This is a genomic window from Chitinophaga tropicalis (assembly GCF_009758205.1).
GTDB lineage: Bacteria > Bacteroidota > Bacteroidia > Chitinophagales > Chitinophagaceae > Chitinophaga > Chitinophaga tropicalis.
Genome location: NZ_WRXN01000002.1, coordinates 288,358 through 519,043, shown reverse-complemented (window position 1 = coordinate 519,043; position 230,686 = coordinate 288,358). Strand labels below are relative to the sequence as shown.

Genomic DNA, 230,686 nt, shown 5'->3' with positions numbered 1-230,686 from the left:
ACATATAATGGTAATACCTTCCGGGAACTTTTGTGGGACGCGAACGACGAGGTCTTTTATATTATGATCAACAACCAGCGGGTCAATGTACAGGTATCTCCGACTGCTATAGTGCCTATGCATAAGCTGCTGGGGACTGACTTCACATCCCTGCAGGTGGCCTCACCGGCACAGCCAATGCCGGGATGGTCAACCACCTATACCAATGTATGGACTGCATTTAACACATCTATACAGAATGGCCCCTACAATCTGACTATCTATTTTGCAGATTATAGCTTTGATGTGGCAAGCTCCACCATGACCCTCTATATTGTTGTACTGCAGAACAACCTGCAATATGTAGCTACCTTTCCTTTCAGTTATACCAAAACAGCAGCTGGCGTATTCGACTTCACCGGATTAGCTTATTCCGGGAATGCAGCTCTGATCGCCACAGATGCAAAACCATTGCTGGATTATCTGAGGAATGACAGGTTTACAATGGATTTCTTTATAGATTCCCAACAGGGATATGGCAAATTAGGTCAGCTGCTCAGTATTGAGCATCCTGATTTCTATTTCACGGGTTTCATGGTGAAAGAATAACTATAAAAAACGTTAACCGGCCTTTAGCCGGTTAACTCCCCCTCACAAAAAAACGCTTTTGCCGAAGGAAAAAGCGTTTTTTTGTGCTACCTCGTAATAATAAACCTCACATCTTTACTCTCACTCTCCGCTATCACCCTCAGTATATAGGTCCCGGTAATAACACCATTCAACGTAAATGAATCATTCACCTCCAAAGCAGGTGCATACTTTTTCTTATCCGCAACTGCTCCGTTCATATCATACACATACACTATCATCTGCTGCTTCCTGTTCAGCTTCACGGTGTAGTTGAAGTTGCCATTATTGGGATTAGGCGCCAGCACCACCGTATCTATCACCTTCACCGGTGTACTATACCCCGGCCCCGCCTGCGGGTCATAAGCTCCAATCGTCAGTTCTTTCCTCAGTGAATACGTACAATCCCCGAAAGTAGCTGCCATCTCTACCCAATAAGTGCCTGCTTTGGAGAACCGGATGATAGGTGCTCCTTCCACTGTTCCTAGTAAAATAGCATCGGGATGATAAGTCCAGTTCACATAATCCGGTGCTGGTATACTGATCTCCCTGATCAGCAATGTATCCAGGGCATTTTTCCGGGATGCTACCAGGAAGTCTACTTCCGGTTTAATATTGAGTTTAGTAATAGCGATATCCTGCCCTGCAAGGCACTTATTGGCATCCCTTACATCAAGCCGGTATTTACCTGTCGGTAATCCTCCAAAAGTACCTTCAACCAGCCAGCTGCTCTTATCTAATGAATACTGGTATGGTGAAGTACCTCCTGTTACTGTTGCCGTAATACTACCTTCATTAAGTCCGTCACATATGCCCGGAGCAGCTACCTGTAATGCCAATGGCTCAGGCTGTGTAACAGTATAAGTAAGCGCCTGTTTACAACCTGTGCCATCCTTCACTTCTACAGTATAAACACCTGCCGGAACATTCTTAGCAGCACTACCACTAACACCTGTTGTTGCCCATTGATAAGCATAATTGCCATCTCCGCCTCCGGCAGTCAAAGTAATAGCTCCATCAGAAAGCCCGTGGCATGTCACCGGTATAACATCAGCTGTTACCGTAATCGGTGGATAGATAGAAGTAAGAGTGGTCGCTACATCAGATATACAACCATTCGCATCACGTACCTGTAGCGTATAATCGCCCGCCGCGATGCCTGTCAGTACCGGGCTATCTTGCCATATATCATTCCCACTGGAATAAGCATAAGGAGCAGTTCCTCCTTTTGATTGTACTGTTATCTGTCCTACAGGATCAGCCCCGCATCCATTATGTTGTTTACTGGTCACAGTGATTTCCAGCTCAGATGCCGGAGCTGTCAGCGTAACAGTTTTGCTCACCACACAACCTCTGCCATCCTTCACGCTGATGGTATGCGTACCGGCTGCTATATGCTCTAACAAGGCTAAAACCCCATACGCCCCATTATCCAACGCATAGGTATATCCGCTGTAACTACCACCGTTACCTCCTGCAGCAGTTACCTGCATGAAGCCATCTGTTTTACCCGCACAGGAAACATTATACCCTTTATAATCCGACAGTGTATAAGTAAAGCTGAGCGGTGCATCCGGAATGCTGACAGTATATGTTGACGGACTGGTTACCATACAATGATGCGCGTCAGTTACACGCAACCTGTAATTACCCGAAGCATTAATGGTTGTAGCTCCTGGAAATGCCTGCCAGTTTGTATTATCAACAGACCATTCATAAACATAACCGGGTACACCTCCCTCAGCTGTCATCTCAATCTGTGCCCCATCCGCCTTACAAACGGCATCATGGATATTGATGTTACTGATCTGCACAGGAGTGATCGCATCAATCGTCATCGGTGTTGAAGTCACCGTACAAGCCGGCGCCAGGTTATCTTTAATGATCAACCTGTACGTCCCTGCATCCAGGTCTTCTATCTGCGTATCAGTGCTAAACCAGAAACTATTATCTGTCCATACCCCATTCTTCAGCTGTTGCCACTGGTAATAGTAATTACCCGATCCACCACTGACAATGGCTTTTATACTTGCATCAGTCAACCCATAACAGCTGAGCGGTGTTTGCTGTAACTGTATATTGATGGCCGTCCGCTGGTACACAGCAATGTTCTCCACTACATCATCATTACAGGTATTCGCCTGGTTCTTTACTGTAATGGTATAATTACCGGCGGTCAATCCTGTAAAAGCCCCCGTCGTATTACTCACAGAAACGCCCCCACTTTCCAGCGTATACAGATAAAGCCCTGTACCCCCAATAGCCGAAAACTCCAGCCGTCCGTCATTTCCACCATAACAACTCACCGAATCTCTGCCTGTTAGATTTACCGCCAGCGGCACCAGCGTTGTCAATGTAACGCTACTATCCCAGGAAGGGCAAAGCGGCTGATCATTATTGATAACACCTGTTTTGTAATTACCACCTTCAAGATCCGTGAAAGTGTAACTACTGGAAGTTACCGGCCCTGAAGTCAGTACCAGTACATTATCCTTATAAAGATTAAAAACATAATTACTGATAGTTCCGCCATTAGCATTAGCAGTCACACTCACCATACCATTACCGGGTGACGTACAGGTAGGCGATGTAGCTACTAACTCCCCGGTCAAGGCCGCTGGCTGGGTCACAGTAATATTCCCGGTCAATGCAACGGCGCTACAACTGCTGTTACGCACCCTTGCCTGGTAGGTCCCTGCCGGAAGGTTTTCCCACAACATCATATTACCTGTTCCAGTTTGTTCTGCACGTACAACATTAGTACCGGATAATAACGTGAAATAATAAGTACCACTGGTATTTGCACCTGCAGCATTTACACCTATCGTGCCATCATTACTGTTATAACAGCTCAGGTTTTTAGTCCTGGCCGCATCAGTTGTTACACTTAACGGCGCCAGTTCATCTATAGTAATAGGAATATATCTTACACAGTTCCCTTCATCCTGGCCGGGGTTATATACCCACAGCGTATAAGTCCCCGGCTTCAGGTTATCTACATGTATCACATCTTCAACAGGCACAGACCCATTGCTCCAATCCTCCTGGTCCCCGCAATTAGACTGGCCTGCAGTCAGCCCGGGATCACAAGGCGTGGTAACCAGCCCCTTACGTAATATCCACCTCATCCTGCTGAAATTACTCTTCACAGCACCTGAAGGCACAGTGATAGTCCCATTATTCTCCGTAGGACAGGCAGCAGTTTTCACTATCCTGCTCTCATCCACAGTGGGGGCCGGAGGGTGTACTTCCATATACCCGGTAGGTTCTGAATAGGGTGAATAATAGATCTTACCATTGCTATACTCTGCCTTTTGCCGGCAGCGGAACCTTATTTTCTTTTTCGTGGTGGCATATTTGACAGATGCAATCCATTCCTGCGGACGAAAAGTTGAGCCAGCATCTCCCCAATACATGAAGCCTGAAACGCATGGTGTCCATTCTGAAGAATCAGCTACGTTGTATTCAAATACCATGGTATTTGTTACGTATGACTTGCCATCCACCTCTTTATTGCGGAGAGTTTTAATTGTCATGTAGTCATTCGCGCAGACAATCCCTCCTTCTGAAGGACTTGTTGGTTTCCATGGTGCCACCATTACATATACAAACCGGCAGACAACCGGCGTATCTACGCTGAGATAACCGAAAACATCATACGGAATAGGGAGGTCCAACGGCCATTGGTTCAGGCCTTCCTGGGAGATCGGGTCAGGCCAGGCAAGACGTCCCAGCGTTTCCGTCATAGGATATTGAGTACCAGGATAATAGCTTTCTATAGTGAAAAAATGAGGAGGATTGCCGATAATATAGCCACAATTGAAAGCTACTTCATCCGGACTTTCATATGTTTTTACAAGCGGAAGGTCGTGTCCCCTGTCATCATACATCCACATACGGGCATCCATACGGAAATTGCTCTTTGCATCTATCAGCATGTAAAGAGGAACAGGTGATGTGTAGTCAACATCACTTTGTGCAACCGCAGCAGGCGCATTGAGTAACAGTAGGGAAAAGATAACAAGGCTAAAGAATTTAACAGGCATAGGTATGTCCCTTATATATTTATTGAAAATTATTTCGTTATAATAAATCTTACATCTTTACTCTCACTCTCCGCTATCACTCTCAGTATATAAGTCCCGGTAATAACACCATTCAATGTAAACGAATCATTCACCTCCAAAGCAGGTGCGTACTTTTTCTTATCCGCAACTGCCCCGTTCATATCATACACATACACAATCATCTGCTGCTTCCTGTTCAGCTTCACTGTGTAGTTGAAGTTGCCATTATTAGGATTAGGCGCCAGCACTACCGTATCTATCACTTTCACCGGCGTACTATACCCCGGCCCCGCCTGCGGGTCATAAGCTCCAATCGTCAGTTCTTTCCTCAAAGAATACGTACAATTCCCGAAAGTAGCTGCCATCTCTACCCAATAAGTGCCTGCTTTGGAGAACCGTATCAAAGGTGCACCTTCTACCGTCCCCAGGAAAACAGCATCGGGATGATAAGTCCAGTTCACAAAGTCCGGCGCAGGTATACTGATCTCCCTGATCAGCAATGTATCCAGGGCATTCTTGCGGGATGCCACGAGGAAGTCTACTTCCGGCTTAATATTGAGCTTAGTGATAGTAATATCCTGTCCAGCAAGGCACTTATTGGCATCCCTTACATCAAGCCGGTACTTACCTGTCGGCAATCCTCCAAAAGTACCCTCAGCCAGCCAGCTGCTCTTATCTAATGAATACTGGTATGGTGAAGTACCTCCTGTTACTGTTGCCGTAATACTACCCTCACTAAGTCCGTCACATATGCCCGGAGCAGCTACTTGTAATATCAATGGCTCAGGTTGTGTAACAGTATAAGTGAGCGCCTGTTTACAACCTGTACCATCCTTCACTTCTACAGTATAAACACCTGCCGGGATATTCTTTGCAGCACTACCATTAGCACCTGTTGTTGCCCATTGATAAGCATAATTGCCATCTCCGCCTCCGGCAGTCAAAGTAATAGCTCCATCAGAAAGCCCGTGGCATGTCACCGGTATAACATCAGCAGCTACCGTAATCGGTGGATAGATAGAAGTAAGAGAGGTCGCTATATCAGATATACAACCATTCGCATCACGTACCTGTAGCGTATAATCGCCCGCCGCGATGCCTGTCAGTACCGGGCTATCCTGCCATACATCATTTCCACTGGAATAAGCATAAGGAGCAGTTCCTCCTTTTGATTGTACTGTTATCTGTCCCACAGGATCTGCTCCACATCCATTATGTTGTTTACTGGTCACAGTGATTTCCAGCTCAGATACCGGAGCTGTCAGTGTAACAGTTTTGCTCACCACACAACCTCTGCCATCCTTCACGCTGATGGTATGTATACCGGCTGCAATATGCTCTAACAAGGCTAAAGTCCCATACGCCCCATTATCCAATGCATAGGTATATCCGCTGTAACTACCACCGTTACCTCCTGCAGCAGTTACCTGTATGAAGCCATCTGTTTTACCCGCACAGGAAACATTATACCCTTTATAATCCGACAGTGTATAAGTAAAGCTGAGCGGTGCATCCGGAATACTCACAGCATATGTTGACGGACTGGTTACCATACAATGATGCGCGTCAGTTACACGCAGCTTATAGTTGCCTGATGTTGTAACCGTGACAGTACCCGGAAACGCCTGCCAGTTCATATTATCAACAGACCATTCATAGACATAACCACCAACACCTCCTTCTGCTGCCATCTCAATCTGTGTCCCATCCGCCTTGCAAACGGCATCCCGGACATTGATGTTACTGATCTGTACAGGAGTGATCGCATCAACCGTCATCGGTGTCGAAGTCACCGTACAAGCCGGCGCCAGGTTATCTTTAATGATTAACCTGTACGTTCCTGCATCCAGGTTTTCTATCTGCGTATCCGTGCTGAACCAGAAACTATTATCTGTCCATACCCCATTCTTCAGCTGTTGCCACTGGTAATAGAAATTACCCGCTCCACCACTGACAATGGCTTTTATACTTGCATCAGTCAACCCATAACAGCTGAGCGGTGTTTGCTGTAACTGTATATTGATGGCCGTCCGCTGGTACACGGCAATGTTCTGCACCACTTCATCATTACAGGTATTCCCCTGGTTCTTAACCGTTATAGTATAATTACCTGCAGTCAATTCTGTAAAAGTTCCCGTCGTATTACTCACAGAAACACCCCCACTTTCCAATGTATACAGATAAAGCCCCGTTCCACCCATAGCAGAGAACTCCAGCCGCCCGTCATTGCCTCCATAGCAACTCACCGAATCCCGGGCTGTTAGATTTACCGCCAGCGGCACCAGCGTTGTCAATGTAACACTACTATCCCACGAAGGACAAAGCGGCTGATCATTATTGATAACAGCTGCCTTATAATTACCACCTTCAAGATCCGTGAAAGTGTAACTACTGGAAGTTACCGGCCCCGAAGTGAGTACCAGTACATTATCCTTATAAAGATTAAAAAGATAATTACTGATAGTTCCGCCATTAGCATTAGCAGTCACACTCACCATCCCATTCCCCGGTGACGTACAGGTAGGCGATGTAGCTACTAACTCGCCGGTCAACGCCGCTGGCTGGGTCACAATAATATCACCAGTTGCCGCAACATTCCGGCAACTACTGTTACGCACCCTTGCCTGATAGGTCCCTGCCGGAAGGTTTTCCCACAACATGGTATTACCTGTTCCAGCCTGTTCTGCGCGTATAACATTAGTACCTGACAACAACGTGAAATAATAAGTACCACTGGTATTTGCACCTGCAGCATTTACACCTATCGTGCCATCATTACTGTTATAACAGCTCAGGTTTTTAGTCTTAGCAGCATCAGTTGTTACACTTAACGGCGCCAGTTCATCTATAGTAATAGGAATATATCTTACACAGTTCCCTTCATCCTGGCCGGGGTTATATACCCACAGCGTATAAGTACCCGGCTTCAGGTTATCTACATGTATCACATCTTCAACAGGTACAGACCCATTACTCCAATCTTCCTGATCCCCGCAATTAGACTGGCCTGCAGTCAGCCCGGGATCACAGGGAGTAGTAACCAGCCCCTTACGCAGTATCCATCTCATCCTGCTGAAATTACTCTTCACAGCACCTGAAGGCACAGTGATAGTTCCATTATTCTCTGTGGGACAGGCAGCAGTTTTCACTATCCTGCTCTCATCCACAAAGGGAGCAGGCGGATGAATTTCCATATACCCGGTAGGCTCTGAATAAGGAGAATAGAAGACATGTCCATCATTATATGCTGCCCTTTGCCGGCAGCGGAATCTGAGTTTCTTCTTTGTGGTAGCATTCCTTACCGATGTAATCCTATCCTGTGGCCGAAAGGAAAGATGGGCATCCTCCCAATCCATTCTGACAGAATCACAAGGTATCCATTGAGCAGAATCGGCTACATTATATTCAAATACCATGCTGCTAAGCACAAGCGGATAAACATCATTAGCATCGGGATAATCCTTATTATTAATAGTCTGAATATTCAGGATATCATTCGCACAGATAATTCCTCCTTCTGATGGACTTGTAGGCTTCCAGGGAGCTACCATCACATATACAAAACGGCAGATAAGTGGCGTGTCTGGACCGATATAACTAAATTCTCCATACGGAATGGGTAGATCTACCGGCGACTGATTCAGCGCTTCCTGTGAAATCGGGTACATACGATACAGATAATCCAGGATTTCCTTTACTGGATATAGATTAGGAGGATAATATCTTTCTATATACAGATAGTATGGAGGACTACCGATGATCTCCCCGCAATAGAAAGCAATTTCGTCAGCACTCTCATATGTTTTTATAAGCGGAACGTCGTTTGCCCTGCCATCATACATCCACATGCGTGTATCCATCCGGAAATTGGCTTTTACATTTACCAGCATGTAAAGAGGAATAGGGGCTGTGTATTCAACATCGCTTTGCGCAAAAGCGGCCGGCATTGAGAACAGCAACAGGAGAAACAGAATAAGATTACGGAATTTAACAGGCATAGGTATAGGTCTCTTGCTTATTTATTTATATTATCTTGAAATAATAAACCTCACATCCTTACTCTCACTCTCCGCTATCACCCTCAGTATATAGGTCCCTGTAATAACACCATTCAACGTAAATGAATCATTCACCTCTAAAGCAGGTGCATACTTTTTCTTATCCGCAACTGCTCCGTTCATATTATACACATACACTATCATCTGCTGCTTCCTGTTCAACTTCACGGTATAATTGAAATTGCCATTATTGGGATTAGGCGCCAGCACCACTGTATCTATCACCTTCACCGGTGTACTATACCCCGGCCCCGCCTGCGGGTCGTAAGCCCCAATCGTCAGTTCTTTCCTCAGTGAATACGTACAATCTCCAAAAGTCGCCGCCATCTCTACCCAGTAAGTACCCGCTTTGGAGAACCGGATGATAGGCGCGCCTTCTACCGTCCCCAGGAAAACAGCATTGGGATGATAAGTCCAGTTCACAAAGTCCGGCGCAGGTATACTGATCTCCCTGATCAGCAACGTATCCAGGGCATTCTTGCGGGATGCCACCAGGAAATCCACGTCCGGCTTAATATTGAGTTTAGTAATAGTAATATCCTGTCCAGCAAGGCACTTATTGGCATCCCTTACATCAAGCCGGTACTTACCTGTCGGCAATCCTCCAAAAGTACCCTCAGCCAGCCAGCTGCTCTTATCTAATGAATACTGGTATGGTGAAGTACCTCCTGTTACTGTTGCCGTAATACTACCCTCACTAAGTCCGTCACATATGCCCGGAGCAGCTACCTGTAACACCAATGGCTCAGGTTGTGTAACAGTATAAGTGAGCGCCTGTTTACAACCTGTACCATCCTTCACTTCTACAGTATAAACACCTGCCGGGATATTCTTTGCAGCACTACCATTAGCACCTGTTGTTGCCCATTGATAAGCATAATTGCCATCTCCGCCTCCGGCAGTCAAAGTAATAGCTCCATCAGAAAGCCCGTGGCATGTCACCGGTATAACATCAGCAGCTACCGTAATCGGTGGATAGATAGAAGTAAGAGAGGTCGCTACATCAGATATACAACCATTCGCATCACGTACCTGTAGCGTATAATCGCCCGCCGCGATGCCTGTCAGTACCGGGCTATCCTGCCATACATCATTTCCACTGGAATAAGCATAAGGAGCAGTTCCTCCTTTTGATTGTACTGTTATCTGTCCTACAGGATCAGCCCCGCATCCATTATGTTGTTTACTGGTCACAGTGATTTCCAGCTCAGATGCCGGAGCTGTCAGTGTAACAGTTTTGCTCACCACACAACCTCTGCCATCCTTCACGCTGATGGTATGCGTACCGGCTGCTATATGCTCTAACAAGGCTAAAACCCCATACGCCCCATTATCCAACGCATAGGTATATCCGCTGTAACTACCACCGTTACCTCCTGCAGCAGTTACCTGCATGAAGCCATCTGTTTTACCCGCACAGGAAACATTATACCCTTTATAATCCGACAGTGTATAAGTAAAGCTGAGCGGTGCATCCGGGATGCTGATAGCATATGTTGACAGGGAATTAACCCTGCAGCCGTTCGCATCAGCCACACGTAACCTGTAATTACCAGCAGTAGTAATATTCACTGTTCCGGGGAATGCCTGCCAGTTCATATTATCAACCGACCATTCATAAATATAACCACCCACACCTCCTTCAGCTGTCATCTCAATCTGTGCCCCATCAGCGAGACAAACCACCTCCCTGACCTGTATATTACTGATCTGCACAGGCATAAGGGGCTGTACCGTTATTTCTGTTGAAGTTACCGTACATGCCGGCGCCAGGTTATCTTTAATGATCAACCTGTAAGTGCCTGCATCCAGGTCTTCTATCTGTGTATCAGTACTGAACCAGAAACTATTATCTGTCCATACCCCATTCTTCAGCTGCTGCCACTGGTAATAATAATTACCTGAACCCCCGCTTACGGTGGCTCTAATGCTTGCGTCAGTCAACCCATAACAGCTGAGCGGCGTTTGCTGTAACTGTATGTTGATGGCCGTCCGCTGGTACACGGCAATGTTCTGCACAGTTTCATCATTACAGGTATTCCCCTGGTTTTTTACTGCGATAGTATAATTACCAGCGCTAAGCCCTGGAAACACTCCTGTCGTATTACTCACAGAAACACCCCCACTTTCCAATGTATACAGATAAAGCCCCGTCCCACCAATAGCCGAGAACTCCAGCCGCCCGTCATTGCCTCCATAGCAACTCACCGAATCCCGGGCTGTTAGATTTACCGCCAGCGGCACCAGCGTTGTCAATGTAACACTACTATCCCAGGAAGGACAAAGCGGCTGATTATTATTGATAACAGCTGCCTTATAATTACCACCTTCAAGATCCGTGAAAGTGTAACTACTGGAAGTTACCGGCCCCGAAGTGAGTACCAGTACATTATCCTTATAAAGATTAAAAAGATAATTACTGATAGTTCCGCCATTAGCATTAGCAGTCACACTCACCATGCCATTGCCGGGAGAAGTACAGGTAGGCGATGTAGCCATCAGGTTACCAGTTAACGCCGCTGGCTGGGTCACAATAATATCGCCGGTCAATGCAACGGCGCTACAACTGCTGTTACGTACCCTTGCCTGGTAGGTTCCTGCCGGAAGGTTTTCCCACAACATCATATTACCAGTTCCAGCTTGTTCCGCACGTACAACATTAGTACTGGACAATAACGTAAAGTAGTAAGTACCACTGGTATTTGCACCTGCAGCATTTACACCTATTGTACCATCATTACTGTTATAACAGCTCAGGTTTTTAGTCCTGGCCGCATCAGTTGCTACACTTAACGGCGCCAGTTCATCTATAGTAATAGGAATATATCGTACACAGTTTCCTTCATCCTGCCCGGGGTTATATACCCACAGCGTATAAGTACCCGGCTTCAGATTATCCACATGTATCACGTCTTCAACAGGCACTGAACCATTGCTCCAATCCTCCTGGTCCCCGCAATTAGACTGGCCTGCAGTCAGCCCGGGATCACAGGGTGTAGTAACCAGTCCTTTACGCAGTATCCACCTCATCCTGCTGAAATTACTCTTCACAGCACCTGAAGGCACAGTGATAGTCCCATTATTCTCCGTAGGACAGGCAGCAGTTTTCACTATCCTGCTCTCATCTACAGTGGGAGCAGGTGGATGCACCTCCACATACCCGGTAGGTTCTGAATAGGGTGAATAATAGATCTTACCATTGCTATACTCTGCCTTTTGCCTGATACGGAATCGTATCTTCTTTTTCGTGGTGGCATATCTGACAGATGCAATTTTGTCCTGAGGACGAAAGGAGGCGATATAATGAGGAATCCCTTCAAAGGAATCACATGGTGTCCATTCCGCAGAATCAGCTACATTGTATTCACATACTATAGAATTTTTTAAGTATTCATCGCCAGCCGGAACCTGATCCATATGATTGATACTGTTGATTGTCAGAAGGTCGTTCGCGCAGATAATTCCTCCTTCAGAGGGGCTTGTAGGCTTCCATGGTGCAACCATCACATGTACAAACCGGCAGACAACCGTCGTGTCGAGGTAAAAAGTATTGAAATCAGTGTGTGGCATAGGGAGATCCACCGGCGATTGATTCAGTGCCTCCTGGGATACCGGGTAGGAATAAGTAAGACCTTCCAGGTAAGATGGAGATCCACTACGAAATCTATCGATGTAAAAAACAGATGGAGGAGGATGAGTAAGTACCCCGCAGTAGAAGGTCACTTCCTGCGGGCTTTCATTTGTTTTTGTGAGCAGGAAGTAACCTCCGGTCTTGTCATCAGACATCCACATACTGATGTTTGTAGGAAAATTAGTCGTTGCATCCAATAACATGTAAATAGGGACTGGCGCAGTATAAAATTGATAATCGCTTTGCGCAAAAGTTACATGCCTGGAAAACAACAACAAAAAGAAGAAAACAGTACTAAAATATCTAACGGGCATAGGTTTGGGTCTCTTTCGTATTATTTTACCTGGTAATAATAAACCTCACATCCTTACTCTCACTCTCCGCTATCACCCTCAGTATATAGGTCCCGGTAATAACACCATTCAATGTAAACGAATCATTCACCTCCAAAGCAGGTGCGTACTTTTTCTTATCCGCAACTGCTCCGTTCATATCATACACATACACTATCATCTGCTGCTTCCTGTTCAGCTTCACGGTATAATTGAAATTGCCATTATTGGGATTAGGCGCCAGCACCACCGTATCTATCACCTTCACCGGCGTACTATACCCCGGCCCTGCCTGCGGATCATAAGCCCCTATCGTCAGTTCTTTCCTCAGTGAATAAGTACAATCTCCAAAGGTAGCCGCCATCTCTACCCAGTAAGTACCCGCTTTGGAGAACCGTATCAAAGGCGCTCCACTCACCGTTCCCAGGAAAATAGCATCGGGATGATAACTCCAGCTCACCTGGTCAGGAGCAGGTAAACTGATTTCCCTGATCAGCAATGTATCCAGGGCATTTTTCCGGGAAGCTACCAGGAAGTCTACTTCCGGCTTAATATTGAGCTTAGTAATAGTAACATCCTGTCCAGCAAGGCACTTATTGGCATCCCTTACATCAAGCCGGTATTTACCTGTCGGTAGTCCTCCAAAAGTACCCTCAGCCAGCCAGCTGCTCTTATCTAATGAATACTGGTATGGTGAAGTACCTCCTGTTACTGTTGCCGTAATACTACCTTCATTAAGTCCGTCACATATGCCCGGAGCAGCTACCTGCAAGGTTAAAGGCTCAGGCTGTGTAACAGTATAAGTAAGCGCCTGTTTACAACCAGTACCATCCTTCACTTCTACAGCATAAACACCTGCCGGTATATTCTTTGCAGCGCTACCACTAACACCTGTTGTTGCCCATTGATAAGCATAATTGCCATCCCCACCTCCGGCAGTCAAAGTAATAGCTCCATCAGAAAGCCCATGGCATGTCACCGGTGTAACATCAGCAGCTACCGTAATCGGTGGATAGATAGAAGTAAGGGTGGTCGCTACATCAGATATACAACCATTCGCATCACGTACCTGTAGCGTATAATCGCCCGCCGCGATGCCTGTCAGTACCGGGCTATCCTGCCATACATCATTCCCATGGGAATAAGCATAAGGGGCAGTCCCTCCTTTTGACTGTACGGAGATTTGCCCTACAGGATCTGCTCCACATCCATTATGCTGTTTACTGGTAACCATAATCTCCAGCTCAGATGCCGGAGCTGTCAGTGTAACAGTTTTGCTCATCACACAACCTCTGCCATCCTTCACATTAATGGTATGTGTACCGGCTGCTATATGCTCTAACAAGGCTAAAACCCCATACGCCCCATTATCCAGCGCATAGGCATATCCGCTGTAACTACCACCGTTACCTCCTGCAACAGTTACCTGTATGAAGCCATCTGTTTTACCCGCACAGGAAACATTATACCCTTTATAATCCGACAGTGTATAAGTAAAGCTGAGCGGTGCATTCGGAATGCTGACAGCATATGTTGAAGGACTGGTTACCATACAATGATGCGCATCAGTTACACGCAACCTGTAATTACCCGAAGCATTAATGGTTGTAGCTCCTGGAAATGCCTGCCAGTTTGTATTATCAACAGACCATTCATAAACATAACCGGGTACACCTCCTTCAGCTGTCATCTCAATCTGTGCCCCATCCGCCTTGCAAACGGCATCATGAACATTGATGTTATTGATCTGCACAGGAGTGATCGCATCAATGGTCATTGGTGTTGAAGTCACCGTACAAGCCGGCGCCAGGTTATCTTTAATGATCAACCTGTAAGTCCCTGCATCCAGATCTTCTATCTGCGTATCAGTGCTGAACCAGAAACTGTTATCCGTCCATACCCCATTCTTCAGCTGTTGCCACTGGTAATAGAAATTACCCGATCCACCACTGACAATGGCTTTTATACTTGCATCAGTCAACCCATAACAGCTGAGCGGTGTTTGCTGTAACTGTATGTTGATGGCTGTCCGCTGGTACACGGCAATGTTCTGCACCACTTCATCATTACAGGTATTCCCCTGGTTTTTTACTGTGATAGTATAATTACCAGCGCTAAGCCCTGGGAACACTCCCGTCGTATTACTCACAGAAACACCACCACTTTCCAGCGTATACAGATAAAGTCCTGTCCCACCCACAGCCGAGAACTCCAGCTGCCCGTCATTGCCACCAAAACAACTCACCGAATCCCGGGCTGTTAGCTTTACCGCCAGCGGCACCAGTGTTGTCAATGTAACACTACTATCCCACGAAGGACAAAGCGGCTGATCATTATTGATAACACCTGCCTTATAATTACCACCTTCAAGGTCTGTAAAAACATAGGTGTCAGCACTAACCGGCCCCGAAGTCAGTACCAGCACATTATCTTTATAAAGATTAAAAGCATAATTACTGATAATACCGCCATTAGCATTAGCAGTCACACTCACCATTCCATTTCCCGGTGACGTACAGGTAGGCGATGTAGCTATTAACTCGCCGGTCAACGCCGCTGGCTGGGTCACAATAATATCGCCGGTCAATGCAACGGAACTACAACTGCTGTTACGCACCCTTGCCTGATAGGTCCCTGCCGGAAGGTTTTCCCATAACATGGTATTACCTGTTCCAGTTTGTTCCGCACGTACAACATTAGTACCGGACAATAACGTGAAATAGTAAGTACCACTGGTATTTGAACCCGCAGCAGTCACGCCTATTGTACCATCATTACTGTTATAACAGCTCAGGTTTTTTGTCTTAGCGGCATCAGTTGTTACACTTAATGGCGCCAGTTCATCTATAGTAATAGGAATATATCGTACACAGTTCCCTTCATCCTGCCCGGGGTTATATACCCACAGCGTATAAGTACCCGGCTTCAGGTTATCTACATGTATCACGTCTTCAACAGGCACAGAGCCATTACTCCAATCCTCCTGGTCCCCGCAATTAGACTGGCCTGCAGTCAGCCCGGGATCACAAGGCGTGGTAACCAGCCCCTTACGCAATATCCACCTCATCCTGCTGAAATTGCTCTTCACAGCACCCGAGGGCACGGTGATGGTCCCATTATTCTCCGTAGGACAGGCCGCAGTTTTCACTATCCTGCTCACATCTACAGAAGGTGCAGGCGGATGTATTTCCAGGTAGCCTGTGGGTTGGGAATAAGGAGAATAGTAGATCTTGCCATTAAGATATGCGGCTTTTTGTCTGCATCTGAACCTTAGCTTCTTCTTTATAGTGGCATTTCTTACTGAAGCAATTTTATCCTGCGGATAAACAGAACTGATAGCACCGTCCCAATACATCCCGGCAGAATCATAAGGTATCCATTCAGCAGAATCAGCTACATTGTATTCAAACACCATCACATTCTCTACATATGAATCCCCCATCGGAATATCCTTGTTATTGTCAGTCCGGACTGTCAATGTCTCATTCGCACAAACAATACCTCCTTCTGAAGGCGTTGTGGGTTTCCATGGCGCTACCATCACATACACGAACCGGCATACAACAGGTGCATCGGGCAGAATGCTGCCAAAATCTTCATACGGCATGGGGAGATCCACCGGCGATTGATTCAGCGCTTCCTGGGATACCGGGTAAGGATAAGCAAGATATCCAAGGAACTCGGCGCCCCAGGGATATATGACACTCCCGGGAGTCCTTTCCATATAAAAAGCATGTGGAGGATTACGGAGAATTCCTCCGCAATAAAGGGCAATTTCTTCCGGGCTCTCATTTACTTTTGTAACTAAGTTGTAGTTACCATATTCGTCATAGTACCATATGTGGTTATCCCTGGGGAAATTAGTCTTTGCATCAACCAGCATATATAGAGGAACAGGCGAAGTGTAGTAGCCGGTCTGCGCAAAAGTTACGGGCACAGAGAACAACAACAGGAAAAAGAGAACAGGGTTAAAGTGTTTAACAGGCATAGGTATAGGTCTCTTACATAAAAGTATATCATGTATTATTCTTTTTTACTATAATATAAGAAAGTAGAGTACTTATACTCACAATTCTTACCCGCCTTTTCTCTGGTTTATACTTCTCTTTCTCTCAACCTACCGGCCGCAGGCCACCTCTCCGCCGCAAAAAATGGCTTTCGCCGCAGGCAAAAGCCATTTTTTGCGCATGTTTCCTTCGCTCTCACCACACAGCCACCATAAAACCACTAAAAAACAAAAACCCGGAACTCAACGCTCCGGGTTCATTTGATATAATTGCACCAAGTAAATAATTATTCAGGCTTGCTCTCAGGAGCAGGACGAGGCTCTGGACGGGGCTCTCTTGGAGCACGTTCTTCCTTTGGCTCCTTAGGACCGCCAGCTGCCTTTTTAGCGCTTTTAGGCGCAAAAATGGCAATCATACGCTTACCTTCCATAGTAGGCATACCTTCCAGCGCGCCTACTTCAGCCAGCCTTTCTGCAAATTTCAGCAGGATCAGCTCACCACGTTCTTTAAACATGATAGCACGGCCTTTGAACTGTACGTATGTTTTTACTTTATTACCGTCTTTCAGGAACTTCTCAGCATGCTTAGCCTTGAAGTCGAAATCGTGATCGTCAGTATTTGGTGTAAAACGAATTTCCTTTACCTCGCTCTTATGAGCTTTAGCCTTCATCTCCTTCTCTTTCTTCTTCTTCTCGTAGAGGAATTTATTATAGTCGATGATGCGGCATACGGGAGGTGCAGCATTAGGGGAAATTTCTACCAGGTCCAGTCCCTGCTCTTCTGCCATACGCAGGGCCTCTTCTGTACGATAAACGCCCACTTCTATGTTCTCTCCTACCAATCGTACCTCAGGAACGCGTATCATCCTGTTTGTACGATGTTCTTGTTGTTGTTCTCTTCTGAAATTAGGGTTTCTACCCCTGTTGTTACTGTTGTTAAAATTTGGTCTGGGTCCTTGTTGCATCAAGAAAAATAAAGTTACTAATTAATAATTGTCAGTAGTCCATAGTCCATATAAAACAGCCCCGCGGCTCAATTTGTCTGATTTTAGTTTTTAAACCGCCAGACTGTTATCTGTTCTTACGGACTATAAAAGCAATTAACGTACCCGAAAATACAAAAGTTCAATAAGTTAAAAATATATTTATTGACCTTGTAAAGAAACTCTTATTCAAATGGCCTCCTGCTGGTCACTTCATCTTTCACCAGTTCAATGAACTGGGAAATTTCCATGGCTCCGAGGTCTCCTTTCGCCTGCCGGCGAACCGCCACTTTGTCTTCAGCCGCTTCTTTTTCGCCCAGAACAAGCATATAAGGGATCTTGGCCAATTCTGTTTCCCTGATCTTTTTCCCTATTTTTTCGTTCCGGTCGTCTATTTCAGCGCGAATTTCCGCATTTTTTAGCAATTCTGCCACTTTTTCTGCGTAAGCCTGGTTCTTGTCACTGATAGGCAGGATTTTTACCTGTGTAGGTGTCAGCCACAGCGGGAATTTACCGCCGCAATGCTCTATCAGCACAGCAATGAACCTTTCCAGGGAACCGAAAGGCGCACGGTGTATCATTACCGGGCGGTGTTTCTGGTTATCTGCCCCTACATATTCCAGCTCAAAACGCTCAGGCAGGTTGTAATCCACCTGTATGGTACCCAGCTGCCATTTACGGCCCAGGGCGTCCTTTACCATGAAGTCCAGTTTCGGGCCGTAGAAGGCTGCTTCGCCATATTCTACTACCGTTCTCAGGCCTTTTTCGGCGGCAGACTCTATAATAGCCTGCTCAGCCAGGTTCCAGTTCTCTTCAGAACCGATATATTTTGCCCTGTCTTCTTTGTCGCGCAGGGAGATCTGTGCAGTATAATCTGTAAAGTTCAGGCTCTTGAATACGTACAGCACCAGGTCAATTACCTTGCAGAACTCTTCTTTCACCTGGTCAGGACGGCAGAACAGATGGGCATCATCCTGGGTAAATCCACGTACACGGGTCAGACCATGCAGCTCACCATGCTGTTCGTAACGATAAACAGTACCGAATTCAGCGAAACGTACCGGGAGGTCTTTATAGCTCTTAGGGCTGGATTTATAGATCTCGCAGTGGTGAGGGCAGTTCATGGGCTTCAGCATGAATTCCTCTCCTTCTTCCGGCGTAGTAATAGGCTGGAAACTGTCTTTACCGTATTTCTCGTAGTGACCGGAGGTGATGTACAGGTTTTTGTTGCCTATATGCGGTGTTACCACAGGCATATAACCGCTTTCTATCTGTGCTTTCTGAAGGAAAGACTGCAGGCGTTCACGCAGCAGCGCGCCTTTGGGCAGCCACAAAGGCAGGCCCAGGCCTACTTTTTCAGAGAAAGTGAAGAGTTCCAGTTCCTTACCCAGCTTACGGTGATCACGTTTTTTAGCTTCCTCTACCAGTGTCAGGTATTCATCCAGCTCTTTCTGGGTAGGAAAAGTGATACCGTAAATGCGGGTCAGCATTTTGTTCTTCTCATTACCACGCCAGTAAGCGCCGGCTATGTTTGTCAGCTTGATAGCCTTGATAAAGCCGGTATTAGGAATATGAGGTCCGCGGCAAAGATCTGTGAAATTACCCTGTGTATAGAAAGAGATGGTACCATCCTGCAGATCATTGATCAGCTCCAGTTTGTACTCATCGCTCTTCTCTGTAAAATACTTGATAGCGTCAGCTTTGCTTACTTCCTTACGCTCATAGACGTTATTCTTTTTGGCCAGGTCAGCCATTTTAGCACCTATTTTTTCCAGGTCCTCATCAGAAATAGCGCGTCCGCCCAGATCAATATCATAATAAAAGCCATTCTCAATAGCAGGGCCTATACCGAATTTGGTGCCGGGATAAAGCTCTTCCAGTGCTTCCGCCATCAGGTGAGCGGAAGAGTGCCACATCGTAGACTTACCTTCCGTGTCTGTCCAGGTCAGCAGCTGCAAGGTGCCATCCGTTGTAATTGGCCGGGACGCATCCGTCACCTGGCCATTAAATTTAGCTGCCAAAACTTTACGTGCCAATCCCTCGCTGATGGATTTGGCAATGTCCATTGCAGTTACTCCTGCTTCATACTGACGAACTGCGCCATCCGGAAATGTAATGTTGATCATACGATTGAGCTGTTACTTCCAGCTATAGTTTGTTTGCTTTTAAATCTGTTCTTAAAAACAGGCTTGCGAAGTTAAGGAAAATGATGGTAAAATTAAGCGCCATCACTGTATTCTGGCAACAGTTGATAACTGCCTAATACTGCAGGCTGTCTGTTACCTGCACACATCCCAGCATTTCATTGCCGAAATAAGGGTTTTGTAATTTGTTGCTGCGGCTCATCCAGTAAGCGCCCCGATCATTAAATGCCATAGGGCAGTATTGACGGTAAATGGTCTTCCCTTTCAGGCCGGTCTGCTTTACCACATCATACAACATATCTGATACCATTTCAAATGCAGCCCTTTTTTCTTCCAGGCCTGTTTCTTTCTGTAATCCCGCCAGTTCCGCACTGATACTACCCGTATTGGTCCTGATATCTGCCTGTCTTGCAGAGTCCATCTGCAACAGGTGTACCGGCAAACTGTCCATATGCTGCTGCAACCGGGCCGACCATTTATTAATGTAAGTGACGTTGCCGGTAGAAAAGCCGTCCGTCAGATCATAGTAAGCATCCATGGCTACCTGGAGGGAATCATAGAATTGTTGAGCATAGGGGGCTTTCAGTACGCCGGTTTCCTCTTTAGCTGTTGTTTCCTGCTTGGGGGCTTCATTACAGGCAATAATCACCAGTAATGCCAGTGCCAGGATTGTTCTCATATATTTCTGACTTTTAAGCTCAAATATAAAACCTATATTTTTTATCTGCTTCCGGAGCAGAAAATCTCTTTTCAGTACCCTCTCTGAAAAACTCCCTTTAAAGCTGTCCAGCGCTCCCTCAACAGAGAAAACATTTCAAATAATTGAAAATCAAGCTATACCCCCTTTTATCCAACATAACACTCCCTACCCTTCCCCTCATCCCCGCCTTTCAGGCATGTTTCAAGCATCTTTCAGGCATGTCTTAAGCATGTTTAGTGTATGTATTGCGGTACCTAAAGTGCTCCTACATCACTTTCCAAAAGGAAGCGTTACCTTTTACCCGCAGACCCCAAAACTGATCCTGCAGATTGCCAAATACCTCCTTACCCCGTTATGCACTTTCCTCAGGAAGCCGTACCTTTGCACCTTCAATTATTTTTACAGCAATGCTGATAGCTTTACAGGATATTACTTTCGAATTTGGAGCAAGGGTGATAGTACAGAACGCCTCCTGGCATATCGTACCCGGCGACCGTGTTGGCCTGATCGGATTGAACGGAACAGGCAAATCCACTCTCTTACGCGTCATCAACGGAGAATATTCCGTTTCAAAAGGGAGCGTAGAGAAGATCAGGAACCTCTCCCTCGGTTTCTTCAACCAGGACCTCCTGAGCTTCGAATCAGACGAATCCATCCTGGAAGTAGCTATGACCGCTTTTGCCGAAGCACAGCAGCTTGAAAAAGATATTGAACGCATTACCAAAGAACTGGAAACCAACCAGGAAGAAGCACTTTTGATAGAGTTCAGCGACAAACTGCACGCTTTCGAAACCCTCGGCGGCTATGACATGCGTCACCGGTCCGCACAGGTCCTGGAAGGCCTCGGCTTCAGCACGGCCGACCTTGAACGTCCCTACTCCCAGTTCTCCGGCGGATGGCGCATGCGCGTCCTCCTGGCAAAACTCATCCTCCAGCAACCAGATGTACTCATGCTGGATGAGCCCACCAACCACCTTGACCTCCCTTCCATAGAATGGCTGGAAAAATACCTCTCGTCCTACAACGGAGCGGTTATCATCGTCTCGCACGACCGCTACTTCCTGGACCGCATGGTCAACAAAATAGTGGAGCTCTACCAGCAGGAATTACACCACTACTCGGGCAACTACGAAGATTATGAAGCAGAAAAAGACCTTCGCCGCGAAATGCAGCAACGGGCATACGAAAACCAGCAGGACTACATCCGTCAGCAGGAACGCTTCATAGAACGCTTTAAAGCCAAAGCATCCAAAGCCGCTCAGGCCCAGAGTATTATGAAACGCCTGGACAGGCTGGAAAGAGTAGAACAGGTAGACAACGGCCCCTCCAAGATCCGTATCAACTTCACTGTAGATAAAACTCCCGGCAAGATCATCGCCACGTTAAAGGATGTCACCAAGAAATTCGGTAACCTCACCATCCTCGAAAATACCAGCGCAGAGATCAACCGCGGCGATAAAATAGCCCTCATCGGCGCCAACGGTAAAGGTAAATCTACCCTCCTCCGCGTCATTGCCGGCACAGAACCCATGACAGGCGAACGTATCGGCGGCCACAACGTAGTATCCAGCTTCTATGCCCAGCACCAGCTGGAAAGCCTGCAACTGGACAGCGAGATCCTGGATGAACTGAAAAGCTGCGGCAGCGGCCGTACAGAAGTAGAGCTCCGCGCCCTCCTCGGCTGCTTCCTCTTCACCGGCGACGATGTATACAAAAGGATCCGCATCCTTTCCGGTGGTGAAAAAGCCCGCGTAGCACTGGCAAAGACCATCATCAGCCAGGCCAACTTCCTGCTGCTGGATGAGCCCACCAACCACCTCGACATGAACTCCGTTCAGATGCTCATAGACGCCCTGGCAAAATATGACGGCAGCTACGTACTCGTCTCACACGACCGTTACTTCGTAAGCCAGACAGCCAACAAGATCTGGGAGATCGTGGATGGTGAGATCAAAGAATTCAAAGGCACCTACGCTGAATGGGAAGAATTCAAAAAACGCCAGGCAGATGCTGCCAAACAACTGAATGGTGGCAATGATAACAGGAAGAAAGAATCAAAGAAAGAGCAACCTGCCCCGGCTCCGGCGCCAAGCCAGCAGCCTAAAAATGGCAATACTCCCATAGATAAAGAGAAACAGAAAGAACTGCAGAAACAACAACGTGCTTTCAAACAACTGGAAGAACAGCTGGCAAAGCTGAACGAAAAGAAAGCAAGCGTGGAAACTGCCCTCAATAGTCCCGAGATCTACGCAGATAAAAAACGCTTCAAAGAAGTGGAAACAGAATATGCAGAGATCGGAAAACAATTGAAAAAAGTAACCGAAGAGTACGAAGTAGCTTTTGAAAAGCTCATGGAGCTGGAAGGATAATTCCTTTAATTCATTAATAGCGCTATGCAACGCATACTTGTAGTAGAAGATGAGATCAAAGTAGCTAACGCAGTCAAAAAAGGACTCGAAGAGAACGGCTTTGAAGTAGACGTTGCCTACGACGGCCGCATGGGAAAGAGCCTGGGAGCCAGCAATAACTACGACCTGGTCATCCTCGACCTCAACCTCCCCCATGCCAACGGCTATGAAGTATGTGAAGTCATCCGACGCCGTAACAACCGCATCCCTATCATCATGCTCACCGCCCTGGGAGGCATGGACGATAAAATGCAGGCCTTCGAACTCGGAGCAGACGACTACCTGGTAAAACCGTTCGACTTCCGCGAGCTCATGGCCCGCATCCGCGTATTCCTGAAACGGGCCGGCTCCGAAGTTCAACAGAACTCCCAGTACAAGATCATTATCGCCGACCTGGAAATAGACCGTGAAAAGAAAGAAGTGACCCGCGCCGGCAAAAAAATAGCCCTCACAGCAAAAGAATACCAGCTGCTCGAATTCCTTGCCCTGCATAAAGGCAAAGTAATTTCCAAACTGGTCATCGCAGAAAAAGTATGGGATATAGACTTTGACACCGGTACCAACGTGATAGAAGTATATATGAACTTCCTGCGCAAGAAAATAGACAAGGATTTCGATAATAAACTCCTGCATACCAAAACAGGAATGGGATATTACCTGGCCGAAGAGTGAAGATCAAATACAAAATAGCGCTCTATTATTCTATATCAGCTATCATATTGCTGATCACCTTCGCTTTCCTGGCTTATTACTTCTCAGCCCAGTCACGAAAGGCTGAATATCTCGAGCGACTGGAATACCGCGCCCGCTCCATAGCCAACGTTATTATTGAAGATGACAGGGTGAAAATAGACCTGCTCCGTAAACTGGATAAGACCACTTTCCAGGATCTCTACCAGGAAACCATCCTGGTATACAACCCCGCATATGACCTTCTTTATTCCAATATAAAGGATACGGCTATCCGTACTTCCCGCCACCTGCTGGACTATATCAAAAAGAACGGACAGTATAGTCACGAACGCGATAACGGAGAACAGGTAGGTATTTTCTATACCGAAGGCGCCGTATCTGTACTGGTACTGGTATCCTCCTTCGATAAGTATGGCTATCAGAACCTGCAGAATCTGAAACAGATCCTGATGATAGAGATCATCATCGCCGTGATCCTGCTCGTAGTAGTGGGATATTTCTTTGCACGGAAGATGGTGCAGCCGATAGATAAGCTGGTACGGCAGGTGAAGACCATTACAGCCAACAACCTCCAGGGTATCAGTGTAGATGCCCGTGGCAGGGACGAGATAGCCCAGCTTGGCGCCAACTTCAACACCATGCTGCAACGGCTTAGTGACGCATTTGACCTCCAGAAGAGCTTTGTCAGCAATGCCTCTCATGAACTGCGTACACCGCTGGCCGCTATTATCAGCCAGCTGCAGGTGGCACTGTCCAAAGAGAGAAGTAAGGAAGTATATGCCGACATCCTGGCCTCCGTACTGGAAGATGCCCAGCACCTGTCAGACCTCAGCAACGGCCTGCTGCAACTGGCCCAGTCAGAACTGAACGAGCAGAAGTTCATCTTCTCCGAAGTACGTATAGATGAGCTGTTACTGGAAATGGGCAACCTTATTAAACTGAAACATGCCTCTGCTGTAAGTGGGGCTGAGCCCCATAAAGCACCAAGGGTAGACCTCCGCTTCCTGAAAGTCCCCGAACAGGATACAGAACTGATCTGCCAGGGCAACGACAGCCTGCTCAAGGTACTTTTCCTCAACCTGCTGGACAATGCCCTGAAATACTCTTCAGACAATACTGTTTCCGTAACAATAGACTTTACGCCCGAAAGCATCCGGGTACAGGTAAAAGACAATGGCATAGGTATCCCCCCGGAAGAGCTCAGCAAGATATTCGAGCCCTTCTACAGAGGCGCAAATGCCCACCATACCCGCGGCCATGGCCTTGGACTCTCCATATGTAAAAAGATCGTCCTGCTGCATAAAGGGAAGATCAGCGTTACCTCTGTCGTTGGACAGGGTACCAGCTTTACCGTTGTACTTCCCCATATACACTCCTGAAAAATTCTTCCTGCATTTTAATGTGTTTTTAATTGCCTTTAAAGCCCCCTTTAAGACGGATTGCGGAGCTTTGCATTAATTCTGAAACAGATTATGAATTGCAAACGTCTCCTCCACTTCCTGCTTATTCCCGGCCTTTACCTGGGAAGCTGCAGACATCCGGAGATTGATGGCGGAGCCACAAAAAAGACGTTCGTATTAAGCGATACTATGTTAAAAACCATCCGGATAGATACCGCCAGTTTCAGGCCTGTTCAGATGGAGCTGCATTTCTCAGGAAGGGTGGCGGGTAAAAAAACAATAGCAAGGAAATCTGATATCGTGGTAGATGTAGCATCAGCCAGTTTACCGAAAGCCAGGGAAGGATATGAAGCAGAGGTCAGCACGTCCGCCCTTCCGGAGAAAGTGTTTTATGGTAAAGTAGATGGAGTTTTCATTAGCAGGGATACGACAACAGGCCGGTTAAGCATACGGCTGGATAGTCCGGAATCTAAACTGCAACCGGAAATGTTCACCCAGGTGGTACTGCACTGGGGGGATGGGAATAATATGATAGCAGTACCAGGAACCGCCATCATTGCTGATCACAACAGGAATTTTGTACTGGTGTTCAAAGACAAGTATAATATCCAGGTAAGGGAAGTAGAAACCTATACTACTTCAGGTGAGATAACGTACATCAGTAAAGGACTGGACGCCGGAGAGAACGTAATATCAGGGCATCAGCAACAGATCTACGATGCACTGAGCGATAACTGAGAAAATAAATATAAGAGACTTACAGCATAGCCTGTAATTAAGTTTTAGTTCGCATATAGGTTGATAGAATGGACATGCAAATCACAGCTCTGCAGATGTAATATTTGTCTGAACTGTTTTCATGCTCAATTACTCCGCCCCGCCGCAGAAGAAACAACGCGGGGCGGTTTTCTCTTTTTAAGCCGGCCGCAGGCCTCTCACAAAAAAATCGCTTTTGCCGAAGGCAAAAGCGATTTTTTTGTGAGAGGCCTACCCGCAAATTACTTATCATTTATCCTCGGCCGCAACCGCTGCTTAGACTTATTAAAAACCATCTGCCCCTTATCTACTCCCTTCCGCAACTCCGCGCGCTCCTCCTCCGGAAGATGCAAAACATCCTGACATTCCACACTACAACACCCCTCATGTTTAGCCGCACATTCCTCACACTGTATAAACAACAAATGACAACCATCATTCGCACAGTTAGTATGCGTATCACAAAGCTTCCCACACTGATGGCACTGACTGATTATCTCTTCCGTGATCCTCTCTCCCAGCCTGTCATCAAACACAAAGTTCTTTCCCTTGAACTTAACAGGCAATCCCTGCTGCTTCGCTTTATTTGTATATTCAATAATACCGCCTTCCAGGTGAAACACATTCTTAAACCCGTTGTGCAGCATATAGGCCGAAGCCTTCTCACACCGGATACCACCAGTACAGTACATCACAATGTTTTTATCCTTGTTCTCTTTCAGCATATCTACCGCCATAGGTAGCTGCTCCCTGAAAGTATCAGAAGGTACTTCTATAGCATTCTCGAAATGCCCCACTTCATACTCATAGTGATTCCGCATATCCACAATGATAGTATCCGGATCGTCAGTAAGGTCATTGAAGTCCTTGGCATTGAGGTACTTCCCCCTGTGCGTGATGTCAAAAGTAGGGTCCTCGATCCCATCAGCCACTATCTTATCCCTTACTTTGATCTTCAGTACCCAGAAAGATTTACCATCATCATCCACGGCAATATTCAATCGTATACCGTTCAGGAACGAATAGCTGTAAAGGGTTTCCTTGAAAGCTTCAAAATTTTCTTCCGGAATACTTATCTGTGCATTGATCCCCTCGTGAGCCACATAGATACGGCCAAACACGTTCAGTGCAAATAGCTGTTGATACAATTGATTCCTGAAAGCAGTGGGATCTTCAATTTTGGCGTACTGGTAGAAGGAAACGGTAACACGCCTGAATGTCTCGGCTGCAAGCCTCTGCTTCAGCTCCTCGGCTGAAACTCTGTTATGTAAAGGTGCCATTAAAAGTTTAGAAATTTTAAGAACACTTGCCTGGTGAGCAAAACTTCTATTCCCCCGGAATATCCCGGGACGGCGCAAAGTTAAGTAAATTCCTCAAAAATCAACCCTGCCAGGCCTCCGTCTCTTTCGACCATTCGTACAACAGGGTGGTAAGATAATACGCTGCGGCACTGATAATCAGTACATAACCCACAAAGCCAATAGTCATAAATTCCTGCAGGTATTGCCACTCTCTGACATCAGCCACGTAGGCAAGGGTAGCCATTAACATACCAGTAATAAAGGCGATCAACGAGATTTTCTTCATAAGGGATTCACATGAAAGATGATAGAAACTATGGTTACAATTACTCGAACAACGATATACTACTTAATAACAGACTGAGCTGACAAAATGTTCAGCCGCATAACTATTTGATTATTATTGTATATAAATTATTCCTCAGACCTGGCATTCTTTTTGAATCTAAGGTATCGGACAGTAACCAAAAAAGTTAAACCCAAATTTGTTAATTTATGAGTACAGTTTTTCTCTACATCTTTTATTTTATAGTAGCGATATGGATTTATCGTTTACTGGCATACTTCTACGATGGCAATCCCAAAGAGAGTGTTAAAGCCAGAAAAGAAAGATCTTAGGCAAGCAAAAAGGGAAGTCAGCTGACTTCCCTTTTTTAAATATTATTATCGTTGGCCCTGTCCCGAGCTCAGCATTCCGCCAAACAGCCCTCCAAAACCGACCCTCACCCCTATTCGCGTATCCTCCTTACTCTGGTATCCGGCAATCACATCTACTCTTATCAGTTTGAATATATTCTCAAGACCGGCAAAAACCTCCACATAATTATTGTCACGGTTCACATAAAAGGTATTAGATCCCGCTACAAGATTCCATTTTAGCCTGTTGAACAGAGGTATCTTATTGGTTAGCAATCCGTTGAAATGATGTTCTACATTAGCCACACCATACAGTGAAGCAGTATTGCTGTATTGGTAATACGGCGCCAGCTGGAAGCTGTTCAGGTAATTGATATTATAAAAAGTCTGATTGCCGTTAAAATGCTGGTAATCAGGAATATCTACATGCTTATCGTTCAGGAAGCCTCCGGCGCCAATACGGTAGTGGAATTCCCCGAACAATTTAAAGTTCATATTATCCTTGATCTGTACCCTCCACTTGTCAAAATTGGCGTCACTACCTCCAATATCCGGAATACCCTTGTCATAGGCCACACTGAATGTAGGATATTTTGACCCCAGCGGTACTTTTCTGTCCGGTAGCTCAATAAACCGTTGCCCGGGCTGGAAGGAGAACGCAAAGTTCAGCACCAGCGCCTGGTTCTTCTGGAATGGCACATTGGCCAGTTCATACGGATGATTGGGCGTGAACTGTTTCTTATCGTTCTTGAATATTACAAAGTCAGTTGTATTCTCAACAGGCATACGATCTTCATAACTGGCCCCCAGGGTAATAGTAGCTGTATTCTCGAAACGGCGGGAGAAAGAAAGCATCCCAAACCAGTTCTCATAAAGCTTCATATAGTTCTCTTTCAGCAACAGGGTATAAAAAGCATTGGCCAGCGGAACGATAGGATTGTCCCTGTTGAATTGCGATATACGTTTACCGCCTCCTATGGTCAGGCTGTTGCTGCCATACCTGCCGGCCAGTCGCCCGTCTTTTTTCCAGGTGAGATACGTATAAGAGTTCAGGTGACTATTACTGGAACCATAACGTACAGAAGAAAATATCTGCAGTGACTGTTTCTGTGGAAGGCTGAAACTCAGCGTAGGCTCAAAATTGACAGATACCCCTTCAACAGTATTATATTCAAGCTGTGTGATCAGCGGTTTGATATTCAACTGATGGGAATAGATGCCCGTATCACGTTTAAAGTAAAAATTCCGGTTGATGCCGCCCCAGAAAAGGTTGACCGGGTTCAATGGCTTTTGTCTTTTACGCAGGGTGTCCAGCTCTCGTGAAGAGCTGAGACTGTCCTTCCTGGCCCTTGCTGTACTGTCTTTTTCATGGAAGTCTTTCAGTTCTTCCGGCTCCAGTGGAACAGGACGTACACTGTCCCAATAAGCCAGCCCTTTACTGTCATATGCGGTATCATAGCGTAACAGCGTTTTACCGAAGTATTTCTTTGCAAAGCCCGGGTTCAGATCGTAGTTGGAATAAACGTTAACGAAGTTACCCACCAGGTCAAACCCGAATTGCTTGAGACTGATATAGATAACCTGGTCTTTTGTACGCCATACATCTGCATTTACCGGCACATGGATCTGCCGTATATGCAGCGTATCCATGATCTCCAGCTGGTAGTCCTGTGTAACAAGCAGGTCTGTACTGTGTATCCTCCAGTCATCGTCCGTAATGAAAATATAACCGGAAAACAGCGGTTCATATTTACGGCGGGGAATTACTTTGATCTTGTTCACAGTTTTTCCGTCATCCTGGAAAACGCCTTCCAGCCTGTATTTGTAATAAAGCAGCGCATTATCTGCTATAGGGGAAATAAAACCGCGTTTATTGAATTGCGACAGCATGGCCGTCACGTTGTTCTCATAGAAGTCTATGAATGCCGGGAAACTGAAGCCCAGTCCGCCACCGCTCTGACGGGCGGATATCACTTCTACCTTTACATCTTCCGGCGCTTTATAAGATACTTTGGTCACAGATTCTGAGAGGAACAGTACGCCCTTGCCGGTAGAATCCACTCCCATTTCTTTCTTATCTATTTTCTGACCAAAGAAGCGGTTAGGTACATCCCGGGTTTTGAAGATCCCTTTAATATAGTCGTTACAGGTATATTCCTTTACCTGGTTCAGGTAATACGGGCGTTTCTTTATAGCCTGGCGGATAATGGCATAGGCAGGGTCTTCCCCTCCTGATTTCACCACTACTTCTTTTATCTGTAAACTTAGCGGGATGAGTACAAAATCTATCTCCTGCACAGCATCTGTGACGGTGATGTTCTTCTCCGTTTTTTTGTACCCCATATACTGGCATACCAGTGTATACGTACCTGCAGGAAGGTCGAGCTGATAAACGCCGGCGCCGTTACTGGTGGTACCGGTAGTGGTACCTTTAATAAAAATAGAGGCAAAAGGCAATGGCGATTGTTTTTCACCATATACCCGGCCGCGTATAATACCGGCCTGACTGGTATAGCAAATAATCAGGAAAAGAAAGGTCGAAAAAAGCCTTGGCATATTGGGAAATTATGATCAGCCGGAATTTGCATGGTTCCGAAATACAACGTCTAAGCCGCTACGGCTGTTTTCTTTTTAGCACGCAGGTAACTGCCGGTTAAACCTCCCAGACCTGCTGTGATCCCTCCTATCAGGGCGCTGATCACACCAATCAGGATAGGGCTCTTTACTTTCAGGATCATCTCGCTCATCCTGTTGGCCAGTATATGGTCATTCTGTATGTCTTTAAAGAATGCCAGGGCCAGCCACAGCAGGAATACAGCTATAAATCCGTTGAGGAATGAGCGTAAGGGAGGCAATGGTATAAGTATAGCTACCAGGAAAGCCGCCAGGGCTACTGTCCACCAGCCAATGAAATATCCTCCAAGATAACTGAGGGCCACAATGAGTATAAAACGGGGTAGTGATTTCATACCCTTAAGGTAAGAAAATGTATAATATAAAATACGCTGCCTGGCGGCCGCAGGCCAAAAACCTCTTTGCGTAATACATTCAATGTAATAAAAGGAACAGCCTTATCCCCTGCAAAACCAGTCCCGGAAACACCCCTATCCAGAACAACATCCCCGCCAGCACCACCAGCGTAATATAAGTAGAAACATGAAAGAACGGATGCACGGTTTTCTGCATCACATCGGCAGTACCGGAAGTCCCGAACAGGGTATTGATAACACGCAGATAATAATACAACCCTATCACACTGGTCAGTATAAGCACCGCCAGCGGCAGCCACACGGCCTGCTGTACTCCGGCAGAAAGCACAAAGAACTTAGCCAGAAACCCGGCAGTTAACGGAATACCGGCAAGAGAGAACAGGGAGATAGCCAGTATGGTAGCCACCACCGGCCTTCTCCAGATCAATCCTGTATATATATCCAGCGTCTCCGCTTCATGCTCCCGTGAAGACAGCAACGTAATGACGCCAAATGCTGATAATAAAGTGATAGAATACGCAATCAGGTAAAAAGCGGCTGCCTCGGTACCCGCTTCATTCCCGGGGAGGAACGCTACAAGCAGGTACCCGAAATGCGCGATGGAGGAATAGGCCAGCAGCCGCTTAAGATTCTGTTGCCTTAACGCCAGTATGTTCCCCACTATCATAGACGAAATGGCTATGACTGAGAAGATGGCGATAATAAGCGGGTACTGCTGCAAATGAATTGTCTGTGCAAAGCGCAGCAACACCGCAAATGTGCCGATCTTTGAAATAGTGGCAATAAAAGCTGTAACCGGCGTGGGAGATCCCTGGTAAACATCAGCAGCCCAGAGATGGAAGGGCACAAGGGCCAGCTTGAACCCTATGGCAACAACGATAGTCCCCAGCCCCATGAGAAATAAAGGAGATGATGACACTTGTGGCAGCTTTTCTGCAATACCACTGAACTTCATACTACCCGCCTCCATATAGATCAGCGCCATACCAAACAGCAGAAAGGCTGACGATAACGCTGCCAGCACCAGGTATTTCATCCCGGCCTCCACTGCATTGTTCCTGTTACGCAGATAAGCTATCAGCGCATACAGGCTCACACTTAACAACTCCAGCCCAATAAACAGTGAAATAAAATGCTGGCTGATGGTGAGAATAGCAGCGCCCAGCGTAGCCAGGAACAGCAGGATATAATATTCTTTGGGGTTTTCCTCCCTTTCCTCAAAATAGATATAAGAGAACAACCCTATTACCAGTACACAGAAAATAATAACGCCTGTAAACAACGCTGCCTGCCCATCTACAATAAAGAGCGGAGGCACTTCTTCAGGTAAGGTATCTCTTACATACCAGGTGGCAAAAACCACCAGGCACATCATCAGGAACCCTGTTACCTGTATAACAGTATGGCTTAACCGAAAAGCGATCAGCAGTATGGTTACCACAGAGGCCATCGCCAGTATGATGAAAGGAAGCAGCGGTATTAATTGCAGTTCATTCATGGAGTAACGGATGAATAGTAGATAAATGATGCACAGTATCTATTACAGGTTGCGGAAATAAACCCAATACCACAATGCTGATACTCAGCGCAGTCAGTATGATCAGTTCCCTGGCGCTGAGGTCCACTACAGGCACAGTGCTTATCAGCGGGCCCATAAACACTTTCTGCATCATACGCAGGGAATATACAGCGGAAAGGATCAGACCAAGGGTAGCTATAATACTGAGCACCGGGTTGTTGGAGAATGTTCCCAGCAGGATAAAGAATTCTGCAATAAAGTTACCCAATGCCGGCAACCCTGCAGATGCCATTGTCAGTAGTATTGCCATTCCTCCGAGCCTTGGCATGGAAGTCCACAACCCTCCCATTTTAGTAATATCTCTCGTATGTAGTCTTTCCTTCAGCATACCCGCCATAAGGAACAACGCACCTGTACTAAGCCCGTGTGTCAGTATCTGCATCACCACTCCCTGCATAGCTATACTGCTGAAAGAAAAAACACCTACCAGCACAAATCCCATATGACTTACAGATGTATAAGCTATCAGCCGTTTGAGGTCTGTTTGCGAAAAAGCCAGTAATGCTCCGTAAATAATCCCCGCCACACCTATCAGTATCATCCAGGGCGCAATATCTGCTGCGGCCTGGGGGAATATCGGTAATACAAAGCGTATTATACCATAAGCCCCCGTTTTCAGCAGTAGACCCGCCAGCAGGAGACTTCCCGCAGTAGGCGCTTCTCCGTGTGCATCCGGCAACCAGTTATGGAACGGTACTGCCGGCAGCTTAATAACAAATGCTATAAGAAACCCCAGCATGGTCCACATAGCAGTAGAAGGCGTCAGGGCCGTTTGCAGTAAAGCGAAATAATCGAAGGTGTAGTTCCCTGTCTGCTGACCATGAATAAAATACAACGCCAGTATAGCCAGCAACATCAGCAAACTACCAGCTTGTGTAAAGAGAAAGAACTTATAGGCAGCATAATGCCGGCGGACATCTCCCCAGAGAATGATCAGCAGGAACATAGGGATCAGCATGATCTCCCAGCAGAAGTAGAACAGGAACAGGTCCATGGCAATGAACACACCACTGATACCTGCCAGTGTCCACAACAGGTTAAAGAAATAAAAACCTGTCCTTTCCCTGACTTCCTTCCAGGAACAAAGTACCGCCAGGATGCCCAGGAAATAAGTAAGCAACAGCAATATATGGCTGAAACCGTCCAGGGCTACATGAAAGCTGACTCCCAGCGCCGGTATCCAGTTTGCCTGGTAGTTGATGAACCAGGAAGAATTATCCGGGAAAGCCTGGTAAACTGGAAAAAGCCAGCAGGCTATCAGCAGGTCAGCGCTGACAGTAATAAGGGCTATCCACCTGGCCAGCAAGGGCTGCCTTTGGGCTGCCAGCCAGCATAAGATGCCTCCTGCCAGTAATATGCATAGCATCCATATCAGTATCATAACAGTAATTGTAAGGTGATGATAAACAGGATACCTATCAGCACACCTGTTACATACCATCTCAGTGAACCATTCTGGGTTACTGAGAACTGCCGGTTAAGCAGCATGCTCACATTGGCAATGGCAGTATACAGTTTGTCAGATATATCAGATTTGTTGATACGGGTAATGAACAGGAAAGGCCTTACTATCAACGCGTCATACAACTGGTCAAACCTCCATCCGCTGAAAAAGAAGTCCCGTACAGACATTACCGTGGGCGATTGCTTCCATTGCTGCAACAACGGACTTTGACCGTAGTAAAGCGAATAACCGCTGTATATGCCAATCAGCGATACTACTACGGCTATCAGCTGAAATACTATTTCTGCAGGCAACCCCTCTTTTAAAACAGTTGCCGGCAATACATGCTGTACTTCTTCTGAAAAAAGATCAACATGCAGAATATTGTGCGGCCATTCTATCCACCCTGCTGCAACAGAAAAGAAAGCCAGGATGACCAGCGGCACCGTCATAACACGCGATGGCAGATGCCCGGGTGTTGTCTTCATCTCTCCCCAGAAGACCACCAGTATCAGCCTGGTTGAATAAAGCGCCGTGATAAAAGCGCCTGCCAGCGCTAAAGCCCATAATACCGGGTGACCGCCACCCGCGCTCCACGCATACCAAAGTATCTGGTCCTTGCTGAAAAAGCCGGCGGTGACCAGCGGCAGGGCGGCCAGCGCAGCCGCGCCAATAGTAAAGGTCCAGAAAATGACAGGCATCGTTTTTCTCAGCCCGCCCATCTTAAAGATATTATGCTCATGATGCAATGTCTCAATAACAGCGCCTGCAGCAAGGAACAGCAATGCCTTGAAAAAGGCATGGGTGAAGAAGTGGAAGATACCTGCGCTCCAGGCGCCCACTCCCAGGGCCAGGAACATATATCCTATCTGGCTGATGGTAGAATAAGCCAGTATCCTCTTAATATCCGTCTGTACCATAGCACTGCAGCCTGCCACGAAAAGCGTAACAGCGCCCACTATTGCAGTTATCTGCATAGCCACGGGCGAAAGCTCAAAGATGGTATGCATCCTGGCAATAAGGTAAACGCCGGCAGTGACCATAGTAGCGGCATGGATCAATGCACTGACGGGAGAAGGCCCGGCCATAGCATCCGGCAACCATGTCTGCAGCGGCAGCTGCGCCGATTTTCCCATACCACCACAAAGAAGCAGGATGGCTATCAACGTAACACCATCAGCACCACTGCTGAAATGTTGTGTGGCCCTTGCCAGCACATCAGGAATATACAATGTGCCCAATTCTTTAAACAACAGGAAAAGCCCAATGATCATAGCGGTATCCCCGATACGGGTGATCACAAATGCCTTGTTCGCCGCCCGGTAATTGCCGGGAGTTTCATACCAGAACCCTATCAGCAGGTAACTGCACAGGCCCACTCCCTCCCAGCCCAGGTATAACAACACCAGGTTGTCTGCCATCACCAGCATCAGCATGGCACAAACGAAAAGGTTCATGGAAGCAAAAAAACGGGCATAATCCCTGTCCTCACGCATGAAGGCAATAGAGTAGATATGGATCAGCGCCCCTATGAAAGTGATGATACAGATGAAGACGAGCGACAGTGAATCCACACGCAGGCTGATATTCGACACCAGTCCCTCAACAGAAAACCAGTGCCATAACACCTGCGTATAGGCGCCTGTCTCCGGCGGAGATTGCAGAAAACGGGCGCTTAACAGGATAGTGATAAGCGCAGATATACAGATGCTGCCTGCCCCAATACCGGCAATGAAATTGCGGGACAGGTATCTCCCTGCCAGTGATAACACCAGGAACCCGGCCAGGGGCAATGCAGGTATCAGGTACAGATATTGTTGCATATAGAACTTAATCTTTTAATTCTTTGAGCTGATCAATATCAAGTGATTTCCGCTGGTGATGGATCTGTACTACCAGCGCCAGTGCCACAGACACCTCTGCTGCGGCCATAGCAAGAATGAACAGGTACATGATCTGTCCGTCCGGTTGCTGCCACCTTGCCCCGGCGGCCACAAAAGCCAGCCCGGCAGAGTTAAGCATGATTTCTACAGAAAGCAGCATGAACAGGATGTTCTTCCTTGTCAGTACACCCGCCAGTCCCAGTACAAACAGGATAGCGGCAACTACTAATACCGTATGTGCGTGAATAGGTGCCATCAGTTTTATGTTGTTGTTGTTTGCAGGAACCTGTGCAGGCTCTTTTTCCTTTGTTTACCAATATGCGCGGCCCCGACAATACCCGTCATCAGCAGAAAGCCCACCAGCTCCACCGCAATAATGTATTCCCCGTAAAGTGATAAAGATATCTGCCGGGCATCGACTGCCACTGCTGGCATATCCGTCGGTGACGGACGTAACAATAGTACTATCATCTCAGCCAGCAACACCAGCGTGAGCACAGAAGGCCAGAGCCACACCCGGGGCTGTAACCATTCCTTTTCCTGCTGTGCCGTTTGCTTACCCAGGTTCAGCATCATGACCACAAAAATGAAGAGCACCATAATAGCGCCTGCATAGATGATCACCTCCAGCGCAGCAGCAAACGGAGCGCCCATAGAAAGGAATGTAACGGCAATAGCCATAAAGGAAACAATCAGATACAGCAAAGCATGAATAGGATGATACCGGGTTATCACCATGATAGTAGCCAGTATGGCAACGAGAGACGATATATAGAAAAGGATCGGCATCGCTTTGAATTTTCAGGGGATTAAGCTTTTTATGTCTACCGGTTCTTCCTCATTTCCTCCCTTCCCTTTTTCTTTCACTCCGGCATCAAGACCCGCCACATTATAAAAGTTATAGCCGGGGTATTTCCCCTGGCTGTCTATCAGCAGGTCTTCCTTTTCATACACAAGGTCCTGGCGTTTGTATTCCGCCATCTCAAAATCGGGAATAAGCTGTATAGCGTAGGTGGGACAGGCTTCTTCACAATACCCGCAAAAAATGCAGCGGGAAAAATTAATGCGGAAGAACTCAGGATATCTCCGCCCCTCTTCATTTTCAGTAGCCTGTAAAGCAATACAGTCCACCGGACAGGCAGCAGCACAGAGATAACATCCAACACAGCGCTCTCCCCCGTCAGGATCTTTGGTCAGCACTATACGCCCACGCCAGCGCGGAGGCAACGGTACTCTCTGTTCCGGGTACTGGATAGTGACCTTCCTGTGGAAGAGATGCACAAAGACCAACCACATTGTACGCAGGTGACTAATCATCGTTATATATTTTAAGTTATACTCATTAAGATTTCAACCAGAGGGCTACTGCTCCGGTTATCAGCAGGTTAGCCAATACCAGTGGCAGCAACAGCTTCCAGCCGTATGCCATCAGCTGATCATATCGCGGACGTGGCAACGATGCTCTCAGCAATATGAAAAGACCAATAAACAGGAACGTTTTCAGAAAGAACCACACCACCGGCGGAAGGAACGCAGGCCCCAGCCATCCGCCAAAAAACAGTGTCACCGTCATGGCAGATATCAGCGAAATACCCAGGTACTCCCCGATGAAGAACATCCCGAATTTCATCCCTGAATATTCTGCATGGAAGCCTGCTATCAGCTCACTTTCCGCTTCAGGAATATCAAACGGCAACCGGTGGGTTTCAGCCAGTCCTGCAATAAAGAATATGATAAAGCCAACAGGCTGTAAGAAAACATACCAGATCTTTTCCTGCGCAGCTACTATCTCTGTCAGGTTAAAGGACCTGCTCAGCATCACCACGCCCATCAGTGAAAGACCCATAAACACTTCGTATGCTATCATCTGGGAAGCGCCACGTAACGCGCCCAGCAGTGAGTACTTATTGTTGGACGCCCACCCTCCCAGCACAATACTGTATACGCCCAGCGATGACATGGCCAGGAAGAACATCAGCCCCACATTCAGATCCGCCACTACAATACCCGGCGCAAAAGGTATGATGGCAAGTCCCATCAACACACTGGCCACTACTACGGTAGGCGCCAGTATAAACACCCATTTATCTGCAAAAGGTGGTATCCAGTCTTCTTTAAAGAAGAGCTTCAGCGTATCCGCCAGCACAATAAAAAGCCCGAGAGGTCCCGCGCGGTTAGGTCCCAGCCGGTCCTGCCACAGGGCCAGCAGCCTGCGCTCCACCCAGATAAGACCTGCAGCTATATTCAGGAACACAAAGAGTACACCCAGTACTATCCATACGTGTTGCATAACAGTCATACTTTTACAGTTGAGATGTTTACCCATCCTCCCCAACTCCAGCTATCCATTCCTCTCAGCCCGGCAGGCACCAGCATGATGCCGTCAGGTAATGATCCATGTATTGAAAGTGGAAGCGAATATGCTTTACCATCAGATTTAACAGTAACTATATCCCCCTCCTTCAACCCTGCCCGTTCTGCATCGTGCCTTGAAAGGGAGATGTAAGGGGCGGGCGACTGTGACGCTATCCCTTCCGTATACACGCTGAGCTCACCTGAGCCGAAAAGGTGATACTGCGGCAGCAGCAGCCACTTGTCCTGTCGGGCTGTAAAAGCATCAGGTATATCGCGGGAGAAAACAGGTGTTACTCCCGTCTGCTCAGCCAATCGTACGCCGGGTTCACCACCTTTCAGCGAACCGCCGGTCTCCAGCTGGAATTTGTTCACAGACTGACCTGAGTTCCACCCCGGCGCCCAGAAGAAAGGGATCAGCGGCGAAGGCGCTGGCCCCCTGTATCCTTCCATGGTATACGAAAGCGGTGAATCATCGTCCTGCAAAGGCTTTGGCTCACTCACATCTATATTGGCCTGCATAGCAGTACGGCCACTGTAACGGTGCGATTCCCGCGGAATACGGGCGCCATGAAAACGGAAATCATGTGGCGGGGCCGACCTGGAAATACCCTTGAATTGAGGGAATTTACTTTCCAGGGCCTGTAATATCTCGTCCGGATGCTTCTCATGACCGTTGCCGGCAGTCGTCTTCAATGACCGGATCTCTGACAGCCATTTAAAGCTTTCCCTGACCTCACTGTTGGCAGGCATGAACACCTGGCTGCTGCATTGGGCACGGGCCTCATTATTGACAAAAGTGCCGTCTGCCTCCGCAAAAGTAGCCGCAGGGATCAGCACATCAGCCCTTTCAGTGGTACGGTTATGCAAGGTGTCAAGCACCACAACATTCTTACAGCTGCTGAAGAAAGCATCTGCCTGTCCGGCCGGGACAGAACGGTATAGGTCATTCTCCAGTATAATGGCTGTAACATTGGATGAACGTTCTGCACTGGTGATCGCCTTCTCAAAAGAAGACGACCGCATCATAGCCAACCCCAGGCTGTTGCAGTCCTGCATTACAAAAGCCAGCCCGGCTCTCTTCTCAGTCAGGTCCAGCGCGGCTGCAATGTCAAATGCTGCCCTGACCAGGGCATTGTTCCAGCAGGAAGTCCCTGTAATGATCACAGGATGTTTGGCTTGTTGCAATGCCCTACTGATATTCATAGCCTGGGTCCTGACAGCATCGGTAGCATCAGGCACCTCCGGCAGTGAGGGATTGAGTATATGAGCAATGGCAAATCCCAGGCGGGCCAGATCGTCCGGAGCTGCCCGCATGGTAGAAGCAGATATTTCATCGAGCGGAGATGCCGTAACGGTCATATTGGCCAGGAACCCTTTTGCATCCTGTACCAGCTCTCTGACTGCCATATCATGCCACAGGGGAATGGCTACCTGCTCCGTTGTATGAGTGGCGGCAGTTTTCATAACAGACTGCCTGACGGCCAGCGCCATTACAGGGGCCGTATTCCAGATATCTTCACCTAGTATAAGCACTGCATCTGCCTGCTCAATTTCTTTTAATGAAGGTGTATGAATAGCGCCTGACAACAGTATATCTACTATCTTCTGCTCTATGTATACAAGATCGTCAGGTATGCCCTGGTAGAAATTTTCCTTCCCTACAAGGTCCATCAACGCATAGTTGCTTTCAAGGGATGCTCTCGGAGAACCAATGCCTATCAGCGTATGACCGGATAGCAATGTGCTCATATGCTGCATCAGCGTAGCACGGTTTACGGCTTCAGACTGCCGCTTGCGGATAAGAGGCTGTGTTACCCGGTTCTCACTGTTCACAAATTCATACCCGAAACGCCCCTTATCACACAGAAAGTAACCATTCACCTCACTGTTATACCTGTTTACAATATTGCGTAGCTGCCCATATCTTTCACCGGCAATAACATTACATCCCAGGCTGCAATGCTGGCAAACCGCCGGGGCATTGGTAAGGTCCCACTTCCGGGTATAATGTTCCTTTAATGTCTTATCTGTAAATACACCTGTAGGACATACCTCCACCAGGTTACCGCTAAACGGACTTTGTAATACACCGTCCTTTTCCCGGCCGAAATAAACATGGTTATGAGCAGAGAATACATTGAGGTCTTTCCCTCCTGCATAATCCCTGTAATAACGTACACAACGGTAACACTGTATACAACGGTTCATTTCATGGTTAACCAAAGGCCCCAGGTACTGGTTGGTATAGGTACGCTTTTTATATTCATAGCGACGGTAATTATGCCCCGTCATAACAGTAACGTCCTGCAGATGGCAGCATCCGCCTTCATCACACACGGGACAGTCATGCGGATGGTTGGTCATCAGCCATTCTATTACCTGCGACCTGAAAGTAGTAGCCGTTTTATCATTGACAGATAACCGCAAGCCATCCTTCACACTTTCCATACAACTCATCACTATCCGTCCACGGGTATCCTCTTCATCTTTGAACACCTTTACCGCACACTGGCGGCAAGCCCCCACACTTCCCATGGCAGGATGCCAGCAGAAGTACGGAAGATCAAGGCCCAGGCTCAGACAGGCCTCCAGCAGGTTCTTACCTGCTTTTACTTCGAAAGCTTTATTATCTATATAAATTGTAGGCATGGTAAATAGTAGTTTATACGCTCAGTCTGTCTGCCACAGGCAGGCAGACAAAAATCTAAGCCGGTCTTTATTAGTCATACGGACATTTTTTATGTTCAATATGCTTTTCGAAATCATCCCTGAAATATTTTAATGCGCTTTGCAATGGCTCCATAGCTCCAGGCGCCAGCGCACAGAACGTACTGCCCGGCCCAAGTAGCTGCGTATGCATATCCAGCAGCTCAATATCTTCTTTCTTACCCTCGCCTTTTTCGAGAGAGAGCAGCAGCTTCTCTACCCAGGGCAGGCCCTCACGGCAGGGAGTACACCAGCCGCAGCTCTCCTGTGCAAAGAAGTGTTGAAGGTTATGTACAAAACCAACGGGACAGGTGCCGCTATCCATCACTATCATCGTTCCCGTTCCCAACCGGCTGCCGGCGGCAGCAACAGATTTATAATCCATTTTGATGTCCAGGTGCTGCGTGGTAAGAAAGTCTGTCGATGCACCGCCGGGCAACACACCCTTCAGCTCAACGCCATCTTTCATTCCTCCCGCATGCTCCTCTATCAGCTCCCGCATAGTAACACCCATAGGAAGCTCCCATACACCGGGCCTCTTCACCTTTCCACTTACACCATACAGTTTTGTACCGCCATCCTCACTATAGCTCAGCCCCTTGAACCACTCTATGCCGTTATTGACGATATGTGGCACACAACAAAGGGTCTCTACATTATTGACAATCGTAGGTTTACCAAACAGTCCGCTGATCTGTGGAAACGGGGGCTTGGCCCGCGGAGTGGCGCGTTTCCCTTCCAGGGCATTCAGCAAAGCAGTTTCCTCTCCGCACATGTAACGCCCCACACCTGTGTGCAGGTGCATGTCCAGGTGAAATCCGCTGCCCAGTATATCTTTGCCCAGGTAACCGGCATCGTATGCCTCCTGTATGCTTTTCCGTATCAGATCTGCCGCTTTATGATAAGCCCAGCGTAAGAATACGTAAGAGATATTTGCCTGTATGGCATAAGCAGCCAGGATCATTCCCTCAATCAGCTGATGCGGATTGCCTTCCAGCAATAGTCTGTCCTTAAATGTGCCGGGCTCCATTTCATCTGCATTACATATCAGGTATTTTGGAGAAGCAGCCTCCTCTCCCATAGGTATAAGGCTCCATTTTATACCGGTATTGAAACCTGCACCTCCTCTCCCTTTCAGGTTACTGTCCTGCACCAGCTTCTGAAGTGCAGCAGGCGTCATACCGCTGCATACTTTGCGCAGAGCGGTATATCCGCCTGTCATCTCGTATTCTTTGAGATTCAGGGCCGGCCGGTCCGGGTGAATATTCCTGGTAAGCGGGCGTTCCATGGTATTACTCATATTTTTTTAAGATATCGTCCAGCAATGCGGGTTCCACATCCCTGTAAAGGTCTTTATCTATCATCAGGGCCGGCGCATGATCACAGCAACCCAGGCAAACGTTAGGCAGCAACGTAAAGCGGTTATCGGCAGTTGTTCCTCCCATACGTATATGCAGCTTATCTTCCAGCAGCTTATGCAGACGGGGGTATCCCATTACATAGCAGGAAATACTGTCGCACAGCAGGATAACATGCCGGCCTACAGGCTTACGAAAAATGAGATTGTAGAAAGTGGCTACACTGTCTACTTCCGCCGGACTGATCTCCAGGTAAGCTGCTATTTCCTCAACACTTTCATCGCTGATCCACCCACGGTGCTGCTGCACAATCTTCAACGCCTCTATCACACTTGCCTTTTTATAAGGCACAAGTGCTATTTCATGATCTATGGCCTGTTTTTCTGTTACTGAAAGCATAAGCGTTTTGTTTTACTATCTGTCTATCTATGTCCGCAAAATCATTCGCGTTGCTGCTATTTTTCTTTACTGTTTACATAAGTGTTCTACATTATTATCTATCTATCTGTCTATATCTGCCAGCACATAATCCACACTACCTAATATAGAGAGAAGGTCAGCCACAGTATAGCCTTTACTGATATACGGCACCATCTGCATATGCGCAAATGACGGAGTGCGTATCCGCGTACGGTAAGACGATGTATTACCATCGCTGACCAGGTAATAACTGTTAGCTCCTTTTGTAGCCTCTATGCAGCTCATAGCTTCTCCTGGTGGAATAACAGGCCCCCAGCTTACGTTAAGAAAATGGTTGATGAGCGTTTCTATGTCCTGCATGGTATGCTTTTTAATAGGAGGCGTAGTGAGAGGATGATCTGCCTTATAATTTCCCTCCGGCATATTATTTAGACACTGTTCTATAATGCGCAGGCTTTGCCGCATCTCCTCCACTCTCACGAGTGAGCGGTCATAACAGTCGCCGTTCTGCGCAATAGGAATATCAAAATCAAACATTTCATAGCCTGAATAAGGCCGTTTCTTACGGAAGTCCCACTCAAAACCACAGGCCCTGAGCCCAGGCCCTGTCACTCCCCATTCAATGGCTTCCTCCAGTGTGTACACGCCTATGCCCCTGGTTCGTGCCTTAATAAGACTGTTGCGGAGCACCATATCGTTATACTCCTTCAGATGTTTGGGGAAATGGGTTACAAACTCACGTACCAGCCTGTCCCATCCTTTGGGAAGGTCCTGTGCCACACCGCCGATACGGAACCAGTTGGGGTGCATACGGTCTCCGCAAACAGCTTCAATGATATCAAATATCTTTTCCCTTTCGGTGAACATGTAGAACACGGGAGATAATTGACCCAGGTCCTGTGCAAACGTGCCGAACCATACCAGATGGCTGTTTATGCGGAACAACTCGCACAGCATAACCCGTATCACTTTCACTCTTTCGGGTACTTTTATACCTGCCATTTCTTCTACTGCCAGCAGGTAAGCCAGGTTGTTCATTACACCACCCAGGTAATCTACACGGTCTGTATAAGGAATATAGGTATGCCAGCTCTGACGTTCCCCCATTTTCTCCGCTCCGCGGTGATGGAAGCCGATTTCCGGTACGGCGTCAACGATCTCCTCTCCTTCCAGCTGCAGAATAATGCGTAGTACGCCGTGTGTGCCAGGGTGCTGCGGACCAATATTCAGGAACATAAAATCTGTATCCTCGCCCTGCGATTGCAGTCCCCACTCTTCCGGTTTGAAGCGCAGCATTTCCTGTTCCAGGTCCTGCTTCTCATCATACAGGTGAAAAGGGCCCATTTCAGTGGCTCTGGCCGGATGTTCTTTACGGAGGGGATGTCCTTCCCAGGTGAGGGGCATCAGTAAACGCTGTAAGTGAGGATGACCTTCAAAACGGATACCGAACATATCATACACTTCGCGTTCGTACCAGTTAGCATTTTGGAAGATAGATGTGATGGAAGGAAGGGATGGGTAATCGCCGGATAGTGCTACTTTAAGCCGGATGAAGTTATTATGTCTGAAGGAGAAGAGATGGTAAACTACGGTGAAGTCTGCAAGGGTGAAGGTCTCTTTTCCGGCCCGGTCCCGTTCGTCTATTCCACATAGATCGTACAGTAACGGATAATGATTTGATTTCAGGTACTGGACTACCGGGACAATATTTTCCTTGCCGGTCCAGAGGGTAAGCACCCCGTCGGCGGTAACCTGATGCCGGAATACGTCCGGGCCAAAGCGTTCAATCAGGTCTGAAGAAATATGATCTGCATACTGCATATCTTTACCAGTTTATATTTCATCGATCCCTCTGAAAGAGGTCATCTTGGTTCGTTCTTCGCGTCTGCCTTCTTTCATAGAAAGCATATGTGGTTTTATAACGCCCTGTTCTCCGATGGTCCAGCTCAATGGCCGCGCTTCTTTTCCAACAGCATCGGCAAGTAACATAAGGCCCTGCATAAAGGCGTCCGGCCTAGGCGGACAACCAGGCACGTACACATCTACCGGCAGGAATTTATCCACGCCCTGTACCACACTGTAGATATCATACATACCACCGCTGTTGGCGCAGCTTCCCATAGAAATGACCCACCGGGGTTCCATCATCTGTTCATGAAGCCTTTTGATGATAGGTACCATTTTAACGAAAACGGTTCCTGCAATGACCATCACATCTGCTTCACGTGGCGTACCACGTATCACTTCAGCGCCAAACCTGGCTACATCGTATTTACTGGTAATGCTGGTAGCCATCTCTACAAAACAACAGCTCAATCCGAAATGGAATGGCCACATGGAATTTTTACGGCCCCAGCCCAGAAGGTCCTGTACGGTTGTCAGCATAATACTTCTGCTGACAGCTTCTTCCATAGTACCGTTCCCATTCCCGTTCCCGGAAATATGACCGGACTGATCGCCTGCTTTACTTAGCCACCATTTCATTTTGCTGTTGTTTTAGTTTTAAGGCTTTTAATATTTTTTTGGCGTCTGCCCCGATGTTTAATGCGCCAATGCCCCATTCATAGATCAGTACAACCACCAGTTGCCCGATAAAGAATGCAGCGCCGAGATAGCCTGCCCATCCCAGGTCATAGAAACCCAGTGCCCAGAGCATAATGAAAACGGCTTCGACATCAAAAATGACGAATAACATGGCTACGAGGTAGAATTGTACGGGGAATTGAAGTCGTGCGGATCCGGTCTGCTCTATACCGCCCTCATAAGGTTTACTGGTAGCGCGGTCATTGTGATGCTGCCCCAGTATATAAGATAAGATAAGGATAGCGGCGAGTAATATCACCACAAGGCCTGTATAGAGCAGCAAAGGCCATAAGGGAACATCTGGAATTCCATTTCCCATAACGTAAAATTTTTTCCCGTAAATGAATACAATACGGATTGTGCTTCAGTCTGCCCCATTGTAAAACGGACAAACTATTTCCGAGAGAAAAATTCAAACTGATACACTACCGTATTCCGTTCTTTGCTAAAAAAGAAAGATGGTTGTAACGTCGTCGTACAGTCTTACGTAACGTGCTCTAGCTAATGATGTAATGTTCGAGGTTCTGAATGATGAAGTCTTTGTTGCTGATGACATGTTTCACAATGTCACCGATGGAGATGAGGCCGGTCAGCTGATCATTTTCAATAACGGGGAGATGGCGGATGAACTTATTCGTCATCAATTGCATGCAGTATTCAACTTCTGTATCAGGTGTGACAAATACCGGGCTGTCGGTCATGATGTCTCTGACAAGAGTCTCTTTAGAGGAACGTCCTTTCAGGATAACTTTGCGTGCGTAATCCCGTTCAGTGAATATGCCTATCAATTTTCCACTTTCGTCCACTACTACAAGTGCGCCTAAATTCTTTTCTTCGAGTACTTCCAGTGCTTCGTACACGGAGCAGGTGATGCAGATCGTGTAAACCATGTTTCCTTTTATTTGCAGGATATTTCTAACAGTATCCATAACAAAATATTTAAGGAAGTAACTATACCATTAAGTTAGGCTTTTTTTAAATAAAAAAAAATTATGCCGTTGACGGTAGTACCGGGATCCGATCTCTTTTGCCTGCTGCTGGCTTAATCCCCTCGTCAAAAAAGGCTGTCAAAAAAATACCTTTCTCGCAGTCAGAAGTCCCTTCTCTTATAAAAAAACGCTATCTCCAAAGTAAAAAGCTTTTAATCAACCCGCCTCTGGCGGGTTGACCTACACCTTCAAAAAGACGGCCCTGCCTTCCGCGGGGCCGTCTTTTTGGGCAATTTTCCATATTGAATGATGAGGTAAGCTTATTCTTTAGGGAAGCCAGGATTAGACTTTACTTCTTCTATCTGTCTGGTATGCCTTGCACTATGTGCCGCAATCAGCAGTAAACTCTGATATCCATCTACTTTACCCGTAGGAAAGTCGCTGATATGATCACGAAGATTATTCAGATCGGCACTCTTGATATAATCCAGGACAGGTTGTCTGCCTGCAGTAAAATCAGCAAGAGCAATTTCTGCGCTGGTATATTTTCCGGAAGGCTGCAACTCTTTAGGAGCTTTGAATTTTTCTGTACGATCGGTGATATTTTTGATCAGATCTGCATCTGAGGCTTTGATTTCTGATTTCAGAGCAGGTTGTGCAGGTTTTTCCATCTCTTTCTGTCCCATGGTAAAAAGCAGCTTTTCCGCTGCCACAATATGCTCCAGGCATTGAGCTATAGACCATTTGTCCTTTGCGGGGCTGAACTTCAGCTGTGCCTCATTTAAACCGGCAACAGCATTCTTCAGGTTTTCTGCTGTTTGATTATAATATTGCAGTAAGAACTCCCTGCTGCCATCAGCACTGGCTGTTGCCGGCTGACTTTCCAATACAGTTTTCAGCTTACCCAGCCCGGTTTGCAGATCATTGCCGATCATTTCTTCCATATTCATGCAAAGCAGCATCAGGTTCATAGGATAATTCATATGTCCGTTAAAGCCCCATTTCACTTTAGTCTGGTTGTCGCCCGCTGCTTCAGTGATCATATAAGCAGGTTCAGTTGCCTCAAACGGCTTATAAAAACGGAGCTCATAATCTATACGCTCTCCCTCTGCTATTTTTTTGATCTCCTGCTCTCCAACACCAACCTCTTTGTTACCCTCCCAGCGGGATACAAATCCTACGGTACCATCTGTACCCCTGTAGGATTTTTTCATAGTAGGGTCCATCATGGCCCATTTACTGTAGTTATCCTGGTTTTTCAGATACTTTACATAATCAAAAACCTCCTGTTTGGGTTTGTTGATCACGATTTCCCTTTCAACGGCATAGTCTTTCTTTACAAATAATGCTACTAACAATAGAATGGCAATGAGGATGCCCAGTACAATGAAGATTTTCTTTACAATTTTCATAATGTTGGAATTTTGGTTGTAGGAAAAAAAACAGGGAGTTAAAGTTAACTCCCTGAAGCATATGGTTTACTTACTTTTTTCTAGTGCCTGTAAAATATCATCCAGTATGTCCTGCACGTTTTCCAGGCCGACCGATATTCTTATCATGCCTGGTGTGATCCCTACCTGCACCCTCTCGGTATCCGTCAGCTTGGCATGTGTGGTGCTTGCCGGATGGGAAGCAATACTTCTGCTGTCTCCCAGGTTGGCCGTCAGCGTAAGCATTTTCAGCGCATCCAGGAAACGGGTGCCGCTCTGCAATCCTCCTTTCAGCTCAAAGCATACAATACCTCCGCCGCCACTCATCTGCTTTTTAGCAATAGCATGCTGTGGATGGCTTTCCAGCATAGGATATTTCACCCATTCCAGCAACGGATTACCTTCCAGCGCTTTAGCCAGGGCCAGGGCGCTTTCAGAATGACGGGCCATGCGGATATGCAGGGTCTCCATACTTTTACTCAGTACCCATGCGTTGAACGGAGACATCGCGGGTCCTGTGCTCCTGCAAAAAGCATAGATCTCTTTGATCAGGTCTGCACGTCCAACTACAACGCCACCCAGTACACGTCCCTGCCCATCCATCCATTTGGTGGCGGAGTGGGTAACGATATGTACGCCATGTGCAACAGGACGCTGTAATACAGGCGATGCAAAGCAGTTATCAACGTTGAGGATAATGTTATGTTTATTGGCAATGCCGGCCAGCAGGTCCAGGTCAATGATCTCCAGGCCCGGGTTGGACGGCGTTTCTACGAAGATCATTTTGGTATTGGGCTTTATAAGCGCCTCGATACCAGCCGGATTGTTAATATCAAAGTAGCTGTGCTCAATGCCCCATTTAGGCAGATATTTGGTGATCACCGTATGGGTAGAGCCAAAGATAGAGCTGGCGGAAAGCAGGTGATCGCCTGTTTTCAGCAGTGCCATGAAACTGGCAAAGATCGCACTCATACCGGATGAGGTGGCATATCCGGCCTCAGCTCCTTCCAGTGCACATACTTTCCTTACAAACTCGTCCACATTAGGGTTACTGAAACGGCTGTAGATATTATTATCTGTTTCATCCGCAAATGTGGCCCGCATTTCTTCCGCATTATCATAGGTAAAACTGGAAGTGAGGAAAAGCGGGGTGGAATGCTCCATCTGCCATGTTTTTTCGGTCTGTATCCTGACTGCATTGGTTTCCGGCCGGTATTGATCTTTCTCCATCTTTTGCTGGTATATTAATGTTAATTATTATTTCTTGATTGATTGACATAGTCAAGTTATTGCTTGACATTGTCATGTAAAAACGGCGAATTACTCATTCACCCTGGTTTCCCAGGTAAGGTCCCCACCTGCGCGGCGTAAAGTTTCGGCAACAGAGCAATATTTGGTCATAGAGAGTTCTACCGCTCTTGTTGCTTTGTCGGGGTCCAGGTTAGCACCTTTCAGGTGGAAGATGATATGTACTTTCTCCCAGATAGAGGGTTCTTTCCCTTTTTCGCGTTCACCATCAACTTCAATACGGAAGTCAGTCAGCTCCTGGCGTTGTTTCTTCAGGATCATTGCTACGTCTATGGCCGAGCAGCCGCCCAGTCCCATCAGAAGCATCTGCATCGGTCTTACGCCGTTACCTTTCCCGCCGTTTTCAACGGAAGAATCCATCAATACTTTGTGCCCGCCGGCATCAACAGCTTCCATGTTGAATGAATCATCAATTCTCTGTAGTGATATCTTCATTGGATCTAAAAATTAGATACCAAAGATACTTAGTGGGGAATCAAATCCCAAATGACGGTGGTTAGGGGGCCCTATCCGGTTGCCAGTTTAAATTCTTTTGCGGCCGCAGGCCGGGAAAGCGCCCTCAAAAAAGCGCATTAAATATGATATAAAGTCCCCAACTGCTATGCTACCTGTTCTCACATCATTATGGATTCAGTATTTTTTCCCTTAGATTTGCGCAAATTTTTCCGGGGCTTTGGCGGCACAGATCTTTCATAGCAAACAGGCATTTATTTTAGAATCCGGCATTACCTTGCCGGAACTGCATATTGCTTATCACACTTACGGCAAACCAGATAAGAACGGTAGCAACGTTGTATGGATATGTCATGCACTGACAGCCAATTCCGACGTAGCAGACTGGTGGCAGGGCCTCATAGGCCCTGGCAGGGCCATAGACCCTGAACGTCACTATATCATATGTGCCAATATACTTGGCTCCTGCTATGGAACGTCCGGTCCCCTTTCCACTGATCCCGCCACCGGACAGCCTTACTATTATTCCTTCCCGCAGGTAACCGTCCGCGACATGGTACAGGCGCACGTACTTCTGCGTAAACACCTGGGCATTGAACAGGTAGCGTTGCTGATGGGAGGTTCTATGGGCGGCTACCAGGCCCTGGAATGGGCATTACTGGAACCGGAAAATATCAACCGCCTCTGCCTGATGTGTACCGGCGCCTCTGAAAGCGCCTGGGGCATAGCGATTCATACTGCCCAGAGACTGAGCATTGAAGCTGACAGCACCTGGAAAGACAATAGCGCCGCTGCCGGCGCCGCAGGCTTAAAAGCTGCCCGTGCACTCGGCATGCTCACTTACCGTAACTACCAGACGTTTGTACGCACTCAGTCTGATCCTGACAAGGAAAAGACTGACAATTTCCGGGCTTCTTCCTATATCAACTACCAGGGAGATAAACTGGTAAAACGCTTCAACGCGCAATCTTACTGGCTGCTTACCAAGGCAATGGACAGCCACAACATAGCCCGCGGCCGGGAAACCGACCTTGCCGGAACCCTGGCCCTCATTTCCCAGCCTTCCCTGATCATCGGTATCACGAGCGATGTGCTTTGTCCGCCGGAAGAACAGGTATTCCTCTCCCGCTACATTCCGAATGCCACCTACCACGAAATAGACTCATCTTACGGCCACGACGGCTTCCTGATCGAGTTTGAGAAAATAGGCAGCATCCTGGGAAACTGGCTTGATTAAAACACCTGACCTACGTTATCATAGCTGAAAGCCGGCCACTGGCCGGCTTTTGCATTGAATATAACCCCATTTTAACAAGGTTAAAATCCGATTAAAAAGGCCTTAAAGTTCCTTAAGCCATAAGAATATCCATTCCTCTGATTCTATATTTGTATCCGTAATTGCATGAAAAGGATATTTGCCTATATATTACTCTTTATTCACATCAATACAATGATGTTCGTCCCGGTAGCGGATGAGAAAGACGTGTATGATGCATACGGAAGACAGATAGGTGATATTAATACTGTTTTTGACTTTGTGGACCAGGTCCTGCTGGGTAACAGCAACGTGGTGATAGAAGATGAGGATGATGATATGGCCCACTACTTTACCGGAAGCTATGGCATTACCTGTTATCTGCATCAGCAGGAACAGTTTACCATCACCCGTAAAGAGCCTACAGCCAGGGAACTGGCAGTAGCCTACCCCTTGTTGCCGGTACAAAAACCCCTTACTATGGCGTACGATATACTCACGCCGCCACCAGAAGCCTAAGCATATTTTATAACAATTCTGCACATGAATGGCAGCCTGAACGGTTGACAATGAACATTCTTTGTGCCTTATTGTTGATGTTTTTACATATTATTTAAAAATCAGTATTAAACGAACGTAAATGTTAAACAGGGATTTTAACCTGGCAGCCTTCTATCGGACCATTACCTGCTGCTTCTTACTGTTGCTTGCCTGTGCCGGGGTACATGCCCAGGATACCACGCATATCACCCTGCAACAGGCAGAACAGCAGTTCCTGGAGAAGAATCTTGAGCTGCTTGCAGAGAAATACAATGTATCCATTGCCCGCGCCCAGATCATACAGGCACGGCTATACAATAATCCAAACCTTACATTCAGCGGGAACCTTTACAACCCTGACAGGAAAAAGTACTTCGATATCAGTAACAGGACCGGTCAGTATGAAGTGGCCATCCAGCAGATGATCTCCCTGGCAGGTAAAAGGAACAAATCAGTAAAACTGGCACGTACCAACGCAGAGATGGCAGACAATGCCTTCTTTGATCTGCTGCGTACACTGCGTTTTACACTCCGTAGTAATTTCTACCAGGCCTATTACCTGCAGAATTCCATGCATGCCTACGATGTACAGATAGCTGCACTGGAAAAAATGGACGGCACCTACAATGACCTGCAGAAGAAAGGGCTGGTTACATTGAAAGATGCTATCCGCCTCCGTTCTCTCTTATACAGCCTTAAAGCAGAAAGAACTACCCTGGCCAACCAGGTGAACGATATCGAATCAGAGCTCCAGCTGCTGTTACAGAACAACCATTCCTGGTTTGCTCCTGATATGCCGGACAGCGCGCTGGTTGCACAGCCCATACGGCAAACCAGCCTGCAAACACTGGTAGACAGCGCCTACCTGAACCGTCAGGACCTCCAGCTGGCTCAGAACAGCCTTCGCTATACAGAACAGAACTACAGCCTGCAGAAAGCAATGGCTGTACCTGACCTCTCACTGGGCGCCAGCTTTGATAAAAGAGGCAGCTTCGTGGATAACGCTACCTTCCTGAACCTGGGGATAGACCTCCCCTTCTTTAACAGGAACCAGGGTAATATCAAAGCCGCGAAATATTCTGTAGACCAGTCAAAACTCCTGGTACAAAAGCAATCTCTTACAGTGGAGAACGAAGTACAGACCGCTTATGTAAAAGCGCTGAACACAGATAAAATGCTGGAATCGGTAGACCCTGATTTCCGCAAACAATCAGAACAACTGCTGGGCAGCATTACCGAAAACTTCCTTAAAAAGAATATCAGCCTGCTGGAACTAACAGACTTCTACGATTCTTATAAAGAAAATGTCCTGCAGCTGAACCAGTTGCAGAACGACAGGATGCAGGCCATCGAAACGCTGAATTTTGCCATCGGTAAAACTATGTTCAATAACTAATCATCATAACTGACAATACTCATGAAACCTTTTGTGATATACCTGCTCCCTGTAGCCTTCGGTTGCCTTCTGTCCGCCTGCGGCACTGACAAAGCAGAAACAAGGAAAGACGACACGTCTGAGACAGACAGCCTTTATAAACATGTGGAGACCGCACCAGCCGTGTTTGAACAACCTTCAGAAAGTATCAAGCTGAATGGTAAGATAGAACCGGATGAAAGCAAAGAAGCCAAAGTATACGCGCTGGCAAGCGGTAAGATCAAAAGCGTACAGGTAGAGCTGGGCGACTATGTAAAACAGGGACAGGTACTGGCCGTACTGCAGAGCGGCGAAGTGGCCGGTATCGCTAACGACGTATCTGTGGCGGAATCCAACGTAGAGCTGGCCCGTAAGAACGTGGAGACACAGAAATCCCTCTTTGAAGGAAACCTGGCCACACAACAGGAATACCTCTCTGCCCAGGTAGAGCTGAAGAAAGCCCAGTCCGAACTGAACCGCGCAAGACAGGTAGCCTCCATCACCGGTGGCAGCAACGCTGTTTATACGCTGAAAGCGCCTATCAGCGGTTATGTGATCGAAAAGAACATCTCCAATAACTCTGAAGTAAGACAGGATAACAGCACCAACCTCTTTACCGTGGCAGACCTTTCTACAGTATGGATCATCGCCAGTGTATACGAAACAGATATTGCCAATATCCGTTTAGGCGATGAGGTGAAAGTAAGGACATTCTCCAATCCCGATAAAGATTACCTGGGTAAAATAGACAAAGTCTATAATGTGCTTGATCCCTCCAACCGTACCATGAAGGTTCGTATCAGCATGCCTAATACGAACAATGAGCTGAAACCGGAAATGTTTGCTACCGTGAAGGTGAGAACAGCTCCGGGCGACAGTATCCTCAGCATCCCTGCAAAGGCAATGGTGATGGACAACAGTAAGCAATATGTGATCGTGAAGAAGAGTAACGGACTGGAAATAAAACCCATCACCGTATTGCGCAGGATCGAAGACCGGGCATTTATTACCGGCCTCAGCGAAGGAGAACAGGTGGTGACCAGCTCTCAGGTATTTTTATACGATGCACTCAATGTTAAATAGTTAACGGGATCTCATGCAGAAAATCATTAAATCAGTTATAGCCTTTTCCCTGAAGAACAGGCTCTTCATCGGGTTTGCCACTATTGTGCTGATCGTATGGGGAATCATAGCCTTCAGGAATATACCCATCGAGGCCTTCCCCGATGTGACCAATACCCAGATCACCATTATTACACAATGGCCCGGCAGAAGTGCAGAGGAAGTAGAGAAATTTGTGACCGTGCCCATTGAAGTGGCGATGAATCCTGTACAGAAGAAAACATCTGTACGTTCAACCACCGTATTCGGCCTTTCTGTTGTAAAAGTGATCTTTGACGATAATGTGGATGACGCCTTTGCCCGCCAGCAGGTAAACAACATGCTGCGCGATGTGGAAGTACCCGATGGCGCAGAACCTGACGTACAACCGCCTACCGGTCCTACGGGAGAGATCTTCCGCTATACCCTGGAAAGCAAGACCAAGACCGTAGCCGAACTGAAAACCTTGCAGGACTGGGTGATAGAACGCCGCCTGTTGAACGTACCGGGTGTGGGCGATGTGGTAAGTTTTGGTGGTGAAGTGAAGACATACGAGATCAAGGTAAATCCGCAGAAACTGGCCTCTTATGATATTGCGCCGCTGGACGTATACAATGCCGTATCCAAGAGCAATATCAATGTAGGTGGCGATGTTATCGTAGATAACTCACAGGCCTATGTAGTACGTGGTATCGGTTTGCTGAACAATGTGGAAGAGATAGGTAATATTATTGTAGACAACGTGAACGGTACGCCTATCCTCGTAAAAGACCTGGCAGAAGTAAGCATTTCCAGCCTGCCCCGCCTGGGACAGGTAGGTCGTGATAAACGTAATGACGTAGTGGAAGGCATCATCGTGATGCGTAAGGGAGAAAATCCCAGTGAAGTGATCAAACGCGTGCAGGACAGGATCACTTACCTGAATGAAAAGGTATTACCGTCAGATGTGAAGATCAACACCTTCTACAACCGTAATGACCTGATCGAATTCGCTACCCACACAGTACTGCATAACATGCTGGAAGGTATCATCTTTGTAACGGTGATAGTGTTCCTGTTCATGGCTGACTGGCGTACTACTGTGATCGTGGCAATAGTGATTCCGCTGGCCCTGCTTTTTGCATTCATCTGCCTGACGTTGAGGGGAATGTCGGCCAACCTGCTATCGATGGGGGCGATAGACTTCGGTATCATCATAGATGGTGCGGTGGTGATGGTAGAAGGCATCTTCGTGTTGCTGGACCATCGTGCCCACCAGGTAGGTATGGAACGTTTCAATAAGCTCTCCAAACTGGGTATGATCAAAGCCACAGGAGGCGAATTGGGTAAAGCCATCTTCTTCTCCAAACTGATCATCATTGCAGCCCTGCTGCCTATCTTCTCTTTCGAGAAAGTGGAAGGTAAAATGTTCTCTCCCCTGGCGTGGACACTGGGTTTTGCCCTGCTGGGCGCTTTGATACTCACGCTGACGCTTGTGCCGCTGCTCAGCAGCCTCCTGTTGCGCAAGAATGTGCGCGAAAGGCACAATCCTTTTGTGGAAGCCATTATAGGCGGAGTAATGAAGCTCTTCTCCTGGACTTACCACAAAAAACGCCTTACACTTATCCTCGCTACTGTACTGGTAGGCATAGGCTTGTTCAACTTTAAATTTCTGGGTAGTGAGTTCCTCCCCGAACTGGATGAAGGCGCTATTTACATCCGCGCTACCTGCCCGCTCAGTGTTTCCCTGGATGAATCCAAGGTACTGGCTAATAAGATGCGCCGGATCATCCTTGAGTTCCCTGAAGTAAGACAGGTAATGTCCCAGACAGGCCGCCCTAACGATGGTACAGACGCTACCGGTTTCTATAATATCGAGTTCCATGTGGACATATATCCCAAGAAACAATGGAAGAGCGGCCTCACCAAGGAAGAGCTGATAGACAAGATGCAGAAGCGGCTGGAAGTATACCAGGGCGTGAACCTGAACTTCTCCCAGCCTATCATGGATAATGTGGAGGAAGCTGTATCTGGTGTGAAAGGATCACTTTGTGTGAAGATCTATGGTGATAGCCTGGCTTATACGGAAGATAAGGCCAAGCAGGTATATGAGATCATGAAGAACATCAAAGGTGTGGAAGATCTTGGCGTGATCAGGAATATCGGTCAGCCGGAAATGCGTATAGAACTGGATGAGAATAAAATGGCCCTTTATGGTGTAACTACTGCCGATGCCAATGCCACTATCGAAATGGCCATAGGCGGTAAGGCCGTTACGCAGATATATGAAGGAGAACGCAAGTTCCAGCTCAGGCTGCGTTATGAAGAGAAATACCGTGATAACGCAGAGGCTATCAGCAACCTGATGGTGCCTACCCTGAGGGGAGCCAAGGTGCCGGTTAAGAACATTGCTACTATCCGTACGCTGACAGGGCCCAGTATCATCTTCAGGGACGATAACAGGCGTTATACCGCAGTTAAATTCTCTATCCGTGGCCGTGACATGGGGAGTGTGATTGCTGAAGCGCAAAGTAAGGTGGATAAGCAGGTGAAACTGGACAAAGGATATGAAATGCTTTGGGCGGGCGATTTTGAGAACCAGCAACGTGCAACCAAAAGGTTGACCCAGGTAGTGCCTATCAGCCTGCTGATCATCTTCCTGATCCTGTTTGTGATGTTCGGTAATGTCAAAGATGCAGGGTTAGTACTCATTAATGTACCTTTTGCTATCATAGGGGGGATAGCCGCCCTCCTGGTATCCGGTACTAACTTTAGTATATCTGCAGGTATCGGTTTCATTGCCCTTTTTGGTATCTGTATACAGAACGGGGTGATCCTGATAACGGTGTTCAAGAACAATATGCAGAAGGTGAAGAAGAGAGAATTCAATAAGCAAACGCTGGAGCTGGCTATCCGCGATGGTGTACGCACCAGGGTGAGGCCGGTAGTGATGACGGCGCTGATGGCGGCGATTGGTTTGCTGCCTGCAGCGCTCTCCAAAGGTATTGGTTCTGAAACCTCTAAACCATTGGCAATAGTGGTGATCGGGGGCCTTATAACGGCAACCGTGCTTACCCTGCTCGTATTCCCGCTGTTTTTCTATCTGGGCTATAGAAGAATGGGCCAGAAAATGGATTGATTTACCTACAACGAGTAACATACATGATAAAAAGTCGGTAGTTTGCTTTGGCAGACTATCGACTTTTTTTCTTACATTCCCTATAAAATTACCACGATCCCAAAGTCACCAAAATCACCACTGTATGAAGAACTGTTTACAACTGATCCTGACCTGTTTGTGCACCCTATTCTTACTGTTCAGCACATCTGCTGTAGTATACGGGCAGCAACAGACCATCACAGGTACTGTTACCAACAAAACAACAGGAGAGCCCTTAGCCGGAGTGAGCGTTAGCATTAAAGGCACGCTGGCCGGCACAATTACAGATGGCAGCGGCAATTTTAAATTCAACACCAGCCGCTCCTTCCCTTTCAGTATCGTGTTCTCCTCCGTTGGTTTTACCAGCCAGGACGTACAGATTACCAGTGCCAGTCCCCTTACAGTGTTGCTGGCACCTACAGACATACTGGGGGAAGAAGTGGTAATTGCCGCCAGCCGTGTTTCTCAAAGTATCCTGGAATCGCCGGTATCTATTGAAAAATTAAATACTACGGCTATACGGGAATCGCCAACTCCCAGTTTCTATGATGCCCTACCCTCTTTGAAAGGTGTGGAATCCAGTGTGCAGAGTCTCACTTTCCGCACTATCACTACCCGCGGTTTCAACACCAACGGGAACACCCGTTTCAACCAGCTGGTAGACGGTATGGATAACCAGGCCCCCGGCCTGAACTTTTCAGTGGGAAATATCGTGGGAATGTCTGAACTGGACGTAGCCAGCGTAGAACTGTTGCCGGGCGCATCTTCTGCACTGTATGGCGCAGGCGGTATGAACGGTACCCTGCTCATGACCAGTAAAAGCCCGTTTGAATACCAGGGGCTCAGCATGAAACTCCAGGCAGGCATCAACCACCTGGGTAAAGTGCAACAGAACAATGTGGGCTTCATCCCTGATGTTACCGCCCGTTATGCAAAAGCGCTGGGCAAATTTGCCTTCAAGCTCAACTTCGGGTTCATGCAGGCAGATGATTGGCAGGCTGTAGATTCTACCAACTTCGACAGGCTGAACCTGCGTACAAAAGCCGGTTTCTCTCATGCTACAGATCCTAACTATGATGGCGTAAACGTATATGGGGACGAGATCACCACAACTTTTGGCGCTACCGCCGGCTTGCTGAATGGCGTGGCCGTTTCCCGTACCGGTTACAGGGAAAAAGACCTGGTAGATTATAATACAAGAAGCATTAAAACAGGTGCTGCTTTCCATTATAAATTCACCGATAATATTGAAGCTATTGTTCAGGGTAACTGGGGAACAGGCACTACTGTATACACAGGCTCTGACCGTTATTCCCTTCGTAAGTTCAACGTAGGACAGTACAAATTAGAGCTTCGTGGTAAGCAGTACTTTGTCCGCGCATATACTACACAGGAACGTTCAGGGGATGCCTACAATGCTACAGCCCTGGGCACATTGCTGAATGAGACCTACAATCCCAGCGTGGTGAGGGATGCCAACGGGAATGTTACCGGCGGATGGTTTGCTGAATATGCTACTGTCTACAACCAGGCCCGCGCAGGTATTTTCCCTGGTGCTCCCGGCGCGAAAACAGACGCTCAGGCCCACGCTATAGCCAGGGCGTATGCCGACCGTAACCGCCTTACTCCGGGGTCAGCGCCGTTCAATACCGCTAAAGATGCTATCACCAGCAGGTATATCGGTTTTGGCACCAACAGGAACGGAGCCAAGTTCAACGATAAAACCAACCTGTATCACTACGAAGGTTTCTATGACTTCACACAGCATATCAAAGTGCTGGAGGTACAGGCAGGTGCGTCCTGGCGCCGTTATTCCCTCAACTCAGATGGTACTATCTTCGATGACGCCGATGGTACTATTCCTATCGACGAATATGGTGCATATCTGCAGGTAGGTAAAAAACTGGTGAAAGACAGGATCAAGCTGACGGCTTCCGTTCGTTATGATAAGAACGAAAACTTTGACGGCCGCTTTACACCACGTATCTCCGGTGTATTCACTGTTGCTCCCCGTCATAACATCCGCCTGTCCTTCCAGACAGCATACCGCAACCCTACCAACCAGGACCAGTACATAGATCTGCCAATCAGGGCTAATACCCGCCTGATCGGTGGCTTGCCTGAGATACTGACAAAGTATGACCTCTATAACACCAAAGGCTATACTCAGGCCAGTGTACAACGGTATGCTGCTACAGGAGATCCTACCCAGTTGCAGCTTCACACTTTTGGCAAGTTTCGCCCGGAAAGCGTGAAGGCATATGAAGTAGGTTATAAAGGCCTGATTAACAACCGCCTGCTGATAGATGCTTACTATTATTACAGCTCCTATACAAACTTCCTTTCCTACCTGGTGTTGTTGCAACCAACGCAACCACTGGCGCAGGACCCTTCTCTCAGCAGGGCCAATATCTTTGCCACTTATGTCAACAACCCTGCTGACGTAGTAGCACAGGGCGGTGCGTTAGGGCTGGATTACCTGATCAACACCTGGACAGTATCAGGTAACTTCTCCTATAACGACCTCACCAAAGACTCTGGCGACGGACTGGATAATTCCTTCAACACACCTAAATACCGTTTCAATATCGGCCTGTCTAACAGGAACGTATATAAGAATATCGGCTTTAACGTGATGTGGCGCTGGCAGGATTCCTTTGTATGGAATTCTTCCTTTGTAAGAGGTGCAGTTCCGGCGTATAGCACTATAGATGCACAGGTGAATTATAAAATGCCGAGGATAAAGACAACTGTTAAAGTAGGTGGTTCTAATATCACTAATCACTACTTCCAGACCTCTTATGGTAATCCGAAAGCAGGTGGAATTTACTATGTAGCATTGTTGTTTGAAGATCTGTTGAGATAATTAAGAATAACATTTACTTTAAAAGAACAGGCCGGATAGGAATATCCGGCCTGTTCTCTGCATATTATCTTTAGCCTTTACACAGTTATCTTAACACTCCCTCCTATTCTAATTAAATGCTTATAAATTTAAAGAAATAAGTTTATAGAAATTTATATCTCAACTTTTTCGACAGTCTCCGCAATAATCTTTATTAAACCGCCCGTAGAATTGGTCTCAATTATGTAGCAGTTTAATTGTATATGTTGAGGAAATTTTTTTTTCTTTCTATAAAATTCTACCAGATCTGGATCATCTAGGGGGGCAATGCCAGCAGTAAGGATAGATTCGTGGGCGATAATCCCAAAATTCATTGTTGCCTTAAATAAATAAACATCTTTAAATATGATTCTTGATTCAGGTTCATCATACCAATCAATGATCATTTCAATTGTATCAACATGCCCTGGATTACTCCTATCAATGTAAATACTTTTGAGTATAGAATCATGCCAGTAACAATCATCAAAGTTAAAATTCATAGAAGTTACTTTTACTTTCAATTACTTCTTTCCTATATTCATTCACCATGGCCATCTGTTAGGGAATAATTATCCGGCAATTAAAAATTTTGACAGCAAAATAATTGTTGACATAGGTATATAGCCAGAACAAGGTATGTATACAACAATGGTTGGTCCTATAAAGTCATTTATTATATTACATGAGACAAAAATAAGTATCGGACATGGCTATACTTATAACACATTGATGCTATAAATTAATGATTATGAAATTTGTTGTCTACATGTAGATGTTTGCTGGGTTAACATATAGGGTTCTTATTTAAAGACCTGTTGGAGGTTTAAAAATAACAACTCACCTTAAATCGACAGGCCGGACAGGAATATCCGGCCTTCTTTTTTCACGTTATAAAAAGACATGTCGACCGGACATGCTTTAAGCTGGTTGTCCCTGTTAAAGACAACTTAATGGCAGTAATTATTTTCTGATTTTCTGGATTATCATGGTATATACAAGCAGCAACTTATATTGTCAAATTTATGGCTTTGACAATTGGAACTATCCCCCTGAGTTTACGCAAAACAAGCAATTCTTAGCAGCTTCTTTCTTAATCTTTTCTTGTGGAGTATTTGTAACTCTTTTTGATAGTGCGAATATAAGAATTTCGTGCATGTTGGTGGTTATAGCACTTCCGTTGTATATTTTATTTATTTCGTGAAGCCCATTCTCTCAGCAACACAATTGCATCATACAACACCCCAGCCTCTCCCCTGAAGTCTCCTGAGCCTTTTGGTTCACCGGTACGTACGTCGTACCATTCGTAGAAACCTTTATTGGCCAGCACTCTGTCTATCATGGGCTGTAATTCATTATATGCCTCATTGATATACCCATATTGTATCAGCGCCTGTATCATACGTCCGCCAAACCAGGTCCAGTCGCCACCATTCTGGTATACATAAGGATGCATGTTAGGAAACTCTTCTGCAGGATATGGAGGGTATACTGTAATGCCGATGGTAGCATGTTTCTCTTTAGTTGCTGCAGTCAACATCTGCTGATTGATAACGGCGATTTCTTTTTTGTTATGTAAGCCCGCCAGTATAGCACAGGCAGAACCACCGGTGTAAAGGATCTGATCTTCATTGAATGACGCAGAGAACGGACTGCCATTGAGATAAAGATGAGGAATGTATTTCTGTGTATCAATCCGCCAGAGATGTTTGCGTACGTTCTGTTTAATTCTAGTGGCAGTTTGAGACCAGTTCCTGGAAGTTGTGTAGCCAGCGGGCTTCATCGCAATGAAATCATTGAGGGCAATTATAAACATAGCGTTGTCATAAATATCTATTGCCCATTTTGTTTTATCATTGATAGCTACTCCCCAACCTGTTTCGGGCTGAACATCTCCCCAATCTACAGTAGTGGCGCCTGTAACAAGTCCGTATTTGTCAGACCAGCGGTCTTTCATAATGTAATTCAGCGCATCTTCCATCCGTTGAAAGACGGTCTTCTCCCCTACTTTCTCCAGCAGGAAAGTTTTATCTCCCGTAGCGTCAACATATTTCCTGATGGCTTGTACGAGGGATGATTCCTGGTCTGTTTCAACTGTGTTCTTATGAGCAGCCCATCCCGGAGCCATGTCTGTATAACGGTAAGGATAGCCTGCATAGGCTTTTTTAGCATCTATCATGCCGTCAACAATATCTCCTTCCGTTCCCTGCATACGGAAGAAAAGCAGTAGCATCTCCTTTACCTTTTCAGGAGGATGTACTTTTAAAGAGCCCTTAATGAAGGTGTTGAAATCCCTGATCCAGACTTCCCCATAAGAAGTCCCGGCAGAAAAGCCGGTTAACAGGCGCAGGGCGCGGGCCTGTACGGTATCAAGACGGGAATCTGCCGTTATCCTGGCAGCCAGCTGCCTGGGCTGTGAGAAAGAAACGTGGAATGTAATGACTAAAATAAAAAGACCTGTAAGTTTCATATAAAAAGTATGTATGTACATGTAAATATAATAGGTTGTCTTTTAAAGACAAAATGTTATATCGGATCTCTATGATTCTTTATTATATTGGATATTCTTATTATTGGCGAAAGATATATATGTATGTACATTTATGATATTGGATTAATTCTATCTTTACGCCATGAAACCCATCTTCCCCACTACTTATTCTACCCTCTGCCCGGATGCCTTAGCCAGTTACCTTTCTTCCCACTACGATCATGGTATGATAAAATGCCGGTTTATTGTACGTGGTGTTGGTGATACCTATATGGCAGAAGCCCCGGACCAGAAATACATTCTGCGTATTTACCGTTCTACGCACCGAAGCCTGGAACAGATACAGGTCGAAACCGGATTACTGACGGCTTTACATACAGCAAATGTTTCTGTATCCTATCCTATTGCAGACCGGAATGGCAATATGATCCAGGAATTTGATGCAGCCGAAGGCCCGCGTTATGGTGTATTATTTTCCTTTGCTCATGGAAAATCTGTATTACAATTCAACGACCGGCAACTGCAGAGCCTTGGACGTGAAATGGCAGCATTTCACAATGTATCTTCTGTTATTCGGCCGGATGGGCAACGTTGGGCATTTGACCTGGAAAATACTCTTTTCAGGCCCCTGGAAATGACTAAAGACGCCTTTGCAGATAACCCGGATGACTATCTCTGGTTACAACAGGCTGCAAAAAAAGTAGAACAGAAATTGTCCGATACAGATACTTCCCGCTTTTCTTCCGGTTATTGCCAGTTTGACTTCCTGCCCAAGAATTTTCATTTTGATGAAAACGACCAGGTAACTCTTTTTGACTTCGATTTCCTTGGTTACGGCTGGTTGGTTAATGATATGATGACCTTCTGGACACATCTTACTCTTGATGTTTTCTTTAACAGGTTGACGCAGGAAACGGCCGACAGGTATTTCCAGGTATTCCAGGAAGCCTACAGGGAAGTAAGGGCTGTCAGTGAGGAAGAACTGGAAGTGATCCCTTATCTCAGCCTGGGATTCTGGTTATTCTATATGGGGTTTCATACTACTCATGACCAGTTTTATCCTGTTGTATTTCAACCGGCGCAATTAAAGATGAGAATGAATGTAATAAGGCAATTGATGGATAAATATTGGATATGATTTCCCCTGAAATAGACGACGTCCCGGATTCAGAACCCGGGACGTCTTGATTTGTTGTAACCCTCAGTGTATTTTACCCTGAAGTATCTTATTATACGTTAAAGCGGAAGTGCATTACATCACCATCACTTACCACGTATTCTTTACCTTCTATACGTAAACGGCCGTTGTCGCGACAGGCAGTTTCAGAACCGAATTTCACATAGTCATCATAAGCGATCACCTCAGCCTTGATAAATCCTTTTTCAAAGTCTGTATGGATCACACTGGCAGCCTGTGGCGCTTTCCATCCGGAATGAATGGTCCATGCCCTTACCTCCTGTACACCGGCAGTAAAGTAGGTGATCAGGTTAAGCAGGTTGTAAGCTGAACGGATCAGGCGGTTCAGACCTGGCTCTGTGAGATTATATTCAGAAAGGAACAGTTCTTTGTCAGCCGGATCTTCCATTTCGGAGATCTGTGCTTCGATGCTGTTGTTCATAACAATAACCTGGGCGCCTTCAGCTTTAACAGCTTCCTGTAGCTGCTGAGAGTATTTGTTGCCGGTCAGCATGGATCCTTCATCCACGTTGGCCACATACAATACAGGTTTCTCTGTGAGCAGGAACAGGTCAGCGATGGCGCTGCGGTCTTCCTTGTCCAGGCCCAGTTCACGGATGTTACGGCCTTTCTCCAGGTGTTCCTGGCATTGTTTCAGTATCTCAAATTCTTTCTTCGCTTTAGGATCGCCACCGGTTTTCGCCATTTTCTCTGTACGTGCAATCTTCTTTTCCACGCTTTCCAGGTCTTTCAGCTGCAGTTCGGTATCAATGATCTCTTTATCGCTTACAGGGTTGATAGCGCCTTCTTCCCTGAGAATATTATCATCTTCAAAACAACGGATCACGTGTACAATCGCATCTACTTCACGGATATTAGCCAGGAACTTGTTACCCAGACCTTCTCCTTTGCTGGCTCCCTTTACCAGGCCGGCAATGTCCACAAACTCTATGGTAGTAGGTACAACGCGGTTAGGTTTTACCAGTTCCTCCAGTTTAGACAATCTTGCATCTGGTACATCTACCAGGCCAACATTCGGTTCAATAGTACAGAAACGGTAGTTGCTGGCCTGCGCTTTTGCGCTGTTGCTTACCGCGTTAAATAAAGTCGACTTTCCTACATTCGGCAAACCAACAATTCCTGCTTGTAACGCCATTTTAAAAAATTTGCGCGAAGATAATGCTTTTTTGTCTTATAAAGACACCACTTGTGTCCGTTTCAGCCCGGAAGTACGGTGGACAGAGCAGGATGACTTTCCTCCGGGAAGTGATGTGGCGCTCTTCAGCAACAATTGTAACTTCAAACAGGATTATCTAACAGAAGTGTAAACCTATATCAGGACTATACCGTGGGGCACTTTAGGTACCGCAATACATACACTAAACATGCTTATGACTTGCTTGAAAGATACTTGAAACATGCTTGAAAGAGGAAGTTGAGGGGAAGAATCCAAACTATATTAATGAGGAAAACAGTCATAAAAAATAAACCTAAACATTATCAACTTTTTATATTAAATTTTTGCTATTAGATTTGAGACTCAATCATTCATATATATGGCATTAAACTACGTCTGGCTCTCTTTTTTCCTGATATCCTTCATAGTAGCGCTGTGCCGGCTGATCTTCCTGCACGACACTGCCGTTTTCTCTAACGTGATGACAGGAATGTTTGACAGTGCCAAAACCGGCGCGGAGATATCTCTCGCCCTTGCAGGCATCATGACTTTCTGGCTGGGTGTCATGAAAGTGGGCGAAAAAGGTGGTATGATCAACATATTTGCCAGGATCGTAGACCCGTTCTTCTCTAAATTATTCCCCCAGATCCCTAAAAAAGACCCTGCCATGGGGGCCATTCTTATGAATTTCAGCGCCAACGCCCTGGGATTGGACAATGCTGCCACTCCCCTGGGACTAAAAGCTATGAAAAGGCTCCAGGACATCAACCCTGAACCGGAAGGCACTGCCAGTAACTCCCAGATCATGTTCCTGGTGCTGAATACTGCCGGGCTCACCATTATCCCTACTTCTGTTATAGCCGTCAGGCTGGCCACAGGTTCTGCCAATGCTGCGGATATCTTCGTCCCTACCCTGATCGGCACCTTTATATCATTCATGTCCGGTCTTATAGCTGTTGCCATATTCCAGCGTATCAACCTGTTCAAGCTGCCTGTACTGGTATTTGTAGCCGGTTTCTGCGCACTCATGGGAGTGCTTTACTGGTGGCTGCATAACCTTCCACCAGACCAGATAGCCACCTACACGGCGCTTATCGGCGGATTGCTGATCTTTTCCATTATCGTTTCCTTTTTTACCCTTGGACTGGTCAGAAAGTTAAACGTCTATGACACGTTTATAGAAGGAGCAAAAGAGGGTTTCAACGTGGCCGTATCCATCATACCTTACCTGGTAACCATGCTGGTAGGTATCAGCGCATTCCGTACTACCGGATGCCTGGATTATGTAACCAGTGGCCTTGGCGCCTTCTTTGGTATGCTGGGCATGAACACCGACTTTGTGCCCGTATTGCCGGTAGGGTTGATGAAGACCTTCAGCGGAGGAGCCGCCCGCGGACTGATGATAGATATTCTCAAACATGACGGCCCGGATTCGTTCGTTGGCCGGCTGGCCAGTATTATACAGGGCTCTACGGAGACAACATTTTATGTACTGGCGCTCTACTTCGGTTCCGTAAACATCAGGAATACCCGGCATGCCCTGGCATGCGGACTGATAGCCGACTTTGTAGGACTGGTGGGATCCATTATTGTAGGATATATTTTCTTTCACTAACTTGTTGCACCCACCACCATATATCTGCCAAAAACTCATTTACTATCATGCTTAAGAAACCACTACATGAAGACTGGATCGCGTTTATTGTTGCCTTTGTTATTATCCTCCTGGGAATTGCCGGTATAAAACCTGTGCTGCCAAAAGCCGGGACCTGGGGGGCCGGAGCAGAACTATCCGCCCAACTGGCTAACCTTGTTGTCTGGAAACAGCTTACTATCGGCTTTATATGGGTGCTGACAGCCCTTGTACTGACAAGATACCTGCAACGCAATCTTACCGTAGGACAGCTCGTCCCCTCCCTGGTAACCATTATGCTCATCACATTACTGGCGCAGTTCCTGGCCTCCAATAAAACAATAAAAGACCTGGGAATTGAAGTTGTTCTGTTCAGCCTTCTCTTCGGATTGCTGATCAGTAATACCGTTGGTGTGCCTGCCTGGCTGAAACCCGCTATACAGACTGAACTATATATTAAAATAGGTCTGATCCTGCTGGGAGCCAATGTGCTTTTCGAAGATATTCTCCAGGGAGGAATAAAGGGACTGGCACAATCTGTTGCTGTGGTATTTACCGTCTGGTATTTCGCTTTCTGGACCTGTAAGAAGTTTAAACTGGACGATGAATTTAAGATGATGATCTCCAGTGCAGTGTCCATCTGTGGCGTATCTGCGGCTATTGCTACTGCGGGCGCTATTGAAGGAGATAATAAAAAGCTTTCCCATGTTATTTCTCTTGTGCTCATTATCGCCATTCCCATGATGCTGTTCATGCCTTATATAGCTATCTGGGCGCACATGCCACCTCATGTAGCGGGTGCATGGCTGGGAGGGACCATCGATACTTCCGGCGCCGTAGTGGCAGCAGGTACCATGCTGGGGGAGGAAGCGTTGAAATACGCCACACTGGTGAAATTCTCACAGAACGTATTGCTGGGACTTGCGGCTTTCTTCATTTCAATATACTGGTCTTATACCCGTAAAGAAGCGGGTTATGAGAAACCTACTGCAGCTACTATCTGGGATCGCTTTCCCAAGTTTGTACTGGGCTTTATCTTTGCCTCTTTCCTCTTTTCGTTTGTACTGCCTCCGGAGATCGTTGCCGGCAGTAAAGGCGGATTAAAAGAAATGCAGACCTACTGGTTTGCGCTGGCATTCACCTGTATAGGGCTGGAAACAAAATTCACTGACATTTTCAGAATGGAGAACGGCAGGCCTGCCATGGCGTTCATTATTGCGCAGGTCTTCAACATAATATTTACATTGATAATTGCGTACCTGGTGTTTGGACGTGATTAATATGAATAGTGGGCCACAGGCCCACTATTCAATCATATTTTCCTGTCTTGTCCTCAATACTTACATCTTCATCCTTTTTTATCTGCATCTTAATATACACCAGCAGCTGTGATGCTCCTGCTTTGAAACATACTTCCTGCGCTTTCCTCACCACTTCCATACATTCATCATAAGTACCTTCAATCACCGTTTCAAAGGGACAAACCCTGTATTTTAATCCTGAGGCCTGTATCACAGCAATTGCTTCATCCACTACTGCATATACCTGTTCACCGGGAACTGACGGAAGCACCTGTAATGCCAGGTTGATCTTGTGTGCCATACTATTATTTGTTTTTTGTTTTCTTCCATTTTACTTCATAGAGGTCTTTTCGCATATCCTTCTTCGTTTGTACGCTGCCGAAGGCGTTCAGTTCTTTCAGCAGTACCAGGTCTACATCCGCAATCACCACCATTTCCGTATTGGCGGTGGCATCGGCCTTTACGCCGGTTACAGGAAATGCAAAGTCAGAAGGGGTCAGCACAGCGCTCTGTGCATATTGCAGGTCCATATTATTTACCTTGGGAAGATTTCCCACACATCCTGCAATCGCTACATAGCATTCATTCTCTATAGCCCTTGCCTGAGCGCAGAACCTCACACGGTTAAAGGCGTGCTGGGTATCTGTCAGGAAAGGTACGAACAGTATCTGCATACCCTGTTCTGACAGGATACGGGATGGCTCCGGGAATTCTACGTCATAACAGATCTGGATGCCTACTTTCCCGCAGTCTGTATCAAATATTTTCAGGTCCTCTCCTCCTTTCATGCCCCAGGCATAGACTTCGCTGGGGGTTGGATGCATTTTGATGTAATAGTCATATGTTCCATCCCTCCGGCAGAGGTAAGATATATTGTACAACAGCTCATCAATTACTATGGGCATGCTGCCTGAAATGATATTGACGTTGTAAGATACAGCGAACTGAACAAACTGTTCGCGGATCTGTTCTGTATATTTGGCCACTCCCCTGATGGCGCCGGCCTGGTCCATCTGGTTAAATTCCGCCATCAGCGGGGCATTGAACAGTTCGGGAAAAACTACGAAATCCGATCCGTAATCACTCACTGCATCCACAAAATATTCTACCTGCTGCATGAAGCCATCCAGGCTGCCGTAATCGCGCATCTGCCATTGCACCAGGCCTATACGTACAATGGATTTGTTGTAGCGGATAGTGTCCTGATCTTTCTCATAATAGATATTATACCACTGCAGCAGCGTGGCAAAGCCCTTGGACGATTCATCATGCGGAAGGTAGTTCTTCAGGATCTTCTTCACCTGGAAATCGTTCGAGAACTGGAATGTGAGCGTAGGATCGTAGATCTCTTTATCCCTTACCTTCTCTATATATTCCCTGGGTGACATTTCACCGGCATATTTCAGGTAATTGGGGATGCGCCCTCCGGCCACTATGCCCCGCAGGTTCAGCCGTTCGCACAGGGTTTTGCGGGCGTCATATAACCTCCTGGCCAACCGGCGGCCGCGGTAGTCAGGATGTACAAATACTTCTATTCCGTATAGTACATCGCCCTTCCGGTCATGTGTGTTAAAGGTAAAATAGCCGGTGATCTGTTCATAGGTATGCTCATCCCCGAATTTGCCATAGTCAACAATAATGGAGAGGGCGCAGCCTACAACTTTATCGTTTACGGTGACGGCAATCTGTCCTTCAGGAAAGAGCTCTACCAGCCGGCGGATGGTGGGTTCCCTCCAGTAGCTGCCTTCCATATCTGCATAGGCAGATACCATAGATTCTTTAAGGTCCAGGTAATCTTCAGGTGTTAATTGCCTGATATCTATCGTTTCCGGGGTATGTTTTGCTGCCATATTTTAAATTTTGAGTACTGCCAGCCTCTCACAAGGTAGTATATCTGTACAAATGATAAGCCACCTATTCTTAATGTAAAAAAAGTAGTTATATTTGGGGTGCTTTTTTAACCATCCTCCCGTGCATGCCTGGCAAAGTAATTATTCACTATAATTATTACGGCAGTGTCGCTTATCAAAAATCGAGATATAGTAATCATAGGGCTTCAGCAATGGTACACCTCAATAGGCAGCAATTGTAAGAATATAGCATTACAGTTTGCAAAGCATAACCGTGTACTGTATGTCAATTCCCCGTTGGACCGCAACACCATTCTCCGTCAGAAAGAAGATCCGGATATTGCATATCACCTTAAAACGCTTGAAAAAAAGGAGCCGGCCATTGTGCCTGCCGGAGATAATATCTGGACCTACTACCCTTCTTCCATACTTGAATCCATCAACTGGCTGCCTTTTACATCAGGCTTTTCCCTGCTGAACAAACGTAATAACAGGAAATTCGCCGCCAGCATCAGGGAAGCTATTGACGCATTAGGCTTTTCAGACATCATTCTCTTTAACGACAATGATATTTTCAGGGGCTTTTACCTGAAAGAGCTGCTCCATCCTTCCACTTATATCTATTACAGCAGGGATTATCTGCTGGGGGTAGATTACTGGAAAAAGCATGGCGAAAAACTGGAACCTTTGCATATTGCCAAGGCCGATGTGGCGGTGGCAAATTCCTCCTATCTGACAGATATGCTCAAAAAGTACAATCCCAACAGTTATTACATTGGCCAGGGTTGTGACCTGACACTTTTTGACGCCGGAAAGGACCTTGAAAAGCCTGCGGATATGGAAGGGATCAAAGGGCCTGTAATAGGTTATGTGGGATCATTGAATTCCCTGCGGCTTGATATTGGCATTATGGAACATATTGCCCGCAGTCACCCGGAATGGTCTGTGGTGCTGGTAGGCCCGGAAGATAAGGCCTTTGAGCAATCTGTGCTGCATACCTTACCTAACATTCATTTCCTGGGCCGGAAATCTGTACCTGAGCTGCCGGCCTATATCAAATCATTTGACGTTTGTATGAATCCCCAGCTGGTGAACGAGATCACTATCGGGAATTATCCCCTGAAGATAGATGAGTACCTGGCACTGGGTAAGCCTGTAGTAGCTACAGTTACCAGGACCATGGAATATTTTGCATCGCATACATACCTTGCCCGGACGGCAGAAGAGTATGTAACGCTGATCAGCAAAGCGCTTTCTGAAGACGGGGAGCAGCTCCGGGAACAACGTATTGCTTTTGCGCGCTCCCATAGCTGGGAGAACTCTGTCACAGCCCTGTATGAGGCTATCTTAAAATCCGCTTAACAGGATGAGCACATTACTGACTATTAAGGAAAGGATCAAAAGTGATCCAAAGCTGAAGCAGTTCGTACATCGTATGATCATGCCCAGAAACCAGGCAAAGCCCCGTTTATGGGTCAGATGGTTCGTGAATCCTTTTATCCATAAAAAAGGAAAGGGAGCTATTGTGAGAAGATCTGCACGTATGGATGTATTCCCTTTCAACAGGTTTGATCTGGGGGAGCTGTCAATTGTTGAAGATTTTGCTACGGTCAATAATGGCGTGGGCGATGTTATTATCGGGAACAGGGTGCAGATAGGGATCGGTAATGTGCTGATAGGGCCTGTTACCATAGCAGATAATGTGATCATTGCTCAGAACGTGGTGATGTCCGGATTGAATCATGGTTATGAAGATCCGGATCTTCCTATTGGTCAGCAGAAATGTACTACGGCTGAAATATATGTTGGTGCTGACAGCTGGATTGGCGCTAATGCTGTTATAACTGCGGGGGTAAGGATAGGTGAGCATTCTGTAGTGGCTGGTGGCAGTGTAGTTACGAAGAATGTTCCTCCTTTCAGTGTGGTGGCCGGAAATCCTGCAAGGGTGATCAAGCAGTATAACCCCGGGAAGAAATTATGGGAAAGGGTTTGACAGATCTTTTCTTTTATCCTCTTTAAAAAAAGAAATGGTTTCACTTTGGTGAAACCATTTCTTTTTGTTCTGCATCATTGAAGATGCGTTATCCTCCTAGTTAGCCTTTACAAATTTGAAGCTCATTTTTAAACCGGTGCCCTTATACAATACCTGCAGAAGGTAAGTTCCTGCAGGCAGGAAGGTAACATCCAGCGATTTCTGCTGTACATCCATAGCTGGTAATATATAACTCTTCATAGACTGGCCGGCCAGGGTGAAGATGGTAATAGTCGCTTCACCGGCATTCTTCAGTTCCTGTTTGAAGTACAGGGTATTAACCACCGGGTTCGGATAGATCTTTATGATCGGCGCCTCTCCTGCATTACCATCCAGGACGGTAATAGTGAAAATTGCGTTGGAGCTTAAGCCATTATTATCTGTCACTGTGAGCTGGAACACATATTTACCGGGGAACGTCATACCTGACAGACCGGTGCTCTCCGCATTTGATGCGCCGATACTGGCCGTTAACGGACCGGAGATCTGCTTCCATTTATAAGAGCCGATGGTGGTATTGATGCCATAAGACCTGCTGGCATCTACATTTACACCGGATGTTGGCAATGTAACTGTAAGATCTCCCTGGCTGATAGCTACCGGTGGTTTACCCTGTGTAACAGCTGGCAGCACAGTAACGGTCATCCTGTCTGTGGCAGTGGCATTCCTGTTATCAGTCACTTTCAGTTCAAACACATAGGTACCTGCTGTAAGACCGGATACGACGTTGATCACACCGTTTGCATTGGAGAACTTCACATCCCTGCCTGTTTCTTTCTGCCATAAATACCCGGTTATCTGTCCGTCGGCATCTGAAGAACCCGAGCCGTTCAGGATCACGCTGTTCACCGGCAGGGTGATGGTTACATCACTTCCTGCTTTTGCTATAGGCGCTACGTTCACCGTACTGATAGGTTTCACGGTTACATTGACATAATCTATGGCAGTTGCGCCTTTATTGTCTTTAACAGTAAGCCTGAACATATAATTACCGGCAATCATAGCTGACACGATATTTACAGCTCCACGGGCATTTGAGAATTTCACGTCCGGACCGGATATCTTTTCCCAGAAATAGGTCGCAATGGTGCCATCCGGATCTTTGGATGCTGAGCCGTTCAATGTTATGCTGTTAACCGGCAGCTGTATGATGATATCACTACCTGCATTGGCTACAGGAGGCTTATTTGCTGGAGGCTGTGAAGACGGAGGAGTGCTGGGAGTCTGTGCTACTTTTACAGTAACAGTTATGCTGTCTGCGTCTGTCGCCTTATCATCGTCAGTTACGGTCAGGGCAAATACATATGTTCCGGCGGTGGTCAGTCCCGTTACCGTTGTTTTTGCTGCAGCTGCACTGGTAATAATTCCCACAGCCGGTCCGCTCACTTTCTTCCAGGAATAGGCGCTGATCTTACCATCACTATCTGCAGATGCACTGCCGTTTAAGGTAACAGTACTTGTAGGAAGAGTAATAGTGATGTTAGTACCAGCATTCGCTACCGGTGCTTTATTCGCTACAGGAGCAGCTTTTACGGTGACAGTCACGCTGTCTGCATCTGTTGCCTTATCATCATCTGTAACGGTCAGGGCAAATACATATGTTCCGGCGGCGGTCAGTCCAGTTACCGTTGTTTTTGCTGTAGCTGCACTGGTAATAGTTCCCACAGCCGGGCCGTTTACTTTCTTCCAGGCATAAGCGCTGATCTTGCCATCACTGTCTGCAGATGCACTGCCGTTTAAGGTAACAGTACTTGTAGGAAGAGTAATAGTGATGTTAGTACCAGCATTCGCTACCGGTGCTTTATTCGCTACAGGAGCAGCTTTTACGGTGACAGTCACGCTGTCTGCATCTGTTGCCTTATCATCATCAGTCACGGTCAGGGCAAATACATATGTTCCGGCGGCGGTCAGTCCAGTTACCGTTGTTTTTGCTGCAGCTGCACTGGTAATAGTTCCCACAGCCGGGCCGTTTACTTTCTTCCAGGCATAAGCGCTGATCTTGCCATCACTGTCTGCAGATGCACTGCCGTTTAAGGTAACAGTACTTGTAGGAAGAGTAATAGTGATGTTAGTACCAGCATTCGCTACCGGTGCTTTATTCGCTACAGGAGCAGCTTTTACGGTGACAGTTACGCTGTCTGCATCTGTTGCCTTATCATCATCAGTCACGGTGAGGGCAAATACATATGTCCCGGCTGTGGTCAGTCCTGTTACGGTCGTTTGGGCGGCAGCTGCACTGGTAATTGTTCCCACAGCGGGCCCGCTCACTTTCTTCCAGGCGTAGGCGTTGATCTTACCGTCACTGTCTGCCGATGTGCTGCCGTTTAAGGTAACAGTACTGGTTGGGAGGGTAATGCTGATGTTAGTACCAGCATTAGCTACCGGCGCTTTATTAACAGGAGTTGTAGATGTGCCGTTGTATTCGTAGGCACCCATGTCGAATTTCCCGTTCACCGGGCGACTTAAATTATCCAGATCGGTGCTGATGCCCCAGCTGGCAACATCATAACCCTTATCTATTGCGGCGGAGCCTTTTACGAGATGGAAGTCGCCGGTGGCAACATTCTTTACTACCTTACCGGCATCTGCGGTATTGGAATAGTAGTTGTCACCGAAGTCGAACTTGATATTCTTTGCTCCCCTGATATAATAACCGGTATAGGGATAACTGCCTCCAGGCGATTTTTCGATCACGATGTTATTATATACTTTATGCCCCAGGGTAGTGAGGTAGGCATAAATAGTCAACCCGGTATTACCCGTATTGTAGATAGTATTGTTGAAGATGTAGGCTGTGACCGGCTCCAGTATGAACTTGTCTGCTACGTTGATACCTTCTCCATGTTCTACGTTGGAAACGGTATTGTTGTACACATAAGATATTCCTGAGCCGAATATTGCAATACCAGGCAGATATCCCTGATCAATCACGTTGTTGTAAAGACGTACCCGGGAACCGCCGCCCATCAGCATACCGTAACTCTGGGCGTCCAGTCTGGAGGTGCCATAGTTGCGTACAGTATTGTGATGTATTTTGTTGGTACCCAGATCTGTCATAGCTATCTGTATACCATCCTGTCCCATATACTGGAGGTCGTTGTCATATACTTCCAGGTCCTGTATGTGGTGTGATTTGATGCCTTTACATCCGGCATAGTCCATCACATAGTGTGTGTTCCCTATGTAAAAGCCCTCATAGTCGGAATAGCGGCCTTTAATATGGTGGATCTTCACATTCTTCATGACATACTTACCTTCCCAGAACTGCGGATTATTACACTCCTGCGTGGTTTTAGCCACGATGAAGATGCCTACATCATGGAAATAGATATTGTGCACATCAATATCTGAGCTGCCGGAGCCCAGATACATACCATGCATCTTTACCCCAGCCAGGTTCTTTCCGTTCACATCAAAACCATATTCAATGCCGGGAGTACCGGAACCATTAATATGCAGGTATTGCCCCCCCATGATGTTGAAGGCAATGTCGCTTTTAAGTGTCCTGATACCTACTCTTACCTGTCCGCCGCAATTGGTGATCACTATAGGCTTATCTGCTGTACCCACCAGTTTCCCCAGTTGTATGAACTCATAATCTCCTGCAGCAATGCAGAGGGTATCGCCGGGGTTCAGGCCAAAGCTTTTCATAGCGTCAGTATAATACATACCGTTGCCGATGTTGGTTTTAGCCATCACACGTTTGTTAGCGGGTTTAGTTGGAGTGTCCGGGACCTTGCCACCCTTTTCATATTGCAGCAGCCATTCGTACACGTTCATGCCATTTTCCTTATAGGCAGGATCGTAAGATTTGGTCCAGGCATCATGCCCGGAGGCATTGAAGATGGTGAGTCTGGGCATGGCGCTGCTAACCGGGTTACTGGCATCTATCTGGGTGACCCAGTCTTTCGAATACTGGGAAGGAACGGTTGGATCGTTTTCGTTGTGAAGGAACCAGACAGGAATGTCATTCTGTGCTACTGCTTTAGCGGCAGCTGTTTTAGCCAGCGGGTTCATATTGCCGCAAACGGCAACAGCTGCTGCCGGTACCTGGGAATAGGTGCTGCCGGCGCTGACAAAATCTTCTGTGGCGCCGCCGCCCATACTGAGACCTGTTACATATATGCGTTTGCTGTCAATCCTGGGGAATTTTTTCCTGAGGTAGTTGATCAGGCTTAAGACGTCTGTAGGACCCGGTATGTTCTTAAACTGCGGTGATGCCACAATGAAAGAGAATGTCCGGCCATTGACCGTAAAAGAAGAAGGGAATGTACCGTTATTGAGCAGCTTGGGAACACCGTTTCTCAATACAGTAGGCAGGTTTGTAGTTCCGTTACCCAATTCTCCTATGCCATGAATGAAGATCAGCAACGGGAAAGAATCCTTGCTGCCTGCATAGGACGGAGGTACAAATTCATAATACCCCCCTGAATTTGTAACGCCTGTTCCTGCCAGAGATACACCCACTTGCTGGGCGTTTGAGGTTAGCGTTGTAAACAGTAGTAATGCCGTAAGCGATACATACATACTACTGCAAATAGAGTACAAATGCTTCATCTGTAAAGGTTTTTCAATGTGTATGGTATGTCCGTGCAAATCCTGCCCGCAATGCAGGAAAAATTCAAATAGACGCTTATTTTTTAGATTAATTTGAAATTGTAATCGTGTACGTTGATCTCGCCAAAAGGGTCTTAAAATCGTCCTTCTTATTTAAATCACTCCTTCTGTTAAAGTGAGTGTCTTCTGATTATTTTAAATCCCGTGGCAAAGTACAATAATTTTATTTGTTAGATGAAATTTTTTTAATATGTAATTATCATTATTTATAAAGCATGAAAAAATTATATATGTAATTTTATAGTTGATATTTTATTGAACTGAAGGCAGCAAAGAAAATTTTGTTGTACATTTACAATAAGGTAATATTGTAAGACGTTATCGCACTCCGTATATAACCTTATCCTGTCAAAAAGACCTCAGAATTTTCAATTAACTGTATTACATCACATCCATGGGATTTAAGTTATTGACGGTCATCAACAACAGGCATTTTCATTCTCTTTTAGGTAACCTTGTCTCTGCATTTCTGAACGTATTGTCATTTGCTATTCTGGTACGGTTGCTTCCACTGGCGGCGTTCGGGGAATGGGTATTGTTTATCGGTACTTATACTGTGCTGGACCAGATCCGCACTGCCCTGTTACAATCGGGGATCATCCGTTTTTATGCCGGCAGCAGCGGGGAGGTGTCAAGAGAAGTAGCGGGCAGCGCATGGAGCCTGGCGCTTATACTGACCGGTCTCTGTCTTGTACTGGACCTCATAGTACTGTTCGTATTCTTTCATTACTTTGACGCTACATGGCAGTTCTTCCTCAAATGGTTAGGGATAATGATGGTGGTATCTGTACCGTTTAACATTGCCAGCTGGTTATTGCAGGCAGAGCACAGGTTTGACAGGATATTACAGGTCCGGTTCTGGCAGAATGGTTGTTTCCTGGTATTGATACTTGCTTTTCATTTCACTGTTGCTATAGACCTGCAGCATGTACTGTTTGCCTACATGGCGGGGCTGGGCATCACCAGTATCTTTACCCTGCTGCGGCGATGGACACAGCTGCCTGCTATCATATACAGTACAAGGAAACAGGTGGTAGAACTGGTGAAATACGGCTGGCTCATTGTGGGCAGCATGATCACTTCCGGCTTCCTCAATTATTCGGATAACTTCCTGATCCGTACTATGATCAATCCTGCAGCGGTGGCTATTTACAGTATTCCGCAGAAGTTCATGGAAGTAATAGAGATCATTCTACGCAGCTTTGTGGCCACAGCGCAGCCTACCCTTTCTGCCGCTGCCAACAGGAACGACTGGCAGGGCGTATCCCGGGCTTTCAGCCGTTATACAGGCGTCGTAAGCATTGTAATCATTCCTTTCATTATTGTGCTTATTATCTTCACGAAACCTCTTATTATCATCCTGGCAGATAAGGCTTACCTTCCTGCTACAGATGTAGTACGTATATTCCTGCTCTGTGCCATCTTCTACCCTATTGACAGGTTCATAGGCGTATCGCTGGACATGATAAACCGTCCTCTTACCAACTTCTATAAGAACCTGCTGAAACTGGTGCTTAACATCATCGGGGATATTGTCTTCATCCTGCTCTTCCACGATATTCGCTGGGTAGCTTTCGGCTCTTTGCTGAATATGATCATCTGCGTGGTTGTAGGTTATTTCATGCTGAAAAAATATGTACACTTCACCGTAGCAGATATTGTGCGCCTGGGTTGGGCTGAGTGTATGGTGATGGTGGAGAAGGTAACAGGAAAACTTCGCCTGGTAAAATAGTTCGGGATAATAAGAAGGCCCTCCATTACTGGAAGGCCTTCTGTCCTAGATGATCCATATCCTAATCAAGATCATGCTTTTCTCAGGACCCGGGACCTGATAATACTTTTACATATATCTGTGAATGCTCTTGTCGCTTCTGCCAGTTCCTGCCCCATTGAACGCTGCGGAAAATAACGCAGTACCATTTCCCTGGTCCATGGTTCTTCAAAATACCTGAGTATGTCTTTATCCTCAGGATTTACAATGAAATCAAATCCTCCTTCCCATTCCAGCCGCATGGTATGCAGGTTGGGATGTGTTCTTTCCAGTATCTTATAGCCAATAGAGGCCTTGGGCAGGTATTCCAGGTACAGATCCCCGAAATCAAAATGGGTCGGGAAAGAGATACGTTCTTTATCTACCAGCACTACTTTCTCATTTACTTCCAGCAGTACCCATTTATGTGATTTCTTGGGGAACAGGTGTTCTCCCAGTAATGACGGCGTCTCTATATAACCGCGTTTGGCCACGCGGAACTGTTCATTCAGAAATGCTACGGGATCTTCCACATGTTCCAGCACGTGATTGCAGATCACATAATCAAACTCTTTATCGGCAAATGGCAGATGTTCTCCGTCCGCGTTAAGGAATGTCTGGTTTTTGAAAACCTTGATATCACCGCTGCGGTGAGTATTGTCATCTACGTATTTATCAACCACAACATTTGCTCTCGGATGTGGGTTGTGGCCCCCTCCAACTTCAAGTACCCTGTCCGTCCTCTTAATGTTCAGATCAAAACGTGAATGGGGATTTCTCAGTTTCATGCGAAAAATTTAATGATCTATAATTGCGCCAGCAATTGCTGGTACACTGTTTCAATTCTGTGCGTCATATCCCGCACGTCAAAATTGGCTTTTACCCGTTTTGCCGCGTTTTCCTGCAGGCGAAGCCGTAACGCCTCGTCCTGTATGAGCAGTTGTAAGGCATCCACAAGAGCGGCTTCATTTCTGGGAGGCACCAGCAGTCCGCTTATGCCATCTTCCACTGCCTCCCGGGTGCCATCCACATCGCTTGCTATGACAGCCTTACCCATTGCCATTGCTTCCAGTACGCCTATGGGAAAGCCTTCCCACAGTGATGGTAAACAGTAAATATCTACTGCATGCAATACGGCCGGAACGTCCTGCCGGAAGTTATCAAAGATGACCCGTTTGGAAATACCCAGTTCTCCTGCCAGTTTTATGGCTGCTTCTTTAAGGTCGCCCTCACCTATCATCAGCAGCGTCACTTCCTTGTTGACAGCGCAGACCTTAGCATAGGCACGTAACATACCCAGCGGGTCTTTCTGTTCGGTGATACGAACAATATACCCTATTACAATATGATGGTCAGGAATACCATAAGCTGCCCGTACATCCGGGTAATGGCCGTTGCGGTTGAATTTGTCAAGGTTCACTCCGTTCTTAACAACCAGCGATTCAAAATGCCCGAAAGTGCGTACACCTGTGGCATGATTGGCATCGGAAACGGTTATGTTCAGGCGGGTGCGCCTTGTAATGAATTTCTCCGCAAGTATGCGCGCCTTCCTGTTCCAGGTGGGCAGGCTGTCATGAAAAGACCATCCGTGAATGGTGTAGATGACAGGCAACCCGAGGGAATGCGCAGCCCATAATACATTGGTATTGGCCCTGGTGCCATGTACATGTACAATATCTATCTGCTGTTTACGCAGAAATTGTTTTACCTGTCTCCATACGCTGAGATCAAATGCCCGCTCGGTATAGATCACATAGGCCGGAATACCCAGCTCTGCGAGGGAAGATATCATGGGGCCATCCGTAAAGGACAGCACTACCGGCTCAAATAGCTCTTTGTCAAGATACCTTACCAGGTCCAGCACGTGGCTTTCTCCTCCTCCAATCTTCCCCTGACGGATGGTTTGAAGCACCCGTATCTTTTTCACTGCCTCCATGATCATAATTTTCCTATCCAACGACTGTACCACAGCTGGAAGACAAGGATGTTCCAGAGTTTCTGATGACTAACCCTCTCTCCCCTGAAATACTGTTGTTTCAGCGTCTCTATATGTGTAGGGTCAAAAAGACCCGTTTCTTCCAGTTTGGCTGGCGATAAATAATACGCCATCTGTTCTTTCATACCGTCCCTGAACCAATGCATCAGCGGAGCGATGAAAGGACGCTTAGGCCGGTCCATCAGCGGCTTGGGAATGTACTGATGGACTATTTCCTTCAGGATGTATTTATTGATGCCGTCTTTCCGCTTGATATGGGAAGGCACCCGCGCAAGGAACTCTACCAGCCTGTGGTCCAGCATTGGCTCACGGCCTTCTATGCTGACAGACATGGTAGCCCTGTCTACCTTCACCAGGTTGTTATCTACCAGGAAGGTTTTATAATCGACAGACAACAGCCTGTTCAACGGATCATTGATATTATTCAATTCACCGTTCATGTCGAAATTGGTCTTGTATGTCGGACCATGGCCGCTCAGGAAGCTGGCAGCCTCTGATTCAGTAATATACTGGCTGATGTATTTCAATGCCTGCTGTGATTTGCCTGAAGCCCAGATCAGCTTCATTTTTTCATAGCGGCTGGAGAAATTGTACTGTTTGTTGAAGTATGGAATGAGGGAAGGATCTATCCAGTCCATCATACGGCTAACCAGTCCCTGCACCGGTTTGGGATAGGAGGTGTAACGGAGGGACTGTGCAAATTTGTTATACCCGGCAAACAGCTCATCACCACCATCGGCAGAAAGCACCACCTTTACCTGTTTGCTGGCCAGTTTGCTGACCAGTGTAGTTGGAACGGTAGAATTATCTGCAAATGGCTCATCATATATTTCAGGAAGCTGGTTCAGTATGTCCAGGGCGTCGGTAGGTCCTACTATCCACTCTGTATGATCTGTACCCAGATACTGCGCTATTTTCCTGGCTTCCTTAGATTCGTCGAACTCCTGCTCCTTATACCCGATGGTAAAGGTTTTCAGCCTGTTGGCCGAATTGGCCTGCAGGATGGCAGCCACACTGGAACTGTCATAACCACCGCTGAGAAATACACCTACAGGTACGTCAGATACCATCCTGTATTTATAGGCGCTTTCCATCAGTTCTTTGGTATGACGGATTATGTCTCCTTCATACATATCTGTGAGGGGCTGGCGATAAACCTCCAGCACACTCCAGTATTCTGTGGTGGTAACTGTTTCTGTATTGAGGGACAGATGCAGGAAATGTCCTGGTTTCAGTTTGAAGGTGTTCCTGAAAACTGTATAGGGAGCGGGTATATAGCTGTATTGCAGGAATAGTGATACGCTGCTTACATCTATTACTTTTTCAAACCCGGGAAACTGGCTGAAGCTTTTCAGCTCAGATGCAAAAAGGAATACATTGTTATGCCAGTAGTAATAAAGGGGCTTCACTCCTGCCCTGTCACGGCAAAGAATGATCTTCTCCTCCTGTTTGTCATAAATTACAAATGCAAACATGCCTATGCAATGGTCTACTACTTTCTCTTTCCAGCAGTCGTACCCTTTTATGAGCACTTCTGTGTCGCTCGAAGAAAGGAAAGTATATCCATGCTGTTCCAGTTCACGGCGTATTTCTTTGAAGTTGTAGATCTCTCCGTTAAATACCATCGTGTATTGCTTGAAGTGCATAGGCTGATGGCCTCCGCTGGAGAGGTCAAGAATAGACAGGCGGCGCTGGCCAAGTCCCACATGCGCCTGTGGGTGAACGTATACCTCATATCCGCCGTCATCAGGACCACGATGCTGTAATGCATCTGTCATATCCTTGAGTACGGGGAGCCCTGCTTTTTTTGAGAAATCTATAAAGCCTGCTATGCCACACATGGTAGTAATTTTAGTTGGCGGTGTTTCACATTCCAGAAAATGCCTTTCCAGAAGGCTTTCAGATGTTCACGCTCTTTCCTGGCTATAAACCGGAGTGTATTTTTGGGAATCGTGAACAACACCAGGTACAGTAAAAAAATGATTCGGTTTGGTAATGCCACGTTACGGCGCATGAATAATATCCTGTTACGTGTCAGGTAATATGTTTTCAGCGGACTGTTCTTTCCCGTGGTCATTGATTCTTTATGATAGATCAGCGATTTATACTGGTAATATATCTTGTAGCCCTTGCGTTTTAATTGTTCGCACCAGTCAAATTCCTCATAGTAGAGGAAATATACTTCAGGCATAGGTCCTACGTCCTGTAGTACTGCAGCAGGTATCATCATTCCTCCGCCATGTGCATAGTTGGTAGGTGTTTCACGGTCATACTGCCCCTGGTCCTGCTCTTTGCAGCCTATCATGAAGTTGCGGCCGGTGAATACATCTACAGACTGGTAACCTGCATATTCTATTATGCCCGGATGGAAATAGTAGTGAAACTTGGGACTTGCCATGCCGGCATCAGGATGTGTGCGGAAAATATCCAGCAATCCTTCTATCAGTCCATCGGTAAATTCTGTATCGTTATTTACAAGAAAGATATACTCGCCTTTAGCCTCCTGTAACCCGAGGTTGTTCCCTCCCGCAAACCCCCTGTTCTGCTCACTTCTGATCACTTTTACAGCAGGATACGCCTCCTGTAGTAATGGGGTTGGGTCCTGTACAGAAGCGTTATCTACAACAATCACCTCTACATGTGGATAGCTGTTTGTGCTGATGGAATTCAACAGCTCACATGTAACGCTGGTAGTGTTATAATTCACCGTTACAATTGAAACAAGTGGCGCTATGTTATTTTCCTGCAACATGTATAAGGGGGTTGTCGATATTTGTTTTGGAATGCTTTGTATGGATGAATGTTTTGTTGGCTCCTTTCAGTTTAAACATGAGGGACAGCATAATACCTATCACCCGGGGAAGGTGCAGCAATACTGTTGGCATGTAACGTGAGTAGAATTTACCAGGCAGCGGCAGCAGCAGGCTGATGGTGTATGCCCCTGTCATCAGCAGCCAGGCGTAGAAGGGTATGTTCAGCCATTTTCCTGCCAGCAGGTAAATGAACGTCATGAACAATACTCCTGCCAGCAGTAGCATACGGGGCAGCAGCATATTCTGCCCTACCGCCATATAGAAGTAATCTATCCTGCCTTTCAGTAAGGCCCTGAAGCCTGTGCCCCAGTACTGGCGCAGGTATACGAACTGGCTGGAAAGCCATCTTCTGCGTTGGTTCCCGAAGGCAGCGGCGTTCTCTACTTTTTCATCAAAGATGATTGCTTCTTCCAGGTATAATATCCTGTAGCCTTTACCAACAAGCAGCTGTTGTAATACTTTATCAAAGCCGCCGATGGCTTCAGTTTCTTTCAGCGCCTGTTTGATTAATGTATAATCGAATGCGATACCGGAGCCGATGAGGGATGCGGACAGACCTAAAGCATTGGCGCCTTTCCTGTTAATATGATTGGCTATCATTTCATTGGCGGCGTCCAGGATCGCAAATGGTGTGTCCAGGTTCTTGGCCACACGTTGTGCCTGTACTGCGTGGTATCCCTGTTGATAGGCTTCATTTACTTTCAGCAGGAAATCGGGCGCAGGAATATTATCGGCATCTGCAATAACGGCCATATCATAGGCGCCGTCTTCCAGCTGGGAGAATGCGGCATTCAGCGATTTGGCCTTGGTACTTTTCTGAAACGATACAGAGATCACTCTTGCATGTCCTGCGCTCAGGGATGTAAGGGTACTTTCCCGGAGTGAATCTGCAATGACCACTACCTCATACATGCCTTCGGGATACCGGAGGGAGCGGTAGCTCTCTACGGCAGAAAGTATAATATCATCTTCCTTATAGGCAGGTATAAGTATGGCGATACGTGCTGTTGCATCTTTTACCGGTTCCCTTCTTTTTTTCGGGAAGAGTTTACCAGCCACAGAAAACAGCAGGTTGTACAATACGCATGCACCCAGGTATCCGAATATGATCAGTTCTATAACAAGTACCATTATACGTTGTCTTTTTGTATCAATGCCTTGGGGGTATTGACCATGATCCACATATCATAGGTAAAGGAGCATTTATTGGAATAGTTGATATCCAGTTCGATCCTTTCCTGCACAGACATGTCTTTCTTCCCGCGTTTGCTGATCTGCCACAGACCGGTAATGCCGGCCGGGGCGAGAAAACGCTGTGCCCAGTCGTCTGTTGTAAGTGTCACCGCCTCATATAAAGGCAGGGGCCTGTTGCCTACAAGAGACATATCGCCGATCAGTACATTAAATAATTGTGGAAGCTCATCAAGACTGGTATTGCGGAGGAAAGAGCCGAAGCGGGTTACGCGGGGATCGTTTGATACTTTATAAAATACTGCGCCACTTTCTGCATTGTATTGGTTCAGGTGTTGCAGCTTTTGCAATTGTTTGTCGGCATCGGCCACCATTGTCCGGAACTTATAGAACTTAAATACCTTGTAGTTCTTTCCTGCACGTCTTGCGGCATAGAAAGCAGGCCCTCTTGATTCCAGTTTGATGATAGCAGCTATCACCAGGAACACTGGGGTCAGGAATACCAGTGCGGTGCCGGATACTGTAATATCAAAGGCGCGCTTCAGTACCATGTTCACGGTCCTTTTCGGAGATGCCTTTTCACCCGTTTGGCGGGAAGGCGCCGGCGGCGCAGGGGTTGCGCTCAGCTCTTTATATTTACGGATGAAATTTACTTTGGATGATAAAGAGGACAGACAACCTGCGGAGATCACTTCATCGATAAAGGGATATTTTTTTGCAGTTTCCCGTACTCCGGCAGAGATATTGTCGGAATAAAGAAAGAAGGGAGTTGCCAGGGAAGGAGACTGTCTCAGGTATTGTTGCCATGCCTGGAGTTCCTGTTCATTGCCTGCGTGCAGGCGTTGAATGATCACGCCGGGTCTGCGGTGCAATACCGTTTCCAGCTGGGCAATAGTGCCCACAGCAGTGTTGAAGTCCGGTGCTGAAAAACACTTGTAACCCGCAGAAGTAAGCGCTGCGTCCTGTTTGTGCTCTCCTACAAATAACAATATGTTATTGTCCGATACAGACAGTTTTGATAGTACTGCCTGTTCAACTTCTTCAAACTGTGTTGGGGCCGCATTGGTTAATACGTTCAGTTTAGGTGTAAATGTATTCATGCTAACAAAGGAATTAATGGTTACATACTGATTGATAATATATAGCCTTAAATACTAAGAAAGCGCTGTCACATGCTGAGCTTTTAATACAAGGTCTATTGTATCCAGTAGTTTTACCGGATCAAAAGGCTTTTTCATTATTGTCTTAATATTCTTCTGTGTGTTGGGAAATTGCGCTGCGCTATCATGTACGCCGGAAAGTACCATTAAAGGTATATGCTGATATAGATTACTGGTTGTCATGAAGTCTATAAGTTCCCATCCGTTAATGTTAGGCATCTGCAGATCAGTGATCACGAGGTCCGGCATATTACCTCCTTTCAACCAGGCCATTGCTGCAAGTCCGTCACATGCGGACACAACATTGTAAGTCCTGTTTAACATTACTTCAAGTAAGTATCTGATGGGTAAACTATCGTCAATAATTAAAACTGTTTTTTTCACCTCTAACCAAATTTTTTTTTCAAAAAATCTTCCTTAGGTCCTTGCGGACTTACGGAAACTCTAAACGTTGGTTTTAAATTGGATAAGGTTTGGAATTTAAAAACAGTTTCTCAGGGGATATGAGGAAATGATAATATGGTTTTCTACAAACTTGTACTAAAGTACAAAGTAATTGGCAAAGTACAAGCGATTAAATTTCGTGGCGTATATCAAAATACATCAACGACTCAAAAGTAGATTACTTTAATCATTTTCCAATATGTTTTTGGTAAACGGCTGGTTTTTCAGGGTGAATGCGCGGGAAAGTATCGTGAACGAATAATCTTCGCAGTTTTAAAATACTGTTTAATTATTATACTTTTGCATTCAGAGAATATTGCTTGTGTCTTGAAACGCTTATCCGGCGCAGGATTTACCCCTTAATCAGCATTGTATGACTATTGTTTCAGTGATTTTCTGGTGCAGTTTATTTCTTGTCTTCTATAGTTACATAGGCTATGGTATTTTACTTTTTTTAGTAGTACGCCTGAAACGGCTACTCTATAAACCGGGCATTCCCGATAATATATCCTTTACACCGGAAGTAACATTAATGGTGGCTGCCTATAATGAAGAAGCTTTTATAAGGGAGAAGATTGCCAATACCCTCTCCCTGGATTACCCGGCAGATAAAGTGCAGATCATCTTTGTCACGGATGGTTCTTCAGACAATACTAATAATATAATAAAGGAGTATCCCCGTATCACATTATTATATGAAGCAGAGCGCCGGGGGAAAACTATGGCGGTGAACCGCGCCATGAAATACGTTAAATCGCCCTTTGTCGTTTTCTGCGACGCCAATACCTTATTAAATAAGGACGTACTAAATCGTTTACTCATACATTTCCGCGACCCGGCAACGGGAGCCGTGGCGGGTGAAAAGAAGATCCTGGTACCCGGGGATGCCGCTGCAGAAGGCGCCGGGGAAGGCATGTACTGGAAGTATGAGTCCCTGCTCAAGAAGTGGGACGCAGAATTGTACAGCGTTATGGGCGCCGCCGGAGAGCTGTTTGCCATCCGTACGGAGCTATATGAAGATATACCTGCAGATACTATCCTGGACGATTTCATGATCTCTTTCGGTATCAATAAAAAAGGATACAGAGTAGCTTATGCACCGGATGCCTATGCTATGGAAACACCGTCAGCGTCGCTGGAGGATGAATATAAAAGGAAAGTACGCATCAGTGCAGGTGGCTTCCAGTCGATGAGCCGGCTGTTGGGGCTGTTAAATATTTTCCGGTATCCCCGTATTACCTGGCAGTATGTTTCCCACCGTGTCTTAAGATGGACGGCCGCCCCACTCTGCCTTCTGCTTTTAATAATTACCAATATCCTTTTATGTGTGTTTAATGGAGCAACAGTATATTGGTATATACTAATTATGCAGGTAGTCTTTTATATTATGGCATTGGCAGGATACATACAGGCAGTACAACAGAAAAAGAGCCGCCTGCTCTATATACCCTTCTATTTCACTTTCATGAATATAGCCGTTTACAAAGGGTTTGCGCGTTTTCTAAAGAAGAAACAGTCTGCTGTATGGGAGCGTTCAGCCAGGCAGTTAACCACGGGCTAACGTATTTTTTACGCTTATAAACAGATTCTGTTCTTTACGGAAAGATTTATAGCATTCACCGGTAAAAAGCTGTCTTTGGCAAAAAAGGTGCAACAAGTATAAAATATACGCTTATTTTTGAAACCAGTGTCTTGTACAATGTCATTGTACATTAGTAAGCCAAAGGGCAAACCCTAATAGTGATTGCCCCCGGAGAGTTGAACATGTGAATATAATTGCTAACCTTATCCTTCGATAAAAGCCAATCCTGTAGTGGGCCTTCTTCCGGCCACTGCGCTTAATTTTACCATCTTCCTCTGATCTGCCGGCAGAACCTGCCCTGGCTTGTTATGCTCATTTTTATCGGACCTAAAACCGGGCTTGCCCGTATTACACATAATATATACATTATGATGAGGAAAACTGTACACCTTATTATTAGTTTTATTCTGTTATTTGCTGGTTATGCTACTGCCCAAAGAGCGTTGAACCCTGCAGATACCGTTGCCACCTACAGGTCATCATCTCCCCCAACGCAGCCTGCATACGGCCGCATCGGCAAGTGGGTCAGGACTGTGAGGATGAACTGGACTACCACCGCTTTCAAGGCATATATATATAAAGGAGTTCCTTTTCGTTTGAAGTTTCCCAAAACATATGCAGATAATGTAGCAGATGGTAAGAAGTATCCCATCTATGTATTCCTTCACGGCCGTGGTGAAGGCGGTGCCGTTTATGACAATGAGTATCAGCTTCAGCATGGTGGTGATGATTTTAATGCTTTCACTGAGAGTGGTGCATTTGATGGTTACCTGCTGTATGCACAAACCACAGATGGTACCTGGGGAAATACCCAGTTTGATGCTATAAAGGAACTGCTGGATTCACTGGCAGTACAGGTGAAAGGAGACCTTAACCGTGTTATAGTGAACGGTCTTTCTGCCGGCGGATACGGCTCCTGGGATTTCACGATCCGTTATCCTCAATACATCGGCGGTATGATGCCTATGAGTGGTATCAGTACAGGCAATGGCTCCTCCGCTGTTGTAAATAGTCTCAGGTTCAAGCCTATCTGGTACTTCCAGGGAGGACTGGATAACTCTCCTGCTCCTTATACTGCCAGCCAGGTCGTTGACGCCTTTAAAACAGCCGGCGCCAATATCACCTACAAGCTCTATACAACGCTGGGACATGGTACATGGGACAGTGCATGGAAGGAACCCAACTTTGTTCCCTATATGAACAAGGTCAATATCCTGACGCCATGGCCGCTGAATGGCAGGTCAGAATTCTGCCCTGAAGAAACGTTCAATATTACTATCGGTATCTCGCCCGGATTTGCTGTTTACGAATGGCAGAAAGACGGTGTGACCATCCCCGGGGCAAGCACCAATACCATTGGTGTGACAGAGCTGGGAACTTACGCTGTAAGGGTACAAAGAGGTGGTGTGTGGTCAGAGTTTTCCCCTACTCCGCTTGTTATTAAAACTAAAACACCTACAGTAACACCGCCTATTACGATGGACAGCCTGGCCACCAACGTATTGCCGGCTCCGGATGGCAGCACTACTGTAACGCTGAAACTGCCTGCAGGGTATGCCTCTTACGAATGGCGTAAAGTTGGTAACGCTGCTGCAATCGATACTGATGCTACTGCCAGTGTAGGTGTAGGCCAGTATATAGCACGTGTTACGGAGCAATATGGCTGTTCCAGCAGCTTCTCTGATCCTTTCCCTGTGATCAGCGCTAACGGCGCAGGTGCGCCTGATAAAGCCAACGGAGTGCTGGTAACGCCTGTATCGCAGACGCAGCTTACGCTGAACTGGACAGATAAAGCAAATCCGCAGCATAATGAAACCCTTTTTGAGATCTACCGCAGTACTACCTCCGGCAGCGGTTATAAGCTGGTAGGAAAAGTAGGCGCAGATGTGCTGACATTTGCTGATAATGGTTTAACAGCTAATACTAAGTACTATTATATTATCCGCCCGGTGAATGACAATGGCGCTGCTCCTGTTTCTGATGAAGCCAGCGGCATTACCCAGGTGGATGCACAGAAACCTACGGCCCCGCTCAACCTGAACGTTGTAACTTCCAGCACCAGCTCTGTTACACTGAGCTGGTCTGCGGCTTCAGATAACGTAGGCGTCACTGCGTATGACGTTTATATAAATGACGCTAAGTCTTATGTAGTGGATGGGACTACATTACAGGCCGTGGCATATGGACTTTCTGCCCGGACGGTTTATAACTTTTATGTAGTAGCCAGGGATGCGGCAGGGAATACTTCTGTTCCCAGCAACCAGGTAACAGCTGCCACAGTCAGCAAAGGACTGAACTATAAATATTACCAGGGCACATGGTCAGCACTGCCTAATTTCTCTTCGCTTACACCAACAGCTACGGGCAGGTCCCTGTTCCCTGATATTACCGCCAGGCAAAGAGAGACTAATTACAGCTTCCTGTGGGAAGGCTTCCTGACCATTCCGGTTACAGGTACCTATACTTTTGCTACCACCTCTGACGATGGCAGTAAATTCTATTTCAACAAGTCTTACGGTTACCAGACAAGCGCTACTGTAAATAATGACGGAGGGCATAGCCCAACCACTGTGAGCAGCTCTGCCGTGCTTCTGCAGAAAGGCGTATACCCGATAGCTGTAACGTATTTCCAGGGCAGCGGCGGACAGGCAATGACCCTGAGCTGGAAATGTAATGAACTGGGTGTTACAAGTCTGACCAGGATACCTGATCAGTATTTTGGGGATACTATTACTTATCCCGGTAATGCACCTTCAGTACCTTTAAACCTGGGTGCAACAGCGACCAGTTTCAGGCAGGTAAATCTGTCCTGGACAGATAACAGTAATAATGAAACGGGTTTTGAAATATACCGTAGCCCTTCTTACAATGGAACATATACGGTAACCGGGAAGACAGATGCAAATGTAACATCCTTCCAGGATAATACTGTAGATGCTGCTACCCGTTATTACTATAAAGTACGTTCTGTCGGGCAGTATGGAGAATCTGATCTGACAGCAGGCTATCCTTACCTGGCAGTATGGCCGTTCAACAACGGTTATACAGATATCAGCCTGAATAATTATACAACCAGCGGAAGTAATGTCAGCTTTAGTAGTACTGATAAAGCAGAGGGCGACTATTCCGCTGTTTTCAATGGTACCAGTTCTTATGTCAGCATAGGTGGCAGTGGCAGCGGCTTCCTGCATGATGCTTTCTCTGCACGCACCGTATCTCTCTGGATGAAAGCCGGTGCGCTTGACAACAACCGCATCATCTTTGATATAGGAGGTGCAGACAATGGTCTGGCGCTGCGTATCAATGCCAATAAACTGGAAGCCGGCGTGGCCAGCGGGAACTCCCGTGTTACTGCGTCTACGGCGTTTACCAGCACAGCATGGACACATGTAGCTGTTGTATACGGAGGTAACTCTCTCCGTCTGTATGTTAATGGCGCCCTGGCTGCTTCGGCTACCACTAGCTTCAGCTCTGTCAGTACAACTACAAATAATGCGAGGGTGGGTCTTACTAATGGTAACACTGCCTTCAATTCCAACGGCACCTATTTCAAGGGTAACCTGGATTATATGACCATCATTGGCCAGGCATTGAGCCAGGCGGAGGTCACTCAGCAATATAATCAGACATTACCGTTCTACAGTGTTGTGACTCCTGGCCTGCCGGCTCCGCCTGCAGCACCGGCCAACGTTGCAGCAACAGGAACTTCAGCGTCTTCAATACTCCTTACATGGACGAACAATGATACAAATGCTACCGGTTTTGAAATACAGCGTGCATTTGGCAACAGTCCAACATTTATTACTATCAAAACAATCCCCACAGGCGGTACTAACCTGTCTTATTCGGATACAGCTCTCTTTGCCAACCAGCAGTATGCTTATAAGGTACGTGCAACCGGTGATGGCGGCGCCTCTGCATACTCTGCTGCAGATACAGCTGTGACCGGAAATACGCGTCCTGTGATAGATGCCATCAGCAACAGGTCTGCCCGTTACGATGTGGTGACTGCCATCCCGGTAGTGGCGACAGATGCAGATGAAGATGCGCTGACCTACACCGCCTTTGACCTGCCTGACTTTGTAACACTGGTTACGACTAATGGTGTATATCTGAATGTAGCGCCGGACGTCAGCAAACAGGGTGTTTACAACAGCCTGTCTGTGATAGCCGCCGATCCTTTCGGAGGTAAAGATACTGTCAGCTTTAACCTGACCATCAACGACAATTATAGCCCCGTCATAACCACTATTGCCAACACTTCCCTGAATGAGGGCGATGATCAGCAGATATCGCTTGCCGCTGCTGATCAGAACACTACGGATAGTCTCACCTGGTCTGGTGTGTCTCTGCCCTCATTCATTACTCTTACCGGTAGCAACCGTACTGCCACCCTGGATATCAAGCCCGGTTATGCAGATGCAGGTGTGTATACTGTGAAGGTACAGACTGTAGATGGTAATGGTGGTACAGATGAAAAGAGCTTCACTGTAACAGTGACAGATAAAGATCCGAACTACAAACTGTTTGTTCGCTTCAAACACCAGACAGACGCTCCTGCTCCATGGAACAACGTTACATCTGTATCTACCACAGGGCTGAAGAATGATAAAGGTGAAACCACAAACATAAACCTGCAGCTGCAGACGTCTAACTGGTTCACCTGGAATGAAGGTACCAATACAGGAAACAACAGTGGTGTATATCCTGATGTTGTGATGAGTGAATACTATTTCTTCGGTTCCTATCCTGGTATCTTCACTTCTGCAAATTCTATAGATGTGAAGCTGACCGGTCTTGAAGCTACCCGCAAATACTCCTTTAAATTCTTTGCCGGCAGTAACTGGTCAGTACAGGCTAATAACGGTACTACTGTCTTTAGCATTAACGGTGTAAGCAAACCGCTGAATGTACAGGGTAACACCAGCCAGACGGTGAATTTTGACAATATTGCCGCAGATACTTCCGGCGAGATCACCTTTAACATGTCTGTTGCAGATGGTACACAGGTTGGTTACCTGGGCGCATTTGAAGTGAATGCTATCCTGGACGACGGTACCCTGCCAGCCGCTCCTAAAGATCTGGCAGCAACAGAAGCGAATGGTATTGTATCCCTTAACTGGAACAATGTAGCCTATAACGCTACCGGTTACAGGATACACCGTGCAACAGACAGCCTGGGGTCTTACAGCCTGCTGGGCAGTCTGAACAGCAGTACTGCTACATCTTATGCAGACAGCACTGTACATGGCAGCACGCATTACTATTATAAAGTGGCTGCAACCAACTCAGCCGGCAACTCTGTATTCAGCAATATTGCAGGCGTGCTGGTACCCGTGAAACCTCCGCAGATCAGTACTATTGCTGATGTTAAGCTGAAAGCAAATGCCTCTGCACAGTTTAATGTACAGGCTGTGGGCGACCAGGGCAACAGCGTTACCCTGACGGCGAGAGATCTGCCTTCCTTTGGCAGCTTTACTGATAATGGTAGTGGTACAGGTTCTTTCAGCTTCAACCCAACGGCAGATAACCTGGGTAGCTATAAAGTGATACTGACAGCTACAGACAACCAGGGCGCCAGCGCATCAGATACTTTTAGTGTGGTTGTTGCAGACAAGAATACTACTTCTGTATACTTCGATTTCTCCTCCAGCAATCCCAGCTCTGCGCCATGGAATAATATCAGTGGTTTCCCATACGGTGGCGTGAAGGTGGCTAATGCCCTGGATGAATCAGGAAATAGCACCGGTATGAGTATGACATTTAATGAGAACTGGGAGAACGATGCCCCCAATAATGGTATGAGCACTTACGATAATTCCGGTATCTATCCCGACGCTGTAATGCAATCAAGTGTATACGACAGCAGAGATATCACTCATACGATCAAACTGTCCGGCCTTAACTCCGGCAAGCGTTATAACGTTGTATTCTTCAGCAGCGCCAACTTTGGTGTCAATGCTAAGATCAGGTTCACTATAGGTACAGACAGTGTGGTGATAGATCCGGACTATAATACCAGTCTTACAAAACAGATCAACGGTATTGCTCCGGACGGGAATGGAGAAATAAACATCCTGGCCAGCAAGACCAGCAACGGCTATTATGCTTATCTGAACGCAATGGTAGTGGAATCTTATGATGCTACCCTGGCGGTTGTGAATCCGCTGAACCTTGCAGCTACAGCTATCAACCATAAAACGATAGCGCTGAGATGGGCAGACAGGTCTAACAATGAAACGGGATACCAGGTATGGCGTGCATTACCAGGTGGAAGTTACTCCCAGGTAGCAACGCTGGCAGCCAACAGCACTTCTTATAATGATACTACGCTGAACCCCAGCCAGAAGTATTATTACAGGGTACGTGCAGTGAAGTCCGGAACATATTCTGATTACAGTAATAACAGTTTCGCTACTACTCCCGGCTTTAAGATACAGGTAAACTTCAGTGAGCTGCTGGCAGCTCCTGGTCCATGGAATAACACAGGTATGCGTCCTGTAACAGGCGTAGTGGCCAGCAATATGAAAGATGGCCAGAACAATATTACCGGCGTAGGTATTAATATTATAGAGAACTTCGATGGCATGTACTCTGCAGGTATGAATACCGGCAATAACAGTGGTGTATTCCCTGACAATGTGATGGTAGAGAACTATGGCCTGTTCCCTGGTAAGCATGCTTCCTTCAATATAACAGGTCTGAACCAGACGCTGAAATATGATCTTACATTCTTTGGTAGCTCTGTTGAATGGCAGGATGTGACAGGTAAGTATACCGTCAACAACACAAAAGTGGCTTATCTGAATGCTGCTATGAACAAGAGCGGTGTTGTGACTATCCGTGATATCTCTCCTGACCAATACGGTAACATCGTGGTAGCGATAGATCCGGCTTCTACAACATCTATTTACGGCCTGATAGCAGCTATGACCATACAGGGGCATGTTAATGCTGCGGCACAGGATGATAGTGGTCCCGTGGAAGAAGATAGTGTAGCTGCAAGGCAGGACCTTATAGCTGTAGTGGCTGAACCTGTAAAAGATGTGCTGAATACAGTTGTTCCTGACTTCGGAGATGCTAAAGCATATCCGAATCCGTTCCAGGACCAGATCAATGTTGACATACAATTGAAAACCGAAACAGTTGTGCGGGTTGAGATATTTGACGTGAGTGGCAGACTGTTATACTCAGATTACAAGGGCACCGTACCGGCAGGGGCAACTACCCTCCGTATTAACCCAGGCTCAAGGATCAGTGCTCCGGGCATTTATATCATGCGCCTCAGTGGTAAAAACGGTGAGTCCAGGATCATCAAACTGGTAAAGCGTTAAGCTTTACCAGTTTCCTTCATCGCCGCATTTCTCCGGAATTCTTCTCTTCAGAAAACAGGCTGTATCATATTTTTGATACAGCCTGTTTTTCTTTGGCCATGTCTTCACTCTTCATTAAAAAGAAACAATTATAATTAATACGGATATAATTTATTTTACAATGATCCTGAACTCCGTACAGGCGTAATTTATACGCTTATCCACTAACGTTGTTGTTTACGGGATGATTTGTGACATTTACAGGTTAAAAACTACCTTTTGCTAAAAAAAGGCAACAGTTATAAAAATATACACTTACATTTGGATTTTGAACGGCATATACTATTAAGCTAAGGACAATACACATATTCTGGAAGCGTGAGCATAATTTTTAACCTCATCCTCAGATAAAGCCAGAGAGTAGTAGGCCTTATTCGGCGCCACTCCACTTAATTTTTTACCATCTCCTCTGATCTGCCGGCAAAACCTGCCCCCCGGCTTGTTATGCATTTTTCATCTGGCATTAAACCTTGTCTGTCTGACATACATAACTCCTGTATTATGAAAAAAACTGTACACCTTATTATCAGTTTTATTTTCTTATTTGCCGGTTATGCTACTGCCCAAAGAGCGCTGAACCCCGCAGATACCGTTGCCACCTACAGATCATCATCTCCCCCAACACAGCCTGCATATGGCCGTATCGGCAAATGGGTCAGGACTGTACGTATGAACTGGAACACCAGCGGTTTCAAACCTTATATCTATAAAGGGCTTCAATTCCGTTTAAAGTTCCCTAAGACCTATGTTCATAATGTAGCTGATGGGAAGAAATATCCCATTTTCGTATTCCTGCATGGCCGCGGAGAAGCCGGAACCGTTTATGATAACGAATACCAGCTTTTACATGGAGGTCAGAGCTTCAATACCAACACAGACAATGGTAATTTTGACGGATATCTTTTGTATGGACAGACAACAGATGGTAACTGGGGGAATGGCCAGTTTGATATTTTAAAGGAATTGCTGGACTCACTGGCTGTACAGGTAAAGGGAGACCTGAACCGTGTTCTTGTTAATGGTCTTTCTGCCGGTGGATATGGCTCGTGGGACATGGCCATCCGTTATCCTCAATATATTGGAGGGGCATTGCCTATGAGCGGTATCACTACAGGTGATGGCGATCCTTCAGTTGTAAATGCCATGAAATATAAACCTATCTGGTATTTTCAGGGTGGGCTGGATAAATCACCTGCTCCCTATACAGCCGACCAGGTGATTGGCGCCTATAACTCTGCAGGAGCGCAGGTAACATATACCCTCTACCCTGACCTGGGACATGGTACCTGGAACCGTGCCTGGTCAGAGCCCAACTTTATTCCCTACATGAACAAGGTGAATATACTGACCCCATGGCCATTGTACGGGAGATCTGAATTTTGCCCGGAGGAAACATTCAATGTCACTATCGGTATTTCACCCGGATTTGCTGCCTATGAATGGCAAAAGGATGGGGTGACCATCCCGGGAGCTACTACCAATAGTATCAATGTATCTTCACTGGGTACATATTCAGTAAGGGTGAGAAGGGGTACTGTATGGTCAGAGTTCTCTCCCACCCCGCTTGTTATTAAAACAAAGGCTACTACTGTAACACCGCCTATTACAATGGACGCTCTGGCTACCAATGTACTGCCGGCGCCGGATGGCAGTACTACTGTAACACTAAAGTTGCCTGCAGGGTACGCTTCTTATGAATGGCGTAAGGTAGGTAACTCTGCTACAATAGGTACTGGTTCTACTATCAATGTGGGGGTGGGCCAGTATATTGCACGCGTTACGGAGCAATTCGGCTGTTCCAGCAGTTTCTCCACACCATTCCCGGTGATTAATGCCAGTGGAGCGGGAGCTCCTGATAAAGTGAGCGGGCTGCTGGTCACTCCTATATCACAAACCCAGCTTACGCTGAACTGGACAGATAAACCCAATCCACAGAATAACGAAACGCTATTCGAGATCTACCGTTCCACCAGTTCCGGCACTGGTTATAAACTGGTAGGAAAAGTGAATGCAGATGTGCTGACATTCACAGATAACGGTTTATCGGCCAACACAGCCTATTACTATATTGTTCGTCCCGTAAACGGTAATGGTGCAGCGCCGGTTTCTGATGAAGCCAGTGGTACTACCCAGGTAGATGCACAGAAACCAACCGCTCCGCCTAACCTGACTGTTATAACCACTACTACCAGCGCCATTACGGTTGACTGGGATGCAGCTACAGATAACGTAGGCGTTATTGCTTACGACGTATATGTAAATGGCGCTAAGACCTATACAGTAGATGCCGCTACTCTGGCAACTATGGCATATGGCCTTACGTCAAAAACTGTTTATACGTTCTATGTAATAGCCAGGGATGCAGCGGGCAACTCTTCCGCTCCCAGCAACCAGGTAACAGCTGCTACAGTCAGCAAAGGACTGAACTATAAATATTACCAGGGCTCATGGATATTGCTGCCTAACTTCTCTTCACTCACACCAGTAGCTACCGGAAGGTCAGCATTCCCGGATATTAATGCCAGGCTGAGGACAACCAATTATGGCTTCCTGTGGGAAGGCTTCCTGACCATTCCGGTTACAGGTACCTATACTTTTGCTACCACCTCTGACGATGGCAGTAAATTCTATTTCAATAAGTCTTACGGGTATCTTACATCCGCAACAGTAAGCAATGACGGCGCCCATGGTTCTACTACTGTGAGCAGTTCTGCCATGACCCTGCAAAAAGGTGTATACCCGATAGCTGTAACGTATTTCCAGGGCAGCGGCGGACAGGCAATGACCCTGAGCTGGAGATGTAATGAACTGGGTGTAACAAGTCTCACTAAAATACCCGATCAGTATTTCGGGGATACGCTCACTTATCCGGGTAATGCACCTTCAGTACCATTGTACCTGGGAACAACAGCGCCCAGCTTCAAACAGGTGAACCTCTCCTGGACTGATAACAGTAATAATGAAACGGGTTTTGAAATATACCGTAGTCCTTCTTACAATGGAACATTTACAGTGATGGGAAAGACGGCTGCAAACGCAACATCTTTCCAGGATAATGCTGTAGATGCTGCTACCCGTTATTACTATAAAATACGCTCAGTAGGACAATATGGTGAATCTCTCCTGACAGAAGGTTATCCATACCTGGCAGTATGGCCGTTGGATAACAACCTGACGGATATCAGCCTGAGTAACAATGCTACTACTGCGAACAGTGTCAGCTTCAGTAATGCAGATAAAGCTGAAGGCAGTCATTCTGCTGTCTTTAACGGTACCAGCTCCTATATAAGCATAGGTGGTAATGGCAGCGGTTTCCTGCATGATGCCTTCTCTGCACGCACCGTATCTCTCTGGATGAAAGCCGGTGCGCTTGACAACAACCGCATCATCTTTGATATAGGTGGTTCAGACAATGGTCTGGCGCTGCGTATCAATGCCAATAAACTGGAAGCCGGCGTGGCCAGCGGGAACATCCGTGCCCTTGCTTCAGCTGCATTTACCAGCACTACATGGACACATGTAGCTGTTGTATACAGCGGTAACGCCCTGCGCCTGTACATCAACGGCGCCCTGGCTGCTTCGGCTACCACTAGCTTCAGCTCTGTCAGTACTACCAGCAGTAACTCCAGGGTGGGTCAGGTCAATGGTTCTACCGCATTTAATTCCAATGGTGTTCTCTACAGCGGTAACCTGGATTATATGACCATCATTGGCCAGGCATTGAGCCAGGCGGAAGTCACTCAGCAGTATAATCAGACATTACCGTTCTATAGCATTGTAACTCCTGCCCTGCCGGCTCCGCCTGCAGCACCGGTCAACGTTATAGCAACAGGAAATTCAGCGTCTTCAATACTCCTTACATGGACGAACAATGATGCAAATGCTACCGGTTTTGAAATACAGCGTGCATTTGGCAACAGTCCAACATTTATTACTATCAAAACAATCCCCACAGGCGGTACTAACCTGTCTTATTCGGATACCGCTCTCTTTGCCAACCAGCAGTATGCTTATAAGGTACGTGCAACCGGTGATGGCGGCGCCTCTGCATACTCTGCTGCAGATACAGCTGTGACCGGAAATACGCGTCCTGTGATAGATGCCATCAGCAACAGGTCTGCCCGCTATGATGTGGTAACTGCCATCCCGGTAGTGGCGACAGATGCGGATGAAGATGCGCTGACCTACACCGCCTTTAACCTGCCTGACTTTGTAACTCTTGTTGCAAATGGTAACGGCACTTACCTTAATGTGGCGCCGGATATCAGCAAACAGGGTGTTTACAACAACCTGTCTGTGATAGCCGCCGATCCTTTCGGAGGTAAAGATACTGTCAGCTTTAACCTGATCATCAATGATAATTACAGCCCTGTCATAACCTCTATTGCCAACGCTTCCCTGAATGAGGGCGATGTTCAGCAGCTATCGCTTTCCGCTGCTGATCAGAACGCCACCGATAACCTTTCATGGTCCGGTGTGTCTCTGCCCTCATTCATTACTCTTACCGGTAGCAACCGTACTGCCACCCTGGATATCAAGCCCGGTTATGCAGATGCAGGTGTGTATACTGTGAAGGTGCAGACTGTAGATGGTAATGGTGGTACAGATGAAAAGAGCTTCACTGTAACAGTGACAGATAAAGATCCGAACTACAAGTTGTTTGTTCGCTTCAAACACCAGACAGACGCTCCTGCTCCATGGAACAACGTTACATCTGTATCTACCACAGGGCTGAAGAATGATAAGGGTGAAACTACAGGTATTGGTCTACAATTGCAGACGCCTAACTGGTTCACCTGGAATGAAGGTACCAATACAGGAAATAACAGTGGTGTATATCCTGATGTAGTGATGAGTGAATACTATTTCTTCGGTTCTTATCCTGGTATCTTCACTTCTGCAAATTCTATAGATGTGAAGCTGACCGGTCTTGAAGCTACCCGCAAATACTCCTTTAAGTTCTTTGCCGGCAGTACCTGGTCAGTACAGGCTAATAACGGTACTACTGTCTTCAGTATTAACGGTGTAAGCAAACCGCTGAACGTACAGGGTAATACCAGCCAGACAGTGAATTTCGACAATATTGCTCCGAACGCCTCCGGCGAGATCACCTTTAATATGTCTGTTGCTGATGGTACACAGGTAGGTTACCTGGGTGCATTTGAAGTAAATGCTATCCTGGACGACGGTACCCTGCCTGCCGCTCCGAAGAACCTGACGGCAACAGAAGCGAATGGTATTGTGTCCCTCAACTGGAACAATGTAGCTTATAACGCCACTGGTTACCGGGTTCATCGCGGAACAGACAGCCTGGGATCTTACAGCCTGCTGGGCAGCCTGAACAGCAGTACCGCTACATCTTATGCAGACAGCACTGTACATGGCAGCACGCATTACTATTATAAAGTGGCTGCAACCAACTCAGCCGGCAACTCAGCATTCAGCAATATTGCAGGCGTGCTGGTACCGGTAAAACCTCCGCAGATCAGCGCCATTGCTGATGTTAAGCTGAAAGCAAATGCCTCTGCACAGTTTAATGTACAGGCTGTGGGCGACCAGGGCAACAGCATTACCCTGACTACTATTGGCCTGCCTTCTTTCGGTAGTTTCATTGATAATGGTAATGGTACAGGTTCTTTCAGCTTCAACCCAACGGCAGATAACCTGGGTAACTATAAAGTGATACTGACAGCTACAGACAACCAGGGCGCCAGCGCATCAGATACTTTTAGTGTGGTTGTTGCAGACAAGAATACTACTTCTGTATTCTTTGACTTCTCTTCAAGCAATCCGGCTCCTGCGCCATGGAATAATATAATAGGCTTCCCGTATGCAGGAGTGAAAGTAGCCAACGCCCTGGATGAATCAGGCAACAGTACCGGCATGAGCATGACGTTTAACGAGTTCTGGGAAAATGATAATGCTACAACAGGTATGAGCACCTATGACAATAGTGGTGTGTTCCCGGATGGTGTAATGCAATCCTATATATATGACAGCAGGAATGTGACTCATACCATCAAACTGTCCGGGCTCAGTGCCACCAAACGTTATAACGTTGTATTCTTCAGCAGTATCAACTTTGGTATTAACGCAAAAACCAGGTTCACTATAGGTATAGACAGCGTGGTGATAGACCCGGACTATAATACCAGCCTGACCAAACAGATAAACGGTGTTATACCTAATGCAAGCGGCGAGATAAATATCCTTGTCAACAAGACCAGCAATGGTTACTACAAATATCTCAATGCGATGGTAGTGGAATCTTACGATGCTACTCTGGCAGTTGTGAATCCGCTGAACCTCGTAGCCACTGCTACCAGTCATAAAGCGATAGCGCTGAGATGGGCAGACAGGGCTAATAATGAAACAGGCTACCAGGTATGGCGTGCATCACCAGGTGGAACTTACTCCCAGATAGCTACGCTGGGCATCAATGCGGTTGCTTATAACGATACTACCCTGAGCCCGGACCAGACATACTATTACAAGGTACGTGCGGTAAGGTCAGGTGTGTTCTCAGACTATAGCAACAACAGTTCTGCTACCACTCCTGGTTTCAGGATACAGGTGAGCTTCAGTGAACTGCTGGTGGCCCCCGCTCCGTGGAACAATACAGGTATGCGTCCTTCAGTAGGTGTAGTGGCCAGCAACATGAAAGATGCCCAGAATAATATCACGGGTATAGGTATCAGTATCATCGAGAACTTCGATGGCATGTACTCCGCAGGTATGAATACCGGCAATAACAGCGGTATATATCCTGACAATGTGATGGTTGAAAACTACGGCCTGTTCCCTGGCAACCATGCCTCATTCAGGATAACAGGTCTTAACCAGACATTGAAATATGATCTGACCTTCTTTGGCAGCTCTGTAGAATGGCAGGACATAACGGGCAAGTATACCGTCAACAATACGAAGGTGGCTTACCTGAATGCTTCTATGAACCAGAGCGGTGTTGTGACCATCCGTGATATCTCTCCTGACCAATATGGCAATATCCTGGTTGCGGTCGATCCTGCATCAACAACTTCAGCCTACGGTCTGATAGCTGCAATGGTTATACAAGGACATATTGATCCTGCTATCCAGGACGGTAACAATGCGGCAGCAAGGCAGGACCTGCTGGCTGTAGTGGCTGAGCCGCTGAAAGATGTAATGAATACTGCTATTCCTGACTTTGGCAATGCCAGGGCCTATCCGAATCCGTTCCAGGATCAGATTAATGTTGACATACAATTGAAAGCCGAAACAGTAGTGCGGGCTGAAATATTTGACGTGAGCGGCAAACTGTTATATTCAGATTATAAGGGTACTGTACCGGCAGGTCTGACCACCCTCCGTGTCACCCCTGGTTCAAGGATTAGCGCTCCGGGCATTTACATTATGCGCCTGAGCGGTAAAAACGGGGAATCCAGGATCATCAAACTGGTAAAGCGTTAAGCTTTACCAGTTTTTCCCGGTAACCTGATTTAATTAATGTAAGGAATGCTTTTGCCTATGGCAAAAGCATTCCTTTTGAAGGAAGGTTTATAGCCGTTTGAAAGTTGAATTGATCTTTCGCGGGGGGCCTTATTCATTAAATAGTTATAATTAATACGGATATAATATATTTTATGCAAGGATAGTTAATGCTTTTGGTGAGGCATTGACGTAGGTTATACACTTATCAACAGAATCTTTTATTTACGAGACGATTTATAGCATTCACCGGTAAAAAAGCGCTTTTGGCTAAAAAAGCGATCAATTATAAAAATATACACTTACTTTTGAAATCTGAACCGTATACACTATTAAGCTAAAGACAAGACCTCTCATAGCCGTTGTCTCCAAAAAAGCTGTAAGTGTGAATACTCCTAACCTCATCCTTAGATAAAGCCAACAAGGTAGTAGGCCGCATTCGGCGCCACTCCACCTAATTTTCACCATCTCCTCTGATTTGCCGGCAGAACCTGCCCTGGCTCGTTATGCGTTTTAATTATCTGGTTTATGACCGGGTCTGTCTGATATTCATAACTTCTGTATTATGAAAAAAACTGTACTCTTCTTTATCAGTTTTGTGCTGTTGTTCATCGGTTATGCCACTACCCGGAAAGTGCTGAATCATACAAGCTGGAATATTAATTCATTTAAAGGATATGCATAAAGGAATGGCCTTCGCCTGAAATTTCCGGAAACTTACACACGTAACGTAACAGATGGAAAGATCAGGAAAGTCCGGGATAACCGGATTTTTTTGGAAGCTATAATTGTTAAATAATTATAATTAATATGGATATAATATATTTTGTAAAGGCCTTATTGAAAAAGAAGTGGTGGATCCTCATCAGCACAATTATTGCAATTGCGGCAGCACTTGCGTTCACCATGGGAAGACCCCGGCTTTATTCCTCTGTAACCCAGATTGCAACCGGATTCACTACTAATGACCAGATCAGGTTACGTGATGAGAATGTCAATATATTTGAAGCGGATGTAAAGTTCGATAACGTTATCCAGACAATGACCTCTCCTGTAGTAATAGGAATGTTGTCTTACGACCTGCTTATCCATGACCTGACTAACCCAAGACCTTATAAGCAGTTATCAGAACAGGATGTTCAGTCTGAGGCTTATAAAGCGGTCAATAAAGAAGAAATGGTGGGCATTCTGCGTAACAAGCTGGACTCACTGCAGGTGCTTTCTTCCTATAACCCTCTTGAAAGGAAGATACTGGAATTTCTCAAACTATATAAATACGATTACGAATCTATCCGCAAATACCTGAGCATAGGCCGTGTACAACGTACTGACTACCTGGAGATCGTGTATATGTCAGAAAATCCTGAACAGTCTGCCTACGTGGTGAATACTGAGTACAGGGAATTTATCCGCTACTACAGGAGTATGCGTTCAGAAAGATCTGTGCAGAGCGTGGAATCTTTTGACGAACTGGTAAAACAGAAGAAAGCGGAACTTGACAATAAGGTGGAAGCGCTGCGCGCATATAAAGCATCCGAAGGCCTGCTGAACGTAGAAGTGGCCAGCGGCAATGAACTGGACCTTATCAAGCAATATGAGAAAGGACTGACTGACGAACGTGGTAATTATAACAGTATCAGCTCTTCCCTGCAAAGTGTGAACCAGCGGCTGGCGACTGCCAACACCGGCAAGGTAGTATATGGCAATAACAATGCAGAGATACTGGACCTTCGCAAGCAGATAGCAGATGCCAATGAAGATCTTGCACAGAAAGGCGGTGATGATGACGCAATTAATACAAAGCTGAAAAACCTGCGCAGCCAGCTTCAGAAGAAGCTGAGCAATGCTGCTACCGGTACACAGACCGCTGTTACCAAAGAACAGCTGCAGCAGGAAAAATCAGAGCTGGAAGCGCGTCTGCGCGCTTCTGACCTGAACATGAAGAACCTGCAGTCAAGGATTGGTGCATTACGTGGCTCTGTGGGCTCTTATGCCAATAAAGAGGCCAATGTAAGCAGCCTGCAACAGGAAGTTACCATGGCGCAGGAAGAATATAATAAGCTGAAGGAAAAGCTGAATGCGGCGCAGGACAACCAGACAACGCCAGACTTTAATTTCAAGCAGATACTGACTGGTCAGCCGGCCTTCAAGCCAGAGTCTTCCAAACGTGTGATCATCATGGGCATGGCAGGTATCTCTACTTTCCTGTTCACGTCTTTCATTGTACTGTTACTGGAATTCCTGGACGGTTCACTGAAATCGCCTTCAGTATTTGAGAGACACCTGGACCTGAAGCTGATCAGCAGTGTGAACCATGCAGACCTGAACAAATACCAGATCCTGGAGGTATTGCAACGTACTTCCGTTCCTGATAAGCGTCATAAACAACGGCAGAACACTTTCCGCGAATTACTACGTAAGCTACGCTTTGAACTGGAAAAGAGCGGTAAAAAGTCTTTCCTGATCACCAGTACTGAATCCAGGCAGGGTAAAACCACCCTTACACAGGCCATTGCCTACAGTCTTAGCCTGAGCAACAAGAGTGTGCTGGTCATCGATACAAATTTCTGTAACAACGACCTCACTATGCAGATGGAAGCAAGGCCGTTACTGGAAACGTTTTCAGTACCGGCTGACCAGATCAGTATTGACAAAGTGAGGGAGATCGTAACTACATACCCTGTACCTGGTGTGGAAGTAATAGGATGTAAAGGCGGTGACTATACCCCTTCTGAAATACTGCCCAAAAACAACCTGTTAAATTATCTTCCTTTCCTGACCGGTTATTATGATTTTATTTTCCTTGAAGGAGCTCCGCTGAATGACTATACCGATAGTAAAGAGCTGGCGCAATATGTAGATGGCGTAGTAGCTATCTTTTCATCCAAGCTTGCATTAACCCAGATAGACAGAGAATCTGTACAATTTTTTGAATCACTTGGGGATAAATTCATAGGGGCCGTGTTGAATAATGTGGAGGAAGAATACCTTGAATTATAACCCTAATGTTGACCTCTATGCTCAAAAACACCATCATTAAAGATCTGTTCTCTTTCAAGCCGCCCGGAAATGACCGGTTAGGGTGGATCGACTATGCCAAAGGGATTGCTATCATTCTTGTAGTGTACAGGCATGTTGAATTTGGTCTTAAGAAAAGCGGAGTGCCGCTCAGTCAGTGGATAGTGGACCTGAACGATATGTTATACAGTTTCAGGATGCCTCTTTTCTTCCTGCTGTCCGGTTTGTTCTTTGAAAAAGGTATTGCCCGCAAGGGAAGCAAGGGCTTTCTGCTGTCAAGGGTAAATACGCTGTTGTATCCTTATGTGTTGTGGGCGCTGATCCAGATAACGCTGCAGATCTATTTTTCTACGGTTGCCAATGCGCGGAGAAGTCCTTCAGATTACCTGAACATCCTGATACAGCCCCGCAACCTGGACCAGCTATGGTACCTGTTTGCATTGTTCAATGTCACCCTGCTGTATTTCCTGACCACCCGGCTGTTTGGCGGAAGGAAGATGCCGCAACTGGTATTGGCTCTGATACTGCTGAGTGTAGCTCCTTTTGTGAAGCCGGTCAGCACCTTTTATGACATTGCATTGCACTACATCTTTTTCTGTATTGGTAATATGACGGCCAATTTCTTTTTCTCAGGGAAAACGCAGGAGATGTTGTCATCGCCATATGGGCCTGTTTCGCTATTGCCGCTTTTCGTGGTATGCCAGGTGTATTTCCTGCATCATCAGCAAATGAACCTGTTCCTCTATGCTGCTGTGGCGCTGACGGGCAGCCTGTTTGTGATCATGTTGTCTTTTCAGCTGGCAAAGTACAATGCCCTGCCGGTACTGAGAACGTTCGGACACTACTCGCTGTACATCTACCTGCTACATGTACCGATAGTGTCGCTGATCAGGTATTTCCTGCTGGGAACGGTCATGGCGGAATATGTAACGGTACTGCTGGTACTGCTCATTTTCATAGCCATCTTTTTCTCTGTGATAGTATACCGTTGCTGTATGCTTATGCGCCTGGGAGGCCTTTTCAAAGGACCGTTCGGGGAGAGTGTACAGAAGAGAAGGATAGTAACGCATAAAACAACAATATAAATGGCGGTACGTAAAAAATATACGCCCGGGATCAGCAAATCATTTCACAGGCTGCTGTTGCTGCTTTTTGTAGCACTCACGCTGGTGATGCTTTTTGTAAAGATCATGTTCTATTAAAGTTATCAGATTATGTACAGGCAGGTAGCCAGACGAAATACCGTAATATACCTATTCATGCTTCTCTGGGTGGTCGCCATCCCGGTGATCGCTTATGTATCGTCCATGGACGCGAAGTTCAGCATTGTTGTGGCCGGCGGTATTATAGGACTGGCTCTGGCGGCCGTCAGCGCAATTAATTACCGTGCAGGATATTATATCTACATCACAGTAGCATTGATGGTGCACGTGCCGGAAAGGATGAGCAGGACAGCTATACCTGTTGGTGTGGTGATGGATGCATTCCTGCTGCTGGTACTGGCAGGCTGCATCTTTGACAGGAAGCGTGCAGACGTTCCTAAAATAGATTATTATAAGGACCCTCTCCTGCTGGTATTATACCTGTACACGGCTTACCTGCTGATACAGTGTTTCAATCCCAATATGTTCAACATACAGGGATGGTTTATTTATATCAGGGTATATATCAGGAACCTCATTTTCCTGTTCATTACCATGAAGGTATTAAGCACCTGGAAAGATGTTTACTGGTTCTTTAAATTCTGGCTGGTCATTTCTACTGCTGCGGCGCTTTACGGCTGTCTGCAACAGGCGGTGGGCCTGCTGCCGTTTGAAAGGGAGTACATAGCTATGAACCCGGATAAGTTCAAGACGGTAATGATACAGGGCCGGGCCAGGATATTCTCTTTCATGGCAGATCCGGCGGCATTCGGTGTATTGATGGCCTGTGGCGCCATTATCTGCGCTATCCTGATCACTGCCAGTAAACAGGTGATCAGCATGCCCCGTAAAGTTCTGCTGCTGTTCATTATAGCAGTACATCTGCTGGCTCTGGGCTTTTCCGGTACCCGCACCGCTTATGTTATGCTGCCGGTAGGGCTGCTACTGTTCTTTCTGGTGAACCTTCATAACAGGAATACACTGATAGCTGCGTCCATTTTTACCTTCGGTATGCTGGCCATGCTGTTTGGGCCATTCTATAGCAGCCCCACCATTATCCGTTTCCGTACGGCATTTATGGGCTCGCAGGATGAATCGCTGAACCTGCGTGATGTGAACCGTCATGGTATACAACCATATATATACAGCCATCCCATTGGCGGCGGAGTGATGACAGTAGGCAATGACGGTGTGACCTATAATCCTGGTCACAGACTGGCAGGGCTGCAGCCGGACAGTGGTTATCTCAGGGCTGTGCTGGAGCTGGGATGGATAGGACTGATCATTGTATGCCTGTACGCATATATGGGTACACATTATGCCATAAAGAACTATTTCAACGAAGAAGGAGAACTGAACCGGCTGCTGCTTATAGGTATAGCAGCTGTGCAATACGCCATTATCGTGGCAACATATGCGCAGGAAGCCGGCGGACTGATAGAAACGGCCATTTTCCTGAACGCAATTCTTGGAATCACAATCAGAGTACGATATAATCATTTAAAAACTAAATAATAAGGTATGAAAAAGGGACTTTTCTTAATTGTTAGCCTTTGCAGCTGTTTATTTGTAAATGCGCAGAAAAAAGAGACAAGCCTCTATCTGCCAATGGCAGACGCCCCCGAAGTGGCCCAACTTAAAGAAGTATTAGTGGAACTGGCTATGCAGAACCCTGCTATCAGGGGATATGCTGCCAAAGCACAGATCAACAAATATGAGACTAATAAGGCAAAAGCGCAGTGGTTGAATATGTTCTCTGCTGCAGGTAACCTCAACGAGTACACTATAAAGAACAGTGGTAGTAACAACGCTTTCTTCCCCAGGTATAACTTTTCTGTAATGGTACCACTTGGCAGCTTCATCAGTATTCCTGCCGATGTGAAAAAGGCTAAAGCAGAAAAGAAAGTGCTGATGACTGAAAAGGAGTCTGAAGTACTGAAGATCAAAGCAGATGTGCTTAATGCCTATGAACTGTATGCTGCCAACAAGAAATTGCTGGAGCTCCAGGTGCCGCTGCTGGAAGATGTTTACAGCCATTACAAACAGACAGAAGAAAAGTTCTCTGCCGGCGATAAGGACGTATCTGTAGAAACGCTGAACATCTCTTACCGTAGCTATAACGAGGAAATGGTAAGAAAAGTAATGCTGGAAAGAGATATCAGGCAGGCTAAGATAGAACTGGAAGAACTTATAGGCATTCCTTTTGAATCGGCAGTGTTACAGGCTCAGGGCCGTAGCGGAAATAAATAGTGTTTTTTAAGCTGACAATATAATGAAGTATTCCCTTAAACAGGATTATCCCATTGCAACTGCATTGCTGTTCTTATACCTGCTGCTGTTCATCATATGCAGACAGGTATTACAGCAGACCAATGGTCATTTTTGTTACCCGCTGGACGATACGTTCATACACCTGTCTATCGCAAAGAATTTTGCACTTCATGGCGTATGGGGTATCACTGCGCAGGAATTCAGCGCAGCCAGCTCATCGCCTTTGTACACATTTATCCTGGCTATTTTCTTTAAATCCGGTATCAACAGCATCTGGATACCGCTTTACATCAACCTTGTCTTTGCAACGTTGCTGGTAATCGTGACGGACCGCTTACTACAACGCTTCAGTATCACGGCATGGGTCAGGTGTATTGCATTGGTCCTTATGGTGCTGCTGGTACCGGTACCAGTAATGACAGCCAGCGGTATGGAACATATGCTGCATGCCTTCCTGGCCATGTGGCTTTTGTATCTTTATTCCGGCAGGCATATCGTACTGACCGGCATTGCAGGCGGCCTGGCTATCCTGGCTCGCTTTGAATCGCTCTTCCTGGTGGCAGGTATTACTGCCATAGGACTGTATAACAGGAAATGGCTCCAGACAGCTGTTATACTGGCAATATCCCTTGTGCCGATGATCGTATTCGGATACATCTCTGTACAGCATGGCGCACATATGCTGCCCAACTCTGTTTTGCTGAAAGCTGCAAAGCTCAGTGGCGGCAGCAGCCTGGGAGGCACATTACAGGAGATAGTATTGTATAAACTGATTTATGGCAATAATACAATGGTGAACATATTCACCAACCGTTTTTATCCTGAAGGTTCTTCTTCATTATCAGGTACGACAGTAGTACGTTTCCTGCTGATTATCCCTGTACTTGTGTTGTTGCTGAAAGCGGGCAATGTAGCACTGCTGAATAAGATAAAGCAGCTGGCATGTATTGCGCTGATCACTACCTTCCTGCATATGGCCCTGGCGGCAGTAGGCTGGTTATTCCGCTACGAGGCTTACCTGGTGGCCATCAACCTGGTAGTGATAGTGATACTGCTGGATTACTATATAAGACAGGCAGCGGCTACTGCGCGCAGGTATTCCCTGATCGAGAAGCTGGTGTTTACATTCCTGGTAGCATTTGTGTGTGCGCCATTTCCCCTGCGTGCAGCAGGCGCCTTTATGAACCTGCCTCATGCAGCGCGTAATATCTATGAGCAGCAATACCAGATGGGGGCTTTCCTGCAGGAAGAATACCAGCATACGGCTGTTGCTGCCAACGATGTAGGGGCCGTGAGCTATTATTCAGGGAACAGGATACTGGACCTCTGGGGACTGGGTAACAACGAAGTTGCCGAGGCTAAGCTGGGGGGCCGCTACTCTCCTGCTTTCCTGGCTGAGTTTGCGGGCAGGCAGCAGGTAAAGATAGCTGTGGTATACGATACCTGGTTTGACAGTACCCTGTTGCAGCAATGGAAGAAAGTGGCTGCCTGGAAGATCTCAGATAATGTGATCTGTGGTGGTGACGAAGTATCCTTTTATGCGGTAGATCCTGCTGAAGCGGCGTCTTTGCGGCAAAAACTAACATCATTCCAGCCAAGGCTGCCGGCCGGAGTATTGGTCACCTATTATCCCGAACGCCCATAATGTCAACACAAAGCAATTATATCAGGAGCCTGGACGGCGTAAGGGCCATAGCAATATTGCTGGTGATGGCGTTCCATTTCGGTATTATCCGCTTTGGATGGATGGGGGTACAGCTGTTCTTTGTACTTTCCGGTTTCCTGATCAGCAGCATCCTGTTGAAGGAAAAGGAATCGCCGCTGCCATTATCAGCGAGACTGAAGAAGTTCTGGATCAGGAGGAGCCTTCGCATCTTTCCTCCTTACTATATCTACCTGCTGGTATTTGTGGTGATCTATAGCTGGATAGCCTTCCCGGAGGGATATCCGCATGACCTGCCTTATCTTTTTACGTACACATTCAACCTTACCCGTATCAGTAATGCGTGGCATGAAAGCCCGGTGTATACCCATTTCTGGTCGCTCTGCGTAGAAGAGCAGTTTTACCTGTTTTTTCCCTTTGTTATTTTCCTGTTGTCAAGGAAAACCCTGCGGGTAGTGCTGGTGGTGGTATTGCTTGTCACCCCTGTATTCCGTTGGCTGTTCGGGCAATACCTGGTTATGAGGGGATTACCTTCTTTCCAGGTCTTTGATGTGATCTACTGGTTTCCGCTCAGTCATCTGGACGCATTCTTTACGGGAACGGCCATAGGATTATTCAGGTTGAAAGACAGGGTACGGCAGCCGTTGTTGTTATTTATAGCGGCACTGGCAATTACGCTGGCGGCCGGATTGACCAATTACTGGTATGAAAACCACGGGCATACGCTGTTTACTTCTATGGGTTATAATTTCGGGGATACCAACAGCTATCAGCACATATGGTACTATACGGCACTGAACTTCTGTGCAGGAGCGCTGATATTGTTGCTGGTATCCAGTCCGCAGGCATTGATCACAAAAATCCTTGAGAACAATATATTAGTAGCCATTGGTAAAGTGTCCTATGGAATGTATATCTATCATTGGGTTATACAGACTCAGATTATATCTGCATGGATACCGGTAGACGATCATAATAAATACTGGTTATTCCTTGCAGACGTGCCCGTTGTTTTTGGAATATCATGGCTTAGTTTTCACCTGATCGAAAAAAGATTCACTCAACTTAAAAACAAAACAACTTTAAGTGTCAGATACAGATGATCCGTTCATCTGACCATTAAAAAACAAGAAAACTCAAATGAAACAAAGATTATTCCTATGCTTACTCCTGGGCTGTGTTGCGTGGATGCCTATGTCCACAGGTGGTTTTAGAGAGATTGCGGTGCCTACGGACCAATGGCATTCAGTTCCGGCCCTGATTCATGTACCCCAGGGCTCATCCAAAGAGAGATTTCCGCTGATAGTTTGTTTTCATGGCCGCAGTATTGCAGGTCATGACATCAGCAAGTTGTTCCGGGAAGGTATTCCAAGGCAGATAAAGGAAGGGAGAAAGATCCAGGCAGTGAATAAGCTGGACGGGAAACTCTATAAGTTCATTGTCCTGGCTCCGCTGGCGGAGAGCTGGGGGATCAATCCTCCGCAGCTGGAGGTGATCCTGAATGATGTGCTGAAGAAGTACCCGGTAGATTCTTCCCGTATTTACCTGACAGGGTATAGTGCAGGAGGATGGTGTACTACTATGTCGATCACAGACAACAGGCATCTCTCCTCCCGTATAGCCGCAGCCGTGCCTATGTCGCCCGCACCGATGGACCCTGTTAACTATACCCGTTTCAAAAATACCACGGATGCCAACATTCATGCGTGGTACTTTGCCGGTACTGCAGAGCCCCAGTTCCTGGAAAACAGCATGCGTTGTATAGATAGCACCAATAATCATAAAAAGGGATTGGTGAAGCTTACAAAGCATGATAAAGGGCATACCGGCTGGCATGAGTTCTATGACCCGGCTTACAGGGATAGTATAGATAATATGAGCATCTATGAATGGATGCTTCAATACAAAAGAAAATGAACAGGAGAAAAGCTATTGCTTCCCTGCTGGTGCTTGCCGGCGGTACAGCCGCTGTGTATTCAGGCGTCAGGTGGCGGAAGCTGAACACTGCTCCTGACCTGGTGAAGTTGCAGGCACATAAAGACCTGATCACGGAACTGGCGGAGACCATTATTCCTGCTACAGATACGCCGGGTGCTAAAGCGGCCGGGATAACGCCATTTATTATATCGCTGGTGACTGACTGTACCCCCCGGCGGGAGCAGAACCGTTTTATAGAAGGGCTGATAGAGGTGGATGGCTATGCACGTGCAGAATATAAGCGTTCTTTCATTAAATGCAGTACTGAACAGCGGGAAGCTGTAGTAGCATATTTTGAGAAGCGGGACAGGCCTTATAAAGGTTTGCTGGGCAAGGTGTCAAAGCGGATTATGGGAGATTCTTTCTTCACTATTATGAAGAAATATACGGTGATCGGTTATTGCACTTCTATGAAGGGAGCTACCGAAGGGTTGGCGTATGATTATGTGCCTGGCCGTTATGTAGGATCGGTGAAGCTGCAGCCGGGGCAGAAGTGCTGGGCTACAGAATAAGGATTTTTCTCCGCTGCGCGCGGCTTGGCGTTAAAAGAAACAAATAATGAACCCTAATATTAAAGCTGTAAAACAGCTGACCTATGATGCTATAGTTATCGGCTCCGGTATCAGCGGAGGATGGGCGGCAAAGGAGCTGTGCGAAAAAGGACTGAAAACCCTTGTGCTGGAGAGAGGCCGTAACGTGGAACATATCACGGACTATGTCACCACTTTAAAAACACCCTGGGAATTTAAGTACCATGGCCTGAACACTTCAAAAGACCTGGAAGAAGACCCTGTTCAGAGTAACGTATACAATGAAGGGAACAAACACTTCTTTGTACGCGACAGGGAACATCCGTACATACAGGAGAAGCCTTTTTACTGGATCAGGGGGTATCATGTGGGTGGGCGTTCCTTAACATGGGGGCGTCAGTGTTACCGGCTGAGCGACCTTGACTTTGAAGCCAATCAAAAGGATGGTTATGGTGTGGACTGGCCTATCCGTTACCGTGATATTGCTCCCTGGTATGATTATGCAGAGCAGTTTGCCGGCATCAGCGGGCAGAATGAAGGTCTTTCCCAGCTGCCTGACGGACAGTTCCTTCCTGCGATGGAGATGAACAGTCTTGAAAAGCATTTCAGGGCACGGGTAAAGAAATATTTTGATGGCCGCTGTGTAACTATTGGCCGTGTAGCTAATCTAACCAAGGGATGGAATGGCCGTACTCCCTGCCAGTACCGCAATTTATGCAGCCGGGGATGCCCTTACGGGGGATATTTCAGCAGTAATGCTGCTACCCTGCCTGCGGCAATGGCTACGGGCAATATGACGCTTCGCCCCTTTTCCATAGTGTCAGAGATACTGTATGATAAGGATAAAAAGCGTGCTACCGGTGTACGGGTTATTGATGCAGAGACTAATGAAGTAACAGAGTTTTATGCCCGGATCATCTTCCTTAATGCTTCTGCTATTGGTTCAGCTTTTGTACTGCTGAATTCAAAGTCTGACGCTTTTCCTGAGGGGCTGGGAAATTCCAGCTCTATGGTAGGCCGCAACCTGATGGACCATCATTTCAAAGTGGGTGCCATGGCAGATTATCATGGAATGGAGGATGAATATTATATTGGTCGCCGGCCTGTGGGTATCTATGTCCCTCGTTTCCGGAACCTGGGGGATACTGCTTCCCAAAGAGACTATCTCCGGGGTTTTGGTTTCCAGGGGTATGGTGAACGGGAAGGCTGGGAATATACCGGTTTGACGGAAGACGGTTTTGGCAAGGCATTTAAGGAGAAGCTGACCCGCCCGGGTAAGTGGTCATTCTGGTTAGGCGGCTGGGGAGAAACGCTTCCCTATGAAACGAATGTGGTGACGCTGGACCTGTTGCAGAAGGATAAGTGGGGATTGCCGCTTGCGAAGGTCAATTTCTCTATCCGGGAGAATGAGCAGGCCATGCGTAAGGATATGCAGCAGAGTGCTATGGAAATGCTGGAGAAAAGCGGGTTTTCTAATATCAGCGGGTTTGATTATAAATATGTGGGTGGGGAATGTGTACATGAAATGGGAACTGCCCGTATGGGGCATAATCCCCGGACTTCTGTCCTGAATGGTTACAATCAGATGCATGATGTACTGAATGTATTTATCACAGATGGAAGCTGTATGACCTCTTCTGCCTGTCAGAACCCGTCATTGACGTATATGGCTTTAACGGCAAGAGCCTGTGATTATGCGGTGGGGCAACTGAAAAAAGGTGAACTATAAAAAGGGATGGCAATTGCCATCCCTTTTTAAATATTATAATCCGAAAGCAGCTTTCACTTTATCTACATAATCCAGCTTCTCCCATGTAAAGGTTTCAACTTCTACTTTCTTCTCATTTTTCTTGCCCTTATTGAAAACCTTTGTAACTACCTGGCTTTCACGGCCCATGTGACCATAAGCAGCGGTATCGCTATAGATAGGGTTACGCAGTTTCAGGCGCTGTTCAATAGCATAAGGACGGAGGTCGAAGATCTCTTCAACTTTGCGTGCTATCTCGCCATCGGTCATTTTCACTTTGGCAGTGCCATGTGTATCGATGAACAGGCCGCAAGGTCTGGCAACGCCGATAGCGTAGGAAACCTGCACCAGTACTTCTTCGCAGAGGCCTGCAGCTACCAGGTTCTTGGCTATGTGACGGGTAGCGTATGCAGCAGAGCGGTCTACTTTGGAAGGATCTTTACCGGAGAAAGCGCCACCACCGTGAGCACCTTTACCACCGTAGGTATCTACGATGATCTTACGGCCGGTTAAGCCGGTATCGCCGTGAGGGCCACCTATTACGAATTTGCCGGTAGGATTGATATGGTAAGTGATCTTATCGTTGAACAGGGCCTGCAGTTCCGGTTTCAGCTGAGCTTTTACGCGGGGGATCAGGATATTGATCATGTCCTGTTTGATCTTAGCCAGCATTTTCTCTTCGTTGTCGAAGTCGTCATGCTGGGTAGAGATAACGATAGTATCTATACGAACAGGTTTATTATCATCAGAATATTCAATGGTTACCTGTGATTTAGCGTCGGGACGCAGGTAGGTGATCTCCTTATTCTCACGGCGGATAGCGGCCAGTTCTATCAGCAGTTTATGAGCCAGGTCCAGTGCCAGTGGCATATAGTTCTCGGTTTCACGGGTAGCGTAACCGAACATCATGCCCTGATCGCCAGCGCCCTGTTCTTCAGGGTTCCTGCGTTCTACGCCCTGGTTGATATCCGGAGACTGCTCATGAATAGCAGAGAAGATACCACAGGAATTGGCTTCGAACATGTACTCGCTTTTGGTATAGCCTATCTTACGGATCACCTCACGCGCAATTTCCTGCACATCCAGGTAAGCTTCAGATTTTACTTCACCAGCCAATACCACCTGGCCGGTAGTTACCAACGTTTCACATGCTACTTTCGAAGTTTGATCATAAGCAAGGAAATGGTCAATCAGAGCGTCGGAAATCTGATCGGCCACTTTGTCCGGATGGCCTTCGGAAACTGATTCTGAGGTAAATAAATAAGGCATAAAATAATTGAATTTCGGCTTTAATATTTGTTAGATTAAGTAGTACAATTTACCATTAATTTGCATTTTGGTGGTATGCCTCATGGTAAACTGGGGCAAAAATAGGAAAATAGTTTTAATAGACCATGAGTTACAGAGGATAGTGAGGCGTCTGTTTTAATTTTAACAGGCTTTAGGCTAAATTGTCCCTTTTAAGGAAATAAAAAAGCTGGTCAATCTGACCAGCTTCCTTATTATTTCCAATAAATTATTTACCAAGTAACTGAGTGTACAGCTGAAGATAGTCGGCCAGGTCCTCATTTTCCTTTTTATAAGGGAGGATGATCTTGCCTTTTTCAGCTTTTACCTCGTCCACTACTTTTTTCTCAGCTTTATCTCCTGCCAGTATTACGGCATCAGCGTATTTGCTGGCGCCTCTGTTCAGGGCTGAGTTGGTACCTTCTTTATATAATTCTATATCTTTCTCTTTGATCTGGTTGCTGATGGTAGCTTTTTTAATGAAGCCGGCGCCCAGTTTTTCCTTGAAGGAGTTAGGCTCCAGGGAATAAACCACTTTGGAATGGGCAAACACCGGTTCCTTTTTATAAGCGGTTTTCAGGTAAAGCGGGATGAGGGAGGTCATCCATCCGCTGCAATGAATAATGTCCGGCGGCCATCCAAACTTCTTCACCGTTTCCAATGCGCCTTTGCAGAAGAATACTGCGCGGGCTGCGTTGTCATCATAAAACTGATCATTCTCGTCTGTAAATAAGGTCTTACGTTTAAAGTAATCCTCATTATCCAGGAAATACACCTGCAATCGGGCGTTGGGTAATGAAGCTACCTTGATAATCAATGGATAGTCATCACCTTCAATCACGATGTTAATGCCAGATAATCTTACCACCTCGTGTAACCGGTGCCTTCTTTCGTTGATAATGCCAAACCGCGGCATGATCACACGTACTTCGAGACCGGACTCATTGGACTTAATTGCCATTTTATTGACCATATTCGCATAATCTGTTAATTCCAGATAGGGCGACATTTCCTGAGCAATAAAAAGAATTCGTTTCTTTGTGGACATCAATGCTGATATTAATGCAGTAATTTTAAATTTGGTTTGCAAAATTACGGATTTTTAGCGGAAGAAAAGACAAATTGGCACTTTTAACATCCTTTTAAGCAATAATTTATGTATTTGTTCAAGCGGAAAGACGACCTGGAAAGGCATTTATCTGTAGCACGGAAAGCAGGCAAACGTATTGGTTTTGTGCCAACTATGGGGGCTTTACATGAAGGACATCTGTCTCTTATAGCGGCCGCCAAAAAAAACAGCGATGTAGTGGTATGCAGTATTTTTGTCAACCCTACCCAGTTTAATGACCCGGCAGACTTTGAGAAATACCCTGTTACAATAAATGAAGATATCACAAAACTGACCGCTGCAGAAAACGATATACTCTTTCTGCCATCTGTGCAGGAGATGTACCCTGAGGGACTGGCAGCTGATATCCATTATGATTTCGGGGAACTGGAGACTGTACTGGAGGGCGCGCACCGGCCAGGACATTTCCAGGGTGTGGGAAGGATTGTACATAAACTGCTGGACCTGGTGCAGCCGGATAAGCTTTTTATGGGACAAAAAGATTTCCAGCAGTGCTTGATAATCAACAGATTGATAAAAGTACTGCAACTTAAGGTTGAATTGGTGATCTGTGATACCCTCCGGGAAACGGATGGTTTGGCGATGAGCAGCAGAAATCTGCGTCTTAATCCTGCTGAAAGACAGAATGCCCTGCATATTTACAAGGAACTGATCTGGCTGAAAGGCCATCTGCAGGAAGCTGCCTTCCCTGAAATTACAGGTAAAGCTATCAACGAATTGAAAAACAATGGATTCGATGTGGATTACCTGGAAATGGTATCTATTCTGGAGGACGGTAATATTGCTTTTCCCCACCAGGTTGGTAAGGAGCCGCTCTTTGCTGTTGTGGCCGCCAGGGAGTTGAGCAGTAATGTCAGGTTAATAGATAATATGCAGATGAACTGAGTCACTGTGGCGCTAAAGTGATACCGCAGTTCATACACTACCCATACTCTATAGTAGGCTTTAAGCAGGAGTATCCATATAGTATCTATGGAGTGAGGAGCTGTTCAAAAATTCAAATACAGACACCGGAGGAACAGTCGCTGCGGTTTCATTTCTATTTTTTTCCATACTTTTGCAGACACTTAGGCCCATAAAAATGGGATTTTCACCATGCAGATTGAAGTACTGAAAAGTAAAATACACCGGGCAGTCATCACCGAAGCGAACTTGCAATACGTTGGAAGCATTACAATAGATGAAGATCTGATGGATGCCGCCAATGTAATAGAATATGAAAAGGTACAGGTAGTGAACGTTAATAACGGAGAACGCCTGGAAACATACATTATAAAAGGCAAACGCGGTTCCGGCGTTATATGTATGAATGGCCCCGCCGCCCGTCTCTGCGCGGTTGGAGATATTGTGATCATCATTTCCTATGCCTCCATGGATTTTGAGGAAGCTAAGAAACATACACCCATCGCAATTTTCCCTAAGGAGAACAACAAATTGTAACAGCTGATCCCAAAAATTACTATTACTATGCCCAAATTTCTGAAGTTCATCTGCTTTTTAGCCATTGGGCTGGGATTGGTCTGGCTGGTTACACATAATCTTACTGAAAAAGAAAAGAACGATATTATAGCGTCTTTCGAGCATGCCAACTACTGGCTGGTCATCCCCGTGATCTTTGTGGGCATTGCCAGTCACTGGTACCGTGCCGTACGCTGGAAACTCCTGATGGAGCCGTTAGGCTACCATCCTTCTACCTTGAACACCTTCTTTGCTGTCATGGTAGGCTACCTGGCCAACCTGGCAGTGCCCCGCCTGGGAGAAGTGACCCGTTGCGGGATAGTAGCCCGTTATGAAAAGATCCCGGTAGACAAGCTGGTAGGCACCATGATTGCCGAAAGAGCGGTAGATCTCCTGCTGCTTATATTGCTGATGGTGGTGACCGTTTTCATCCAGATAGATATTGTAGGGGTATTCTTTACAGATCATATCTGGATCCCGCTGCAGAACAAATTAGGCGCTGCAGGGGGCTCCAGGGGGTGGATACTGGCAGGTATTGCCATTGTACTGGTATTCCTGGGCATCATTGTTTTCCGTCTTATTTCCCGTTCCAAAATAGGTATTGTTATCCGCGCCCTGGCTAAAGGGGTATGGGAAGGCATTCTTTCTATCGGCAAAATGGAAAAGAAGGGCTGGTTCATCTTTTACTCCCTTTTAATATGGGTGTTGTACTTCACAATGATGTACATAGGCTTCTATTGTATGGAAGAGACCAGTAACCTGGGCATTAAAGCTGCACTGGCGGTACTTGGTTTCGGAAGCATTGGTATGATAGTGACCCAGGGCGGCATTGGGGCTTACCAGATACTGGTACAGCAAACCCTGGTGCTTTATGGTGTGGAAGCTACAACAGGCTACGCCTTTGGCTGGATCGTATGGCTGGCGCAAACCCTGCTGGTCATCGTTGTCGGATTGGGCAGCCTGATCGCCTTACCCCTCATCAACCGTGACATTAAAGCTACTCCTGAGCACTCCTGATATTATGCTTTAATTGTTTACCTTTAAGGAGGTACCAGAAATTTAACATTGAGTTTTATCCAAAATCTGTATTGTTGTACTGAACAGTATAACCACAACCGTTAATTGCCCACAAATGCGATTGTCAAACAGAGAATCTTTGGATACGACCATACAAGAACAGGAGATGGAAAAAAAGATCAACAGCAAAAAGAAGGCACCAGCAAAGAAAATAATTCCAAGGGACGTGAGCTGGCTGGCTTTTAATGCAAGAGTATTGCAGGAAGCGGCAGACAATAGCGTACCCCTTCACGAGCGTATCCGTTTTCTGGGCATTTTCTCCAACAACCTTGACGAATTCTTCCGCGTACGCGTAGCTACCCTCCGCAGAATGCTTTCTGTAGGCAAAAATGCCCGTATGCACCTGGAAGAGAACCCTGAAGAGGTGCTGGACGAGATCCACAGCATGGTAATTGACCAGCAGCGTGAATTTGACCGCATATGGGAAGGCATAGAAAATGAGCTGAAAGAACAGCAGATCTTCATCCGTACGGAAAAACATCTCAGCAAAGACCAGCAAAAGTTTGTACTGAACTACTTCAATGAGGAAGTGCGTACCAACATCATCCCCCTGATGATAGAAAGTATACAGCATTTCCCTTATTTACGTGATAAATCCATTTATCTGGCAGTTGTACTGGCGCGTCAGGATAATTCTGTCAGGCAGAAATTTGCCCTGATAGAGATCCCCACCTCCATCCTGCCCCGTTTCATTATCCTGCCATCCAAAGATGGCGAAAGGGACATCATCCTCCTGGAGGACCTGATCCGCTACTGCCTGCCACATATTTTCTCTTTCTTCGGTTTCGACAAGTTCACGGCGCATATCATCAAAGTGACCCGCGACGCGGAACTGGACATAGATAATGACATCTCTACCAGCCTGATCCACCAGCTGGAAAAGGGTATTAAAGACCGCCGTAAAGGGAAACCGGTGAGGTTTGTGTATGATAAAGACATAGATCCTCTCCTGCTGGAATACGTAATGCGCCGCCTGGGGCTGTCTAAAAAAGACAACCTCATACCGGGCGCCAGGATCCATAACTTCAAGGATTTTATGGATTTCCCGACCTCTGTATTCCAGGAACGCCCCAATCCGCAGCGCAAAAGCTTCATCCATCCCCTGTTTGCCAATGCCAACAGCGTGATGCACGTGATCCAGATGCAGGACGTAATGCTCCATTTCCCTTACCATTCCTTTGACACTATCATAGACCTGCTGAGGGAAGCGGCCATAGATCCGAACGTAACAAGTATCAAAATAACAGCCTACCGCCTGGCTAAGAACTCCCGTATTGTCAACGCACTTGTCAACGCGGTACGGAACGGAAAGCAGGTGACCGTAGCCCTGGAGCTAAGGGCAAGGTTCAATGAGGCAGACAACCTGGAATGGAAAACCCGCCTGGAAGATGAAGGGGTGAAAGTGCTGATCGGTATTCCCGGCCTGAAGATCCATGCCAAAATGTGCGTGATCAAAAAACGTATTGGTATCAAAACGGTCCAGTGTGGTTTTATCAGCACCGGTAACCTGAACGAGAAGACTGCCAGGGTGTATGGCGACCACTGTTTGCTTACCGCCAACAGGAATATCATTGCCGATATGAACCGTATTTTCAGTTACCTGGAAAACAGCAAGCATGATATCAAAAACCTGGAAGCATGTAAAACCCTGCCTGTAAGCCCTTACAGCATGCGTACCTTCTTCCAGCGTATGATAGACCGGGAAATGAAGAACGCCCGTCACAAGAAAGGGAGCTCCATGACCATTAAGATGAACTCCCTCTCCGACCCTGATATGATAAACCGGCTTTATGAAGCGGCCAGGCAGGGTGTAGACATCAACCTCATCATCAGGGGCATCTGCTGCGCCTATACGGAGAGCAAAAAGTGGAAAAAAGACATCAACGCCATCAGCATAGTGGATGAATACCTGGAACATGCCCGCGTGTTCATCTTTGGTAAAGAGGGACAGGAAAAGGTATTTATTGCTTCGTGCGACTGGATGCTGCGTAACCTGGACCACCGCGTGGAAGTGGCCGTACCTATTACTGACCCCGGTATTCAGCAGGAACTGAAAGACATCCTGGCCATCCAGCTGAGCGGCAACGTAAAGGCCCGCATACTGGACAATGAGCAGCGCAATGAATACAAACGTGAAGGCAGTAAAAAGATCCGCTCGCAGATAGAGATATTCAGGTACCTGCATGAGAAGACCTATTGATTGGTTATATTTGCCCCTTAATCTATTAAACTGTTACAGGCAATAGCCGGTACGACTATTGTCCACTGAATAACCATGAAGCTCGCTGCCATTGATATAGGATCCAACGCTGCCAGACTGCTCATTTCTGAAGCATCGCCCAACAGTGTCGGGAAAATGGATTTTACCAAGGTAAACCTGGTAAGGGTTCCCCTGCGGCTTGGATTTGACGTTTTCAGCGAAGGCGCCATTTCCGAAAAAAGGGCTGATCACCTGCTCAGCACTATCAAGGCATACAAGCTGTTACTGGAAGTCTATGAGGTAAAATATCTCAAAGCCTGCGCCACCTCTGCTATGAGAGACGCTGCCAATGCCGCCCAAATACTGCGTGATGTAAGGGAACATACCGGCATAGATATCAAGGTGATATCCGGCGAAGAGGAAGCTTCTTTCCTGTTTGAAAGCCATGTGGCAGAGAACCTGGAAAAGGGCCGGGCCTATATGTATATTGATGTGGGTGGCGGTAGTACAGAAGTAACGCTTTTTAATAATAATACCGTTGTTTATAAGCAATCCTTCAATATCGGCACTATCCGGCTGCTGCAGCAGCAGGTAACGGAGGCCCAGTGGCAATACATGAAAGATTGCATCAAACAGCAGATCCGGGGACTGAGGCAGATCATTGCTATTGGCTCCGGCGGCAACATCAACAAGATCTTTTCCCTTTCCAAACGTAAAGAAGGTAAACCACTGACACTGGATATCCTGAAGGATTATTATAAAGAGTTTGCCAGCTTCACTGTAGAAGAGCGTATCCACCTCTACAATTTAAGGGAAGACCGTGCAGATGTGATAGTACCTGCTTTGCAGATCTACGTGAATATCATGCGCTGGGCAGATTCAGAAGAGATATATGTACCCAAGATAGGTCTGGCTGACGGCCTGATACAGTCTTTATATGCAGATATTACCCGCCAGGTGATTGTTTGAATACCGTTATTTTACTTCTTCCAGGTTTTAGGGATTCTGTAGCCCCTAAAAGATTTTCATTTATAGAATATTCTTTACCTTAACGCTCTTTTTTACCATTAATACCTGACGTTCAAATGTCAACGCACAAAGAAGTTAAGAGGATCACGACGCATATCTTACAGAAAATGAAGACAGATGGAGAGAAGATCTCCATGATCACTGCATATGACTATTCCATGGCCCGCATCTTTGACGACGCGGGAATGGACATCCTCCTGGTAGGCGATTCGGCCTCCAACGTAATGGCCGGTCATGAAACCACCCTGCCTATCACGCTGGACCAGATGATCTATCACGGGGCGTCTGTGGTGAGAGGTATTAAGCGCAGCTTTGTAGTGGTAGACCTTCCCTTTGGCTCATACCAGGGCAACTCTAAAGAAGCATTGGCATCGACAGTGCGTATCATGAAGGAAACCAGTGCACACGGTGTGAAAATAGAAGGTGGTGAAGAGGTACTGGAATCTGTAAAACGTATCATTTCTGCAGGTGTGCCGGTAATGGGACACCTGGGACTGACGCCTCAATCCATCAATAAATTCGGTACTTACACAGTAAGGGCCACTGAAGAAGCGGAAGCCAATAAACTGCTGCGGGACGCCAAACTGCTGGAAGAAGCAGGCTGCTTTGCAATAGTACTGGAAAAAATACCGGCACTGCTGGCAAAACAGGTAGCTGAAAGCCTTACTATTCCAACCATTGGTATAGGCGCAGGTAAGTATGTGGACGGACAGGTACTGGTCATGCACGATCTGCTGGGTATCAATAAAGACTTTAAACCACGTTTTTTACGTCGCTATCTCAATTTATATGATGAAATTTACAAGGCCTCACAGCAGTATATCCATGATGTGAAGGCAAAGGATTTTCCCAACGATAGCGAACAATATTAAAATTGTTTTATGCTCGATTATGTTCTTAATGGTCTGATGCAACGCTACCAGGAACGCGTACCTGACGTAGCAGGCATTATCGCGGCGATGATCAACAGGAATCTAATACAGGTTCCGGAAGATATTGAGAATGATCACATTGCATTCAGGACCATGGGCGTACCCCAGCTGGGAATACAGTCGCTCGAAAAGATCTTCCTCCATTACGGTTACACCAAACGCGACCCTTATCACTTTAAGGAAAAGAAACTGGACGCCTGGTGGTATGCTCCACCGGCGCCGCAATATCCCCGTATCTTTATCAGCGAGCTGAGGGTGAAAGACCTGAGTGAAGAAGCTCAGCGTATTATTATCAGTTATACAGATGAGGTCAAGGCTGACCCGGTCAGCAAGCTTGACCTGGATGATGGGCCGGCGGTAGACACCTTCCTGCACAGCGCTCTCTGGCGTACGCCTACCCTGGAAGATTACCAGACGCTGGCCGCTGAAAGTGAATATGCTGCCTGGGTGATCTATAACCGGTACTACCTGAACCACTTTACTATCAGCCTGCAAAACCTGCCTGAAGGCTATAATACGGTAGCTGCCTTCAACCAGTTCCTGGAAAAAGAGGGCTTTACACTCAATAACTCAGGCGGTAAGATCAAGGAAAGCCCGGATGGATTATTGCTGCAAAGCAGTACTGTGGCTAAAATGATCCCTGCTACATTTGCCGGGAATGCCACTCATTCCATAGCAGGCTCTTATGTAGAATTTGCAGAGCGCAGGGTATTACCGCAATTTGCGCACCTTCCGGCCGGTGAACTTAAAAGGGAACATCGCCGGGAAGGGTTTGAGGCAGGTAATGCCGACCGTATCTTTGAAAGTACTTATAGTTCCCAGACAGGGAAATCATAACCAAAACAAATTTCCATGATAGCAGATATTCTTCAGCAATTACATATACAACCCGAAAATAAAGGCGCCAGCACCGGTACCACATGGCTCAATACCAGTGGTGCTGTACTGGATATCTCTTCTCCGGCAGATGGCAAGGCCATCGCCAAAGTATCCTCTGTTAACCGCAGTGAATATGATACCGTGATAGCACAGGCAAAGGAAGCCTTTAAGGAATGGCGTACCTGGCCGGCGCCCCGTCGTGGAGAGATAGTGCGGCAGATAGGTGAAGCACTGAGAAAGAATAAAACAGCGTTAGGTAAGCTGGTTTCCTATGAAATGGGAAAGAGCCTGCAGGAAGGATGGGGTGAAGTACAGGAAATGATCGATATATGCGACTTTGCTGTGGGCCTTTCCAGGCAGCTGCATGGTCTTACCATGCACTCTGAGCGTCCGGGACACCGTATGTATGAGCAATGGCATCCGCTGGGCATTACCGGTATCATCTCCGCCTTTAATTTTCCTGTGGCGGTATGGAGCTGGAATGCAATGCTGGCCTGGGTATGTGGTAACGTATGTGTCTGGAAACCATCAGAGAAAACACCTTTATCTGCTATTGCATGCCAGCATATCATAAAAGACGTACTGAAGGAAAATAATGTGCCTGAAGGCGTTTGCGGCCTGGTAATTGGCGGCCGGGAGGTAGGAGAATGGCTGGCTGCCGACACCCGCATACCACTGATCTCTGCTACCGGTTCTACCCGTATGGGCAAGATTGTGAGCAGTGTGGTAGGCGCTCGTTTGGGACGTTCCCTGCTGGAGCTGGGAGGTAACAACGCCATTATCATCACTCCTGATGCAGACCTGGACATGGCGCTGATAGGCTGTGTTTTTGGCGCTGTAGGTACGGCTGGTCAACGTTGTACCAGCACACGCAGGCTCATTATCCATGAAAGTGTATATGAAACTTTTACGCAGAAGCTTGTGAAAGCCTATGGACAGCTGCGCATTGGAGATCCGCTGGATGAGCAGAACCATGTAGGTCCGCTTATTGACAAACATGCGGTACAGCTGTATCTGCAGTCTATAGAAGATATCCGTAAGCAGGGTGGCAGCTTCCTGGTGGAAGGTGGTGTACTGAACGGGGACGCATACACTTCCGGTTGTTATGTAAAGCCCTGTATTGCAGCGGTAGAGAATTCCTATCCTATTGTTCAGCATGAAACCTTTGCTCCTATTCTTTATGTCATGAAATACAAGACTATTGAAGAAGCAATTGCCATGCAGAATGATGTTCCGCAAGGGCTTTCTTCTGCCATCATGACATTGAACCTGCGGGAAGCAGAGCTTTTCCTTTCACATGGAGGTTCGGATTGTGGTATTGCCAATGTTAATATTGGTACTTCCGGCGCAGAAATAGGCGGCGCATTTGGTGGTGAGAAAGAAACCGGTGGTGGCAGGGAAAGTGGTTCGGATGCCTGGAGGGCTTATATGCGCAGGCAGACCAATACTATCAATTATTCTACGCAATTACCGCTGGCTCAGGGTATTAAGTTTGATCTGGCCTGATCAGGCCAGAGGCGGGATAAACCTTACAGAACGTTTTCACTAAAAGTGAAAACGTTTTTTTATGCCTGTACACAATAACAATTCTCCTACGCCGTTTAATATGCGTAATCCAATTAAAACAAAATAAAAGCTAATACATAAAACCGTTTAGAGAAGATATTTAAATGATTGCATGTCTGGAACACAATGCAGTACGACTACTTATCAAAAGAATAGCGAGGTTAGAGAACCTCGCTTTTTCGTTAAACGGAAACCATGCTTATGAGAAAAATAAATGAGTAACTCTTAGAAAGTTATCAAGTACTCTTCTAATTCTAAATATGTGACTTTTTTTTGGAATTTCATATTCTACTTTAGTGCTAATTTTTATTTTTTTTTAACAGTTCCGTTCTTTTGAGCCCGCTATCCCCTACTATGGCCTATTTGAACGATTATGCCCTTTCAGCCGTATATCATATTTTGTTTCTGTCGTTCATCATTTCGTACTATATTGTCATATCACATTTTGCATATCTTTAACCTTATGTGGTATTGGTATTGTAAAGCTTATTGAGAAAATAAATAAATTCTGATGAAATTTAGCAGAGCACTGGCAGTCACGGCTGGTTGTGTTGTGATGATGACTGCGCTTACGACAAACAGGTCTTTAGCCCAAAGTTCTTCTTCCATCCCTAAAAACTGGCACTTATTGAGTTACGCAAAAGACAGCGTATATGGTACGGGAGTTGAAAAAGCATACACCGAACTTTTAAAGGGTAAGAAAAGCACCCCGGTTATTGTAGCGGTTATTGATTCAGGGATTGACACCACGCATGAAGATCTTAAGTCCATTCTATGGACCAACCCGGGGGAAATACCAGGTAATGGCATTGATGACGACAAAAACGGGTACGTGGATGATGTACACGGCTGGAATTTTCTGGGTGGAAAAGATGGCCGCAGTGTGAAAGAGGATTCTGATGAAGCTACCCGCGAGTATTACCGTTATAAAAGCCTGTATGTCAATCCGGACTCAGCATTGAATAAGGAATCTAACGAATATCGCTACTGGCAGCGGCTACAATCGAAGGTTGCGCGGCCTTCCGGAGAGCATAAGGTTGCTTACAGGAATATGCTGAAGCTGCAGGAGAACCTGAAGAAATGTGAATCCCTGCTGACCGGCTACCTGAAACAGAGCGATTTTAACCTTGCAAAGCTGGACAGTATCAATACAATAGATACAGATATAATGGTGGCGAAGAACTATATGACCCGCCTCATGAAAAGCACCGGCGAACCGGACATCACCTATTCTTCTTTCAGGAGCGAATTTGAGGAATACCTGGGTGAGCTGAAGAAGAAAGCTGAGATGTCTGAAGGAGCTGCCCCGGTTGATAAACGTACTGAAATAATTGGTGATAACATCAACGATATCAATGATAAATATTACGGTAACAATGATGTAATGGGGCAATTCGGGTTCCATGGTACACACGTTTCCGGTATTATTGCTGCAGCGCGTAATAACGGTACAGGCATTGACGGTATAGCTGATAATGTGCGCATTATGCCAGTGAAAGCTGTGCCTGACGGCGATGAGCGTGATAAAGATGTTGCACTGGCTATCCGTTATGCAGTGGATAATGGTGCAAGGATCATCAACATGAGTTTTGGTAAAGGATTTTCTCCGCATAAGGACTGGGTAGATGATGCTATCAGGTATGCGGAAGAGAAAAACGTGCTGCTGATACATGCAGCTGGTAACGATGGTAATAACAATGATTCTGTAGATAATTTCCCTAATCCGGTTTTTGCCGATCATACTATTGCCGGCAATTACATTACCGTTGGTGCCAGCAGTAATGGTAAGCAAGGCGGTAAGGTTGCCAGTTTCTCCAACTATGGTAAAAAGAGTGTAGATCTGTTTGCGCCGGGAGTGCAGATATATTCAACTGTTCCTGGTGGTAATAAATATGGCAGTGCAAGCGGTACAAGTATGGCCAGTCCTGTTGTAGCAGGGGTGGCTGCGCTGGTGCTTTCTTATTATCCGAACCTGAGCGCCAGGCAGTTAAAGTATGTGCTTGAGAAATCTGCTACACCGTTGCCGGATAGTACGAAGATGGTTGTGAAACCTGGTACCAGGGATGAGAATGTAGCGTTTTCTGATCTGTCTATTACGGGTGGGTTGGTGAATGCTTATGAGGCATTGAAGCTGGCGGATACGATGAAGGGAGAAAAGAAGATCAAGAATAAGAGAAAGAAGCCGAAAATGGAACCGGTTACTAAAGGATAATTGGTTTTTTTGATAAAAAAGGCGGGCTTTTGGCCCGCCTTTTTTATTGATACTGGTTGCCGTAGGCTGCCAATAGGAGATTTATTTTACCAGCCGCAATGAGATCGGATACTTGTAAGAGCGACCTTCATTAGCTCTGACAGCAGCTATCACAGAGAAAATAATGTTTAGCAACCAGATAATAGCTCTTCCGGTAGTGAAAATGGAGAAAAAGGAGAAACTTGGGAATGAGAAATCATCCATATCCATAATAAAGCGGTTATTACCATAGAACCACTGCCCTGCTGTAATGAATAACAGGAAGTTCAGTGCTACTCTGGCAATACTCAGCGTTATCTGGAAATTCAGCGCTTCTTTCCCCTGATCGTCCAGCAGGCTGGATTCATTTCTTTTAATAAGCCAGCAGACCAATGCGCCGATAATATTACCTACAGGAGGGATAACGGCCATACCGATCAGACCGGACAGGTGCATTAACACACCCCAGGTTCTTTCATCTTTCTGTTGCATAAGGGTATTACACTATAAGATTTTGGGTTGAAGAAAATTTAAAAGAAACTACAAACCTATAAGCCGGATTCTGTTCTTTCCGAAGAAAGACGCTATCATTTATCTGCGATACCGCTCACGCGGCACCTGTATCTGCCTACCCTCGGTCATTGGACGAGCAGCCCTCGATCGACCGTATACATGGCATTTCAGCACGCAAGGTTTACCCTCCTGATATGTTGCCATACCACGACGTGGGCTCTTACCCCACATTTTCACCCTTACCCTAAACTACCGGAGCAGTTCCGGGGCGGTCATTTTCTGTGGCACTATCTGTGCCCGTTCCTTTCTCAAAGAACAAGCCCCACCCGTTAGGTGGTGCGTTACTCTGTGCTGTCCGGACTTTCCTCATGTTTTCGTTTTAAGGCGAAAACAGGCGATAGCACAGTTTGTAGTTTCCGCAAAAGTAATAAAAAAAATTGCGGTCTGAGGGAAGGTTAAGAATTCTGATAGCGGAAATGTATCTCGGTGGCGCCATACCCGTACCGGGGATGGAACTCGTTCACATAACGTTCTACCTCAGGCGTATCTTTCAGTATATGATGTATCTCGTCCTTCAGCTTTCCTCTTCCCAATCCATGTATCACTATCATACTATGCTGATGGTGAGCGATAGCCAGCTCAAGATATCTTACAAACTCATTCAGCTGTATAGCCAGTATCTCAATATTTTTCATTCCCTTCCAGTCAGGCACCAGCGTCTCGATGTGGAGATCCAGCTCATACTTAGGCGTCAAAGGTGCTTCCGGTTCAGGCTGGGGTGTAGTAGTACCTGCAGAGAGGGAGCCTATTGAACTGAAATCCAGGTCTTCCTTTGGCTTATCTTCTTTCTTAGGGAACTTATCAAATAAGAGATAACTGAGGGTAGCGTCCCTTCTTGTCTGTAACTCTCCCAGCTGCAGGAAGAGCTGTTTGGGCTTTATTTTCCAGGTCTTGGTGAAAGAAGCTGCGAGAGCGGCATTTTTCTCTTTAGGGAAGAAGGTAAATTCCAGCCGCGGACTGTCGTTCAACGCTTCAAAGGGCAGGTCTGACAGATAGAAATTGGCAAAGGGCTGTATTTCATTCTTCATTTCCAGCTGCATACCATTACGCAGCCATACCTGGAAATTGAACTTCCAGGCGCTATTGGTCTCATTTATAAGGTGAAACTTCAGTTGCTGTATATTTTCCTCATAGCCTTCAACTTTAAACACGGGGAGTACAGAAAGGAACACGCCGAGATCCATTTTAAAGGTCTCGTATTTCTTCTTTTCAGGCTTTATATCGTACCCTTCCACTTTCTTTGGCTTGGAAGGAGCAATTGGCTTTGAGGTAAACCGGTGGAAATAAGGGAAGTCTATCTGATCAAGATATACGGGGAAAGTCACTTTACCAATCTCTACCATCACCATTTTGTCGTTAATGATATCTACAACCGTTCCTTCCTCTTTGGAATGCAGGAGCAGGATCCTATCACCGATTTCATATTTCATGTCATAAAAACTGCGAAGAATAAAATACGTTTTTCAAACCACTGTATAAGAAGCAATTTGTTCGCAGGACAGCAAAACTAAGGAAATTTTTGCCGGCCGGTGGGGTAAAAAAGAAATCCGCAAAGATCACTTTCACAGAACGAAAACGATCTTTGCGGTTTGCACAGCAGGAACTTCAGACAAATAAGTAACCGTTCCGCAAACCGGAAGGGTTGCAGTGTAAAGACTGGTTAAAAGTAATCATGCCGGATGCCGGCGCATATAATTATCGAAAGAAATGGGGCCACTGCCCTCCACCAGGAAGAATATCAGTAAGAGCAGAACAAGGATAGAAAGGCCGGTTTCGCTATGTACATCAAACAACCCTGTTGGTGTATGTACAAAGATGAGCGCGCCAAGTAAGATAGGTAATTGTGCAAGGATGGCGACCCTTGTCAGTAATCCTAAAACTATTAAAATACCTCCTGCCAGATGAGCAAAGACAATGTAGTGAGCTAGCCAGAAGGACAAGACTGTGAGAAACGGGCTTTGGTTAATCACAGTTTTGAGCACATCAATATTTTGTATGAAAACCACGCCCTTGTAGAATAAGAAAACTCCTAAGAGGACACGGACTGCATCAATCCACCGGGGATGATGAGCCTCGCCCCAACGGTCTATTCGTTGCAGTAGGTTCATAAAAAATGATTTTAAGATCAAAGAGCTATCCGAATTTACGGAAAAAAGTAATTAAACCCAATAATATTATGGGTTTTAACACTTTATTGCGTAAACAAAGCGGGTTCAGCTGACGCTTTGATGACGTAAGACAATAGAATTATTCTGCTGCGGCAAGTTTGCTTTTTCTAACACCGTAACTGAAGTAGATGAGCAGGCCTATTAACAGCCAGATGGCAAATACTACCCAGTTCCTGAGACCTATTTCAGTCATCAGATAGAAACAGCTGAGCAAGCCCAGGACGGGGATCAGTGATAGTTTACGTAAGGCAGAAAGTACGGTGAAGGTCAGGGTGGCTATAACAAAAAAGAAGAACGGGATATTGTGTTTCCATACGTCCCAACCTCCTTCTGTAGAAAGACGGCTCGTCAGTTCATGACGGAACAGCCAGGCGCATACGATAACGATGGCAGGAACTATAAATTGTCCGCTTATATACGGCAGACTGAAGCGTTTCTCTGCCGTTGCGTTCTTATCCCGCTCAGGCAGCAGCAATACGCCACCGCATACCAGGATAAAAGCGAATAATGTACCTATGCTGGTAAGGTCTGTTACCACGGTAAGGTTCAGGAATAATGCAGGAATACCTACAATGATACCAGTTATGATCGTAGCGAAGGACGGTGTTTTAAAACGGGGATGGATACGGCTGAACTGTTTGGGCAATAACCCGTCACGGCTCATGCTCATCCATATACGCGGCTGCCCTATCTGGAATACCAGCAATACGCTGGTAGTGGCTATCACTGCGCTGACAGATATAATAAAGCTCACTTTTGGCAGGTTCACCGCATTGAACACATATGCCAGGGGATCTTCTACTTTGAGCTGGGAGTAAGACACCATCCCGGTCAGTACAAAAGCAATGAGTATATATAATACCGTACAGATAACGAGGGAATAGATCATGCCTTTGGGCAGATCACGCTGGGGATTGGAACATTCTTCGGCTGTGGTACTGATAGCGTCAAAACCTATGTAGGCAAAGAAAACGGCAGATACTCCTTTCAGCACCCCTGAAAAGCCGTTAGGCATAAAGGGGCTCCAGTTATCTATATTCACGTAGAAGGCGCCTACGATTATCACAAAAAGGATGACCAGTATTTTCAGTCCCACCATGAAGTTAGCGCTGCGCTTACTTTCGCGGATGCCTACATAGGCCAGGTAAGTGACCAGTACTACTATTATGAATGCAGGAAGGTTCAGTATTACCGGGAAACCAAAGATGGTAGGAGCTGCGTTATAAATAGCTTCAGAGGCGCTGTCGTAGTTGCTTGTCAGCCAGGCGGGCAATTCAAGGTCCAGTCCTACGGTCTTCCCTATCCCGGCCAAAAGGTTATTAAAGTATCCGCTCCACGATATGGCGACGGCTATGTTACCGATGGCATATTCGAGGATCAGCGCCCAGCCTATGACCCAGGCGGCAAGTTCACCGAAAGTAACGTAAGAATATGTGTAGGCGCTGCCGGATACCGGTACGCGGGAGGCAAATTCAGCATAGCAAAGTGCAGAGAAACCGCAGGTGATTGCTGTGATGATGAAGAGAAGTGATACACCGGGGCCTCCGTGATAGGATGCTTCCCCGATAGTAGAGAAGATACCGGCGCCTATTACTGCGGCAATGCCAAGGGCTGTCAGGTCCTTTACCCGTAGTACTTTATGTAATTCACCAGTGCCATGACCGTCTGTTAAACCATCTTTTGCATCTTTCAGAATACTGGCAATAGTTTTTTTGCGAAAAAGCGATTTAGACATTAGTTGAATTACTTACAGGTTTAGCGAATGCGCGAATATAGAGAATTTTTGTTACGCCACAGTTGGGCAGGATATGCCGGTGAGGAAAACTGCTCAAAAAAAACGTTGACCGCCAGCGGCGGTCAACGAGGAAAAAAAGTTATTAATGTTCTCTTTTTAGCAGATAATCAGCCAGTTCCATTAACGGTTGTTTCCGTGCAGACAATACTGCAATGCTTTCCAGGTGTTTAAGGGCGATCTCCTGGAACCTTTCCTTTTCTCTCTCTGCCCAGGCATCTACCTGGCAATCATGGAACAGTTCCAGTACCTGTGCCACCTTATCATCCGGATTGCTGGCCAGTAACTCTTTCAGCTTTGTATGCTGGGCGGGGTTACAGAGCTCAAGCGCTTTGAGTAACAGGAAGGTCTTTTTATTAACCAGGATATCACCACCCTGTTGTTTCCCGAACTTTTCAGGATCTCCAAACGCATCCAGGTAATCGTCCTGTATCTGGAAGGCAATTCCTATGTTCTTACCGAATTCGTACAGGTGCTGCTGGTTATAATCGCTGCCCCCTCCTATTATGGCTCCCATTTTCAGGCTGGCAGCCAGGAGTACGGAGGTTTTCAGAGCTATCATGTTCACATAGTCATCATATTTCACCTGCTCCGGCTCCATTTCCTCAAAATCCATATCAAACTGCTGTCCTTCGCAAACTTCAATGGCGGCTTTATTAAAAGCGGCCAGCAGTTTCTGTTTATAATGCGGCTGTACCTTGTTCAGGTGTTCATATACGTTGATCAGCATCACATCTCCTGCCAGGATGGCCGCAGAGTCACCATACAGGGTATGTACGGTAGGCTTGTTACGGCGCAGCGGGGCTTTATCCATGATATCATCATGCACCAGGGTAAAGTTATGGAACAGTTCAACCGCTGTACCTACCTCATATGAATCCGGGTGTATCTCATCAAACAGCTCGTTACCCATGAGACATAATACGGGCCGGATGCGCTTTCCTCCTATTTCGAGGATATGCTTTGCACCGGCATAGAGCTTATGCGGTTGCTGAGGGAAATGTTCCTTACTGAAATGTTTGCCAAACTGAATTGTCAGGTCCTGAAATGAGTGCATGGTATCTTGTCGTTATAAATTATGGCTTCTTCTTTTTACTGTGGCCGGGCTTTTTACTTCCTTTAGCTGTAGTTTTCTTCCGGCTTTTAACTTCCTTCTTTTCTTTTGGTTCCCTGGCAGGAGGACGGCTGCCGCGTGGTTTTGCTGCGGGAGCCCCGTTTTCTACCAGGTCATAATCCAGTTGCCGTTTTACCAGGTTGGCAGCTACTACCTGTATTTTGAGCTTATCTCCTATCCTGATCTTTTTACCGGTAAACATACCTACCAGGGCATATTCGTTCTCATCATATTTAAACTCGTCCCTGGTGGTCATGCTGTGAAGGCTGACCAGTCCCTCGCACTTGGTCTCTACGGTCTCTACCCAGAAACCGAAGTGTGCCACACCGCTCACCACACCTTCAAATTCTTCGCCAATATACTGTTGCATGTATTCCACCTGCTTATATTTATTGGCGGCGCGTTCAGCTTCCATTGCCTTACGCTCCATTTCTGAAGAGTGTTTGGCTTTGGATTCCATTAGCTTATCGGGATGGATGTTGTTATCCAGGCATTGGGCCAGTACGCGGTGTACCAGTACGTCCGGGTAACGGCGGATAGGGCTGGTGAAGTGGCAGTAATGCTCAAACCCCAATCCATAGTGACCAATATCATCCACTGTATATACTGCTTTGGCCATGGTACGTATACCCAGGGTTTCCAGCACATGCTGTTCCGGTTTGCCATGGGCCAGCTGCAGCATTTCATTGAAGGAACGGGCCAGTTTATCAGGATTATCTACTTCCAGCTTATGCCCGAATTTGCGTGCAAATACGGAAAATACCTTCAGTTTTTCCTCGTCGGGCTTATCGTGCACGCGGTAAGGGAAAGGTACATGCTGATTGGTGCCTATCCTGATATTGTATACATATTCCGCTACTGTCCGGTTGGCCAGGAGCATCAGTTCTTCGATCAGCTGATGGGCTTCCTTACTTTCCTTGATCATGATGCCGATGGGCTTTGCATGCTCATCCAGCTGGAACCTTACTTCCTGTGAGGAGAAGTTGATGGCGCCGTTGTTAAACCTTTCCTTCCTCAATGTCTGGGCTATCCTGTTAAGCAGCAATACTTCGTCTTTATAGGGCCCTTCGCCGGTCTCTATCACTTCCTGCACCTCTTCGTAGGTGAAGCGGTGTGCAGAGTGGATCACCGTTCTGCCCAGCCAGTGTTCTTTGATCTCTCCTTTCTCGTTCATTTTAAAAACGGCAGAGAAGGTGAGCTTGTCTTCATGCGGGCGCAGGGAGCAAAGCTCATTCGAGATCTTTTCCGGCAGCATAGGCAGTACGCGGTCCGGCAGGTATACGGAGGTGGCGCGTTTATCGGCCTCTTTATCCAGCTCGGTACCTGGTTGTACATAATGACTTACATCTGCTATGTGCACCCCTATTTCGTACCAGCTTCCACGTAGCTTTTTAATGGAGATGGCATCGTCAAAGTCTTTCGCATCTACAGGATCGATCGTGAACGTAAGGGTTTTGCGGAAGTCTTTGCGTTTTTTCACTTCCTCGCTGTCTATTTTTTCTTTGATAGTCAGCAGTTCTTCCATTACGGCTGAAGGGAAGTTAAGCGGGAAGCCGCTTTCTATCAGGATCTCCTTCATGGCCAGGTCGTTGGTATCGCCGGCATCCAGTACTTCAATGATCTCTCCTACGGGCTTGCGGGTTTTTTCGCCCCAGGCCAGTATTTTGACTACAGCTTTATCACCTGTTTTCGCGTCCTTCAGCGAATTGGCAGGAATATAGATATCAGGCATGAAGAGGCCTTTTTCCGGAATAAGGAAAGCAAATCCCTTATTTACCTGCAGTGTGCCTGTAAATTCTGTTTTTTTGCGTTTAATGATGTCTGTTATAACACCTTCCATGCGCCCCTGGTTCTTTGCCTGCTTGATAACGTCAACTACGACGTCGTCTCCATCCAGTGCGGTATTCAGGTTTTTCTGGCGTACCATTACATCCTTTTCCTGTCCCTCTATAATGACAAAGGCCATTCCGGAGCGTGTTATCTGAACAGTGCCTGAGAAAGATTTCTTCTGGCTGCTGCTTTTTTGAGGTTTTTTCTTTTTTGTCATTCCCGTAACATTTTAAACATGGTTACTTCCAAACTGCTCCACGTAATCAAAAATATAATTATTAAATGAATCTGTTTCTCCGAAGAGAAAAGATATTTCTACCGGCATAACGGCAATGGGTATGCTCAGCTCCTGCAGCCGGGCTGCTTTCAGCTGTAGTCTCACGGCGTCTTTTTCCGTTGTCACTACCAGTTTATTTGTGCCGGGCAGGTTGTTCAGCTCCCTTTTGATCTTATCCAGGTCGTGCCCGTCATAATAATAATGATCGGGGAAGGAAAGCAGGAACACCTGTTTGTATGTCTGTTTCAGTTGTTGCAGCAATGGTTCCGGCCGCGCTATACCGCATACCAGGAGGATGGTGGTATCTGCGGGGGCGCTGACGGGGGTATTGCTGAACATATCGTACAAGTCGCCGTATTTCAGGGAAGTAAAGTACAGTTGCTGACCGGGCAGGGGATTTATTTCCTGCCTGATGGCGTCTTTTTCCGCGGCAGACATAGCCGGCGGACATTTAGATACGATGATACAGTTGGCTCTTTCATATCCTTTACGGCCTTCGCGAAGACGTCCGAAGGGGACTACATGGTCTTTTGTGAACCGCCTGCTGTAGTCGGTGATCAGGATATTGAGCCCCGGTTTTACAGAGCGGTGCTGGAAAGCATCGTCCAGCAGGATCACTTCTGTTTCCGGTCTTTCGCCAATAAGCTGGGGGATGGCGAGCATCCTTTCTTCCCCTACGCATACCTCTATATCGGGGAACTTCTGATGAAACTGCATGGGTTCATCGCCCAGCTGGGCGGCGGTGCTGTTCTCTGTGGCCAGGAGGTAGCCTTTTGAACGGCGGTTATAGCCTCTGCTGAGGGTTGCGGTCTTAAACCTGTCTTTTAATACCCTGATGAGGTGCTCTACGTGGGGAGTTTTACCGGTACCGCCTACAGAGAGGTTGCCAACAGCAATGACGGGCAGGTCAAATTCTACTGCTGTCAGTATCTTTTTATCGTAGAATCGGTTCCGTGTCCACATTACCAGGCCATAAAGCAGGGAAAAAGGGTATAATAAGACTTTCAGGTATTCCAGCATTGTCAGCTTTTTTTGAAATAATAAATTGAATGAGGGGTAATGGCTATCCGGAGTGGTACGTCCAGATGCCCGGTATCCTCAATGGCTGTGACCGGGTCAAACAGGGAGAGGCCTATGGTTGTTACTCCCGGTCTGCATTGTTTCAGGAAGCGGTCATACATTCCTTTTCCGTAACCTACCCGGTGGCCCTGGAGGTCAAATGCCAGCAGGGGTACGAAAACAAGGTCCATTTCTGCTGGCATTACCTGTTTGCCGCCTGCAGGCTCAGGGATGCCGTACCCGTTCTTCATCAGTACAGTATTGGGTTCCCACAGATAATGCTCCATATCGCCATTGTGCATGTCTGAGCGTGAAAGGGCCCACTGTAATGAAGGATAAGCTGTCCTGGCCCAGTTTACCAGGGCATGCGTGTCAGCTTCTTTCTTTTCTGTGATAGGTAGAAAAATGTGTGCCAGACGGAAAGTACTGTAGTCCAGTTGTCTGCATTGCTCCAGCAACTGCCGGTTCAGCGTGGTTATGACGTTGTCCGGAAGGTTTAAACGTTTTTCCAGGTATTCCTTTCGTATATCCTTTTTTGTTAACAAGGTGGATCTGAATTACCGCAAAGATAGCTTTTCTGCCTGTTCCTTCACAAAAGCCTTGTCAACCAATGGTGTATAGGGTATTCTGCCTACCAGCGGATAACCGCTCCAGCCAATAATTTCTGCTTCATTACTATGAGTATTTCCGCAGAAGATCCAGCCCAGTACCGGGATCCCGCTTTGCTTAAGTACTCTTGCCGTTAGCAGGGCATGGTTGATACCCCCCAGATAGTTCTGGGCCACTATGATCACTTTGGCTTCCAGGTCCTGCACCAGGTCTATCATAAAAGCCTGTTCTGTGAGCGGCACCATCAGCCCTCCTGCTCCTTCTATTACCAGTGGTCTGCCAGCAGGTTGTATCTTGTGTGCCATTTCCAGCACTTGTTTTACATTGATCGTAACGTCTTCCATACGGGCTGCCAGGTGCGGGGAAGCTGGTTCCTGCAGGCAATATGCTTCAGGATGACATACGGACTGCTTATTGGTTAGCAGGCTTCTTACCACTTCTGTATCTGTTCCCTCCGTCAACCCCGTCTGCACAGGCTTCCAGTAGTCGGCCTGCAGCGCTTCTGTTACACAGGCCGCAGTTACCGTTTTTCCTACTCCGGTGCCAATGCCGGTTATAAAGATCCGTTCACTCATAATATACAAAGATAGTATAATGATCAATACTTTGATTATCAGCAATGGGAAAGTAGTAACAGTACTTCAAATTTTGGGCCTGTCGGGAATTGCTTATTTTCGTCCCGATCCAAATAACACATTATGAAATTTTGCAACAGCATCCTTGAGACGATAGGAAACACTCCATTGGTAAAACTGCACCGTGTAACAGCAGGCCTGCCCTGCCCTGTTTTTGCAAAGGTGGAGTTCTTTAACCCCGGCAACTCTATTAAAGACCGTATGGCGCTGAAGATGGTAGAGGTAGCGGAACAGCAGGGCTTACTGAAACCCGGAGGCACCCTCATTGAAGGAACATCCGGCAATACCGGTATGGGACTGGCACTGGCGGCGGTGATCAAAGGTTACAAATGTATCTTCACAACTACAGATAAACAATCCAAAGAGAAAGTAGATATCCTGAAAGCGGTAGGCGCGGAAGTGATAGTGTGTCCGACCAATGTAGAGCCGGAAGACCCCCGCTCCTATTATTCCGTTGCCCGCAGGCTGGCAAAGGAAATACCCAATTCATTTTATGTGAACCAGTATGACAACCTGGCTAACCGGGACGCTCACTATGAACAAACGGCTCCTGAGATATGGGAACAGACGGATGGTAAAATAACCCACCTGGTAGTAGCTACCGGTACAGGTGGCACCATCACGGGTATAGGTAAGTTCCTGAAGGAGAAAAATCCTGCTATACAGGTCTGGGCTGTAGATAGTTATGGTTCATTGCTGAAGAAATACCATGAAACCGGCCAGCTGGATATGAGTGAGGTATATCCTTATATCACAGAAGGTATCGGAGAAGACTTCGTGCCGCAGAACTATGACATGAAAGTGATCGATCATTTTGAAAAGGTGACAGATAAAGACGGCGCTGTAATGGCCCGCCGCATTGCAAAGGAAGAAGGCATCTTCGTAGGATATTCTGCCGGGTCAGCTATTTCCGGACTGATACAGCTGAAAAGCCGGCTGAAGCCGGAAGATGTGGTGGTAGTGGTTTTCCATGACCATGGCAGCCGTTATGTAGGAAAGGTGTATAACGATCAGTGGATGATGGAGCGCGGTTTCCTGGACGTTAAGACCGTGAGGGACGTGGTCGGCGCCCGCAGGAACCAGCCGCTGGTCACCATCAGCCAGGATGAAAAAGTGAGCGATGCTATCGTTAAGATGAAGAAGTTTGACATTGAACATCTGCCTGTAATTAATAATAATGAGATAGTTGGAGCTATTTCAGAGGGTGGGCTTTTCAGTAAGCTGATAGACGATTCCAACCTGAAAGACGCACAGATCAAACAGGTGATGCAGCCTTCATTCCCGCAGGTGAGCATGGACATGCCTATCGAAAAGCTCTCGTCATATATCAATAAAGAGAACGGGGCGGTGCTCACGAAAGATGAAAGCGGGAATCCGCATATTGTTACCAAATACGATATTATACAGGCACTGGGTAGCTGAGTGGAAACATTATTACATACGGATCAGCTGGGACGGCAGGTGGTGATACCTTTCCCGCCACGCAGGATAGTATCCCTGGTGCCCTCGCAGACAGAGCTGCTGTACCATCTGGGATTGAACAGCGAAGTGGTGGGCATCACAAAATTCTGTCGCCATCCGGAACAGTGGTTCAGGGAAAAGACGCGGATAGGCGGTACCAAACAGTTGCACTTAGATGCTATTAAGGCCCTGCGGCCTGACCTGGTCATTGCCAACAAGGAGGAAAATGAAAGGTGGCAGGTCAATGAGCTGATGGAAAGCTGTCCGGTATGGGTGAGTAATATCCATAACCTGCAGGAGGCGCTGGAAATGATCAGGGGTGTTGGCGCTATAACTGGCAAAGCCGAAGCCGCTGAAGAAATAGCGGGTACTATTACACAGAGATTCAGTTCATTAGCGGTATGGGAAGGAGCTGCTCCTTTACGTACCGCTTATTTTATATGGAAAGACCCCTGGATGGTGGCAGGCGGAGATACTTTTATTCACACTATGCTGGAAACCTGCGGTCTCAGTAATGTTTTCGGCGGGATGTCCCGTTACCCTGAAATAACCATTGAACAGTTGCAGGCTGCTGATTGTCAGCTGGTACTGCTATCTTCAGAGCCCTATCCTTTTGCGGAGAAACATGCCGCCATGCTGAGGGAACAGCTTCCCGGCACACAGATTATGCTGGTGGATGGAGAGATGTTTTCCTGGTATGGAAGCCGTTTACTGGAGGCGCCGGGTTACTTCAGCCGGTTTATGGAGGAGGTAAAACTGAAGAATTACGAATAATTCATGGCTTTTCTTGGTAAATCTTCAGCCTGAAATCGTAATTCCACTATAATAGTTATTATTTAACGCTTATATTTGCTGTCCTTAAATGTAAAACAATCCGTAAAGCTATGGGAAAATACAGAGCTGGCGTGTTATTCGGCGAAGAGCTGGAAGCGCTGTACAATGATGCCAAGAACAATGCATGGGCAATGCCTGCTGTGAATGTAGTAGGTACCAATTCTGTGAACGCAGTACTGGAAACCGCTGCAAAAGTAAATTCACCGGTAATTATCCAGTTTTCGAACGGTGGTGCACAGTTCTTTGCAGGTAAAGGAATGCCGAACGATAAGCTGCAGGCGAATATAGCGGGTGGTATCTCCGGCGCCAAACACGTACATGAGGTGGCTAAATACTACGGTGTGCCTGTTGTGCTGCATACAGATCATGCTGCTAAAAAATGGCTGCCATGGATAGACGGTTTGCTGGACGCAGGTGAGGAATTTAAAAAACAGACCGGTCAGCCTCTTTACAGCTCCCACATGCTGGATCTTTCTGAAGAGCCGATCCACGAGAATATCGAGATCTCTAAAAAATATTTCGAGAGAATGAATAAGCTGGGTATGTCCATCGAGATCGAACTGGGCGTAACCGGTGGTGAAGAAGATGGTGTAGACAACTCCGGTGTAGACAACTCCAAGCTGTACACTCAGCCTGAAGACGTTTGCTTCGCTTACGAGACCCTGTCACAGGTAGGTAGCCGTTTTACTGTAGCTGCTGCTTTCGGTAACGTACATGGTGTTTACTCACCAGGTAACGTCGAGCTGCGTCCTGTTATCCTGCAGAACTGCCAGGATTACATCCAGAAGAAACTGGGTACCGCTGCCAAACCAGTATACTACGTGTTCCACGGTGGTTCCGGTTCTCCGAAGCACCAGATCGCTGAGTCCCTGGGTTACGGTGTTATCAAAATGAACCTCGATACAGATATGCAGTGGGCATTCTGGGAAGGTGTACATGACTACTATGAAGCTAAGAAAGCATACCTGCAGGGACAGCTGGGTAACCCTGAAGGCGCTGACAAGCCAAATAAAAAATACTACGATCCCCGTGTATGGCTGCGTAAAGGTGAAGAGACTTTCGTAAAACGCCTGGAAGAAGCATTTGCTGACCTGAACTGCCTCAACAGGAACGCATAATTCCGGTAGCGGGATAGATAATTAGTCCTCAGGATATGATTCCTGGGGACTTTTTTTATGTCTTTAGGGTATTATTATATATGATATTCCGGTCAAATTATTGGTATCCAGGTACTTTAAACAGAAATCTGCGGACAGAATACTTTGGAAGTTAATTTAATTTGTATCTTGCACAACTATTTTGTAACCTAATAGTACAATATGTCAAGCTGGTTTAAGCGCATTAAACAAGGCATTCAAACGTCTACAAGTGAGAAGAAGGAAGCGCCGGATGGATTGTGGCACAAGTGTCCTAACTGCAAAAAAACCTCTACAGTAAGAGACCTGAAAGAGCACTACTATGTATGCGACAAGTGTAATTATCACAATCGCATCAATTCGGCAGAGTATTTCGAGATCTTATTCGATAACAATGAGTTCGAGGAGCTCTTCTCCAACATTTATCCAAAAGATTTCCTTGGCTTTAAAGACCTGAAGCCCTATGGCGCCAGGCTGATAGACGCCCAGAAAAAGTCCGGCCTGAAAGACGCTATGCGTGTAGGTGCGGGTAAAGTAGAGGGGAATGACCTGGTAGTGGCCTGTATGGACTTTGCTTTCATTGGCGGTTCTATGGGTTCCGTGGTGGGCGAGAAAATAGCCCGCTCTATTGATCATTGTATTGCACATAAGATGCCGTTGATGATCATCTCCAAATCAGGTGGCGCCCGTATGATGGAAAGCGCTTTCTCGCTGATGCAGATGGCTAAGACATCCGCAAAACTGACTCAACTTGCAGACGCCAAGCTGCCATATATTTCCCTGATGACAGATCCCACTACCGGCGGTGTTACCGCTTCTTTCGCTATGCTGGGAGATCTGAACATTGCTGAGCCCAAGGCCCTGATAGGTTTTGCTGGCCCGCGTGTTATCAAGGAAACTATCAAAAAGGACCTGCCGGAAGGTTTCCAGAGTGCGGAATTCCTGCTGGAGCATGGTTTCCTGGACCTGATCATTGACCGTAAGGAAATGAAGACCAGGCTGGCAACGCTGCTTGAATTATTTAAAAAATAAGCACCAGAACATGTCAATGACGAATTACAAAAGACACTGATAGTCATTTGTAATTCGTCATTCGTAATTTTATAAGAAATGGCAGAACTAAAGAACAGATCGGCATATTTTGAGTACGCAATAGAGGATAAGTATATTGCCGGCATGGTGTTGACGGGTACAGAGATCAAATCTATCCGGGGTAACCGGGTAAGTTTCAACGATTCATTCTGCTATTTTTCCAAAGGAGAATTGTTTGTTAGAAGCCTGCATATTGCCGAATATACACACGGCACCTATTCCAATCATAATCCCCTGCGCGAACGTAAGTTACTGCTAACCAAGCGGGAACTGCGGAAGCTTGAGAATAAGATTAAAGAGAGAGGGTACAGTATCATTCCCCTGCGTGTTTTTATTTCAGACAAAGGTCTCGCAAAAATGGAGATAGGTCTGGGTAAAGGTAAAAAGCTGCACGATAAACGTGAAAGCATCAAGCAGCGTGAAACGGACCGGGAGATCAGGAGATTCCTTAAATAAGAAAATCTACACTCGAGATATGCGATACCACAACTGGTTGCTGATAGCACCTATCCTATTGATCCTCTCCTGCAAATCGGGAGAGAAGTCCTACAACAAAGGCCGTTATGACGATGCCGTGCTGTTGTTCGTAAAAAAGCTGCAAAAACGCCCCCAGGATGCCACCGCTCTTGACCTTCTTCCCAAAGCCTATGATCAGGCAAAACGTTTACATGAGGACAGGGTGAACGGTTACATGGTTTCCAATAATGAGCTTAAATGGGAGAACATCCGCGGAGAATACCATTCTCTGCAAAGATTGTACGATGCTATTCACGCCTCTCCCGCCGCATCGGCTATCGTTACTCCTAAAGATTACCGGAATGCTATTACCGGCGCCCAGGAAAATGCTGCGCAGGTAAGGTATGACCGGGGTGTAGATCTCCTTGAACAGGGCGATAAGCCCAGTGCCAGACGCGCTTTTGACGAATTTAATGCCTGCGTGGGCATCATTCCCAATTACCGCAATGCGGCTCAGTTAAGGGATGAAGCTTATCAACGCGGTGTTGTGAATGTGGTAGTGCGCGCTATCGATGTACGTTCTCCCAGCTTCCAGTTCAGTGCAGATCAGTTCAGAGATATCCTGATACGCAACCTGCAGAACCGCAATATCAACCGTTTCGTTCAGTTTACTGACGAGCGCATAGCACAGAGCAATAACCTGCGCCCGGACCAGTTCCTGGAAATGCGGTTTTATGATTTCGTTGTTGGCCAGACATATGTGGATCGCACACAGAAAGAAGTGAGTAAGGAGATTGAAGTTGAATCTACCAAAGACAGTACAGGGAAAAAAGTAGTTATCCGTACTAAAACAGTGAAAGCCACACTGTTCTATGTAAGAGCTACAGTATTGTCTGAAGGGCAGCTGGACTACCGGTTGATAGACGTAGCCAGCAATAATATTGTTCGTGGTGACCGTTTGCCGGGTAACTATACCTGGGTAAATGAATTCTCTTATTATAAGGGAGATGTGCGTGCACTGAGTGAGCAGGATAAGAGCACACTTGGTGGTGAGGATATTCCGCCACCGCCACCGCAGGACCTGTTCATGCTGTTCACTAAACCTATTTATGATCAGCTGACAAGAGAAATGCAGGTGGTATATAATAGTCTTTAACAGGAAAAGGGGCATATTCTGAAATATGCCCTTTTCTATTCATTAAATGTACCGGAAAGGGCTGGTAATCTATGGGTTAGCAGTAACCGCATCTGTGGGGGGCACAGCACAGGAAGAGAATAAGAGGTATTAATCCACAATAGAAGGCAACCGTACATGTTTGTATGCGGGTTTGGCAATATGTTCCTTTAGCTTTTTAAAGGTCTCTGTGGGACCTTTGGCGGCAAAGAGATTGACTGCCCATACAGGAATAGAACCTCCGGGATCTGTTTCAAGTGTGTAATCTATTTTAACAGTATTCTTCGGACCGGGAGACAGTATCCATTTACCGGAAGATTTATTCACCCTTACAATCCCTTTTTTTTCGGGAACATAATTGTGTATTACCGGACCATCAATGGTCACAACTTTGGTATGCTGGTCCTGTGAAGCTTTGAGATGGGCCACAAAATCCCTGTTGCTGATAGGCCAGGGCAATGCTACTTCTGAATAATAATAGACTTCAAGAGGGCTGACCTGTTTCAGTAAAGTACTTGATTTTGTGCTGTATACCCATTCAGCCCCGGTATTTACATCAAGCACAATGGCAGTAAGCTGGGAGAGAGTAGCCTGGAGGGAACATTTTACACGGATAGCTTTCAGATCAGAATTTTCTACATTTTTAATATAGACTTCAATCCCGTCCTTGTTCGATTTGAGCTTCCAGTTAGTCTGTGCACTTGCTACAGTACATGCCAGCAATGCTGTACAAATTAATCCTGTTATTTTTCTCATGATTTAACGCCATTCTAAGAATCTTATATGCAAGGTACTGATTATTGAATTGCTGCCGCACTTACTTCTTATTTTTCCAGGTTCTTCTTATCCAGTGTTTTAAGTGCGGAAAGGCTGCCAACCGCTGTAGATGGCTCTCCTTCAAAAACATATGTTTGTCCGTCGATATCTACTTTGATACCCAGTTTCCTTGAGATACCTTCTCTCCTGTCGTAAAGCTCATACTTCGCGTCTTCATTTGAGAACTGTAAAGTAGAGCTCTCTGCATTGTAGCGCACTTTACCGGCAATATTACTCTGCTGCTGTTCGCTCCATGTCACCTCCGGATAATAGAATTCAACACTCTGATCTTTTTTCAGCAAAGCATAGAACAGGTTCTCCTCTCCTACATGGAATATCAGCACCTGTTTCCCGTTCTTTGTGAGAGTGAAAGAAAGCACGGTGTCTATTTTGTCGCCACCCAGGTAAAGGGACATGGATGTTTCCTGTTTGCCTGCTACCCATTTCTGTTCAGATACCTCTTCAAAATAAGGTTCTGTGTTACTCATGCTGGATTCTGTTATCTTCACGGGCTTTGGTTTATCCTGCACCACTTCAAACTCTGAGAACTGATGCCAGCAACACCCGCTTTTTGTCATGGTATTCAGTCGCTTACGTTTTTCGTCTACCTGGAACATGCCACAGTATTCCTGCGCCAGGCGGGTAAATGCCGCGCTGCGTCTGAATCCCGCAGCTGTGGCCAGGTATACCTGGTAAGAAGGGCCATGATAACAGCTGTTCTGCCCGTCCATAAGGGCGAAGTCTTTTTGTCCGTCAAAATTGAAATCTTTGTAGATCAGCACACTTTGTTCTCCATAAGGAGCTTCCAGTATATTGGCCTTTACATTTCCGTCATGGAGCTCCAGTGTCAGCTCTTCCGAAGTGGTGTGAAACAGTTCTTTATTCTTCAGCTTATCATAGACAGCCACAGTACCGGACATAAATACATTTGCCGTATCTGCAACGCTGACTATACCATAATACTTATCTGAAAATCCATCAATCCTGAACGGAATTGGTTGCTGTGCCCGGGAAGCTGTGGCACACAAAAGCAGCATGCAGACTGCTGTGGTGTTTTTTATACGCATATAATTGTAAAACCTGGATCAAAGGTATGACAAAACTAAGGTTCATACGGAATCTCCTATATCCCTGAAAATGATTATTTTGGAAATACCCGATTAAAAAGAAGCGCTTTGACCATCCGGCCAAAGCGCTTCTTTTTTTACTTATCCAGGTTGGGATTATTATTACTTTCTACTATCGGTATGGCAAACAGGTAATACGGACTGTTAGGAACATAAGCGCTGCCATCAGGGAATTTCAGGGAAGTATGCCCTTTGGCTGTCACTGTTTTAAAGGTACCGTCCCCACGGGGAACAGAAACTCTGACAGGATTTCCGCTGGCATCAGTATATGCTTTCCTTACAACAGATTGTTGTGTACGCAGAATATCAGACAGTGAAAATCCTTCTCCCCATAATTCTTTTCTCCTCTCCTTCCAGATCTCCTGTACCACTTCATCTTTTGTCTGTGTTGTGATGACCAGTGGCGTGGCGTTACGTGCAGTTCTTAATTTGTTCAGAGCAGCAGCGGCTTCCGGCAGCAATCCCTGTTCTGCATAGCCTTCTGCTTCTATCAGGTACATTTCTGCAGCGCGCATCAATACAATATCGCCTGTCATATCAGAACGGAAGATGAATTTTTTATAGCGGAGCAGCCCTTCACGGCCGGGTAATGTATCCCATTCAAAGAGGTTGCTGCGCACATCACTGGCTTCGAAGAGCTCCTTAAAGTAGGGATCTGCCATAAAGCTATAGTAATAGGATGCCGGAGAAGATACATCCAGGAAGTGGAAGCTGTAGCTGGCTACGCTCTGGCTGGGTATCTGCGGATGGCCCCAGATCCATTCAACATTCTGTACATCATTGAAACCCTTTGCATAGTCTGCACCTGACATCAGGGAGTAAGACTGTACAGCAGCAGCAGCTTTCTCTGCAGCCAGCTGCCAGTTCCCCATGTTCAGGTAAGCCCGTGCCAGCAGTCCGTTAGCTACATTGGCATTGATCTTATGTTTGCTGGCAGAAGCGCGGGAGTACCCCTGTAACAGTTTAACTGCAGCTTCCAGGTCTGTAGTGATAAGTGTATATAATTCTGTTGCCGTGCTTTTAGCCTTACCCTGTGTAGTGCTGGTGCTGGGCTCTGTATAAACCGGCACTACTTTGGCATTAGGGTCTTTCCTGTAATTGAACTGCCAGAAATTAGCCAGTGTAAGGTAGCAATGTGCTCTGAGCGCCAGCGCCTGGCCTTTGAGATAGCCTTTCTCTGCTTCATCGCCGGTTACCTGGTCTACTTTTGCGATCACATTATTACAGTTATCTATCACTTTATAAAGTAAGCGCCAGAAATATTCAGGGCGTCTTATTGTCCTGTCAGGAAGGTCAGTGAACTGGTAAGATGCCGGATAACCGTATTTGCTGGTCAGGATAGCCACATCGCTGCCCATAGCATCACTTGCGCGGAGAATGGCGCTGTAACCGGGATTGGCGAAAGTAAAGTAAGTATCCATCATATATGCCCAGGTGCCATTCAGGACGGTTTCAATATCGCCGGTAGTTTTGTAGAGTTCCTGTTCAGGAATAGCGTTTGTGGGCTGCTGGTCCAGGAAGTCTTTGCTGCAACCGCTAAGTATTGTACCGGCTACCAGGAATGCAAGTATATATTTCTTTATTAGCATGATTTTCTGTTTTGCTTTTTAATGATGACGAGTGAGATCAGAAGCTGAGATTCAGGCCGGCAGAGAGTGATTTGATAGCCGGGTAACGGTAGTAGGTTGAACCGTCAACACTCTGTTCCGGGTCCATGCCCTTATGACCGAACCAGGTAACCAGGTTATCTCCCTGTACAAATACGCTGAGTGAATTAATACTGGCCCTGCGTAATAATGTAGCAGGAATAGCATACGTAAGGGTTACGTTCTTCAGCCTTGCATAGGTTGCATCGTATAAAAAGCGGGTGGAAGTGGATGTCCAGCTGTTGTTGATGGTAGATACGGCAGGAACATCTGTTTTGGTATTTGTGGGCGTCCAGCGGTTAAGCATTTCGGACGACCATCCACGACCTGTGGAAGCGCCATTGTGCATGAGCAGCAGCATGTCGTTGTCCAGTACTTTGCCACCTACGCTGTAAGTGAGCAATACTGAGAGGCTCAGGCCTTTGTAAGAGAAAGTATTTGTAACACCACCATAGAAATCAGGCAATGCAGAACCGGCATATACCTGTGTGGCGTTGGCGTAGACAGTGGTAGCTTCTTTCTTACCATCTGCATTTACCTTATACCATTGAGGCCGGCCGTTGGTTTCATTCACACCTGCCCATTCGCGGATGTAGAAGTCATATACAGACCTGCCTACCATCAGCTTTTTAGTACCGCTGATGATCTCTTTCTGAGGCAGTTCGGTGACAGTGTTCTTATAATGTGTGAAGTTGAGGTTCAGTCCCCAGGTAAAGTCTTTCAATCGCACCGGGATAGTATTTAACTGTACTTCCACACCGGAGTTGCGTAGTGCGCCGATGTTGGCGTCAATATAATCAAACCCGGTTGATACGGCCAGTGGCAGCTGGTAAAGGAGGTCTTTGGAACGGCGGCGGAAATATTCTACAGTACCGCCTATCCTGTTACCCAGTATGGAGAAATCTACGCCTGCATTCAGGTTCAGGTTTGTTTCCCATTTCAGGTTCTCTGTAGGGAGGCGTGTTTTGTAGGCGCCACCTTCTCCGAGGTTGTTGTAAATGGTGTAGAGTCCCTGGTAAGCATAGTAATTGCCCAGGTTGTCATTACCCTGAGCACCGTAGCTTGCTTTCAGCGCCAGCAGGTCTACCCAGCCTGCGCTTTGCAGGAAGGATTCTTTGTTGAGCTGCCAGGAGGCGCCGACTGACCAGAAAGTACCCCACCTGTTTTTGGGCGAGAAGCGGGAAGAACCGTCAGTACGTAGTGAGGCAGAGAAATAGTATTTCGCTTTATAGTCGTACGTAGCGCGGCCCAGGTAACTGGACAGGGAATAATTATCTGCCAGGCCGGAGAAGTCGAGCAGTTGCGATGCAGCAACCGGTTCTGTAAGACCGCCTTTCACAAAGCCCTGACGGGATCCGTCAAAAGTGCGGTAGTTCAGTTTATACGCCTCCTGTCCGGCTAACAGGTTGATATGATGTTTTTCGTGGAAAGTAGCGTCCCAGGTAAACAGGTTGTTAACGGTCCAGCTAAGTGTACGGCGGTTAACGCGGGAAACGGTACCGCCTATCTCTGCATCCCAGCCGTAGTCCGGGTTGGTATAGTCGTTGTTATTACGGTTGATGAAGTCTGTGTTGAAGCTGGAGCGGAACTTCAGTCCTTTCCAGAGTGTGAGCTCTCCGTAGATACGTGCAGAGATATCGTCACGCAGTTCTTTATGTTCGTCAAGATAAGCCGTACCTACCAGGTTGGTGCTGGTATTGGCGGCGCTTGGGCGGTAGTCGCCATAATCAAGCACTTTATTGCCACTGGCATCTCTTATAAAAGAGCCGTCAGGATTGCGCTGGTAGATGGGATAAAAGGAAGGCATGAGACGGCCGTACTGGATGTAGTTGTCTGTACGGCTGTCTTCAGACGGAGGGCCGTCCTGTATGGAATGCGCTGCATTCAGGTTCAGGCCTACTTTCAGATATTTCTTGGCGTCGAGGTCCAGGTTGGCGCGTACGTTATATCTTTTGAAACCGGAGTTGAGCGCCATACCCTGATCGTCCAGGTAGCCGCCTGAGATGAAATAACGGCTTGCTTCGCTACCCCCGCTGATGTTGATGTTGGCTTCAGTGCGCTGACCGGTACGTTGTGTGGCTTTCTGCCAGTTATCGTTCCAGAGAGGTTTTGCGCCCGTCACCAGTTTGCCGTCAGTGCCTACCGGTTCCGGATATTGCGGGCCGTAAGGATTAATACCCAGCCTTTCTACCAGCGTGCTGGTGGCGCTTTGAGCAGGATTGGGCTGTCCGTTGGTAGTAGCTGCATTGCGCAGCGCTTCCCAGTACAACTCGAAATAATCGTTTGTACCCAGGGTTGAATAGTCGGCTACTGCTCTTTTGGAAATACCTCGACTAACGCGAACGTCTATCTGGCTTCCTTTGGTATTCCTGCGTCCCTGGCGTGTAGTGATGATGATCACTCCGTTGGCGCCGCGGGAACCATACAGGGCGCTGGAAGAGGCGTCTTTCAGCACACTGATGGATTCTATATCAGCCGGGTTAATAGCGCTTAGTGTACCGCCATAGGGAACACCGTCCACTACATAGAGGGGAGCGCTGGAAGCGTTGATAGATCCGATACCGCGGATGCGGATGGTGGCGTCGCTTCCCGGCTGACCGCTCGGGGATGTTGACTGCAGGCCAGGTACCTGCCCCTGGAGAGCCTTGGATACACTGGATACCTGCAGGTTCTGAATCTGTTCTTTTTTGATCTGTGAAACAGAGCCGGTATAGCTGGCTCTTTTGGCAGTACCATAGGCTACTACCACCACTTCATCAATATCTTTGGCGCCGGCCTGCAGAATGATGTTCAGTGGTTTTCCGGTAATGGTCACTTCCTGTTGCTGGAGGCCCACGTACGAGACTACCAGTGTTGTGGCAGCAGGGTCAGAGACCTGTAAGGAAAAATGCCCGGTGGGGTCGGTTACTCCTCCGATGGAAGTATTCTTAACAGATACAGTGGCGCCGGGTAGTGGTGTGTTGTCCCGGGCGGAGGTAACAGTACCGGTAACGGTCCTGACCTGTGCCCTGGTAATAACAGGGAGGAAAAATAGTAATGCCAGTACAATTCTTTTCAGCATAAGCGATTTGTTTTGAAGGTTAGTTGAATATCGGTTCCGTTAGGGCAAAGAGAATCCCTTGAAGTGTTGGTGGTCACTTCGGTTGTCTGCTACAGCCTGTAACTTTTTAAGGTTTGATTGAGACGGTTTCCTTTTTTATCTACTTATCCTACTAAGCCGGTAGGGTAAGCGGGGCAAATCTAGGTGGTTAAAAAAAGATTAACAAATAAAATTTACAATAAGATAGGATAAAAAGGTGGTGTTTCAAAATGGGGATGATATGCAGGAAAAAGGGCTGGCCTATGGCCAGCCCCGGAAAACTTATCAGGCGCCTGCTTCGAAACCGTCGTCTGTCAGCCAGTTGCCGCTATCTGCAGCCTGTGTTGCCAGTTCATCACAACGGTTATTATATGGGTTAGTGGCATGTCCTTTCACCCATGTAAACTTTACCTGTTGTCTTTTATAGGCAGGAATGAAACGCTGCCAGAGGTCCTTATTCTTTTTGTCTTTAAATCCTATCTTGACCCAGTTCCACAACCATCCTTTCTCAATACTGTTCACCACATATTCGCTATCAGTGAAGATACGTACAGGAAGCCCGTCACGTTTCAGCATTTCCAGAGCAACAATAACAGCCATCAGCTCCATACGGTTATTGGTAGTACGGCGATAGCCCTGTGATAATTCCTTTCGTACGTTGTTCCACATAAGGATCACCCCATAGCCGCCAGGGCCGGGATTACCGCGTGAGGAACCGTCCGTATAAATAATAACTTCCGACATAGCGGGCAAAGATAGTCAAAAGACTTTAACAGGATCATACCTGGAAAACCCCTAATGAAAATGGTTGTTCCACGGGGGCATTGTTTGCCGCGCTGATGCTTTCAGACAGTATCCTGCGTGTATCTCCCGGATCAATGATCTCATCTACCCAGAGACGCGCTGCTGCATAATAAGGTGTGGTCTGGCTGTTATACCTGTCAGTGATCTCTGTAAGCAGTTTCTGTTCTGCTTCAGGAGTGATCTCCTCTCCTTTTGCCTTGAGCGATGCTACCTGTATCTGCAGTAGTGTCCTGGCGGCCTGCTCTCCGCCCATTACAGCTATCTTGGCGTTAGGCCATGCGTAGATAAAACGGGGATCATATGCTTTGCCGCACATGGCATAGTTACCCGCGCCATATGAGTTACCTACTATCACGGTAAATTTGGGCACTACAGAATTGGCTACGGCATTCACTAATTTTGCACCGTCTTTTATGATACCGGCATGCTCGCTGCGGCTTCCTACCATGAAGCCGGTTACGTCCTGCAGGAATACCAGTGGTATTTTTTTCTGGTTGCAGTTCATAATAAAACGTGCAGCTTTATCGGCGCTATCATTATAGATAACGCCTCCCATCTGCATCTCTCCTTTTTTACTCTTTACGATCTTGCGCTGATTGGCTACAATACCAACAGCCCAGCCATCTATGCGGGCATATCCGCAGAGAATGCTTTTGCCATAATCTTCTTTATACTGGTCAAACTCTGAGCGGTCTACGAGCCGTTCAATGATCTCCAGCATATCGTAAGGTTTGGCGCTTTCTTCAGGGATGATGCTGTATAAAAGTTCCGGATCTTTTTCGGGTAAGGCTGGAGTGATACGGTCAAACCCGGCAGTAGAGGGATGTCCCAGCTTGCTCACTATTCTTTTTATCTGGTCCAGGCATTCTTCGTCGGTATTAAATTTATAATCTGCTATACCTGAGATCTCTGTATGGGTAACGGCGCCGCCTAACGTTTCTGCATCTACTGTTTCTCCTATGGCAGCCTTTACCAGGTAAGGGCCTGCCAGGAAAATAGAGCCGTTGCCGTTCACCATGAGCACTTCATCGCTCATAATAGGTAGATATGCACCGCCGGCTACGCAGCTGCCCATTACAGCGGCAATCTGGGTGATACCCATGGCGCTCATGCGGGCATTGTTGCGGAAAATGCGGCCAAAGTGCTCTTTGTCGGGGAAGATCTCGTCCTGCATGGGGAGGTAAACGCCTGCGCTGTCAACCAGGTAAATAATGGGTAACCTGTTTTCCATTGCTATTTCCTGGAGGCGGAGGTTCTTTTTTCCTGTCATCGGAAACCAGGCGCCCGCTTTTACTGTCATGTCGTTGGCAACGATCATACACTGGCGTCCGCTTACATAGCCGATACCACCTACTGTTCCGGCTGCAGGACAACCGCCATGTTCAGCATACATGTCATAGGCCGCAAAGGCGCCTATCTCTGTAAAGGGACTGTCTTTGTCCAGCAGGTAAGCAATACGTTCACGAGGGGTTAACTTACCTTTCTGCCGCACTTTCTCGAGGTTCTTTTTTCCGCCGCCCTGTTCAATGACGGCAAAGCGTTGTTTCAGGGTACTGAGGGCTCTGCGCATGGCATCTTCATTCCTGTTCAGTTCCAGTTGCTGTGCATCCATATGATTGTTTTTGGTTACGGTCCTTGATTACTGACCGTTTTTAAAAATAAGGAAAAAAGAAGGATTAACGTGGCGGCAATGAAGCTGTTTTGATTTTCCGGGGAATAAAAAAAAAGAGCCGGCCTGCGGCCAGCTCGAAATGAGAGGTTACTCAGACGGCGGTATCACTACATTATTCGAATCTACTTCAAACAAACGTTTCGCATAAATCAGCCGCTGTTTATAATAATCACTTTTTGTTATATCCACTATATTTACTCCCTGGTTACTGGAATGTATCATCAGGATCTTATCGCCTTCTACTTTATACACACATCCCACGTGGGCAATTCTCTTTTCCTTGCTCCTGGTCTTCCTTCTGCCGGTAAAGAACAACAGATCTCCGGGGCTGAAGTCGGAGGCTGTGATCATATATCCCAGTCTGCCTATATCTGCCGCTGTGCGTGGCAATGTCATACCAATAAAAGAGAAGCCGAATTTGATAAGGCCGCTGCAATCAAACCCCATGGGACCAATAGCACCCCGGATATAAGGTTTACCCAGCTCAGATTCCAGGATAGCGAGCAGCTGACGCACGTTCCCGCTTATATTGAGCCCGGTAGTATCCAGATTTTCAGACAGGTAAAAACTATCTATAGGTTGAGGCTCCCTGGGAATCACTACTTTTTTTGCAACAGGTTTCTTTTTTGCCGTGGCTTTATGATGATAGGCAGTTTGATGTTTCTTTACAGGAGCGCTTTTAGGTTTTTTCTTTGTTTGCGCTGGTACTGTTGTAATGGCCGCAAAGGATATGATTATTGGCAGTAGCTTCTTCACATGTTCAATTTTTTTAATCAAAAGATCCTGCATCCACGCCGGTGAATCCGAAATCAGTTTCTGAAAGAGAACGGATCATCCTGAATGCTTGCATGGTGGAATCTGGTTTGGGCACCCCCTCTCCTTGCTGGAGAAAGGAAAAGACCTTATTTTCTACCAGATTTCCTTCATTGGTGATCTTCACCTGCAGCAAAGGTGCAACATTATTGGGAGATTTCAGATTGAATTGATGATATGTGGCAAAATTTCCCAAACTATAAACTATTAATTTTCCTTTATACATCTCCATTCCCCTTACTACATGGGGGCCTGAACCCAGTACCAGGTCAGCTCCGGCATCCACACAGATCCGGCTGAAACGGGTCAGGTGCCCTCTGTTCTGTCCCATGAAAAATTCCCTTGTTTTGGGGGTATGTTTACGGGAAGCGCCTTCTGCTCCTCCGTGAAAGAATACCACCAGGACATCGCATTGTTTGCGTACTTCTTTTACGTAAGACGCCACCAGGGTGTCATTGTTCAGGTCCAGGCAATTGCTGTGAGGGGCAAAAGATACGAAGCCGAACTTTGTATTGCGGATAGTGAGGGTATCGATGGGGTGCTGTGGTACCCCGCTGGTACGGATATTATTACTGTCAAGAAAAGCGAGGGTGTGCTCTACGCCTTTCATGCCAAAATCAAATGAGTGGTTATTGGCAAGGTTAAGATAATCAAAGCCTGCATCTTTATACCATTGGGCATATTTAAGAGGAGTGCGGAAGGCAAAGCACTGTGTGCTGGTGCCGCAGTTCTTGAATACTTTGGCATTATCTGAAATGGTGCCTTCCAGGTTGCCCAGGCGCAGGTCCGTCTGCTTCAGGAGAGGCATGGCATACTGAAGGATGTTGCCGTCTTCATTTACTGGCAGATAAGCCGCTGCCGGATAGGATGAACCTATCATCAGGTCTCCTACAACTGAAATACTGATAGTATCTGTGACATCGGCAGGTTTTACCTGCTCCAGCTGATATTCATGATGAAGGTAATTATGCGGATACTCAGCTCTTACCGGCTGTTTCTCAAACAATACATGCGCAATGATAATAAGTCCTATCACATTAAATGAAAATAATGGGATACTCCTGGCTACTCTTAACATATTTCTGATAACAAATGAATACTAATGCTGATTAAAGGGGGGCTACACAATATCGTCCCTTGAGGTCGTTTACAGGGCAAACATAAGATAAATCATGCATAAATACAATATGTGATGGTGCAAAATGGAATGAACAAAATGGCTGAAGGGAAATCTGGGGAGAGGATATAAATTTGTGTTTATCGTTAACCTTAAAACAATCAATAATGTCAGAAATGCAGACAGAAGTATTATTATCAGGGATTAAATCCTTGATACAGGAGGAGTTAAAACCAATCCGGGATGAGTTTGAATCAATCCGGGTTGAGTTCAAATTAATCCGGGACGAGTTCAAATTAATCCGAGACGAGTTCAAATTAATCCGGGACGAGTTTAAATTAATCCGGGACGAGTTTAAATCAATGCAAGGCCAGTTGCAAGCTGTTGAAGAAAGACTGGAAGGAAAGATCAATTTAGTACGCGGACAATTGGTAGGGGTCCAAACTGATGTAAGTATAATCAGGATAGATTTGCTAAAAGTCAGGACTGATGTAGAAGAGATCAAGTTTAATGAGGAAGAAGTCAAGGATGAGATAGAGGAGATCAGGGTTGATGTAGAAGAGCTTAGGCTTGACGTGGATAAGATCAGGACCGACGTAGATGCGATCAAGCTTGATCTGGAGAGAATCGACAGGTTAACCGGTTACCGGGCAGATACTGATTTGACCGGAAACAAGATGACTGCCTGATCCATTACCATCAACCAACCGTACCCCTAAAATATTTAAACCTTACCGCAAAACGCGGTAAGGTTTTTTTGTCGGATCACTTAATAAAGCTCATATTATATACCTTCCCGTTCTTCTGCACAGAAAGCCAGTATATTCCGGCTTTTAACCGGGATACATCGATCCTGTTTGCCGTGAGCCGGGTTTGCAGCACCCGTTTACCGGAAACATCTGTAATATAGATGATTGCACCGCTGAGATCTGTTCCTGCCCGTATATACAGGTCATTTCCAACCGGGTTGGGATATATGATCAGATTCCCCGTTTTATTTGTTTCCCCTGTATGCTGCGCCAACGTCTGTGGAGCTGCAAGTATTCCCAGTGGCTGTATTTTCAGGGAAGTGGTCTTATCATTAAAATCACCATCCTGTACCAGGCAACCGGTATTGACTGTACGCGTAACTGACCCGCCACTGAAGTTATCTCCATCATATAGTATTACCTGGTAACCACTATTTACTTCGAGAGAAGAAATATCATTATCAATGATACCCCTCGCAATCAGCTGAGCCAGTGTATAGTTCCCTGCTTCGAGAGTAACCGCAGCCCCGGTGTAGAAACAATCTTTATAGAAAGTAGCTACTCCTGCCGGAGCAGTGGAATTGATGGTCAGAGATGATATACTGTCATTCCAGGGATGGCCTATCCAGGCATTATTGGAAGTAACTGTCAGCTCATCGCCACCAAAATTGTCATTTTTGAAAAAGGATACTTCAGTATTGGCAGGAATAGTATAGGAAGTGATATCATTATCCTTTACCTTCTTCGCTACCAGTGCGGAAGTATTGTAACTCCCTGTGGTCAGCGGCCAGGAGCTGCCGCCATAATTGATGTCCTTGTACAGAAATACCTGGTCCAGTGTTGCTGCTGTTTCTATCATTTTTACACCGCTTAACTGTATAGAATAATCCGGTATTCCGGAGGGTTGTACCATCCAGTTCGCGCTTACCAGGTTGGTAGAAGAATTGATGCCTTTGTTTTTAAGCGTATGTGCATTATAGCGTAATGCTTCATAATAACGGGCACGGGCATCTGCAGAAATATTTCCTTCTCTTGCCAGCAAATAGAAGTAGCGGATAAAGATACCTTTGAAGAGTCCTCCGTCACCACCACCCTGTTCATCGCCAAAGAACATACCGTTAGGCCGCCTGCTGTTCATAGCATATTCAGCGGTCTTTACAGCCTCATTCAGGTAGGTAACATCGCCTGTCACTTTATAAAGTTCCAGTCCTGCGCCAATGTAAGTACCTACATTGTAAGAGAAGATCCAGTCCTTATTGGTTACGCCGGTATTGAGATCAATAGCATCCCATACGGCCCCGGTAACAGGATCCACCAGGTTAGCTTTCATAAATGCGAAGATGTTCTTTGCGTAATCAAGATCTGCCGCCACGCCTGTAATGCGGTATAGTCTTGCAGCGAGGATCACAGCGGGGCCATTGGCACAGGCATTCTTACAACCCGGGCAACTCTTGTTCCAGTTGATAGCATTGCTGGAGTAGCCTGTTTTGATATCTGTCCACAGCGTGTTAGCTACTGTCAGGTATTCTGCGTCTTCAGTAGCAAGGTAAGCGCGCAGACATGCGATGCCCAGCCATTCCATATCATCATAAAAATGATTGATATAGGTGTTTCCGTTAAATGAGCGGATACCATACAGAAGGGCTTTCATGCGGGTCGTGTAAGTGGTGGAACGGGTGCGGATGTATCCGTCTACCAGGACGTCAAGACCATGAGCGCACCACCAGTAGTTCTGATTGGGTACACCGTAGGTGTTGTAAAGACTGGTTTGTAAAGCGTCGGCTACGGGACTGAAGGTTGAGGATTGTGCGTAGCTGCGGGACTGCGTTAAGAGCAGTACGAGAATGAGGGTAAATAAATGTTTCATCTTGAGGGTTTTGTGATAAAAGATCATGAAACCCTGGAGTAACTACAGCAATTAAATATACGATTTCTATTTTTAGCTGGATGGAAAAAAATGGGGCAGCTTGTTCAGATTGCTTTTTGTTGATGAATGATGCGAATGAATTGCTCAAAAAATTGCTTTTGCCGAAGGCGAAAGCAATTTTTTGAGAGGGATTTTGCGCTGCGCGCAGTGCAAAACTTTAGTTATTACTCTATAAATCTATTTCATACCTCTCTTCCGTCAGCTGCAATCCCCACATAGGCATATGCTTCTCCCCCTGACTTTCTGAAACCATTCTTCTTAAACATCCTGATAGCCGCTTCCTGTTTACTGGTAGTGATCAGGTATATCTTCTGGAACAGTTTATCACGTGCAGCAGCTAAAGCCTCGTTCAACAGGCGTTGCCCTATCCCTATGCCACGATAATCCGGGTGTACCAGGAACCAGCGCATCTGCGTAGCATACCTTGAATGGCCCAGTACAGCAATAGACCCAATGATCTGGTTACCATGCATAGCAAGGAAAACCTGGTCTTTGGAGGAATTATATGTTTCGAGGAACTCGAAAAAGGTCTTACAGATAAAGGTCTCAAATTCAATATTATATCCCGCTTCTTTTGCATACAGTGAGCCATGCAGGTGCATCAGGTAACCGGCATCGCCTGGTTGCAGGTCGCGACGGAAGGTAATATCATCCAGGCTGATCCTGCTATCGTCAGAGAGGATATGACGTACCGTTCTCATTGCTCCTGCCAGCGCATGCTGCTGTTCAGGCGCCAATGGCTCAAGTAGCTGACGGATACTTGTACCGGAGCTTTCTTCCAGTATTTCCAGCAATTTACGGCCTTTGGGAGTTAACTGCAGAAACCAGGTACGCCCGTCTGCGGCAGATTTCCGTTTGGAGATCAGCTGGTTCGTTTCAAAGGATTTAAGGATCCGGCTAAGGTAGCCCCCATCTATACCGAGGGAAGCGATCAGTTTTCCTGCTGTGCTGTTTTCTTCATCCTGTTTCAGTTTTACCAATACGCGGAGCGCTGATAATGAAAGATTGTTTTCTGCCAGGTGCTTATTGAGCAGATCCGACAGACTGTTGTAATAATTATTAAACTCACTTACCTCTCTCACCACTTCAAGATTCACTGACATGTCCCTTTTTTTTCGCAAATTTGAAAAATCTGTTTGACAAAAGCAACTTTATTAAAAAATAAACTCCTGCGTAACTAATTGCGCAGGAGTTTATTTTATGTCTATTACTCAGTAAATTATTGAATGGTGGCCCTCACCTTTTTTACATCTGCAGGAGCTACAGCGGATGCCTTGTTCCCAAAACTGCTACGTACATACGTTAAGATATCCGCTATTTCTTCATCTTTTAAGGCTGCCTGTGAAGGCATGGGATTGGAATAATAGTCTCCGTTGATCTCCACTTCTTCATTCAGCCCTTTCAGCAATACACCGATCAGGCGGTTTTTATCTCCCAGCACATATTCCGTTTTGATCAGGGGTGGATTCATCCTTGGTACTCCACTGCCGTTTTCCTGGTGACAGGACATGCAATGTTGTTTATAAAGCGCCTGTCCTTTTGCGAGGCGGCCTGCGGCAACTGCCGGTTTTTTGGTCTGTGCCATCACTGCCGTTACGGTTACAAGCAACAGGCAGGTGAGTATTGATATTCTTCCCATTATTATTTCTTATAAACGATCCGGTAAATAGTTCCTTTCACATCGTCAGACACATATAATGAGCCATCGGGGCCCTGTGCCAGTCCGCAGGGACGGTGTTGCGCATCCCCGGGATATTTCACGGCAGCTGTACCGGCAAAACCATCAGCGAATACTTCCCAGTCGCCGGAAGGCTTGCCATTCTTAAACGGCACAAATACTACATAATATCCTGCCTGGTTTTCCGGCGACCTGTTCCAGGAGCCATGGAAAGCAATGAAAGCGCCGTTGCGGTATTTCTCGGGGAACTGCGTACCTGTATAGAATAGCAGCCCATTAGGAGCCATATGTGCAGGAAAAGCCACCAGAGGGTCTTCAGCGTTATCACCGCCGGTCTTTTTGCCGTCTCCTCCATATTCAGGTGCCAGCATTTTCTTTTTCAGGTATGGGTCATAGTAGATATATGGCCAGCCGCAGTCGGAACCCTGCTTTACGGCGTAAAGACATTCTGCCGGAAGATCTGCGGATTGTTTCTCTGTGAAGAGCGCAGGAAACAGGTCATGCAGCTGATCACGTCCGTGCTGCATGACAAACAACTGATTCTGTTGCTTGTTCCAGTCCAGGCCTACCACATTTCTTAAACCTGTGGCGTAGCGCACACCATCTCCGTAATGCTGGCCAGCTTTATCTGCTTTGAACTGCCAGATGCCACCGGCAGAATCCAGTATAGGACAGGGCTGCATACCCATAGAACCTGCAGTCCTGTCTTTTTCCTGGCAGGAATTGGAATAAGCGCCTACGTTTACATAAAGGTTGCCCGCATCATCCAGTACGAGGGACTTGGATTCATGCTGACGGCGGTTTATCAGCCCGGTAACAATGTTTTCCGGGTTCTGGGTATCTGTTATTTTCTGAGCTGCATCCAGTTTATAACGGTATACATCTGTATTGGAGGAAGCGTAGAGGTAATCTCCTTTTACATAAATGCCTGTGCCGCCAAAGTTACCGAAGCCGGTCTGTTTATCTGACTTGCCATCACCGTTGCTGTCTTCCAGGAAGATGATGCCTTTGCCATCTTTGGCCCTGTCCAGTTTAACGTAAATATCGCCTTTGCTGGTCACTGCAATATGACGCGCCCGGCCCAGCCCGTCTGCAACTACCAGCGCACCAAATCCGGCAGGCAGTTTCAGGCCGGCATTGTTGGCGTCAGGTTTTACGGGTTTAGGATCATCAGGACCGCTGGTATTTGCGGATGCAACAGTGAGATTGGCCACTGCCAGTGTTGCCATCAGGAGGAGTTTGCTCATTTTATACATAAGCATCTTGAGTTTTGTAATTAAGCCAGACTATGAAATTGTAATAGTAAATATGCCTTCGAAAGTACAAAACTTACAAGGGAAATACCTGGCTATATTGATATACGGCTTTCTTCTTTTTGGAATAGTAAGAAAGGACCGCCTTTTAAGGGGCAGTCCTTTTCTTCTTCATCAAACTTTACTGTTATCAACAGCAAGTTTCACCTGATCAGAAACCAGGGTTCTGGACAAGTTTGCTGTTACGGTTTATTTCATCGCGCTGAATAGGCATGAAATACATCTTATCCTGCCAGAGCCGGTTTTCATTCACAAGAGTAACGGGATTATAGGTGTAATCATAATTAGTGGGATCGTATTTATAGATAGTTATCTTACTACCGGCCTTAAGGGTAGCATGGATATTGATGCCCCTTAACTTGCGGCCTATGGTTGGAGCGGCGGTCATCCAGCGGCGCACATCATAGAAACGCTGTTCTTCAAACACCATTTCTATCTCTCTTTCCCGCTGGTATCTTTCTTTAAGCAGTGCGCCTGATTCTGTGATAGGCGGCATGCCTGCCCGGGTGCGGATCTTGTTCAGGTACAGCCTTGCTTCGTCCTCCTCTCCCAGTTCCATACAGGCTTCTGCATAGTTCAATACCATTTCTGTAAGCCGGAAGAAAGCATAGGGTATTTCCTGGCGGAAATACTGTGCATCTACTTTAGGATCAATGAACTTTTTGATGTAATATCCCGTAAAGCTGCCATTCCAGTCTTCTATTGGTCCCTGGCGGGTATCCAGTCCGGGATTCGGAATGGCTTTCTGCGTTGCCGGGTCCCATACTTCGTAGGCGCCTGTTTGTACCTGGTTAGCAGGGTCTTTCGGGGCTACGTCTGTGGGGCGCTGACGCCAGTCGGCTCCGTCATATAGAATAGAAGCATAGAAACGTGGGTCCCTGTTCAGGTAAGGATTAGCCTTATGTGCAGCTTCATTCCAGTTGAAGGGAGTGCCGTCTGCCATTTCGTAATCATCGACCAGAGACTGTGTAGGCGTATTGCCTGACCAGTTATGGTAGCCGTTCAGGCCGTTATAGAGGCCTATCTGTCCGCCGGCTTCCGATTTCTGGTTGATAAAATACCGGGAAAAGATGCTTTCTGAGTTATCTCCCAGGAACATCTGCTGGTAATTATCAGTCGCTTCTTTGGCAGACGCAGGATTGGGGAATGCAAGTTCATATAATCCCATATCTATCACTGCTTTAGCCGCCAGTTTGGCCCGCTGCCAGCGTTCAGTACGGTTGCCGGAAGTATAGCCCAGCAGCGCCGGGTTGGTGGCTGCCGCTATCACAGCAGATTTTCCGCTGGCAGTTGGGAAGTCATGCAGATCACTGGCGGCATAAATGAGAATACGTGATTTGAGAGACAGAGCGGCGCCCTCTGTAGCGCGTCCTTTAGCCAGCATACTTTCCTTACCATGGAGGTAATAGGCAGCAGAATCACAATCTTTTACGATATGCTCCACACAATCAGCAAAAGGACTGCGGGCAATGGAATAGTCCGGGTCGTCCAGGCTGTATACGGAGTCGATCAGTGGCACACCACCATAAGCGCGTACAAGCTGATGATAGAAGTATGCGCGGAGGAAGAACACCTCTCCTTTCAGACGTTCTGCCGATGATAGTTTATCGAACGGTACTTTATTTACGTTCTGAAAGAATACGTTACAGGCGCGTATTCTCCTGTACATTTCTCCCCAGCGGAAAGTGCCGCGGTTATTTATGTACTCTGCATCCGTGAAGCTGATAGTGCCTTCCACCATGTTCTTCATCCCATAGTTATGGGTGAACATGGTCTCATCTGTAGCGGAAGAAAGCATTGTTTCCAGGAAGGCTCCGCTGCTAAGACCGTTATAGATCTCATTGGTAAAAGCTTCAGTTAGTGCAGGGTCTTTCCATACATCATCTTTAGTGGCTTCGCCTAAGGGTTTGGTATTCAGAAAATCAGTATTACAGGCGGCCGTGGTAAATGCAGCAGCCATAGTAACGCCGATGGTTATATTTTTAAGTACTTTTTTCATACGATGGTTGCTTTAGAAGGTCAGATTAAAACCAGCATTGATCACTCTTGCCTGTGGATAGTATTGCCCGTTACCATTGATGGATTCAGGGTCCAGGATACCCAGCTTATCCAGGGTGAACAGGTTCAGACAGTTGGCATAAAGTCTCAGGGAAGTAATGCCGGTGCGTTTCTGTACGAGGTCCGTAAGATTATAGCCAATCTCAACGTTCTTCAGGCGGATGTAATTGGTGCTGCGCATCCAGTATGTGTTACCGGTAGCCCAGTAGGTATCGTTACGGTCATTTACACGGGGATCGACACTGCTGGGTTTATCAGGGCTCCAGCGGTGATCGTAGTAGTCTTTCGTGAAGTTGCCTATCTCACCGGATTCTGTATTAACGGGCAATGCTCCGCCGGCAGCGCCCTGCACCAGGATAGCCATGTCAAAGCTGCGGTACTGCAGGTTTACGTTCACACCGCCGGTAAAGGTTGGTTGTGTGCTCTTATCACTGCGTACCCTGTCATCTCCATCTATCTTGCCATTGCCGTCAATATCTTTGAACTTCATATCTCCCGGGCGCAGGTTATTGCTAAGAGCGCTATAGTCAAGCGTGTTCTTGCTGATAGCGTCAAAATCCCTGAATACACCGTCATACTGGTAGAACAGGCCGGTGTTCATAGGTTTGCCGGTTGACCGCTGCCATGCCGGGGCGCCGGGGGCCTCGTCCCAGAACACGATCTTGTTCTTTGCTACGCCACCGTTTACACTCACGTCATAACGGAAGTCCTTCCCTACCTTATCAGTATAACCTATGCGGAATTCCCATCCTTTGTTATCCACTTTCCCGATATTCTCTGCAGGCAGCGTCATACCGGTGGATTGCGGCACGGAAGCATTCCTTCTTACCAGTATACCTGTACGTTTATTGACGAATGCATCCAGTTCGAAGTAGAGCTTACCTTTGAGCAGCGCTCCATCCAGGCCTACGTTGTAATTATTGGCCACTTCCCAGGTAATGTAAGGATTGGGAATACGGGCTTCATAGAGCGATTTGACCATTTGTCCGCCCAGGATATAACTGCTGAAACCATAAGTAGAAAAGTACTGGTATTCCTGCAGGGTAAGCGTACCATCGCCATCATCATCGTAGTAGATCTGGTCATTACCAAGTTTACCCCAGGATGCGCGCACCTTCAGGTAATCCATGAAACGGACGTTATCCTTCCAGAATTTCTCTTCTGATACCCGCCAGCCCAGCATCAGACCGGGAAAGAAACCGAACCTGGAAGTGGAGGGGAACATATAGGAGCCATCATAGCGCCATACAAATTCTGCGAGGTATTTTTCTTTGTAGTTGTATGCCGCGCGACCAAAATAATTGAGACGGGCACGGTCCCAGGCGCTGCCGTTATTATCTTTTTCTGCATCACCGCCGGCAAACAGCTGGTCTATCAGCGAAGAGATAAAATATTTACGGAGAGCGCTGAAGTTATCGTTATTTACTGTTTCCCTTTCTATACCAAAAACGAAGTTGATATTATGGGCTTTGCGGATAGAGCGCTCATAGGTGAGCAATCCACGCAGCAGCATATTACTCTGGTCTTCATCTGCCTGGTTGAGTGAGGCCTGATCGGTACCGCGTTTGCTTTTTACGAGCAAAGGTGTAGTACCATCTGCCTCATAGGTTTTCTTATCCCATGTATAAAGGTACCAGGGCGTCATCCATCTTTTGGTGCGTTTGAGATATTTATCGAATGCTACGTTACCACTCAGCTTCAGCCCCTGTACACCGGGAACGGTAATGTCCAGCCGCGCGTTGGTCTGGAGGTAATAACGCTTATCCTTATCATACCCTGTCTGATCTGTTGTGATCACCACGGGATTGTTACCATATTCAATATCCGGTCCTGGCAGCCCGTTGGGCCAGAAGGCGGGTTCTGTAGGTTTACCGCGCATGAGCATACGGAATATCTCGCTGGCAGTACGGGTTGGAAAATTCCGGTCTTCCTGCCTGCCAAGCATGTCTACGCTAACGTTTACGTACTTGTTGATCTTGCCATCCAGGTTGATGCGAAGGCTGTACTGGTCATAACCGGTGGCTGATTTTTTATAATAGGCGTCCTGCGACTGGTAGCCAAAAGAGGTGAGATAGCGCATATTTTCGTTTCCGCCGGAAAGCTGTACGCTATGGTTAGATTGAGGAGACCATGTTTTAAAAGTAGCCTTGTACCAGTCTGTATTAGGATAGAGCCATGGGTCAGTGCCATCACGGAATTTCTGGATCTCGTCGAGCCCAAAGGCTACATCCCATTTCTTATTAGTGGTGGGTGAAGTGTAGGTGCCATTCTGTTTGTATACCTGCCATGCAGCGTCCCATTCGCTGGCCGGCACATCGCGGTAAAGGCTCAGTTCATCGCGTAGTTGCGCATATTCCGGCGCGTTGGACATTTTGGGTATATGAGTTGGTTGTGACCACCCCTGGTTAAAGGAATAGGAAAGCTGTGGTTTACCTACCTTACCGCGTTTGGTGGTGACAAGTATAACCCCGTTGGCTGCACGTGCACCGTAGATGGCGGCAGAGGCGTCTTTCAGTACGGAGATATTTTCTATATCGAGAGGATTGAGACGTTCCAGGCCACCCTGGCGTGCGGCTACCCCGTCTATTACTACCAATGGGTCATTGTTGCCAAGCGTGTTGGAACCGCGGATGCGGAGTGAGGAACCATCGTATCCCGGCTCACCGCTGTTCTGCATGGCTGTTACACCAGGCATGCGGCCGGCAATGGAGTTGGAAAGATTGGTGGCTGGTGATTTAACCAGTTCCGCACCTTTTACGGTAGTGATAGCGCCGGATACAGCTTCTTTTTTCTGTGTACCGTAACCTACCACAACCACTTCACTGAGGCCTTTGGTATCGGCTTCCAGCGTAATAGTAAGCGGGGCATTTCCTGTAATGGATATGGTCTGGGCTAAAAAACCGATAGCCGTGACAGTTACCTGCGCGGATTGTGGCACAGCAAGTGTGAATGAACCATCGGGTGCTGTAGTGGTACCTTTGGAAGTTCCCACTATCTTCAGTGTAGCACCTATTACAGGATCATTGTTCTTGTCTACCACTTTCCCTTTTACAATAATGTCCTGATCGGCATAAAAAGCAGCTGGCGTTTCAGCGGAAGCATACCTGAGCGGAGCGCATACGAGGACAATACCGCTGTACATCATACGCAACAGCATTGACTGCCAGGCATGACGGTGCCTGACCTTCAACAGGTCTGAATTTTTCATACGTTTAATTTGTGTGGTTAAAAAAGGATTCCCGCTGGTAATTCCCGTATTACCAGAGTAGGAGATTTTGGTTCACATCTGAGCTAAAAATGTTGGCTCTATGTTACGCGCTGTTCTTTCTGAGTGTCATCAAAAAACGTGGTTTAAATAGTTAAAGAATACAAGGTAGTGGGTCAATAGTACAGTACAACTATATAGGTTTTCAATTTACATAGTGCAGTTGAGTTCCATAACGATCAGATTTCCTGTGTCGATTTCACACCTAAAATAGAAAAAATATTCAAGAATTATATTTCTTTTAACAATCGGTTGAAATTGTTCTTTCTTTTAGTAATCCTGTACGAAGGAAACGGAGGTAATGCTGAACTGGCTGCCTTTGGCTACCAGGTAGAGATCGTGGATACCATAGGAATATTTGGGGTTACCGGTAAGTTTCAGGGCATAGGTGGTATCACCTGTGTATGGGATTTTCAGGGTACCGATACGCCTGCTTTTTTTCCCTTTGGGTCTGTCAATACGAAATTCCAGGCGCGCGCTTTTGCGTTCTTTGTTCTGACAAAAAACAACTACTTTGAATCCTATTTCTCCCATGCTCAGATTCACCTGGCCAAATCCGAGATAGGTACCGGATTTCATTTTAAATTCTGTTTCGAAATTACCTTTCTTTTGTGGTGGGGCCGGAGCCGCCGGAGGTTGGTTAGATGACGGCGGGGATGCCGAGGGCGGTTGCGGTTGTGTGGCCGCTTGTCCCCGGACAATCAAATGAGCAACAATAAAAAGAAGACATAGGATAGGCCTCATAGCTAATCAATAAGTCTGGCATTTCGTTTCGGAAAACCCAACCAGTGTCTAAAATACTAATTAGGACGAAAATTTACGCAATTTATATTAAAAATTACAATAATAATATATTCTGATTCCCAATAGGTTGAATAAGGTGTAATAATCTATCTATTTAAGTAGTGGTGGTAATGTAGTGTACGCAATTGCCAGGGCTTTTATTGTAATTGACGGGGTATTGCGCAAAAAAAAATGCCTCCACCATCAGTGGAAGCATCTTTTTGAAGACGCTGTGCGCGGCTTAGTATTAGTTTTTTCCTTCCTTCAGCACCATATCAATAGTAATGGCTGCAGCCACAATCGCCATTTTATTAACATCTTCAGGACATTCCTTCGCTATATTAACCCTGTATTTATCAGCAGTAGTAAAAGCTTCTCTGAGCGCACCTGCCCATTTTTTACTGATAGTGCCCAGCTCTCTGCCAGAACCATCCACTATATTGAAATTCCATGCTTTCCAATCGCCCTTGATCTCCGCCAGTACCTGCTCATTTGCATCGGTAATATGGAATAAAGGCTTCATGAACTGGAATTTCTGCTTAATCCCTCCTATTACCACACCGTTGGCATCAGAGATCTTGATCTTTGACATCCAGAAGGTCCAGCCACGATCGATAGAAGCCACTACCTGTTCGTTGGCATCAACAATATTCAGGGTAAAAGGGAATATAGCTTTACTCAGAAGAAGACGCAGGATCTTGTGGAAGAATGGTACCTGCTGGGTTATATTACCAATCTGCTGGCCCTGTCCGTCAAAAACCTTGTAAGCATTGGAGAATTTAAGAAAGCCAATTTTTTCATCAATGAAATAATCATCGTGATGAAAGAACTGAGGTAAGTTCGTTTGTCCCATGAGGTTTTACAAAAGTTGGTTATAGAATGGCAGCGAAGATATAGAAATTTTTATTATAATATCCCGAAAAAAATAAACAGGAACTCTATACAAACATTAAATTGCAAAACAACCCTGCTTAACTGAGAATCATGACAACGCAAAAAGAAGACCGGAAAGCTGCTTTCATCAAATGGATCAGGCGCATAGGCTTCTGGGGATTCATTTTCTTCCTGCTGAAAGGGCTTCTGTGGCTTGCATTGGGCTATTGGGTATTGAAATGATCCTGTCACATTACTGGTATGCTGATATAACTTTCGGGGTAAAACTTCAGCTCACATTGCATGGCGTCCTGTACCGTCTGCATGCTTACATCCTTACTGCTTCCATAATTTTTCTGCCAGAAAACATTTGCCACCGGGCTTATTGTGAAAAGCAGGCTACTCCCCTTCTTTACCAGCTTACTGATCCATTGTGTTTCACTCAGGGTGATATGGTATTTTCTGCCCTTCTCCCAGTAAGTGTTCTTCGTTTTATCTATGCTGAGTGACAGCCTTTGCACCATCCGGGACAATGGCCATTTCACACCGGCGCTATCTATTTCCCAGAGACTGATCATAATATCAGCATCCGGTGTAATGGAAGATATATAAAGGTCTGCCGTAAATGAGCCATTGACGATAATATCCTTGGCTAATGGCCGGGTTGTGAAAGAAAGCAGATGCTTCCGCCTGAAGAGTTCCTGGTGTATCAGGGCATTATCGTTGGTGTATCCTCTCAGGGTATCGTCAGAACGGTCTGCTGTATTGTAGGAAAGCAGAAGACTGCCATGTCCTTTTACTTTCTTTTCCTGTAAGGGTCCTCCTGTTTTTGAAGGCAGGAAATACTGCAGGGTGTCCCTGTTCATCTTATCAAGCGAAGGGAAGAAATGCCATTTATTCTCTGCCATTACAAACACAGAGATCCTGTCCTGCAGAAAAGCAGGTTTACTTCCTCCTTTCAGTGTGTAGTTGAACCATTCCAGTATCATCTGTTTCTGATCTACCATTGCCGCTGTATCTATCCTGTATGGCGCTATGAAATTACTCCGGCGGCCACCCTGGCCGCCAACATGGTCAAAAGGGCCGATAAACAGGTAGTGCTCCTTTACAGCACTGGCAGGGCCATATTTATTATGCATATTATAATAATGCAGGGCGCCCCGCTGATCATCATCAAAATAACCTGTGGTAGTGAGTATGGGAATATTGATCCGTGAAAATTCTTCTCTTGTAGGCGTCATCCGCTGCCAGTAATCATCATACCCGGGATGGGTGACCCAACGCTGGAAGATAGTATCCATACCATGCCCTTCAATAGAATCCAGCCTGTTAAACGGCAGTCCGCTTAGTATATAAGTGCTGTTCACTTTGTCCCATTTTTCTGCATTGAAAAAAACAGGATCAAGATAAGGTCCGTTCCTTACATACTTAAGCCATTGCAACATGTAGGTCATGAAGATACCACCGGGATTGGGGTAATCTATGCCCGGTCCAACGGCAACCTGCGGAACAATAGTTTTCAGAGCCGGGTGTAATTTCTTTACAGTGGCCCATTGTGCAAACCCGAGATAAGAGCCGCCATACATGCCTACTTTCCCGTTACACCAGGATTGTTTGCTTATCCAGTCAACAATTTCATAATTATCGGCAGCGTCATTTTCCATCGGGTAAAATACTCCCTGGGAAGTGGCTTTCCCCCTGTTGTATACAAAAATGCCTGCATAACCACTGTCTGCTACATACTGTGCCCTTGTGGTATCCGGCCCCATAGGGTAACAGCTGATGCGTAATACGGCAGGCAAAGGCAGTTTAGCGCCGGCCTTATATATTAACAGTGTACTGAGTAGTGTACCATCTTTTAAACGCACTGTCTGCGTAGTATCCTTAATATATTTCTCCTGGGCATGCGTTTTTGCGAAGCCGGTCAACAACACAATAAGCAATAGTTTACATAAGCGGTTTAACATATTTTCCGTTTGAAAGGTCAACAGGGATTTCAATATAAATAAAAAGGAGGAGCTTTCGGCCCCTCCTCTTCATTTACCGTTTAATATCCGGTATTCTGATACATCTTTACCGGATCAAGCTTCCACTCATCATACGGAATGGGATAGTAACGGTCCTTACTTGAAAAGTTTGATAGTCTGGCATTACCGAAATAGGCCTGGTCCTTTGCATGGAAATAGCTTATCAGCTCATCCGTGGTAAAGGTTCGCAGCAGGTCATACCAGCGGTGATTCTCAAAAGCCAGCTCTGATCTTCTTTCGTGAAGGATAGCCAGTTTCAGGGTAGGATATTTAGCGCTGTAAGCAGCATCCATCATAGATGTTGCATAATCAGGCATGCCAGCCCTTGCGCGTACCATGTCAAGATACTGGATGGCAGCGGTATTATTACCCTGGTACATATTCACTTCTGCCAGCATGAGGATCACATCTGCATAGCGGATCAGGATGAAATCATTACCGCCATAACCATTAGTGCCTGCAGCGGCGCTTGTATCACGGAACTTGGTAATAAACCAGTCTTTCACAATAGAGGCATTGGCATACTTAATGGAATAATCCTTACGGAGGTCACCACTCTCATATTCATTTACAAGATCGCCGGTAACGTTGCCGCCTACACCGGTAGCTTCTTTTTTAGAGTTGATCGTTTCCCCTTTAGCCTGGTTGTTGGCGGCTATTGAAGATGAATATGTGGCATCTCCCTGTTTGTATACTATCTGGAGGATCAGCTCAGGACAGGATGTTTTTTTAGATACATCAAATACATCTGTATATGGGATCTCTTTCAGCTGACCGAAGTTGCGCATATTGTAACAGGCGCTCAGGTAAGTATTAGCCTGCGCCAGGTGCTCATCTCTTTTGCCGTCATCAATGGTCGTGGCCATGGTCAGGTATACCTGTCCGAGAAGTGCATTACCTGCGGCTTTGGATATACGGCCAATGTTAGCGCCTGTCTGGAAATTGGGTAGCGGACTTGCAAGTACGTCCTGCAGGTCTGCAATGATCTGGGAATATACAGCAGTGTCTTTAGTCCGGAATGTATTGGCGCTTATATCGGCAGTAGTGGAAAGTTGCTTTGTTACCAAAGGAACATCTCCCCATTTACGTACCAGATGAAAGTAGATCAGGGCGCGGAGGAATTTGACTTCAGCTTTATAACCAGCCCTGGTATCTTCATTATTGAAAGTTACCTTGTCAATATTGGACAATACGGTGTTGGCTCTTGATACTGTTTCATATAAAGCCAGCCAGTGCCTGCTCAGGTAAGTATTGCTGGGCAGGATAGAAAAATCGCCAAACTGGAAAGGTTCCCCGGAATTGGACTGGTTGTCATTGCGTCCTGTATTGTCAGAACGTTCTTCTGTAAAGAGACCGCTGTTCTCGCCTATACAGTTTTCGCTTCTGAGCGACTGATAAACACCATTCACGGCAAGGAGCACATCATTTTCAGTGGCAAAATAATCGCCTACAGTTATTGCATTAGGATCTGTCTGGTTCAGAAAATTTTTGCTGCAGGAAGATAAACCCATTGCTGCGGCCAGTGCCAGTATAATTGTTATTTGCTTTTTCATTTTACATTGTTTAAGGATGGATAGATCAGAAGCCTAGTTTCACACCTACATTATATGCCCTTACAAGCGGGTACATGCCGTAGTCAACACCCGGAGCCAGGTTGGCATTAGTGGTGCTGTTACCGTTGAAATCCACCTCCGGGTTATACCCTTTGTATTTTGAAATAGTAAAAGCGTTGTCCACGCTTGCAAACAGGGTAGCTTTTGTTACGCCCAGCCGCTCCTGCAGTGAATGGAACTTAAAGTTATAACCCAGCATAATGTTGGTACACCTGAAATAGGAAGCATCCTGCAGATAGTAGGTAGAGAGCCTTGTACTGTTGCTCTGGGTACCGGCGCGGGAAGGGCGGTATGCCAGTCCGTTACCCGGCTGTGACGCTGAACGGTAGTGATCAGCAGCTTCCACATACTGGTTGCCGGATCCTTCCATATTGAAGAGGTAATAATCCTGTCCGTCCAGTACCTGGTTTCCATAAGAACCGTTGAAGGAAGAACTGAAGTAGAAATCTTTATAGGTGGCGGATAATGCAAAGCCATAAGTGAATTTGGGATATGGATTGCCTATTACATCTTTATCATTATCGTTCACTACCCCATTTCCATCTTTGTCATAGAAATAAAGATCGCCGGGGTGCATAGGATTGGAGGAAGACGCTGAAGGCGCAACGGTTTTGTAGTTCTCTTCAGTTGCTATACCCAGCACTTTAAATCCGTAGAACATGCCCACAGGCTGTCCTTCCTGGGTGATGTGCGTTTTATAGGAACGTTCTGCACCAGCCGTAATGATAGTGCTGGCGCCCCCCATATTCAGCACCTTATTGCGGTTTACAGAGATATTACCTGCCAGGTTGACGCGAAGATCTTTATGATCAATTATGCGTGCATCCAGCTGTATGTCCACTCCCCTGTTACGTATCTTGGAATCACGCAGGTTAGTCAGGATGGTAGAGGAGCCGGAAATACCGGATATAGGTTGATTAAAGAGCAGGTTGTAGGAGTAGCTCAGGTAATAGTTGGCAATAACAGACAGGCGTCCGTTCAGTAATCCTACATCAATACCGGCGTTATACTGTGAAGTTGATTCCCAGCCAATTTTGGGATCTTTTACATCATTCGGATAAATGGCGGTGTTGACAGTGTTGCCGCCAAATACCACACCTGTAGGAGTAGCCATTACCTGGGCAGAGTTGTAATTACCGATATTGTTGTTACCACTCAGGCCCCAGCTGGCACGCAGTTTCAGGGTAGATTGTTTGCCCAGCCAGTCATGATAGAAAGATTCATTGGATATGTTCCAGCCCAAAGCTACTGACGGGAAATTACCCCAGCGGTTCAGCGGACCGAAACGTGAGGAACCGTCTGTACGGAAAGACGCGGTTACAAAATAACGGCTGTCATAGTTGTAGTTGATACGGCCCAGGTAAGAAAGTAATGTATAAGTGGCTTTCTCTGCTGTGGTAAGCGTGAAATAGGCCGCATCAGCACCTTTGGCGGAGATTTCCTGCACACGGTCATTTTCGAAACCCTGTGCTTTTACCAGCAGTTTATCTGTAGCTGTTTGCTGTGCCGTATAACCTGCCAGTACATCCAGTTTATGTTTCCTGATCTGCTTGCTGTAGTTAAGGGTGAACTCTCCCAGCTGATCAAGGCTGCTGTAGTTCTGTGCCTTTGCGTTGGCCGCAGCTTTGGATGCGGTTGAGTAAGGAGCGCTTACCCCGCTGCTCAGGCTTGTAGGATAGTAATAATCATACTTTTCAGAATAGCTGGCCATGCCGAGGTTTGCCTTGAAATAAAGGGATGGCAGCAACTGGTACTGTGCATAGGCGTTATAGGTACCACGATTGCCCCTGCGGCGGATATTGATCTCTTCTGCCAGCGCCAGCGGATTTTCGAAACTATTGAAGCCATAAGTGGCAGATAAAGCAGCTACTTCATTCTTCACTATCTTTCCCTTGTCGTCAAATGCGCGGTAGCTGGGCAACATGAGCAAAGCAGCCATGATAGGGTTATGGTCCCAGCGGCCTTCTTCTGTTTCCTTATTCTGGTTGTTGGTATAGGAAATGTTCAGACCAACTTTCAGCTTTGGATTTACCTGTCCGTCAATATTTGCACGAAGGTTGACCTTCTTTACGCTGGTATTGAGAATGATACCATCCTGGTTCTGATAACCACCGCTCAGGTAATACTTAACGCTGCTGTTGCCACCTGAGAAAGACAGGTTATGACGGGTAAAGGCGGCATTGCGGTACAGCAGGTCCTGCCAGTCTGTGTTATATTTTGAGGGAATGATCTTCTGGTTAGCGAAATCGTAAAAATCTGGTGCAATGCTGACAGAATTGGCATTGCCTACTTTGGCTATACGGGCAGCGTTGTTGTCAGAATACATAGCATCGTTCCAGGTACCTCCGGTATTGACTACCAGGTCGTGATAAGAGTTGTTCCGGGCGTCTACCATGAGTTGGGAGAACTGATCGGCATTCATCAGCTTTACTTTCTTTGCCAGCTGGTTGATGCCGGTCTGCAGGTCGTATTCAAATCTGCCCTTTCCTTCCTTACCACGTTTGGTGGTGATCAGTACCACGCCACCTGCTGCACGGGAGCCGTAAATGGCTGCTGATGCCGCATCTTTCAGGATGTCTATAGATTCAATATCTTCCGGGTTGATGTAAATATCATTATCCATCGGGTAACCGTCCACTACATACAGTGGATTGGAAGCTGCGTTGATAGACCCTATACCGCGTACCCTTATTTTGGTGCTGGCATAAGGAGCGCCGCTCACCTGCGATACCTGTACACCTGCTACTTTGCCCACAAGGGCCTGTCCGACGGAAGGGGAAGTGAGGTTCAGCTCACTGGCTTTGACACTGGAAATGGCTCCGGTTACATCGCTTTTGCGCACTGACTGGTAACCGATGGCCACTACCTCTCTCAGCTGGCTGTTCTGCAATTTCAGCTGCACATTAACCTTCCCTTCTCCGGTGACTGTCACTTCCTGCGGGGCGTAGCCAATAAAGTTGAATACCAGTACGTCTCCGGCGTTTACTGCAATAGTATACTTACCGTCAGCGTCTGTAGTGGTGTTCTTTTTTGTATTCTTTTCATAAATGCTTACACCGGGAACAGGCTGCTGGTTCTCGTCTGTTACTATACCGGATATTACCACCGGCACAGCTGCAATTGCAACCGGTTTGGGTTCTGCTTTCTTCCTTTCCAGTTTAAGGAAGATGTGGCTGTCATCCACCTGTTTAACAGTGCCCTGGTAGTTTTCCAGGAGATCGCGGAGTACGACAGACAATGGTGCATTGTCAGCATCATAGCTGACAGGTTCTTTGGCATTTACAATACTTGCGTTATAGGCTATGGATAATCCCGTTTTTTCTTCAATAAGCAGGAACACATTCTTTAACGGCTGCTTCCTGACATGAAGGCTGATACGGGCATTGCGGACCTCTACCGTAATGTTACGCTGCTGTGGCCCGGAGGCGAAGCACATGACGTTACATAATAAGCATAATAACAGCAGGCGCATCTGCCGGTTTGAAAAAGTTGGCGCTTTGCATTCTACTCGCATGAGGAAATGTTGATTTTAATTTCATTTTTATTTACCTGGTAGGTAACACCTGACAGTTGTGACAACAGGTGCAGGGCATTCTCTAAAGTTTCATTCTTTAATTGCAGGGTATAACGGCATGACCTCCTGGTTGTACCGCTGAGAATGATATGTACATTGTATTGTCTTTCCAGTAATTGTGCTATTTCCTCGAGCGAAGCCTGCTCAAAGAAGAAGCTGTTATTCCTCCATCCGGCTATTTCTTCTGCCTTACAGGCCTTCAGCTTATGGCTGTCCTGTTTTTCATTATACACCAGCACCTGGTTCTGTATTACACCAGCAGCCAGTATTTCATTGAGGCTATCAGTTTTCTTTTCTATCCTTACTTTTCCGCTCAATACGGCTACCTGCAGTTCTTTATCGTCAGGATAGGCACATACATCAAACGAAGTACCCAGTACTACTGTCTGCACCTTTCCTGTATGCACAATGAAAGGCTGCGCTTCATTGCTTACTACGTCGAATGTGCCCTGACCGGACAGGAATATCTCACGTTGCTCTTCCCCGAAATTGGATGGTATCTTAACGGAAGAATGTGCATTAATAAAAAGAGTACTACCGTCCGGGAGTGTCAGTTTCTTTCGTTCTCCGTTGCCGGTGCTGATCTCAGCGAAAGTATCAGGGGCAGGCGTGCGACTGTAATTCTTCAGCCAGAAGAACAGCCCTGCTGTAAGTATTAATAATATGCTTGCTGCAGCTGCAAGGCGGGTATAGTTGATGGCCCTCCTGCGGTTGAACAGTTGCCACATAACCGCCCTGATCACCTTGTTGGCTGCAGCCGTCATCTCCGGATCTGCCGGAATCCCATCCTCAAAGGAATCGAACCAGGCCTCAACACGAGCCTTTTCTTCCGGTGTACACTGACCGGACCTGTATTTTTTTAAAAGCGCCAGTATTGCGTCTTTTTCTGATGATGTTTCCATTCACCAGTAAAGTCCTCAAAAGGCAGGGGTAGTACCGTTAAGGAATTGTAAACTTAATGTTACCAGCATGTATAGTAATGGGAGGTAATGATTATTGAGGCGAAGACGGATGCGCTTCAGCGCAAGGGTAAGGTTGTTTTTGACGGTCTGCTCGGAAAGACCGTATTCAAGGGCTATTTCACGGATGGATTTTAATTCCCAGCGACTGGACACAAATACCTGCCGCATAGTATCGTTCATCTTTGCTACTTCTGCTTCTATTTCTTCTTTTATCTCCTGTGATATCAGCTGGTTCTCTACCGGGAATGCAGCCGGTTCGTCTTTCTCCATTAATATTGCCTGGCGGGCCAGCAGCTTCCTGTTCTCTACCTGCCAGTCAATAATGGCATATTTTACAGCACGTACCAGGTAGCCTTTTAACTGAGTGATATTATGCCTGTTCTTCCAGCAGGAGATGAACACTTCCTGCAGCAGATCGCTGGTGTCCTGTTCTGAGCGGATACGTGTACAGACATACTTATACAGTTCAGCATTGTACCTGTACATAATGGTTTCAAATGCCTTCTCATTATCATTTTGTGCAAGTGATAGTAATTCCGCGTCAGACAAATGCTTCATAATAACTGGCTGGCATAGTGTGACGCGAAATTATAAAGGGGATATTTAGTGATATGTTATGTTTACGTTAAGGGGAACTCATCTTTGAATGTTACTCCTTTTTCCATCATCTCTATTTCTTTTGCATTGCAGAGGCATGCTTCCAGTTCATTAATAATAGTTCCTTTGTCCAGCTCCTGCCCTATAATAACAAGTTCATTTTGCCTGTCGCCAAAGCGCTTGTCCCATCTTCTTTCAATTTCTTCTTTGTTGTCAAGGAATGAAGCATATCTTATTCTGTCCCTGTATGGCATGCTGCTCCACCATACGCCTGCTCTTTCTGCTCTCAGGCTACCACCGGCCTGGCTCCAGTTGAGCGCATCTTCAGGACGGGAAGCAAGCCAGAACAGGCCTTTACTACGGATAATGCCAGCATGCCATTGATGATTGAGGTAATGCCAGAAACGTTCAGGATGAAAGGGCCGGCGACTACGAAATACAAAACTGCTGATACCATATTCCTCCGTTTCAGGAGTATGATGGGATTTATTGAGCTCTTCTATCCAACCTGCGCTTTGGCTGGTTTCTTCAAAGTCGAACAGATGTGTGTTGAGTATATGTTGCAGTTCTACCTTACCAAAAGAAGCTTCTACTATACGTGCTTTCCCATTCAGCTTATGTATGACTGAGTGTAGCATGCCAACATCTTCCTTACTTACAAGGTCAGTCTTATTCAGGATAATGACATTGGCAAATTCTATCTGGTCTGTCAACAGGTTCACGATAGTACGGGTATCTTCTTCCATATCAGTGATCTCCCTGTCCTGCAATGTTTCAATACTGCTGAAATCTTTGAGGAAATTATAGCAATCAACTACTGTTACCAGGGTATCCAGGCGGGAAATTTTGCTGAGGTCTGTGCCATTGGCTTCGTCCTGGTAGGTAAAGGTCTGCGCAACCGGCAGTGGTTCACTGATGCCTGTACTTTCTATCAGCAGGTAATCAAATTTCCTTTCTTTTGCCAGTTTTTCTACTTCTATCAGCAGGTCTTCCCGTAATGTACAACAGATGCAGCCGTTGCTCATTTCAACCAGGCGTTCTTCTGTTCTGTTTAATGTGTTTTCATTTTTTACGAGTTGAGCGTCTATGTTCACCTCACTCATATCGTTTACGATAACGGCCACTTTCAGGCCTTCCTTGTTGTGCAGGACGTGATTGAGCAAAGTAGTTTTACCTGCGCCGAGAAAGCCACTCAGCACAGTTACAGGGAGTCTGTCTGTCATTATATTATTTATTGCTGTGCAGCAAAGATAATATATTATGCAACAAAGTTGCAAATAGAGGGGCGGGATATTTTATTTTCTCAGGGTGAAGCAGGATCATTTTCTCAACAACGTCACTCCCATTAGCCCAATTACAACATCATTGGTAATAGTCTTCAGACGTAGTGAACGTAATGTTTTTTGTGGATTTAGAGGAAGCTCAAGCACGGTAGCAGCTCCTCCTTCAATGGTACGGCCGTTAAAGGCATCGCCGGTTACCAGTTCTCCTGTTTTCAGGTGTATGCGGGGAGGACGGGGTTTCTCCAGTTTAAATGCAAAGCCATCAGCATAATAATCTTTTTCTATGGGCCACCAGGTATCAGGATTACAGAGCATCAGGGAATCGCGGGAGCCGTCGGTATATTCGATATAAACGGCCCCGTTATCCATTCTGCTCTGCATAGGGTTAGTAGAACCTGCCATCAAGAGCCACATATGACTGGCGCTGCCTCGTAAGGGAATACTTGTTTCCCCTGGGTAATTATCCCATTGGGAAGTAAAGAGGATATTCCTGCTGTCTGCATCGCCGGGAGTGCGGAAGCGAAGGCCGTTGGGGAAGCTGATCTCGTTTTTACTGCCAGCCAGTTTTCTTAATCCGCTGTCATCTATAGCGGGTTGCTCATGCGGGCGGGGCCAGTCCCCTATTCCCTGCCAGGGTAATTGTAAAGTAGTGCTTTGAGGACGGGGAGAAAGATATTTATTAGTGAAGATGCTGGTCACTTTATCATTGAACCAGGCGCTGAGATCTATAGTTTCTGTATTGCCTTTAATAACGGTAAGCGTATTAGCGGGTTGCCCGGGAGTTGCTACGCGGAAACATACCGGCATCCACCAGGTAAGCATACCCTGCTTCATCCTGAGAAAGAACGTGGGGCTGCCTTTGGTAGCTTTTATGCCGGCGGTTATCCTGTTCTTGCCGATAAGAATATGTTGCAATGCCTGTTGGGGATCATAGGCTTCTAATATCGTTGCATTGTTAAAAGCTACGGAGAAAGCTGTGCCTGGCTGATACCTTCTTTCTGCCGGAGGCATAACTGGTTTAGCTCCCTGCCAGGAGATACGTATATCAAAATGCTCATCTGCCGGAGCAGTGAATGCTATGACCGGATGTCCTACAACGCTGTCTTTGCAATGCCAGGACGTTTTCTTACCGTTGATGGTGATCTCTTTTACCTGTGCACGGGCAATAATGCTGAAACGTAGCGCTTGTAGGCCTCCCAGGCGTTGCCTGATAACATAGCTATCCGTCTGCCCCTTTCTCTTAAACCGGAAGTCAATATCCGGGGAGGCGATTGCAGCACTGTCCCATTCATATGGGAAACCTGGTCTGATATTCAGCACATGATGCATAAGGTCCGGCTGTATACCGAAAAGGCCTTCTATCAGCGCTCTGGAGAACATGCCTACAGGATCTCCGAAATCGCGGTAGGCTTCCCCGCGACTGGCATCATAATGAGATATCTGTACAAAATTACCGGGGCTGCCACCCAGGTACATAGATGCCAGTACTTCGCTTTTGAACAGCCGGAAAGCCTCATCGGCCCGGCCGCCTTGCCAGTTAGCGAGGGCAGTATGCATGGATTCTGCCAGCGCAACGTTGTTGAGAGACCATGTATAAGGCATCCAGCTGGAAGTAGCCAGGGTATAGTAGCCATTGTCTTTCAATCCCGTTGCACGTACAGGTATGTGTGGAATGCAGTTATCTATATACCGCAGACTTTGCCAGGTCTGGAAAGCATCGGGTACTTCAGAATCAATGCTGTGGTAGATGGTCCATATAGCGGGAGATGTGTGAATCAGTTTATTACCCAGCAGGTCTTTATACTCGCCATAAGTGCCTTTATCTCTCAGCCATAAGAGATTGTTCATGGCATTGCGGACTTTTTCTGCTTCTTTCTTATATGGCGTAGGGTCTTTGCCGATATATCCTGCAATCTCAGCGGCCTTTATATTAGCAAAGTAGTTATATGCAGAGGAATGTGCTACTCCTCCTCCGCTGTACTGTAACGCATCGCTGGCCCAGATGGCGGCGTAGGCATCGTACAGACCATCCCCGTCAGCATCAAAGTTCCGTTTCTCCCATGCCAGGTGGGATTGCAGCACAGGCCAGAATTCTTTCATTTCAGCAAGCCTGCCGGTCCACATAAAATGCCGGAGCAGCTGATCAATGTACACGAGGTTCATATCATAATGATGTGCCCTGATAGACTTACCCAGCGGGTCCCGGCTTATATACCCGGTGGTGAACATTCCTATACCCGGCTTCTCTTTACTCCGCGCCAGGTGCATAGCTGTATCTGCAACAACGGCGGCGCTGTCCGGCTCCTTTACCTGCGATGCGGCATAAGCACGGAAATGAGTAAGCGCCCTGTCATGCCAGCCCAGGGCATCTCCTGTATATGGCCCTCTCCATCCGTTCAGCCGCATCCGCCAGCCAACAGCGCCATGCAGGTAGGAAGGCTCTTCCCATATTGCATCCGCGGCAACTGATAATGCACCTCCGACGGTATTGATGTAAGGATCTGGCGTGGTGATGGTGATACGCTCAAACTTTTCCCGTTGTGACCGTAAAGCATCCTCATATAAAGCGGGTAGCTGGGCTGAACTGAATGTAGTATTATTTTCCGGGCGGTATATTATATAGTCATACGGTTTATCATTCTCCAGGGACAGCTGCATGGTTAATACCGGCGCTGTTCCTGCAGAAGAACTGAGCGCTTCCTGCGGATTATCAATCTTAGTGGCATCTCCTGTTTTAACGATGGCTGTGGATGGAAATGTACCATTTAATGAACGGCCATCCCCGTAACACAGTTCAAAGCCATTACCGTTGATGGTATAACTATTGGTACGGCAATTAGCCGCCTGCAGGTAATAGACAGATTCGGGGTCAGGTCCCATATCGCCGTCCCGGCTGAACTTTTTTCCTGTGGCCCCGCCAAATACACAGACCAGGGTAGCTTTTTCTTTAAAACCGGTAGCATATGCGCGTATGATCATTCCTTCCTGCTGCGCCATAGCCATTACAGTTAGTTGCAGCTGCCCGCTTCCCAGCAGGCTGTCTTTAATAGTATAGATCATCATTCCCGGACGGTAGCGGGCAGTGATGTTACCGGCTGCTGTAAGCCATTTGCCATTATTCCCTTTTATAATACCTGTTCTGAGGTTCCCTCCCATTCCGGGCATATATAATGCAAACTCCGGCAGATCTCCTGTTTCTACCCTGAAGGCGGTATTGGTACCATACAGCGCCCTGGTGAAACGCCTGTTACCGTTAGTGATCACGAAATCCCTGTCTTCAGGATGATATCTCAGCATGCGTTGTTCGTTATGCCAGAGACCAGGAGGAAGCTTCACAGGGTATAGCTCCTGTGCGTAGGACATATGTGCGCAGAATAATAGAAGAATAAGTATGGGCTTCACAATACTGTTGTTTTTCATAACATAAGGAGCCCCAAAATACGTTTAAATTAAGTTTTTGGAAACGGATTTTCTTTGCGCGTAATGTAAAGCGGGGTTCTTTTAACGTTTTAGCAAACGGTTATTTAAAATTTTTTCCATCACTTCTTCCTTCTGATATTTTGATACAGGTACCTGTAAATGACCGATGTTAAGCGTATTGCCCTCTATAGCCGTGATCTTATCTACTGCTACAAGATAAGATTTATGCGGCTGTACGAATTTATCTGCCGGCAGCCGCTCCTGCACAGCTTTCAGGGTCAGGTGTGTGATCACTTTACGGTCTGCCATATGAATAGCGATATAGTTCTCCAACGCCTCAATGACGAGGATATCGGCAGTACTGATCTTTTCCAGCTTGTTATCTGCTTTCACGAAGAAATAATCAGGTTGAGGGGTAGCCTGCTGCTGCAAGCTGAAGTAGTCAAATGCCTTGTTAGCTGTTTTGAGAAAGCGTTCAAAAGGAATAGGCTTTAGCAGGTAATCCAGTACTTCCAGCTCATAACCGTCTATCGCATACTTTTCATATGCTGTTGTCAATACTACTTTGGGAGGATTTCTGAGTGTTTTAAGCAGCTCGATACCCGACAGGTAGGGCATTTCGATATCCAGGAAAAGCAGATCGGCCTGTTGCTGCTTTAACAGGGTATTCAGCTCTATGGCGCTTTCACACACACCTTCCAGTGAGAGAAAATCTACTTTCTCAATATATCCCTGCAAACCTTTTCTTGCATAGGGCTCGTCATCTGTAATGATACACCTGATCTTCATTCCGCTTCCTGTATTTGATATGCTACGGGTACTGCCGGTATAGACAGTTCCACTTTAAATGTATTTTCTGTTTTGTTTATGGTAAAGGTATGTTTGTCAGTATATAATAATTCCAGCCGCCGCTTCAGATTTTCCAATCCTATTCCTCCGGCTTTCCGGGGAACATGACTACCGGGTATATTGTTTTCCACTGTAAAGCAGATCCTGTTTCCTTTTAATGTAGCCCGTATGCTGAGCCGGTACTCCCCTCCCACATATTTAAAGGCATTCTCAACCAGTGGGAAAAGCAATAATGGATATACCTGCTGATCATACAACTCCGGATCAAAATGGACGTCCAGCTGGAGCTTATCTGAGGCCCTCACTTTCTGGAGGTTAATGAAGCTATGCAGGTACTGTATCTCATGACGAACAGAAACGGTCTGCTGCTGATCGTACAGCTGGTAACGCAGTAGTTCTGAGAATTGTTCTACACTCTTCTTCGCAGCACTCACATCTTCATCCATCTGGAAGTAGATGGTGTTTAAAGCATTGAAGATAAAGTGAGGGTGCAGCTGTGCTTTTAAAAATTTCAGTTCTGCCTGCAGCCGGTCGTTCATGACCTGCTGCAGCCTTGTGCGGTTATCTACATATGCCTCCAGGTATGTTTTGCTTCTGCTTACACCGTAATAGATCAGCGCATACAGGAGGGGAATAACATTTACATCGGCTACGTCAAACCATTGCAGGCCATCGTCAGTCAGGGCTGGCAACGGTACCAGGAATACATTATGAAATAATATTGAAAAGAGACATACATAGGTTAATTCCCTTAGCAGCCGTTTTTTATGATCTTTCAGGTCCGGCCAGCGGGAATCGAAGTAACGGTAAAGGTAACGTTGACTATAGATGAACAGGTATGCTATTACTATACAATAAAGGACCTCTGTAATATTCAGCCACAGAGGTCTTTCCCAGAATTTCATACCGGTCACCGTATCCAGTAAAAGACGGATGGTAGAGTAAATGGCCAGTCCGTAGAGAGCCGGGAAGTAATATTTCCAGAAGAACTTCATGCTGTCTGTACTTGTTTTTGATGAGGAACAATCACTGTTTTACGTTTACCCGGTTTCATGCCAAACAGGAAGCGGGCTACTGTAAAAGGACGTATGAACAGATGATATATTCCCATAGAGATCATGAATGTAACCAGGAAGATAAAGATATATTTCATGCCTACTGTTTCAGGGACCTGTACTACATAGAATGCCAGTATCACTATCACGGTCTGATGCAGGATGTAAAAAGGATAAACAGCCTGGTTCAGGTAATCCAGCACCCGGTGTTTCCTGTCCAGGTATCTCTTTCCGTAGCCGATGGCAGCCAGTACCCAGGTCCATCCACAGAGGGCTCTTGCCGCAAGATACATATAAGTACGGGCATCTGTTTTCCAGTTGGCCAGAATATCCCAGGGCTCTATATCATTCCAGCGCACATAGTTGACAAGTACTAATGAAATAAAGGCCAGCTGCAACGAGAAGCGGCGGTTCCTTTCCAGGCTGTCCATTAATCCGGGCACAGCCATACATATGAACCCGGGCACCAGGAAGCTGAGCCAGTAAAGAAGGAAGCACCAGTCGCCCACCAGGGCATTTGTTTCCGGGAATTGTATCACCATGGATGTATATATAATAACAGCCGGTGTTACAAGCAGGAATATTCTTTTTCCCTGTCCCAGCCACTGCAAACGCTTGCGCAGTTGCTCAGAGGCTGGAGACACCATATATGTGAAGAAGGGTGTGCAGATAATATCATAGATCAGCAGGTAGAGGATAAACCACAGGTGATGCCAGCTGATATCTCCTTTGGGATAGGGACCGGTGGTGAACATATGGGCGTAAAACTGCCAGAAATTCCCTTTATATCCATTGGTTACCCGCTCCAGGTACACCTGTGGAGGCACTATTACCAGCATGCCGAACAGGAGGGGAATAAATAGCCTGGTAAAGCGCAGGCCTATAAATCCTGCGCCCGTACGGTTCTGAAGCATGCAATAGCTGATGGCGCCGGAGATAAAGAACAGTAACGGCATACGGAACATATGCAGCCAGTGTACCAGTTCCAGCAGCACGTTGCTGGTTTCCTTATTCCTGATATGCCATCCTTCGCCGGTTGCAAAAGGCATAGCGGCATGTAGCACCAGTACTCCTATAATAGCTATGATACGAAGCCAGTCAAGATAAGGCTGGCGTTGTGAAGTTTGCATAGTGGTGAATTTTAGCCGAAGTTATCTGCTGTACGCAGGCAGGTAAAATTCTTTTGACGTGTAGCAAAAAAGCGGTGACGAATAGTTTTCCGTATCCCGTAAAACTAATTCCCGATTTGACAAATGGCCCCGTTTGTTCCCGGCTAACTTTGCGGCCTCCATGCTTATTGCTTTGATTTGTTTGCTTGCGGCAAACAAATCTGAGTGTTTTGATTTTTATAACCAATAGATTATGCGACTACAATTTAACCGACTATTTAAACTGGCAGGTCTCCTATGTGCTATCCTCATTACCTCTCCGGTATTTTCCAACACAGAGCCACTATCTGCCATCAGAGGGAAAGTCATTACTAACGACGGAACACCAGTTGCTTATGTAGCTGTACAGATCAAAGAGAAGAATAAAGGCACCCTGACTGACGACAATGGGGAATTTATTTTTAAAAAGATGCAACCCGGGCATTACACTATCCAGGTAATGCTGATCGGGTATAAGACCGTTACACAGGAAATTGATGTGGCGAAAGACCAGATCGCATCCATCACCATTCAGCTGGAAGCATCTGATAAACAGCTGCAGGAAGTGATTATCAACGCCACAAGGAACAAATACAAGACAGACAGTCTTTCGGAATCACTCCGCCTGAAAACGCCATTACTGGAGGTACCGCAAAACATACAGGTTATTTCTTCCACCCTGCTGGCAGACCAGCAGACATTTGATATTGTGGATGGTATTACCCGGAACGTAAGCGGCGCCACCCGCGTAGGTCACTGGGATAACCAGTATGCGCAGATCCGCATGAGGGGTTCCAAGATCCCTGCCTTCCGCAATGGCATGAACATTGAGGCCAGCTGGGGCCCTACCGCTGAAGATGCAGCTATGATAGAGCGTATTGAATTCGTAAAGGGGCCCGCAGGTTTTATGCTGGCGGCAGGAGAACCCGGTGGTTTTTATAACGTGGTGACTAAAAAACCTACTGGTATCACTAAAGGCAGTGCTACTGTCAGCATGGGTAGCTTCAGCACTTACCGTGCAGCGCTGGACTTTGATGGTAAACTGAGTAAAGACGGAAAATTGCTGTACAGGCTGAACCTGGCTGGTCAGCAGAAAGATTTCTATACCAAATACAACTATAGTAACCGTTACCTCTTCTCGCCCGTACTGAAATACCTGGTAGATGATAAAACATCTGTCACCATTGAATATTCCCTGCAAACATCTACCTACCTGGCCAATGGCAACTATAGCTTTTCTGCTAAAAAGCTGCTGGACGAGGGATTATCCAACGATTTCTTTTACGGAGATCCCTCCTTTGAACCCGGCAAGCTGAGAGATCATAGCGTATATCTCTACCTGGACCATCAGCTGAACAACAGGTGGAAGGCGCATGCGCAGGTTGCGTACTTTAACTTCCGTATGCTGGCTAATAGTGTTTGGGCAAGTAAAGTAACACAGGAAGGCGATATGACCCGTTACTTCAGCATAGGCGACGAGCAGGGTGAGAACAGGTTTGCACAGATGTCGCTCTCCGGCGAGGAATATACAGGCCCTGTACGTCACCGGATACTGGCTGGCGTAGATATGGGTAATAAGAAGTTCTGGGGCGATTTCCGTACCCTGCATCCTAATATTACCCTGCCAGGCGGAAAGCTGTTCAATATTTATAATCCCCAGTATGGCATTCACTTCGATTCCATTCCGGAGATCGACCGTACGCAGAGCATCAAAACAAGGGCGGGATGGACCTCCTATGCTACCGTCGTAAATTATACATCTGCATATGCACAGGATGAACTGGCATTCTTTAATGATAAGCTGCGCCTTTCTCTGGGTATCCGTTATACTTATGCAGAAACAGTAGGTAAGACCAAAACTGCCGGCATACAGGATGATGTGGTGACGCCACGTGCAGGGCTCAGCTACTCTGTAGATAAAACAACTTCTGTATATGCTTTGTATGATCAGTCATTTGTGCCTGTACCCGGATTGGATTCCAACCTGAACGCCTTCAAACCTATTAAAGGGAAAGACCTGGAAGCGGGTATTAAGAGGGAATGGTTTGGCGGGCGACTGGTATCTTCCGTAAGCGCTTATCATATTACGCGCGAGAACTCGCTGGTCAGCCTGGGTATTTTTGATAGTCGCGGGGCAGCAGTATCCATGCAGCTGGGAGAGACAGTGTCAAAAGGTATAGAAGCAGATATTAACGGAGAAGTGATCCCAGGACTGAACGTGAATATCAATTACGCCTATACAGATTCTAAGATAACTAAAGAAGCTCCCAATACAGAAGCATCCAAAAGCACTATAGGCAATGTAACGCCTAATACGGCTGCACATGTAACCAATGCCTGGGCTAACTACCGTATAGGACGTGGATTGCTGGAAGGCTTCGGTGTGACCGGTGGTTTTCAGTGGCAGGCGGAGCGTTATGTAGGAACGACTAAAGTAGCGAATGTGCCTGATTACTTCCGTGTTGACGGTGGTTTGAATTACCAGAAAGGTAAATATGGTATTTCTTTCCTGGTAAATAACCTGCTGGACAACCGTAAATTGCTGACTGCTGCATCTGTTCCAACAACATCTACCGGTGTATATAGTTATATAGTGGAAGCCCGTCGTAATTTCCGGATGTCAATTATGTATCGTTTTTAATTTAATTTTGCCATCAAATGATTTTATGGCAGGAAGTATTCTTATTATAGACGATGAAGAGAAGCTGCGCAGCCTGATGAAAAGGATCATAGCACTGGAAGGCTTCAATGTACTGGAAGCCGGCAACATCAAAACGGCCCAGAAGATAGTTGACAGGGAAGATGTGGATGTGGTGTTATGCGACGTAAAACTGCCGGACGGGAATGGCGTTGAATATGCCGCGACCCTTAAAGAGAAATATCCTTCCCTGGAAGTGATCCTGCTTACCGCTTACGGTAATATTCCCGATGGTGTACAGGCTATCAAGAACGGCGCGTTCGATTACCTTACCAAGGGAGACGACAATAACCGTATCATACCCCTGCTGAACAGGGCTTATGAGAAAGTACAGCTGCAAAAGCGGATAGAGAAGCTGGAAAACCAGGTAGGAAAGAAATACAGTTTTGACAGCATACTTGGTAACTCCAAAGCCATCCAGGATGCTGTTGCACAAGCCGGTAAAGTTGCCCCGGCAGACACTACCGTGTTGCTGCTGGGAGAAACCGGCACAGGTAAAGAAGTGTTTGCCCAGGCCATTCATACTAACAGTAAAAGAGCAGGCAAGCCCTTTGTAGCGTTGAACTGCAGCGCCTTCAGCCGGGAACTGCTGGAAAGCGAACTTTTTGGTTATAAAGCAGGTGCTTTCACCAATGCCAACAGGGATAAGAAAGGACTGATAGAAGAAGCCAATACCGGTACCCTCTTCCTGGATGAAATAGGTGAAATGCCGGTTGACCTTCAGGCCAAACTGCTCCGCGTACTGGAAACCGGGGAATTCATTAAGATAGGCGATACAAAGCCTACAAAAGTGAATGTAAGGATCATTGCGGCAACTAACCGGGACCTTAAAGAAGAGGCTGAAAAGGGCCATTTCCGTGAAGATCTGTACTACCGTCTCAACGTATTCTCTATCACCCTCCCGCCATTAAGGGAAAGGAAGAAGGATATTCCCGCCCTGGCAGAATACTTTACCGGTATCTTTTCAGCCAGGATCAACCAGAGAAAGCAGAAGGTCTCTCCTGCCTTCATTGAGAAGCTGCAGCAGCATGAATGGAAGGGTAATATCCGGGAACTGAAGAACGTACTGGAAAGGGCCGTGATCATGGCCGGAGGTGAAGAACTGACGGTAGAGCATCTTCCGCTGGAACTTCAGATCAGTAATACCAGCAGTTCTACCCTTTCAGCCTTTGACCTGGCCAGTGTTGAAAAGCTACACATTATCAGGGTGTTGCATCATACCCGTAATAATAAGACAGAAGCCGCCAGGCTATTAAATATAGGCCTGGCCACTTTATACCGGAAAATAGAGGAATACGGCCTGTCAGACCATAACCGTTAACATTTATTCATATTGATAAAGGACCTTCTCAAAATGAGAAGGTTTTTTTATGCCCCTGTTTCAGATAGCCATTGTTTATGAGACACTTATAATTAAAAATCCTGTCAGGCATGCCATTGGCCCATACATCCCTATAAATTCATTTTCTATGAACCAATATGAAGCTGCCGCCCAGATAGCGGATGAAATACCCGAAATACAAAAGGAAATAGTACGCGCCCCGGTGTTTGGCAGCGCTTACCTTTCTGTAAAAGTATTGGCGGCTTATACCTGCAATATGTTACAACAGCATCAGCTGCGCCAGGTGCAACGCTGTATGCTGCTGGCTGAGAAGATCTACAACAAAGGCAACCAGCTGGTAAAAACAGCCATTGAGAATGTGTTCATTTTTTCCTTCTCCAATATGAAGGTGTCCTGCAGCAGGCAGGAATGGCTGGAAATACAGGGAAAGATGCCTGCGGTATTATTCTCCCTTTACATCCAGCAGGTAATGAAACCAGGTGTTTAATTTAAAAACTGTTATACAATGCTTACTGCACTTTATTTACTGATCATACTGGTTTGCTTCTACCTCTTTTATAAGTCAGTAGATTTCTTTGAAAACATTTAAACGATCAACTTATGATGACATTACTCCTGATAATATCCATCCTTGTATTTATATACCTGGTATACGTACTGCTTAAACCTGAAAAATTCTGATCTCAAACATATCAATAATGAATAGTGAAATAACCGGCGTCATAGTCACATTTATCCTTACCCTGCTGATAGCGTTCCCATTAGGTAAATACATTGCAAAAGTGTTCCAGGGTACGCCTACAGTAACCGACTTCATGTCGCCGCTGGAGCGTTTTATTTACCGTTTCTGCGGAATAGACCCGCAGAAGGAAATGAACTGGAAACAGCACATGATGGCGCTGTTATCCATCAACCTGGTATGGCTGGTCTATGCTTTCTTTGTATTGCTTTTCCAGTCACACCTGCCGCTCAACCCGGACGGTAACCCGGACATGACGCCAGACCTGGCATTTAACACCGCCATCAGCTTTCTTGTGAACTGCAACCTGCAGCACTATTCCGGGGAGTCAGGGCTGACCTATCTTACCCAGCTGATAGTGATCACTTTCCTCCAGTTCGTATCTGCTGCAACAGGCGTAGCCGCTGTAGCGGTGTTATTCCGCGCATTTGCAGAGAAAACAACAGAGAAGCTGGGTAACTTCTTCGTATTCTTCATCAAAACCATTACCCGCATATTATTGCCGTTAAGTATCATCATGGCTATTATCCTGGTGTTTAACGGCACTCCCGCCAGCTTTGACGGTAAAGACAGTATCGTGACCCTCCAGGGCGATTCCGTACAGGTATCGAGAGGTCCTGCTGCAGGTATGATAGCTATCAAACATCTTGGCACCAATGGTGGTGGCTGGTTTGGCGCGAACTCTGCTCATCCGCTGGAGAATCCTGACTACCTGACCAATATGACAGAGATCATAGCACAGGTAATACTACCTATGGCGCTGATCTTCGCTTTCGGCTTCTTCATCCGCAGGCGTAAACTGGGTTACGTCATCTTTGGCGTGATGACGCTGGGCATGCTTACTTTCATGATACCTACGCTGTTCTCCGAAATGGGCGGTAACCCGGCATTGGCACATATGGGACTGAAAGACATCAGTGCCATGGAAGGCAAGGAAGTACGTTTCGGCGTACCTGCATCAGCCTACTGGCAGGTAATGACCACCATCATCTCTACCGGTTCTGTCAACTCCATGCACGACAGCTCCATGCCGCTTTCCGGCGCCATGCAGATGCTGGGCATGATGACCAACTGCTTCTATGGCGGGAAAGGCGTTGGCTTATTGAACTACTTCATTTTCCTCATCATAGCAGTATTTATTTCCGGTTTGATGGTAGGCCGTACTCCTGAATTTATGGGACGTAAGGTAGAAGCGAAAGAAATGAAGATAGCCGCCATCATCGCCCTGTTCCACCCATTCCTGGTACTGGTAGGTACCGCCCTCTCCTCTTATTTCGCGGCGCATCACCCGCAGATAGGCTGGGCAGTACAGCCGGCCGCATGGTTCAACAACCCGGGACATCATGGATTTTCTGAGATGCTGTATGAGTTTACCTCAGCTTCCGCCAATAACGGCTCGGGTTTCGAGGGACTGGGAGACAATAACATTTTCTGGAACATCAGTACGGGTGTTGTGATGATACTGGGACGTTTCATTCCCATCATTGGCCCTGTGGCCATTGCGGGTATCATGGCAAAGAAAAAATACATCCCTGAATCAGCAGGTACACTACAGACTGATACCGCCACATTCGGGATCATGACCTATGCCGTGATCATGATCATTGCTGCACTGGCATTCTTCCCCGCACTGACGCTGGGACCTATTGCCGAGTACTTTCAACTGTATTAAGAAGCTATCCTGTGAAAACCCGCTTATATCTGTAAATATAAATTCGTATGTCTGACCATAAACAACATAAACTTTTTGAACCGGCCCTGGTGAGTGTGGCATTGAAACAGGCGTTCCTGAAGCTATCGCCTAAAAGCATGTTCCGCAATCCTGTAATGTTCACCGTAGAGATAGGCACCGCTATCATGCTGATAGTAACGCTCTATATCAAACTTACTGGCAGCACCACACAAGGCTCTTTCGGTTATAATCTTGCCGTGTTCATCATTCTTTTCTTAACCCTCCTCTTTGCCAACTTCGCAGAAGCCATAGCTGAAGCAAGAGGTAAAGCACAGGCAGAAAGCCTGAGGAAAACAAGAGAGGAAACACCTGCCAAAAAGGTCTTCCTTATCGGTGAAATATTTACTGATGAAGTAAAGGTGGTTCCTTCTTCACAGCTGCGCAAAGGAGATATCTTCCTTTGTGAAGCCGGGGATATGATACCGATGGATGGGGAGATCATTCATGGCCTTGCCACTATCGATGAATCAGCTATCACCGGTGAATCTGCTCCTGTTATCAGGGAATCCGGTGGAGATAAATCGTCTGTAACAGGTGGCACCAAAGTATTGAGCGACAAAATAAAGGTGCGCGTTACTACCGATCCCGGGGAGAGCTTCCTTGATAAAATGATTGCGCTGGTGGAAGGTGCAAGTCGCCAGAAAACACCTAACGAAATTGCCCTGACCATTCTCCTGGCAAGTTTTACGCTGGTCTTCACTATTGTTTGCGTTACCCTCAAACCCTTTGGCGATTATGCGAATACACCTATCACTATTGCTGCGTTCGTATCCCTCTTTGTGTGTCTTATTCCTACTACTATCGGCGGACTGTTAAGCGCCATCGGTATTGCAGGTATGGACAGGGCGCTCAGGGCAAATGTGATCACTAAAAGCGGTAAGGCGGTGGAAACTGCCGGCGATCTTGACACGCTATTGCTCGACAAGACAGGCACCATTACCATTGGTAACCGTAAAGCCACTCATTTCTGGCCTGCAAATGCTGTTGGCAAGAAGGAGTTTTTTGAAGTATGTACGCTTGCTTCCCTGGCAGACGATACCCCGGAAGGTAAATCTATCGTAGAGCTGGCGGCAGAAAAAGGCATCAAGGCCTCTCAGCTGAATGTTGAAGACGCTGTTTTCATACAGTTCACAGCTGAGACCCGCAGCAGTGGAGTGAATATTGAAGGCGTACGTATCAGGAAAGGCGCTTATGACGCTATCCGTAACATCGTACAGAAAGCAGGTCATACTTTCCCTGCCGAAACTGAGGAAAAGGTAAAGGAGATATCTTCCAATGGCGGTACTCCGCTGGTAGTGAGCCAGAATGAAACAGTGCTCGGCGTAATAGAGCTGCAGGACATTATCAAGCCCGGTATACAGGAAAGGTTTGAACGCCTGCGCCGTATGGGGGTTAAAACGGTAATGGTAACGGGCGATAACCCGCTGACGGCAAAATATATTGCGGAAAAGGCGGGTGTGGATGATTTCATAGCTGAAGCCAAACCGGAAGATAAAATGCTGTACATCCGTAAAGAGCAGGAAGGTGGTAAACTTGTAGCCATGATGGGCGACGGTACCAACGATGCTCCTGCCCTGGCCCAGGCAGACGTAGGTGTGGCCATGAACAGTGGTACACAGGCTGCCAAGGAAGCTGGCAATATGGTGGACCTTGATAACGATCCTACCAAACTTATAGAGATCGTTGAAATAGGCAAACAGCTGCTAATGACAAGAGGTACTTTAACTACTTTTTCTATCGCAAACGACGTAGCAAAATATTTTGCTATTGTACCAGCACTTTTTGTAACCGCTGTTCCAGCCTTACAGGGATTGAACATCATGCACCTGGCAAGCCCGGAGAGCGCTATTCTTTCTGCTGTGATCTTTAATGCCATCATTATCCCGGCACTGATCCCGCTGGCCCTGAAAGGCGTAGCCTATAAGCCGATAGGCGCCAGCGCCTTATTGCGCAGAAATCTGTTTATCTATGGTCTTGGTGGTGTGGTGATCCCCTTTGTGGGCATCAAGCTGATAGACTTATTCCTCACCCTTTTTATGTAAAAAAAAATGAAAAAGTATTTCCTTCCTTCTATAAAACTTACCCTGTTACTGGTATTGCTGCTGGCCGTATTATACCCGGCGCTGATTGCTGCCGTGGCCAAACTGGCCCCTGGTGGCGGTAAAGGGAAGACTGTCAGTGTAAATGGTAAAGTGGTAGGTTATGAAAATGTGGGTCAGCAGTTTACAGCAGACAAATATTTCCAGGGCCGTCCTTCTGCTGTGAACTACAACGCCGCAGGATCGGCGGGTTCCAATAAAGGCGCTTCCAATCCTGACTATCAGAAAACTGTACAGGAACGTATCGATACATTCCTGGCACATAATCCCGGTATCCCGAAAGAAGATATTCCTGCGGAGCTGGTAACAGCGTCCGGCAGCGGCCTGGACCCGGACCTTTCTCCTGCCGCCGCGCTGGTACAGGTGAAACGTGTAGCAGCTGTACGCGGTATTTCCGAACAGAAGCTGACAGCACTGGTAACAGAGCATATACAGGGGCCACTGATGGGAATAGCAGGCCCTTCCAAAGTAAATGTGCTGAAACTCAACATTGCCCTTGATACTTTAAAATAAACGAACAACGACGATGGACAACGAACAAGAGGCAACTGAAATTGTTACTGATCATAACAGATATGCACCGGCATGACCGAAAAAGAAAATAATGCACAACACTTCCTGGACCTGATACGTCAGTCCAGGAGGGGAAAGTTCAAGATCTATATCGGGATGAGCGCCGGTGTAGGAAAAACCTACCGCATGCTGCAGGAGGCTAAAACCCTCCTGCGCAATGGCGTTGATATCAAGGTAGCCTATATTGAAACGCACAACAGGGCGGAAACACATGCGCTGCTGGAAGGCCTGCCTGTCATTCCCCGCAGGCAACTCTTTTACAAAGGCAAAGAGCTGGAAGAGCTGGATACACAGGCGGTATTAAACCTTCATCCGGAAGTGGTGGTCATAGATGAGCTGGCGCATACCAATATTGAAGGAAGTAAGAATGAGAAGCGCTGGCAGGACGTAATGGAGATACTGGACGCCGGCATCAACGTGATCAGCGCAGTCAATATCCAGCACCTTGAAGGCCTTCAGGAAGAGGTACGTAACATCACCGGTATAGATGTGGCAGAGCGTATACCCGACCTTGTATTGCAACAGGCAGATGAAGTGGTGAACATTGACCTTACAGCAGATGAGCTGATCACCCGGCTGAAGGAAGGAAAGATCTATACGCAGGATAAGATTGCCGTAGCCATGAAGAACTTCTTCCAGCCGGAAAGGATATTACAGCTGAGGGAACTGGCGCTGAAAGAAGTAGCTACACAGGTAGAACGTAAGATAGAATCTGCCCTGCCCAATACCGGTCACCTGCGTAATGAACGTTTCCTGGCCTGTATAGGCAGTAATCATAACATCGCTAAAAAAGTGATCCGTAAAACCGCCAGGCTGGCCGCCTATTATCATTCACGGTGGTATGTGCTGTATGTGCAGACCCCGAAAGAGCATGGCGATAAGATAGGGCTGGCATCCCAGCGGCACCTGATCAATAACTTTAAACTGGCTATGGAACTGGGTGGAGAAGTGATAAAGATAAAAAATGCTAATATTGCCAAAAGTATTATCCATACCGCAGAAGAGAAGAATATTACCACTATCTGCATAGGTAAGCCTCATCTCAATGTAATGGGCATGCTTTTAAACACGGCCGTATTTGCACAATTACTGGGTAAATTGTCAGAATCGGACATAGACATTATAATTTTGTCCTAACATGCGTCTCAAGACCAAACTAAGCATAGGCATCGGATTTCTCTTTACGGCAATACTCATTTCGGGCATACTGGGTATCATTATCATTTACCAGATGAAGAAAGATGCCCGTCTTATCCTGGAAGATAACTACGAAACGCTGGTATACAGTAACAATATGCTCTCCCTGCTGGAGCAGCAGGCATGGGATACCAACATGCTGCGCAAATTCGAGTTCAACCTCAGCAAGCAGGAACGTAACATTACAGAACCAGGAGAAGGCGCTGCAACCAGCGCTGTACGGAATATATTTGAACAGCTGAAACATCACCCGGAGAACGATTCACTGGAGGCCCTTATCCGGCAACGGATATATGAGATCAATACGGCCAACCAGCAGGCCATCCTGCATAAGAACCAGCTGGCAGAAGCCAATGCCCGGCGTTTCAGCAACTATCTCATGATAGTGTTTGGTTTACTGGCCCTTGTGGCATTTACACTGGCCGTTAACTTCCCATCGATTATCAGTGAGCCTATACAGACCCTGTCGGAGGGTATCAAAGCCATCGTTAATAAAGATTACACCAAGCGTATCAGGATATCCCAACATGATGAATTCGGGGACCTTGCCAAAGCTTTCAACACCATGGCAGAGAAGCTGGATGAATATGAACACAGTAACCTGGCGCATATCAAATTTGAAAAGAGCCGCATAGATACCATCATCAACCAGATGAATGACGGTATCATCGGACTGGACGAGAACAGGAACCTATTGTTCCTCAATAAGGTGGCAGAAAACCTGCTGGGAATAAAAGAAGTGGAAATAAGAGGAAAATACGCCCCGGACATTGCCATCAGTAATGACCTGATGCGCAGCCTGTTGCAGGAAAAAGGGCAGAACAGGGAACTGAAGATCTATGCAGATCAGAAAGAGAGCTATTTTCACCTCGATGTGCTCAGCGTTACCAACAATGAAAAAGTAATAGGTCAGGTAATAGTGCTGCGCAACATCACTCCTTTCCATGAGCTGAATGAAGCGAAGACCAACTTCATTGCCACCATCTCACATGAGCTGAAAACACCTATAGCTTCCATTAAAATGAGCGCTCAGCTGCTGATGGATGACCGGGTGGGGAATGTGAACAGCGAACAGGAGGAACTGGTGAAAAGTATTACTGATGATGCAGAGCGGTTGCTGAAGATAACGAGTGAGCTGCTTAATATGAGCCAGGTGGAAACCGGGCATATACAACTGAAACTGGAACCGGTATTGCCGGAGATTATCATAGATAATGCTACCAGCACTGTCAGTTCGCTGGCACAGCAAAAGAACATCACTATTAAAATAGATCAGGGTACGTATGAGCAGAAGATGCTGACGGACCCGGAAAAAACGGCGTGGGTACTTACCAATTTCCTCACCAATGCTGTTAAATATTCTCCTGAAGATGGCGAGGTGGTGCTTACCACCAGCATGCGGGATAATAACATACTCTTTTCAGTGGAAGATCACGGCCGGGGTATAGAAGAGAAATACCTGTCAAGAATATTTGACCGCTACTTTAAAGTGCCGGGCACTCCTGAAAAAGTAGGCACCGGTCTTGGACTGTCTATTTCCCGGGAGTTTATAGAAGCCCAGGGAGGTCATATATGGGTGAAAAGCCGTTTTGGAGAAGGCAGCACCTTTGGATTCAGCTTGCCGGTATATCAGGCGGCTGTATAACGTTTATGCATATCCAGTTGTGTAAGCAGCATCTGTTTATAATATCTGAAACGTACTTCTTCCAGCTCGTCCAGTACAGGAAAACCGATGCTGTGTAAGGTATTCAATTCTTCATTATGTAGTTGCAAAGCGCCAAAATAGGCGTACTGGCTTTGTACAAACTCACGGCACCGTTTCAGCAGGTTGTCTGGAGAGCTTTCAGTGATAATTTCTTCTTCCATGAAAGATTGCAGTTGTTGCTTCAGCTCTTTCTCTTCATTTTCTTTAAGCCCACCTATAATAGCCTCTGCCTGCTGAAAAGAAACACTTCCCCTGAAGAATGGCTGAAACACCTGGCTTATCCTGTTCAGGAGACCGGTAAAGTTCTCCGTCCTTTTGCTGAAATCAATAAAGCTCTGGTATTGTTCCAGCAACATCTCCTTATTTTCACTGATCCTGTAAAAGAATGCAAAGGCCTGTTTTTCCAGCTGCGCAAGTTTTTCATGGCCGGCAGCTATTTCTGCTTCCAGGCTGGTTATAATACCAGCACTATCTTTACATTTGTATTTCTTCCCGTCAAAGTCAAAACTGTCTATTTCCATTTGCCCGTTTTGAATGGCTTTCAGCAAAGAGAGGTCAGATTCATTGTTGCGTATTGTTGTATAAAGCCGTCCATTCTCTTCAGTGAACAGCTCTTCCAGCCGGGTTGCAGGTACAGGGGTGTTTTTTACAAGGCTGAGGTCCCAGTCTTTTATACTGATATAGCGCTCATCGTAAAATCCTTTATAGGTATCCGGTAAACGGTACGCTTCCCTTCTTTCTATGTACCATTTTTCAAATTCTTCTGCATCGTAGGGAACAAGGTCCTTTTCCAATTCGACGGAACGATATACTTTTTCCGTAAGTTCTTCCTGCAATTGAGCTGTATTATCGAATATAGCCCATGCAGAAGTCTGGTTTGCTACAGCATCCATTCCTACAGATTCCAGGTGCTGCGTCCTTTCTTCAAGTGATGGGTGACTGGCCCACTGGTCTTTATAATTGATCCTGGAGGAGGAAAAGGAATTGATGAATTGTGAAGTTACCTCCGGCAACCCATTTTTCAATGCAAGTCCGTGTTTGCTGACCAGTGTACGGCAAACAACGAGCTGGTTCTGGAAGATATTACGTGTTATTTTCTTTTCCTTCAGCCTTTCAGAAGCAGTGCTGATACAAACTGAATAACAACCTCCTGCCAGCTCTATACGGCTGAGTGCCGTTGCCAGGTTGTTCCCTCCTGCTACGCTGGCGGCAATCGTGTCTGCATGAAATTCCATTTCCCTGCTCAGGGCCATATAATTTTTGTTGATCAGTTTATAGATCCCTCTGAGTATCCATTGAATGCCTTCTGCTATCTTAACCGTTATTACCGCCATAATGGATAATACGCCATCTATGCTGGCCCATTTCTCCAGGAAAGCTGCATAGCCTTTATTATCATACAGCATATTATGGATAATGCGGTTAGCATTATATGTAAAGCTGCCCAGCTTCATGCTGCGCTGGCTGAAGTGACCAAATTCATGGGCCATTACTGCTTTAAATTCACTGATGTTGATACTGTTCACAAGGCCTAGCCCTATTTCAAGGTTCTTGCGTACGGGGAGGAACATGCTCCAGAAGCTGGAATTGTAAAATACACAGGCATTCACTTCGGGTGACAGATATATGCGCCGGGGGAATTGCGTATTGGTTTCGAAAGTAAGCTGGCGAATAAAAGTGAACAGCCGGGGTTGCTGTTCTTCTGTGACCTCTACTCTCCCGCTATTCTCGTCTTTTGATATGGCAAATATAAACTTGATCATAAAGAACAACACCGACCCTCCCAGCGCCAGCAGCCCTGCTCCGATAATAATAGCCATAGTTGAGAAACCGGCACTGATGACCCAGATTCCTGCCCAGCAGCACAGTACTGCCAGCGCAATAGCAGCGGCTAATAACGTAAGGTATGTCAGCAGGAAGAGTACAATACCGATAATTACCTTGACGGCCTGTTTGCGGAAGCCCGCAGAAGGTACAAGCTTGCTGGCATCTATGTGAACCGGTGCATCCGGATACAGAAAATCTTTCATCAGATAAGGGAGGAATATGTCTATAAATATACCTAAGAAAATTCTCAAAATCAATAAATATGCCTCTCATAATGAGACGGTTTTAACAGAACATTATGTTTTGACTTGTTGTTAATGCAATAACTATCAATTATTTAAGAATAGGTGAGCTTTTCAGGCATCTGCTTTGGCATTAATGATCCAAATTATTTAATTAGCATGAAAAAGCAATTACTTACAGCTGTCATGGTCTGTTCCGCGCTGGTTACTGTAGCCCAGGATTCTATCCAACCTGCAACATCCAAAGTTCCCTTTGAAGGCATGAATCTCACGTGGATCAACGGACAGAACAGGCAGTCGTCCTCTCCCCTCTCCCTCACAGATAAAAACGGGGAAACCATTCTTACGGCAACCGTGCTTACAGACGTTTATTTCAACTACAACTTTGCACGTCCTAAAGACAATACACAAACTATCTCTGCCAGCACCGGCAGGACCAATGAGTTCACTATTAACCAGGCCAGCATCGGGATTGAAAGCAATTATAAGAACGTGATAGGCCGTTTATGGTTGCAAACGGGTAATATGCTGCACATTGTACAGGAAGCAGATGGTTCTGTAGCCAGGGGACGTAACACAGGTACCGGCGATCTGAAATTTATACGTGAAGCCGCCGCAGGTTATCATTTTAACGTCGCTTACGGCCTGAACCTGGAAGCAGGTATCTTCATGAGCTATATCGGGCTGGAGAGCTATGTGCTGCAGGAGAACTGGAGCTATCAGCGTAGTATGGTATGCGAGTTCACCCCTTTCTATTTCCAGGGTGCGAGATTACAGTTCTATCCTTCTAAAAAGTATAAAACAGAGCTCTGGCTGCTGAATGGCTGGCAGAGCTATAACAGCTGGAGCAGGAACATTGGCTTCGGTAACTCCAACTACTACCGTCCTTCTGAAAATGTTCAGTTAGTAGCTAACTTCTATTACGGGAATGACACACATATAGCTGGTTCCGAAAGGCTGTCTAAAGTCCGCAGGTTCCATCATGATAACAGCATTGTAGCGCGTTACTACAGGAATCCGGGTTCAAAAGGTATCACCCAGGCGGCTTTCAGCCTGAACAATCACTATGGTTTCCAGGCCGGCGATGGTGTGAAGGCAAAGGATAATTACATGACCGGAAGTTCGCTGGCTCACCGTGTATGGTTCAATAAAAATAAACTGGCGTTGACGCTGAGAGGAGATTATGTGACTAACCCGGGTGGTTACCTGGCGTTTGCACCTGCCGCTCCGTCAGCTCAGCCCAATGCTTATGACAAGGCAATAGCTTCAGGCAAAAGCCTTAAAATGACTCAGCTGAGCGCTACTTTCGATGTCATGCCGAGCGATTATGTGACTTTCAGAATGGAATTTGCGCACCGTAATGCCAACGTACCATACTTTGCCGGTTCCGGTGGTACTACTTCCCAGACAGGCTTTACATCTGATCCTGTAGATCCTGACTGGCTGCCGGATCTTGTAAAGACAGAGAACCGTCTTATACTGGCTGTAAACTTCAGATTATAAACGTGCAGATGTAACGAAGAAAAATGCCGTGGTCTTTCCAGATCGCGGCATTTTTTATGAAAACGGCAGGAGAAAAGATAATATCGCCAATATTTTCGTTTGGCCGCTCAGTATGAATCAATTATTTTTAGGTATGCAGCAGAAACCAACAATCACTACATTATTCCTGGATATAGGTGGCGTATTGCTTACCAATGGATGGGACCGCGCAGCCAGGAGGCAGGCAGCAGCTACTTTCTCGCTAGACCTGCCAGAGCTTGAAGAAAGACATCACCTGACCTTCGATACTTATGAAGAAGGGAAACTGACACTGGAAGAGTATCTTCATCGTACAGTCTTTTATGAAGACCGTCCTTTTACGCGGGAGGAGTTTAAGTCATTCATGTACTCCCGTACAGAGGCTTATCCGGAGATGATAGAACTGGTTTGTAAGATCAAGGCGAAGTATGGTTTGAAAATAGCTATCGTCAATAATGAAGGCCGGGAGCTGAATGAATACCGGATAAAGCATTTCGGTATCGATAAATTTGTAGATTTCTTTATTTCCTCCTGCTTTGTTCATTTTCGTAAGCCGGATGCGGATATCTGGCGGATAGCTTTGGATATAGCACTTGTGAAACCTGAAGAAGTGCTTTATATTGATGACAGGGCCATGTTCATTAATGTAGCTGAGGGGCTGGGAATAAACGGTCATTTACATAAGAACTATGAAGAGACGAAGAAGAAACTGGAGGACTGGGGGTTTGTAGTTTCATGATAAAACAGTAACGCCGGGTATTATATCCGGCGTTATTGTTTGAGTAATTTATCCAGTAGCTCAGGCATCTCTTTAGGCGGTAAAGTTCCGTTCTCATATATGTTGCCATCCGGAGAGATCAGCACGTGGTGCGGATAAGCGGAAAGTTTAAAGTCTTTTTCGATCTTTTGCCCTCTTGTTTTGTCAGCAAATAAATTAACCCCGGCAATTTGCTGGTTTGCTATGGCATTTTGCCATTCAGTAGAATCGCTTCTTAAACAGATGTTCACTACCGTTAGGTTATCTCCGTACGTTGCTGCCAGTTTATTCTTATCAGGCATTTCTTCTCTGCAAGGCATGCACCAGGTTCCCCAAAGACTTAGATATATCCATCTGCCTGCAAGATCTTTAGAACTGATCTCCTGTCCTTTTTCATTTTTAAGTGAGAATAGTGGTGCAGCTGTACCTTTAGATAAAGCGGCGGGGCTTTCCAGGTATTGCTTTTTCTTTGCCAGCATATCATCAAGTACAGAATCTATTACTTTATCCTTAATTTCGTTTTTCATCTCTTCCCTCAGCTTCCTGTAATCTTCCCAATTACGCAGGTTCTGTGTTCTTGAGAATTGCATCGAAAACCAGAATGCCAGATATGTCTGCCTGGTCAGATCTTTTTTCAGAAGGTTTCTGATAATGGATGCCTGATATTGATAGCTATCGCTTATTGTTTTAATCTGCTTAAGATCATAAAATTTTGCTATATAGTCCCAGATAAGCACATGGTAAAGAAGACGCCCTTTAAAATCCTCATCGACAGTATTCATAAACTTTTTTATATTTTTCGCATAACGCTGAAGTTCTGTACGGTTTATCTTCCTTTCCAGCCCTAGTCCAAGGAGATTGAGTATCCTTAGCATCTGATAGTTATATATTTCGTTATTTACATACCAGGCTGGTAAAGGTTCTATCGATGTGAGATACGAATAAAGAAACTCTTTATCTTTTTTCTCGTATCCCGTAAAAGCCTTATAACAGGAATCAACAGACCGTATTCCGTCAACCCGCCTGCTACTACCTGCAACAACCGGGTAAACCGATCCTTCTTTTTTAAGGCGATATTGTAAAAACCTGTTTATAGATGCTGATCTTCCCCTGAAACTTAATTCTCCTCCTTCTACTGATATATGTAGGGTATCATGGGGCAATAGAAATACCTCATATCTTGTCATTTCAACTATGAGTGTTCCCATATCAGGCCTTTCAATGGATATTCCTGCAATAGCAGTATCCTGTACCGGGCGACGGTCAAATTGCTCCTGCATGTAAGGATACATGTTATGAAAACTGATAGCCCAGACCTTATTCTGTGGGTCTTTTGAATGGACAACTATCCAGGTGGAGTCTCTTCTTAAATTCAGTGCTGCGGGTTTATTTTGTGCTATCTGCCCGGCAGAAAGCTCCGAAGGCACTGGTTTGTCCTGGGCTGTTAACTTAACTGGAAGTAAGGTTATTAACAAAACAAATAGAAGCTTGTTCATGTAAAATGGTTTACATTTATATAGTAATCCCAATATACTCCAAATAAACTATATACCCCAACATGTCCTCTATCTACGCGCTCCTGGTAGGGATCAACCCAGGCCAAACATTATAGATGCCTTTAATCTCTTTGAATGAACAGCTTTCAGGCAAAAAGCTTTAATATGCTATATTCCCCCGGGGAATGTTTGTGTTTATGCCTGCATTTTATTACTTTGGCAAAAGTACAGCCCTATAATCTTATGAGACAAAGCCCCGAATTCAACAGGTCAAATATTGTTACAAACATCCAGGATTCAAACAGAACAGGTCCTGGCAGCCGTTCTTTCCCCGCTGTAAAAATTATACACCAGGCAAAAGATCCTCTTAATATTTCTAATGCGCAATCGCTTCCTCCTTTTCAGCTGTCAACTGTAGTACAGTTAAAAAGGGGCCATATCAGGTTTCAGGAAGGTGCAGAGGACAAACAATTCAAAGACGGAGAAGAAGTAGAGATACTTGAAACAGATGAAACAAGGTACAGGGTAAGGCGGATGTCTGATAAGGAAAGCGAAGGTGTATGGATATCGCAGGAGATGGTGGTAATAGCAGAAGAGAAACCTGGTAATATCAGTGTTCTGCTATCTAAGCTACAGGGAGCTATGGAATTTGTAAGATCTAAATCATCTGAGGATATTAGTACCCTTATAGCTCAGATCTCTGCAGATCCCAGGAACCTGGACGAGCTGGATATTTTCGCCAAAACAGCTAATAAAGCTTATGAGGCCTTTGATCACAAAATAAAAGAAGAAATAGATGATGAGATGTCTCCATACAGGGAAAGGCTCGTGATGTGGATGGCAGAATTACAACAATTAGTTTATGCACTGAGAGACAGCTTATTACTGGATAGTCCGGAGCAGCTTTCAAGATTCAGTCTTTCTCATCAATATAAGGTTATGCATCCGGACAAAGACATACCGGAAGCCCTCAGCGAAATTGACAAAGAAATGGGAGTTATTATTTTTAGTACCCAGGTAGAAAATGACTGTGGCAGATTCGCAAATAAACTATATGAAGAAAGAAGGCGGAATATCCTAACCCGCTTTTTGAAAGAAAAAGAGGAAACAGAAAAGAAGGAGGAAGATGATGAGACAGTATTGAATTTCCCAGGTGTCAGTACAACAAAATATGCGAAACTGGAGTATGTAGAAGACGTAACGTTTCCTTATCCTCATCACGCCAAAACGGGTATTGCAGAGATAGAGGGTAGTATCTTTTCCCTTGAAGCTCATAAAGGCAAGCCCTTCTTACTGGCGCCTGAACTGAGGGAATTTAAAGAAGGCGACGGTTTTTCTCCGCAAGAGAATTTTCTTGAATTTAACGACAAATATATTGCTAAACGAACAACCCACTCTATTAAATCAGAGTTAGAACAAACCAAATCCAGAGAAGGATATATAAAAGGGTATACTCAGGTTAATCCTTTCACCCTGGGCACAACTCCTGAAAAAATGAAGGAAGAACAGGAAAAGAAGCAAAAGCAGCTGGCATTGGCTAAGGAACCGGATTATATCAAATACTGGCGTGTGGATCTGAGGGGAATGGATATTAATGATATAGAAAAGCAGGATGAAATTATTAAGTACTTATTGGTTATCTGTAAGAGAGAAGGAAAAGAAGATGCCCCGGAAGAGCTCTCCACATGGAGTATTTATGAGCAATGGATAACAGGAACCGGTTTGGATTCAACTTTTAGTGAAGAAAAATTCAATGAATGGGTTAAACGGGAGAACCTGTAATGCTTCCATCATTGCGATAAACTCTTTTACGTTGATGTGTATTTCATTCAAACGATTTTGACCGGACGGCGGTAAAAATTAATACTTTACCTTCCGGACGGATATATTGTATATACACATCAATTGTCCAAATTATCCCAGTCTGATTTTTTTGATAACAGTGCTGTTGACAGCAGCTCATATAACCAGTCACTCACAGTTTCAACAGTCCGAATTTATAAAGAGAGTTTACGGGCTTATTATCCCAGAAAAGTTCAAAGTCTTCCAGTCCCGCCGCTTCATAACTATCCATTACTTCTTTTAAGGTATATGTTTTCGGATTGGCTATCGACAGTTTCTCAAGCATTTCCGCCAGCCATGCCCCTTGTTCGGGCGCTACGCTGATATTGGCTTTTTCTTTCCTGTTCTGGAAGGTAAGAGAAGCTACTTCCCAGGAGCTGCCTTTCTTGGTTTTGGTGATAGTTTGTACTGCAGGCGTTTTACCCAGCCAGACGATCTTCGCTGTAGGTTTTGGAGCGGAGTAGGCATCTTCCGTCAGGCAATTGGTTATATAATCAGGTGTGACCTTTGTTTTAGGCACTTTAAATTCAAACCATTTCTGCAGGGGATCGTCCAGGCAAAGACCGTGCATGTAGTTGAGCAGGGACTTTTTCAGCCCGTAGCTGAATTGTTCATGATCGGCTCCTGTTTCATCTATATGTACAATATCATTATTGGCGAAAGCGCCTAATGCTTCGGACTCTTTCCGTACGCTGTATTTCTCCGGGTCCTGTCCTACAGGGCTGTGTGCGGTCATAGTGAACTGGTGCCAGAAAGCAGATTGCAGGATACCTGTTTTGAACATCTGCCTGACCATTTCCAGGGAATCTATGGTTTCCTGCGCTGTTTGGGTAGGAAAACCATACATGAGGTAGGCATGCACCATAATGCCTGCTTCGGTGAAGTTCCTGTTCACCTGTGCCACCTGTGCCACTGTAATCCCTTTTTGTATGAGTTCCAGCAACCTGTCTGACGCTACTTCCAGTCCCCCGGAAACGGCAATACATCCCGAAGCTTTCAGTAACAGGCAGAGATCGCGCGTGAAACTTTTCTCAAACCGCACGTTGGTCCACCAGCTGACCACCAGTTTCCTTTTCAGTATTTCCAGCGCCAGGGCGCGCATCAGCGCCGGCGGAGCGGCTTCATCCACAAAGTGAAAGCCGTTCTGTCCTGTCTGGGCAATGATCTCTTCCATCCTGTCGCACAGCAACGCGGCGGCTATGGGCTCATACAGACGAATATAATCCAGTGATATATCACAGAAGGTGCATTTCCCCCAGTAGCAACCATGGGCCATGGTCAGCTTGTTCCAGCGGCCGTCGCTCCACATGCGGTGCATGGGGTTTACCACTTCTATGGCAGAAATGTACCGGTCCAGCAGTAGATCGCTGTAATCGGGCGTTCCTACCTGGGCCTGTTTATAGTCAGCGCAGCCTTTATTGTTGAGGTAGGTCACTTTATCCTCTACAAGCGTAAAAGTGCGTTTCAGCGCGGAAGTGTCCTTCTCCCCTTTTACCAGGGCCACCAGGTTCTCTATAGGGGCTTCTCCGTCGTCCAGGGAAATAAAGTCATAGAACTCGAATACCCTGGCGTCTGAGAGCGAGCGCAGCTCTGTGTTGGCAAAGCCGCCACCCATAGCTATTTTAACCTCCGGATAATTGGCTTTGATCCATTGTCCACAGCGGAGGGAAGTATACAGGTTTCCTGGAAAAGGTACTGAAATGGCCACCAGTTTGGGTTGTATCCGGGCCATATGCTCTTCCAGGAGGCTGATCAGTATTTTGTCTATAAAAGTATATTCCTGTTGAAGGGCATTGTACAGTTCATCGAAGCTATTGGCAGAGCGGGCCAGTTTTTCTGCATAGCGGCTGAAGCCGAAGTGCTCATCCACGCATTCCATAATAAGATCAGAAAGATCTTCCAGGTACATGGTTGCCAGGTGTTTAGCTTTATCCTGTGTTCCCATGGAGCCAAATGCCCAGTCCAGGTCTTCCAGCTGGGAAAAGCGGCTGGCTTCGGGCAGGAAATCCCTTTTACAGAGACGGTGGGCCAGTGTGGGGTTCTTTCCCTGCAGGAAGAGGATCACCTCATCAATAGTATGGATATAGTCGTCCTGAAGTGCAACAATACGGGCGGCATTGTCTGAGAGTTCCAGCCCTTTATCATTGATATGGGCGAATAGCTCCTGCAGGCCCTGTTTGGAGAACAGGGCCAGGGTTACTTCTATTCCAAGATCTGCCTGAAATGAAGTAATGCCCTTGGTATTTAAAAAGCCTTTCAGATAGGCTGTGGCCGGATATGGCGTGTTCAGCTGTGTGAAAGGCGGTGTAATAAGAAAAACAGAAGCACCCAAATCAATCAATTTGGGTGCAAAATTATTACAAATAAGCTAGAATCTAAGCTTGTTGATATTCTTTCAAATAGGATTTCAATTCCTTAATCTGCCTGTGGTGCCTTCTCACTATTAAAAATATCATAGCCCCGGCAAAGAGGAATGACAAGAGGAAAAGCAGCAGCATTTCTGTGGTAGCCAATCCTTCCAATCCTTTCCCGTAAAAGAACCGGCCTACGGTCAGCAATCCCACATAGAATGCCACGCTGAATCCTACTTCTATGCGCAGGCTGCGACGGGACATTGTGAGCAGCTGTTCCAGCCGTTCTTTCAGAAAATCGCTGAGATCAAGGTAATAGATTCCTCGGAGCTTTGCCCAGTAAAATCCCAGCAGCAATAAATAAAAGAACATACATTTTGTAAAGCCGGAAATGCTTCCCGGATAGGTAAATCCGTCAGACAGCATGGGAAATATAATCACCATCAGGAACATGCTGATCAGCATCATAGTGATGATCTTCTCATACTTCCTGCGCAGGGAAGCTATCAGGTCAAAGGTCTTGCCTGTCAGCATCTGTTCCAGCGCTGACATATCTTTTAAATGCAGTTGTGTATACATATTATTTTCTTTTTTCCACGAATTTTTAAGATTTTCCAGTTCCATTAGTCAGGGGTTTAAGATTGTCTTTAACTTCTTTTTTATCCTGTTCAGCTTAACACCAATATTTGATTCTGTTAGTCCCAGTATTTCCGCCATTTCACTATAAGGTCTTTCTTCCAGGTAAAGCAGTAACAGGGACCTGTCAAATTTGCTGAGCGAGTAAATAGCTTTCCACAGCTCCCTGTTATATTCAATATCCATTCTGCCCGGTGGTGGTTCAGCATGATTTTCCTGGTCCAGCGAGATAGCGCTGAATACAGGTCTTGAGCTCCTGCGCCTTATACCTGTAATAGCAGTGTTCAATGCTATCCGGTACATCCAGGTGCTCACCTTAGCTGTACGGTTAAACCGGGGAAAGGACCGCCATAGCTGCAGCACTATTTCCTGGAAAAGGTCTTCTATATCAGCCTTTTCCGTGCAATACATCCTGCATACGCTGAAGATAATACCCTGGTGTTCGTTTATGATCTGAATAAATTCTTTCTCCATACAGGATCAGTCGCCCGTAAGTCCAAAAACTTACACCACAATATAACTTTTTTACTTACCGTTCAGCAAAACGCCTGTGGCGGCCAGCACGGTAAAGGCGGCATTGAATCCTATATGAACGGGATAAGACATTTTGCCAAGTATTCCTCCGCAGGAGCAGGGAATATTGGTATAGAAGAAGTAGAGAGTGCCCAGGTAGAAGGTGAAGAGCAGCATGACGAAGAAAGCCAGCAGCAGCCCTGGTTTACGGGTGGCGGAGAAACAAAGCAGTCCCACTATCAGGAATTCGGAGCCCAGTACCGAAGGGCCCAGCAGGGACTTATCATATTTCACCAGCAATGGTGACTTGCTCATATCTGAAAGGAACAGGGAATAATCCAGCGCTTTTACCAGGCCGGCATACATGAAAAGCGTACATAAAAGAAATACAATAGCTGTCAGTACTATTTTTTTCATAACTCGTTCAGCTTAAAAAGAAGAATACTATAATCATAGGCGGCCACCAGGGTGTCATTCCATTTACCTAACTGCAACACGGGCCGGTTCCTGAACCCCGGCAGCCGGAAGCTGCCTTTATAGGCACCGCTCATGTTATCGTATACATCTACGGCGGGCCCGCGGTAACCGTCGGCTACGGCATCGGCGGATAACACATAGGAAAGCACGTAAAGGTTCTTTTCATCTACTGCGGCTGTTGAGTTGGCGATGATAGCTTTACTGGAAAGCATATAGATCTTTCCTGTTGGCACAGCTATATTGGTGGCAGGTGTTTTATCAATGGTTGTAAGTGTGGTTATCTGCCCGGATGTTTCATCATAACGAAGTATGTTACTGTTATAGAAAGGTATGTAAAAATGATATCCTCCTTTCCTGGCAAAGAATCCGTCTGCCGAGAGCCCCCCGTCCTCAAAATGCGGAAAACGATGTAATTCTTTCCCGCTTCCTGACAGTTTCAGCACGGCCTGCTGCTTTTTGTCGTCATAATCGGATATAAGCAATGTCTGCCCTTCTGCTCCTGCACTGTCCAGCATCTTGCGGGATGGCTGATAACGGTACATTTTCTTTCCCGTTTTATCGGCCATATAAAATATATGCGTTGCCGTATCCACTTCTATCCGGGTGATCATATCGGGAGCCTCAAAGAAGGTATCAATCTTCCCGGTTAACGGGCTATAATGGTATACGGTGTTCTTACTATATACGTATCCGTATATTTCCTGTGGTAATACCCGCATTACACTGACCCTTCCGGGAAACTGTACTGTGTCAATGGGTTGTAGCGTATAATGGCTGTAATCCCTGTTAAAGCCGGTAAAGATCCTGTCAGGTTCTGCGCCTTTTACCAGTATATACATGATGATTAAAGCCGTACAGAATAGTGCGGATAATAAGAGGATGTTCCTTTTCATAAAAAGGTGAAGGGTTGCATCAACAGTACAAATCAGGCTTGTTAAGAGATTGATACTACTGACACAACCCCTTTGTTTGAAAGTAAATTGGTAATGTGCTAATACTTCAGATCAGGGGCAGATATCTACTTTTATGCCCCATGTACCGGTAGCAGTATTACTACATTTGCGGTCAGGCTCACAATGGCAGTAAGGAATTCTTTTGGATTGACTTGCCTTTACAGCAACGGCAATTGAAGTGCCTGCTATAAGCACAAGCATCAGTAAAGCCAACTTTTTCATAGTTTGCAATTTGGGTTTTAAATGAAAAACAAGAGATAATAAAAACTACAGGTTACACGATTTAGATTTTGGGTTATTTTGTTGTAATGTTTTTGTCCGGGTTATCGTTTACGATGCTATGAAGCTAATAAATGTTTTTAAATCAACAAAGAATATTTTCATTTAATTGTTTACCCGTTCAGCGTTCTTTTACATTGCGCATGATTTAAAATTCAGGCAAAAAAGTTAACTTCCTTTAAAAAAATGCGATATCTTATCTTCCTCATCTTCTGCATCGCTTTTAGTACTTCTCATGCACAAACAACTACAGATTCAGTAAAAGCTGCGGTAGATAATCTCTTCACAGCCATGCGTAATGCAGACAGCGCGGCACTGATAAAATGTTTTGCTCCCGGCGCAATCTTGCAGACAATAGTAAAAGATAAACAGGGCATTGTCAGCATAAGAACTGATGCCGTGACTTCGTTTGCCTCTAAAGTAGCAGAGATAGCTAAGAATGCAGCAGATGAACGTATTGTATACGATGTGATAAAAATCGATGACGCCCTGGCATCTGTATGGACTCCTTATACCTTCTATTACCAGCAGCAAAAACATCATTGCGGCGCTAACTCCTTCCAGCTTGTGAGATTAGCCGAAGGATGGAAAATACAATACCTCATAGATACGCGGCATAAAAACGGATGCGAATAGCACAGTTGTTAAATTAATTCTGAATCACCTTCAGAACTGCATTGAGGCATTATCTTTGCGACGTCAGAAGATAATAAGCCATAACTATGCCCGGAATGCACACTATCATTAGAAGACTACTTTTTTCAGTAGCGTCCTGCTGCTTATTTTTCTCAGCCAGCGGGCAACAAACCACCATCAACTTTACACTGAAAGAACCTGGTTATGTAACACTGGTTGTTGAAAATAATGCCGGTGTAAGAGTACGTAATCTTATTTCTGAGACCTTTTTCCCCGCAGGAAAAAATACTGTTCAATGGGATGGTATGGACGACCTGGGAAGGGATGCTGATGCTGCAGACCATGGAGAATATCATATTCCCGGGAGACTGGTTGCACCCGGGCAATACCGGGTGCGTGGCATTGTGAGAGGAAAGATCACTCCCAGGTATGAGTTCAGCGCTTATGCTACCGGCAATCCGCCATGGAGAACAGACGATCATGCAGGTGCGTGGCTGTCAGATCACACAGCTCCGCAGGCAGCATTGTATGTTCCGGGAACAGCCTCTCCTACCGGTAACCCGACAGTATTGCTGGGCAATTATGTTGCGGAAAGCGCTGACGGAATGGCCTGGGTGGACCTGGACGGCCGTAAGCGCGGAGGACGCAGCTGGCTGGGCGGAACATGGACAGTAGCGCCTTTCCTGGCCAGCGACGGTAAGACCAAGGTCTATGTTGCATCTGCCTGGGAAACAGCTGCTAAACAGCCAGGCGTCGGAGAACTTCGACTCAACGAACTGATACCTAATAAGCTGAATAACTATAACATGCGGAAAGTATTGGATTTTCCGCTGAATGCCGCCTCACATGAAGAACTGATCTCCCTTATATCCGGCCTGACCGTCTCTAACGGTATCGTATATATCAGTATGGGGAAAAGAAATAACCTCCTGCTGATTGATGTTGCTAAAGGCAAGCTGATTGACAGCGTACGGATCAATGCTCCCGGAGGACTGGCCATTGATGGGGCCGGAAAACTCCTGGTGCTTTCAGGAAATAAGCTGCTGCGATATCCGCTTACGGGACAACTGAAAACCGCGAAGGCTGAAACTGTTATTGAGCAGGGCCTGGAAGCTCCTTATGCCCTGACACAGGATAAGGACGGACGCATTTACATCAGCGATCGTGGTAAAAGTCATACAGTAAAGGTATTCAGCCCCGCTGGCAAATATCTGCGGGCTATCGGCGCACCCGGAATACCAGCTGCTGGTCCGTATAATCCGCAACACATGAACAATCCTGCCGGGTTAACTATAGACTCCCAGCAGCAGTTATGGGTTACAGAAGCTGATTTCCTGCCCAAGAGGGTAAGTGTATGGTCGCTCGATGGTAAACTGCTCAAAGCATTCTATGGCCCTTCCAAATACGGTGGCGGTGGAACGCTGGACCCGCAGGATAAGTCCCGCTTCTATTATGCGGAAGAAGGTAAAGGGGCAATGGAATTCTCTCTGAACTGGCAGACAGGTACATCTACACTGAAACAGGTCTATTACCGGCCTGACAGCGACGATCAGCAGCTGGCATTCAGGAATGCAGCTCCTGAAACACCGTTCTATGTGAACGGGAAAAAATACTTTACAAATTGCTATAACAATAGTCCTACCAGCGGACAACCCACTGCATTCATCTTTGCAGAGCGGAATGGTCTTGTTTATCCTGTAGCCGCTACCGGACAAGCTGCGCAATGGGATGTATTAAAAGATGATGCTTTCAGGTCTTCCTGGCCACAGGGCACAGATCTGCGCAATAAAGGACAGGCATTTTTTATCTGGCAGGATAAAAATGGGGACACAAAGGTACAACCCGGGGAAGTTTCTTTTCAGAAAGGTTCCAATGGTGGTGTAACGGTAATGCCTGACCTTTCTTTCTGTGTATCCAGGCTTAATGGTAATGCAGTACGGTTTTCTCCTACCGGTTATACGGAACGGGGAGTTCCTTTATACAACATTTCACAGGGGAAAGTACTGGCAACAGGCGTGCTGTCGCCTGCGTCTTCCGGGGGCGACCAGGTACTGGCCGGACCGGACGGATGGACAGTGGTTACACAGGGCGTAAAGCCTTTTGACGCCTTATCCCTGAGTGGTGTAAAGAATGGCGTGGCGGCATGGAGCTATCCGGATGTATGGCCGGGGTTACATGCTTCTCACAGCGCTCCGCAGAATGTGACTCCCGGAGAGCTGATAGGCACTACCCGCCTGCTGGGAGGATTGTTCTCTGCTAAAGGCTCTGACGCTGGTCCTTTCTGGGCCGTGAACGGTAACCACGGGAACATTTATATTTTTACGGCGGACGGACTTTTTGTAGCTACCTTATTTGAACTTATGCGTAATGGCGGGAAATGGCGTATGCACTCCTACAAGCGTAATATGGCGCTGGATAGTCTTACTCTTGATGAAGAGAACTTCTGGCCTACTATCAATGCGACGGCAGATGGTAAAGTATACCTTGTGGATGGTATACGTACAGCGATTGTGCGGCTGGATGGTATGGAGACCATCAAAAGATTGCCTGACCAGCTTATTACTGTTAACCAGGCATCTCTTAACCGGGGACTGGCAGCATTGGCAACAACCGAGGCTGTTCGCCAGCAGAAAGAAGGCAGTAAAGAGCTACAGGTGAAGATATTGTCTGCTGCTCCTGTGGTAGATGGTAAACTGAATGAATGGTCGTTAGCTGCATGGGCTGATATTGATAAACGCGGAGTATCAGCATATTTCAATTCCAATTCAAAGGCATACGATGTAAGCGGCGCCCTGGCTGTTGCCAGCGGACGTTTATACGTTGCCTGGAAAACCGGAGATGCACAGCTGGCGGATAATTCAGGGGAAATGCCTACAGCATTGTTCAAGACCGGTGGCGCATTAGATCTCATGCTGGGAGCAGATAGTAAGGCTGCACCTGGCCGTACTGCTGCTGTTGCGGGAGATTGCAGGCTGATCGTATCTGTTGTGAATGGTAAGCCGCAGGTGTTGCTTTACCGGGCTGTAGTGCCGGGCACAAAGAATGAGAATAAGATAGCGTTCTCCTCTCCTTCCAGGACTATTACATTCGATAAAGTGGATAATGTAACTAACCTGGTGCAGTTTGCTGCTTCCGGTGGTAATTATGAGATATCGGTGCCGTTAAATGTGTTTGGTCTGCAGGTTGCAGATGGATTGAAGATAAAGGGAGATATAGGTGTTTTAAGAGGGCCGAAAGGGGAAACTACTTCGAGAGTATATTGGAGTAATAAGGCGACAGGATTGACTGCCGATGTGCCTTCTGAGGCGTTGCTGTATCCTGGTTTATGGGGGATTTTCCGTTTCGCGAAATAAGGAATGAAAAGTTGATCAGAAAAGGATGCTTTTGCCGCAGGGTAAAAGCATCCTTTTTTTATGAGTGGGTTGGCTCCTTACAGGAATGATATTTGTTCCGGCAAACGGACAACAATCATCTTATGAGTTTACAACCCAGGCCGGAACTTACTGAAAGTGAAGTACAGAAAGGACTGAAAATGGTTATATGGGACGGGCTGCTGGCCGAAGTAATGACATCCTTCACCGGCAGCGCTTTCCTCATATCCATGGCCTTGCTGATGGGAGCAAACAACATACAGATAGGCCTGCTGGCTGCATTACCTACGTTCACCAACCTGTCACAGCTGCTCTCTATCTGGCTGGTGCGTAAATACAATAACCGGCGGGCTGTAGCTGTGTATTGCGCCTATCTTGCCAGGTTTCCTCTTATTCTTATTGGCTGCAGCGTTTTATGGGTAACCGGGGGCTCTGTCAGCATGCTCATCTTCTTTCTTTTCTTCTATTACGGCTTTGGTTCCATTGCCGGTCCCAGCTGGAACTCATGGATGAAAGATCTGGTACCGGAAAATATGCTGGGTACTTATTTCTCCCGCCGTACCCGGTATACCCAGAGTGTGGATGTGATACTGAGTATTATACTCGGCATCTCACTGGATTTTATAAAGCGCCGGTACCCGCAACTGGAACTGAGCACTTATGCTATCTTTTTCATTGTTGCCGGTAGCTTTGGTATGCTGGGCGGCTACCTGCTGTCTAAGGCGCCAGAGCCCCAATCCTTTCTTACAAGCGCCAATATTTTTTCACTGTTCAGGCAGCCTCTGAGGGATATCAATTTCCGCCGGTTGCTGATCTTTAACTCCGCCTGGGTATTTGCTTTGAATATAGCTACTCCCTTTTTTACGGTATTTATGATGAAAGGAATGGGACTACCTATCTCCTATATCATCATCCTGCAGATCATCAGCCAGCTGTTCAGTATACTTACTTTGAGGATCTGGGGCGTCTTTGCAGACAGGTACAGTAACAAGAGCATTATTGCGCTCAGTGCGCCGATCTACATTCTGTGCATCATTGCATGGTGTTTTGTAGGGATCTATTCTAAAATGTATGCTAACCTGGCTTTACTGGTTGTCATTCATATTTTTACCGGCGTCTCCACTTCGGGCATTAACCTGTCTCTTACCAACATAGGACTGAAACTCGCTCCACGGGGAGATGCTATCGTTTACCTCTCTGTGAAGAACATCATTACTGCTGTGTTCTCTTCACTTGGTCCTATAGCAGGCGGTATACTGGCAGATTTCTTTACTCACAGAAGCCTGCTGATCTCCGCACAATGGAGCGGACCGGAGAGCGGCAAATTATTGCGGCTGGTGTCTTTGCATGAATGGAATTTCCTCTTCCTGATAGGCGCTGTGCTGGCGCTCTTTGCATTGGAACTGCTGGCTTATGTAAAAGAGCTGGGAGAAGTCCAGAAAGATATAGTAAAGCGGATCATGCGTACCAGTATAAAGAGTAACCTGAAGGAATATTTCCTGATAGGAAATATCATCAGCTGGCATGAGCAGCTAAAAACTATTGTAAAACATAAAATAAGAAGAAAAACGGCTAAAGCAGCGCATTAAAATGCTCATTGCCCCTTTAACATCCTGAGGACTTTCCATAGATGCTCACATTGTACCAGATCTTTCACAGGTGACAATTGTAATACATCTTTACGTACCTGGTTCAACGTTCTGATATCAGGAAGAGTATCTTCCGGCAGATAAACCATACAGGCCAGCGCTGTTTTCAGTATGGTAGCCTTTACACGCATGCTGTGTGGCGAGTAGCGGGCGGGATGCAGGTGGATATATTTTCCCGGTTCATTGCCTGGCAACAGTATCCAGCGGGAAGTGTCAGAAAGTGTTATTTCAACATAACCGTTATGTTGTTCCAACCATGTGTAATATGTTCCTTCATCTTTTATCCCGGCATTATTTATGTGCAATATTACTTCTTCATATAGTACAGGCAGGTTAAGTACGCCATAATATATATCCATCTGTGAATTGCCTGATATTTTGATCAGTTGGGTAAATGCCTCAGGCCTGGCGGCCGCTGCCTGCTCCCGGATGTACTGGCGGTGGTGTTTGAGTGCGTTGAAAAGGATGTTATTTATAGCGGGCATATCTGTATCAAAAATACGGTATTATGTACAACACAAAGCATAAAACAGACAATAGCAGTACCATCAGTTTTAATTTCCTTTGATATGCAGCAATTTTGTCGAGGGAGTTTTTTGGTCTGCGGCCGGCTAAAAATATCAGTATTTTTTATTGGATTGATTTAAATAATCTGTTATGGCAAAAACAATAGCCCGGAACCTGGTAGAGCAGCTTGTAGCCGCAGGAGTAACCCGGGTACACGGCGTAGTGGGAGATTCTCTCAACAGCATTACTAACGAGATACGCCTGCACAAAGGAATAGAATGGGTTCATTACAGGCATGAGGAGGCAGCCGCCTTTGCTGCCGGTGCGGAAGCACAGTTAACAGGCAAACTGGCTGTATGTGCAGGCAGTTGCGGGCCCGGCAACATGCATCTTATCAATGGCCTGTATGATGCTCACCGTAGTATGGCGCCGGTACTGGCTATCGCGGCCCAGGTACCCAGCACTGAGGTAGGCACCTCTTACTTCCAGGAAACACGGCCTGAAGCCCTGTTCCGGGAGTGCAGCCATTACTGTGAAACCATTGCTTCCGCCAGGCAGATGCCCCGTGTATTGCAGATAGCCATGCAGCATGCTGTTGGACTGAGCGGAGTGGCTGTCATTGCTCTCTCCGGCGATGTAGCTACAGAGAACATAGCAGACAATGACCTGGAACATTGCGTGCTGGTAAGTAAGCCTGCCATAAGGCCTTCCGACAGCGAGCTGGAAAAGCTGGCATCACTCATCAACCAGTCCGGTAAGGTATCCCTGCTTTGCGGCAGCGGATGTGCAGGCGCACATGACGAACTGATAGACCTGGGACATAAGATCCTCTCTCCTATGGTACATGCCCTTCGTGGCAAGGAACATGTGGAATATGATAATCCTTTTGATGTTGGTATGACCGGCCTGATTGGATTCGCTTCAGGATTTCATGCAATGGACAACAGTGACCTGCTGATCATGCTGGGCACTGACTTTCCGTATAAAGACTGGTACCCCGCAAAAGCTAAGATAGTACAGGTAGATATACGTGCTGAAAGGCTGGGAAGGCGTTGTCATATAGAGCAGGGCCTGGTGGGCGACGTGAAGACTACATTGACCTGTTTGCTGCCGTTGTTACAGCAGAAGAGTGACCGTTCTTACCTGGATGAATGTGTAGCGCATTATAAAAAGAGCAGGGAAACACTGGAAGGGAAGGCGGCTGACAAAAATGACGCTTCTCCTATTCACCCGGAATACCTGACCTATATGATCAATAAAATGGCAGCAGATAATGCCATTTTCACTGCCGATGTGGGAGAACCCACTGTATGGGCTGCACGTTATCTGCATATTAAGAAAGAACAACGCCTGTTAGGCTCCTTTAACCATGGCTCCATGGCCAGCGCGATGCCTCAGGCCATTGGCGCACAGCTGCAGTATCCCGGGCGGCAGGTGATTTCTTTATCCGGAGATGGCGGCTTCTCCATGATGATGGGCGATATTCTGACAATCCTGCAATATAACCTGCCGGTGAAGATTATCATATTCAATAACAGCTCCCTCGGTTTTGTAGCGATGGAGATGAAAGTTGCCGGATTGCCCCCCTTTGGTACGGATATGAAAAACCCTGATTTCGCGAAAATGGCAGAAGCTATAGCGATAAAAGGCATACGGGTGGAACAATCCGGTAATATAGAGCTGGCACTGGAAAAAGCCTTTGCACATAATGGCCCGGTACTGATAGATGTAGTAGTGAATCCTTCTGTGCTGGTAATGCCACCTAAAATAGAGTTCTCACAGGCAAAGGGATTTGGTATGTATGCGTTGAAACAGATCTTTAACGGTAACGGCAAAGAAGTCTGGGACACGCTGAGTACAAACTTTATTGATTGATATGTTTTTCAATACAAAAAAGGATCTCTGATTCATACAGCGCTCTCTTTTTCCATCCCTTTTCAGATTCACTGAAAGGATGACTGATCAGGTAGCTTTTACCATACTTGTTCTTTTTGGAAGATATGGCATAATGCAACAGTCCGTCCTCTATCACCGACAGAAGATGCATTTCCTCAAATGGCATCAGTTTCCGTGTGTACAACCCTGGTATCTTTTGATAGATGTTCCGGGTATTACTATCAAAGATATAGGTCACATTTGCATTAAATACAAGGTCATACAGAGCGAAACAGCCCAGTACAAATCCAACAGAGAGGACGCCCCATGTGGTCTGGTGATAGAGATTCAGCAAAGGCGTACAGGTCAGTATGCCTGTAGCTACTACAGCTATCACAATATCTTTGACAAGATAATCCCGTTTAGGTTGTATGCTTAACCGGCTGTCTGTGATCTTTAGTCTATAGGTATCTATTATATCGTTCATTGCTGTGTAAAGCTTTTTAAAGTACCATCTGCATTGAACTCTATGGAATATCGTTCCCTGCTCCCGCTGATACTGTTGGGATACCAGCTCGGCTGTTTTCTCCAGACGGTCATGTATGTGTGAGTTGATTGTTTTGCGCCTTCTATTTCCGATGCTTTCTCATTATAAAGTTTCGTGATACCGGCTATATGAACAAAGTTGACCAGATCCAGCGGTACCAGCCTGTCTTCAATATTATCACGTACAGATAATTGTTCCGGCTGGGGCTCAGACCATTTCCCGTTCCGGTACTGATAGTTATCTACATATCTGGGGTTTTCGGGATGGCGTAGCATGAGACTGATATGGCCATCGTCGTAAAAATGAGCTGTCTGATAAACATAGATCTCCTTTCCTGCATATTGGGGCAATGCTCTCAGGGCGGCTTCCGCCTTCTTCAAAGCGGTTGTATCTGTCAGGAATTGTTTGCTCTTACCGTCTGTATGCGTGTCTATATGGACAGAGGTATGTGTTTCAACCACTGTTCTGAGCACCTCTTCAACCTGCTGCTGTATGTTTACTGCGTCAGGCACCTGATATTCCGTATGCGTTTGTGCCTGTGCCTTCGCTACGGTATCAGCAGGGTGTAAAGTTTCGTCTACGCTCTTAACTATTTGTTTACAGCTGGTGAAGAGCATAAAGAAGATCAATAAACGGATAAGATGATATGGTTGTAACTGCATATTATTCAATTTCGTTCAGGTCACTGGTGAAAGCGATGCGTTGAGGATCGTCTTTGAGGTAGAAAATGGAAACGCTGTCCTTCCTGGTACTTTCGAGGTCAAGCAGGTCAACGATCTTTTTGAGACTGACCCTATGCCCCCTGTTTCTGTAGTCAACAAATTCCAGCTCAAAATTTATCATCGGCTGCTCGTTGATGTAGGTGCCGGTCTGACTGGCTTTCAGCAGCTTAGCGGTTGTTTCTATGCCTTTCAATTTGATCAGAGCGGAATCAGTAGGCGTTCCGGCGAATCGTCCGAGTATCCCTCCTATTAAAAGCCGATAGCCAAGGATGATGGCAGGGCAAAGTAACAGCGGATGTTCCCATGCCATAAAACGCCATCCCATACCCTCACTTTCCAGCCAGTAACTAAAGCTATAATAGCCGGTTATAACGGCCAGCAATGCCAGCCAGCCAAGATTGAGCAGCAGTATGATCTTTTTGTCTATTTCGGCTTCACTGGTGGCGAAGATGAAATAAGGAATGCGGCTGACTTCCTTATCTATGACAATGTCAATCTTTTTCCCGGCCTCAAAGCGACGTTCATCCGGCCGGCCATCATTTACACTGGTTCTCTGTGTGATTTCCGTACCTACCAGGTTCCTGAATGACAGGTTTAATTTATAACTGTCATATCCCTTACGGATGCAATCCAGTTTCTGAACATCGAGAATAGTGGCTTCCCTGTGCTCCCCGTTCTTTACCAGTTGCCCGATATTACGTTTTATTATAAATGGTTGCAGTATCCAGCTCCTGTAATAACCGGCTAAAAGAACAAGCCATAATATGATTGACAGTAATATAAGACCAAGAGACAGCCAGGGGTTTGTTGCGCTGTAGTCAACAGGCAGCCCGCTCTCATACTTGATGTTATAATACAGGAGCATCGGAAAGGGCACCGCAAAGAAAAAGGCATAGAGCTTCCAGAACATAAAAAATGCTTTTTTCATTTTAGTGTGTATCAGTGGATAAGCCCATGATCTCCCCCAGTTCGTCTGTTAAACGTTGCATGGGTTTGGTAAAAAAGAGGCCTTGTCTCAGCATGATCCTCTTTTCACGTCCACTTTCTTCCAGGATCATTATTGCCGAGACATTCAGTGGTATAAACGCAGCGCTCATTTTGGAAATGAGGAAATGATCAAAGCTGGTGAAGCTGTAGACCTTTTCACTGCTGAATGCAGTTGCCTTGATAACTATCTGCCGGGAAGCTACGTCAAAGCTGGCTTTACCTGTACTTCTCAATATGCCGATACAGCCTACAAAAGCGAATATAGCAGCCACAAACCTGGCGCCCTGATTCAGACCACTTAGAAAAAGGGCTATTGCTGCTGCAAACGCCAGCAGCGAAAGGGAGTAATAATATACTTTCTGTCCCTTCAGGAAAAAGACGCTTCCTTCCTGTTCAAAATACTTAAATGATTGTTGCATGGGTCTGTTTTAATAATCTGACAATCTGGTCATGGATGAAAGGCCGGCAGAAAACCCTGCCGATTAACCAATGAAAGCAAATTTGTCCTCGAACATTTTGCCAATAACCGGGATGGGTTTAAGAGCGCCATTGGCGGCATTGATCATCCCGATGATCCAGAATATGAAGAGTGCGAAACCTACCAGGCCAAGAAACGACAGAGAAGGTACCACATGTGCGATAACGCGTAATATTATATTCAGCGCGATACTTACAACGGCCAGTCCCAATGCCTGGCGCAAATGGTATTTCAATAAATTATCAGCTTTTTCCTTTCCCTGGAAGAAAGCGATCAGCCAGCCAATAATGGTAATGTAAGAAATGATAGAAAGTGTTTTGTTGCTCATAGTGTTGTTTTTTTAAACTGCTACAAAGCTGCTGACAGATGAGGCTTATTCCAAATTCCGCTATACTACGGAATGCCTACAGCCTTGTAGACCGGGCGACTACAATACGTCTACATATTTTTCATTTCACATGATTATCAACATATTAACCGGCTACATTTTTCTGTCCATTTTAAGTTTCTGGTAGTTACCTGCTGATGTTTGTCCTATTTTTGCGACTATGAGATACAGCCTTCTGATAAATGTTGTCCGGATCAGCCTATTCATTTTTGCAGGTACTGCACAGGCGCAGCAAACCAATCTCGGGACGGAAACACCTGCTCAGCTTACACGCATGGCAGAGGTTTGCCGGTTAAGCGAAGACTATCAGCAGGGAATTACCAGGGCCAGGCAGGCCATTCAGAAGGCGATGGAACAGAATGACCTGACGGAAGTAACAAAGGCTTATACGGTATTGACCAACATCCTGGCTAATACGAAACAATATGCCCTGCTAAAGAAAACAAGCGATACTACGATGTTATTTGCCCAAAAGGCAAAAACTTCGACAGCAATGGCCTATGCACTGTATATACAGGCCGTACTATATAATACAATAGACAATGCAGAACTGGCCGCCAGCTACTGCTACAAGAGCCTTAAAGCGGAAGAACAGGCCCCTGACCCATATATTGCCGGCAAAACCTATTACCTGCTGTATGCCCTGAACTCGCGGTGGGACCATATAGAGAACGTGAATACCTATGCCCGCAAGGCTACTGAAAATGCTTTACGGGCATCAGACTACAATCTGCTAAGTAATTGTTATACAGCCAGGTCTGTAGCCGCAGAATATAATTATCAGCAATCAGGCAGCACTGAACAACGGGATAGCATCCTTTATTTCCTGGAAAGAGTGGAAGAGCTTTATCGCCTCCACCCGGAAGGTATTGCTAAAAAGACCTTTGGTATTGCCTGTATAAATATAGCCGACTATCAGTTAAAGTATTTCCAGGGTTCTGAAAAGGCAAAAGCAGCTGCCATTCACTATGCCAACCTGGCCCGGGAGACACTGAAAGACGCTACCGGCGGACAGGAAGTACTGGCCAGCAGCCTGGGTATATTAAGTATGCTGGCTATGCAGGAAAAGAATTTTTTACAGGCAGAGAACTATCTGCTGGAGGCCTATCACCTGATGACAGACCTGGAAACACCTTATTATTATACGCTGGTCAATATAGCCACTTCGCTGACAAGCCTGTACGAACAGACCGGCAACTACACCAGGGCCCTTGAATTTCAAAAGAAAGTGACCCTGTATAATAGTAAGCTCTTTAGTGAAAAGCAGGCATTGAATGCTCAGAAACTGGAAATACAGTATGAGACTGAAAAAAAAAATAATGAGCTGCTCATGCTGAAGCAAAGTGAAAAGTATAACCGGATGCAGAAGTACCTCTATTCCGGTATTGCCGCTATTTCTGTGCTGGGTCTCATCTTTATGTTCCGCTCGTATCACTTCCGGTTACGGTACTCCCTGCAAAGGGAAAAACAACTCCACCTTGAAAAGCAGGAAGCCGAGCTGCAGATGAAGCTGGAAAAGGAAGAGCAATCCAGGCTGAAAGCAGAACAGGAGCTTTTGGAAATGCAACAGCAACAGCTGCAGAAGGAAATGATGGCCAGCCAGCTGCAACTGGACCATAAAAGAGAAATGTTGCTGCAACTGAAAGAGAAACTCAATGATAACGGCCAGGTAAATATAAATAAGATATGGAATGAGGAGCTGTCGCTCGATGATGATTTCGAGGATGTAAAGCTGCAGATCCAGCGGGTGCATCCGGAGTTCTTCTCTCAGCTTAATGAAAAGGCCCTTCAGAAGCTGACGCCCCTGGACCTTAAGCTTTGTGCCTATCTTCACCTTAAAATAGATACCAAAAAGATTGCCCAGATGCTGCATATAGAGCCCAAGAGTGTACGCATGAGCCGTTACCGTATAAAACAGAAACTGGGATTGGGAAAAGACGAAGACCTGAACCTCTTTTTACAGCAACTGGGTTAGGAAAATGCCTGAGATGACTCTATTGTAAACTGAATTGCAGGTAAAATATTGTTCCTTCTCCCGGGTAACTCTCAAACCAGATCTTTCCCTGCTGCGCTTCCGTATATTCTTTACAAAGGTATAACCCTAAGCCTATCCCCTTTTCATTCCTTGTACCGTAGGTAGATGCAATGTTCAGTGAGAAAATATCTCCCTGCTTCTCTGCCGGGATGCCCAGTCCATTATCTCTTATGGTGATCAGTGCAAGCCCGTTATCCTGTACTGCAGATACATGTATTTCCCCTCCTACCGGTGTGAATTTAATAGCGTTGCCTACCAGGTTGCGCAAAACTATCTGCAGCATGCTGGCGTCTGCCTGAGCTGTAAGGTCATAATCAATCTCCTCAAAGATGGATATATCTTTCTGCTTTGCCAGGGTTTTGTAATTATCTATTATGGTAACAAGGATATCTGCGATATTATGTTCCTTTATTATGGGGTTGGCCGCTTTGAGCTGTCTTCGGGACCATGAAAGGATATTGGAGAGCATCTCCTGGGTACCATTGACAGATGCCAGCAACTCTCCTTCCATTTTCTTCCTTTCCTCAAGAGAAAGGTCGTAGGTATTGATCACTTCCAGGTAAAGGGAGATGGATGCCAACGGGGAGCGCAGATCGTGTGAAAGAACGGAGAAAAGCTTTGTCTTTTCGTTATTCAGCGCTTCCAGCGCCTGCGTCTTTTCCTCTACTATTTTCCGTTCTTTATAAAATGCCTGTTTCAGGTAGAACAACCCGGCAAAGATGATGATAAGAAAAAACGCCAGGGTAAATGAAAGCAGGGATGCGCCTCTTACCCCATCACTGAAAAAATAATTTACAGCAAAAAGCGCCAATACCAGTGCAGAGGTAATGGCCAAGCTCAGTTTCATTTGCTTTTTGAAACGGGCAAGGTAGTATATTCTTCCAACCAGGAATACTTCCCCCTTTTGGATGGTTTTTAAACAATGTGTTAGCCATTTACGAAACATGGGTGCGAAAATACAACTTCGCACCCGAATATTTTATGTTATGAAGATTAGCTTTAATAAGCTACCAGCTGAATAGAAGTAACGAAACAGCCTGGCCCGGTAAGTCCGTATATACGGTAAGTTTACCCTGACTGGCCTGTAAAGGTTCGGGTTCATGCAGCTGTTGCAGCTGACCGGCAGCTTCCAGTTTGCGATACTGTTCATTGCTTACCTGCTGGGGGCTGCCCATGGCTTTCCAGATTTCATAGGAATTACTGTGATTATTATCTATACGATAATGTGTCAGACGTACCTTCCCGGATGGTATACCATTGATATTTAAACAAACAGGATCAGGCTGGCCAATACTGTCTTTGTCGTGATAATTCCAGACCATGACTGCCAGTGTCTTTTTATCTCTCGCTGCCAGCGTTCCGATATCTGTTTGTGATCCGCGAACGCTGGAGTCCAGGATCTGGTTCAGGGTATACTGACGGTTGGAAACCGTATTGACGAAATTCCCTTTCATCCTGCCGAACATGCGGAAAACGTTCAGTACCGGTTTATCAATACCGTTGGTAGCCAGGTCGCGGAAGCCGTAGAACCAGGGCTGGTCTTCAAATTCAAAGGCCCAGGTCACCGCCCCTGTCAGGTTAACGCCATATCTTGCGGCCAGTTCAAATTTGCGGGCAAAAGAAGCTGCTGTATAACTGGAATACATAGTACCGTTGCGATAGGCATTCTGCGGATCTGTTGCCATACCACAGGCAGCGCATCCTTCAGGATCGGATTCACCTATGATGATGGGTATATTCTTTAGCTGCGGATAGGAACTGATCAATTTGAAGTTATCAGCAATATTGCGAAGCTGGTTCCGCATGCCCATTACCACTCTGCCGTTAACAAGGCGGGGAGAGCCTTTGGCATGGAATAATATAGCATCCAGCGGGGCTCCTGTTTTACCTGTTACATAATTAGTGTCAGTTAGACAATGTTTAATAAAGGCATCAAGAAATTTTGTTCCTCCGCCGGTAACATCAGCCCCTCCAATCCTGGCTGTGGGCAGGGCGCGTTTTACAGCTGCAGCGGAATAGTCGTACAGCTTGAAGAATTCTTCCCTGGTACCTTTCCAGTACCCGTAATCCGGTTCATTCCATAATTCCCAGTACCAGCTTTCCACTTCTTTTTTGCCATAGCGTTCTACGGAATGTTTCACCCATTGGTATACCAGCTCGCCCCATTTGTTGTAATCTTTCGGAGGATAGGCCCAGCCGGTGAAAATGTTCTGATAGGGATAGCCGGGTTTCCAGTAGTGGCGGTATGGTTGCGGCTTAGAGGATAATGCTTCCGGCATGAAGCCTATTTGCGCCAGGGGTTTCATCCCCCGTTTTATATAAGTATCAAAGATGCTGTCAATAATGCGCCAGTTGTAAATGGGATTGCCCTGGGCATCTTCTGTATAGGCGTTGGTAGAGCCCCATTTCAATGCTGCTTTACCATCGCCGGTCACCAGCAGGCTGTGCGCCCTTACGTAAACCGGGACAGAGCTGAGAGCGGAAAGTTCAGTCAGGAGCTTTACTCCGTCTTTCATGTAAGTGTAATTAGGCTCGTCATAACCGAACCATGACCATATAGGCTTGACAGGACCTCTTTCCTGAGAGGCATTCACCTGGATAATGGCGGTGTCAGGTTTCGCAGCCTTTCCCTGAAGAGCAAGGAAGAGCGCTGGCAGAACAATGAGTATATGTTTCATAAATGGAATTTGACCGGAGGTTAAGATATAAAAAACAATATTAAGGTTCATGAAAATCTGTTAATTCAGTTTATATTCTCAGCCGGCCACAGGCCTAAAAACCGCCCTCAAAAAATTGATTTTTGCCGAAGACGATATCAATTTTTTGAGCAGTTTTTCACGTTAAACTAACACTGGTTTGAATGTTATTTCTCAACATTACGTGCAACTAAAGAGAAGGCTTTTACATATTTTTGTTTTGCTTTCATTCAAACCGAACCCACTATGCTGTTTTACAATATCCCCTTTAACCCTGTTATCTTCTGGATCATCCTGGCGGAGATCATTATCTTCTTTACCCAATTGCTTTCCTGGCTGGGCAGGCCACATGAAAAACAACGTTTGTGGCATGTAACCTTCGTAGGGCTGCTCATTATATATAACCTGGCAGAGAACATGTTTGATATGCCGGACAGCAGGATTCCCCTGCCTACGATGTTACAGATCATTATTAACCAGGGAGCGGGATATGTAGTAACTGCTTATATTCCCTTTTATTGCTATAAAACGATGAACCTGCCAACCCTTCGCTTCCATGGGGTATATGGTTTCCTGTTCCTGCTGGTGCCGTTCCTTGTCTTTTATTGTATCTATTTACCGATCACGGGCAACCTGGATAATACATTAATATATACATACAGCATTACAGGCATGTATGCTATTGCCGCTATTCTTCATGGCAGCCTGGCTACCGCCCGGCAATACAAACGGGAGAAAAACAAGGCGCTGCTCCTGGAAAGGATCTGGATACTGGCGTCTCTTTTCTTCTGGTGTTCCTCCCCTGTTATCGGCGTTTTCCTGGGGCAACCCAACTGGATAGTGGGCGTGTTCAATAATGTAGTGTACATGCTGATGAACATTGTCCTGATGCGGCAAACCGTACGGCAGTCAAAAGCAGAATACCTTCAGCTGCAATCAGCCAATATTACTCTGGCGGAAAAGGTAAAGGAAAGGACCGCACAGCTGGAAAGGTCTACCGAGCAACGCACCAATGCCTTTGTGAACCTGGTACATGAAACAAAGACGCCTATCACTCTTATGAACAATCACCTGGAAGAATACATCCATAAACAAGGGTATAATGAAGATCTGCTGATAGTAAAAAGAAACCTGGACAAGCTGAACAATGATATCAGCAATCTCTTTGACCTGGAGCGCTATAATAAAGGACTGCCCGTTTACAATTACAGCCAGGTAGTGAACTTTAGTGAGATACTAAAGGATAACCTGCTGTTATTCAGAAGCTACTGCGAGAAAAAGAAGCTCTCACTGAAAGAAGATATTGCAGATGAAATGCTGGTAAAGGCAGACCCGGAAGCTATTAACAGGATCATTGTGAACCTGGTGGAGAATGCCATCAAATACACCGGGGAAGGCGGTACTGTCAGGGTGACACTCAATGTACAGGATGATAAGATCAGGTTTTCTGTGGATGATAATGGTATAGGTATAGAACCGGGCCAGCATAAAAAGGTATTTGAACCTTACTACCAGATCAACTCCCAGAAAAAGAGCGCCCAGGGTATGGGGCTTGGGCTTCCTATGGTTAAAAAGGTGATAGACGGACTGGCTGGCAGTATCACCATCAACAGTGATGCCTCCAGCCGTAAAGGCACCCTTGTAACCGTACTGCTGAGCCGTCATGTGCCGGCAGATAATGAGCCGGTACTGGCAGACTATAAGGTAACAGCATCTTCGGGCCTGGAGATCAGGGAACAGCCCATCAGCGATACTCCTTTCAACCCGGGGAGGCAGACTATCCTGCTGGTGGAAGACAACTATTCCATGGCTGCCTATCTCTCAAAAAAATTAAAGGAGAAGTATAATGTATGTGTGGCGTTTAACGGGAATGAAGCGTTAAAGAAGATCCGCGAATATCCTGTTCCGCCTGACCTGATCATTTCAGACGTCATGATGGACCGGCTGGACGGGTTCAAATTTGCCCGTATTATAGCAGAGAACGCTGACTATAACCACATTCCTTTCATTTTCCTGTCAGCCAGGTTTACCAGTAAGGATAAACTGGAAGGACTGAAGCTGGGCGCTCTCGATTATATTCCCAAGCCTTTCCGTATGCCGGAACTGATCCAGAAGATCAATTCTGTCCTGGATAATGCCCTGCGCCAGAAAAAGACCCTGCTTAATAATACTATCAGGGCGCTCAGGAACCTGGAAAATATTGCCCCGGCAACAAACAGTTTTGAGCAGAATTGTAACGCTTACCAGTTAACTTCAAGGGAAACCGATATATCCAGGCTTATTTGCGGGGGGCATTCCTATAAAGAGATAGGAGATTCCCTTTTTATCTCCGAAAGCACGGTTAAAAAGCATGTTCAGAATATATTTGAAAAACTCGAAATATCAAATAAGGTGCAGCTGGTCAACAAATTGCAGGGGTAACCCGAAATGCGCCACAGCAGGACATTGTACTCCCAAAGAAGTAGAAAAATAGTCCTATTGCCGTATTGTCTTTCTGTTCCGGGATAGTGAAATTCGTTTCATGCGTAACCCTCGTTCTGAAAGACAGATCATCACTATTTTCCATTCTGCCCTGCATGAGATAGGCACCCCGGTAAACGGTATTGTCACAGCCGCCAGCTTATTAAAAGATGAGATGGAGAAAGGCAATACTAAAACAGTTAACGAATTACTGGAGATGATCTCTTCTGCCGCCGGCAACCTTACAGACACTTTTCAACGGATCCGGCAGACCGTCCGGCATGAAGATATCCGGAAATTCCAACTGGTACAGGAGGTCTTTAACTTCCGTAAATGGCTGGATAACCTGCTGTTATCTATGCTGCCCCTGTTTATAGAGAAGCAGATCTCCGTTGTAAAGCATATTCCTGACTGTTTCCCTTCAGAGGTATTAACGGACAGGGTATACCTGAACCAGGTGATCAACAATATATTGATGAATGCCCTGAAGTATAGTCCGCCGGAAACTGTGGTGACCCTCAGTTGTTTTACCCGGGATGAATTCTTCTGTATAGAAGTAACTGACCAGGGCAAAGGTATCCCTTCTGAGCATCTTCCCTATATTTTCCGGGAATATTATACCCTTGCGGAGGATGTTCAGTTAAGATTTGGCGGAATAGGGCTTGGGCTCAGTATTGCCCGGGAGCTGACAGCGCTGATGGGCGGAAAGATTGAGGTGAGCAGTAAGAAGGATGAAGGAAGTACGTTTACGGTGATGATACCAGTCAGCATCTAATCCATATCCATAGCTATTTATCTTTACCCCGGAAATTGCTTCCGGGGTTCTTTTTGTGTATCGTTCCTTCCCTTCATCTCCTCCTTTCAGGTATGTTTCAGGCATATCTTAAGCATGTTTAAAGCATGTTTAAAGCATGTTTAAAGCATGTTTAAAGCATGTTTAAAGCATGTTTAAAGCATGTTTAAAGCATGTTTAATGTATGTATTGCGGTAGCTATTCAGCACCACGGTATTTTTCCGGTATATCGGTTTTATACCGATTAATTTAGTATATTAATGGTGTACGACGAATCTGATCAACTCCAATACCCCGGCACATGAAATATGGAAGTATTAAAAATTACATTAATGGCAAACTAAAGGAAGCACACTCAGAAAGGACTTTAAAAATAACCTCCCCACTGGATGGGACCTTGTTAGCCGAAATACCCTGCTCCACAGCAGCCGATCTTGACGAAGCGGTAGAAGCCGCCCGCACAGCCTTCCCCGCCTGGAGCAAAACACCTGTCAAAGAACGGGTCCAGGTATTCTTCCGTTATAAATATTTACTGGAACAACATTTACAGGAACTGGCCGCCCTGGTAAGCGAGGAAAATGGCAAAACCATGGGCGAGGCTGTTGCTGAAGTAGAGAAATGTATTGAACTGACTGAATTTGCCACTTCTCTGCCCCAGCTTATTACCGGCGAGGTGCTGGAAGTCAGCAAAGGTGTGGAATGCCGCACCTCTCATGCTCCACTTGGCGTAGTAGCCTCTATTGTACCTTTCAATTTTCCTGCTATGGTCCCTAACTGGACCATTCCCAATGCTATAGCGCTGGGTAACTGCATGATCATGAAACCATCCGAAAAGGTGCCTCTCAGTCTTACGCTGATAGCAAAATGGCTGAAGGAAGCGGGGTTGCCTGACGGGGTATTCAATATTGTAAATGGCGACAGTGAGATTGTCAATGCCATCTGCGATCATCCCGGTATCGAGGCTGTCTCATTTGTGGGATCTACTAAAGTAGCGAAGATAGTATACCGCCGCGCTACCCAGAACCTGAAACGCTGCCTGGCGCTGGGAGGCGCCAAGAACCACCTGCTGGTGCTGCCTGACGCCAAACCTGACATGACGGCCCAGAATATTGCAGCCTCTATGAGCGGCTGTGCAGGACAACGTTGTATGGCAGCGTCTGCCATGGTAGGTGTTGGATCGGTAGACCATATTATAGATAAGATCTGCGAGGAAGCACGGAAGATAGTGCCCGGAGAAAACCTGGGTGCGGTGATCAACCGGGAATCCAAGGAAAGAATAGAACGTTATATCACCGAAGCAGAACAGCAAGGCGCCCGTATACTGGTAGATGGCCGGGGCGCCACAGTGAATGGTAAAGAGAATGGCACCTATGTAGGGCCAACCGTAATAGATCATGTAACACCGGATATGGCCGTAGCCAGGGAAGAGATCTTTGGCCCGGTGATCAGTATACTGCGTACCGATACACTGGACCAGGCACTGGATATTGAGAATGCCAGTCCTTACGGTAATGCAGCCTCGGTATTCACACAGAACGGCGGCATGGCACGTTATGTAATGGAGAAAGCCAGCGCCGGTATGATAGGGGTTAACGTAGGCGTTCCCGTACCCCGTGAACCTTTTTCTTTTGGCGGATGGAATGAGAGTAAATTCGGTGTGGGAGATATAACCGGTAAAAGTTCAATAGAGTTCTGGACAAAACTGAAGAAGAGCACCACAAAATGGAACCCCGAAGAAGGGGTGAACTGGATGAGTTAACCTAATTAAATACGATATGTCAGATACACTTGCTATATCGAATGCCCAGGAAATCATACAGGATAACCTGGATTACACTCTCTTTTCATGGAGCAAACAAAAGGGCATAGCCCCTCTTGCCATTAAGCGTGCAGAAGGTGTTTACCTGTACGACTATGATGATAAACGTTACATCGACTTTTCCTCGGGTCTCATTAATGTCAACATAGGACATGGTAATCAGCGTGTTGCCAATGCCGTTATGAAGCAGATGCAGGAAGTGAGTTACGTCACACCCGGTTGCGTGACCCAGGCCCGTGGAGAGCTGGGTAAGAAGCTGGCTGCCATCACACCCGGCAACCTGCAGAAATCGTTATTCACCGTATGTGGCGCCAGTGCTATAGAGAATGCCATCAAACTGGCCAGGTTATACACCGGCAGACATAAGATCATAGCCCGCTATCGTGCTTTTCACGGTGCTTCCTATGGGTCTATGACCGCAGGTGGCGATCCCCGTAAACTGATGCACGACTCTCAACAGGTGCCTAATATCGTACATGTGGAAGACCCTTACTGTTACCGTTGTCCGTGGGGAAAAGAGATCAGCACCTGCAACCGGGAATGTGTCAGCCATATTGAACGTGTTATTGAATTTGAAGGACCGGAGAACATTGCTGCCATCATCA

The 230,686-nt window shown here is 46.3% G+C and carries 163 protein-coding genes and 1 other RNA gene (2 of these 164 running past the window's edge); 69 read left to right on the top strand and 95 right to left on the bottom strand.

Annotated features, from left to right (window positions below):
* Window positions 1–588, top strand: partial view of a DUF4302 domain-containing protein gene (locus tag GO493_RS07745; RefSeq protein WP_157305564.1) — the 3' portion only. 744 nt of this gene lie to the left of the window's left edge; only the last 588 of its 1,332 coding nucleotides appear in the window; the start codon falls outside the window, past its left edge; it ends in the stop codon at window positions 586–588.
* Window positions 589–674: 86 nt separating this feature from the next.
* Here GO493_RS07745 and GO493_RS07740 read toward each other — a convergent pair whose 3' ends face one another.
* The 7 genes from GO493_RS07740 to GO493_RS07710 all read right to left on the bottom strand — a co-directional run bounded on the left by GO493_RS07740 (window position 675) and on the right by GO493_RS07710 (window position 20,506).
* Complete coding sequence (locus GO493_RS07740; RefSeq protein WP_157305563.1) at window positions 675–4,652, bottom strand: T9SS type A sorting domain-containing protein; 3,978 nt, start codon at window positions 4,650–4,652, stop codon at window positions 675–677.
* A 29-nt stretch (window positions 4,653–4,681) separates the two neighbouring features.
* Window positions 4,682–8,671 (bottom strand): T9SS type A sorting domain-containing protein, encoded by a 3,990-nt coding sequence (locus GO493_RS07735; RefSeq protein ID WP_157305562.1) that lies wholly within the window; start codon window positions 8,669–8,671, stop codon window positions 4,682–4,684.
* A gap of 30 nt (window positions 8,672–8,701) precedes the next feature.
* Entirely contained in the window at window positions 8,702–12,517 is a 3,816-nt protein-coding gene (locus GO493_RS07730) for a T9SS type A sorting domain-containing protein (protein ID WP_198315615.1), read from the bottom strand.
* 184 nt (window positions 12,518–12,701) lie between these two features.
* On the bottom strand, window positions 12,702–16,682 hold the full coding sequence (locus GO493_RS07725; protein ID WP_157305560.1) for a T9SS type A sorting domain-containing protein: 3,981 nt from the start codon (window positions 16,680–16,682) through the stop codon (window positions 12,702–12,704).
* Between the two features lie 305 nt (window positions 16,683–16,987).
* Window positions 16,988–17,665 (bottom strand): translation initiation factor IF-3, encoded by a 678-nt coding sequence (gene infC / locus GO493_RS07720; RefSeq protein ID WP_157305559.1) that lies wholly within the window; start codon window positions 17,663–17,665, stop codon window positions 16,988–16,990.
* 203 nt (window positions 17,666–17,868) lie between these two features.
* Window positions 17,869–19,809, bottom strand: coding sequence for a threonine--tRNA ligase (thrS, locus tag GO493_RS07715; protein WP_157305558.1), 1,941 nt, complete (start codon window positions 19,807–19,809; stop codon window positions 17,869–17,871).
* Between the two features lie 133 nt (window positions 19,810–19,942).
* Window positions 19,943–20,506, bottom strand: a complete 564-nt coding sequence (locus tag GO493_RS07710; protein WP_157305557.1) for a DUF3347 domain-containing protein — start codon at window positions 20,504–20,506, stop codon at window positions 19,943–19,945.
* A 428-nt stretch (window positions 20,507–20,934) separates the two neighbouring features.
* On the opposite strand from GO493_RS07710, the gene GO493_RS07705 reads away from it, so the two are divergent.
* From GO493_RS07705 to GO493_RS07690, 4 genes are all read left to right on the top strand, one after another.
* On the top strand, window positions 20,935–22,896 hold the full coding sequence (locus GO493_RS07705) for an ABC-F family ATP-binding cassette domain-containing protein (RefSeq protein WP_157305556.1): 1,962 nt from the start codon (window positions 20,935–20,937) through the stop codon (window positions 22,894–22,896).
* A gap of 24 nt (window positions 22,897–22,920) precedes the next feature.
* Window positions 22,921–23,607 carry a response regulator transcription factor gene (locus GO493_RS07700; RefSeq protein ID WP_157305555.1) on the top strand — a complete coding sequence of 229 codons (687 nt, stop codon included), beginning with the start codon at window positions 22,921–22,923 and terminating at the stop codon, window positions 23,605–23,607.
* Window positions 23,604–25,007, top strand: a complete 1,404-nt coding sequence (locus tag GO493_RS31045; protein ID WP_157305554.1) for a HAMP domain-containing sensor histidine kinase — start codon at window positions 23,604–23,606, stop codon at window positions 25,005–25,007. Before GO493_RS07700 ends, GO493_RS31045 begins: the two co-directional genes overlap by 4 nt.
* Before the next feature lie 93 nt (window positions 25,008–25,100).
* Window positions 25,101–25,766, top strand: coding sequence for an efflux RND transporter periplasmic adaptor subunit (locus GO493_RS07690; RefSeq protein WP_157305553.1), 666 nt, complete (start codon window positions 25,101–25,103; stop codon window positions 25,764–25,766).
* A gap of 260 nt (window positions 25,767–26,026) precedes the next feature.
* Here the strand turns inward: GO493_RS07690 and trhO are convergent, their stop codons facing one another.
* Window positions 26,027–27,064, bottom strand: coding sequence for an oxygen-dependent tRNA uridine(34) hydroxylase TrhO (gene trhO / locus GO493_RS07685; protein WP_157305552.1), 1,038 nt, complete (start codon window positions 27,062–27,064; stop codon window positions 26,027–26,029).
* Between the two features lie 100 nt (window positions 27,065–27,164).
* Entirely contained in the window at window positions 27,165–27,371 is a 207-nt protein-coding gene (locus GO493_RS07680; RefSeq protein ID WP_157305551.1) for a hypothetical protein, read from the bottom strand.
* Window positions 27,372–27,580: 209 nt separating this feature from the next.
* Here GO493_RS07680 and GO493_RS31215 point away from each other — a divergent pair, with 209 nt between their 5' ends.
* Window positions 27,581–27,703: a hypothetical protein gene (locus GO493_RS31215; RefSeq protein WP_262885949.1), complete on the top strand. Its 123-nt coding sequence runs from the start codon at window positions 27,581–27,583 to the stop codon at window positions 27,701–27,703.
* 45 nt (window positions 27,704–27,748) lie between these two features.
* Here the strand turns inward: GO493_RS31215 and GO493_RS07675 are convergent, their stop codons facing one another.
* The 19 genes from GO493_RS07675 to GO493_RS07585 form a co-directional block, all read right to left on the bottom strand.
* The gene (locus tag GO493_RS07675) at window positions 27,749–30,277 is read right to left on the bottom strand and encodes a DUF5686 and carboxypeptidase regulatory-like domain-containing protein (protein ID WP_157305550.1); all 2,529 of its coding nucleotides are present in this window, start codon (window positions 30,275–30,277) and stop codon (window positions 27,749–27,751) included.
* 50 nt (window positions 30,278–30,327) lie between these two features.
* Window positions 30,328–30,690, bottom strand: a complete 363-nt coding sequence (locus GO493_RS07670) for a hypothetical protein (RefSeq protein ID WP_157305549.1) — start codon at window positions 30,688–30,690, stop codon at window positions 30,328–30,330.
* Between the two features lie 79 nt (window positions 30,691–30,769).
* The gene (locus GO493_RS07665) at window positions 30,770–32,209 is read right to left on the bottom strand and encodes an NADH-quinone oxidoreductase subunit N (protein WP_157305548.1); all 1,440 of its coding nucleotides are present in this window, start codon (window positions 32,207–32,209) and stop codon (window positions 30,770–30,772) included.
* The gene (locus GO493_RS07660) at window positions 32,202–33,671 is read right to left on the bottom strand and encodes a complex I subunit 4 family protein (protein ID WP_157305547.1); all 1,470 of its coding nucleotides are present in this window, start codon (window positions 33,669–33,671) and stop codon (window positions 32,202–32,204) included. Before GO493_RS07660 ends, GO493_RS07665 begins: the two co-directional genes overlap by 8 nt.
* The gene (gene nuoL / locus GO493_RS07655; protein ID WP_157305546.1) at window positions 33,668–35,557 is read right to left on the bottom strand and encodes an NADH-quinone oxidoreductase subunit L; all 1,890 of its coding nucleotides are present in this window, start codon (window positions 35,555–35,557) and stop codon (window positions 33,668–33,670) included. Before nuoL ends, GO493_RS07660 begins: the two co-directional genes overlap by 4 nt.
* A 7-nt stretch (window positions 35,558–35,564) precedes the next feature.
* The gene (nuoK, locus tag GO493_RS07650; protein WP_157305545.1) at window positions 35,565–35,873 is read right to left on the bottom strand and encodes an NADH-quinone oxidoreductase subunit NuoK; all 309 of its coding nucleotides are present in this window, start codon (window positions 35,871–35,873) and stop codon (window positions 35,565–35,567) included.
* Between the two features lie 5 nt (window positions 35,874–35,878).
* Window positions 35,879–36,406, bottom strand: coding sequence for an NADH-quinone oxidoreductase subunit J (gene nuoJ / locus GO493_RS07645; RefSeq protein WP_157305544.1), 528 nt, complete (start codon window positions 36,404–36,406; stop codon window positions 35,879–35,881).
* 12 nt (window positions 36,407–36,418) lie between these two features.
* Window positions 36,419–36,934, bottom strand: coding sequence for an NADH-quinone oxidoreductase subunit NuoI (nuoI, locus tag GO493_RS07640; protein ID WP_157305543.1), 516 nt, complete (start codon window positions 36,932–36,934; stop codon window positions 36,419–36,421).
* Window positions 36,935–36,959: 25 nt separating this feature from the next.
* Complete coding sequence (gene nuoH / locus GO493_RS07635; protein WP_232538785.1) at window positions 36,960–37,907, bottom strand: NADH-quinone oxidoreductase subunit NuoH; 948 nt, start codon at window positions 37,905–37,907, stop codon at window positions 36,960–36,962.
* Between the two features lie 5 nt (window positions 37,908–37,912).
* Entirely contained in the window at window positions 37,913–40,621 is a 2,709-nt protein-coding gene (gene nuoG / locus GO493_RS07630) for an NADH-quinone oxidoreductase subunit NuoG (protein ID WP_157305541.1), read from the bottom strand.
* Window positions 40,622–40,691: 70 nt separating this feature from the next.
* Window positions 40,692–41,978 carry an NADH-quinone oxidoreductase subunit NuoF gene (gene nuoF, locus GO493_RS07625; protein WP_232538784.1) on the bottom strand — a complete coding sequence of 429 codons (1,287 nt, stop codon included), beginning with the start codon at window positions 41,976–41,978 and terminating at the stop codon, window positions 40,692–40,694.
* The gene (gene nuoE, locus GO493_RS07620; RefSeq protein WP_157305540.1) at window positions 41,971–42,435 is read right to left on the bottom strand and encodes an NADH-quinone oxidoreductase subunit NuoE; all 465 of its coding nucleotides are present in this window, start codon (window positions 42,433–42,435) and stop codon (window positions 41,971–41,973) included. Before nuoE ends, nuoF begins: the two co-directional genes overlap by 8 nt.
* Window positions 42,436–42,537: 102 nt before the next feature.
* Window positions 42,538–44,277: an NADH-quinone oxidoreductase subunit C/D gene (gene nuoC, locus GO493_RS07615; protein WP_157305539.1), complete on the bottom strand. Its 1,740-nt coding sequence runs from the start codon at window positions 44,275–44,277 to the stop codon at window positions 42,538–42,540.
* Between the two features lie 12 nt (window positions 44,278–44,289).
* Window positions 44,290–44,940, bottom strand: a complete 651-nt coding sequence (locus GO493_RS07610) for an NADH-quinone oxidoreductase subunit B (RefSeq protein ID WP_198315609.1) — start codon at window positions 44,938–44,940, stop codon at window positions 44,290–44,292.
* Window positions 44,921–45,358: an NADH-quinone oxidoreductase subunit A gene (locus GO493_RS07605; RefSeq protein ID WP_157305538.1), complete on the bottom strand. Its 438-nt coding sequence runs from the start codon at window positions 45,356–45,358 to the stop codon at window positions 44,921–44,923. Before GO493_RS07605 ends, GO493_RS07610 begins: the two co-directional genes overlap by 20 nt.
* A gap of 178 nt (window positions 45,359–45,536) precedes the next feature.
* On the bottom strand, window positions 45,537–45,968 hold the full coding sequence (locus GO493_RS07600; protein WP_157305537.1) for a CBS domain-containing protein: 432 nt from the start codon (window positions 45,966–45,968) through the stop codon (window positions 45,537–45,539).
* A 320-nt stretch (window positions 45,969–46,288) separates the two neighbouring features.
* The gene (locus GO493_RS07595) at window positions 46,289–47,380 is read right to left on the bottom strand and encodes a DinB family protein (RefSeq protein WP_157305536.1); all 1,092 of its coding nucleotides are present in this window, start codon (window positions 47,378–47,380) and stop codon (window positions 46,289–46,291) included.
* Between the two features lie 66 nt (window positions 47,381–47,446).
* Window positions 47,447–48,628 (bottom strand): trans-sulfuration enzyme family protein, encoded by a 1,182-nt coding sequence (locus tag GO493_RS07590; RefSeq protein ID WP_157305535.1) that lies wholly within the window; start codon window positions 48,626–48,628, stop codon window positions 47,447–47,449.
* Between the two features lie 90 nt (window positions 48,629–48,718).
* Complete coding sequence (locus GO493_RS07585) at window positions 48,719–49,141, bottom strand: OsmC family protein (protein ID WP_157305534.1); 423 nt, start codon at window positions 49,139–49,141, stop codon at window positions 48,719–48,721.
* Window positions 49,142–49,379: 238 nt separating this feature from the next.
* Between GO493_RS07585 and metX the strand changes: the two genes are divergently transcribed.
* The 6 genes from metX to GO493_RS07555 all read left to right on the top strand — a co-directional run bounded on the left by metX (window position 49,380) and on the right by GO493_RS07555 (window position 59,474).
* Complete coding sequence (gene metX / locus GO493_RS07580) at window positions 49,380–50,396, top strand: homoserine O-acetyltransferase MetX (protein WP_157305533.1); 1,017 nt, start codon at window positions 49,380–49,382, stop codon at window positions 50,394–50,396.
* 165 nt (window positions 50,397–50,561) lie between these two features.
* On the top strand, window positions 50,562–50,933 hold the full coding sequence (locus tag GO493_RS07575; RefSeq protein WP_157305532.1) for a hypothetical protein: 372 nt from the start codon (window positions 50,562–50,564) through the stop codon (window positions 50,931–50,933).
* 121 nt (window positions 50,934–51,054) lie between these two features.
* The gene (locus tag GO493_RS07570; protein ID WP_157305531.1) at window positions 51,055–52,350 is read left to right on the top strand and encodes a TolC family protein; all 1,296 of its coding nucleotides are present in this window, start codon (window positions 51,055–51,057) and stop codon (window positions 52,348–52,350) included.
* Window positions 52,351–52,371: 21 nt separating this feature from the next.
* Window positions 52,372–53,451, top strand: coding sequence for an efflux RND transporter periplasmic adaptor subunit (locus GO493_RS07565; RefSeq protein ID WP_157305530.1), 1,080 nt, complete (start codon window positions 52,372–52,374; stop codon window positions 53,449–53,451).
* Between the two features lie 13 nt (window positions 53,452–53,464).
* On the top strand, window positions 53,465–56,587 hold the full coding sequence (locus GO493_RS07560; RefSeq protein WP_157305529.1) for an efflux RND transporter permease subunit: 3,123 nt from the start codon (window positions 53,465–53,467) through the stop codon (window positions 56,585–56,587).
* Between the two features lie 124 nt (window positions 56,588–56,711).
* Window positions 56,712–59,474, top strand: coding sequence for a TonB-dependent receptor (locus GO493_RS07555; RefSeq protein ID WP_157305528.1), 2,763 nt, complete (start codon window positions 56,712–56,714; stop codon window positions 59,472–59,474).
* 152 nt (window positions 59,475–59,626) lie between these two features.
* On the opposite strand, the gene GO493_RS07550 is transcribed toward GO493_RS07555, so the two are convergent.
* On the bottom strand, window positions 59,627–59,995 hold the full coding sequence (locus GO493_RS07550) for a hypothetical protein (RefSeq protein ID WP_157305527.1): 369 nt from the start codon (window positions 59,993–59,995) through the stop codon (window positions 59,627–59,629).
* A gap of 686 nt (window positions 59,996–60,681) precedes the next feature.
* Window positions 60,682–61,962 (bottom strand): glucosidase family protein, encoded by a 1,281-nt coding sequence (locus GO493_RS07545; RefSeq protein ID WP_232538783.1) that lies wholly within the window; start codon window positions 61,960–61,962, stop codon window positions 60,682–60,684.
* Between the two features lie 163 nt (window positions 61,963–62,125).
* On the opposite strand from GO493_RS07545, the gene GO493_RS07540 reads away from it, so the two are divergent.
* Window positions 62,126–63,121 carry a phosphotransferase enzyme family protein gene (locus GO493_RS07540; RefSeq protein ID WP_157305526.1) on the top strand — a complete coding sequence of 332 codons (996 nt, stop codon included), beginning with the start codon at window positions 62,126–62,128 and terminating at the stop codon, window positions 63,119–63,121.
* A 91-nt stretch (window positions 63,122–63,212) separates the two neighbouring features.
* On the opposite strand, the gene ychF is transcribed toward GO493_RS07540, so the two are convergent.
* On the bottom strand, window positions 63,213–64,316 hold the full coding sequence (gene ychF, locus GO493_RS07535) for a redox-regulated ATPase YchF (protein ID WP_157305525.1): 1,104 nt from the start codon (window positions 64,314–64,316) through the stop codon (window positions 63,213–63,215).
* Window positions 64,317–64,326: 10 nt separating this feature from the next.
* Between ychF and GO493_RS07530 the strand changes: the two genes are divergently transcribed.
* From GO493_RS07530 to GO493_RS07520, 3 genes are all read left to right on the top strand, one after another.
* Complete coding sequence (locus GO493_RS07530; RefSeq protein WP_157305524.1) at window positions 64,327–64,488, top strand: hypothetical protein; 162 nt, start codon at window positions 64,327–64,329, stop codon at window positions 64,486–64,488.
* Between the two features lie 228 nt (window positions 64,489–64,716).
* Window positions 64,717–65,952, top strand: coding sequence for a nucleoside recognition domain-containing protein (locus tag GO493_RS07525; RefSeq protein ID WP_157305523.1), 1,236 nt, complete (start codon window positions 64,717–64,719; stop codon window positions 65,950–65,952).
* Between the two features lie 47 nt (window positions 65,953–65,999).
* Window positions 66,000–67,250: a YeiH family protein gene (locus tag GO493_RS07520; RefSeq protein WP_157305522.1), complete on the top strand. Its 1,251-nt coding sequence runs from the start codon at window positions 66,000–66,002 to the stop codon at window positions 67,248–67,250.
* A 28-nt stretch (window positions 67,251–67,278) separates the two neighbouring features.
* Here GO493_RS07520 and GO493_RS07515 read toward each other — a convergent pair whose 3' ends face one another.
* Both GO493_RS07515 and GO493_RS07510 read right to left on the bottom strand, forming a co-directional pair.
* The gene (locus GO493_RS07515; RefSeq protein WP_157305521.1) at window positions 67,279–67,572 is read right to left on the bottom strand and encodes a thiamine-binding protein; all 294 of its coding nucleotides are present in this window, start codon (window positions 67,570–67,572) and stop codon (window positions 67,279–67,281) included.
* A 4-nt stretch (window positions 67,573–67,576) separates the two neighbouring features.
* Window positions 67,577–69,121, bottom strand: coding sequence for a bifunctional GNAT family N-acetyltransferase/carbon-nitrogen hydrolase family protein (locus tag GO493_RS07510; protein WP_157305520.1), 1,545 nt, complete (start codon window positions 69,119–69,121; stop codon window positions 67,577–67,579).
* Between the two features lie 165 nt (window positions 69,122–69,286).
* On the opposite strand from GO493_RS07510, the gene GO493_RS31330 reads away from it, so the two are divergent.
* Window positions 69,287–70,483: a glycosyltransferase gene (locus GO493_RS31330; protein WP_317165409.1), complete on the top strand. Its 1,197-nt coding sequence runs from the start codon at window positions 69,287–69,289 to the stop codon at window positions 70,481–70,483.
* Between the two features lie 4 nt (window positions 70,484–70,487).
* A complete protein-coding gene (locus GO493_RS31210) occupies window positions 70,488–71,114 on the top strand; it encodes an acyltransferase (protein ID WP_157305519.1) in 627 nt (208 codons plus the stop codon).
* 96 nt (window positions 71,115–71,210) lie between these two features.
* Here GO493_RS31210 and GO493_RS07495 read toward each other — a convergent pair whose 3' ends face one another.
* Window positions 71,211–75,710, bottom strand: a complete 4,500-nt coding sequence (locus GO493_RS07495; RefSeq protein ID WP_157305518.1) for a PKD domain-containing protein — start codon at window positions 75,708–75,710, stop codon at window positions 71,211–71,213.
* Window positions 75,711–76,164: 454 nt separating this feature from the next.
* Between GO493_RS07495 and GO493_RS07490 the strand changes: the two genes are divergently transcribed.
* On the top strand, window positions 76,165–77,502 hold the full coding sequence (locus tag GO493_RS07490; RefSeq protein ID WP_157305517.1) for a lipopolysaccharide biosynthesis protein: 1,338 nt from the start codon (window positions 76,165–76,167) through the stop codon (window positions 77,500–77,502).
* 71 nt (window positions 77,503–77,573) lie between these two features.
* On the opposite strand, the gene GO493_RS07485 is transcribed toward GO493_RS07490, so the two are convergent.
* From GO493_RS07485 to GO493_RS07455, 7 genes are read right to left on the bottom strand one after another with little or no spacing between them, the layout of a single operon-like run.
* The gene (locus GO493_RS07485) at window positions 77,574–78,308 is read right to left on the bottom strand and encodes a class I SAM-dependent methyltransferase (protein WP_157305516.1); all 735 of its coding nucleotides are present in this window, start codon (window positions 78,306–78,308) and stop codon (window positions 77,574–77,576) included.
* A gap of 17 nt (window positions 78,309–78,325) precedes the next feature.
* On the bottom strand, window positions 78,326–79,456 hold the full coding sequence (locus GO493_RS07480) for a glycosyltransferase family 4 protein (RefSeq protein ID WP_157305515.1): 1,131 nt from the start codon (window positions 79,454–79,456) through the stop codon (window positions 78,326–78,328).
* 2 nt (window positions 79,457–79,458) lie between these two features.
* On the bottom strand, window positions 79,459–81,357 hold the full coding sequence (gene asnB, locus GO493_RS07475) for an asparagine synthase (glutamine-hydrolyzing) (protein WP_157305514.1): 1,899 nt from the start codon (window positions 81,355–81,357) through the stop codon (window positions 79,459–79,461).
* Window positions 81,345–82,268 carry a glycosyltransferase family 2 protein gene (locus GO493_RS07470; RefSeq protein WP_157305513.1) on the bottom strand — a complete coding sequence of 308 codons (924 nt, stop codon included), beginning with the start codon at window positions 82,266–82,268 and terminating at the stop codon, window positions 81,345–81,347. The genes asnB and GO493_RS07470 overlap by 13 nt, the downstream gene beginning before the upstream one ends.
* Entirely contained in the window at window positions 82,252–83,460 is a 1,209-nt protein-coding gene (locus GO493_RS07465) for a glycosyltransferase (protein WP_157305512.1), read from the bottom strand. Before GO493_RS07465 ends, GO493_RS07470 begins: the two co-directional genes overlap by 17 nt.
* Window positions 83,460–84,620: a sugar transferase gene (locus tag GO493_RS07460; RefSeq protein WP_157305511.1), complete on the bottom strand. Its 1,161-nt coding sequence runs from the start codon at window positions 84,618–84,620 to the stop codon at window positions 83,460–83,462. Before GO493_RS07460 ends, GO493_RS07465 begins: the two co-directional genes overlap by 1 nt.
* A gap of 54 nt (window positions 84,621–84,674) precedes the next feature.
* Window positions 84,675–85,064 carry a response regulator gene (locus GO493_RS07455; protein WP_157305510.1) on the bottom strand — a complete coding sequence of 130 codons (390 nt, stop codon included), beginning with the start codon at window positions 85,062–85,064 and terminating at the stop codon, window positions 84,675–84,677.
* Window positions 85,065–85,497: 433 nt separating this feature from the next.
* On the opposite strand from GO493_RS07455, the gene GO493_RS07450 reads away from it, so the two are divergent.
* The 12 genes from GO493_RS07450 (at window position 85,498) to GO493_RS07395 (ending at window position 113,876) form a co-directional block, all read left to right on the top strand.
* Window positions 85,498–86,685 (top strand): glycosyltransferase family 2 protein, encoded by a 1,188-nt coding sequence (locus GO493_RS07450; RefSeq protein ID WP_157305509.1) that lies wholly within the window; start codon window positions 85,498–85,500, stop codon window positions 86,683–86,685.
* Between the two features lie 389 nt (window positions 86,686–87,074).
* Window positions 87,075–94,040 (top strand): fibronectin type III domain-containing protein, encoded by a 6,966-nt coding sequence (locus GO493_RS07445; protein WP_198315604.1) that lies wholly within the window; start codon window positions 87,075–87,077, stop codon window positions 94,038–94,040.
* A 540-nt stretch (window positions 94,041–94,580) separates the two neighbouring features.
* Window positions 94,581–101,528 (top strand): fibronectin type III domain-containing protein, encoded by a 6,948-nt coding sequence (locus GO493_RS07440; RefSeq protein WP_198315597.1) that lies wholly within the window; start codon window positions 94,581–94,583, stop codon window positions 101,526–101,528.
* 828 nt (window positions 101,529–102,356) lie between these two features.
* A complete protein-coding gene (locus GO493_RS07435) occupies window positions 102,357–104,546 on the top strand; it encodes an exopolysaccharide transport family protein (RefSeq protein WP_157305506.1) in 2,190 nt (729 codons plus the stop codon).
* 17 nt (window positions 104,547–104,563) lie between these two features.
* Window positions 104,564–105,649 (top strand): acyltransferase family protein, encoded by a 1,086-nt coding sequence (locus GO493_RS07430; protein ID WP_157305505.1) that lies wholly within the window; start codon window positions 104,564–104,566, stop codon window positions 105,647–105,649.
* A gap of 129 nt (window positions 105,650–105,778) precedes the next feature.
* The gene (locus tag GO493_RS07425) at window positions 105,779–107,221 is read left to right on the top strand and encodes an O-antigen ligase family protein (protein WP_157305504.1); all 1,443 of its coding nucleotides are present in this window, start codon (window positions 105,779–105,781) and stop codon (window positions 107,219–107,221) included.
* A gap of 6 nt (window positions 107,222–107,227) precedes the next feature.
* Window positions 107,228–107,956, top strand: coding sequence for a TolC family protein (locus tag GO493_RS07420; RefSeq protein ID WP_157305503.1), 729 nt, complete (start codon window positions 107,228–107,230; stop codon window positions 107,954–107,956).
* Between the two features lie 22 nt (window positions 107,957–107,978).
* The gene (locus tag GO493_RS07415; protein ID WP_157305502.1) at window positions 107,979–109,622 is read left to right on the top strand and encodes a hypothetical protein; all 1,644 of its coding nucleotides are present in this window, start codon (window positions 107,979–107,981) and stop codon (window positions 109,620–109,622) included.
* The gene (locus tag GO493_RS07410; protein ID WP_157305501.1) at window positions 109,622–110,743 is read left to right on the top strand and encodes an acyltransferase family protein; all 1,122 of its coding nucleotides are present in this window, start codon (window positions 109,622–109,624) and stop codon (window positions 110,741–110,743) included. Before GO493_RS07415 ends, GO493_RS07410 begins: the two co-directional genes overlap by 1 nt.
* A gap of 37 nt (window positions 110,744–110,780) precedes the next feature.
* Window positions 110,781–111,557: a carboxylesterase family protein gene (locus GO493_RS07405; protein ID WP_157305500.1), complete on the top strand. Its 777-nt coding sequence runs from the start codon at window positions 110,781–110,783 to the stop codon at window positions 111,555–111,557.
* Window positions 111,554–112,129, top strand: coding sequence for a gluconate 2-dehydrogenase subunit 3 family protein (locus tag GO493_RS07400; RefSeq protein WP_157305499.1), 576 nt, complete (start codon window positions 111,554–111,556; stop codon window positions 112,127–112,129). Before GO493_RS07405 ends, GO493_RS07400 begins: the two co-directional genes overlap by 4 nt.
* A gap of 46 nt (window positions 112,130–112,175) precedes the next feature.
* Complete coding sequence (locus GO493_RS07395; RefSeq protein ID WP_157305498.1) at window positions 112,176–113,876, top strand: GMC oxidoreductase; 1,701 nt, start codon at window positions 112,176–112,178, stop codon at window positions 113,874–113,876.
* Between the two features lie 33 nt (window positions 113,877–113,909).
* Here GO493_RS07395 and metK read toward each other — a convergent pair whose 3' ends face one another.
* Window positions 113,910–115,163, bottom strand: coding sequence for a methionine adenosyltransferase (gene metK / locus GO493_RS07390; protein WP_157305497.1), 1,254 nt, complete (start codon window positions 115,161–115,163; stop codon window positions 113,910–113,912).
* A gap of 247 nt (window positions 115,164–115,410) precedes the next feature.
* A complete protein-coding gene (locus GO493_RS07385) occupies window positions 115,411–116,229 on the bottom strand; it encodes a glycogen/starch synthase (RefSeq protein WP_157305496.1) in 819 nt (272 codons plus the stop codon).
* A 108-nt stretch (window positions 116,230–116,337) separates the two neighbouring features.
* On the opposite strand from GO493_RS07385, the gene panC reads away from it, so the two are divergent.
* The 9 genes from panC to GO493_RS07340 all read left to right on the top strand — a co-directional run bounded on the left by panC (window position 116,338) and on the right by GO493_RS07340 (window position 127,663).
* Complete coding sequence (gene panC, locus GO493_RS07380) at window positions 116,338–117,195, top strand: pantoate--beta-alanine ligase (RefSeq protein WP_157305495.1); 858 nt, start codon at window positions 116,338–116,340, stop codon at window positions 117,193–117,195.
* Window positions 117,196–117,405: 210 nt separating this feature from the next.
* Window positions 117,406–117,750 (top strand): aspartate 1-decarboxylase, encoded by a 345-nt coding sequence (gene panD / locus GO493_RS07375; protein ID WP_157305494.1) that lies wholly within the window; start codon window positions 117,406–117,408, stop codon window positions 117,748–117,750.
* Window positions 117,751–117,777: 27 nt separating this feature from the next.
* Window positions 117,778–118,785 carry a lysylphosphatidylglycerol synthase transmembrane domain-containing protein gene (locus tag GO493_RS07370; RefSeq protein ID WP_157305493.1) on the top strand — a complete coding sequence of 336 codons (1,008 nt, stop codon included), beginning with the start codon at window positions 117,778–117,780 and terminating at the stop codon, window positions 118,783–118,785.
* 139 nt (window positions 118,786–118,924) lie between these two features.
* On the top strand, window positions 118,925–121,045 hold the full coding sequence (ppk1, locus tag GO493_RS07365; RefSeq protein ID WP_232538781.1) for a polyphosphate kinase 1: 2,121 nt from the start codon (window positions 118,925–118,927) through the stop codon (window positions 121,043–121,045).
* A gap of 75 nt (window positions 121,046–121,120) precedes the next feature.
* Window positions 121,121–122,014, top strand: coding sequence for a Ppx/GppA phosphatase family protein (locus GO493_RS07360; RefSeq protein WP_157305491.1), 894 nt, complete (start codon window positions 121,121–121,123; stop codon window positions 122,012–122,014).
* Window positions 122,015–122,130: 116 nt separating this feature from the next.
* The gene (panB, locus tag GO493_RS07355; RefSeq protein WP_157305490.1) at window positions 122,131–122,946 is read left to right on the top strand and encodes a 3-methyl-2-oxobutanoate hydroxymethyltransferase; all 816 of its coding nucleotides are present in this window, start codon (window positions 122,131–122,133) and stop codon (window positions 122,944–122,946) included.
* 9 nt (window positions 122,947–122,955) lie between these two features.
* Window positions 122,956–123,843: a DUF1338 domain-containing protein gene (locus GO493_RS07350; protein ID WP_157305489.1), complete on the top strand. Its 888-nt coding sequence runs from the start codon at window positions 122,956–122,958 to the stop codon at window positions 123,841–123,843.
* A 15-nt stretch (window positions 123,844–123,858) separates the two neighbouring features.
* Window positions 123,859–125,391, top strand: coding sequence for an L-piperidine-6-carboxylate dehydrogenase (gene amaB / locus GO493_RS07345; RefSeq protein WP_157305488.1), 1,533 nt, complete (start codon window positions 123,859–123,861; stop codon window positions 125,389–125,391).
* A 571-nt stretch (window positions 125,392–125,962) separates the two neighbouring features.
* The gene (locus GO493_RS07340) at window positions 125,963–127,663 is read left to right on the top strand and encodes a S8 family peptidase (protein ID WP_198315586.1); all 1,701 of its coding nucleotides are present in this window, start codon (window positions 125,963–125,965) and stop codon (window positions 127,661–127,663) included.
* A gap of 81 nt (window positions 127,664–127,744) precedes the next feature.
* On the opposite strand, the gene GO493_RS07335 is transcribed toward GO493_RS07340, so the two are convergent.
* The 10 genes from GO493_RS07335 to bioD form a co-directional block, all read right to left on the bottom strand.
* A complete protein-coding gene (locus GO493_RS07335) occupies window positions 127,745–128,173 on the bottom strand; it encodes a DUF4870 domain-containing protein (RefSeq protein WP_157305487.1) in 429 nt (142 codons plus the stop codon).
* A 43-nt stretch (window positions 128,174–128,216) separates the two neighbouring features.
* An RNA gene (gene rnpB, locus GO493_RS07330) (RNase P RNA component class A) lies at window positions 128,217–128,608 on the bottom strand.
* 41 nt (window positions 128,609–128,649) lie between these two features.
* Window positions 128,650–129,684, bottom strand: a complete 1,035-nt coding sequence (locus GO493_RS07325; protein WP_157305486.1) for a Smr/MutS family protein — start codon at window positions 129,682–129,684, stop codon at window positions 128,650–128,652.
* A gap of 240 nt (window positions 129,685–129,924) precedes the next feature.
* On the bottom strand, window positions 129,925–130,362 hold the full coding sequence (locus GO493_RS07320; RefSeq protein WP_157305485.1) for a DoxX family protein: 438 nt from the start codon (window positions 130,360–130,362) through the stop codon (window positions 129,925–129,927).
* A gap of 139 nt (window positions 130,363–130,501) precedes the next feature.
* Window positions 130,502–132,157, bottom strand: coding sequence for an amino acid permease (locus tag GO493_RS07315; RefSeq protein ID WP_157305484.1), 1,656 nt, complete (start codon window positions 132,155–132,157; stop codon window positions 130,502–130,504).
* A 142-nt stretch (window positions 132,158–132,299) separates the two neighbouring features.
* Complete coding sequence (locus GO493_RS07310; protein ID WP_157305483.1) at window positions 132,300–133,271, bottom strand: polyprenyl synthetase family protein; 972 nt, start codon at window positions 133,269–133,271, stop codon at window positions 132,300–132,302.
* Between the two features lie 19 nt (window positions 133,272–133,290).
* Complete coding sequence (gene rnr, locus GO493_RS07305) at window positions 133,291–135,375, bottom strand: ribonuclease R (RefSeq protein WP_157305482.1); 2,085 nt, start codon at window positions 135,373–135,375, stop codon at window positions 133,291–133,293.
* Between the two features lie 12 nt (window positions 135,376–135,387).
* The gene (lpxK, locus tag GO493_RS07300) at window positions 135,388–136,455 is read right to left on the bottom strand and encodes a tetraacyldisaccharide 4'-kinase (RefSeq protein WP_157305481.1); all 1,068 of its coding nucleotides are present in this window, start codon (window positions 136,453–136,455) and stop codon (window positions 135,388–135,390) included.
* Window positions 136,456–136,457: 2 nt separating this feature from the next.
* On the bottom strand, window positions 136,458–137,039 hold the full coding sequence (locus GO493_RS07295; RefSeq protein ID WP_157305480.1) for a 5-formyltetrahydrofolate cyclo-ligase: 582 nt from the start codon (window positions 137,037–137,039) through the stop codon (window positions 136,458–136,460).
* Window positions 137,040–137,051: 12 nt separating this feature from the next.
* Window positions 137,052–137,678: a dethiobiotin synthase gene (bioD, locus tag GO493_RS07290; RefSeq protein ID WP_157305479.1), complete on the bottom strand. Its 627-nt coding sequence runs from the start codon at window positions 137,676–137,678 to the stop codon at window positions 137,052–137,054.
* 123 nt (window positions 137,679–137,801) lie between these two features.
* On the opposite strand from bioD, the gene GO493_RS07285 reads away from it, so the two are divergent.
* The 6 genes from GO493_RS07285 to GO493_RS07260 all read left to right on the top strand — a co-directional run bounded on the left by GO493_RS07285 (window position 137,802) and on the right by GO493_RS07260 (window position 143,873).
* Window positions 137,802–139,160 carry a pyridoxal-phosphate dependent enzyme gene (locus tag GO493_RS07285; protein ID WP_157305478.1) on the top strand — a complete coding sequence of 453 codons (1,359 nt, stop codon included), beginning with the start codon at window positions 137,802–137,804 and terminating at the stop codon, window positions 139,158–139,160.
* The gene (locus tag GO493_RS07280) at window positions 139,161–139,973 is read left to right on the top strand and encodes a helical backbone metal receptor (RefSeq protein ID WP_317165408.1); all 813 of its coding nucleotides are present in this window, start codon (window positions 139,161–139,163) and stop codon (window positions 139,971–139,973) included. It begins immediately after the preceding gene.
* A gap of 110 nt (window positions 139,974–140,083) precedes the next feature.
* Window positions 140,084–141,151 (top strand): class II fructose-bisphosphate aldolase, encoded by a 1,068-nt coding sequence (fbaA, locus tag GO493_RS07275; RefSeq protein ID WP_157305477.1) that lies wholly within the window; start codon window positions 140,084–140,086, stop codon window positions 141,149–141,151.
* Window positions 141,152–141,352: 201 nt separating this feature from the next.
* Window positions 141,353–142,201, top strand: coding sequence for an acetyl-CoA carboxylase, carboxyltransferase subunit beta (gene accD / locus GO493_RS07270; RefSeq protein ID WP_157305476.1), 849 nt, complete (start codon window positions 141,353–141,355; stop codon window positions 142,199–142,201).
* A 78-nt stretch (window positions 142,202–142,279) separates the two neighbouring features.
* Window positions 142,280–142,717 carry an SsrA-binding protein SmpB gene (smpB, locus tag GO493_RS07265; protein ID WP_157305475.1) on the top strand — a complete coding sequence of 146 codons (438 nt, stop codon included), beginning with the start codon at window positions 142,280–142,282 and terminating at the stop codon, window positions 142,715–142,717.
* Window positions 142,718–142,736: 19 nt separating this feature from the next.
* Window positions 142,737–143,873, top strand: a complete 1,137-nt coding sequence (locus tag GO493_RS07260; protein ID WP_157305474.1) for a hypothetical protein — start codon at window positions 142,737–142,739, stop codon at window positions 143,871–143,873.
* 129 nt (window positions 143,874–144,002) lie between these two features.
* Here the strand turns inward: GO493_RS07260 and GO493_RS07255 are convergent, their stop codons facing one another.
* From GO493_RS07255 to GO493_RS07220, 8 genes are all read right to left on the bottom strand, one after another.
* Window positions 144,003–144,647, bottom strand: coding sequence for an START domain-containing protein (locus GO493_RS07255; RefSeq protein WP_157305473.1), 645 nt, complete (start codon window positions 144,645–144,647; stop codon window positions 144,003–144,005).
* Between the two features lie 68 nt (window positions 144,648–144,715).
* Entirely contained in the window at window positions 144,716–145,744 is a 1,029-nt protein-coding gene (locus tag GO493_RS07250; RefSeq protein ID WP_198315584.1) for an XAC2610-related protein, read from the bottom strand.
* Between the two features lie 167 nt (window positions 145,745–145,911).
* Window positions 145,912–147,423: a RagB/SusD family nutrient uptake outer membrane protein gene (locus GO493_RS07245; protein ID WP_157305471.1), complete on the bottom strand. Its 1,512-nt coding sequence runs from the start codon at window positions 147,421–147,423 to the stop codon at window positions 145,912–145,914.
* 37 nt (window positions 147,424–147,460) lie between these two features.
* Window positions 147,461–150,541, bottom strand: a complete 3,081-nt coding sequence (locus tag GO493_RS07240; RefSeq protein WP_157305470.1) for a SusC/RagA family TonB-linked outer membrane protein — start codon at window positions 150,539–150,541, stop codon at window positions 147,461–147,463.
* A 303-nt stretch (window positions 150,542–150,844) separates the two neighbouring features.
* The gene (rnhA, locus tag GO493_RS07235) at window positions 150,845–151,303 is read right to left on the bottom strand and encodes a ribonuclease HI (protein WP_157305469.1); all 459 of its coding nucleotides are present in this window, start codon (window positions 151,301–151,303) and stop codon (window positions 150,845–150,847) included.
* 34 nt (window positions 151,304–151,337) lie between these two features.
* Window positions 151,338–152,975, bottom strand: a complete 1,638-nt coding sequence (locus GO493_RS07230; RefSeq protein ID WP_157305468.1) for an acyl-CoA carboxylase subunit beta — start codon at window positions 152,973–152,975, stop codon at window positions 151,338–151,340.
* A 147-nt stretch (window positions 152,976–153,122) separates the two neighbouring features.
* The gene (locus tag GO493_RS31205; protein ID WP_157305467.1) at window positions 153,123–153,791 is read right to left on the bottom strand and encodes a C40 family peptidase; all 669 of its coding nucleotides are present in this window, start codon (window positions 153,789–153,791) and stop codon (window positions 153,123–153,125) included.
* Between the two features lie 13 nt (window positions 153,792–153,804).
* Complete coding sequence (locus tag GO493_RS07220) at window positions 153,805–154,926, bottom strand: CapA family protein (RefSeq protein ID WP_198315581.1); 1,122 nt, start codon at window positions 154,924–154,926, stop codon at window positions 153,805–153,807.
* A gap of 206 nt (window positions 154,927–155,132) precedes the next feature.
* On the opposite strand from GO493_RS07220, the gene GO493_RS07215 reads away from it, so the two are divergent.
* Window positions 155,133–155,654, top strand: coding sequence for a hypothetical protein (locus tag GO493_RS07215; RefSeq protein WP_157305465.1), 522 nt, complete (start codon window positions 155,133–155,135; stop codon window positions 155,652–155,654).
* Between the two features lie 76 nt (window positions 155,655–155,730).
* Here the strand turns inward: GO493_RS07215 and GO493_RS07210 are convergent, their stop codons facing one another.
* The 8 genes from GO493_RS07210 to GO493_RS07175 all read right to left on the bottom strand — a co-directional run bounded on the left by GO493_RS07210 (window position 155,731) and on the right by GO493_RS07175 (window position 167,591).
* Window positions 155,731–157,581 carry a glycoside hydrolase family 76 protein gene (locus GO493_RS07210; RefSeq protein WP_198315579.1) on the bottom strand — a complete coding sequence of 617 codons (1,851 nt, stop codon included), beginning with the start codon at window positions 157,579–157,581 and terminating at the stop codon, window positions 155,731–155,733.
* A 242-nt stretch (window positions 157,582–157,823) separates the two neighbouring features.
* A complete protein-coding gene (locus tag GO493_RS07205; RefSeq protein WP_157305463.1) occupies window positions 157,824–158,744 on the bottom strand; it encodes a bifunctional helix-turn-helix transcriptional regulator/GNAT family N-acetyltransferase in 921 nt (306 codons plus the stop codon).
* A gap of 116 nt (window positions 158,745–158,860) precedes the next feature.
* The gene (locus tag GO493_RS07200) at window positions 158,861–159,280 is read right to left on the bottom strand and encodes a c-type cytochrome (RefSeq protein ID WP_157305462.1); all 420 of its coding nucleotides are present in this window, start codon (window positions 159,278–159,280) and stop codon (window positions 158,861–158,863) included.
* A 2-nt stretch (window positions 159,281–159,282) separates the two neighbouring features.
* Window positions 159,283–160,566, bottom strand: a complete 1,284-nt coding sequence (locus GO493_RS07195; RefSeq protein ID WP_157305461.1) for a PQQ-dependent sugar dehydrogenase — start codon at window positions 160,564–160,566, stop codon at window positions 159,283–159,285.
* A gap of 217 nt (window positions 160,567–160,783) precedes the next feature.
* Window positions 160,784–162,631, bottom strand: coding sequence for a RagB/SusD family nutrient uptake outer membrane protein (locus tag GO493_RS07190; protein WP_157305460.1), 1,848 nt, complete (start codon window positions 162,629–162,631; stop codon window positions 160,784–160,786).
* Window positions 162,632–162,643: 12 nt separating this feature from the next.
* A complete protein-coding gene (locus GO493_RS07185; RefSeq protein ID WP_157305459.1) occupies window positions 162,644–165,898 on the bottom strand; it encodes a SusC/RagA family TonB-linked outer membrane protein in 3,255 nt (1,084 codons plus the stop codon).
* Between the two features lie 327 nt (window positions 165,899–166,225).
* Window positions 166,226–166,534: a carbohydrate-binding protein gene (locus tag GO493_RS07180; protein WP_157305458.1), complete on the bottom strand. Its 309-nt coding sequence runs from the start codon at window positions 166,532–166,534 to the stop codon at window positions 166,226–166,228.
* Window positions 166,535–166,985: 451 nt separating this feature from the next.
* Window positions 166,986–167,591 carry an LURP-one-related/scramblase family protein gene (locus GO493_RS07175; RefSeq protein ID WP_157305457.1) on the bottom strand — a complete coding sequence of 202 codons (606 nt, stop codon included), beginning with the start codon at window positions 167,589–167,591 and terminating at the stop codon, window positions 166,986–166,988.
* A 131-nt stretch (window positions 167,592–167,722) separates the two neighbouring features.
* Here GO493_RS07175 and GO493_RS07170 point away from each other — a divergent pair, with 131 nt between their 5' ends.
* Window positions 167,723–167,854: an alanyl-tRNA synthetase gene (locus GO493_RS07170; RefSeq protein WP_157305456.1), complete on the top strand. Its 132-nt coding sequence runs from the start codon at window positions 167,723–167,725 to the stop codon at window positions 167,852–167,854.
* A 5-nt stretch (window positions 167,855–167,859) separates the two neighbouring features.
* Here the strand turns inward: GO493_RS07170 and GO493_RS07165 are convergent, their stop codons facing one another.
* The 10 genes from GO493_RS07165 to GO493_RS07120 form a co-directional block, all read right to left on the bottom strand.
* On the bottom strand, window positions 167,860–169,578 hold the full coding sequence (locus tag GO493_RS07165) for a CocE/NonD family hydrolase (protein WP_157305455.1): 1,719 nt from the start codon (window positions 169,576–169,578) through the stop codon (window positions 167,860–167,862).
* An 80-nt stretch (window positions 169,579–169,658) separates the two neighbouring features.
* Window positions 169,659–171,191, bottom strand: coding sequence for a RagB/SusD family nutrient uptake outer membrane protein (locus GO493_RS07160; RefSeq protein WP_157305454.1), 1,533 nt, complete (start codon window positions 171,189–171,191; stop codon window positions 169,659–169,661).
* A 25-nt stretch (window positions 171,192–171,216) separates the two neighbouring features.
* On the bottom strand, window positions 171,217–174,765 hold the full coding sequence (locus tag GO493_RS07155; RefSeq protein WP_198315567.1) for a SusC/RagA family TonB-linked outer membrane protein: 3,549 nt from the start codon (window positions 174,763–174,765) through the stop codon (window positions 171,217–171,219).
* The gene (locus GO493_RS07150; RefSeq protein WP_157305453.1) at window positions 174,756–175,727 is read right to left on the bottom strand and encodes a FecR family protein; all 972 of its coding nucleotides are present in this window, start codon (window positions 175,725–175,727) and stop codon (window positions 174,756–174,758) included. Before GO493_RS07150 ends, GO493_RS07155 begins: the two co-directional genes overlap by 10 nt.
* A gap of 15 nt (window positions 175,728–175,742) precedes the next feature.
* Complete coding sequence (locus tag GO493_RS07145) at window positions 175,743–176,345, bottom strand: RNA polymerase sigma factor (protein ID WP_157305452.1); 603 nt, start codon at window positions 176,343–176,345, stop codon at window positions 175,743–175,745.
* A gap of 62 nt (window positions 176,346–176,407) precedes the next feature.
* Window positions 176,408–177,607 (bottom strand): GTP-binding protein, encoded by a 1,200-nt coding sequence (locus GO493_RS07140; protein WP_157305451.1) that lies wholly within the window; start codon window positions 177,605–177,607, stop codon window positions 176,408–176,410.
* A 96-nt stretch (window positions 177,608–177,703) separates the two neighbouring features.
* Window positions 177,704–181,030, bottom strand: a complete 3,327-nt coding sequence (locus GO493_RS07135; protein ID WP_232538780.1) for a DUF4450 domain-containing protein — start codon at window positions 181,028–181,030, stop codon at window positions 177,704–177,706.
* A gap of 138 nt (window positions 181,031–181,168) precedes the next feature.
* On the bottom strand, window positions 181,169–181,876 hold the full coding sequence (locus GO493_RS07130) for a LytR/AlgR family response regulator transcription factor (RefSeq protein ID WP_157305449.1): 708 nt from the start codon (window positions 181,874–181,876) through the stop codon (window positions 181,169–181,171).
* Window positions 181,873–182,931: a sensor histidine kinase gene (locus GO493_RS07125; RefSeq protein ID WP_157305448.1), complete on the bottom strand. Its 1,059-nt coding sequence runs from the start codon at window positions 182,929–182,931 to the stop codon at window positions 181,873–181,875. Before GO493_RS07125 ends, GO493_RS07130 begins: the two co-directional genes overlap by 4 nt.
* The gene (locus tag GO493_RS07120; protein WP_157305447.1) at window positions 182,928–184,121 is read right to left on the bottom strand and encodes an acyltransferase family protein; all 1,194 of its coding nucleotides are present in this window, start codon (window positions 184,119–184,121) and stop codon (window positions 182,928–182,930) included. The genes GO493_RS07125 and GO493_RS07120 overlap by 4 nt, the downstream gene beginning before the upstream one ends.
* Window positions 184,122–184,353: 232 nt before the next feature.
* Here GO493_RS07120 and GO493_RS07115 point away from each other — a divergent pair, with 232 nt between their 5' ends.
* The 9 genes from GO493_RS07115 to GO493_RS07075 all read left to right on the top strand — a co-directional run bounded on the left by GO493_RS07115 (window position 184,354) and on the right by GO493_RS07075 (window position 196,164).
* Window positions 184,354–186,780 carry a TonB-dependent receptor gene (locus GO493_RS07115; RefSeq protein WP_157305446.1) on the top strand — a complete coding sequence of 809 codons (2,427 nt, stop codon included), beginning with the start codon at window positions 184,354–184,356 and terminating at the stop codon, window positions 186,778–186,780.
* A 25-nt stretch (window positions 186,781–186,805) separates the two neighbouring features.
* Complete coding sequence (locus GO493_RS07110) at window positions 186,806–188,158, top strand: sigma-54-dependent transcriptional regulator (RefSeq protein ID WP_157305445.1); 1,353 nt, start codon at window positions 186,806–186,808, stop codon at window positions 188,156–188,158.
* Window positions 188,159–188,306: 148 nt separating this feature from the next.
* Complete coding sequence (locus GO493_RS07105; RefSeq protein ID WP_157305444.1) at window positions 188,307–188,666, top strand: DUF7674 family protein; 360 nt, start codon at window positions 188,307–188,309, stop codon at window positions 188,664–188,666.
* A 113-nt stretch (window positions 188,667–188,779) separates the two neighbouring features.
* Entirely contained in the window at window positions 188,780–188,860 is an 81-nt protein-coding gene (gene kdpF / locus GO493_RS31415; RefSeq protein WP_044219073.1) for a K(+)-transporting ATPase subunit F, read from the top strand.
* Between the two features lie 17 nt (window positions 188,861–188,877).
* The gene (kdpA, locus tag GO493_RS07095; protein ID WP_157305443.1) at window positions 188,878–190,590 is read left to right on the top strand and encodes a potassium-transporting ATPase subunit KdpA; all 1,713 of its coding nucleotides are present in this window, start codon (window positions 188,878–188,880) and stop codon (window positions 190,588–190,590) included.
* A 47-nt stretch (window positions 190,591–190,637) separates the two neighbouring features.
* On the top strand, window positions 190,638–192,692 hold the full coding sequence (gene kdpB / locus GO493_RS07090) for a potassium-transporting ATPase subunit KdpB (RefSeq protein ID WP_157305442.1): 2,055 nt from the start codon (window positions 190,638–190,640) through the stop codon (window positions 192,690–192,692).
* 6 nt (window positions 192,693–192,698) lie between these two features.
* The gene (locus tag GO493_RS07085; RefSeq protein ID WP_157305441.1) at window positions 192,699–193,262 is read left to right on the top strand and encodes a K(+)-transporting ATPase subunit C; all 564 of its coding nucleotides are present in this window, start codon (window positions 192,699–192,701) and stop codon (window positions 193,260–193,262) included.
* 72 nt (window positions 193,263–193,334) lie between these two features.
* Window positions 193,335–194,459, top strand: coding sequence for a sensor protein KdpD (locus GO493_RS07080; RefSeq protein ID WP_157305440.1), 1,125 nt, complete (start codon window positions 193,335–193,337; stop codon window positions 194,457–194,459).
* A 1-nt stretch (window position 194,460) separates the two neighbouring features.
* On the top strand, window positions 194,461–196,164 hold the full coding sequence (locus GO493_RS07075) for a HAMP domain-containing sensor histidine kinase (RefSeq protein WP_157305439.1): 1,704 nt from the start codon (window positions 194,461–194,463) through the stop codon (window positions 196,162–196,164).
* Here the strand turns inward: GO493_RS07075 and GO493_RS07070 are convergent.
* Window positions 196,149–198,254: a M48 family metallopeptidase gene (locus tag GO493_RS07070; RefSeq protein WP_157305438.1), complete on the bottom strand. Its 2,106-nt coding sequence runs from the start codon at window positions 198,252–198,254 to the stop codon at window positions 196,149–196,151. The genes GO493_RS07075 and GO493_RS07070 overlap by 16 nt on opposite strands.
* A 198-nt stretch (window positions 198,255–198,452) precedes the next feature.
* Between GO493_RS07070 and GO493_RS07065 the strand changes: the two genes are divergently transcribed.
* Both GO493_RS07065 and GO493_RS07060 read left to right on the top strand, forming a co-directional pair.
* The gene (locus GO493_RS07065) at window positions 198,453–199,796 is read left to right on the top strand and encodes an outer membrane beta-barrel protein (protein WP_157305437.1); all 1,344 of its coding nucleotides are present in this window, start codon (window positions 198,453–198,455) and stop codon (window positions 199,794–199,796) included.
* A 133-nt stretch (window positions 199,797–199,929) separates the two neighbouring features.
* On the top strand, window positions 199,930–200,553 hold the full coding sequence (locus tag GO493_RS07060) for an HAD family hydrolase (protein ID WP_157305436.1): 624 nt from the start codon (window positions 199,930–199,932) through the stop codon (window positions 200,551–200,553).
* A 32-nt stretch (window positions 200,554–200,585) separates the two neighbouring features.
* On the opposite strand, the gene GO493_RS07055 is transcribed toward GO493_RS07060, so the two are convergent.
* Entirely contained in the window at window positions 200,586–202,100 is a 1,515-nt protein-coding gene (locus GO493_RS07055) for a TlpA family protein disulfide reductase (protein ID WP_157305435.1), read from the bottom strand.
* A 210-nt stretch (window positions 202,101–202,310) separates the two neighbouring features.
* On the opposite strand from GO493_RS07055, the gene GO493_RS07050 reads away from it, so the two are divergent.
* Entirely contained in the window at window positions 202,311–203,849 is a 1,539-nt protein-coding gene (locus GO493_RS07050) for a hypothetical protein (protein ID WP_157305434.1), read from the top strand.
* A gap of 193 nt (window positions 203,850–204,042) precedes the next feature.
* On the opposite strand, the gene GO493_RS07045 is transcribed toward GO493_RS07050, so the two are convergent.
* The 6 genes from GO493_RS07045 to GO493_RS07020 form a co-directional block, all read right to left on the bottom strand.
* Window positions 204,043–206,241 (bottom strand): B12-binding domain-containing radical SAM protein, encoded by a 2,199-nt coding sequence (locus GO493_RS07045; protein ID WP_157305433.1) that lies wholly within the window; start codon window positions 206,239–206,241, stop codon window positions 204,043–204,045.
* Between the two features lie 43 nt (window positions 206,242–206,284).
* Window positions 206,285–206,839 (bottom strand): hypothetical protein, encoded by a 555-nt coding sequence (locus tag GO493_RS07040; protein WP_157305432.1) that lies wholly within the window; start codon window positions 206,837–206,839, stop codon window positions 206,285–206,287.
* Window positions 206,840–206,887: 48 nt separating this feature from the next.
* Entirely contained in the window at window positions 206,888–207,370 is a 483-nt protein-coding gene (locus GO493_RS07035) for an RNA polymerase sigma factor (RefSeq protein ID WP_157305431.1), read from the bottom strand.
* A gap of 51 nt (window positions 207,371–207,421) precedes the next feature.
* Entirely contained in the window at window positions 207,422–207,826 is a 405-nt protein-coding gene (locus GO493_RS07030; RefSeq protein ID WP_157305430.1) for a MauE/DoxX family redox-associated membrane protein, read from the bottom strand.
* The gene (locus GO493_RS07025; protein ID WP_157305429.1) at window positions 207,823–208,779 is read right to left on the bottom strand and encodes a hypothetical protein; all 957 of its coding nucleotides are present in this window, start codon (window positions 208,777–208,779) and stop codon (window positions 207,823–207,825) included. Before GO493_RS07025 ends, GO493_RS07030 begins: the two co-directional genes overlap by 4 nt.
* 111 nt (window positions 208,780–208,890) lie before the next feature.
* A complete protein-coding gene (locus tag GO493_RS07020; protein ID WP_157305428.1) occupies window positions 208,891–209,061 on the bottom strand; it encodes a hypothetical protein in 171 nt (56 codons plus the stop codon).
* Between the two features lie 243 nt (window positions 209,062–209,304).
* On the opposite strand from GO493_RS07020, the gene GO493_RS07015 reads away from it, so the two are divergent.
* From GO493_RS07015 to GO493_RS07005, 3 genes are all read left to right on the top strand, one after another.
* Entirely contained in the window at window positions 209,305–209,754 is a 450-nt protein-coding gene (locus tag GO493_RS07015; RefSeq protein WP_157305427.1) for a hypothetical protein, read from the top strand.
* Between the two features lie 95 nt (window positions 209,755–209,849).
* Window positions 209,850–213,107 (top strand): NHL repeat-containing protein, encoded by a 3,258-nt coding sequence (locus GO493_RS07010; RefSeq protein WP_157305426.1) that lies wholly within the window; start codon window positions 209,850–209,852, stop codon window positions 213,105–213,107.
* Between the two features lie 122 nt (window positions 213,108–213,229).
* Window positions 213,230–214,714: an MFS transporter gene (locus GO493_RS07005; RefSeq protein WP_157305425.1), complete on the top strand. Its 1,485-nt coding sequence runs from the start codon at window positions 213,230–213,232 to the stop codon at window positions 214,712–214,714.
* A gap of 5 nt (window positions 214,715–214,719) precedes the next feature.
* Here the strand turns inward: GO493_RS07005 and GO493_RS07000 are convergent, their stop codons facing one another.
* A complete protein-coding gene (locus tag GO493_RS07000; RefSeq protein WP_157305424.1) occupies window positions 214,720–215,259 on the bottom strand; it encodes a hypothetical protein in 540 nt (179 codons plus the stop codon).
* A gap of 172 nt (window positions 215,260–215,431) precedes the next feature.
* Here GO493_RS07000 and poxB point away from each other — a divergent pair, with 172 nt between their 5' ends.
* The gene (poxB, locus tag GO493_RS06995) at window positions 215,432–217,156 is read left to right on the top strand and encodes a ubiquinone-dependent pyruvate dehydrogenase (protein WP_157305423.1); all 1,725 of its coding nucleotides are present in this window, start codon (window positions 215,432–215,434) and stop codon (window positions 217,154–217,156) included.
* On the opposite strand, the gene GO493_RS06990 is transcribed toward poxB, so the two are convergent.
* The 5 genes from GO493_RS06990 to GO493_RS06970 all read right to left on the bottom strand — a co-directional run bounded on the left by GO493_RS06990 (window position 217,146) and on the right by GO493_RS06970 (window position 220,218).
* Window positions 217,146–217,643, bottom strand: coding sequence for a hypothetical protein (locus GO493_RS06990; protein ID WP_157305422.1), 498 nt, complete (start codon window positions 217,641–217,643; stop codon window positions 217,146–217,148). The two genes, poxB and GO493_RS06990, sit on opposite strands and share 11 nt — an antisense overlap.
* Complete coding sequence (locus GO493_RS06985; RefSeq protein ID WP_157305421.1) at window positions 217,640–218,365, bottom strand: hypothetical protein; 726 nt, start codon at window positions 218,363–218,365, stop codon at window positions 217,640–217,642. The genes GO493_RS06990 and GO493_RS06985 overlap by 4 nt, the downstream gene beginning before the upstream one ends.
* Window position 218,366: 1 nt before the next feature.
* Window positions 218,367–219,335, bottom strand: a complete 969-nt coding sequence (locus tag GO493_RS06980) for a hypothetical protein (RefSeq protein ID WP_232538779.1) — start codon at window positions 219,333–219,335, stop codon at window positions 218,367–218,369.
* Window positions 219,336–219,354: 19 nt separating this feature from the next.
* Window positions 219,355–219,831, bottom strand: a complete 477-nt coding sequence (locus GO493_RS06975; RefSeq protein ID WP_157305419.1) for a hypothetical protein — start codon at window positions 219,829–219,831, stop codon at window positions 219,355–219,357.
* Window positions 219,832–219,894: 63 nt separating this feature from the next.
* Complete coding sequence (locus GO493_RS06970; protein WP_157305418.1) at window positions 219,895–220,218, bottom strand: DUF4870 domain-containing protein; 324 nt, start codon at window positions 220,216–220,218, stop codon at window positions 219,895–219,897.
* A gap of 220 nt (window positions 220,219–220,438) precedes the next feature.
* Between GO493_RS06970 and GO493_RS06965 the strand changes: the two genes are divergently transcribed.
* The gene (locus GO493_RS06965) at window positions 220,439–222,253 is read left to right on the top strand and encodes a helix-turn-helix transcriptional regulator (RefSeq protein ID WP_157305417.1); all 1,815 of its coding nucleotides are present in this window, start codon (window positions 220,439–220,441) and stop codon (window positions 222,251–222,253) included.
* Window positions 222,254–222,272: 19 nt separating this feature from the next.
* On the opposite strand, the gene GO493_RS06960 is transcribed toward GO493_RS06965, so the two are convergent.
* On the bottom strand, window positions 222,273–223,160 hold the full coding sequence (locus tag GO493_RS06960) for a sensor histidine kinase (protein ID WP_198315563.1): 888 nt from the start codon (window positions 223,158–223,160) through the stop codon (window positions 222,273–222,275).
* A gap of 160 nt (window positions 223,161–223,320) precedes the next feature.
* On the bottom strand, window positions 223,321–224,991 hold the full coding sequence (locus GO493_RS06955) for a GH39 family glycosyl hydrolase (RefSeq protein ID WP_157305415.1): 1,671 nt from the start codon (window positions 224,989–224,991) through the stop codon (window positions 223,321–223,323).
* Window positions 224,992–225,255: 264 nt separating this feature from the next.
* Between GO493_RS06955 and GO493_RS06950 the strand changes: the two genes are divergently transcribed.
* The 4 genes from GO493_RS06950 to GO493_RS06935 form a co-directional block, all read left to right on the top strand.
* Window positions 225,256–227,430: an ATP-binding response regulator gene (locus GO493_RS06950; protein ID WP_157305414.1), complete on the top strand. Its 2,175-nt coding sequence runs from the start codon at window positions 225,256–225,258 to the stop codon at window positions 227,428–227,430.
* Between the two features lie 100 nt (window positions 227,431–227,530).
* Entirely contained in the window at window positions 227,531–228,244 is a 714-nt protein-coding gene (locus GO493_RS06945) for a sensor histidine kinase (RefSeq protein ID WP_157305413.1), read from the top strand.
* Window positions 228,245–228,563: 319 nt separating this feature from the next.
* Window positions 228,564–230,021, top strand: a complete 1,458-nt coding sequence (locus GO493_RS06940) for a CoA-acylating methylmalonate-semialdehyde dehydrogenase (RefSeq protein ID WP_157305412.1) — start codon at window positions 228,564–228,566, stop codon at window positions 230,019–230,021.
* A 16-nt stretch (window positions 230,022–230,037) separates the two neighbouring features.
* Window positions 230,038–230,686, top strand: the start of a protein-coding gene (locus GO493_RS06935) for an aminotransferase class III-fold pyridoxal phosphate-dependent enzyme (RefSeq protein ID WP_157305411.1). Its footprint extends 704 nt past the window's final position; the window shows 649 of its 1,353 coding nt (coding positions 1–649); its start codon is at window positions 230,038–230,040; its stop codon lies beyond the right edge, outside the window.

What these genes read in the sequence shown, in the direction of transcription:
- GO493_RS07740 (WP_157305563.1), bottom strand. Translation starts at nt 4,652, where the DNA reads ATGCCTGTTAAATTCTTTAGCCTTGTTATCTTTTCCCTACTGTTACTC.
- GO493_RS07735 (WP_157305562.1), bottom strand. Translation starts at nt 8,671, where the DNA reads ATGCCTGTTAAATTCCGTAATCTTATTCTGTTTCTCCTGTTGCTGTTC.
- GO493_RS07730 (WP_198315615.1), bottom strand. Translation starts at nt 12,517, where the DNA reads ATGTCTGATGACAAGACCGGAGGTTACTTCCTGCTCACAAAAACAAAT.
- GO493_RS07725 (WP_157305560.1), bottom strand. Translation starts at nt 16,682, where the DNA reads ATGCCTGTTAAACACTTTAACCCTGTTCTCTTTTTCCTGTTGTTGTTC.
- infC (WP_157305559.1), bottom strand. Translation starts at nt 17,665, where the DNA reads ATGCAACAAGGACCCAGACCAAATTTTAACAACAGTAACAACAGGGGT.
- thrS (WP_157305558.1), bottom strand. Translation starts at nt 19,809, where the DNA reads ATGATCAACATTACATTTCCGGATGGCGCAGTTCGTCAGTATGAAGCA.
- GO493_RS07710 (WP_157305557.1), bottom strand. Translation starts at nt 20,506, where the DNA reads ATGAGAACAATCCTGGCACTGGCATTACTGGTGATTATTGCCTGTAAT.
- GO493_RS07705 (WP_157305556.1), top strand. Translation starts at nt 20,935, where the DNA reads ATGCTGATAGCTTTACAGGATATTACTTTCGAATTTGGAGCAAGGGTG.
- GO493_RS07700 (WP_157305555.1), top strand. Translation starts at nt 22,921, where the DNA reads ATGCAACGCATACTTGTAGTAGAAGATGAGATCAAAGTAGCTAACGCA.
- GO493_RS07690 (WP_157305553.1), top strand. Translation starts at nt 25,101, where the DNA reads ATGAATTGCAAACGTCTCCTCCACTTCCTGCTTATTCCCGGCCTTTAC.
- trhO (WP_157305552.1), bottom strand. Translation starts at nt 27,064, where the DNA reads ATGGCACCTTTACATAACAGAGTTTCAGCCGAGGAGCTGAAGCAGAGG.
- GO493_RS07680 (WP_157305551.1), bottom strand. Translation starts at nt 27,371, where the DNA reads ATGAAGAAAATCTCGTTGATCGCCTTTATTACTGGTATGTTAATGGCT.
- GO493_RS31215 (WP_262885949.1), top strand. Translation starts at nt 27,581, where the DNA reads ATGAGTACAGTTTTTCTCTACATCTTTTATTTTATAGTAGCGATATGG.
- GO493_RS07675 (WP_157305550.1), bottom strand. Translation starts at nt 30,277, where the DNA reads ATGCCAAGGCTTTTTTCGACCTTTCTTTTCCTGATTATTTGCTATACC.
- GO493_RS07670 (WP_157305549.1), bottom strand. Translation starts at nt 30,690, where the DNA reads ATGAAATCACTACCCCGTTTTATACTCATTGTGGCCCTCAGTTATCTT.
- GO493_RS07665 (WP_157305548.1), bottom strand. Translation starts at nt 32,209, where the DNA reads ATGAATGAACTGCAATTAATACCGCTGCTTCCTTTCATCATACTGGCG.
- GO493_RS07660 (WP_157305547.1), bottom strand. Translation starts at nt 33,671, where the DNA reads ATGATACTGATATGGATGCTATGCATATTACTGGCAGGAGGCATCTTA.
- nuoL (WP_157305546.1), bottom strand. Translation starts at nt 35,557, where the DNA reads ATGCAACAATATCTGTACCTGATACCTGCATTGCCCCTGGCCGGGTTC.
- nuoK (WP_157305545.1), bottom strand. Translation starts at nt 35,873, where the DNA reads ATGGCACCTATTCACGCACATACGGTATTAGTAGTTGCCGCTATCCTG.
- nuoJ (WP_157305544.1), bottom strand. Translation starts at nt 36,406, where the DNA reads ATGCCGATCCTTTTCTATATATCGTCTCTCGTTGCCATACTGGCTACT.
- nuoI (WP_157305543.1), bottom strand. Translation starts at nt 36,934, where the DNA reads ATGATTAGTCACCTGCGTACAATGTGGTTGGTCTTTGTGCATCTCTTC.
- nuoH (WP_232538785.1), bottom strand. Translation starts at nt 37,907, where the DNA reads ATGCAACACGTATGGATAGTACTGGGTGTACTCTTTGTGTTCCTGAAT.
- nuoG (WP_157305541.1), bottom strand. Translation starts at nt 40,621, where the DNA reads ATGCCTACAATTTATATAGATAATAAAGCTTTCGAAGTAAAAGCAGGT.
- nuoF (WP_232538784.1), bottom strand. Translation starts at nt 41,978, where the DNA reads ATGAGTAATACCATGGAACGCCCGCTTACCAGGAATATTCACCCGGAC.
- nuoE (WP_157305540.1), bottom strand. Translation starts at nt 42,435, where the DNA reads ATGCTTTCAGTAACAGAAAAACAGGCCATAGATCATGAAATAGCACTT.
- nuoC (WP_157305539.1), bottom strand. Translation starts at nt 44,277, where the DNA reads ATGCAGTATGCAGATCATATTTCTTCAGACCTGATTGAACGCTTTGGC.
- GO493_RS07610 (WP_198315609.1), bottom strand. Translation starts at nt 44,940, where the DNA reads ATGAAATGGTGGCTAAGTAAAGCAGGCGATCAGTCCGGTCATATTTCC.
- GO493_RS07605 (WP_157305538.1), bottom strand. Translation starts at nt 45,358, where the DNA reads ATGGGAAATGGAATTCCAGATGTTCCCTTATGGCCTTTGCTGCTCTAT.
- GO493_RS07600 (WP_157305537.1), bottom strand. Translation starts at nt 45,968, where the DNA reads ATGGATACTGTTAGAAATATCCTGCAAATAAAAGGAAACATGGTTTAC.
- GO493_RS07595 (WP_157305536.1), bottom strand. Translation starts at nt 47,380, where the DNA reads ATGAAAATTGTAAAGAAAATCTTCATTGTACTGGGCATCCTCATTGCC.
- GO493_RS07590 (WP_157305535.1), bottom strand. Translation starts at nt 48,628, where the DNA reads ATGGAGAAAGATCAATACCGGCCGGAAACCAATGCAGTCAGGATACAG.
- GO493_RS07585 (WP_157305534.1), bottom strand. Translation starts at nt 49,141, where the DNA reads ATGAAGATATCACTACAGAGAATTGATGATTCATTCAACATGGAAGCT.
- GO493_RS07575 (WP_157305532.1), top strand. Translation starts at nt 50,562, where the DNA reads ATGAAAAGGATATTTGCCTATATATTACTCTTTATTCACATCAATACA.
- GO493_RS07570 (WP_157305531.1), top strand. Translation starts at nt 51,055, where the DNA reads ATGTTAAACAGGGATTTTAACCTGGCAGCCTTCTATCGGACCATTACC.
- GO493_RS07565 (WP_157305530.1), top strand. Translation starts at nt 52,372, where the DNA reads ATGAAACCTTTTGTGATATACCTGCTCCCTGTAGCCTTCGGTTGCCTT.
- GO493_RS07560 (WP_157305529.1), top strand. Translation starts at nt 53,465, where the DNA reads ATGCAGAAAATCATTAAATCAGTTATAGCCTTTTCCCTGAAGAACAGG.
- GO493_RS07555 (WP_157305528.1), top strand. Translation starts at nt 56,712, where the DNA reads ATGAAGAACTGTTTACAACTGATCCTGACCTGTTTGTGCACCCTATTC.
- GO493_RS07550 (WP_157305527.1), bottom strand. Translation starts at nt 59,995, where the DNA reads ATGAATTTTAACTTTGATGATTGTTACTGGCATGATTCTATACTCAAA.
- GO493_RS07545 (WP_232538783.1), bottom strand. Translation starts at nt 61,962, where the DNA reads ATGAAACTTACAGGTCTTTTTATTTTAGTCATTACATTCCACGTTTCT.
- GO493_RS07540 (WP_157305526.1), top strand. Translation starts at nt 62,126, where the DNA reads ATGAAACCCATCTTCCCCACTACTTATTCTACCCTCTGCCCGGATGCC.
- ychF (WP_157305525.1), bottom strand. Translation starts at nt 64,316, where the DNA reads ATGGCGTTACAAGCAGGAATTGTTGGTTTGCCGAATGTAGGAAAGTCG.
- GO493_RS07525 (WP_157305523.1), top strand. Translation starts at nt 64,717, where the DNA reads ATGGCATTAAACTACGTCTGGCTCTCTTTTTTCCTGATATCCTTCATA.
- GO493_RS07520 (WP_157305522.1), top strand. Translation starts at nt 66,000, where the DNA reads ATGCTTAAGAAACCACTACATGAAGACTGGATCGCGTTTATTGTTGCC.
- GO493_RS07515 (WP_157305521.1), bottom strand. Translation starts at nt 67,572, where the DNA reads ATGGCACACAAGATCAACCTGGCATTACAGGTGCTTCCGTCAGTTCCC.
- GO493_RS07510 (WP_157305520.1), bottom strand. Translation starts at nt 69,121, where the DNA reads ATGGCAGCAAAACATACCCCGGAAACGATAGATATCAGGCAATTAACA.
- GO493_RS31210 (WP_157305519.1), top strand. Translation starts at nt 70,488, where the DNA reads ATGAGCACATTACTGACTATTAAGGAAAGGATCAAAAGTGATCCAAAG.
- GO493_RS07495 (WP_157305518.1), bottom strand. Translation starts at nt 75,710, where the DNA reads ATGAAGCATTTGTACTCTATTTGCAGTAGTATGTATGTATCGCTTACG.
- GO493_RS07490 (WP_157305517.1), top strand. Translation starts at nt 76,165, where the DNA reads ATGGGATTTAAGTTATTGACGGTCATCAACAACAGGCATTTTCATTCT.
- GO493_RS07485 (WP_157305516.1), bottom strand. Translation starts at nt 78,308, where the DNA reads ATGAAACTGAGAAATCCCCATTCACGTTTTGATCTGAACATTAAGAGG.
- GO493_RS07480 (WP_157305515.1), bottom strand. Translation starts at nt 79,456, where the DNA reads ATGGAGGCAGTGAAAAAGATACGGGTGCTTCAAACCATCCGTCAGGGG.
- asnB (WP_157305514.1), bottom strand. Translation starts at nt 81,357, where the DNA reads ATGTGTGGCATAGCAGGCTTTATAGATTTCTCAAAAAAAGCAGGGCTC.
- GO493_RS07470 (WP_157305513.1), bottom strand. Translation starts at nt 82,268, where the DNA reads ATGTTGCAGGAAAATAACATAGCGCCACTTGTTTCAATTGTAACGGTG.
- GO493_RS07465 (WP_157305512.1), bottom strand. Translation starts at nt 83,460, where the DNA reads ATGGTACTTGTTATAGAACTGATCATATTCGGATACCTGGGTGCATGC.
- GO493_RS07460 (WP_157305511.1), bottom strand. Translation starts at nt 84,620, where the DNA reads ATGAATACATTTACACCTAAACTGAACGTATTAACCAATGCGGCCCCA.
- GO493_RS07450 (WP_157305509.1), top strand. Translation starts at nt 85,498, where the DNA reads ATGACTATTGTTTCAGTGATTTTCTGGTGCAGTTTATTTCTTGTCTTC.
- GO493_RS07445 (WP_198315604.1), top strand. Translation starts at nt 87,075, where the DNA reads ATGATGAGGAAAACTGTACACCTTATTATTAGTTTTATTCTGTTATTT.
- GO493_RS07440 (WP_198315597.1), top strand. Translation starts at nt 94,581, where the DNA reads ATGAAAAAAACTGTACACCTTATTATCAGTTTTATTTTCTTATTTGCC.
- GO493_RS07435 (WP_157305506.1), top strand. Translation starts at nt 102,357, where the DNA reads ATGGATATAATATATTTTGTAAAGGCCTTATTGAAAAAGAAGTGGTGG.
- GO493_RS07430 (WP_157305505.1), top strand. Translation starts at nt 104,564, where the DNA reads ATGCTCAAAAACACCATCATTAAAGATCTGTTCTCTTTCAAGCCGCCC.
- GO493_RS07425 (WP_157305504.1), top strand. Translation starts at nt 105,779, where the DNA reads ATGTACAGGCAGGTAGCCAGACGAAATACCGTAATATACCTATTCATG.
- GO493_RS07420 (WP_157305503.1), top strand. Translation starts at nt 107,228, where the DNA reads ATGAAAAAGGGACTTTTCTTAATTGTTAGCCTTTGCAGCTGTTTATTT.
- GO493_RS07415 (WP_157305502.1), top strand. Translation starts at nt 107,979, where the DNA reads ATGAAGTATTCCCTTAAACAGGATTATCCCATTGCAACTGCATTGCTG.
- GO493_RS07410 (WP_157305501.1), top strand. Translation starts at nt 109,622, where the DNA reads ATGTCAACACAAAGCAATTATATCAGGAGCCTGGACGGCGTAAGGGCC.
- GO493_RS07405 (WP_157305500.1), top strand. Translation starts at nt 110,781, where the DNA reads ATGAAACAAAGATTATTCCTATGCTTACTCCTGGGCTGTGTTGCGTGG.
- GO493_RS07400 (WP_157305499.1), top strand. Translation starts at nt 111,554, where the DNA reads ATGAACAGGAGAAAAGCTATTGCTTCCCTGCTGGTGCTTGCCGGCGGT.
- GO493_RS07395 (WP_157305498.1), top strand. Translation starts at nt 112,176, where the DNA reads ATGAACCCTAATATTAAAGCTGTAAAACAGCTGACCTATGATGCTATA.
- metK (WP_157305497.1), bottom strand. Translation starts at nt 115,163, where the DNA reads ATGCCTTATTTATTTACCTCAGAATCAGTTTCCGAAGGCCATCCGGAC.
- GO493_RS07385 (WP_157305496.1), bottom strand. Translation starts at nt 116,229, where the DNA reads ATGTCCACAAAGAAACGAATTCTTTTTATTGCTCAGGAAATGTCGCCC.
- panC (WP_157305495.1), top strand. Translation starts at nt 116,338, where the DNA reads ATGTATTTGTTCAAGCGGAAAGACGACCTGGAAAGGCATTTATCTGTA.
- panD (WP_157305494.1), top strand. Translation starts at nt 117,406, where the DNA reads ATGCAGATTGAAGTACTGAAAAGTAAAATACACCGGGCAGTCATCACC.
- GO493_RS07370 (WP_157305493.1), top strand. Translation starts at nt 117,778, where the DNA reads ATGCCCAAATTTCTGAAGTTCATCTGCTTTTTAGCCATTGGGCTGGGA.
- GO493_RS07360 (WP_157305491.1), top strand. Translation starts at nt 121,121, where the DNA reads ATGAAGCTCGCTGCCATTGATATAGGATCCAACGCTGCCAGACTGCTC.
- panB (WP_157305490.1), top strand. Translation starts at nt 122,131, where the DNA reads ATGTCAACGCACAAAGAAGTTAAGAGGATCACGACGCATATCTTACAG.
- GO493_RS07350 (WP_157305489.1), top strand. Translation starts at nt 122,956, where the DNA reads ATGCTCGATTATGTTCTTAATGGTCTGATGCAACGCTACCAGGAACGC.
- amaB (WP_157305488.1), top strand. Translation starts at nt 123,859, where the DNA reads ATGATAGCAGATATTCTTCAGCAATTACATATACAACCCGAAAATAAA.
- GO493_RS07340 (WP_198315586.1), top strand. Translation starts at nt 125,963, where the DNA reads ATGAAATTTAGCAGAGCACTGGCAGTCACGGCTGGTTGTGTTGTGATG.
- GO493_RS07335 (WP_157305487.1), bottom strand. Translation starts at nt 128,173, where the DNA reads ATGCAACAGAAAGATGAAAGAACCTGGGGTGTGTTAATGCACCTGTCC.
- GO493_RS07325 (WP_157305486.1), bottom strand. Translation starts at nt 129,684, where the DNA reads ATGAAATATGAAATCGGTGATAGGATCCTGCTCCTGCATTCCAAAGAG.
- GO493_RS07320 (WP_157305485.1), bottom strand. Translation starts at nt 130,362, where the DNA reads ATGAACCTACTGCAACGAATAGACCGTTGGGGCGAGGCTCATCATCCC.
- GO493_RS07315 (WP_157305484.1), bottom strand. Translation starts at nt 132,157, where the DNA reads ATGTCTAAATCGCTTTTTCGCAAAAAAACTATTGCCAGTATTCTGAAA.
- GO493_RS07310 (WP_157305483.1), bottom strand. Translation starts at nt 133,271, where the DNA reads ATGCACTCATTTCAGGACCTGACAATTCAGTTTGGCAAACATTTCAGT.
- rnr (WP_157305482.1), bottom strand. Translation starts at nt 135,375, where the DNA reads ATGACAAAAAAGAAAAAACCTCAAAAAAGCAGCAGCCAGAAGAAATCT.
- lpxK (WP_157305481.1), bottom strand. Translation starts at nt 136,455, where the DNA reads ATGCTGGAATACCTGAAAGTCTTATTATACCCTTTTTCCCTGCTTTAT.
- bioD (WP_157305479.1), bottom strand. Translation starts at nt 137,678, where the DNA reads ATGAGTGAACGGATCTTTATAACCGGCATTGGCACCGGAGTAGGAAAA.
- GO493_RS07285 (WP_157305478.1), top strand. Translation starts at nt 137,802, where the DNA reads ATGAAATTTTGCAACAGCATCCTTGAGACGATAGGAAACACTCCATTG.
- fbaA (WP_157305477.1), top strand. Translation starts at nt 140,084, where the DNA reads ATGGGAAAATACAGAGCTGGCGTGTTATTCGGCGAAGAGCTGGAAGCG.
- accD (WP_157305476.1), top strand. Translation starts at nt 141,353, where the DNA reads ATGTCAAGCTGGTTTAAGCGCATTAAACAAGGCATTCAAACGTCTACA.
- smpB (WP_157305475.1), top strand. Translation starts at nt 142,280, where the DNA reads ATGGCAGAACTAAAGAACAGATCGGCATATTTTGAGTACGCAATAGAG.
- GO493_RS07260 (WP_157305474.1), top strand. Translation starts at nt 142,737, where the DNA reads ATGCGATACCACAACTGGTTGCTGATAGCACCTATCCTATTGATCCTC.
- GO493_RS07255 (WP_157305473.1), bottom strand. Translation starts at nt 144,647, where the DNA reads ATGAGAAAAATAACAGGATTAATTTGTACAGCATTGCTGGCATGTACT.
- GO493_RS07250 (WP_198315584.1), bottom strand. Translation starts at nt 145,744, where the DNA reads ATGCTGCTTTTGTGTGCCACAGCTTCCCGGGCACAGCAACCAATTCCG.
- GO493_RS07245 (WP_157305471.1), bottom strand. Translation starts at nt 147,423, where the DNA reads ATGCTAATAAAGAAATATATACTTGCATTCCTGGTAGCCGGTACAATA.
- GO493_RS07240 (WP_157305470.1), bottom strand. Translation starts at nt 150,541, where the DNA reads ATGCTGAAAAGAATTGTACTGGCATTACTATTTTTCCTCCCTGTTATT.
- rnhA (WP_157305469.1), bottom strand. Translation starts at nt 151,303, where the DNA reads ATGTCGGAAGTTATTATTTATACGGACGGTTCCTCACGCGGTAATCCC.
- GO493_RS07230 (WP_157305468.1), bottom strand. Translation starts at nt 152,975, where the DNA reads ATGGATGCACAGCAACTGGAACTGAACAGGAATGAAGATGCCATGCGC.
- GO493_RS07220 (WP_198315581.1), bottom strand. Translation starts at nt 154,926, where the DNA reads ATGTTAAGAGTAGCCAGGAGTATCCCATTATTTTCATTTAATGTGATA.
- GO493_RS07215 (WP_157305465.1), top strand. Translation starts at nt 155,133, where the DNA reads ATGTCAGAAATGCAGACAGAAGTATTATTATCAGGGATTAAATCCTTG.
- GO493_RS07210 (WP_198315579.1), bottom strand. Translation starts at nt 157,581, where the DNA reads ATGAAACATTTATTTACCCTCATTCTCGTACTGCTCTTAACGCAGTCC.
- GO493_RS07205 (WP_157305463.1), bottom strand. Translation starts at nt 158,744, where the DNA reads ATGTCAGTGAATCTTGAAGTGGTGAGAGAGGTAAGTGAGTTTAATAAT.
- GO493_RS07200 (WP_157305462.1), bottom strand. Translation starts at nt 159,280, where the DNA reads ATGGGAAGAATATCAATACTCACCTGCCTGTTGCTTGTAACCGTAACG.
- GO493_RS07195 (WP_157305461.1), bottom strand. Translation starts at nt 160,566, where the DNA reads ATGAGCAAACTCCTCCTGATGGCAACACTGGCAGTGGCCAATCTCACT.
- GO493_RS07190 (WP_157305460.1), bottom strand. Translation starts at nt 162,631, where the DNA reads ATGAAAAAAGTACTTAAAAATATAACCATCGGCGTTACTATGGCTGCT.
- GO493_RS07185 (WP_157305459.1), bottom strand. Translation starts at nt 165,898, where the DNA reads ATGAAAAATTCAGACCTGTTGAAGGTCAGGCACCGTCATGCCTGGCAG.
- GO493_RS07180 (WP_157305458.1), bottom strand. Translation starts at nt 166,534, where the DNA reads ATGAAATCCGGTACCTATCTCGGATTTGGCCAGGTGAATCTGAGCATG.
- GO493_RS07175 (WP_157305457.1), bottom strand. Translation starts at nt 167,591, where the DNA reads ATGGGACAAACGAACTTACCTCAGTTCTTTCATCACGATGATTATTTC.
- GO493_RS07170 (WP_157305456.1), top strand. Translation starts at nt 167,723, where the DNA reads ATGACAACGCAAAAAGAAGACCGGAAAGCTGCTTTCATCAAATGGATC.
- GO493_RS07165 (WP_157305455.1), bottom strand. Translation starts at nt 169,578, where the DNA reads ATGTTAAACCGCTTATGTAAACTATTGCTTATTGTGTTGTTGACCGGC.
- GO493_RS07160 (WP_157305454.1), bottom strand. Translation starts at nt 171,191, where the DNA reads ATGAAAAAGCAAATAACAATTATACTGGCACTGGCCGCAGCAATGGGT.
- GO493_RS07155 (WP_198315567.1), bottom strand. Translation starts at nt 174,765, where the DNA reads ATGCGAGTAGAATGCAAAGCGCCAACTTTTTCAAACCGGCAGATGCGC.
- GO493_RS07150 (WP_157305453.1), bottom strand. Translation starts at nt 175,727, where the DNA reads ATGGAAACATCATCAGAAAAAGACGCAATACTGGCGCTTTTAAAAAAA.
- GO493_RS07145 (WP_157305452.1), bottom strand. Translation starts at nt 176,345, where the DNA reads ATGAAGCATTTGTCTGACGCGGAATTACTATCACTTGCACAAAATGAT.
- GO493_RS07140 (WP_157305451.1), bottom strand. Translation starts at nt 177,607, where the DNA reads ATGACAGACAGACTCCCTGTAACTGTGCTGAGTGGCTTTCTCGGCGCA.
- GO493_RS07135 (WP_232538780.1), bottom strand. Translation starts at nt 181,030, where the DNA reads ATGTCCTACGCACAGGAGCTATACCCTGTGAAGCTTCCTCCTGGTCTC.
- GO493_RS07130 (WP_157305449.1), bottom strand. Translation starts at nt 181,876, where the DNA reads ATGAAGATCAGGTGTATCATTACAGATGACGAGCCCTATGCAAGAAAA.
- GO493_RS07125 (WP_157305448.1), bottom strand. Translation starts at nt 182,931, where the DNA reads ATGAAGTTCTTCTGGAAATATTACTTCCCGGCTCTCTACGGACTGGCC.
- GO493_RS07120 (WP_157305447.1), bottom strand. Translation starts at nt 184,121, where the DNA reads ATGCAAACTTCACAACGCCAGCCTTATCTTGACTGGCTTCGTATCATA.
- GO493_RS07115 (WP_157305446.1), top strand. Translation starts at nt 184,354, where the DNA reads ATGCGACTACAATTTAACCGACTATTTAAACTGGCAGGTCTCCTATGT.
- GO493_RS07110 (WP_157305445.1), top strand. Translation starts at nt 186,806, where the DNA reads ATGGCAGGAAGTATTCTTATTATAGACGATGAAGAGAAGCTGCGCAGC.
- GO493_RS07105 (WP_157305444.1), top strand. Translation starts at nt 188,307, where the DNA reads ATGAACCAATATGAAGCTGCCGCCCAGATAGCGGATGAAATACCCGAA.
- kdpF (WP_044219073.1), top strand. Translation starts at nt 188,780, where the DNA reads ATGATGACATTACTCCTGATAATATCCATCCTTGTATTTATATACCTG.
- kdpA (WP_157305443.1), top strand. Translation starts at nt 188,878, where the DNA reads ATGAATAGTGAAATAACCGGCGTCATAGTCACATTTATCCTTACCCTG.
- kdpB (WP_157305442.1), top strand. Translation starts at nt 190,638, where the DNA reads ATGTCTGACCATAAACAACATAAACTTTTTGAACCGGCCCTGGTGAGT.
- GO493_RS07085 (WP_157305441.1), top strand. Translation starts at nt 192,699, where the DNA reads ATGAAAAAGTATTTCCTTCCTTCTATAAAACTTACCCTGTTACTGGTA.
- GO493_RS07080 (WP_157305440.1), top strand. Translation starts at nt 193,335, where the DNA reads ATGACCGAAAAAGAAAATAATGCACAACACTTCCTGGACCTGATACGT.
- GO493_RS07075 (WP_157305439.1), top strand. Translation starts at nt 194,461, where the DNA reads ATGCGTCTCAAGACCAAACTAAGCATAGGCATCGGATTTCTCTTTACG.
- GO493_RS07070 (WP_157305438.1), bottom strand. Translation starts at nt 198,254, where the DNA reads ATGAAAGATTTTCTGTATCCGGATGCACCGGTTCACATAGATGCCAGC.
- GO493_RS07065 (WP_157305437.1), top strand. Translation starts at nt 198,453, where the DNA reads ATGAAAAAGCAATTACTTACAGCTGTCATGGTCTGTTCCGCGCTGGTT.
- GO493_RS07060 (WP_157305436.1), top strand. Translation starts at nt 199,930, where the DNA reads ATGCAGCAGAAACCAACAATCACTACATTATTCCTGGATATAGGTGGC.
- GO493_RS07050 (WP_157305434.1), top strand. Translation starts at nt 202,311, where the DNA reads ATGAGACAAAGCCCCGAATTCAACAGGTCAAATATTGTTACAAACATC.
- GO493_RS07040 (WP_157305432.1), bottom strand. Translation starts at nt 206,839, where the DNA reads ATGTATACACAACTGCATTTAAAAGATATGTCAGCGCTGGAACAGATG.
- GO493_RS07035 (WP_157305431.1), bottom strand. Translation starts at nt 207,370, where the DNA reads ATGGAGAAAGAATTTATTCAGATCATAAACGAACACCAGGGTATTATC.
- GO493_RS07030 (WP_157305430.1), bottom strand. Translation starts at nt 207,826, where the DNA reads ATGAAAAAAATAGTACTGACAGCTATTGTATTTCTTTTATGTACGCTT.
- GO493_RS07025 (WP_157305429.1), bottom strand. Translation starts at nt 208,779, where the DNA reads ATGAAAAGGAACATCCTCTTATTATCCGCACTATTCTGTACGGCTTTA.
- GO493_RS07020 (WP_157305428.1), bottom strand. Translation starts at nt 209,061, where the DNA reads ATGAAAAAGTTGGCTTTACTGATGCTTGTGCTTATAGCAGGCACTTCA.
- GO493_RS07015 (WP_157305427.1), top strand. Translation starts at nt 209,305, where the DNA reads ATGCGATATCTTATCTTCCTCATCTTCTGCATCGCTTTTAGTACTTCT.
- GO493_RS07010 (WP_157305426.1), top strand. Translation starts at nt 209,850, where the DNA reads ATGCACACTATCATTAGAAGACTACTTTTTTCAGTAGCGTCCTGCTGC.
- GO493_RS07005 (WP_157305425.1), top strand. Translation starts at nt 213,230, where the DNA reads ATGAGTTTACAACCCAGGCCGGAACTTACTGAAAGTGAAGTACAGAAA.
- GO493_RS07000 (WP_157305424.1), bottom strand. Translation starts at nt 215,259, where the DNA reads ATGCCCGCTATAAATAACATCCTTTTCAACGCACTCAAACACCACCGC.
- poxB (WP_157305423.1), top strand. Translation starts at nt 215,432, where the DNA reads ATGGCAAAAACAATAGCCCGGAACCTGGTAGAGCAGCTTGTAGCCGCA.
- GO493_RS06990 (WP_157305422.1), bottom strand. Translation starts at nt 217,643, where the DNA reads ATGAACGATATAATAGATACCTATAGACTAAAGATCACAGACAGCCGG.
- GO493_RS06985 (WP_157305421.1), bottom strand. Translation starts at nt 218,365, where the DNA reads ATGCAGTTACAACCATATCATCTTATCCGTTTATTGATCTTCTTTATG.
- GO493_RS06980 (WP_232538779.1), bottom strand. Translation starts at nt 219,335, where the DNA reads ATGTTCTGGAAGCTCTATGCCTTTTTCTTTGCGGTGCCCTTTCCGATG.
- GO493_RS06975 (WP_157305419.1), bottom strand. Translation starts at nt 219,831, where the DNA reads ATGCAACAATCATTTAAGTATTTTGAACAGGAAGGAAGCGTCTTTTTC.
- GO493_RS06970 (WP_157305418.1), bottom strand. Translation starts at nt 220,218, where the DNA reads ATGAGCAACAAAACACTTTCTATCATTTCTTACATTACCATTATTGGC.
- GO493_RS06965 (WP_157305417.1), top strand. Translation starts at nt 220,439, where the DNA reads ATGAGATACAGCCTTCTGATAAATGTTGTCCGGATCAGCCTATTCATT.
- GO493_RS06960 (WP_198315563.1), bottom strand. Translation starts at nt 223,160, where the DNA reads ATGAAACTGAGCTTGGCCATTACCTCTGCACTGGTATTGGCGCTTTTT.
- GO493_RS06955 (WP_157305415.1), bottom strand. Translation starts at nt 224,991, where the DNA reads ATGAAACATATACTCATTGTTCTGCCAGCGCTCTTCCTTGCTCTTCAG.
- GO493_RS06950 (WP_157305414.1), top strand. Translation starts at nt 225,256, where the DNA reads ATGCTGTTTTACAATATCCCCTTTAACCCTGTTATCTTCTGGATCATC.
- GO493_RS06945 (WP_157305413.1), top strand. Translation starts at nt 227,531, where the DNA reads ATGCGTAACCCTCGTTCTGAAAGACAGATCATCACTATTTTCCATTCT.
- GO493_RS06940 (WP_157305412.1), top strand. Translation starts at nt 228,564, where the DNA reads ATGAAATATGGAAGTATTAAAAATTACATTAATGGCAAACTAAAGGAA.